This window comes from Pseudomonas sp. S2_A02, assembly GCF_054668495.1.
The window spans coordinates 4,253,455-4,484,140 of the sequence record NZ_CP162776.1 but is presented as its reverse complement, the minus strand read 5'-3'; the positions used below and the strand labels follow the sequence as shown (position 1 = coordinate 4,484,140).

General features: G+C 58.4%; 215 protein-coding genes, 7 tRNA genes, 3 rRNA genes and 2 pseudogenes (2 of these 227 running past the window's edge). 95 read left to right on the top strand and 132 right to left on the bottom strand.

Features of this window, described 5'->3' with window-relative positions; all coding sequences use genetic code 11:
• The 6 genes from rodA to AB4O41_RS20490 form a co-directional block, all read right to left on the bottom strand.
• Positions 1-374, bottom strand: partial view of a rod shape-determining protein RodA gene (gene rodA / locus AB4O41_RS20515; RefSeq protein WP_460148389.1) — the 5' end (the start) only. The gene continues 730 nt to the left of window position 1, outside the view; 374 of the gene's 1,104 nt are visible here — the first part of the coding sequence; its start codon is at positions 372-374; its stop codon lies beyond the left edge, outside the window.
• A 31-nt stretch (positions 375-405) separates the two neighbouring features.
• Positions 406-2,301 (bottom strand): penicillin-binding protein 2, encoded by a 1,896-nt coding sequence (gene mrdA / locus AB4O41_RS20510; RefSeq protein WP_460144438.1) that lies wholly within the window; start codon positions 2,299-2,301, stop codon positions 406-408.
• A 10-nt stretch (positions 2,302-2,311) separates the two neighbouring features.
• Positions 2,312-2,779: a 23S rRNA (pseudouridine(1915)-N(3))-methyltransferase RlmH gene (rlmH, locus tag AB4O41_RS20505; protein WP_460144437.1), complete on the bottom strand. Its 468-nt coding sequence runs from the start codon at positions 2,777-2,779 to the stop codon at positions 2,312-2,314.
• A 9-nt stretch (positions 2,780-2,788) separates the two neighbouring features.
• A complete protein-coding gene (gene rsfS, locus AB4O41_RS20500; RefSeq protein WP_367373085.1) occupies positions 2,789-3,283 on the bottom strand; it encodes a ribosome silencing factor in 495 nt (164 codons plus the stop codon).
• Positions 3,284-3,355: 72 nt separating this feature from the next.
• The gene (gene nadD / locus AB4O41_RS20495) at positions 3,356-4,045 is read right to left on the bottom strand and encodes a nicotinate-nucleotide adenylyltransferase (RefSeq protein WP_460144436.1); all 690 of its coding nucleotides are present in this window, start codon (positions 4,043-4,045) and stop codon (positions 3,356-3,358) included.
• A 1-nt stretch (position 4,046) separates the two neighbouring features.
• The gene (locus tag AB4O41_RS20490; RefSeq protein ID WP_460144435.1) at positions 4,047-5,318 is read right to left on the bottom strand and encodes a glutamate-5-semialdehyde dehydrogenase; all 1,272 of its coding nucleotides are present in this window, start codon (positions 5,316-5,318) and stop codon (positions 4,047-4,049) included.
• Positions 5,319-5,507: 189 nt separating this feature from the next.
• Here AB4O41_RS20490 and AB4O41_RS20485 point away from each other — a divergent pair, with 189 nt between their 5' ends.
• Together AB4O41_RS20485 and AB4O41_RS20480 are read left to right on the top strand one after the other, a co-directional pair.
• Positions 5,508-6,206: a DNA-3-methyladenine glycosylase gene (locus AB4O41_RS20485; protein ID WP_460144434.1), complete on the top strand. Its 699-nt coding sequence runs from the start codon at positions 5,508-5,510 to the stop codon at positions 6,204-6,206.
• 192 nt (positions 6,207-6,398) lie between these two features.
• Positions 6,399-7,715: a bifunctional DedA family/phosphatase PAP2 family protein gene (locus tag AB4O41_RS20480; RefSeq protein ID WP_460144433.1), complete on the top strand. Its 1,317-nt coding sequence runs from the start codon at positions 6,399-6,401 to the stop codon at positions 7,713-7,715.
• A 93-nt stretch (positions 7,716-7,808) separates the two neighbouring features.
• Here the strand turns inward: AB4O41_RS20480 and AB4O41_RS20475 are convergent, their stop codons facing one another.
• From AB4O41_RS20475 to AB4O41_RS20465, 3 genes are read right to left on the bottom strand one after another with little or no spacing between them, the layout of a single operon-like run.
• Positions 7,809-8,399 (bottom strand): LON peptidase substrate-binding domain-containing protein, encoded by a 591-nt coding sequence (locus AB4O41_RS20475; RefSeq protein ID WP_460144432.1) that lies wholly within the window; start codon positions 8,397-8,399, stop codon positions 7,809-7,811.
• Positions 8,400-8,410: 11 nt separating this feature from the next.
• Positions 8,411-9,127, bottom strand: coding sequence for an LrgB family protein (locus tag AB4O41_RS20470; protein WP_460144431.1), 717 nt, complete (start codon positions 9,125-9,127; stop codon positions 8,411-8,413).
• On the bottom strand, positions 9,124-9,486 hold the full coding sequence (locus AB4O41_RS20465) for a CidA/LrgA family protein (RefSeq protein WP_123359084.1): 363 nt from the start codon (positions 9,484-9,486) through the stop codon (positions 9,124-9,126). Before AB4O41_RS20465 ends, AB4O41_RS20470 begins: the two co-directional genes overlap by 4 nt.
• Positions 9,487-9,683: 197 nt before the next feature.
• On the opposite strand from AB4O41_RS20465, the gene AB4O41_RS20460 reads away from it, so the two are divergent.
• The 3 genes from AB4O41_RS20460 (at position 9,684) to AB4O41_RS20450 (ending at position 12,638) form a co-directional block, all read left to right on the top strand.
• On the top strand, positions 9,684-10,139 hold the full coding sequence (locus AB4O41_RS20460; protein WP_052967098.1) for a MaoC family dehydratase: 456 nt from the start codon (positions 9,684-9,686) through the stop codon (positions 10,137-10,139).
• A gap of 114 nt (positions 10,140-10,253) precedes the next feature.
• Positions 10,254-11,969, top strand: a complete 1,716-nt coding sequence (locus AB4O41_RS20455; protein ID WP_460144430.1) for a C13 family peptidase — start codon at positions 10,254-10,256, stop codon at positions 11,967-11,969.
• A gap of 27 nt (positions 11,970-11,996) precedes the next feature.
• Positions 11,997-12,638: an oxidoreductase gene (locus tag AB4O41_RS20450; protein WP_460144429.1), complete on the top strand. Its 642-nt coding sequence runs from the start codon at positions 11,997-11,999 to the stop codon at positions 12,636-12,638.
• Positions 12,639-12,757: 119 nt separating this feature from the next.
• Here AB4O41_RS20450 and AB4O41_RS20445 read toward each other — a convergent pair whose 3' ends face one another.
• The 4 genes from AB4O41_RS20445 to AB4O41_RS20430 all read right to left on the bottom strand — a co-directional run bounded on the left by AB4O41_RS20445 (position 12,758) and on the right by AB4O41_RS20430 (position 17,114).
• A complete protein-coding gene (locus AB4O41_RS20445; RefSeq protein WP_367373094.1) occupies positions 12,758-13,042 on the bottom strand; it encodes a YceK/YidQ family lipoprotein in 285 nt (94 codons plus the stop codon).
• Positions 13,035-13,667 (bottom strand): flavin prenyltransferase UbiX, encoded by a 633-nt coding sequence (gene ubiX / locus AB4O41_RS20440; protein ID WP_030129554.1) that lies wholly within the window; start codon positions 13,665-13,667, stop codon positions 13,035-13,037. Before ubiX ends, AB4O41_RS20445 begins: the two co-directional genes overlap by 8 nt.
• On the bottom strand, positions 13,664-15,013 hold the full coding sequence (gene mpl, locus AB4O41_RS20435) for a UDP-N-acetylmuramate:L-alanyl-gamma-D-glutamyl-meso-diaminopimelate ligase (protein ID WP_460144428.1): 1,350 nt from the start codon (positions 15,011-15,013) through the stop codon (positions 13,664-13,666). Before mpl ends, ubiX begins: the two co-directional genes overlap by 4 nt.
• A 187-nt stretch (positions 15,014-15,200) precedes the next feature.
• A complete protein-coding gene (locus tag AB4O41_RS20430) occupies positions 15,201-17,114 on the bottom strand; it encodes a sigma-54-dependent Fis family transcriptional regulator (protein WP_460144427.1) in 1,914 nt (637 codons plus the stop codon).
• A 469-nt stretch (positions 17,115-17,583) separates the two neighbouring features.
• Here AB4O41_RS20430 and exaC point away from each other — a divergent pair, with 469 nt between their 5' ends.
• From exaC to AB4O41_RS20365, 13 genes are all read left to right on the top strand, one after another.
• The gene (gene exaC, locus AB4O41_RS20425; RefSeq protein ID WP_460144426.1) at positions 17,584-19,104 is read left to right on the top strand and encodes an acetaldehyde dehydrogenase ExaC; all 1,521 of its coding nucleotides are present in this window, start codon (positions 17,584-17,586) and stop codon (positions 19,102-19,104) included.
• Between the two features lie 265 nt (positions 19,105-19,369).
• Positions 19,370-20,740 carry an ethanolamine permease gene (eat, locus tag AB4O41_RS20420; protein WP_123359078.1) on the top strand — a complete coding sequence of 457 codons (1,371 nt, stop codon included), beginning with the start codon at positions 19,370-19,372 and terminating at the stop codon, positions 20,738-20,740.
• 203 nt (positions 20,741-20,943) lie between these two features.
• A complete protein-coding gene (locus tag AB4O41_RS20415; RefSeq protein ID WP_460144425.1) occupies positions 20,944-22,338 on the top strand; it encodes an ethanolamine ammonia-lyase subunit EutB in 1,395 nt (464 codons plus the stop codon).
• Between the two features lie 8 nt (positions 22,339-22,346).
• Positions 22,347-23,171, top strand: a complete 825-nt coding sequence (eutC, locus tag AB4O41_RS20410; protein ID WP_460144424.1) for an ethanolamine ammonia-lyase subunit EutC — start codon at positions 22,347-22,349, stop codon at positions 23,169-23,171.
• A gap of 112 nt (positions 23,172-23,283) precedes the next feature.
• Positions 23,284-23,745, top strand: a complete 462-nt coding sequence (locus AB4O41_RS20405) for a GNAT family N-acetyltransferase (protein WP_460144423.1) — start codon at positions 23,284-23,286, stop codon at positions 23,743-23,745.
• Between the two features lie 366 nt (positions 23,746-24,111).
• On the top strand, positions 24,112-24,768 hold the full coding sequence (locus tag AB4O41_RS20400) for a DedA family protein (protein WP_460144422.1): 657 nt from the start codon (positions 24,112-24,114) through the stop codon (positions 24,766-24,768).
• A 6-nt stretch (positions 24,769-24,774) separates the two neighbouring features.
• A complete protein-coding gene (locus AB4O41_RS20395) occupies positions 24,775-25,587 on the top strand; it encodes a M90 family metallopeptidase (RefSeq protein ID WP_460144421.1) in 813 nt (270 codons plus the stop codon).
• 123 nt (positions 25,588-25,710) lie between these two features.
• On the top strand, positions 25,711-26,238 hold the full coding sequence (ppa, locus tag AB4O41_RS20390) for an inorganic diphosphatase (protein WP_008052339.1): 528 nt from the start codon (positions 25,711-25,713) through the stop codon (positions 26,236-26,238).
• 237 nt (positions 26,239-26,475) lie between these two features.
• Positions 26,476-27,222 carry a S24 family peptidase gene (locus AB4O41_RS20385; protein ID WP_460144420.1) on the top strand — a complete coding sequence of 249 codons (747 nt, stop codon included), beginning with the start codon at positions 26,476-26,478 and terminating at the stop codon, positions 27,220-27,222.
• A 743-nt stretch (positions 27,223-27,965) separates the two neighbouring features.
• Positions 27,966-28,208, top strand: a complete 243-nt coding sequence (locus AB4O41_RS20380; RefSeq protein ID WP_007894317.1) for an exodeoxyribonuclease VII small subunit — start codon at positions 27,966-27,968, stop codon at positions 28,206-28,208.
• Positions 28,205-29,092, top strand: a complete 888-nt coding sequence (gene ispA / locus AB4O41_RS20375; protein WP_460144419.1) for a (2E,6E)-farnesyl diphosphate synthase — start codon at positions 28,205-28,207, stop codon at positions 29,090-29,092. Before AB4O41_RS20380 ends, ispA begins: the two co-directional genes overlap by 4 nt.
• A 91-nt stretch (positions 29,093-29,183) precedes the next feature.
• Entirely contained in the window at positions 29,184-31,082 is a 1,899-nt protein-coding gene (dxs, locus tag AB4O41_RS20370; protein ID WP_460144418.1) for a 1-deoxy-D-xylulose-5-phosphate synthase, read from the top strand.
• A gap of 152 nt (positions 31,083-31,234) precedes the next feature.
• Entirely contained in the window at positions 31,235-33,118 is a 1,884-nt protein-coding gene (locus tag AB4O41_RS20365; protein WP_460144417.1) for a TonB-dependent receptor domain-containing protein, read from the top strand.
• 135 nt (positions 33,119-33,253) lie between these two features.
• Here AB4O41_RS20365 and AB4O41_RS20360 read toward each other — a convergent pair whose 3' ends face one another.
• From AB4O41_RS20360 to nrdR, 12 genes are all read right to left on the bottom strand, one after another.
• Positions 33,254-34,054, bottom strand: coding sequence for a cobalamin-binding protein (locus AB4O41_RS20360; RefSeq protein WP_460144416.1), 801 nt, complete (start codon positions 34,052-34,054; stop codon positions 33,254-33,256).
• Positions 34,054-34,473, bottom strand: coding sequence for an MFS transporter (locus AB4O41_RS20355; protein ID WP_460144415.1), 420 nt, complete (start codon positions 34,471-34,473; stop codon positions 34,054-34,056). The genes AB4O41_RS20360 and AB4O41_RS20355 overlap by 1 nt, the downstream gene beginning before the upstream one ends.
• Positions 34,470-35,087 (bottom strand): GTP cyclohydrolase II, encoded by a 618-nt coding sequence (ribA, locus tag AB4O41_RS20350; protein ID WP_027924335.1) that lies wholly within the window; start codon positions 35,085-35,087, stop codon positions 34,470-34,472. The genes AB4O41_RS20355 and ribA overlap by 4 nt, the downstream gene beginning before the upstream one ends.
• Positions 35,088-35,321: 234 nt before the next feature.
• The gene (locus AB4O41_RS20345; protein WP_460148388.1) at positions 35,322-36,059 is read right to left on the bottom strand and encodes a substrate-binding periplasmic protein; all 738 of its coding nucleotides are present in this window, start codon (positions 36,057-36,059) and stop codon (positions 35,322-35,324) included.
• 23 nt (positions 36,060-36,082) lie between these two features.
• A complete protein-coding gene (locus AB4O41_RS20340) occupies positions 36,083-36,586 on the bottom strand; it encodes a phosphatidylglycerophosphatase A family protein (RefSeq protein WP_030131337.1) in 504 nt (167 codons plus the stop codon).
• The gene (gene thiL, locus AB4O41_RS20335; RefSeq protein ID WP_460144414.1) at positions 36,583-37,548 is read right to left on the bottom strand and encodes a thiamine-phosphate kinase; all 966 of its coding nucleotides are present in this window, start codon (positions 37,546-37,548) and stop codon (positions 36,583-36,585) included. Before thiL ends, AB4O41_RS20340 begins: the two co-directional genes overlap by 4 nt.
• 16 nt (positions 37,549-37,564) lie before the next feature.
• On the bottom strand, positions 37,565-38,065 hold the full coding sequence (gene nusB, locus AB4O41_RS20330) for a transcription antitermination factor NusB (RefSeq protein WP_460144413.1): 501 nt from the start codon (positions 38,063-38,065) through the stop codon (positions 37,565-37,567).
• Positions 38,062-38,538, bottom strand: coding sequence for a 6,7-dimethyl-8-ribityllumazine synthase (ribH, locus tag AB4O41_RS20325; protein ID WP_003228649.1), 477 nt, complete (start codon positions 38,536-38,538; stop codon positions 38,062-38,064). Before ribH ends, nusB begins: the two co-directional genes overlap by 4 nt.
• Positions 38,539-38,629: 91 nt before the next feature.
• On the bottom strand, positions 38,630-39,721 hold the full coding sequence (ribBA, locus tag AB4O41_RS20320) for a bifunctional 3,4-dihydroxy-2-butanone-4-phosphate synthase/GTP cyclohydrolase II (RefSeq protein ID WP_095054587.1): 1,092 nt from the start codon (positions 39,719-39,721) through the stop codon (positions 38,630-38,632).
• A gap of 16 nt (positions 39,722-39,737) precedes the next feature.
• Positions 39,738-40,403, bottom strand: a complete 666-nt coding sequence (locus AB4O41_RS20315) for a riboflavin synthase (protein WP_151214210.1) — start codon at positions 40,401-40,403, stop codon at positions 39,738-39,740.
• Positions 40,404-40,451: 48 nt separating this feature from the next.
• Positions 40,452-41,585 carry a bifunctional diaminohydroxyphosphoribosylaminopyrimidine deaminase/5-amino-6-(5-phosphoribosylamino)uracil reductase RibD gene (gene ribD / locus AB4O41_RS20310; RefSeq protein ID WP_008073943.1) on the bottom strand — a complete coding sequence of 378 codons (1,134 nt, stop codon included), beginning with the start codon at positions 41,583-41,585 and terminating at the stop codon, positions 40,452-40,454.
• A complete protein-coding gene (gene nrdR, locus AB4O41_RS20305) occupies positions 41,582-42,046 on the bottom strand; it encodes a transcriptional regulator NrdR (RefSeq protein ID WP_007906838.1) in 465 nt (154 codons plus the stop codon). Before nrdR ends, ribD begins: the two co-directional genes overlap by 4 nt.
• 117 nt (positions 42,047-42,163) lie before the next feature.
• On the opposite strand from nrdR, the gene AB4O41_RS20300 reads away from it, so the two are divergent.
• The 3 genes from AB4O41_RS20300 to trxA all read left to right on the top strand — a co-directional run bounded on the left by AB4O41_RS20300 (position 42,164) and on the right by trxA (position 44,334).
• Positions 42,164-42,628, top strand: a complete 465-nt coding sequence (locus tag AB4O41_RS20300; protein ID WP_460144412.1) for a YbaY family lipoprotein — start codon at positions 42,164-42,166, stop codon at positions 42,626-42,628.
• Positions 42,625-43,281 carry a class I SAM-dependent methyltransferase gene (locus tag AB4O41_RS20295; RefSeq protein ID WP_460144411.1) on the top strand — a complete coding sequence of 219 codons (657 nt, stop codon included), beginning with the start codon at positions 42,625-42,627 and terminating at the stop codon, positions 43,279-43,281. Before AB4O41_RS20300 ends, AB4O41_RS20295 begins: the two co-directional genes overlap by 4 nt.
• A 180-nt stretch (positions 43,282-43,461) precedes the next feature.
• Complete coding sequence (gene trxA, locus AB4O41_RS20290; protein WP_007906841.1) at positions 43,462-44,334, top strand: thioredoxin; 873 nt, start codon at positions 43,462-43,464, stop codon at positions 44,332-44,334.
• A gap of 119 nt (positions 44,335-44,453) precedes the next feature.
• Here trxA and AB4O41_RS20285 read toward each other — a convergent pair whose 3' ends face one another.
• The gene (locus tag AB4O41_RS20285; protein ID WP_460144410.1) at positions 44,454-44,801 is read right to left on the bottom strand and encodes a hypothetical protein; all 348 of its coding nucleotides are present in this window, start codon (positions 44,799-44,801) and stop codon (positions 44,454-44,456) included.
• 135 nt (positions 44,802-44,936) lie between these two features.
• Here AB4O41_RS20285 and AB4O41_RS20280 point away from each other — a divergent pair, with 135 nt between their 5' ends.
• From AB4O41_RS20280 to AB4O41_RS20260, 5 genes are all read left to right on the top strand, one after another.
• Positions 44,937-45,530: a DUF2796 domain-containing protein gene (locus tag AB4O41_RS20280; RefSeq protein ID WP_460144409.1), complete on the top strand. Its 594-nt coding sequence runs from the start codon at positions 44,937-44,939 to the stop codon at positions 45,528-45,530.
• Positions 45,531-45,665: 135 nt separating this feature from the next.
• Positions 45,666-46,376 (top strand): ABC transporter ATP-binding protein, encoded by a 711-nt coding sequence (locus AB4O41_RS20275; protein WP_460144408.1) that lies wholly within the window; start codon positions 45,666-45,668, stop codon positions 46,374-46,376.
• Between the two features lies 1 nt (position 46,377).
• Positions 46,378-47,643: an ABC transporter permease gene (locus tag AB4O41_RS20270; RefSeq protein WP_460144407.1), complete on the top strand. Its 1,266-nt coding sequence runs from the start codon at positions 46,378-46,380 to the stop codon at positions 47,641-47,643.
• 11 nt (positions 47,644-47,654) lie between these two features.
• Entirely contained in the window at positions 47,655-48,173 is a 519-nt protein-coding gene (locus AB4O41_RS20265) for a DUF3299 domain-containing protein (RefSeq protein ID WP_460148386.1), read from the top strand.
• 233 nt (positions 48,174-48,406) lie between these two features.
• Positions 48,407-49,105: an OmpW/AlkL family protein gene (locus AB4O41_RS20260; protein WP_460144406.1), complete on the top strand. Its 699-nt coding sequence runs from the start codon at positions 48,407-48,409 to the stop codon at positions 49,103-49,105.
• A gap of 177 nt (positions 49,106-49,282) precedes the next feature.
• Here AB4O41_RS20260 and AB4O41_RS20255 read toward each other — a convergent pair whose 3' ends face one another.
• Both AB4O41_RS20255 and AB4O41_RS20250 read right to left on the bottom strand, forming a co-directional pair.
• Positions 49,283-50,212 (bottom strand): NAD-dependent epimerase/dehydratase family protein, encoded by a 930-nt coding sequence (locus AB4O41_RS20255; RefSeq protein WP_460144405.1) that lies wholly within the window; start codon positions 50,210-50,212, stop codon positions 49,283-49,285.
• Entirely contained in the window at positions 50,205-51,089 is an 885-nt protein-coding gene (locus tag AB4O41_RS20250) for a sugar nucleotide-binding protein (protein WP_217858202.1), read from the bottom strand. The genes AB4O41_RS20255 and AB4O41_RS20250 overlap by 8 nt, the downstream gene beginning before the upstream one ends.
• A 300-nt stretch (positions 51,090-51,389) precedes the next feature.
• Between AB4O41_RS20250 and AB4O41_RS20245 the strand changes: the two genes are divergently transcribed.
• From AB4O41_RS20245 to AB4O41_RS20225, 5 genes and pseudogenes are all read left to right on the top strand, one after another.
• Entirely contained in the window at positions 51,390-55,715 is a 4,326-nt protein-coding gene (locus AB4O41_RS20245) for an Lhr family helicase (protein WP_460144404.1), read from the top strand.
• Between the two features lie 309 nt (positions 55,716-56,024).
• Positions 56,025-56,951: a DUF72 domain-containing protein gene (locus AB4O41_RS20240; protein WP_460144403.1), complete on the top strand. Its 927-nt coding sequence runs from the start codon at positions 56,025-56,027 to the stop codon at positions 56,949-56,951.
• Positions 56,948-57,745, top strand: a complete 798-nt coding sequence (locus tag AB4O41_RS20235; protein ID WP_460144402.1) for an endonuclease/exonuclease/phosphatase family protein — start codon at positions 56,948-56,950, stop codon at positions 57,743-57,745. The genes AB4O41_RS20240 and AB4O41_RS20235 overlap by 4 nt, the downstream gene beginning before the upstream one ends.
• Positions 57,742-59,029 (top strand): annotated as a pseudogene (clsB, locus tag AB4O41_RS20230) (cardiolipin synthase ClsB). Before AB4O41_RS20235 ends, clsB begins: the two are co-directional and overlap by 4 nt.
• Positions 59,026-60,012 (top strand): lysylphosphatidylglycerol synthase domain-containing protein, encoded by a 987-nt coding sequence (locus tag AB4O41_RS20225; RefSeq protein WP_460144401.1) that lies wholly within the window; start codon positions 59,026-59,028, stop codon positions 60,010-60,012. The pseudogene clsB and the gene AB4O41_RS20225 overlap by 4 nt, the downstream one beginning before the upstream one ends.
• A 46-nt stretch (positions 60,013-60,058) precedes the next feature.
• Here AB4O41_RS20225 and AB4O41_RS20220 read toward each other — a convergent pair whose 3' ends face one another.
• The 3 genes from AB4O41_RS20220 to AB4O41_RS20210 form a co-directional block, all read right to left on the bottom strand.
• Positions 60,059-60,817: an alpha/beta hydrolase family protein gene (locus AB4O41_RS20220; protein WP_460144400.1), complete on the bottom strand. Its 759-nt coding sequence runs from the start codon at positions 60,815-60,817 to the stop codon at positions 60,059-60,061.
• Complete coding sequence (locus AB4O41_RS20215; RefSeq protein ID WP_460144399.1) at positions 60,807-61,916, bottom strand: DUF3182 family protein; 1,110 nt, start codon at positions 61,914-61,916, stop codon at positions 60,807-60,809. The genes AB4O41_RS20220 and AB4O41_RS20215 overlap by 11 nt, the downstream gene beginning before the upstream one ends.
• A gap of 318 nt (positions 61,917-62,234) precedes the next feature.
• Positions 62,235-63,230, bottom strand: coding sequence for a GlxA family transcriptional regulator (locus tag AB4O41_RS20210; RefSeq protein WP_460144398.1), 996 nt, complete (start codon positions 63,228-63,230; stop codon positions 62,235-62,237).
• A 102-nt stretch (positions 63,231-63,332) separates the two neighbouring features.
• Between AB4O41_RS20210 and AB4O41_RS20205 the strand changes: the two genes are divergently transcribed.
• The 10 genes and pseudogenes from AB4O41_RS20205 (at position 63,333) to AB4O41_RS20160 (ending at position 72,788) form a co-directional block, all read left to right on the top strand.
• Positions 63,333-63,881, top strand: a complete 549-nt coding sequence (locus AB4O41_RS20205) for a cysteine hydrolase family protein (protein ID WP_460144397.1) — start codon at positions 63,333-63,335, stop codon at positions 63,879-63,881.
• Between the two features lie 363 nt (positions 63,882-64,244).
• Entirely contained in the window at positions 64,245-64,826 is a 582-nt protein-coding gene (locus tag AB4O41_RS20200; protein ID WP_030131197.1) for a YjfI family protein, read from the top strand.
• Between the two features lie 24 nt (positions 64,827-64,850).
• Positions 64,851-65,549 carry a PspA/IM30 family protein gene (locus AB4O41_RS20195; RefSeq protein WP_223485559.1) on the top strand — a complete coding sequence of 233 codons (699 nt, stop codon included), beginning with the start codon at positions 64,851-64,853 and terminating at the stop codon, positions 65,547-65,549.
• A 236-nt stretch (positions 65,550-65,785) separates the two neighbouring features.
• Positions 65,786-66,349, top strand: coding sequence for a rhomboid family intramembrane serine protease (locus tag AB4O41_RS20190; protein ID WP_460144396.1), 564 nt, complete (start codon positions 65,786-65,788; stop codon positions 66,347-66,349).
• 71 nt (positions 66,350-66,420) lie between these two features.
• Positions 66,421-67,455 carry an ion channel gene (locus tag AB4O41_RS20185; protein WP_460144395.1) on the top strand — a complete coding sequence of 345 codons (1,035 nt, stop codon included), beginning with the start codon at positions 66,421-66,423 and terminating at the stop codon, positions 67,453-67,455.
• Positions 67,442-68,116, top strand: coding sequence for a DUF2491 family protein (locus tag AB4O41_RS20180; protein WP_460144394.1), 675 nt, complete (start codon positions 67,442-67,444; stop codon positions 68,114-68,116). Before AB4O41_RS20185 ends, AB4O41_RS20180 begins: the two co-directional genes overlap by 14 nt.
• A 14-nt stretch (positions 68,117-68,130) precedes the next feature.
• Positions 68,131-68,559: a DUF350 domain-containing protein gene (locus AB4O41_RS20175; protein ID WP_367373147.1), complete on the top strand. Its 429-nt coding sequence runs from the start codon at positions 68,131-68,133 to the stop codon at positions 68,557-68,559.
• Positions 68,560-68,578: 19 nt separating this feature from the next.
• Positions 68,579-69,306, top strand: a pseudogene (locus AB4O41_RS20170) (DUF1190 domain-containing protein).
• Positions 69,307-69,318: 12 nt separating this feature from the next.
• Entirely contained in the window at positions 69,319-70,476 is a 1,158-nt protein-coding gene (locus tag AB4O41_RS20165; protein ID WP_460144393.1) for a glutathionylspermidine synthase family protein, read from the top strand.
• A gap of 107 nt (positions 70,477-70,583) precedes the next feature.
• Positions 70,584-72,788, top strand: a complete 2,205-nt coding sequence (locus AB4O41_RS20160; protein WP_460144392.1) for an OsmC domain/YcaO domain-containing protein — start codon at positions 70,584-70,586, stop codon at positions 72,786-72,788.
• Positions 72,789-72,860: 72 nt separating this feature from the next.
• On the opposite strand, the gene AB4O41_RS20155 is transcribed toward AB4O41_RS20160, so the two are convergent.
• The gene (locus tag AB4O41_RS20155) at positions 72,861-73,385 is read right to left on the bottom strand and encodes a single-stranded DNA-binding protein (RefSeq protein WP_007896798.1); all 525 of its coding nucleotides are present in this window, start codon (positions 73,383-73,385) and stop codon (positions 72,861-72,863) included.
• A 9-nt stretch (positions 73,386-73,394) separates the two neighbouring features.
• Positions 73,395-74,792 carry an MFS transporter gene (locus tag AB4O41_RS20150; protein WP_460144391.1) on the bottom strand — a complete coding sequence of 466 codons (1,398 nt, stop codon included), beginning with the start codon at positions 74,790-74,792 and terminating at the stop codon, positions 73,395-73,397.
• 191 nt (positions 74,793-74,983) lie between these two features.
• Between AB4O41_RS20150 and uvrA the strand changes: the two genes are divergently transcribed.
• Positions 74,984-77,818, top strand: coding sequence for an excinuclease ABC subunit UvrA (gene uvrA, locus AB4O41_RS20145; RefSeq protein WP_460144390.1), 2,835 nt, complete (start codon positions 74,984-74,986; stop codon positions 77,816-77,818).
• Positions 77,819-77,974: 156 nt separating this feature from the next.
• Here the strand turns inward: uvrA and bfr are convergent, their stop codons facing one another.
• The 56 genes from bfr to tyrS all read right to left on the bottom strand — a co-directional run bounded on the left by bfr (position 77,975) and on the right by tyrS (position 121,760).
• Positions 77,975-78,439: a bacterioferritin gene (bfr, locus tag AB4O41_RS20140; RefSeq protein WP_123359019.1), complete on the bottom strand. Its 465-nt coding sequence runs from the start codon at positions 78,437-78,439 to the stop codon at positions 77,975-77,977.
• A gap of 155 nt (positions 78,440-78,594) precedes the next feature.
• Positions 78,595-80,043, bottom strand: a complete 1,449-nt coding sequence (locus AB4O41_RS20135) for a catalase (protein WP_460144389.1) — start codon at positions 80,041-80,043, stop codon at positions 78,595-78,597.
• 240 nt (positions 80,044-80,283) lie between these two features.
• Positions 80,284-80,670 carry a 50S ribosomal protein L17 gene (rplQ, locus tag AB4O41_RS20130; RefSeq protein ID WP_007896790.1) on the bottom strand — a complete coding sequence of 129 codons (387 nt, stop codon included), beginning with the start codon at positions 80,668-80,670 and terminating at the stop codon, positions 80,284-80,286.
• A 42-nt stretch (positions 80,671-80,712) separates the two neighbouring features.
• On the bottom strand, positions 80,713-81,714 hold the full coding sequence (locus tag AB4O41_RS20125; RefSeq protein WP_003186012.1) for a DNA-directed RNA polymerase subunit alpha: 1,002 nt from the start codon (positions 81,712-81,714) through the stop codon (positions 80,713-80,715).
• Positions 81,715-81,736: 22 nt separating this feature from the next.
• Positions 81,737-82,357 (bottom strand): 30S ribosomal protein S4, encoded by a 621-nt coding sequence (gene rpsD, locus AB4O41_RS20120; protein WP_003176404.1) that lies wholly within the window; start codon positions 82,355-82,357, stop codon positions 81,737-81,739.
• Between the two features lie 18 nt (positions 82,358-82,375).
• A complete protein-coding gene (gene rpsK, locus AB4O41_RS20115) occupies positions 82,376-82,765 on the bottom strand; it encodes a 30S ribosomal protein S11 (RefSeq protein ID WP_002555466.1) in 390 nt (129 codons plus the stop codon).
• 30 nt (positions 82,766-82,795) lie between these two features.
• On the bottom strand, positions 82,796-83,152 hold the full coding sequence (gene rpsM / locus AB4O41_RS20110; protein WP_003186020.1) for a 30S ribosomal protein S13: 357 nt from the start codon (positions 83,150-83,152) through the stop codon (positions 82,796-82,798).
• A 130-nt stretch (positions 83,153-83,282) separates the two neighbouring features.
• Entirely contained in the window at positions 83,283-83,399 is a 117-nt protein-coding gene (gene rpmJ / locus AB4O41_RS20105; protein WP_002555468.1) for a 50S ribosomal protein L36, read from the bottom strand.
• Between the two features lie 27 nt (positions 83,400-83,426).
• Positions 83,427-84,755, bottom strand: a complete 1,329-nt coding sequence (gene secY, locus AB4O41_RS20100) for a preprotein translocase subunit SecY (RefSeq protein ID WP_003228718.1) — start codon at positions 84,753-84,755, stop codon at positions 83,427-83,429.
• Positions 84,756-85,193: a 50S ribosomal protein L15 gene (gene rplO, locus AB4O41_RS20095; protein WP_007896782.1), complete on the bottom strand. Its 438-nt coding sequence runs from the start codon at positions 85,191-85,193 to the stop codon at positions 84,756-84,758. It abuts the gene before it with no gap.
• A 3-nt stretch (positions 85,194-85,196) separates the two neighbouring features.
• Positions 85,197-85,373, bottom strand: coding sequence for a 50S ribosomal protein L30 (gene rpmD / locus AB4O41_RS20090; RefSeq protein WP_003186033.1), 177 nt, complete (start codon positions 85,371-85,373; stop codon positions 85,197-85,199).
• Between the two features lie 2 nt (positions 85,374-85,375).
• Positions 85,376-85,876, bottom strand: coding sequence for a 30S ribosomal protein S5 (gene rpsE / locus AB4O41_RS20085; RefSeq protein WP_003186035.1), 501 nt, complete (start codon positions 85,874-85,876; stop codon positions 85,376-85,378).
• Between the two features lie 3 nt (positions 85,877-85,879).
• Entirely contained in the window at positions 85,880-86,230 is a 351-nt protein-coding gene (rplR, locus tag AB4O41_RS20080; RefSeq protein ID WP_003186037.1) for a 50S ribosomal protein L18, read from the bottom strand.
• A 10-nt stretch (positions 86,231-86,240) separates the two neighbouring features.
• Positions 86,241-86,774, bottom strand: a complete 534-nt coding sequence (gene rplF, locus AB4O41_RS20075; protein WP_007896774.1) for a 50S ribosomal protein L6 — start codon at positions 86,772-86,774, stop codon at positions 86,241-86,243.
• A gap of 12 nt (positions 86,775-86,786) precedes the next feature.
• Positions 86,787-87,179, bottom strand: a complete 393-nt coding sequence (rpsH, locus tag AB4O41_RS20070) for a 30S ribosomal protein S8 (protein WP_003186040.1) — start codon at positions 87,177-87,179, stop codon at positions 86,787-86,789.
• Between the two features lie 209 nt (positions 87,180-87,388).
• Positions 87,389-87,694 carry a 30S ribosomal protein S14 gene (gene rpsN / locus AB4O41_RS20065; protein ID WP_003176414.1) on the bottom strand — a complete coding sequence of 102 codons (306 nt, stop codon included), beginning with the start codon at positions 87,692-87,694 and terminating at the stop codon, positions 87,389-87,391.
• 13 nt (positions 87,695-87,707) lie between these two features.
• The gene (rplE, locus tag AB4O41_RS20060; RefSeq protein WP_003176415.1) at positions 87,708-88,247 is read right to left on the bottom strand and encodes a 50S ribosomal protein L5; all 540 of its coding nucleotides are present in this window, start codon (positions 88,245-88,247) and stop codon (positions 87,708-87,710) included.
• Positions 88,248-88,267: 20 nt separating this feature from the next.
• The gene (gene rplX, locus AB4O41_RS20055; protein WP_003176416.1) at positions 88,268-88,582 is read right to left on the bottom strand and encodes a 50S ribosomal protein L24; all 315 of its coding nucleotides are present in this window, start codon (positions 88,580-88,582) and stop codon (positions 88,268-88,270) included.
• 11 nt (positions 88,583-88,593) lie between these two features.
• Positions 88,594-88,962, bottom strand: coding sequence for a 50S ribosomal protein L14 (gene rplN, locus AB4O41_RS20050; protein ID WP_002555479.1), 369 nt, complete (start codon positions 88,960-88,962; stop codon positions 88,594-88,596).
• 23 nt (positions 88,963-88,985) lie between these two features.
• Positions 88,986-89,252: a 30S ribosomal protein S17 gene (gene rpsQ / locus AB4O41_RS20045; protein WP_003176419.1), complete on the bottom strand. Its 267-nt coding sequence runs from the start codon at positions 89,250-89,252 to the stop codon at positions 88,986-88,988.
• Positions 89,253-89,254: 2 nt separating this feature from the next.
• On the bottom strand, positions 89,255-89,446 hold the full coding sequence (gene rpmC, locus AB4O41_RS20040; RefSeq protein WP_008030901.1) for a 50S ribosomal protein L29: 192 nt from the start codon (positions 89,444-89,446) through the stop codon (positions 89,255-89,257).
• A complete protein-coding gene (rplP, locus tag AB4O41_RS20035) occupies positions 89,446-89,859 on the bottom strand; it encodes a 50S ribosomal protein L16 (RefSeq protein ID WP_007896757.1) in 414 nt (137 codons plus the stop codon). Before rplP ends, rpmC begins: the two co-directional genes overlap by 1 nt.
• A 12-nt stretch (positions 89,860-89,871) precedes the next feature.
• Complete coding sequence (gene rpsC, locus AB4O41_RS20030) at positions 89,872-90,558, bottom strand: 30S ribosomal protein S3 (protein ID WP_003176422.1); 687 nt, start codon at positions 90,556-90,558, stop codon at positions 89,872-89,874.
• Positions 90,559-90,571: 13 nt separating this feature from the next.
• Positions 90,572-90,904: a 50S ribosomal protein L22 gene (gene rplV / locus AB4O41_RS20025; RefSeq protein WP_003103908.1), complete on the bottom strand. Its 333-nt coding sequence runs from the start codon at positions 90,902-90,904 to the stop codon at positions 90,572-90,574.
• Between the two features lie 11 nt (positions 90,905-90,915).
• Positions 90,916-91,191, bottom strand: a complete 276-nt coding sequence (rpsS, locus tag AB4O41_RS20020) for a 30S ribosomal protein S19 (RefSeq protein WP_002555486.1) — start codon at positions 91,189-91,191, stop codon at positions 90,916-90,918.
• Positions 91,192-91,207: 16 nt separating this feature from the next.
• On the bottom strand, positions 91,208-92,032 hold the full coding sequence (gene rplB, locus AB4O41_RS20015; RefSeq protein WP_003176423.1) for a 50S ribosomal protein L2: 825 nt from the start codon (positions 92,030-92,032) through the stop codon (positions 91,208-91,210).
• A 14-nt stretch (positions 92,033-92,046) separates the two neighbouring features.
• Positions 92,047-92,346, bottom strand: coding sequence for a 50S ribosomal protein L23 (gene rplW / locus AB4O41_RS20010; RefSeq protein ID WP_002555488.1), 300 nt, complete (start codon positions 92,344-92,346; stop codon positions 92,047-92,049).
• Positions 92,343-92,945, bottom strand: a complete 603-nt coding sequence (gene rplD, locus AB4O41_RS20005; protein ID WP_007896707.1) for a 50S ribosomal protein L4 — start codon at positions 92,943-92,945, stop codon at positions 92,343-92,345. Before rplD ends, rplW begins: the two co-directional genes overlap by 4 nt.
• Before the next feature lie 12 nt (positions 92,946-92,957).
• Positions 92,958-93,593 carry a 50S ribosomal protein L3 gene (rplC, locus tag AB4O41_RS20000; RefSeq protein WP_003186059.1) on the bottom strand — a complete coding sequence of 212 codons (636 nt, stop codon included), beginning with the start codon at positions 93,591-93,593 and terminating at the stop codon, positions 92,958-92,960.
• A gap of 80 nt (positions 93,594-93,673) precedes the next feature.
• Positions 93,674-93,985, bottom strand: coding sequence for a 30S ribosomal protein S10 (gene rpsJ / locus AB4O41_RS19995; RefSeq protein WP_003186070.1), 312 nt, complete (start codon positions 93,983-93,985; stop codon positions 93,674-93,676).
• Positions 93,986-94,142: 157 nt separating this feature from the next.
• Positions 94,143-95,336, bottom strand: coding sequence for an elongation factor Tu (tuf, locus tag AB4O41_RS19990; RefSeq protein ID WP_007896660.1), 1,194 nt, complete (start codon positions 95,334-95,336; stop codon positions 94,143-94,145).
• Between the two features lie 31 nt (positions 95,337-95,367).
• Complete coding sequence (gene fusA, locus AB4O41_RS19985; RefSeq protein ID WP_038981309.1) at positions 95,368-97,473, bottom strand: elongation factor G; 2,106 nt, start codon at positions 97,471-97,473, stop codon at positions 95,368-95,370.
• 30 nt (positions 97,474-97,503) lie between these two features.
• Complete coding sequence (gene rpsG / locus AB4O41_RS19980; protein ID WP_002555493.1) at positions 97,504-97,974, bottom strand: 30S ribosomal protein S7; 471 nt, start codon at positions 97,972-97,974, stop codon at positions 97,504-97,506.
• 118 nt (positions 97,975-98,092) lie between these two features.
• Positions 98,093-98,464, bottom strand: coding sequence for a 30S ribosomal protein S12 (gene rpsL / locus AB4O41_RS19975; protein ID WP_002555494.1), 372 nt, complete (start codon positions 98,462-98,464; stop codon positions 98,093-98,095).
• Positions 98,465-98,680: 216 nt separating this feature from the next.
• Positions 98,681-102,880 carry a DNA-directed RNA polymerase subunit beta' gene (gene rpoC, locus AB4O41_RS19970; RefSeq protein ID WP_008145492.1) on the bottom strand — a complete coding sequence of 1,400 codons (4,200 nt, stop codon included), beginning with the start codon at positions 102,878-102,880 and terminating at the stop codon, positions 98,681-98,683.
• A 64-nt stretch (positions 102,881-102,944) separates the two neighbouring features.
• Positions 102,945-107,018, bottom strand: a complete 4,074-nt coding sequence (gene rpoB / locus AB4O41_RS19965; RefSeq protein ID WP_237885331.1) for a DNA-directed RNA polymerase subunit beta — start codon at positions 107,016-107,018, stop codon at positions 102,945-102,947.
• Positions 107,019-107,238: 220 nt separating this feature from the next.
• On the bottom strand, positions 107,239-107,604 hold the full coding sequence (gene rplL, locus AB4O41_RS19960) for a 50S ribosomal protein L7/L12 (protein WP_038981298.1): 366 nt from the start codon (positions 107,602-107,604) through the stop codon (positions 107,239-107,241).
• A 74-nt stretch (positions 107,605-107,678) separates the two neighbouring features.
• Positions 107,679-108,179 carry a 50S ribosomal protein L10 gene (rplJ, locus tag AB4O41_RS19955; protein ID WP_038981297.1) on the bottom strand — a complete coding sequence of 167 codons (501 nt, stop codon included), beginning with the start codon at positions 108,177-108,179 and terminating at the stop codon, positions 107,679-107,681.
• A gap of 198 nt (positions 108,180-108,377) precedes the next feature.
• Positions 108,378-109,073, bottom strand: coding sequence for a 50S ribosomal protein L1 (gene rplA / locus AB4O41_RS19950; protein WP_007896626.1), 696 nt, complete (start codon positions 109,071-109,073; stop codon positions 108,378-108,380).
• Complete coding sequence (rplK, locus tag AB4O41_RS19945; RefSeq protein WP_008008888.1) at positions 109,073-109,504, bottom strand: 50S ribosomal protein L11; 432 nt, start codon at positions 109,502-109,504, stop codon at positions 109,073-109,075. Before rplK ends, rplA begins: the two co-directional genes overlap by 1 nt.
• 117 nt (positions 109,505-109,621) lie before the next feature.
• Entirely contained in the window at positions 109,622-110,155 is a 534-nt protein-coding gene (gene nusG, locus AB4O41_RS19940) for a transcription termination/antitermination protein NusG (protein ID WP_007896622.1), read from the bottom strand.
• A gap of 9 nt (positions 110,156-110,164) precedes the next feature.
• Positions 110,165-110,533 carry a preprotein translocase subunit SecE gene (secE, locus tag AB4O41_RS19935; protein ID WP_007896620.1) on the bottom strand — a complete coding sequence of 123 codons (369 nt, stop codon included), beginning with the start codon at positions 110,531-110,533 and terminating at the stop codon, positions 110,165-110,167.
• A 45-nt stretch (positions 110,534-110,578) separates the two neighbouring features.
• Positions 110,579-110,654 (bottom strand) — tRNA-Trp (locus AB4O41_RS19930).
• Between the two features lie 53 nt (positions 110,655-110,707).
• Complete coding sequence (gene tuf / locus AB4O41_RS19925) at positions 110,708-111,901, bottom strand: elongation factor Tu (RefSeq protein WP_007896619.1); 1,194 nt, start codon at positions 111,899-111,901, stop codon at positions 110,708-110,710.
• 84 nt (positions 111,902-111,985) lie between these two features.
• A tRNA-Thr gene (locus tag AB4O41_RS19920) sits at positions 111,986-112,061 on the bottom strand.
• Positions 112,062-112,087: 26 nt separating this feature from the next.
• Positions 112,088-112,161, bottom strand: a tRNA-Gly gene (locus tag AB4O41_RS19915).
• Positions 112,162-112,185: 24 nt separating this feature from the next.
• Positions 112,186-112,270, bottom strand: a tRNA-Tyr gene (locus AB4O41_RS19910).
• Between the two features lie 142 nt (positions 112,271-112,412).
• The gene (locus AB4O41_RS19905) at positions 112,413-112,853 is read right to left on the bottom strand and encodes a hypothetical protein (RefSeq protein ID WP_460144388.1); all 441 of its coding nucleotides are present in this window, start codon (positions 112,851-112,853) and stop codon (positions 112,413-112,415) included.
• A 7-nt stretch (positions 112,854-112,860) separates the two neighbouring features.
• Positions 112,861-113,610, bottom strand: a complete 750-nt coding sequence (locus AB4O41_RS19900; RefSeq protein ID WP_460144387.1) for a pantothenate kinase — start codon at positions 113,608-113,610, stop codon at positions 112,861-112,863.
• Positions 113,600-114,559: a bifunctional biotin--[acetyl-CoA-carboxylase] ligase/biotin operon repressor BirA gene (gene birA, locus AB4O41_RS19895; protein WP_460144386.1), complete on the bottom strand. Its 960-nt coding sequence runs from the start codon at positions 114,557-114,559 to the stop codon at positions 113,600-113,602. Before birA ends, AB4O41_RS19900 begins: the two co-directional genes overlap by 11 nt.
• Positions 114,560-114,695: 136 nt before the next feature.
• Positions 114,696-114,811 (bottom strand): 5S ribosomal RNA (gene rrf / locus AB4O41_RS19890).
• 158 nt (positions 114,812-114,969) lie between these two features.
• Positions 114,970-117,862 (bottom strand): 23S ribosomal RNA (locus tag AB4O41_RS19885).
• Positions 117,863-118,111: 249 nt separating this feature from the next.
• A tRNA-Ala gene (locus AB4O41_RS19880) sits at positions 118,112-118,187 on the bottom strand.
• Positions 118,188-118,217: 30 nt separating this feature from the next.
• Positions 118,218-118,294 (bottom strand) — tRNA-Ile (locus tag AB4O41_RS19875).
• 164 nt (positions 118,295-118,458) lie between these two features.
• A 16S ribosomal RNA gene (locus tag AB4O41_RS19870) occupies positions 118,459-119,997 on the bottom strand.
• Together the 16S, 23S and 5S rRNA genes with 2 tRNA genes alongside form the textbook arrangement of a ribosomal RNA operon.
• A gap of 563 nt (positions 119,998-120,560) precedes the next feature.
• Positions 120,561-121,760, bottom strand: coding sequence for a tyrosine--tRNA ligase (tyrS, locus tag AB4O41_RS19865; protein ID WP_460148384.1), 1,200 nt, complete (start codon positions 121,758-121,760; stop codon positions 120,561-120,563).
• A 210-nt stretch (positions 121,761-121,970) separates the two neighbouring features.
• Here tyrS and AB4O41_RS19860 point away from each other — a divergent pair, with 210 nt between their 5' ends.
• Both AB4O41_RS19860 and AB4O41_RS19855 read left to right on the top strand, forming a co-directional pair.
• A complete protein-coding gene (locus tag AB4O41_RS19860) occupies positions 121,971-123,401 on the top strand; it encodes a peptidoglycan DD-metalloendopeptidase family protein (protein ID WP_460144385.1) in 1,431 nt (476 codons plus the stop codon).
• 3 nt (positions 123,402-123,404) lie between these two features.
• On the top strand, positions 123,405-124,496 hold the full coding sequence (locus tag AB4O41_RS19855; protein ID WP_460144384.1) for an anhydro-N-acetylmuramic acid kinase: 1,092 nt from the start codon (positions 123,405-123,407) through the stop codon (positions 124,494-124,496).
• A 73-nt stretch (positions 124,497-124,569) separates the two neighbouring features.
• On the opposite strand, the gene erpA is transcribed toward AB4O41_RS19855, so the two are convergent.
• A complete protein-coding gene (gene erpA / locus AB4O41_RS19850) occupies positions 124,570-124,920 on the bottom strand; it encodes an iron-sulfur cluster insertion protein ErpA (protein ID WP_007906865.1) in 351 nt (116 codons plus the stop codon).
• Between the two features lie 168 nt (positions 124,921-125,088).
• On the bottom strand, positions 125,089-126,123 hold the full coding sequence (gene argC / locus AB4O41_RS19845; RefSeq protein ID WP_007941665.1) for an N-acetyl-gamma-glutamyl-phosphate reductase: 1,035 nt from the start codon (positions 126,121-126,123) through the stop codon (positions 125,089-125,091).
• A gap of 135 nt (positions 126,124-126,258) precedes the next feature.
• On the opposite strand from argC, the gene hemJ reads away from it, so the two are divergent.
• The 6 genes from hemJ (at position 126,259) to coq7 (ending at position 130,905) form a co-directional block, all read left to right on the top strand.
• Positions 126,259-126,690, top strand: a complete 432-nt coding sequence (gene hemJ / locus AB4O41_RS19840) for a protoporphyrinogen oxidase HemJ (protein WP_460144383.1) — start codon at positions 126,259-126,261, stop codon at positions 126,688-126,690.
• Positions 126,691-126,723: 33 nt separating this feature from the next.
• A complete protein-coding gene (locus AB4O41_RS19835; protein ID WP_460144382.1) occupies positions 126,724-127,692 on the top strand; it encodes an NAD(P)H-dependent flavin oxidoreductase in 969 nt (322 codons plus the stop codon).
• Positions 127,693-127,785: 93 nt separating this feature from the next.
• Entirely contained in the window at positions 127,786-128,763 is a 978-nt protein-coding gene (locus AB4O41_RS19830; protein WP_460148383.1) for a DUF805 domain-containing protein, read from the top strand.
• Between the two features lie 62 nt (positions 128,764-128,825).
• Positions 128,826-129,614, top strand: coding sequence for an SDR family NAD(P)-dependent oxidoreductase (locus tag AB4O41_RS19825; RefSeq protein WP_460144381.1), 789 nt, complete (start codon positions 128,826-128,828; stop codon positions 129,612-129,614).
• Between the two features lie 81 nt (positions 129,615-129,695).
• Positions 129,696-130,034: a histidine triad nucleotide-binding protein gene (locus AB4O41_RS19820; RefSeq protein WP_007906873.1), complete on the top strand. Its 339-nt coding sequence runs from the start codon at positions 129,696-129,698 to the stop codon at positions 130,032-130,034.
• A 223-nt stretch (positions 130,035-130,257) separates the two neighbouring features.
• The gene (coq7, locus tag AB4O41_RS19815; RefSeq protein WP_460144380.1) at positions 130,258-130,905 is read left to right on the top strand and encodes a 2-polyprenyl-3-methyl-6-methoxy-1,4-benzoquinone monooxygenase; all 648 of its coding nucleotides are present in this window, start codon (positions 130,258-130,260) and stop codon (positions 130,903-130,905) included.
• A 137-nt stretch (positions 130,906-131,042) separates the two neighbouring features.
• On the opposite strand, the gene speD is transcribed toward coq7, so the two are convergent.
• A complete protein-coding gene (speD, locus tag AB4O41_RS19810) occupies positions 131,043-131,837 on the bottom strand; it encodes an adenosylmethionine decarboxylase (RefSeq protein ID WP_123355745.1) in 795 nt (264 codons plus the stop codon).
• A 238-nt stretch (positions 131,838-132,075) separates the two neighbouring features.
• Positions 132,076-132,498, bottom strand: coding sequence for an OsmC family protein (locus tag AB4O41_RS19805; RefSeq protein ID WP_007941657.1), 423 nt, complete (start codon positions 132,496-132,498; stop codon positions 132,076-132,078).
• 249 nt (positions 132,499-132,747) lie between these two features.
• Between AB4O41_RS19805 and crp the strand changes: the two genes are divergently transcribed.
• Positions 132,748-133,392, top strand: a complete 645-nt coding sequence (gene crp / locus AB4O41_RS19800) for a cAMP-activated global transcriptional regulator CRP (RefSeq protein ID WP_007941656.1) — start codon at positions 132,748-132,750, stop codon at positions 133,390-133,392.
• A 23-nt stretch (positions 133,393-133,415) separates the two neighbouring features.
• Here the strand turns inward: crp and AB4O41_RS19795 are convergent, their stop codons facing one another.
• The 4 genes from AB4O41_RS19795 to AB4O41_RS19780 form a co-directional block, all read right to left on the bottom strand.
• Positions 133,416-134,117 carry a lipoate--protein ligase family protein gene (locus AB4O41_RS19795; protein WP_460144379.1) on the bottom strand — a complete coding sequence of 234 codons (702 nt, stop codon included), beginning with the start codon at positions 134,115-134,117 and terminating at the stop codon, positions 133,416-133,418.
• 145 nt (positions 134,118-134,262) lie between these two features.
• Positions 134,263-135,099: an indole-3-glycerol phosphate synthase TrpC gene (gene trpC / locus AB4O41_RS19790; RefSeq protein ID WP_460144378.1), complete on the bottom strand. Its 837-nt coding sequence runs from the start codon at positions 135,097-135,099 to the stop codon at positions 134,263-134,265.
• Entirely contained in the window at positions 135,096-136,145 is a 1,050-nt protein-coding gene (gene trpD / locus AB4O41_RS19785; protein WP_007906883.1) for an anthranilate phosphoribosyltransferase, read from the bottom strand. Before trpD ends, trpC begins: the two co-directional genes overlap by 4 nt.
• Positions 136,146-136,154: 9 nt before the next feature.
• Complete coding sequence (locus AB4O41_RS19780; protein WP_460144377.1) at positions 136,155-136,748, bottom strand: aminodeoxychorismate/anthranilate synthase component II; 594 nt, start codon at positions 136,746-136,748, stop codon at positions 136,155-136,157.
• A 409-nt stretch (positions 136,749-137,157) separates the two neighbouring features.
• Here AB4O41_RS19780 and estP point away from each other — a divergent pair, with 409 nt between their 5' ends.
• The gene (estP, locus tag AB4O41_RS19775; RefSeq protein ID WP_460144376.1) at positions 137,158-139,068 is read left to right on the top strand and encodes an esterase EstP; all 1,911 of its coding nucleotides are present in this window, start codon (positions 137,158-137,160) and stop codon (positions 139,066-139,068) included.
• Between the two features lie 169 nt (positions 139,069-139,237).
• Here the strand turns inward: estP and trpE are convergent, their stop codons facing one another.
• From trpE to AB4O41_RS19725, 10 genes are all read right to left on the bottom strand, one after another.
• Positions 139,238-140,719: an anthranilate synthase component I gene (trpE, locus tag AB4O41_RS19770; RefSeq protein ID WP_460144375.1), complete on the bottom strand. Its 1,482-nt coding sequence runs from the start codon at positions 140,717-140,719 to the stop codon at positions 139,238-139,240.
• Positions 140,720-140,789: 70 nt separating this feature from the next.
• A complete protein-coding gene (locus AB4O41_RS19765; RefSeq protein ID WP_123497418.1) occupies positions 140,790-141,608 on the bottom strand; it encodes a phosphoglycolate phosphatase in 819 nt (272 codons plus the stop codon).
• On the bottom strand, positions 141,605-142,279 hold the full coding sequence (gene rpe / locus AB4O41_RS19760) for a ribulose-phosphate 3-epimerase (protein ID WP_007906892.1): 675 nt from the start codon (positions 142,277-142,279) through the stop codon (positions 141,605-141,607). Before rpe ends, AB4O41_RS19765 begins: the two co-directional genes overlap by 4 nt.
• Positions 142,280-142,365: 86 nt before the next feature.
• Positions 142,366-143,514 carry an iron-containing alcohol dehydrogenase gene (locus tag AB4O41_RS19755; RefSeq protein WP_460144374.1) on the bottom strand — a complete coding sequence of 383 codons (1,149 nt, stop codon included), beginning with the start codon at positions 143,512-143,514 and terminating at the stop codon, positions 142,366-142,368.
• Between the two features lie 221 nt (positions 143,515-143,735).
• Entirely contained in the window at positions 143,736-144,560 is an 825-nt protein-coding gene (locus AB4O41_RS19750; protein ID WP_258617533.1) for an ABC transporter permease, read from the bottom strand.
• A gap of 12 nt (positions 144,561-144,572) precedes the next feature.
• Entirely contained in the window at positions 144,573-145,820 is a 1,248-nt protein-coding gene (locus AB4O41_RS19745; protein ID WP_460144373.1) for an ABC transporter permease, read from the bottom strand.
• A 198-nt stretch (positions 145,821-146,018) separates the two neighbouring features.
• The gene (locus AB4O41_RS19740; protein ID WP_460144372.1) at positions 146,019-147,062 is read right to left on the bottom strand and encodes an ABC transporter substrate-binding protein; all 1,044 of its coding nucleotides are present in this window, start codon (positions 147,060-147,062) and stop codon (positions 146,019-146,021) included.
• A gap of 49 nt (positions 147,063-147,111) precedes the next feature.
• On the bottom strand, positions 147,112-148,236 hold the full coding sequence (locus AB4O41_RS19735) for an ABC transporter ATP-binding protein (protein ID WP_460144371.1): 1,125 nt from the start codon (positions 148,234-148,236) through the stop codon (positions 147,112-147,114).
• A gap of 334 nt (positions 148,237-148,570) precedes the next feature.
• Positions 148,571-149,212, bottom strand: a complete 642-nt coding sequence (locus tag AB4O41_RS19730; RefSeq protein ID WP_174160275.1) for a response regulator — start codon at positions 149,210-149,212, stop codon at positions 148,571-148,573.
• 144 nt (positions 149,213-149,356) lie between these two features.
• Positions 149,357-151,753 (bottom strand): PAS domain-containing sensor histidine kinase, encoded by a 2,397-nt coding sequence (locus AB4O41_RS19725; protein ID WP_460144370.1) that lies wholly within the window; start codon positions 151,751-151,753, stop codon positions 149,357-149,359.
• Positions 151,754-151,826: 73 nt separating this feature from the next.
• Between AB4O41_RS19725 and AB4O41_RS19720 the strand changes: the two genes are divergently transcribed.
• Positions 151,827-152,819, top strand: coding sequence for an alpha/beta hydrolase family protein (locus AB4O41_RS19720; protein WP_460144369.1), 993 nt, complete (start codon positions 151,827-151,829; stop codon positions 152,817-152,819).
• Positions 152,820-152,958: 139 nt separating this feature from the next.
• On the opposite strand, the gene AB4O41_RS19715 is transcribed toward AB4O41_RS19720, so the two are convergent.
• From AB4O41_RS19715 to AB4O41_RS19705, 3 genes are read right to left on the bottom strand one after another with little or no spacing between them, the layout of a single operon-like run.
• Complete coding sequence (locus AB4O41_RS19715) at positions 152,959-153,726, bottom strand: TerB family tellurite resistance protein (protein WP_460144368.1); 768 nt, start codon at positions 153,724-153,726, stop codon at positions 152,959-152,961.
• 1 nt (position 153,727) lies between these two features.
• On the bottom strand, positions 153,728-154,399 hold the full coding sequence (murU, locus tag AB4O41_RS19710) for an N-acetylmuramate alpha-1-phosphate uridylyltransferase MurU (protein ID WP_460144367.1): 672 nt from the start codon (positions 154,397-154,399) through the stop codon (positions 153,728-153,730).
• Positions 154,396-155,415, bottom strand: coding sequence for an aminoglycoside phosphotransferase family protein (locus AB4O41_RS19705; protein WP_367373177.1), 1,020 nt, complete (start codon positions 155,413-155,415; stop codon positions 154,396-154,398). The genes murU and AB4O41_RS19705 overlap by 4 nt, the downstream gene beginning before the upstream one ends.
• Before the next feature lie 130 nt (positions 155,416-155,545).
• Between AB4O41_RS19705 and AB4O41_RS19700 the strand changes: the two genes are divergently transcribed.
• The 11 genes from AB4O41_RS19700 (at position 155,546) to AB4O41_RS19650 (ending at position 169,744) form a co-directional block, all read left to right on the top strand.
• Positions 155,546-158,359: an LPS-assembly protein LptD gene (locus AB4O41_RS19700; RefSeq protein ID WP_460144366.1), complete on the top strand. Its 2,814-nt coding sequence runs from the start codon at positions 155,546-155,548 to the stop codon at positions 158,357-158,359.
• Positions 158,340-159,656: a peptidylprolyl isomerase SurA gene (gene surA / locus AB4O41_RS19695; protein WP_460144365.1), complete on the top strand. Its 1,317-nt coding sequence runs from the start codon at positions 158,340-158,342 to the stop codon at positions 159,654-159,656. The genes AB4O41_RS19700 and surA overlap by 20 nt, the downstream gene beginning before the upstream one ends.
• Complete coding sequence (pdxA, locus tag AB4O41_RS19690; RefSeq protein WP_460144364.1) at positions 159,653-160,642, top strand: 4-hydroxythreonine-4-phosphate dehydrogenase PdxA; 990 nt, start codon at positions 159,653-159,655, stop codon at positions 160,640-160,642. Before surA ends, pdxA begins: the two co-directional genes overlap by 4 nt.
• Entirely contained in the window at positions 160,639-161,457 is an 819-nt protein-coding gene (rsmA, locus tag AB4O41_RS19685) for a 16S rRNA (adenine(1518)-N(6)/adenine(1519)-N(6))-dimethyltransferase RsmA (protein WP_460144363.1), read from the top strand. Before pdxA ends, rsmA begins: the two co-directional genes overlap by 4 nt.
• A gap of 115 nt (positions 161,458-161,572) precedes the next feature.
• Complete coding sequence (gene apaG, locus AB4O41_RS19680; protein ID WP_460144362.1) at positions 161,573-161,953, top strand: Co2+/Mg2+ efflux protein ApaG; 381 nt, start codon at positions 161,573-161,575, stop codon at positions 161,951-161,953.
• The gene (locus AB4O41_RS19675) at positions 161,953-162,834 is read left to right on the top strand and encodes a symmetrical bis(5'-nucleosyl)-tetraphosphatase (RefSeq protein WP_460144361.1); all 882 of its coding nucleotides are present in this window, start codon (positions 161,953-161,955) and stop codon (positions 162,832-162,834) included. The genes apaG and AB4O41_RS19675 overlap by 1 nt, the downstream gene beginning before the upstream one ends.
• Positions 162,835-162,867: 33 nt before the next feature.
• Positions 162,868-163,197: a thiosulfate sulfurtransferase GlpE gene (gene glpE / locus AB4O41_RS19670; RefSeq protein WP_030130002.1), complete on the top strand. Its 330-nt coding sequence runs from the start codon at positions 162,868-162,870 to the stop codon at positions 163,195-163,197.
• A gap of 297 nt (positions 163,198-163,494) precedes the next feature.
• Positions 163,495-165,417 carry a PrkA family serine protein kinase gene (locus tag AB4O41_RS19665; RefSeq protein WP_007904259.1) on the top strand — a complete coding sequence of 641 codons (1,923 nt, stop codon included), beginning with the start codon at positions 163,495-163,497 and terminating at the stop codon, positions 165,415-165,417.
• Positions 165,418-165,619: 202 nt separating this feature from the next.
• Positions 165,620-166,891 carry a YeaH/YhbH family protein gene (locus AB4O41_RS19660; protein ID WP_367373183.1) on the top strand — a complete coding sequence of 424 codons (1,272 nt, stop codon included), beginning with the start codon at positions 165,620-165,622 and terminating at the stop codon, positions 166,889-166,891.
• On the top strand, positions 166,888-168,450 hold the full coding sequence (locus tag AB4O41_RS19655) for a SpoVR family protein (protein ID WP_460144360.1): 1,563 nt from the start codon (positions 166,888-166,890) through the stop codon (positions 168,448-168,450). Before AB4O41_RS19660 ends, AB4O41_RS19655 begins: the two co-directional genes overlap by 4 nt.
• Positions 168,451-168,514: 64 nt before the next feature.
• Complete coding sequence (locus AB4O41_RS19650) at positions 168,515-169,744, top strand: multifunctional CCA addition/repair protein (protein ID WP_460144359.1); 1,230 nt, start codon at positions 168,515-168,517, stop codon at positions 169,742-169,744.
• Between the two features lie 81 nt (positions 169,745-169,825).
• On the opposite strand, the gene folK is transcribed toward AB4O41_RS19650, so the two are convergent.
• The gene (folK, locus tag AB4O41_RS19645) at positions 169,826-170,344 is read right to left on the bottom strand and encodes a 2-amino-4-hydroxy-6-hydroxymethyldihydropteridine diphosphokinase (protein ID WP_460144358.1); all 519 of its coding nucleotides are present in this window, start codon (positions 170,342-170,344) and stop codon (positions 169,826-169,828) included.
• Entirely contained in the window at positions 170,335-170,688 is a 354-nt protein-coding gene (gene folB, locus AB4O41_RS19640) for a dihydroneopterin aldolase (protein WP_253552248.1), read from the bottom strand. Before folB ends, folK begins: the two co-directional genes overlap by 10 nt.
• Before the next feature lie 74 nt (positions 170,689-170,762).
• Here folB and plsY point away from each other — a divergent pair, with 74 nt between their 5' ends.
• The gene (plsY, locus tag AB4O41_RS19635; RefSeq protein ID WP_460144357.1) at positions 170,763-171,332 is read left to right on the top strand and encodes a glycerol-3-phosphate 1-O-acyltransferase PlsY; all 570 of its coding nucleotides are present in this window, start codon (positions 170,763-170,765) and stop codon (positions 171,330-171,332) included.
• A 23-nt stretch (positions 171,333-171,355) separates the two neighbouring features.
• Here the strand turns inward: plsY and tsaD are convergent, their stop codons facing one another.
• Positions 171,356-172,381, bottom strand: coding sequence for a tRNA (adenosine(37)-N6)-threonylcarbamoyltransferase complex transferase subunit TsaD (gene tsaD / locus AB4O41_RS19630; RefSeq protein ID WP_460144356.1), 1,026 nt, complete (start codon positions 172,379-172,381; stop codon positions 171,356-171,358).
• Between the two features lie 199 nt (positions 172,382-172,580).
• Here tsaD and rpsU point away from each other — a divergent pair, with 199 nt between their 5' ends.
• The 5 genes from rpsU to AB4O41_RS19605 all read left to right on the top strand — a co-directional run bounded on the left by rpsU (position 172,581) and on the right by AB4O41_RS19605 (position 181,139).
• Positions 172,581-172,796 carry a 30S ribosomal protein S21 gene (gene rpsU, locus AB4O41_RS19625; RefSeq protein WP_002551877.1) on the top strand — a complete coding sequence of 72 codons (216 nt, stop codon included), beginning with the start codon at positions 172,581-172,583 and terminating at the stop codon, positions 172,794-172,796.
• Positions 172,797-173,277: 481 nt separating this feature from the next.
• Positions 173,278-175,263, top strand: coding sequence for a DNA primase (gene dnaG / locus AB4O41_RS19620; protein WP_460144355.1), 1,986 nt, complete (start codon positions 173,278-173,280; stop codon positions 175,261-175,263).
• A gap of 67 nt (positions 175,264-175,330) precedes the next feature.
• Positions 175,331-177,178, top strand: coding sequence for an RNA polymerase sigma factor RpoD (rpoD, locus tag AB4O41_RS19615; RefSeq protein WP_123719577.1), 1,848 nt, complete (start codon positions 175,331-175,333; stop codon positions 177,176-177,178).
• Between the two features lie 122 nt (positions 177,179-177,300).
• Positions 177,301-181,047: a bifunctional diguanylate cyclase/phosphodiesterase gene (locus AB4O41_RS19610; protein ID WP_460144354.1), complete on the top strand. Its 3,747-nt coding sequence runs from the start codon at positions 177,301-177,303 to the stop codon at positions 181,045-181,047.
• A 15-nt stretch (positions 181,048-181,062) separates the two neighbouring features.
• Positions 181,063-181,139 (top strand) — tRNA-Ile (locus AB4O41_RS19605).
• Between the two features lie 61 nt (positions 181,140-181,200).
• Here AB4O41_RS19605 and AB4O41_RS19600 read toward each other — a convergent pair.
• Entirely contained in the window at positions 181,201-181,509 is a 309-nt protein-coding gene (locus tag AB4O41_RS19600; RefSeq protein ID WP_460144353.1) for a hypothetical protein, read from the bottom strand.
• A 334-nt stretch (positions 181,510-181,843) separates the two neighbouring features.
• On the bottom strand, positions 181,844-182,947 hold the full coding sequence (locus AB4O41_RS19595) for a polyamine ABC transporter substrate-binding protein (protein ID WP_460144352.1): 1,104 nt from the start codon (positions 182,945-182,947) through the stop codon (positions 181,844-181,846).
• 139 nt (positions 182,948-183,086) lie between these two features.
• On the opposite strand from AB4O41_RS19595, the gene AB4O41_RS19590 reads away from it, so the two are divergent.
• Positions 183,087-183,878, top strand: coding sequence for a helix-turn-helix domain-containing protein (locus AB4O41_RS19590; protein ID WP_460144351.1), 792 nt, complete (start codon positions 183,087-183,089; stop codon positions 183,876-183,878).
• 19 nt (positions 183,879-183,897) lie between these two features.
• Here the strand turns inward: AB4O41_RS19590 and AB4O41_RS19585 are convergent, their stop codons facing one another.
• A complete protein-coding gene (locus AB4O41_RS19585) occupies positions 183,898-184,545 on the bottom strand; it encodes a peptidase M41 (RefSeq protein WP_460148382.1) in 648 nt (215 codons plus the stop codon).
• Between the two features lie 158 nt (positions 184,546-184,703).
• On the opposite strand from AB4O41_RS19585, the gene AB4O41_RS19580 reads away from it, so the two are divergent.
• The 10 genes from AB4O41_RS19580 (at position 184,704) to AB4O41_RS19535 (ending at position 195,692) form a co-directional block, all read left to right on the top strand.
• Positions 184,704-185,165, top strand: coding sequence for an Lrp/AsnC family transcriptional regulator (locus AB4O41_RS19580; RefSeq protein WP_007980298.1), 462 nt, complete (start codon positions 184,704-184,706; stop codon positions 185,163-185,165).
• 221 nt (positions 185,166-185,386) lie between these two features.
• A complete protein-coding gene (locus AB4O41_RS19575; RefSeq protein WP_460144350.1) occupies positions 185,387-187,084 on the top strand; it encodes a flavin monoamine oxidase family protein in 1,698 nt (565 codons plus the stop codon).
• 12 nt (positions 187,085-187,096) lie between these two features.
• Positions 187,097-187,891 carry a carbon-nitrogen hydrolase family protein gene (locus AB4O41_RS19570; protein ID WP_460144349.1) on the top strand — a complete coding sequence of 265 codons (795 nt, stop codon included), beginning with the start codon at positions 187,097-187,099 and terminating at the stop codon, positions 187,889-187,891.
• A gap of 38 nt (positions 187,892-187,929) precedes the next feature.
• Complete coding sequence (pqqF, locus tag AB4O41_RS19565; RefSeq protein ID WP_460144348.1) at positions 187,930-190,368, top strand: pyrroloquinoline quinone biosynthesis protein PqqF; 2,439 nt, start codon at positions 187,930-187,932, stop codon at positions 190,366-190,368.
• Between the two features lie 156 nt (positions 190,369-190,524).
• Positions 190,525-190,599: a pyrroloquinoline quinone precursor peptide PqqA gene (gene pqqA, locus AB4O41_RS19560; RefSeq protein WP_009045898.1), complete on the top strand. Its 75-nt coding sequence runs from the start codon at positions 190,525-190,527 to the stop codon at positions 190,597-190,599.
• A gap of 84 nt (positions 190,600-190,683) precedes the next feature.
• A complete protein-coding gene (gene pqqB / locus AB4O41_RS19555; protein WP_460144347.1) occupies positions 190,684-191,595 on the top strand; it encodes a pyrroloquinoline quinone biosynthesis protein PqqB in 912 nt (303 codons plus the stop codon).
• A 127-nt stretch (positions 191,596-191,722) separates the two neighbouring features.
• Positions 191,723-192,475 carry a pyrroloquinoline-quinone synthase PqqC gene (gene pqqC, locus AB4O41_RS19550; RefSeq protein WP_460144346.1) on the top strand — a complete coding sequence of 251 codons (753 nt, stop codon included), beginning with the start codon at positions 191,723-191,725 and terminating at the stop codon, positions 192,473-192,475.
• Entirely contained in the window at positions 192,472-192,747 is a 276-nt protein-coding gene (pqqD, locus tag AB4O41_RS19545) for a pyrroloquinoline quinone biosynthesis peptide chaperone PqqD (protein WP_460144345.1), read from the top strand. Before pqqC ends, pqqD begins: the two co-directional genes overlap by 4 nt.
• A gap of 4 nt (positions 192,748-192,751) precedes the next feature.
• The gene (gene pqqE / locus AB4O41_RS19540; RefSeq protein ID WP_460148380.1) at positions 192,752-193,894 is read left to right on the top strand and encodes a pyrroloquinoline quinone biosynthesis protein PqqE; all 1,143 of its coding nucleotides are present in this window, start codon (positions 192,752-192,754) and stop codon (positions 193,892-193,894) included.
• A complete protein-coding gene (locus AB4O41_RS19535; protein ID WP_460144344.1) occupies positions 193,860-195,692 on the top strand; it encodes a S9 family peptidase in 1,833 nt (610 codons plus the stop codon). Before pqqE ends, AB4O41_RS19535 begins: the two co-directional genes overlap by 35 nt.
• Positions 195,693-195,832: 140 nt before the next feature.
• Here AB4O41_RS19535 and AB4O41_RS19530 read toward each other — a convergent pair whose 3' ends face one another.
• Entirely contained in the window at positions 195,833-195,991 is a 159-nt protein-coding gene (locus AB4O41_RS19530) for a YqaE/Pmp3 family membrane protein (protein ID WP_007904205.1), read from the bottom strand.
• A gap of 204 nt (positions 195,992-196,195) precedes the next feature.
• Complete coding sequence (locus tag AB4O41_RS19525; protein WP_460144343.1) at positions 196,196-197,479, bottom strand: aspartate aminotransferase family protein; 1,284 nt, start codon at positions 197,477-197,479, stop codon at positions 196,196-196,198.
• Between the two features lie 169 nt (positions 197,480-197,648).
• On the opposite strand from AB4O41_RS19525, the gene AB4O41_RS19520 reads away from it, so the two are divergent.
• Positions 197,649-198,578, top strand: a complete 930-nt coding sequence (locus AB4O41_RS19520; protein ID WP_460144342.1) for a LysR family transcriptional regulator — start codon at positions 197,649-197,651, stop codon at positions 198,576-198,578.
• A gap of 227 nt (positions 198,579-198,805) precedes the next feature.
• Here AB4O41_RS19520 and AB4O41_RS19515 read toward each other — a convergent pair whose 3' ends face one another.
• The 10 genes from AB4O41_RS19515 to bioB form a co-directional block, all read right to left on the bottom strand.
• Complete coding sequence (locus AB4O41_RS19515; RefSeq protein WP_460144341.1) at positions 198,806-200,584, bottom strand: acyl-CoA dehydrogenase C-terminal domain-containing protein; 1,779 nt, start codon at positions 200,582-200,584, stop codon at positions 198,806-198,808.
• A 268-nt stretch (positions 200,585-200,852) separates the two neighbouring features.
• Positions 200,853-202,649, bottom strand: a complete 1,797-nt coding sequence (locus AB4O41_RS19510; protein WP_460144340.1) for an acyl-CoA dehydrogenase C-terminal domain-containing protein — start codon at positions 202,647-202,649, stop codon at positions 200,853-200,855.
• Between the two features lie 90 nt (positions 202,650-202,739).
• Positions 202,740-204,029 carry a GGDEF domain-containing protein gene (locus tag AB4O41_RS19505; protein WP_460144339.1) on the bottom strand — a complete coding sequence of 430 codons (1,290 nt, stop codon included), beginning with the start codon at positions 204,027-204,029 and terminating at the stop codon, positions 202,740-202,742.
• 227 nt (positions 204,030-204,256) lie between these two features.
• Positions 204,257-206,062: a phenylacyl-CoA dehydrogenase gene (locus tag AB4O41_RS19500; RefSeq protein ID WP_123357597.1), complete on the bottom strand. Its 1,806-nt coding sequence runs from the start codon at positions 206,060-206,062 to the stop codon at positions 204,257-204,259.
• A 277-nt stretch (positions 206,063-206,339) separates the two neighbouring features.
• Entirely contained in the window at positions 206,340-206,636 is a 297-nt protein-coding gene (locus AB4O41_RS19495) for a pyrroloquinoline quinone biosynthesis protein PqqE (RefSeq protein WP_460144338.1), read from the bottom strand.
• 119 nt (positions 206,637-206,755) lie between these two features.
• Positions 206,756-207,436, bottom strand: coding sequence for a dethiobiotin synthase (gene bioD, locus AB4O41_RS19490; protein ID WP_460144337.1), 681 nt, complete (start codon positions 207,434-207,436; stop codon positions 206,756-206,758).
• The gene (gene bioC / locus AB4O41_RS19485) at positions 207,433-208,245 is read right to left on the bottom strand and encodes a malonyl-ACP O-methyltransferase BioC (RefSeq protein ID WP_460144336.1); all 813 of its coding nucleotides are present in this window, start codon (positions 208,243-208,245) and stop codon (positions 207,433-207,435) included. The genes bioD and bioC overlap by 4 nt, the downstream gene beginning before the upstream one ends.
• Positions 208,238-208,969, bottom strand: coding sequence for an alpha/beta fold hydrolase (locus tag AB4O41_RS19480; RefSeq protein WP_460144335.1), 732 nt, complete (start codon positions 208,967-208,969; stop codon positions 208,238-208,240). Before AB4O41_RS19480 ends, bioC begins: the two co-directional genes overlap by 8 nt.
• Positions 208,962-210,140, bottom strand: coding sequence for an 8-amino-7-oxononanoate synthase (bioF, locus tag AB4O41_RS19475; RefSeq protein ID WP_460144334.1), 1,179 nt, complete (start codon positions 210,138-210,140; stop codon positions 208,962-208,964). The genes AB4O41_RS19480 and bioF overlap by 8 nt, the downstream gene beginning before the upstream one ends.
• A gap of 240 nt (positions 210,141-210,380) precedes the next feature.
• Positions 210,381-211,436 (bottom strand): biotin synthase BioB, encoded by a 1,056-nt coding sequence (gene bioB / locus AB4O41_RS19470; RefSeq protein ID WP_030129970.1) that lies wholly within the window; start codon positions 211,434-211,436, stop codon positions 210,381-210,383.
• A gap of 90 nt (positions 211,437-211,526) precedes the next feature.
• Here bioB and AB4O41_RS19465 point away from each other — a divergent pair, with 90 nt between their 5' ends.
• The 5 genes from AB4O41_RS19465 to rarD all read left to right on the top strand — a co-directional run bounded on the left by AB4O41_RS19465 (position 211,527) and on the right by rarD (position 217,330).
• Positions 211,527-212,267 carry a ComF family protein gene (locus tag AB4O41_RS19465; RefSeq protein WP_460144333.1) on the top strand — a complete coding sequence of 247 codons (741 nt, stop codon included), beginning with the start codon at positions 211,527-211,529 and terminating at the stop codon, positions 212,265-212,267.
• Between the two features lie 63 nt (positions 212,268-212,330).
• A complete protein-coding gene (locus AB4O41_RS19460; RefSeq protein ID WP_460144332.1) occupies positions 212,331-213,095 on the top strand; it encodes a TOBE domain-containing protein in 765 nt (254 codons plus the stop codon).
• A gap of 103 nt (positions 213,096-213,198) precedes the next feature.
• Positions 213,199-215,100, top strand: coding sequence for a PhoX family protein (locus AB4O41_RS19455; protein ID WP_460144331.1), 1,902 nt, complete (start codon positions 213,199-213,201; stop codon positions 215,098-215,100).
• A gap of 194 nt (positions 215,101-215,294) precedes the next feature.
• Positions 215,295-216,269 (top strand): serine/threonine protein kinase, encoded by a 975-nt coding sequence (locus tag AB4O41_RS19450; protein WP_123357589.1) that lies wholly within the window; start codon positions 215,295-215,297, stop codon positions 216,267-216,269.
• A gap of 173 nt (positions 216,270-216,442) precedes the next feature.
• Positions 216,443-217,330, top strand: coding sequence for an EamA family transporter RarD (gene rarD, locus AB4O41_RS19445; protein ID WP_460144330.1), 888 nt, complete (start codon positions 216,443-216,445; stop codon positions 217,328-217,330).
• Positions 217,331-217,545: 215 nt separating this feature from the next.
• Here rarD and AB4O41_RS19440 read toward each other — a convergent pair whose 3' ends face one another.
• Both AB4O41_RS19440 and AB4O41_RS19435 read right to left on the bottom strand, forming a co-directional pair.
• Positions 217,546-218,064, bottom strand: a complete 519-nt coding sequence (locus AB4O41_RS19440; RefSeq protein WP_258617666.1) for a glycine cleavage system transcriptional repressor — start codon at positions 218,062-218,064, stop codon at positions 217,546-217,548.
• Between the two features lie 320 nt (positions 218,065-218,384).
• Positions 218,385-218,651 carry a hypothetical protein gene (locus AB4O41_RS19435; protein ID WP_148710183.1) on the bottom strand — a complete coding sequence of 89 codons (267 nt, stop codon included), beginning with the start codon at positions 218,649-218,651 and terminating at the stop codon, positions 218,385-218,387.
• On the opposite strand from AB4O41_RS19435, the gene AB4O41_RS19430 reads away from it, so the two are divergent.
• The gene (locus AB4O41_RS19430) at positions 218,634-220,826 is read left to right on the top strand and encodes a malate synthase G (protein ID WP_460144329.1); all 2,193 of its coding nucleotides are present in this window, start codon (positions 218,634-218,636) and stop codon (positions 220,824-220,826) included. The genes AB4O41_RS19435 and AB4O41_RS19430 overlap by 18 nt on opposite strands.
• A gap of 226 nt (positions 220,827-221,052) precedes the next feature.
• Here AB4O41_RS19430 and AB4O41_RS19425 read toward each other — a convergent pair whose 3' ends face one another.
• A complete protein-coding gene (locus AB4O41_RS19425; protein ID WP_050682163.1) occupies positions 221,053-221,499 on the bottom strand; it encodes a response regulator in 447 nt (148 codons plus the stop codon).
• Positions 221,500-221,761: 262 nt separating this feature from the next.
• On the opposite strand from AB4O41_RS19425, the gene AB4O41_RS19420 reads away from it, so the two are divergent.
• The 7 genes from AB4O41_RS19420 to AB4O41_RS19390 all read left to right on the top strand — a co-directional run bounded on the left by AB4O41_RS19420 (position 221,762) and on the right by AB4O41_RS19390 (position 230,200).
• On the top strand, positions 221,762-223,702 hold the full coding sequence (locus AB4O41_RS19420) for a putative nucleotidyltransferase substrate binding domain-containing protein (protein WP_460144328.1): 1,941 nt from the start codon (positions 221,762-221,764) through the stop codon (positions 223,700-223,702).
• A complete protein-coding gene (locus tag AB4O41_RS19415; protein ID WP_460144327.1) occupies positions 223,699-224,406 on the top strand; it encodes a 3'-5' exonuclease in 708 nt (235 codons plus the stop codon). Before AB4O41_RS19420 ends, AB4O41_RS19415 begins: the two co-directional genes overlap by 4 nt.
• 246 nt (positions 224,407-224,652) lie before the next feature.
• Complete coding sequence (locus AB4O41_RS19410; RefSeq protein ID WP_460144326.1) at positions 224,653-225,171, top strand: RNA polymerase sigma factor; 519 nt, start codon at positions 224,653-224,655, stop codon at positions 225,169-225,171.
• Positions 225,168-226,142 (top strand): FecR domain-containing protein, encoded by a 975-nt coding sequence (locus AB4O41_RS19405; protein ID WP_460144325.1) that lies wholly within the window; start codon positions 225,168-225,170, stop codon positions 226,140-226,142. Before AB4O41_RS19410 ends, AB4O41_RS19405 begins: the two co-directional genes overlap by 4 nt.
• Before the next feature lie 249 nt (positions 226,143-226,391).
• On the top strand, positions 226,392-228,821 hold the full coding sequence (locus AB4O41_RS19400; RefSeq protein WP_460144324.1) for a TonB-dependent siderophore receptor: 2,430 nt from the start codon (positions 226,392-226,394) through the stop codon (positions 228,819-228,821).
• A 72-nt stretch (positions 228,822-228,893) separates the two neighbouring features.
• Positions 228,894-230,024 carry a PepSY-associated TM helix domain-containing protein gene (locus AB4O41_RS19395; RefSeq protein WP_460144323.1) on the top strand — a complete coding sequence of 377 codons (1,131 nt, stop codon included), beginning with the start codon at positions 228,894-228,896 and terminating at the stop codon, positions 230,022-230,024.
• Positions 230,021-230,200 (top strand): hypothetical protein, encoded by a 180-nt coding sequence (locus AB4O41_RS19390; protein WP_460144322.1) that lies wholly within the window; start codon positions 230,021-230,023, stop codon positions 230,198-230,200. The genes AB4O41_RS19395 and AB4O41_RS19390 overlap by 4 nt, the downstream gene beginning before the upstream one ends.
• Before the next feature lie 66 nt (positions 230,201-230,266).
• Here the strand turns inward: AB4O41_RS19390 and AB4O41_RS19385 are convergent, their stop codons facing one another.
• Positions 230,267-230,686, bottom strand: partial view of an IS3 family transposase gene (locus AB4O41_RS19385; RefSeq protein WP_223464022.1) — the 3' portion only. The gene runs 417 nt beyond the window's last position; 420 of the gene's 837 nt are visible here — the last part of the coding sequence; the start codon falls outside the window, past its right edge; the stop codon is at positions 230,267-230,269.

Sequence of the window (230,686 nt, the reverse complement as noted above, 5' to 3'; positions counted from 1 at the left end):
TACCAGGCGATGGTCGCCGGCATCAGGATCTTCATGAATTCCGAGGGTTGGAAGCGAATCACCCCGGGAATGTTGATCCAGCGCGTGGCACCCATGGCGTTGTGGCCCATGACATCCACCACCACCAGCAACAGCACGCCAATCACATAACCGATCGGCACCCAGCGGGCCATGAAGCGCGGCTCGAACTGGGCGATGACGATCATCGATACCAGGCCAATGCCGAAGGAAGTGGCTTGCTTGGCCAATAGATCCCAGCTTTTGCCGCTGGCCGAATACAGCACAAACAGACTGCCGGCAGCCAGGGTCAGCAGCAGGATCAGCAATGGACCGTCAATGTGCAGGCGTTGCAACAGCGTTGCGCGGCGACGCATCACATCCTCGCTGGAGAGCATGCGATCGAAATTATTCTTCACGGGCCGTAGCCTCCGCACTGATAGGGCTGGCGTATTCGGCTTTCAGTCGACCATCCTGATCCAGGAGCCAGGCGTCCATGACTTGACGCACCACCGGCGCGGCTACGCCGGAACCGGACTCGCCGTTCTCGACCATCACCGACACCACGATTTGCGGGTTGTCGGCCGGCGCGAAACCGACGAACAAGGCGTGGTCGCGGTGACGCTCCTGAACCTTGGAACGGTCGTACTTCTCGCCCTGCTTGATGGCGACCACCTGAGCCGTACCACTTTTGCCGGCAATCCGGTATTGAGCGCCGATCGATGCCTTGCGCGCCGTACCGCGGGCGCCATGCATAACCTGTTGCATCCCGTGGTTGACCCGGGTCCAGTCCGACGGGTCACGCAGGACAATGTCCGGCATCGGATTTTCATCCTTCGGCCGCTCGCCTTCGACAGTCTTGGCCAGGTGCGGACGGTTCCAGACACCCTTGTTCGCCACCAGCGCCGTAGCCTGGGCCAGTTGCAGGGGTGTTGATTGCATATAGCCCTGTCCAATCCCCAGAATCAGCGTTTCGCCCGGGAACCAGGCCTGACGACGGGTCGCGCGTTTCCACTCCCGGGTTGGCATCAGCCCCGGCGACTCTTCGAACATATCCAGGGAAACCTTCTGGCCGATGCCGAACTTGCCCAGGTAGCTCGACAGCCGATCGATCCCCAGCTTGTGGGCCAGGTCATAGAAGTAGGTGTCGTTGGACCGCATGATCGCCGTGTCCAGATCAACATAGCCGTCGCCGGTACGGTTCCAGTTGCGGTATTTGTGATCGTAGTTGGGCAGTTGGTAGTAACCAGGGTCGTAGACCCGGGTCGATGCGGTGACCACGCCCGAATCCAGGCCGGCAATCGCCACCGCCGGCTTGATGGTCGAGCCCGGCGGGTACAGACCGCGCAACACGCGGTTGAACAGTGGCCGGTCGATGGAATCGCGCAACTCGGAATAGGCTTTGAAACTGATGCCGGTGACGAACAGGTTCGGGTCGAAACTCGGCTGGCTGACCATCGCCAGCACTTCGCCGGTTTTCGGGTCCAGCGCCACCACCGCGCCACGGCGACCGCCGAGTGCAGCTTCGGCGGCCTCCTGCAATTTGATGTCCAGGCTCAGGACGATGTCCTTGCCGGAAATCGGTTCGGTACGTTTGAGTACCCGCAGCACGCGGCCGCGGGCGTTGGTCTCGACTTCTTCGTAACCGACCTGACCGTGCAATTCGGGCTCGTAGAAGCGCTCGATGCCAGTTTTGCCAATTTGATGGGTGCCGCTGTAACTCACCGGATCGAGCGACTTCAGCTCTTTCTCGTTGATCCGCCCCATGTATCCCACCGAGTGCGCAAAGTGCGCGCCCTGCGGATAGTGACGAACCAGCTGCGCGACCACTTCCACGCCCGGCAGACGAAACTGGTTCACCGCGATGCGGGCGATCTGTTCTTCGGTCAGCTCGAACAGGATTGGCACCGGCTCAAACGGTCGGCGCCCCTGACGCATGCGCTTCTCGAAGATCACCCGATCCTCGGGCGTCAGCTCCAGCACCTCAACGATCACATCGAGCACTTGTTGCCAGTCGCCGGAGCGTTCACGGGTCATGCTCAGGCTGAAGCTGGGCCGATTGTCGGCCACCACCACGCCATTGCGGTCAAAGATCAACCCGCGAGTCGGCGGAATCGGCTGCACATGGACGCGGTTGTTTTCCGACAGGGTCGAGTGGTACTCGTACTGGATCACCTGAAGGAAATACAACCGCGCGATCAGCACGCCAATCAGCGTCACCACCGCAATGGCCCCGAACACGACGCGGCCACGCACCAGACGGGCGTCTTTTTCGTGGTCCTTGATGCGGATCGGCTGGGACATGAGGGCAGAACTACTTGTGGTAAGGGTGGCCGGACAACACTGTCCAGGCACGATACAGCTGTTCGCCGATCAGAATCCGCACCAGTGGGTGCGGCAACGTCAACGGTGATAACGACCAGCGTTGATCCGCCCGGGCACAGACTTCCGGCGCCAGCCCCTCGGGGCCGCCGACCATGAAATTCACCGTGCGCGAGTCCAGCCGCCAGCGATCGAGTTCGACCGCCAGTTGCTCGGTACTCCAGGGCTTGCCGTGGACTTCGAGGGTGACAATGCGCTCATTCGGCCCGACCTTGGCCAGCATGGCTTCGCCTTCCTGACGGATGAAGCGCGCCACGTCGGCGTTCTTGCCGCGGGTGTTGAGCGGAATTTCCACCAGTTCCAGCGCCAGCTCGGACGGAAGACGCTTGGCATATTCCTGCCAGCCTTCTTCCACCCATTTGGGCATGCGTGAACCGACGGCGATCAGTCGCAGTCGCACAGCGGTCCCTTATTGCTGGTCTTTGTTGAGCTTGATGAAATGCTCATGGGTGTTTTCCGGGCTGTGATGCGCGGCGCTGCCGGCACGGCTCTGCTCGGCACCCTGCCACAAACGCTCCAGGTCATAGAACTGGCGAGCGCTGGCAGTCATCATGTGCACGATGACGTCGTCCATGTCCAGCAACACCCAGTCGCTGTCGCCCTTGCCTTCTTCACCCAACGGCTTGACGCCCTGGGCCTTGACCGCCTCGCGGACCTTATCCAGCATCGCGCCGATCTGGCGGTTGGACGTACCGGTAGCGATGATCATGAAGTCAGTGATGCTCTGCTTTTCACGAACGTCGATCACCAGAACATCCTGGGCTTTGACGTCTTCCAGGGCTGCTACGGCAACCTTGACCAGCTCTTCGCCACGCAGCTCCGGCCCGGTTGGCGCCTCTACTGGCAGTGGGGCGCTCTTGAACGTGCCCTTGCGCTTTACTTTGCTTACGTCTTTGTCAGTCATATAAAACTCGTTTAGCTCGTATGTTCGGGCGCTTCGCTACACGCATTCACGTGCCTTGAAGCGCACCCTTTTTCAGTTCGACGCACGGTAAAGCCCGTGCGCATCGATGTAGGCCAGGACCGCGTCGGGCACCAGGAAACGTACCGACTTACCGCTGGCCAGCAGTTGACGGATCTGGGTGGCGGATACCGCGAGCGGCGTCTGCCAGACGAATGCAATCTGTCCGCTCGGCCCTTTGAGGGCCAGCGGGTCGCTCACCGAGCGCGCTGCCAGCAGGTTGCGCAAGGCATCCGGCGGTTCGCTGTCGGCATCCGGGCGTTGCAGCACCAGGATGTGGCAATGCTGGAGCAACTCTTCCCAGCGGTGCCAAGTGGGCAGGCCGCAAAATGCGTCCCAGCCCAAAAGTAGAAAAACCTGGTCTGGGACGGCCAATTCGGCGCGCATCAGTTCCAGGGTGTCGATGGTGTAGGACGGTTTGTCCCGCTGCAACTCACGGGCGTCCACCACCAACGGTGGCACACCGGCCACCGCGCACTTGACCATCGCCAGACGGTCCTTCGCCGACACCTGCGGCGTGCCCCGATGAGGCGGCCTGGCACTGGGTGTCAGACGCAACTCGTCGAGCGCCAGCGATTCGGCGACTTCCAGCGCACCGCGCAAATGGCCGATGTGCACCGGGTCGAAGGTCCCGCCCAGTACGCCAATGCGTCGAGGCTGCGGCGCGCTGGCGGTCACTTGGGCTGACGGGTCGAAGTCGCCCAAGTCAGACCGACTCCTGGCCGCGCAACTGCCCGTCACCGACCACGATGTACTTCTCGCAGGTCAGACCTTCGAGGCCCACCGGACCGCGGGCGTGCAGCTTATCAGTAGAAATGCCAATCTCGGCACCCAATCCGTATTCGAAGCCATCGGCGAAGCACGTCGGGGTGTTGATCATCACCGAAGACGAATCGACTTCAGCCACGAAACGCCGGGTGTCAGCCAGGTTTTCGCTGACGATCGAATCGGTGTGATGGGAGCCGTACTTGTTAATGTGCTCGATGGCCTGATCCAGCCCGTCGACCACGCGGATCGAGAGGATCGGCGCCAGGTATTCGGTGTGCCAGTCCTCGATGGTGGCCGCAACGGCCTCGATGATCGCCCGGGTACGCTCGCAACCACGCAGCTCGACGCCTTTTTCGCGGAACTGGGCAGCCATCGATGGCAGGAACTCCTTGGCGACGGACTGATCGACCAGCAAGGTTTCCATGGCGCCACAGATACCATAACGGTAAGTCTTGGCGTTGAACGCAATGCGCTGGGCCTTCGGCAGATCGGCGTGGGCACTGACGTAGACGTGACAGATGCCGTCCAGGTGCTTGATGACTGGCACGCGGGCATCGCGGCTGACCCGTTCGATCAGGCCTCGGCCACCACGGGGCACGATAACGTCGACGTATTCCGGCATGGTGATCAGCGCGCCAACGGCGGCACGGTCGGTGGTTTCAACCACTTGCACCACGGCGGCAGGCAGACCAGCCTCGGCCAGGCCACGTTGGATGCACGCGGCAATCGCACGGTTGGAATGAATCGCCTCGGAGCCGCCACGCAGGATGGTGGCGTTGCCGGACTTCAGGCACAGGCTGGCGGCATCGATGGTCACATTCGGTCGAGATTCGTAGATGATCCCGATCACGCCCAATGGCACGCGCATCTTGCCGACCTGGATGCCAGAAGGGCGATAACTCATGTCGCGGATCGCACCCACCGGGTCCGGCAGTGCCGCGACCTGGCGTAAACCGACGATCATGCCGTCGATGCGTTCCGGAGTCAGTGCCAGGCGTTCCAGCAGAGCAGGCTCGAGTCCATTGGCGCGGCCGGCAGCCAAATCCAGTTCATTGGCTGCCGTCAGCTCGGCGCGCGCAGCGTCCAGCGCAGTGGCAGCCGCCTGCAAGGCGCGGTTTTTCTGCGCGGTGCTGGCACGGCCGATCACGCGGGAAGCTTCGCGGGCGGCGCGACCCAAACGGGTCATGTAGTCAAGAACGGACTCAGTCATGGTCTGCAATGGTCTTTGCTAAGGTCTTGGTAAAGAGTAAAGCGGCAGATTATAGCTGTCGCGTCCCGGGACTAACAGCGGTGACAGGCGGATGGTCGAAATGGAGCGCAATTTGCCGACGTTCAGCCGTGATTAAGCTGCATATTGTTATCATCACGACTCAATCAGCCCTGATAAACGCTGTTCATCATGACCAACCTGCCTGCTTCTGCATCCACTACGCGCCAGCCCAAGGGGTTGCCGGATGCATTTTTCGACCGCGATGCCCAAACGCTGGCCCGGGATTTACTGGGCAAAATCATCCGTCATCGGGTTGGCGACCTTTGGCTCAGCGCCCGGATCATCGAGACCGAAGCCTATTACTGCGAAGAAAAAGGCAGCCACGCCTCCTTGGGCTACACAGAAAAGCGTAAAGCTTTGTTTCTGGATGGCGGCCACATCTATATGTATTACGCCCGCGGCGGCGATTCCCTGAACTTCAGTGCCCAAGGGCCGGGCAATGCGGTATTGATCAAATCCGCCTATCCATGGGTTGATGAATTGAGCGGGCCGGCAAGCCTGGCGCAAATGCTTTTGAACAATCCCGATGCCCAGGGCCGCCCTCGTCCCTCGCAAAAGCTGTGTGCCGGGCAGACATTGCTCTGCAAGGCGCTGGGTCTGAAGGTGCCGGTCTGGGATGCCAAGCGCTTCGACCATGAAGTGCTGCTGGTGGAAGATGTCGGGCCCGCGCCCGGCCATATCATCCAGACCACACGCCTGGGCATTCCCCACGGGCGCGACGAACACTTGATGTACCGCTTTATTGATGCGGCTTACGCACTTTACTGCACGCGCAACCCGCTGCGCCGAGGGCAAGTCGAAGGTCGAGATTATTTTTTGTTGTCCTGAGACGTGCCCGGGCTACAGGTAAACGAGAATCCCTGTGGGAGCGGGCTTGCCCGCGATAGGGCCCTACCGGTCGACATTAATGCTGACTGTCCCGGCGCCATCGCGGGCAAGCCCGCTCCCACAGGGTTTTATGATGTTGTTGAAATTGTGTTCGCCCACCAAGGGCTAATTGAATCAGATGGAGTTGTTTTTATGGGCCCATGGCTCGATAGCGTGACCGGTTGGTTGACGGTCAATCCACAATGGCTGGCCGCGGCAGTGTTCGTAGTGGCTTGTATGGAATGCCTGGCGATTGTCGGATTGATCGTGCCCGGCACGGTGTTGCTGTTTGCCGTGACGGTGCTGGCCGGCAGTGGCGCGCTGTCATTGGGTGAAACGCTATTGATGGGCTTTCTCGGCGGCGTGCTGGGCGACATCGTTTCGTATTTTTTAGGGCGACATTTCCACCAGAACATCCGGCGCCTGCCGGGGTTGCGCCATCATCCGGAATGGATGGCCGGGGCCGAGGCTTATTTCCAGCGTTATGGCATCGCCAGCCTGTTGGTCGGACGCTTTATCGGCCCGCTGCGGCCAATGTTGCCAATGGTCGCCGGGATGTGCGACATGCCATTCCCGCGCTTCGCCGTCGTCAGCCTGTTGGCTGCCGCAGGCTGGAGCCTCGCCTATCTCCTGCCGGGCTGGGCCACCGGGGCGGCGATCCGCTTGCCATTGCCGGAAGGTTTCTGGCTTGAAGCCGGGATTGTCGCCGGCAGCATTGCGGTGATGGTCGGCCTGAGCGCAAACAGCAGCCTGCGCCGCCATCGCCGGGCGACCATTTGGATCAGCAGCATGAGCCTGTTGATCCTGATCGGCTTGTTCATCGGCTACCCGCACCTGACCGCCGTCGACCAAGGATTGATGACCTTGATACAGGAACACCGCAGCCCGGTGCTCGATGAAGTGGCGGTGGTGTTCACGTTGATTGGCGAATTCCGCAACATGCTTATGCTCAGCGCCCTGCTGACAGTCTTACTGTTGCTGACACGACAATGGCGACACGCGATCTTCGCTGGCGGCACCCTGCTGTTCACCGCGCTGGGCAACACTGCGACCAAACACTTTTTCGCCCGTGTGCGCCCGGAAGTGCTGAGTGATCCACTGACCAGCTACAGCATGCCCAGCGGCCACGCCTCAGGCTCTTTCGCGCTGTTCTTGACACTCGCTGTGCTTGCCGGTCGCGGACAACCACCGCGCATGCGCCTGACCTGGTTATTGGTGGGCTGCTTGCCGGCGCTGACGATTGCCCTGTCACGGGTGTACCTGGGCGCGCACTGGCCCACCGATGTACTGGCCGGCGCAATGCTGGCGGCGTGCGTGTGCGCGGCTAGCCTATGGCTGACTCAACGCCAGACTCCGCTCAACGCCATGCCGCCGAAAATATGGTGGCTGGTGTTGCCATCGTTGGTGGCATTGTTCGGTTTCTTTGCGTTGAGGCACATGCCGCATGCGATGTTGAGATACGCGTACTGAAGTCCGAACGCGGCCCGAGCCTTCGGCAGCGCCTACAGGGTGTACGCCAATTTAATGTAGGAGCTGCCGCAGGCTGCGATCTTCTAGCGGACGTCAGGCAAACAACTCGCCCTGCAACTCATTCAGCAACGCCTGAATCGCATCCAGCCGCTGCTGCGGATCATCAAGTTGCAGCAGGTCTATCTTGTCCACCTCGGCAAACGGCAACAGATACGCCAACTGGTTGGCCAGCGACTGTTGCCCTGTCGCTTCGGTGCCCATGCTCAGCGCTTCGACCATCGGGTGTTCCGCCAAAGCCTTGAGCAGCGCGACCAGATCGGCGTCCTCATCCTGTAGCGGTTGCTCGGGCTCGTCTTCCAGCCACTCGACTTCGGCGACGATCAACTGGTTGCGCTGCACCTCGGTGCGCACAACCTGAAAACGCCGCCCGCCCTTCACCCGAATGCCCAGCAGGCCGTTGTCCTGCTGATGGAAATCGGTGATCAGCGCCTCGCACCCCACCCGTGCGTAACCTTCGGGGGCGATGCCGACTTCTTCACCGTCGAGAATGCACACTACGCCGAAGCCGCCGCCCTGTTTCATGCAGCGACCGATCATGTCCAGGTAGCGCGCCTCGAAGATCTGCAAGTCGAGGATGCAGTCCGGAAACAGCACCGTGTTCAGCGGAAAAAGCGGCAGACTCATAGACATTTCCTTTACACAACCATCGACACTGCCAGCGGCAGGAACACCGCCGTGGCCACACCCATCAGACTCATCGCCAGCGCCGCGAAAGCACCGCATTCTTCACTTTCCTGCATCGCCACCGCAGTGCCGACCGCATGCGCCGTCATGCCCAGCGCCATACCGCGCGCCTCAGGACTGTGGACACCAAGCCTTGTCAAAAGACTCGGCCCGAAGATCGCCCCGATCACCCCGGTAATCAACACGAACACCGCCGCCAGCGCCGCGACGCCACCGATCTGCTCCGCCACCAGCATGGCAATCGGCGAGGTGACCGATTTGGGTGCCATGGTCATCAGGATCATGTGTTCGGCGCCGAACCACCAGCCCAGCAATACGCCCATGCCCGTGGCGACCACGCCTCCTATCACCAGCGTAGTAAATATCGGCCAGAATAACTGCCGGATCCGCCGCAGGTTGAGGTACAGCGGCACCGCCAGCGCAACAGTGGCCGGCCCGAGCAAGATGCTGAGGATCTCGGTGCTCTTGCGATATTCGGTATAGCTCAGGCCGCACCCCACCAGTACACCGATGACCAGCAACATGGAGACCAGCACCGGTTGCAGAAAGATCCAGCGGGTTTTCTCGAAGGCCGCCAGTACCAACTGATACGCACCCAGCGTCACGCCAATGCCGAACAACGGATGATGAATCACCGACGCCCAGGCGCCGTGCCAATCGAGCATCATTGGCCGTCCTCAGGATGGGCATGGTGCTTGACCATGCGCTGCATCAGCACGCCGGCAAAGGCCATGGACAACAGCAACGACAACACCAATGCGCCAGTGATCGCCCAGAAATCCGCGGCAATGTCGGCGGCGTAAACCATCACCCCCACCGCCGGCGGCACCAGCAGCAATGGCAGATAACGCAACAAGCTGCTGGCCGCAAGGCTCAGCGGCTCGCCGACTTGACCGCGGATAATCAGATATCCCAGCAGCAACAACAGGCCCACGATCGGCCCCGGCAGCACCGGCAAAAACAGATGGTTGAGGGCGGTGCCGAGCAATTGAAAAAGCACCAGCCAGGTCAGGCCACGTAACAACATCCATCATCTCCCACGTGCTCTCCCCACAAAGAAGGGGCCCGACATTATAAGCACGCTAACGCTATGAATCGGCATTCGCCAAAAGCATGGTTAGTTGACCGGAACAATTTGTCATGTTGATCTAAAGTGGTTCGCAAGGGAGGTCATCCCACCCGCTCGAAAATCCAATAAAACCGATGAACCCAAGGAGAGTCTCAATGCCCTATGTACCAGTTGCGGAGCTCAAAGATTATGTCGGCAAGGAACTCGGACGTTCCCAGTGGCTCACCATCGATCAGGAACGCATCAACCTGTTCGCCGAAGCCACAGGCGATTATCAGTTCATCCATGTCGACCCGGTCAAAGCTGCGCAAACACCTTTTGGCAGCACCATTGCCCATGGTTTCCTGTCGTTGTCGCTGATCCCCAAACTGATGGAAGACATCCTCATCCTGCCAGAAGGCGCGAAGATGGTGGTCAACTACGGTCTGGATAGCGTGCGTTTCATCCAGCCTGTGAAGGTCAATTCCAGGGTTCGACTCAAGGTCGACATGAACGAGGTCATCGAGAAGAAACCCGGCCAATGGCTACTCAAGGCCACCGCCACGCTTGAAATCGAAGGGTCGGACAAACCGGCGTATATCGCCGAGCCACTGTCCCTCTGCTTCGTGTAAAGCATCCCGGATGCGAAGCAGCTCACGCTGTTTCGCGCCGTCTCTCTGCCGTGTCCCTATAAATGCGACACATAGCTGCGTCATACTCCGTCGCCTAATTGCCCGGATCCCGCTATGCGCCCACTTGCACTCCTTGCCCTGACCCTGTTGCTCACCGCTTGCGGCGACGGCGAATCGCTGTTGCCCCCCGATGCCCGCCTGCCGGACGGCGGACGCTATCGCGGTAGTCTGGTCAATGGTTTGCTGCAAGGTGAAGGCCGTATCGATTACCCGAACGGCAGCTGGTACGCCGGCCAGTTCGACAAAGGCCAATGGCATGGCCAGGGCGAATGGCATGGCAGCAACGGCGAGGTCTATCGCGGGCAATTCCAGCAAGGGCTATTCGACGGCCAAGGCACGCTGACCACCACTGGCAGCAGCTATACCGGTGGTTTCAAGGCGGGTCGACGCGAGGGTGAAGGTACCCTCAAAGAAAATGCCATGACCTACCGCGGCGAATTCAAGGCCGATCAATATTCAGGGCTCGGTCGTCTTGAACTCGAAGACGGCAGCCAGTACCAGGGTCAATTCGCCCACGGCAAACCCAACGGCGAGGGCCAGCGCAGCGATGCCAGTGGCAATCAGTTCACCGGGCATTTCGCTGACGGCCAACTAGAAGGCAACGGCACCTTCAACAGCGCCGATGGCGATATCTATGTCGGCGGTTTCAAGAACAATCAACTGCACGGCAAGGGTCGCTACGAAAACGCCGATGGCGATGTCTGGCTGGGTCAGTTCAAAGAAGGCGTGCTCAGCGGCAAAGGCGAGTTGATCGGCGCCGACGGCAGTCATTATATCGGCCAGTTCAGCGACTGGCGTTTTACCGGCCAGGGCCGTTTGAACCTGGCCGATGGCAGTTTCTATGTCGGCCAGTTCGATGGCGACAATTATCAAGGCCAAGGCACTTTGGTGCTGACCGATGGCACGGTGCAGAGCGGCATCTGGGTCAATAGTCAACGCGTGCGCGACGCCGACGGCAAGCTGCTGCCCGACCCTCTCGAACTCGGCTTGCTGGCTCAGGGTCGCTTACTCGACGATGCACTGGCCAACGTCCCGGCCTCGACCCCGGCGGTCGAACTGTACACCTTGACCTTGGGTGGTGATGGCAAGCAGAGCGTGTTCCTGCGCGAGTCCGACTACGTCGCCAACATGCTCGCCAGCCGGTTCGGCGCCTTTGGCCAGATCCGCCTGGTCAATCATCGCGACCACCTCGGCGACCGGCCGATGGCCACCCGGGAAAACCTGCGCCGCGCCGCCCTGACCCTGGCAGAGCGCAGTGGCCCGGAAGACTTGCTGTTCATTTACCTGACCAGCCATGGTTCGAGCGAACATGAACTGGTGCTCGACCAGCCACGCATGGAATTGGCCGACCTGCCGGCCGACGAACTCGCCGCCGTCCTCGCGCCCCTGAAGAAGCGCGACAAGATCATTGTGATTTCGTCTTGCTATTCCGGCGGTTTCATCCCCGCCCTCAAGGATGAACGCACCCTGATCATGACCGCCTCGCGCGCCGATCGAGTATCCTTCGGGTGTTCGGAGGAAGCCAACTTCACGTATTTCGGCGACGCGCTGTTCGCCCAGGCGTTGAACCAGACCGACGATCTGGAACAAGCCTTCAAACTGGCCAGCGCCACCGTGGCCGAGCGTGAACTGGCCGACAGCTTCGAAGCTTCCGAGCCACAGATCTGGGCGCCGAAAACCGTTCTCAGCCACTGGCAACTGTTGCGCAAACAACAGGCACGAAAGGCACTGCAAAGTGTCTCTATCAGCAAGGATGAAAAGAGCAACTAAGCTGAATAGTATCAAGGGGGAATAATTATGTACTTGACGCCTCAGCATGTATTGCTTGCCGGAGCCACCGGTTTAACCGGTGAACATTTGCTTGACCGTCTACTCAACGAGCCAACGATTACACGCGTATTGGCCCCCTCACGCCGGCCGTTGGCCGAGCATCCACACCTGGAAAACCCGGTCGGCGACCCGGCGGTGTTTTTGCCGCAATTGAACGGTCGCGTCGACATTGCCTACTGCTGCCTGGGCACCACAATCAAGCAGGCCGGCTCCGAGGAAGCGTTTCGCGCGGTGGACCTGGACATGGTCGTGGCTTTCGCCAAACGTGCACGGGAAATGGGCGCACGACACTTGATCGTGGTCAGCGCCTTGGGGGCCGATCGCAGATCCTCGATTTTCTACAACCGGGTCAAAGGCGAGATGGAACACGCATTGCGCGCACAGAATTGGCCGCAGCTGACCATTTGCCGACCTTCGCTGCTGTTGGGCGATCGCGTCGAGCCGCGACTGGCCGAGCGAGTCGCCGGTCCATTATCGAAATTGATTCCGGGCAAATACCACGGCATCGAAGCCTGCCAATTGGCCCGCGCCATGTGGCGCCTGGCACTGGAAGAGCAGGATGGCGTGCGGATTGTCGAGTCGGATGAGTTGCGCAAACTCGGCAAATAATTCCCTACAAAGATCGTTCCCACGCTCCGCGTGGGAATGCCTCAATGGACGCTCTGCGTCCGCTTTGGGACGCAGAGCGTCCCGGGCTGCATTCCCACGCAGAGCGTGGGAACGATCAGTTAGAGACCACCAGTCGCTTGAAAACTTACGCCAATCACCGTCAACAACGACAGCGGCAACAGCAACGTGTCGAGCAACGCACTGGCCGGCAGGTCAATACCCGGATAACTCGGCGCTTCTGCGCCAAATCGATCCATGGCACAGCAACCGCCGTTCATTGCATACAAATCCAGGCGCGTTCCCGAATACACCACCGGCGCTCCAGGCTTGGCGGCATCGAGTGTGCGCGCCGTGGCGCAGCCCGCCAATTGCAATGCCAGCAGAATGATCAGCAGCTTATTCATCGCTGCTCAAATGGTGTTCACCCCAGCGCGGCAACATGTCTTGCGGAATGTTCAGCAGATTGAGAATTCGCGCCACGACGAAGTCGATCAAGTCATCGATGGTCTGCGGCTGGTGATAGAAGCCCGGCGACGCCGGCAGAATGGTCACGCCCATGTTCGACAGCTTGAGCATGTTCTCCAGATGAATGCTCGAATACGGCGCCTCGCGCGGTACCAGAATCAGCTGGCGGCGCTCCTTCAAGGTCACATCGGCGGCCCGTTCGATCAAGTTGTTGCAGGCCCCGGTCGCGATAGCCGACAAGGTCCCGGTGGAACACGGCACCACCACCATCGCCGCTGGCGAGCCAGAGCCCGAAGCCACCGGCGACATCCAGTCTTCCTTGCCATACACCCGAATCTGCCCGGCAGCAGCGCCGGTGTATTCAGTGAGGAAGGCCTGCATCATTTGCGGCTTGGACGGCAGCGAGACATCGGTCTCGGTGGCCATCACCAGTTGCGCGGCCTTGGAAATCAGGAAGTGCACCTCGCGGTCTTCGCGCACCAGGCAGTCAAGCAGGCGCAAGCCGTACTGGGCGCCCGAAGCGCCGGTCATCGCCAGCGTGATGCGTTCCGGGCCGTTGTTCATTGCAGCGCCTCGGCCAGCTTGCCGTGCAGGCCGCCGAAGCCGCCGTTGCTCATGATCACCACGTGAGTGCCGGGCTGAGCCTGACTCTTCACGCGCTCGATGATGCCTTCCAGCGAATCGCTGACGATCGACGGCACGGTGCACAACGCGGCGATGGCGCCCAGATCCCAACCGAGGTTGGCCGGCGAATACCAGATCACCTGATCGGCATCGACCACGCTTTCCGGCAAGCCATCGCGGTGAGCACCGAGCTTCATGGAGTTGGAGCGCGGCTCGATGATCGCGATCAATGGCGCGTCGCCAATGCGTTTGCGCAGACCGTCAAGGGTGGTGGCGATGGCGGTCGGGTGGTGAGCGAAATCGTCGTAAATGGTGATGCCACGGACTTCCGCGACTTTCTCCATCCGGCGCTTCACGCTTTTGAACGCGCTCAGCGCAGCGATGCCCATCGATGGCACTACGCCGACGTGACGCGCAGCGGCCAAGGTGGCCAATGCGTTGGCGACGTTGTGCTGACCGGTCATGTCCCACTCAACCACGCCTTGAACGGCGCCTTCGAACATCACTTCGAATTTCGAGCCGTCTTCACTGAGCAGTTTGACTTGCCACTGACCGCCGGCACCGGTGGTTTGCACCGGAGTCCAGCAGCCCATTTCGATCACGCGCAGCAATGCCGGCTCGGTGGTCGGATGGATCACCAGGCCTTCGCTCGGGATGGTCCGCACCAAGTGGTGAAACTGACGCTCGATGGCCGGCAGATCGGGGAAGATGTCGGCATGATCGAACTCAAGGTTGTTCAGGATCGCCGTGCGCGGGCGGTAGTGAACGAACTTGGAGCGCTTGTCGAAGAACGCACTGTCGTATTCGTCGGCTTCGATCACGAAGAACGGAGTGCCGCCCAGACGCGCTGACACCGAGAAATTCTGTGGCACGCCGCCGATCAGGAAACCCGGGCTCATGCCGGCGTGTTCCAGGACCCAGGCAAGCATGCTGCTGGTGGTGGTTTTGCCGTGAGTGCCGGCAACCGCCAGCACCCAGCGACCTTGCAATACATGATCGGCCAGCCATTGCGGGCCCGAGACGTACGGCAGGCCTTTGTTCAGCACGTATTCAACGGCCGGGTTGCCACGGGACATGGCATTGCCGATCACCACCAGGTCCGGGGCCGGATCGAGCTGCGCCGGGTCGTAACCTTGGGTCAACTCAATGCCCTGGGCTTGCAGCTGAGTGCTCATCGGTGGATAGACGTTGGCATCGGAGCCCGTCACGTGATGGCCCAGCTCTTTGGCCAGAACCGCCATCGAACCCATGAAAGTGCCGCAAATACCAAGAATATGAATGTGCATAGTCGACCTCGTAAAACATGGCCGCAGGTTAGCGTAGGGAGGGGAAAATCGCACTCTTTAGCTGTAACCACGCTCGTTCCCACGCTCTGCGTGGGAATGCAGCAAGGGACGCTCTGCGTCCCAAAAGCGGACGCAGAGCGTCCGGGGAGGCATTCCCACGCAGAGCGTGGGAACGATCAGTCACAACCTAGCGGGCGATACCGTGTTTGCGCAGCTTTCTGTAGAGGGTATTGCGGCTGACGCCCAGCTGTTCTGCCGTGTGCGTCATGTGCCAGCGCTGCTGCTCCAGCACCGTCAGCAACGCCAGCCGCTCGGCATCGTCCAGCGGATACTCGGACGGTTCTTCAACCGCCGACGCCGGTATCGGCCGGGCCTGGCGAATCATTGCCGGCAAATCCTCCAGCCCGATCCGACCACCGTCACACAGCGCCGTCAGGGTTCGCAGCACATTGCGCAACTGCCGCACATTCCCCGGCCAGGCAAAATCCAGCAAAGCCTGCCGCGCCGGCCCGTCGATCAATACCGTCTCTCCGCCCGCCTCTTCGGCCAGCAAAAAGTCGAGCAACTGTGATTTGTCAGCGCGCTCACGCAGCGCCGGCAATGCGACCTCCAACCCGTTGAGCCGGTAATACAAATCCTCGCGAAAGCTGCCGTCCTGCACCCGTTCAAGCAGATTTCGGTGGGTGGCGCTGATGATCCGCACATTGACCGATTCCGGCTCACCGCCAATCGGCACCACCTGACGGTCTTCCAGCACCCTTAATAGACGGGTCTGCATGCTCAGCGGCATGTCACCGATTTCATCGAGGAACAACGTCCCGCCATCGGCCTGCTGCAACTTGCCGCGCATGCCTTCCTTGCGGGCACCGGTGAAGCTGCCGCCGCGATAGCCGAACAGTTCGCTTTCGATCAGGCTTTCGGGAATCGCCGCGCAATTGAGGGCGACGAAAGATTTTGCTGCCCGCTGACTGGCCTGATGCACGGCTTTGGCGAAGGCCTCCTTGCCTGAGCCGGTTTCGCCGTTGATCAGCAATGGCACATCCCGTTCAAACACGCGCAAGGCCTTGCGGAAATCCTCCTGCAGCGCGGCATCGCCCAGGCAAATGCCTGACAAGCGCGGACGCTCGGCAACCATCGGGCTTTGCACCACCGGCACCGGAATACTGCGCGGCTGCCCGCGCAATACGGCAAACAACCGCCGCCCGTCACGGGTGCGCAATGGCCAACTGGCGCTGGCACCAGGGCTCGCGCGGCCGAGCAACTCATCCAGCGAGCAGTCGAAAAACGCCTCCACCGGTTTGCCCAACAGCCCACCACGAATATGCCCGAGCAAATTCAATGCGCTCTGGTTGACCGCACTGATCCGCCCTTCCCCGTCGAACGCCAGCAACCCTTCGCTGAACAGCCCGACAGATTCGGCCTGCAGGTGAAAACGCAGCAACCATTGATTGTCGAAGTAACGCAGGAAATAGCAGCTCTCGATCATCTTCGCCGACAGATTGACCAGGGCCATGGTGTGGAACTGGCTCTGCCGCGAAACCTCATGACGCGCCGAAGACACGTCGAGCACTGCCAGCAGTTCGCCGTGAGGATCAAATACCGGGCTCGCCGAGCAAGTCAGGCCGGTATGACGGCCACGAAAATGTTCGTCTTGATGGATGGTCAGGGACTGACGCTCCACCAGGCAGGTGCCGATGCCATTGGTGCCTTCGCAGGCTTCGCTCCAGTCGGCGCCGAGCCAAAGGCCGGCGCGCTCGAAAATCTTCCGTTCGGCGGGCGCGGTGACGCAGTTGAGGATCACCCCGCGGGCGTCAGTCAGCAGCACCGCGTGGCCGGCACCGGAAAGTTGCTGGTGGAGGCTGGTCATTTCGTTGCCGGCGATCTGCAGCACTTGCTGCAAGCGTTCGCGGCTTTCCAGCACGCGGCCATGCTCCAGCACCGTCGGCGCCATGGTCAGGGCCGGGTCGAGGTGATAGTCCTCAAGACAACGCAGCCAGGAACGGGCAATGGATGGATCGCTGCCGGGACCGTGCAGGTGGGATTTACCCTGGGTCACGGTCAGCACTTGCTGGGCATGGCGACTCAAATGGTTGTCGTGCATTTCTTATTATTCTCCCCGATAGCTGTGCTGCCCCCATTAAGAGGCTGGCACACACCTTGTGGCGAGGGAGCTTTGCTCCCGCTCGAGTGCGAAGCGCTCGCCAAAAATCATGACCGGCAGACATTTTGGGGCTGCTTCGCAGCCCAGCGGGAGCAAGCTCCCTCGCCACACAAGCCCCCTCGCCACAGAGGATTACCTGTGTAGCAATTTGAGGCCCAGCATCCTCCAGCCATCGACGCATTGCAATGCTGGCAAGACCCGCCAGTCACAGCCTGCGCCACAAACGGTACAAAGTGTCACAGGGGCTGTACCGCAAGCGTCACAAACGCTGCCCATCCGTCCGACAAAAAACGCGCAAGGCCTTGATTTACCTGACCTGCAAGGCGCTGGCCCGACCTTTGCTCTACGCTTAATGCAGCGCTTTAGCGCGTCCTCCCTTATAAGCACAAAAGCCAAGGAGAAACCCATCATGCGTTACGCTCACCCCGGTACTGAAGGCGCTATCGTTTCGTTCAAGAGCAAATACGGTAACTACATCGGCGGCGAGTTCGTCGCGCCTGTCAAAGGTCAGTACTTCACCAATACATCGCCGGTCAACGGCCAACCTATTGCCGAATTCCCGCGTTCCACAGCCGAAGACATCGAAAAGGCCCTGGACGCTGCCCATGCCGCCGCCGATGCCTGGGGCGCCACGTCCGCCCAGGCACGCTCGCTGGTGCTGCTGAAAATCGCTGATCGCATCGAACAGAACCTGGAACTGCTGGCAATCACCGAATCCTGGGATAACGGTAAGGCCGTGCGCGAAACCCTCAACGCCGACATCCCGCTGGCCGCCGACCATTTCCGCTACTTCGCCGGTTGCATCCGCGCCCAGGAAGGCAGCGCCGCCGAGATCGACGGCAACACCGTTGCCTATCACATCCATGAACCGCTGGGCGTGGTCGGACAGATCATTCCGTGGAACTTCCCGATTCTGATGGCCGCCTGGAAACTCGCCCCGGCCCTCGCCGCCGGCAACTGCGTGGTCCTTAAACCGGCCGAGCAAACCCCGCTGGGCATCACCGTGCTGATGGAACTGATTGGCGACCTGCTGCCACCCGGCGTACTCAACGTGGTGCAAGGCTTCGGCAAAGAAGCCGGCGAAGCACTGGCCACCAGCAAGCGCATCGCCAAGATCGCTTTCACCGGCTCGACCCCGGTCGGCTCGCACATCATGAAATGCGCCGCCGAAAACATCATTCCGTCCACCGTGGAGCTGGGTGGCAAGTCGCCAAACATCTTCTTCGCCGACATCATGCAAGCCGAACCGACCTTCATCGAAAAAGCCGCCGAAGGCCTGGTGCTGGCATTCTTCAACCAGGGCGAAGTCTGCACCTGTCCGTCCCGCGCATTGGTGCAAGAGTCGATCTACGACGACTTCATGAAAGTCGTGATGAAGAAAGTGCTGTCGATCAAACGTGGCGACCCGCTGGACACCGACACCATGGTCGGCGCCCAGGCGTCCGAGCAGCAATTCGACAAAATCCTTTCGTACCTGGAAATCGCCAAGGGCGAAGGCGCCGAGCTGCTGACCGGCGGCAAGGTGGAAAAACTCGAGGGCAGCCTGGCGACCGGGTATTACATCCAGCCGACCCTGCTCAAGGGCACCAACAAAATGCGCGTGTTCCAGGAAGAAATCTTTGGCCCGGTGGTGAGCATCACCACCTTCAAGGACGAAGCCGAAGCCCTGGCCATCGCCAACGACACCGAGTTCGGCCTGGGTGCCGGTCTCTGGACCCGCGACATCAACCGCGCCTACCGCATGGGCCGCGCCATCAAGGCCGGTCGCGTGTGGACCAACTGCTACCACCTGTACCCGGCGCACGCCGCGTTCGGTGGCTACAAAAAGTCCGGCGTCGGTCGTGAAACCCACAAAATGATGCTCGATCACTACCAGCAGACCAAAAACCTGCTGGTGAGCTACGACATCAATCCGTTGGGCTTCTTCTAAAAACCGGGGGCGATACAGGTGTTTCTGTATCGCCCTTCAAACAGCTATCGCGAGCAGGCTCGCTCCCACATTGGATTTGGGTCAGCCCCCAAAAGTGGATTCGCCACTTAACCCTGTGGGAGCGGGCTTGCTCGCGAAGGCAACCTCAATGACACCCCCATCATCGCCCTGCTGGTCTGGCATGGGCTTTGCGTGCCCGCTCCACACCTAAACGCCATACCCGAAAGTCCAACAGATCAAACAATAAAAAAGACAGAGAGGACTTATGACTTCTACTACACAGCTCAAACCCACACTCGGCACCCTGCATCTATGGGGCATTGCCGTCGGCCTGGTGATTTCCGGCGAGTATTTCGGCTGGAGTTATGGCTGGGGCACCGCAGGGACCCTGGGTTTTCTCGTCACCGCCTTGATGGTGGCGACGATGTACACCTGCTTCATCTTCAGTTTCACCGAATTGACCACCGCTATTCCCCACGCTGGCGGGCCGTTTGCCTACAGCCGTCGGGCCTTCGGTGAAAAAGGCGGACTGATCGCCGGCATTGCCACCCTGATCGAATTCGTCTTTGCGCCACCGGCCATTGCCATGGCCATCGGCGCCTACCTCAACGTGCAATACCCGGAACTGGACCCGAAGATCGCCGCTGTTGGCGCCTATTTCGTGTTCATGGGCTTGAATATCCTCGGCGTGAGCATCGCAGCCACGTTCGAACTGGTGGTCACCGTGCTGGCGGTCGCCGAGTTGCTGGTGTTCATGGGCGTGGTCGCACCGGGCTTCAGCTTCAGCAATTTCGTGCTCAACGGCTGGTCGGGTTCCAACGAATTCACCATGGCCTCGATCCCCGGCATCTTTGCGGCGATACCTTTCGCGATCTGGTTCTTCCTCGCCATTGAAGGTGCAGCCATGGCCGCCGAGGAAGCCAAGGACCCGAAACGCACGATTCCCAAGGCTTATGTCAGTGGCATTCTGACCCTGGTGTTCCTGGCCATCGGCGTCATGGTGATGGCTGGCGGCGTCGGCGACTGGCGCCAGCTGTCGAACATCAACGATCCGCTGCCTCAGGCGATGAAAGCTGTGGTCGGCAATAATTCGACCTGGATGCACATGCTGGTGTGGATTGGCCTGTTTGGCCTGGTGGCAAGTTTCCACGGGATCATTCTTGGCTACTCACGACAGTTCTTCGCCCTGGCTCGCGCCGGTTACCTGCCCAAAGGGCTGGCCAAACTCTCGCGTTTCCAGACACCGCACCGGGCGATTCTGGCGGGCGGCGTGATCGGCATCGCGGCGATCTACAGTGACGGCCTGGTCAACCTGCAGGGCATGACGCTGACGGCTGCGATGATCACCATGTCGGTATTCGGCGCCATCGTGATGTACATCATCAGTATGCTGAGCCTGTTCAAGTTGCGTAAAACCGAGCCGAACCTGGAACGCACCTTCCGCGCCCCGGGTTACCCGATCGTACCGGGGATCGCGCTGTTTCTGGCGGTGGTGTGCCTGGTGGCGATGGCATGGTTCAACACGCTGATCGGCTGTGTGTTCCTCGGGTTCATGGCGGCCGGTTACCTGTATTTCCAACTGACTGCCAAGCAGCGTTCCGACGCGCCGGCGGATGCGATGCTCGAAGGCGTCTGAGTTGCACCGGCGCCGGGCTGATTCCCGGCGCCTGCCATATTGAAGTGCACGCAGTTCCCCATGTGGGAGCGAGCCTGCTCGCGATTGCGGTCTGACATCCAAAACATGTGTTGAATGACACACTGCAATCGCGAGCAGGCTCGCTCCCACAGGGGTTCGGCGGTGCATTTGAGTTATTTATTGAATCAGGAGGACACCGCCCCATGGCCATATTTGCCCATACCGTCGGCGCCCAGACCTACCGCTTCGACAGTCTCAAAGACGTCATGGCCAAAGCCAGCCCGGCGCGCTCCGGGGACTTTCTCGCCGGCGTTGCCGCCCTCAATGATGGCGAGCGAGTGGCTGCGCAGATGGCCCTGGCTGACATCCCGCTGACTCACTTCCTGCAGGAAGTACTGATTCCTTACGAGACCGATGAAGTCACCCGGCTGATCATCGACACTCACGATAAACAGGCTTTTAAAGCGGTCAGCCACCTCACTGTCGGTGGCTTTCGCGATTGGCTGCTCAGCGACGCCGCCGACGAACAGAGCCTGCGCGCGCTCGCTCCGGGCCTGATCCCGGAAATGGCCGCCGCCGTGTCGAAGATCATGCGCGTGCAGGACCTGGTGCTAGTGGCGCAGAAAATCCGCGTGGTCACGAAATTCCGCGGCACTCTGGGCCTGCGCGGCCGACTCTCGACACGCCTGCAACCCAATCACCCCACCGACGAACCGGCCGGCATCGCCGCGAGCATTCTCGACGGTCTGCTGTACGGCAACGGTGATGCAATGATCGGCATCAACCCGGCCACCGACAGCATCGCTTCGATCTGCGCCATGCTGGAAATGCTCGATGCGATCATCCAGCGCTACGAAATTCCTACACAGGCCTGCGTGCTGACCCACGTCACCACCTCCATCGAGGCGGTGAATCGCGGCGTTCCGCTGGACCTGGTGTTCCAGTCGATCGCCGGCACAGAAGCGGCCAACGCCAGTTTCGGTATCAACCTCAACGTCTTGCAGGAAGGCTATGACGCGGGCTTGAGCCTGAATCGCGGCACGTTGGGCCAGAATCTGATGTATTTCGAGACCGGCCAGGGCAGCGCCTTGTCGGCCAACGCCCACCACGGCATCGATCAACAGACCTGCGAAACCCGCGCCTACGCCGTGGCACGCCATTTCAAACCGTTTCTGGTGAACACCGTCGTAGGCTTCATCGGCCCGGAATACCTCTACAACGGCAAACAGATCATCCGCGCCGGTCTCGAAGACCACTTCTGCGGCAAGCTGCTGGGCGTGCCAATGGGTTGCGACATCTGTTACACCAACCATGCCGAAGCCGATCAGGACGACATGGACACCCTGCTGACCCTGCTGGGCGTAGCCGGGATCAACTTCATCATGGGCATTCCCGGCTCTGACGACATCATGCTCAATTATCAGACCACGTCGTTCCACGACGCCCTCTACGCCCGGAAAACCCTGGGCCTGAAACCGGCGCCGGAGTTTGAACAGTGGCTGGCGAACATGGGGATCTTCACTCAGGCAGACGGCAAAATTCACTTCGGCGACAACCTGCCGCCGGCCTTCCGTCAGGCCATGGCGCAACTGGGATGAGTATTGAGATGGATAAACCACCTGTCGATCCGCAAAACCCATTGCTGGAACTGCGGCGCCTGACCCCTGCACGTATTGCCCTAGGTCGTACAGGCACCAGCATGCCGACCAGCGCACAGCTGGATTTTCAGTACGCCCATGCACAGGCCCGGGATGCGGTGCATCTGGCGTTCGATCACATGGGGCTCAGTTCGCAACTGGCCGAGCGTGGACGTGAAAGTTTGTTGCTGCACAGCGCCGCTACCGACCGGAACAGCTATCTTCAGCGCCCCGATTTGGGGCGCAAGTTGAGTGATCAGTCGGCGCAGACCCTACGCGATTACGCACTGAGCCATCCTGGCGGCATGGATCTGGCCATTGTGGTGGCCGATGGCCTCTCGGCATTGGCCGTTCATCGCCACACCTTACCGTTTCTGGCGCGCATGGAAGAACAGACAGCCGCTGAAGGCTGGTCCCTGTCGCCGGTGATTCTGGTGGAACAGGGCCGAGTCGCGGTGGCCGACGAGATCGGCGAACTGCTGGACGCGAAAATGGTGGTCATATTGATCGGCGAACGCCCCGGCTTGAGCTCGCCAGACAGCCTGGGGTTGTATTTCACCTATAATCCCAAAGTCGGACTGACAGATGCCTATCGCAACTGCATCTCGAATGTTCGGCTCGAAGGCTTGAGTTACGGCATGGCGGCACACCGCTTGCTGTATTTGATGCGCGAAGCCTGTCGGCGGCAGTTATCAGGGGTCAGTCTGAAGGACGAAGCCCAGGTTCAGACGCTGGAGTCGGACATTGGTGCAGATATGAAAGGTAATTTCCTACTGAGCCCGTCGGATACCTGAACCGTTTCCGCATTGCGTTTCTATTCAGGTTTCAGGCAGGATCGATGCACGGCCGCCAGGGTTTCCCGTCGCCGTCACCACGTAAGACAGCCACTTGAAGACGAGACCTACCATGCGGATTATTCAAGCGACCCTCGAACACCTCGACCTGCTGACCCCGTTGTTCGTCAAATATCGTGAGTTTTACGGTTCCCTGCCGTATCCGGACTCATCCCGGGCGTTCCTCGAGAAACGCCTGCGACGCAAGGAATCGGTGATCTACCTGGCCCTGGCCGATGACGACAACAACAAACTGATGGGTTTTTGTCAGTTGTACCCGAGCTTTTCGTCTCTTTCGCTTAAACGCGTGTGGATCCTCAACGACATCTACGTCGCCGAAGACGCCCGTCGCCAGTTGGTGGCCGACAACCTGATCCGCACCGCAAAAAAAATGGCCAAGGAAACCAATGCCGTGCGCATGCGCGTTTCCACCAGCAGCGATAACGATGTCGCACAGAAAACCTACGAATCCATCGGGTTCAAGGAAGACACCGAGTTCAAGAACTACGTGCTGCCAATCAGTGAGGAGCTGTAACACAGCTTGAAGCTGCGTGCCCTTGTGGTGAGGGGGCTTGTCGGAACGCCGCATTGCCCCGTTCGGCTGCGCAGCAGTCGCAAATTGCTGAATGCGCGGTATGCCTGAAAAAACGCGCCGTCCGGTTTAGGGGTCGCTTCGCAACCCAACGGGGGCAAGCCCCCTCGCCACAAGGTAATGCGCAAGGCCATATACCTGTGGTCGACCCATCGACATCCCTCGCTACAAACTCGACGCGTTTTTCACTTGTCACCCCGTATAATGCCCACTCTTCCGGCTCGTAAGAAAAATCACACTTAGCTGTAGTCTTACGCGAAGCCATCCGCACAGGCCTGCAGAGTCGGGCCATCACCACAGGTGCTTTCCATGGATTTCAACCCGATCGACCTTATCCTGCATCTCGATGTTTACCTCGACCTGCTGGTGACCAACTACGGGTCATGGATCTACGCCATTCTGTTTCTGGTGATCTTCTGCGAAACCGGTCTGGTGGTGATGCCATTCCTGCCGGGTGATTCCCTGCTGTTCATCGCGGGCGCCGTGGCGGCCGGTGGCGGCATGGACCCGGTGCTGCTGGGCGGCCTGCTGATGCTGGCGGCGATTCTCGGTGACAGCACCAACTACGTGATCGGCCGCACCGTTGGCGAACGGTTGTTTCGCAACCCGAACTCGAAAATTTTTCGCCGCGACTACCTGCAACAAACTCACGAGTTCTACGACAAGCACGGCGGCAAAACCGTGACCCTGGCGCGCTTCATGCCAATCATCCGCACCTTTGCCCCCTTCGTCGCGGGCATTGGCAAAATGCCTTACCCACGATTCTTTGCCTTCAGCGTCCTCGGCACCATCCTCTGGGTAGGTGGCCTGGTGACCCTGGGTTATTTCTTCGGCAACGTACCGTTCATCAAGAAAAACCTGTCGCTGCTGGTAGTGGGCATCATCCTGCTATCGCTGCTGCCGATGATCATCAGCGTGATCCGCAGCCGCCTCGGTCATGCTGCGTCCAAAGCCGAACCCCGCTGACTCACGATGTGGTCCCTTAGCGCCTGGCGACGCCAGCGCACCCTGACCAGGCATCCGATTGCCGACGACATGTGGCAACGGGTGCGTCATTACTTGAGTTTTCTCGATGGCCTCAGCGCAGCCGAAGATCAGTGGCTGCGCGAAGCCTGCGTGCTGTTCCTGCAAGACAAACACCTGACCGCCCTGCCCGGCGTCGAACTTCACCAGGAGCAACGCCTGCTACTCGCCGCCCAAGCCCAATTGCCACTGCTGCATCTGGGCGATCTGAACTGGTATCAGGGCTTTCACGAAATCATCCTTTACCCCGACGATTTCCTCAGCCCCCAGCGCCATCGCGATGCCAGCGGCGTTGAACATGAATGGGACGGCGAACACAGCGGCGAAGCCTGGCAGCAAGGCCCGATCATCCTCGCCTGGCCTGGCGTGATGGCCAGCGGTGGCTGGGAAGGCTACAACCTGGTCATCCACGAACTCGCGCACAAACTCGACATGCTCAACGGCGACGCCAATGGCCTGCCACCGCTGCATGCCGATATGCGCGTCAGCGACTGGGCCAAGGTCATGCAAGAGGCCTATGACGACCTCGATCGGCAACTGGATCGCAACCCTGACGCGCAAACCGCCATCGACCCGTACGCAGCGGAAAACCCCGCCGAGTTCTTCGCGGTCACCAGCGAATACTTCTTCAGCGCCCCGGATTTGCTGCACGAGGCTTATCCACAGGTCTATGAGCAGCTGAAGCTGTTTTATCGGCAAGATCCGCTGGCGAGACTGAAGCAACTTCTGGTCGAGAACCCTGTCTATCAGGCACACGACTAGCGGGCACCTGGGTCTCTACGACCTCTGGCGCATGGCAACGACGGCGGAATATGCCTATAATCGCCGCCACTTTTTGGTCAATCCGGCCAAGTGTTTTTGGCCAACTAACGGGGGCACCGCCCAATGAGCTACAGCAAGATTCCGGCTGGCAAAGACCTGCCGAACGACATCTACGTCGCGATCGAGATCCCGGCCAACCACGCGCCGATCAAATACGAAATCGACAAAGACAGCGACTGCCTGTTCGTTGACCGTTTCATGGCCACCCCGATGTTCTACCCGGCCAACTACGGTTACATCCCGAACACCTTGGCCGACGACGGTGATCCCCTCGACGTGCTGGTCGTGACCCCTTACCCGGTTGCTCCAGGTTCGGTAATCCGCGCGCGTCCAGTCGGCATCCTGAACATGACCGACGACGGCGGCGGCGATGCCAAAGTGATCGCGGTTCCACACGACAAGCTGTCCCAGCTGTACGTCGACGTGAAGGAATACACCGATCTGCCTCCGCTGCTGATTCAGCAGATCGAGCACTTCTTCGCGAACTACAAAGATCTCGAAAAAGGCAAATGGGTGAAGATTGAAGGCTGGGCCGGCGCAGATGCCGCCCGCGACGCGATCACCAAGTCGGTTGCTGCCTATAAAGGCTGAGAAGCCGCTTAGCTTCTAGCTGCGACGTTTGAAGAAAAACCCCGGTTGATCCGGGGTTTTTTGTGGGCGCTCCATTCAGATACTCACCTTTTTAACGGTACGTATAGCGCTTCTTGGCTTTGGTTTTTTCTTGTTTAAATTCCACTAAAAGCGTCTTACATCCAGTCTTAAATTTCCCTCGAAATTTGAACGGATCGTTTATTCAACCCCCCATCCTGCGCCAGTAAACTCGTGTTTATGAAAAAGAACACTAGCGGCCCACGGTTTAAAGCACTCCTCGAAGCAGCGAAAATCACAACCACAGGATTTGCCGCTTTCTTCGACACGGAAGCGCAAAATATCCACAACTGGTACACCCGAGGTGTGCCCGCCTACCGCATGGAAGAGGTCGCCAGACTACTGTCTGTAAACAGCGACTGGCTAAAAACCGGCGAAGGCCCGAAAGAATCCTCACGCCTGCGCGTGCTCGACGAGGCCGGTAACACCTTCGACGCCCAGGCCATCCGCGGCATCTACACGGTGATCGAGGCCATCGACGTCGAGCTGCCCTTCTACAAAGAAACAACCACCGCCCCGGGCTCCAACAAAACTCACGTCGTCAAAGACCCCAGCCAATCCATCCGCCTGCCCCGCAGCCATCTGGACTCCCTGGAAATCAACCACGCCGACGCTATTTTTACTCACATGATCGGCAACAGCATGGCCGAAAAGATTGAAGACGGCTCGACGCTTGCAATCGACCGCGGGCTTACTCAGGTTATTGATGGGGAAATTTATGCGATCGAGCATGACGGGATGCTGCGGATCAAATACCTGCATCGAATGCCGGGGAATGCGCTGCGGTTGCGCAGTTACAACAAAGCCGAGTATCCAGACGAGATCTTCAGTGCCGAGCAGATCGACAAGCAAAACATCAGGGTATTGGGATGGGTATTCTGGTGGTCGACGCTCAACAAACGGCGGCCGTCTGTGCCCTTCCTGTAAGCACGTAACTCTGTGATCCACTGTGGGGAGGGGGCTTGTCGGAACGCCGCATCGCCCCGTTCGACTGCGCAGCAGTCGCAAACCATTTACTGTGGCGGACAGTCCATGGTCACCGGGTTTACGACTGCTTCGCAGCCGAACGCAGCCTTCGGCAGCCGCTACACCTCAGCGCAATCGCTCTACCCGCATACCAAGCTGGGAATTCCTCAAAAAAATCAGTATGCTGCGCCCCACATTTGCGCATCGCCCCTTCTTCAGGCTCAGATCGCACCGATAAGGCAGATGACTTTCTCGCCGAGTCCCACAGCCGGACGCAAGATCCGGGTGTACGTTTTGAAGGCTGGCGCGGTTTACCAAAAATAAACCAAGCCAGTCCCCGAGAAGCCGGCCACAAGCCGGCTTTTTAATGCCTGAAAGATATGCTTTGACCTGCAGCCCACTGCAAATGGGTCGAGTCCAGACCGCGATATTGCGCGATTCAGTCGCACCCGGACGTCGGGGACACCCTGTCGATGGCTGACCGGTGAGCCGAATAGACGTCATATTCGGCTCACTATATGAGCCGAATAGCATTTTTGATCGGTTCATCCCAGAACTATCCCCGCCACTAACACATTAATCATGATAGCCACAGAGCCGCATTGACTCCCAAAAACCATTGGCCGAACCGCCCCGCTCATTTGCCCATAACCCCTATGTCTGCTAGTGTCGCGCCGGTTTAACGTCAACCGGAAATAGCCGCCATGGCCCGCAAAAAAGCTGCACTGGATTTCGAACAATCTCTCGCTGACCTGCAAACGCTGGTGGAGCGTCTGGAGAACGGCGAATTGTCGCTGGAAGACTCGCTGACCGCTTTCGAGCAGGGCATCGGGCTGACCCGTGATTGCCAGGCGGCTCTGGCTCAGGCCGAGCAGAAGGTTCAAGTGCTGCTCGAGCGTGATGGTGAGCTGGCCGAGGAACCCTTCGACGCGGATCAGCCAGAATGATTGCGGCGTATTCGGCGACCAGCCAGGCCCGCGTCAATGCTGCACTGGAAACCCTGTTCAGCCCCCCGAGCTCTGAACTCGCCCGCCTCTACGAAGCCATGCGCTACAGCGTGATGAATGGCGGCAAGCGCGTACGCCCGTTGCTGGCCTACGCCGCGTGTGAGGCGCTGGGCGGCAAGGCTGAGCAAGCCAACGGCGCGGCCTGCGCGGTGGAGCTGATCCACGCCTATTCGTTGGTGCACGACGATTTGCCGGCCATGGACGACGACGATCTGCGTCGAGGCCAGCCGACTACGCATAAAAAATTCGATGAAGCCTGCGCAATCCTCGCTGGTGACGGTTTGCAGAGTCTGGCCTTCAGCGCCCTGCTCGACCCACGCCTGAGCAGTTGCGACGCCGAAACCCGTCTACAGATGGTCAGCGCCCTAGCGTTGGCGGCGGGCCCGGCGGGCATGGTCGGCGGGCAAGCCATCGATCTCGGTTCGGTGGGCCTGAAGCTCGATCAAAAAGCCCTTGAATACATGCACCGGCACAAGACCGGCGCGTTGATCGAGGTCAGCGTCAAGCTCGGTGCCTTGGCCAGCGGTCATGCCGCGAAGGACGAACTGAAGTCCTTGCGGAGTTATGCACAGGCCATTGGCCTGGCATTTCAGGTCCAGGACGACATTCTCGACGTCGAAAGTGACACCGAAACCCTCGGCAAACGCCAGGGCGCCGACATCGCCCGGGACAAGCCGACCTACCCGGCTCTGCTCGGTCTTGACGCGGCCAAGGCCTATGCCCTGGAACTGCGCGACCAGGCCCTGCACGCGCTGCGACCGTTTGACGCGGCGGCCGAGCCGTTGCGCGATCTGGCCCGGTATATCGTCGATCGCCGCAGCTGACGGCGTATCCGCCAAAAAAAACCAACGCGTGGGCAGGGGGCGATGCATCAGGTAAACTGCCGCATCTTTTATACCTATAACGATTCGCCTGATGCCCACGACGTTTCATGAGATTCCCCGCAAGCGCCCGACCACGCCCCTGCTCGACCGTGCCAACACGCCGGACGGCCTGCGCCGGTTAGGCGAAGCCGAGCTGGAAACCCTGGCTGATGAGTTGCGCCTGGAATTGCTCTACACGGTCGGTCAGACCGGTGGGCATTTCGGTGCCGGCCTGGGCGTCATCGAGCTGACCATCGCGTTGCATTACGTCTTCGACACCCCGGATGACCGGCTGGTGTGGGACGTGGGTCATCAGGCCTATCCGCACAAAATCCTCACCGGCCGTCGCGAGCGCATGAGCACCCTGCGCCAGAAGGACGGCATTGCCGCCTTCCCGCGTCGCTCCGAGAGCGAGTACGACACCTTTGGCGTCGGCCACTCCAGCACGTCGATCAGCGCAGCGCTGGGCATGGCGATTGCCGCCCGCCTGCAAAACAGCGATCGCAAGGCGATCGCGGTGATTGGCGACGGCGCACTGACCGCCGGCATGGCCTTCGAGGCGCTGAACCATGCGCCGGAAGTAGACGCCAACATGCTGGTGATCCTCAACGACAACGACATGTCGATCTCGCGCAACGTCGGCGGGCTGTCGAACTATCTGGCGAAAATCCTTTCCAGCCGCACTTACGCGAGCATGCGCGAAGGCAGCAAAAAGGTCCTCTCGCGTCTACCCGGCGCCTGGGAAATCGCCCGTCGCACCGAAGAATACGCCAAAGGCATGCTGGTTCCCGGCACGCTGTTCGAAGAGCTGGGCTGGAACTATATCGGCCCGATCGATGGCCACGACCTGCCGACCCTGATCGCTACCCTGCGCAACATGCGCGATCTGAAAGGCCCGCAATTCCTGCACGTGGTCACCAAGAAAGGCAAAGGCTTCGCTCCGGCGGAAGTCGACCCGATCGGTTACCACGCCATCACCAAACTCGAACCTGTGGATGCTCCGGCCGCCGCGCCGAAGAAAGCCGGGGGGCCGAAGTATTCCGGTGTGTTCGGTGAATGGCTGTGCGACATGGCCGCGGTTGATCCGCGTCTGGTCGGGATTACCCCGGCGATGAAGGAAGGCTCCGACCTGGTGGCCTTCAGCGAGCGCTTCCCGGAGCGTTATTTCGACGTGGCGATTGCCGAGCAACACGCCGTGACCCTCGCGGCTGGCATGGCCTGCGAAGGCGCAAAACCGGTGGTGGCGATCTATTCGACGTTCCTGCAGCGCGCTTACGACCAGCTTGTGCATGATGTGGCGGTGCAAAACCTCGACGTTTTGTTCGCCATCGACCGCGCAGGTCTGGTGGGTGAAGACGGCCCGACGCACGCGGGTAGCTTCGACCTGTCGTTCCTGCGTTGCATCCCCGGCATGCTGGTGATGACCCCGAGCGACGAAAACGAACTGCGTAAGATGCTCAGCACCGGCCACCTGTACAACGGCCCGGCGGCGGTGCGTTATCCGCGCGGCACTGGCCCGAATGCGCCGATCGCTAAAGACCTCGAACCGATTGAAATCGGCAAGGGTGTCGTCCGCCGTCAGGGCAGCAAAGTCGCCCTGCTGGTGTTTGGCGTGCAATTGGCCGAGGCACTGAAAGTCGCCGAGAAGCTGGATGCGACCGTGGTCGACATGCGTTTCGTCAAACCGCTCGACGAAGCACTCGTTCGCGAAATCGCCGGCAGCCACGAGTTATTGGTGACCGTCGAAGAGAACGCAATCATGGGCGGTGCCGGTGGCGCGGTCAGCGAGTTCCTTGCCCGCGAGAACATCCTCAAGTCGGTGCTGCACCTGGGCTTGCCGGACGTTTATGTCGAGCACGCCAAGCCTGCACAGATGCTGGCTGAGTGTGGGCTGGATGAGGCCGGAATCGAAGAAGCGGTGCGTCAGCGCCTGCAACTGCTGAATATCTAATCCTCTGGCTACATGCAAAACCCTGTGGGAGCGGGCTTGCTCGCGAATGCGGTGTATCAGTCGGCATCAATGTTGACTGACACACCGCATTCGCGAGCAAGCCCGCTCCCACATTTGATTTGTGTTCACCCCAAAGTGTCGACGGACTGTTTATGAAACTCTCCCCTTTTGCCCTGATGCTGACCCTCCTGCCGGCCGGCCAACTCTTGGCCGACACCTTCGAACGCGACCAGGCCCTGAAACTGCCGGACGTGCTGATCAGCGCCAACCGTCAGGTCGAAGCGCGCAACGACAGCAGCGCCGCCAACACGGTGTTCACTCGCGACGACATCGACCGTCTGCAACCGAGCAGCGTTACCGACTTGCTGCGCCGCGTACCGGGCGTGCAGGTCGGGCAAACCGGGGGGCGTGGCAGTCTGCCGGGGATCTACATCCGTGGTACCAAGTCGGCGCAAAGCCTGGTGCTGGTCGACGGCCAGCGCATTGGCAACTCGACCTCCGGCGACAGCAACCTGCAACACATCAACATCGAACAGGTCGAGCGTGTGGAAGTACTGCGCGGCTCCCGCTCGGTGATTTACGGCAGCGATGCGATTGGCGGGGTGATCCAGATCTTCACTCGCCGTGGCGACGAACAAGGCCTGCAACCACGCATGCACGTCGGGGTGGGCAGCAACCAGACCTGGGAGCGCAGCCTCGGATTGTCCGGCGGCAACGCGCAGACACGCTTCAATCTCGGTGCCAGCCTTGATGAAACGTCAGGCATCAATCGCACGCACGAGTCTTATCCCAGTGATGGCGATCACGATGAATACCGCAATAAGTCGGTCAGCTTAAGCCTGAGCCACGCGCTCACCGACGACATCGAAATCGGCGCCAATCTGCTGGATAACCAGGGCAAAAGTGCTTTCGACAATCCGTTCGGTCGCTTCGACATGAACACCTTCGAATCGGTCCAGCAGCAGCCCTACAGCGAGTTCTCCGTGAGCAGCGTCAGCAGTTACGCCGACGCGCGGATCAATGACCGGTGGAAAACCCGCATCGAGTTCGGCCACAGCGAAAACCGTGAAAAGACACTCGACAAGCTCAGCGATGAACGCAGCGTGTTCAACACCTATCGCGATTCGGTGAATTGGCAGAACGACCTGACCCTGGATGAGCGCAACAGCCTGATCCTCGGCGGCGACTGGTACGAAGACCGAATCAATAGCAGCACAGCGTTCGACGAAGACAGCCGCTGGAACCGCGCAGCGTTTATCCAGCATCGCTATCAGGCCGACAGTTTCTCTACCGAACTGGGCCTGCGTCGTGACCAGAACCAGCAGTTCGGCAGCCAGAACAGCTGGAGCGGCACGTTCACCCTGCCGCTGAACCTGGACAACGATGTGCTGTTGACCTACAGCGAAGGCTTCCGCGCGCCGACCTTCAACGACCTGTACTACCCGGACTTCAGCAACCCGGACCTGAAACCCGAGACCTCGAAAAGTTATGAGCTGCAGTGGCGCAGTCAGCTGACGCAAAGCAGTCGCCTTGAAGCTTCGCTGTACCGCACAGATCTGGAAGACGCGATTATTTTCGGCAGCAACAACCGCCCGGCGAACGTCGCTTCGGCGCGGATCAACGGTTTTGAAGCGGCTTTGAAACAAGAGCTGTTCGGCTGGCAGAGCAACCTCGGCATAGCAATCATCGACCCACGGGATCGCGACAGCGGCCACACCCTCGCCCGTCGTGCACGGCGGACTTTGAGCCTGGATCTGGATCGGCAGTTCGACCGGTTCGGCCTCGGGGCCAGTTGGCAAGCGGTGAGCAGCAGTTATGACGACGAGAACAACCAGCAGCCGCTGGGCGGATATGCGTTGTTGGGGTTGCGTAGCAGTTGGGCGCTGAATCGCGAGATCAAGCTGGAATTGAAGGTCGATAACTTGCTGGACAAGGGTTACAGCCGGGCGTTGTACAGCCATGACGGCAGTCAGTATGGGTATCGCGAAGAAGGCCGAGCGTGGATGTTCGGGGCGACCTGGACGCCGGAGTTTTGATCTGAGATCAGCGGTGCTCAGGCGGGCCTCTTCGCGGGCAAGCCTCGCTCCTACAGAGCTTGGTGTTGTCGAAAATTTTTTGATCGACTCAAACCCGTAGGAGCGAGGCTTGCCCGCGAAGGCCGCGCCTCGGTCTTAATGGTCTGGCGCGATCAACTGGCACAACTTGGCAGTCGCTTCGATCATCTGCCCACTCGGCCGCTCCAGCCCCTTATCCGTCACCAACAGCAATTGCCCCTGCGCCACCGCCGTTACCTGAGGCCAGGTCTTCCACGCATCGAGCTGCGCCTGATCACTGGCCAGAATCACCTCGGGATTGCGCTGCAATACCGCCTCCACACTGACCTGCGGAGCAGGCTGCGTCAGGTCGGCAAACACATTGCGTGCCCCGCAGACCTCCAGCGCATCGCTGATGATCTGCCCGCCGCCCACGGTGTACAGCGGCCGATCCCAGACTTGATAAAACACCCGTATCGGCTCATCCCTTCGATAACGCTGGCGCAGGGAATCGAGTCGTTGACGCAGATTTTCGGCCAACGAAACGCCACGCTCCGCTCTGCCAAGTTGCGTAGCAATCGCTTCAATCTGGGCGGCAAGTTGTTCGAGGTCGTGAGGTTCGGCGACATAGGTGGGGATGTTCAGCCGTTTGAGCTGTTCACGCTGAGCCGGCCCCACACTGCCCGGCCAGAGCAGCAACAGATCGGGTTTGAGGCTGAGCAGTCGTTCCATGTCCAACTGGCCGTAGCTGCCAACGGAAGGAATGTCTTTGAGTTCAGCGGGACGTTCGCCTGCATCCAGCACACCGACTAGCAGGTCAGCCGAGTTCAGCTCAACGACGATTTCAGAAAGCGACGGCGCCAGACTGACGACCCGCTCGACCGCAGGCGCCGAGCCGCTGACGGCCAGCAGCAACACCGCCAGCCAGATGCTGCGCATCAGCCGAGTTGACGCGGGATACGGTAGAGGTAGAACAGCACCGCGGTCGACAGCGCCAGCAGCACCAGCGGCACAGCTTCAAGCCCGACGAATACCGCCAGCGCACCGATCCAGGCGGGCAGGCCGGCGACCAGAAACGCGGCACGGCGTTTCGCGGCCAAGGCGATCCAGGCGGCGGGTTCTTCAGGGGTATCGAGGGCTTTCTGGGTGGCAATCAGTGCGTGCTTGTAGCCGCCAAAGAACTTCAGGCTGACAAACATCGAGGCCACACCGGCGATGAACAACGGCATGGCCAGCACCGGTAGAATCGCCTCGCTTTTGCCGAATACACCGTTGATCACGAACAGCGGCAGCAAGGCCAGCGCCAGATACTGCCACCAGTTGACGGACAGTCGCCGCCGTACCTGACCGCGAGTCACGCCCGGTCAGCCTCGCCCTGATGCTCGTTGCCCATCATGTGGTCGAGCTTGCTGGCCTTGGTCGCCAGATAGAGTTTGTTGTGCGGGTTGTGCCCGGTGTGCAACGGCACGCGCTCGGCAACCACGATGCCCATGTCGGTCAAGGCTTTGACCTTGCGTGGGTTGTTGGTCATCAGACGCAGGGACTTCACGCCCAGGTGCTCCAGCATCGGCAAGCACATGGCGTAGTCGCGCTGATCGGCGGCGAAGCCCAGACGCTCGTTGGCTTCAACGGTGTCGGCACCGCCATCCTGCAATTCATAGGCGCGGATCTTGTTCAGCAGGCCAATGCCGCGACCTTCCTGACGCAAGTAAAGCAACACGCCACGGCCTTCACGGGCGATCGCCTGCAAGGCTGCCTCGAGTTGCGAACCGCAGTCGCAACGCTGGCTGAACAAGGCATCGCCGGTCAGGCATTCGGAGTGCAACCGGCCGAGTACCGGAGCACCGTCGGCGAACTCACCCAGGCTCAGTACTACGTGCTCGCGCCCGTTCTCTTCATCGAGAAAGCCATGCATGGTGAATTGCGCAAAAGGCGTTGGCAGCTTGGAAGCGGCGACAAAAACGACAGGCACCGGTGTGCTCCTGATCTATAAGTACTGAAGATTCGCAGAGGCGGCATTGTAACAGCACGTTCCTGCAGACGCTTAGGCTGAATTATGGGGCATAACGATCAAAATGTTTGATCAAGAGGCCAAGCCAACGGCCCTGTGGGAGCGGGCTTGCTCGCGAAAGCGGACTCACATTCAACATATGAGTTGTCTGATATACCGCTTTCGCGAGCAAGCCCGCTCCCACATTGACTATGTTCAGTTTGTGCCAAACGGGTACGGCTGCTTCCACTTCGCGAAGATCGGTTTCAGCTGACCGCTTTTTACCAGCAACTCCATTCGCTGGTCGAACAACACCATCAACTTGCGGGCATTCGGCGTGTCGGCAAAGCACAGATAAAGCGGCAAATCCACGATATGCGTGCGGCGAAATTGCGACGGGGTCTTGGTTCGGTTGACGGTGGAGTTAACCTCGTCCAGCGCGTCGATGTAGTAATCGATGCGGTTGTGAATCAGCATCGAAAGAATCCCGGTACGCCGCACGATTTCGTTGTAGCTCTGCACATTGGGTAAATAATCCTGGAATTTGTAGCCGCGCACCCAGGCCAATCGATAGTTGCCCAGGGTTTCCAGAGTCGGCGCCGGATTGCTGGCCAGACCCAGTGCATAAATCGGATCGGTATCGAAATGCCAGCGCGGATAGAGCACATCGCTCACTTCATCCCGATAAGCACCGACACAGGCGTCCACTTCGCCGCGCTGTGCCAGGCCCGTGGCGCGCGTGTAAGGTTCGGTGCGAATATCCAGTTTGACGCCAGCCGGCTCGAACACTTCGCGCAGCACATCCCAACCCAAACCACGACCATCGGCGTTGGTGAAGTCTTCCCAGGCTTCGCTGGCCAGATGAATCACGGACGGCGTCGTCGGTGCATCCCCCGCCTGGGCGAACGAGCAAAATAGCGCGAAAACCATCAGCAGCAACCCGCGTTGCGCCATCCCCGTTTCTCTCACTTGACGCATCAGACGAAAAGCCACACCAGCCCTTGCATCGCCAACCAAGCAAATACGCCCGCCAGCACATCGTCGAGCATGATGCCTACACCGCCGTGCACATGTCGGTCGATCCAGTGAATCGGCCAGGGCTTGAGGATGTCGAAGAAGCGGAACATCAGGAACCCCGCCAACAACCAATACCAACCTTCCGGCACCAGCCACAGGGTGATCCACATCCCGACCATTTCATCCCAGACGATGCCTTCGTGGTCGTGCACGCGCAAATCATCGGCGACCTTGCCGCACAGCCAGAAGCCGAACAGCATGGTGATGCCGAGCATCAGCCAGTAGCCCCAATCGGGCAGCATCTGCCACAACGGAATGAAGGGTAACGCCACTAACGAACCCCAGGTGCCCGGCGCTTTTGGCAGGGTGCCCGAGCCGAAGCCGAACGCCAGGAAATGCCAAGGATTGCGCCAGACCGACGGCGGTACGAACTCCGCCGGGACCTGTTTGGGATGATCTGTCACGGTGTCTCCCGAAAATGTTGATAACCCCGGATTGGCGGGGTGATGTCGTGTCCGTCGGCGTCCAGCAGCATCACGCCCTGCCCCTCTACTACCCGTCCAAGCACATGGATCGGCCAGCCGTCCGCCAGCAACGATGGCAACTCGGCGGGCGGCAAGGTGAAGGCCAGCACGTAATCGTCACCACCGCTCAGGGCGGCTTGCTCAGCGCCAGACTGACCGAGGAAGGCCAGCAGCGCCTTCGATAACGGCAGCTTGTTGCGCTCTACCTGAACCCCGACTTTCGACGCCAAGGCAATGTGCCCGCAGTCGGCGAGCAGGCCGTCGGAGATGTCCAGCGCCGCTGTGGCTCTGCCGCGCAACGCCACGCCCAGACCCAGCTGCGGTTGCGGCGACCAGTAATGGGCACGCAACGGATCAGCGATGGCCGCATCAGCCATTCGCTGGCCCAGCACCAATGGCAACGCACCCGCGCCATTCCCCAGCTCACCGCCCACGCAAAGCAAATCGCCCGGCTGTGCGCCGCTGCGGGTCAACGCCAGACCGGTTGGCACCCGACCGAACACAGTCATGGTCAGGCTCAACGGCCCGCGAGTGGTATCGCCACCCACCAGCGCCACAGCGCAATTTTGCGCCATGAGGTTCAAACCACGGGCGAAGGCTTCCAGCCAATCGGTGGTCACCGTCGGCAAGGTCAAGGCAAGGGTAAAGGCAATGGGAGCGGCGCCCATGGCGGCCAGATCACTGACCGCCACAGCCAGCGAGCGCTGACCGAGCAGAAACGGGTCGCAGGGGTCTGCGAAATGCACACCGGCCACGAGGGTGTCGGTGGAAATCGCCAACTGTTCCCCGGGGGGAACAGCCAGCAAGGCGCAGTCGTCGCCGATCCCGAGGGCAACGCCTTCGCCGCCCTGCGCACAAGGCGCGGCGGCGAAGAAATTGCGGATCAGCTCAAACTCACCCATCGCAAATTCAAGCGGGTTAGCGCTTGAACGCCTTCACTTCAGCTTCACGCAGACGCGGGGCCAGCTTGTCGAGCACGCCGTTGACGAACTTGTGGCCGTCGGTGGAACCGAAGACCTTGGCCAGTTCGATACCTTCGTTGATCACAACGCGGTACGGCACATCAACGCGCTCGAGCAGCTCCCAGGTGGACAGGCGCAAGACCGCCAGTTCAACCGGGTCCAGCTCTTTGATGGTGATGTCCAGGCATGGCGCCAGTGCGGCGTCGATCCGGTCCTTCTGTGCCGGAACCCCATGCAGGATTTCACGGAAGTAGGCGCCGTCGACATCGCTGAAATCGTTATCGACCCGAAACTGCGCTTCGATCTCGTTCAGCGATTGCTTGGCCATGTGCCATTGGTACAGCGCCTGAGTCGCGAGCTGACGGGCTTCGCGACGCTTGACGCTTTTCGATGGCTTACCGGCATCCGCAGGCTTTGGATCGCGCGGGTTGAAACGATCGCTATCGTCGCTAATCACTTGGCCTCCAACTGCGCCAGCAGGCTGACCATTTCCAGAGCGGACAGGGCAGCTTCAGCACCTTTGTTACCGGCCTTGGTGCCGGAACGTTCGATGGCTTGTTCGATGGAATCAACGGTCAGTACGCCGAAAGCGACCGGTACGCCGAACTCCATGGACACCTGGGCCAGGCCCTTGGTGCATTCGCCCGCCACGTATTCGAAGTGCGGAGTACCGCCACGAATGACTGCGCCCAAGGCGATGATTGCCGCGAACTCGCCCTTCTGAGCGACTTTTTGCGCAACCAGCGGGATTTCGAAGGCGCCAGGCGCGCGGATGATGGTGATGTCGCTTTCGCTCACGCCATGGCGAACCAGGGCATCAACTGCACCGCTGACCAGGCTTTCAACGACGAAGCTGTTGAAACGGCCCACTACCAAAGCGTAGCGGCCTTTAGGGGCGATGAAGGTACCTTCGATGGTCTTCAGGGTCATTCGTTAGATCTCTTAAAGAGCCGGGACGCGTTTTCTACGCGCCCCTCAGTGATGTGTTAACCGCGAATACAGGCCCGCAAACTGCCGGTCATTATTCGGAGGGCACGTATTCTACAACTTCCAGATCGAAACCGGATATCGCATTAAATTTCATCGGCGCACTCATCAGGCGCATTTTGCGCACGCCCAGGTCCCGAAGGATCTGCGAGCCGGCACCGACGATGCTGTAAGTGGTCGGTTTTTTCACTGCGCTGTGATCCGCGGTTTCGCGGATATGCGCCAGCAACACGTCGCCATCGAGCGGGTGACCGAGCAACAGCACCACGCCGCTGCCAGCCTCGGCAACCGCAGCCATGGCGGCGCGCAGGCTCCAGCGGCCCGGTTGCTTGACCATCAACAGGTCACGCAGCGGGTCCATGTTGTGCACACGAACCAGCGTCGGCTCTTCGGCGCATACGGTGCCCAGGGTCAGGGCCATGTGCACGTCGCCTTCCACCGAATCACGATAGGTCACCAGGTTGAACTGGCCCAGTTCGCTGTCCAGCGGCTGCTCGGCAATCCGCTGAACGGTACGTTCGTGGATCATCCGGTAATGAATCAGGTCGGCGATGGTGCCGATCTTGATGTTGTGTTCAGCGGCAAACGCTTCGAGCTCGGCGCGACGGGACATGGTGCCGTCGTCGTTCATCACTTCGCAGATCACACCGCTCGGCTCGAAACCGGCCATCCGCGCCAGGTCGCAAGCAGCTTCGGTGTGGCCGGCGCGGGCCAGCGTACCGCCGGCCTGGGCCATCAGCGGGAAGATGTGACCGGGGCTGACAATGTCTTCAGCCTTGGCGTCTTTGGCGGCAGCGGCTTGCACGGTGCGCGCACGGTCGGCCGCGGAGATACCGGTGGTCACGCCTTCGGCGGCTTCGATGGACACAGTGAACTTGGTGCCGAAACCGGAACCGTTGCGTGGCGCCATCAACGGCAGCTTGAGCAGTTCGCAGCGCTCGCGGCTCATCGGCATGCAGATCAGGCCACGGGCGTGCTTGGCCATGAAGTTGATGTGTTCAGGCAGGCAGCACTCGGCGGCCATGATCAGGTCGCCTTCGTTCTCGCGGTCTTCGTCATCCATGAGGATGACCATCTTGCCTTGGCGGATGTCTTCAACCAGTTCTTCGATGCTATTGAGCGCCACAAGGCACCCCCTTGAGTCAGGATTTGAGGTAGCCATTGGCGGCCAGAAAGCTTTCGGTAATGGTGCTGCCGGCAGTCGGCTCGGCGGCCTTGTCGCCCAGCAGCAGGCGCTCCAGGTAACGGGCCAGCAAGTCCACTTCCAGATTCACCCGGCGACCAGGCTGGTACGACGCCATGATGGTTTCGCTCAGGGTGTGCGGAATGATGGTCAGCAAGAACTCGGCGCCATCGACTGCGTTCACGGTCAGGCTGGTGCCGTCGACGGTGATCGAGCCTTTATGGGCGATGTACTTGGCCAGGTCTTTCGGGGCACGGATGCGAAACTCCACGGCGCGGGCATTTTCAGTGCGGGCAACCACTTCACCCACGCCATCAACGTGACCGCTGACCAAGTGTCCGCCGAGGCGGGTGGTCGGAGTCAGGGCTTTTTCCAGGTTGACCGGGCTGCCGCTTTTGAGGTCATTCATGGCGGTGCAGTCGAGGGTTTCGCGACTGACGTCCGCCGCAAAGCCATTGCCCGGCAATTCAACCGCGGTCAGGCACACGCCGTTGACGGCAATGCTGTCGCCCAGCTTTACATCGCTCAGGTCGAGCTTGCCGGTTTCTACGTAAACCCGCACATCTCCGCCTTTTGGGGTCAATGCACGAATACTGCCGATGGATTCGATGATGCCGGTAAACATGGAGTCCTCCTCGAGAACAAAGCCTTCGCTTGTGGCGCAGGCCGGGAATTATACGCTCGCCGATGGCACAGGGATGGCAGTGACTCGCCAGTCATCGCCAACCGCACGAATTTCGGTGATTTTGAGCTCGGGCGCATCTTTCATCTGCGCCAGTGGCCAGTCCAGTAAGGGGCGGGCCGAGGAGCCGAGAAACTTGCCGGCGATGAATATCTGGAATTCGTCCACCAACCCGAGTTGGGCAAACGCGCCAGCCAGTCGCGGGCCGGCCTCGACCAGCACGTCATTGACGCCACGGTTGGCGAGCTCGACCAGTAACTGATGCAGATCGACCTGGCCATCATCGCCCGGCACGATCAGGCATTCCGGGCCGTTGGCGTACTGTTCTTCCACCGCGACACACGTGGCGACCAGTGCCGGACCGGCCTTGAAGAACGGTGCATTCAGCGGCACCCGAAGGCGACCGTCGATCAGCACACGAAGCGGCGGACGGCTCATGGCCAAGGCCGTTTGTTCAGCGTCCAGACCCAATTCGTCGGCACGTACGGTCAAGCGCGCATTGTCCGCCAGTACCGTGTCGGCGCCGGTCAGCACCACGCTGGCCTCGGCGCGCAAACGCTGTACCGCCGAACGCGCCGCCGGACCGGTAATCCACTGGCTCTCGCCGCTTTCCATCGCCGTGCGACCGTCGAGGCTCATGGCCAACTTGACCCGCACGAACGGCAAGCCATGTTCCATGCGTTTGAGGAAGCCTTGATTGAGCTTGCGCGCCTCGCCTTCCAGCACACCGCTTTCAGTGGCGATACCGGCCTGGGCCAGGCGTTGCAGACCGCGACCGGCGACTTCCGGGTTCGGGTCCTGCATCGCCGCAACGACGCGCGCCACACCGGCATTCACCAGCGCATCAGCGCAGGGCGGCGTACGGCCGTGGTGGCTGCAAGGTTCGAGGGTCACGTAAGCCGTGGCGCCCCGCGCCTTGTCGCCAGCGGCGCGCAGGGCGTGAACTTCGGCGTGCGGTTCACCGGTGCGCACATGCCAGCCTTCGCCGACTATCTGCCCGTCACGCACCACCACGCAGCCAACCCGGGGGTTGGGATGCGTCGTGTAATGACCTTTGCGCGCCAGTTCCAGGGCCCGGGCCATGTAATGCGCGTCGAGGATGGCTTGTTCGGGAGGTGTGGTCATTCTTTCACCGGTTCACGGGCGAGGCGATCGATCTCTTCGCGGAACTCGTTGAGGTCCTGGAAGCGGCGGTACACCGAAGCGAAGCGGATATAGGCGACTTCATCAAGCTTCTTCAGCTCGGCCATCACCAGTTCGCCGACCACGAGGGATTTGACCTCGCGTTCGCCGGTGGCGCGCAGCTTGTGTTTGATATGCACCAGCGACGATTCGAGGCGCTCGACACTCACCGGGCGCTTCTCCAGCGCACGCTGCATGCCGGCACGCAGTTTTTCTTCGTCGAACGGCTGGCGACTGCCGTCGGTTTTGATCAGGCGCGGCAACACCAGTTCAGCGGTTTCGAACGTCGTGAAACGTTCGCCGCAGGCCAGGCATTCACGCCGGCGGCGCACCTGTTCGCCCTCGGCGACCAGACGCGAGTCGATGACCTTGGTGTCGTTGGCACCGCAGAAGGGACAGTGCATGGTGGCAGGCAACAAAAAATGGGAGGGCCATGGTAGCGCATCCCCGTGGCAAGACAAGCCATAGGGTTTGCGGTATACAGACTGGCTGTATATGGATTTCGCTTGTTGGAGCCGCCAATGTCTTTACGACCCCTCATTTTGCTCAGTCTTTTCAGCCTGTTGGTGGCCTGTGGCAGCGATGCGCCCAAGCCCCAGCCACCGACGCCCGGCCCTGCACCGCAACAGGCGCAGAAGAAAGCCAAGGCGTCGGCCGAACTCGGCCCGTTGCCGGCTTATCAACGTGAATTGAGCGGCACCCTGCAGGGCGTGCCGGCCGGCGCCGAAGTCGAACTGGCGTTGCTGGTGATCGACGAAAAGGATCGTCCGCAACTATTGCTCGCCAGTTCCAACCTGATCGGCACCAATCAAGTGTTGCCGTTTCGCCTGCGCTTCAATCCCGAGTCCTTTCCGGCCGGTGCCCGCGTCGAGCTTCGTGGCCGCGCCAGCCAGTCCGGGCAGTTGATTCTGCATCTGCCGGCGCAAACCATCACACAGCCAACCACCCAGGCACTGGGTCAGCTGCAATTCGTCAAAGCGCCATGATTGCACCGCTCGACCTGCAACAGGCGTTAGGTGAACTGCTCGGCGATGCACAGCTTGTAGCCTGTGAGTTACCCGGCACCGAGCTGAAACTCTGGCTGATCGACGGCGACAACATGGACCGTGCCTTCAACCCGGAAGAAACCCGGCGGATTCTCCACGAGCCGCCGTACTGGAGTTTCTGCTGGGCCAGTGGGCTGGCCGTGGCTCGCTATCTCGCCGAGCACCGGCAATGGGTCGAAGGTAAACGGGTGCTGGATTTCGGCGCCGGCTCAGGGGTCGCCGGGATTGCGGCGGTGAAAGCCGGGGCACTGGAAGTGGTGGCCTGTGACCTGGACCCGTTGGCGATTGCCGCGTGTCGGGCGAATGCCGAACTCAATGGCGTGCAACTCAGCTACTCGACGGACTTTTTCGCCGAGGCGGATCGGTTTGATCTGATTCTGGTGGCCGATGTGTTGTACGACCGGGCAAATCTGCCTTTGCTCGACGAGTTTCTCAGCCGTGGCCGGGAAGCGTTGGTGGCGGATTCGCGGGTGAGGGATTTTCGCCATCCGTTGTATCGGCGCATTGAAATGCTGGAGGCAATGACCTTGCCGGATCTGGCCGAGCCTGAAGAGTTTCGGTATGTGAGCCTTTACCATGCCACCCGGACATGATCGTTCCCACGCTCCGCGTGGGAATGCCTCCAGTGACGCTCTGCGTTACGCCGTACGAAGGGACGCGGAGCGTCCGGGCTACATTCCCACGCGGAGCATGGGAACGATCAGTGTTACGACTTTCAGCAGCCCCTCGCGAAGCCTTATAGTGACCACATTCACGCTTTTACGAGATCCCCCATGAGTCAGGAAACGCCGTACATTTTCGACGCCACGACTGCCGATTTCGACCAATCGGTGATCGAGAACTCTTTTCACAAACCGGTGCTGGTGGATTTCTGGGCCGAATGGTGTGCGCCGTGCAAGGCCTTGATGCCGATGCTGCAAACCATCGCCGAGAGCTATCAGGGCGAATTGTTGTTGGCCAAGGTCAACTGCGACATCGAGCAGGACATTGTTGCGCGCTTCGGCATTCGCAGCCTGCCGACTGTGGTGCTGTTCAAGGACGGTCAGCCGGTGGACGGTTTTGCCGGTGCACAACCGGAATCGGCTGTGCGCACGATGCTCGAACCTCACGTGCAAATGCCGCCACCCGCTGCGGCCGACCCGTTCGAACAGGCTCAGGCGCTGTTCGATGACGGCCGTTACGCCGACGCCGAAGCCACGCTCAAAGTACTGCTGGCTGAAGACAACACCAACGCCAAGGCGCTGATCCTCTATGCCCGCTGCCTGACTGAGCGCGGCGAGCTGGGTGAAGCGCAAATCGTGCTCGACGCGGTCAAGACCGATGAGCACAAGGCTGCGTTGGCCGGCGCCAAGGCACAGATCCAGTTCCTCGGTCAGGCCAGGGATTTGCCGGATGCGGCAGACCTGAAAGCACGTCTGGCGAAAAATCCGCAGGACGATGAAGCGGTCTATCAGCTGGCGATCCAGCAACTGGCCCGTCAGCAATACGACGCGGCGCTGGATGCCTTGCTGAAGCTGTTCATCCGCAATCGCAGCTACAGCGAAGGCTTGCCGCACAAGACCTTGCTGCAGGTGTTCGAACTGCTGGGCAACGATCACCCGCTGGTGACCACATACCGTCGCAAGTTGTTTGCCGCACTGTATTAAGTGGATCGGGCCATGTGAACCCGATCCCGTAGGAGCTGCCGCAGGCTGCGATCTTTTGATCTTCCGACCATTTCAGCGCCGGAAAAACAAGATCAAAAGATCGCAGCCTTCGGCAGCTCCTACGCTGGCTTGTGCCAGCTGTACAGCGGCGTATCCCCGCCGCTCACCACTTTGACGTTTGCGCAGTGGCGCAAGCGCACCAACAAGCGTTTGCCCGCCGCTGCGCTGCCGGTCAGCCCTTCCAGCTGCTCCAGCAGATCCGGCCCGCTCAATTGCCCGGCCTTGCGCAACAATTCCTGGGCGATCTGCCACAGCGCATCGTCCTGATTCACCGGTTTGGCCGGCGTAGCACTCTCCTCGGGTTTTGCTGCCTGCAACTGCGCACCCAGCTGCGCCCAGTCACCCTCATCCAGTTCCAGGGTCAAATCCACCGGCCAGTCGCCGATGCTTCCGCGTATTCGCAACATAAGTCTGCTCCTGCACATACCTGACTCGCATGCTCCCATGGGTCTTGCGCAACGCCAAGCAGACGGTCAAACTCTCAACACTTTCGTTATAAGATTACATAACAATTGTTTCATTTTACTTTTCGGAGACCCGCCATGCGCCGTCTGCTGCTCGCTTTGCCGTTTGCCTTGTTGCCGCTGGCTGTCGCCCATGCCGCTGTCGAACATGATCACGATCATGATGAGCACGGCAGCCTCGCCGCCCACGAACATGGCGTCGGTCGCCTGAACGCGGCGCTGGACGGCCAGACGCTGGAGCTGGAGCTGGAAAGCCCGGCGATGAACCTGGTGGGTTTCGAACACGCCGCCACCACCGACGCCGACAAGGCCAAAGTCGCCACCGTCCGCGCGCAGCTGGAAAAACCGCTGGTGCTGTTCAACCTGCCGAAAGCCGCCGGTTGCGTGGTCGCGACTCAGGAACTGGAAAGCCCGCTGTTCGGTGACAAGCCGGGTGCCGATGATCATGACGAAGAAGACGCCAAGGACGGTCACGAGCATCATCATGACCACAGCGAGATCCATGCCCATTACCAATTCAGCTGCTCGGCCCCGGGGGCGCTGAAGACCCTGGATCTGGCGAATATCTTCAACACATTCCCGGCCACCCAGAAGATTCAGGTACAACTGATCAGCCCGAGCGGGCAGCAAGGGGTTGAAGTAACAGCCAAGGCTGCCGCCCTGAAATTCTGATCCACCACAAAACCAATGTGGGAGCGGGCTTGCTCGCGAAAGGGCCGTCACATTCAACACACATGTTGACTGTCAGACCGCTTTCGCGAGCAAGCCCGCTCCCACAGGGTTCACCACCAACCTGACCGGTTTCACATGACCCAAGCACTCATCGAACTGTCCGACCTGGGCTTCAGCTGGCCCGGTCATCCGCCGCTGCTGGACATCCCGGCGTTTCGTCTTATGCCAGGTGAAACCCTGTTCCTCAAAGGCCCCAGCGGCAGCGGCAAGACCACCTTGCTCGGCCTGCTCGGTGGCGTGCAAAAGCCCGATCACGGCAGCATCCGCCTGCTCGGCCAGGAGTTGACCGAACTCTCCGCCGGCGCCCGCGATCACTTCCGCGTCGATCACACCGGCTACATCTTCCAGCAGTTCAACTTGCTGCCGTTCCTCTCGGTGCGCGAGAACGTCGAGCTGCCCTGCCACTTCTCCAAGCTGCGTGCCGAACGGGCGATCCAGCGCCACGGCAGTGTCGATCAGGCTGCGGCCACCCTGCTCGCCCACTTGGGCCTCAAGGATGAAAAGATCCTCAGCCGCCGCGCCGATTCGCTGTCCATCGGCCAGCAGCAACGGGTCGCCGCCGCACGTGCGTTGATCGGTCAGCCGGAACTGGTGATCGCCGACGAACCGACCTCGGCGCTGGACTACGACGCCCGCGAGAACTTCATTCGCCTGCTGTTTGCCGAATGCCGTGAAGCCGGGTCGAGCCTGTTGTTTGTCAGCCATGACCAGAGCCTCGCGCCGCTGTTCGATCGCCACCTGTCGCTGGCCGATCTCAATCGCGCCGCCACCCCGTCCGAGGTCTGAGATGTATTTGTTTCGTCTAGCCATGGCCAGTCTGGCTAACCGTCGCTTCACCGCGATCCTCACTGCGTTCGCCATCGCCCTGTCGGTCTGCCTGCTGCTGGCGGTGGAGCGGGTGCGCACCGAAGCCAAAGCCAGTTTCGCCAGCACCATCAGCGGCACCGACCTGATCGTCGGCGCGCGCTCCGGTTCGGTGAACCTGCTGTTGTACTCGGTGTTCCGCATCGGCAACGCCACCAACAACATCCGCTGGGACAGCTTTGAACATTTCGCCAACAACCCGAAAGTGAAGTGGGCGATCCCGATGTCCCTCGGCGATTCCCATCGCGGATATCGGGTGATGGGCACCACCGAGGCGTACTTCGAGCATTATCAGTACGGCCATCAACAGCACCTCAAACTCGCCGATGGCCGCGCCTTCGCCAGCGATCCGTTCGAAGTGGTGCTCGGCGCCGAAGTGGCCGATGCGCTGCATTACAAGCTCGGCGACAAACTGGTGTTGGCCCATGGCGTGGCGGTGATCAGCCTGGTCAAACACGACGACAAACCATTCACCGTGGTCGGCATTCTCAAGCGCACCGGCACCCCGGTGGACCGCACGCTGCACATCAGCCTCGGCGGGATGGAAGCGATCCACATCGACTGGCACAACGGCGTGCCGGCACGCGGTAACGGCCGGATCAGTGCCGAACAGGCGCGCAACATGGACCTGACGCCGCAAGCGATCACTGCGTTCATGCTCGGCCTCAACAACAAGATTTCGACGTTTGCGCTGCAACGAGAGATCAACGAATTCCGTGGCGAACCGATGCTGGCGATCCTGCCGGGTGTGGCATTGCAGGAGCTGTGGAGTTTGATGAGCACGGCGGAAAAAGCCTTGTTCGTCGTCTCGCTGTTCGTGGTGCTGACCGGGTTGATCGGCATGCTCACGGCAATTCTCACCAGCCTCAACGAGCGGCGCCGCGAGATGGCGATTCTGCGCTCGGTCGGCGCTCGGCCGTGGCACATCGCGACCTTGTTGGTGCTGGAAGCATTTGCCCTGGCATTGTCCGGAGTGATTGCCGGTGTGGCGCTGCTGTATGTGGGCATCGCCGTAGCGCAGGGTTACGTGCAGTCGAATTACGGCTTGTACCTGCCGCTGGCCTGGCCGAGCGAATATGAATGGACGCTGCTCGGTGGCATCCTGATCGCCGCGCTGCTGATGGGCAGCGTGCCGGCCTGGCGTGCTTATCGCCAATCCCTGGCCGATGGCCTGTCGATCCGACTATGAGGACATTAATGATGCCCCGCGCTGTGCTTGCGCTATTGATGCTGATTGCCCTTCCGTTGTGGGCGGCCGAGCCGAAGGACCTGACCTGGTCGGAAATGATCCCGCCGGATGCTGCACCGGAAGTGCCGAACATGACGCCGCTGCATGACCTGTCGAAGATGAGCGATGCGTTGTCTGCGGAGTCGGCTCCAGCGGCTAAACAGGACATGCCGAACGCACCGGTGGTGAAGAGCCTCGACGGCAAGAACATTCGTTTACCGGGGTACATCGTGCCACTGGAAGTCAGTGAAGAAGGCCGCACCACGGAGTTTCTGCTGGTGCCGTATTTCGGCGCCTGCATCCATGTACCGCCTCCACCGTCGAACCAGATCGTGCATGTCAAAAGCGAAGTCGGCGTGAAGCTTGATGAGTTGTATCAGCCGTACTGGATCGAAGGTGCGTTGCAGGTCAAGGCGTCCACCAGCGAGTTGGCGGATGCCGGGTATCAGATGGAGGCGGACAAGATTTATGTGTATGAATTATCGGAGTGAATCCGGCAATTCTGTGTCGCTGTCAGGCCGCCAATCGCGAGCAGGCTCGCTCCCACAGGGGATTTGTGTTGATGCACAGATCCAATGTGGGAGCGAGCCTGCTCGCGATGAGGCCATCAAAGGTTCCGCGAAAAATCGGGCCATCACTGTTTCATTGAGCTGAATCAAAAGACCGCATCAGTTGGATCCCTACCATTGGACATCGAACATTTTTAACGTCCTCTGGAGCCCCCATGCACAAGTTCAAGCTCTGCGCTTCGCTGTTCGCCCTCGCGCTCGCCGCCCCGCTCGCCCATGCTCACACCGCCGGTGACATCATCGTTCGGGCCGGTGCGATCACCGTCAACCCGGAAGCCGACAGCTCCAGTGTCAAGGTCGATCAAGGCCCGCTGAAGGGGGCCGATCTGGGTGGCAAGGCCACCATGAGCAGCGACACGCAACTGGGCCTGAACTTCGCTTACATGATCACCAACCATCTGGGGATCGAACTGCTCGCGGCCTCGCCGTTCGAGCATGACGTGAAGCTCAAAGGCACCGCCCTCGGCGCCGCCAACGGCAAACTCGGTACGCTCAAACACCTGCCGCCAACCCTGAGCCTGGTCTACTACCCGCTGGACGCCAAGTCTGCGTTCCAGCCGTACATCGGCGGCGGTATCAACTACACCTGGATCTACGACGAGCACGTCGGCAGCGAAGCCGCCGCCAATGGCTTCAGCAACTTCAAGGCGGATAACACCTGGGGTCTGGCCTGGGAGGTCGGTGCCGACTACATGCTGACCGACAACGTAATGATCAACGCCCAAGTACGTTACATCGACATCGACACCACCGCGACCGTGGAAAACAACGCCGTCGCGCCGGGCACCCGGGCCAGGGTCAATGTTGATGTGGACCCGTTCATCTACATGGTTGGTTTGGGTTACAAGTTCTAAGCAACATTTGATCGGCTTTTGTGGCGAGGGAGCTTGCTCCCGCTGGGCTGCGAAGCAGACCCAATAGTGATGGCGACTGCTGCGTAGTCGAACGGGAGCAAGCTCCCTCGCCACGGGTTTTGCATCAGCTACAAAAAAGGCGCCTTCAAAGGCGCCTTTTTCATGGCTGTGTAAACCTCAGCGTCCCAGCAACCGCGCAAGGCCAACACTCATCGGTGTCTGTTGCGGGTAGGTAAACCGCTCTAGCAAACGTCGGTTGTTCGCGCGTGAATGGCGGATGTCACCGGAACGCGCCGGGCCGTAGCTCACGGGCGGCAGCTTGCCGACCACCGCTTCAAGGGCAGTCAGCATTTGCTTGAGAGTCGTCGCCTGATTCCAGCCGACATTCACCGGGCCAACTTCGACCTGCGGCTTCTCGATGGCTTGCACCAACACGTCCACCAAGTCCTCTACATAGACAAAATCGCGAGTCTGCTCGCCATCGCCGAACACGGTGATCGGCAAGCCTTTCTGCGCGCGCTCGCTGAAAATGCTGATCACCCCGGAATACGGCGAGGACGGATCCTGGCGCGGGCCGAAGATGTTGAAGAAGCGGAAAATCACCGGTTCCAGAGCATGCTGACGGCGATAAAATTCGAAGTAATGCTCGCTCGCCAACTTGTCCGCCGCGTATGGCGTCAACGGTGCCTTGGGCGTGTCTTCGTCGATCGATTCGCCTTCGCCATTGTTGCCATAGACCGCTGCGCTGGATGCAAACAGCACCCGTTTGACGCCAGCCTCGCGCATGGCTTCGCAGACATTCAACGAGCCGATGAAATTGCTCTGGTGAGTCTTCACCGGATCATCCACCGAAGCTTGCACCGAGGCCACCGCGGCCAAGTGCGCCACGGCGCTGCAACCAACCATGGCCTGCGCCACCAGTGCGGCATCGGCGACGTCGCCCACGATCAGTTCGACGAGAGGATTGTCCAGCGGCAGGTTACTGCGTTTGCCGGTAGAGAGGTCATCGAGAATGCGCACCGAATGCCCTTTGGCAAGCAAGGCGTCGGTCAGGTGCGAACCGATGAAACCGGCGCCGCCGGTGATTAAAACAGGGCCGTTAGCCATGGCGATAAAACCTATCCAGTAAGCCCGGGAGTGCCGCGCGCCAGGCGCGAGGCTTGATCCCGAAAGTGTGCAGAATTTTCTTGCAGGCCAGCACCGCGTGTTGCGGCTCTTCGGCGGCGTCGGGCCGCGCGGCGTGAGCCTGGGCGGTCGGCGCTTCGATGGCCAGCGGGTGTAAGGCGCGTGCTTCGGTAAGAATCGCCTGCCCCAGTGCCAACGGCGTGGTCGCCTCATGCCCGGCGTAGTGGTAAGTGCCCCACAGTGGCGCAGAGCAATCGAGTTGCTTGAGCACCGAAATAATCACCCGGGCGGCATCGTCCACTGGCGTCGGATTACCGCGACGATCATCAGCCATCAGCAGTTCTTCAGCTTTCTCGGCCCGGCTCAGGAATCGCCCGAGTGTGCCGTCGGGGCTGTCATCGAGCAGCCAGCCGAAACGCAGCAGTACGTGCTGTGGACAAGTGGCGCGCACGCTTTGCTCGATTCGCCACAAGGCCTGGCCACGCAAGCCCAGCGGCACCGGTTCGTCTTTTTCGCTATAGGCGGTCGCCCGGGAGCCATCGAACACGCGATAACTCGACGGTTGCAGCAGCACAATGTTGTGATGCTGGCACAGCTCGGCCAGCCGTTCGACGGCTCGCTCCTGCCCGGCCAGACGCTGTTCGCTGACGGTCTCCGCCTGGAACCAGTCGAAGTAGTAGGCGAGATTGATCAACGCATCCGGACGGGTATCGTCGAGCAGTTGCGTCAGGCTCGCGGCGTCCCAGCCGTCTTGCGGTGGGCGGGGGGCGAGGAAACCGATGTCTTCCTCTGCACCGAGGCGAATCAGCGCCTGCCCAAGGGCATTTCCGCCGCCCAGTAACATAAGGCGCATTCGCATAGAGTCAGCAGGCCCAGTCTGATTGGAACGATGGCTTTATCGACAACGCCCGCAGGCGATGTCCTCAATAATTGCCGGAATCGTTGCATTTTGCGGGTTTAGTGCGCAACCGTCATCCGTAAAGTGTAGATACCTGAGATCTGTGCCGCCTGTGACGGCCTCTTCGCGGGCAAGCCTCGCTCCTACGGGATCGACATTGCTCTTGTAGGAGCGAGGCTTGCCCGCGAAGAGGCCATAAGGATCGACACAGATCCTGAGCGGTACTTGCATCTTCACCCCCTCACCCGCATAAATGACTCCATGAATCTGCCCATCCCCACGGACGCTGCTCTGGCAGGCTTTCACCCCGCCGTCAGCGCCTGGTTCAGCAACACCTTCCCGGCGGCCACCGCCGCCCAGGCCCGGGCGTGGCCGTTGATCCGCCAGCGTCGTTCGACCCTGATCGCCGCGCCCACCGGCTCCGGCAAAACCCTTACCGCGTTTCTGGCCGTGCTCGACGATCTGGTCCATCGTGGCCTGGAGAGCCCGGATGGATTGCCGGACGAAACCCTGGTGGTCTACGTTTCGCCGCTCAAGGCGCTGTCCAACGACATCCAGATCAACCTGCAAAACCCGCTGGCCGGCATCACCGAGCAGTTACGGGTGATGGGCCTGCCTGACGTGCCGATCAGCACCGCCGTGCGCACTGGCGATACGCCGCAAAAAGAGCGTTCGGCCATGCGCAAAACCGCGCCGCACATTCTGGTGACCACCCCGGAATCCCTTTACGTGCTGCTCGGCTCCGACTCCGGCCGGCAAATGCTCGGCACCACGCAAACGGTGATCGTCGACGAAATCCACGCCATTGCCGCCAGCAAACGCGGTAGCCACCTGGCCCTGAGCCTGGAGCGTTTGCAGGCGCTTTGCGCGCAACCGCTGGTGCGTATCGGCCTGTCCGCCACGCAAAAACCCATCGAAGCGGTCTCGCGCTTTTTGGTCGGCCGTGATCGCGACTGCGACATCATCGACATTGGCCACGCCCGCCCACGGGATCTCGATATAGAGGTGCCGCCCGTGCCGTTGTCGGCGGTAATGGCCAACGACGTCTGGGAACTGGTCTATGACCGACTCGCCGCCCTCGCCCGTGAACACCGGACCACGCTGATTTTCGTCAACACCCGGCGTCTGGCCGAACGCCTGAGTCGACACTTGAGCGAACGCCTCGGCAAAGACGCAGTGGCGGCCCACCATGGCAGCCTGGCCAAGGAATTTCGCCTGGACGCCGAGCAACGGCTCAAGCGCGGCGAGCTACAAGTGCTGATCGCCACTGCTTCGCTGGAATTGGGGATCGACATCGGCGACGTCGACCTGGTGTGCCAGATCGCTTCGCCACGCTCGATTGCCGGGTTTGTGCAACGGGTCGGCCGCTCCGGGCACCAAGTCGGCGGCACGCCCAAGGGCCGGTTATTCGCCACCACCCGCGACGACCTGATCGAATGCGCCGCCCTGCTCGATTGCGTCCGACGTGGCGAACTCGACACATTGCTGATCCCCGAAGCGCCGCTGGACGTGCTGGCCCAGCAGATCATCGCCGAGGTCAGCTGCCAGGAATGGCAGGAACAGGCGCTGCTGGACATGCTGCGCAACGCCTCGCCTTACGCCACGCTCGACGAAAAGCACTATCAGGCACTGCTGCAAATGCTCGCCGAAGGCTACAACGGGCGCTTGGGTATTCGCAGCGCTTACCTGCACCGGGACGCCGTAAGCCGCACCCTGCGCGGCCGTCGAGGCGCCAAGCTGACGGCCGTGACCAGCGGCGGGACGATTCCCGACAACGCCGACTACAGCGTTTTGCTGGAGCCTCAAGGGCTGAACATCGGCAGCGTCAACGAAGACTTCGCGGTGGAAAGCATCGCCGGGGATATCTTTCAGCTAGGCAATACGTCGTATCGAATTCTGCGGGTTGAAACCGGCAAAGTCCGGGTCGAAGACGCTCAGGGTCAGCCACCGACCATTCCGTTCTGGCTCGGTGAAGCACCGGGGCGCAGTGATGAACTGTCGTTCGCCGTGGCCCGCCTGCAAGCGCAACTCGATGAACGCCTCGGGGCCACACCCGATAACCTGCAGCCAGCCGTCGACTGGCTGACTGACACCCTCGGTTTGAATCTCGCCAGTGCCGAGCAATTGGTGGATTACCTGGCCCGAGCGCGTCAGACCCTCGGCGCCTTGCCATCGCAAGACACGCTGCTGATGGAGCGGTTTTTCGACGAGTCCGGCGGTACGCAGCTGATCATCCACTCGCCATTCGGCAGCCGCATCAACCGCGCCTGGGGCCTGGCCCTGCGCAAGCGGTTCTGCCGCACCTTCAACTTCGAATTGCAGGCCGCCGCCAGCGAGGACGCCATCGTACTATCGCTGTCCACCGGCCACAGCTTCGAGCTGGAGGCCGTCTGGCGTTATCTGCACAGCAACAGTGCCGAACATACCTTGATTCAAGCGGTACTCGAGGCACCGCTGTTCGGCGTGCGTTGGCGCTGGAACGCAGGGGTCGCTTTAGCGCTGCCGCGCTACAGCGGCGGCCGCAAAGTACCGCCGCAGATTCAGCGGATGAAAAGCGAAGACCTGATCGCCAGTGTGTTTCCCGATCAGCTCGCCTGCGTGGAAAACCTCGCCGGCGAGCGTGAGATTCCCGATCATCCGCTGGTGGAACAAACCCTCGACGATTGCCTGCACGAAGCCATGGACAGCAACGGCTGGCTGGCATTGTTGCGGCGCATGGAACAGGGCGACATCCGCCTGATCAGCCGTGATCTGCCAGCGCCTTCGCCACTGGCGGCGGAGATTCTCAGCGCCCGCCCCTACACCTTTCTCGACGATGCGCCGCTGGAAGAGCGCCGCACTCAGGCAGTGCTCAGCCGCCGCTGGAGTGATCCGCAGTCCACCGATGATCTCGGTGCGCTGGATGCCGAGGCGATTACTGCGGTGCGTGATGAAGCCTGGCCAACGCCCACCGGCATTGATGAAATGCATGAAGCGCTGATGAGCCTGGCGTGCATCGCCGATAACGAGGCTCAGGCCAACCCGAATTGGCTCGATTGGCTGAATGCGCTGGCCGACAATGGCCGCGCCAGCCGTTTGCAGATCAACGCCAAGCAATCGCTGTGGTTGGCACTCGAACGACTGACCTGCCTGCGGGCAATTTATCCACAGGCCACATTGGTTCCACCGTTGGAGGCATTGCCCGGTTTCGATGAAACCTGGGAGCCAGACGAAGCGGTGCTGGAAGTGATCCGCGCGCGGCTCAGCGCGTTTGGTCCGTTGCCGCTGAAAGCGATTGCCGAACCGCTTGGATTACCGGCGATTCAAGTCACTCAAGCCTTGGCGCAACTGGAGCGCGAAGGCTATGTACTGCGCGGGCAATTCACCCCAGGCGCCCCTGAAGAAGAATGGTGTGAACGACATCTGCTGGCGCGGATTCATCGCTACACAGTCAAACGGCTGCGACGGGAAATCGAGCCGGTGGCGTTGCAGGATTTCATGCGTTTTCTGTTCGACTGGCAGCATCTTTCCGCCGCCAGACAAGGTCAGGGCCGCGCGGTGTTGCCGGCGATCATCAGCCAATTCGAAGGCTACCCCGCCGCCGCTTCGGCGTGGGACAGCGACATTCTGCCGGCGCGGCTCAAAGACTATTCGGCGAACTGGCTGGATGAGTTGTGCCGCAGCGGCAAACTGGTGTGGACCCGCCTGACCGCGCGCAACAAGAGCGCCAGCACTGCATTGCGCAGCACGCCGATTCTATTGCTGCCGCGTAGTCAGGTCGGATTGTGGAGCGGCTTGACCGAGCAGACGCCAGTCAGCGAACTGTCGCCCAAAACACAAAAGGTCCATGAAGCGCTCAGTCAGCACGGCGCACTGTTTTTCGACGAGCTGATTCACGAAGCCCATCTGCTGCGCTCGGAACTGGAAATCGCCTTGCAAGAACTGGTCGGTGCCGGACTGGTAAACGCCGACAGCTTCGCCGGCCTGCGGGCGCTGATTACCCCGGCCAGCAAACGCCAGAATCGTAGCAGCCGACGTGGGCGCGGAGCGTTTTCCGGCGGCATGGACGATGCCGGACGCTGGGCCTTGCTGCGCCGCGGTGCTGCCGCGCCGGTTATGGATAAGCAACGTCCCGCGCCTACGCCCAGCGAAACCCTGGAACACATCGCCATGACCTTGCTGCGCCGTTACGGGGTGGTGTTCTGGCGCTTGCTGGAACGTGAGGCGGACTGGTTGCCGAGTTGGCGAGAACTGCTGCGCACGTTCCATCGGCTCGAGGCCCGGGGCGAGATTCGTGGCGGGCGGTTTGTCAGTGGTCTGGCGGGGGAGCAATTTGCGCTCCCTGAGGCGATTCCATTGTTGCGGGAGGTCAGGCGGCGACCGCACGACGGGGGTCTGATCGCGGTGTGCGGAGTGGATCCGTTGAACCTTGCCGGCACCCTGTTGCCGGGCGCGAAAGTGCCGGCGCTGACGAGCAATCGACTGGTGTATCGCGACGGCATACCGGCCGCCGCCGAGATCGCCGGCAAGCAGCAGTTCTGGCTGGAGCTGGATCAGCAGGCCAGTGCCGAGGTGCGCACTAAGCTGACCCGCCACAATTTCCTGTAGGAGCGAGCGGTGCGGCGATCCGACTTGCCCGCGAAGGGAGCGCCGCGATGCATCAGCAGGACCGCGTCATCGTTCTTCGCGGGCAAGCCTCGCTCCTACAGGGTTTGTGTCGCTACTAAGCATGTGGGAGATCCGGCAGCAAAACCTGCTGTGGATAAGTCTGCGCGAAAATGCACCATCAATTGTTTTCCACAAGCTTTTCAAATGCTGATTGGATTTACCGTCCGTAGCCCCGTCGAAACTTTCTCGCACGCCCGGCAGTCATCAAAAGACAGAGGCTGTCCGAGGGCTACATTGACGGGAGGCGACATGGCGGCGATTCATATCGGTATTTCAGGCTGGCGCTACACGCCTTGGCGGGGGGAGTTCTACCCCAAGGGGCTAACCCAGAAGCGCGAATTGCAATTCGCTTCACGGGCAGTGAACAGCATCGAAATCAATGGATCGTTTTACGCCCTGCAACGGCCCGAGCGTTATGCCCAGTGGTACGACGAAACCCCGGCGGGCTTCGTGTTCAGCGTCAAGGCGCCGCGTTTTATCACCCACATCAAACGCCTGCGGGACATTCATAAGCCGCTGGCGAATTTCTTCGCTTCCGGGGTGCTGGAACTCAAGGAAAAACTCGGCCCGATCCTCTGGCAGTTTCCACCCAACTTCAAATTCGACCCGCCATTGTTCGAAAGCTTTCTCGAACAATTACCCCACGACACGGAACAGGCCGCAGCCCTCGCCCGCCAACATGAGCCGCGCCTGAATGGTCACGCCAGCATGAAGGCCTACGGCAAAAAGCCGCTGCGCCATGCCGTGGAAATTCGCCACGAAAGTTTTGTCGATCCCGCCTTCGTCCGTCTGCTTAAACGCTACAACACCGCGCTGGTCATTGCCGACACCGCCGGGAAATGGCCGTACCGCGAAGACCTCACCAGTGATTTCGTCTATCTGCGCCTGCACGGTGCCGAAGAGCTCTACGCCAGCGGTTACACCCCACAAGCGCTGAAACGCTGGGGCGACCGGATTGAGGCCTGGTATCAAGGGCAGCAACCGGCAGATCCGCAATTGATCGCGCCTCGGCAAAAACCCAAGACACGCAGATTCCGTGAGGTGTTCTGCTATTTCGATAACGACATAAAAGTCCGTGCACCCTTCGATGCGCGCCGCCTGCTTGAGCGTTTGCATCTCGACAAAGACCTCGCCACCGCACCCGGTGAACCGGTTGCCGAAGGAGTGCTGCCATGAGCATTCCCGAACCGGTCGGCACAACGGATGAACAGCAACCCATCATCAGCACCGTGAGTCGTTTTACCGTGCTGACGGTCAACACCCACAAGGGTTTCACCGCGCTCAACCGACGCTTCATCCTGCCCGAGTTGCGCGAAGCGGTACGCAGTGTGTCCGCCGACGTGGTGTTTTTGCAGGAGGTCCATGGCACCCACGAACATCATCCACAGCGCTACCTCAATTGGCCGGCAATGCCTCAGTACGAATTCCTTGCCGATACCCTGTGGCCGCAATTTGCCTATGGGCGCAACGCGGTCTACCCGGCGGGCGATCACGGCAATGCGCTGTTGTCGAAATTCCAGATTATTCGTCACGACAACCTCGACGTTTCCATCCACGGGCATGAGAACCGTGGAATCCTGCATTGCGTGCTACGGATGCCCGGCGATGGCCGCGAAGTGCATGCCATTTGCGTCCATCTGGGGCTTCGCGAAAGTCACCGCAAGGCACAACTCAAGCTGCTGAGCCAACGTATGGAAGAGTTGCCGGAGGATGCCCCGGTGGTGGTCGCCGGCGACTTCAACGACTGGCGCCTGCGCGCCGATGCGCTGCTCAAGCCCTGCGGTTTGCGCGAGGTATTCGCTGAGTTGCATGGCAAACCAGCGCGCAGTTTCCCGGCGCGTTTGCCGGCGTTGCGCCTGGACCGCATCTACGTGCGCAACCTCAAGGCCAGCCATCCGCAAGTACTGGCGGCACGCCCCTGGTCACACCTTTCCGACCATGCACCGCTATCGGTGGAGATCGAGCTATGACCGGCCCACTGATGGAAAAAACCAGGGTCGAACACGTCTCCGCGCCTCCGCCGGTGCGCAAGCCCGCAGTGGTTGACGTCGAGTATGGTTGGCACGGTAACAATCGCGTCGAACTGCTGGAGAACGGCGAGGAATACTTTCCACGAGTGTTTGAAGCGCTGCGCCAGGCCCAGAGTGAAATCCTGCTGGAGACCTTCATTGTCTTCGAAGACAAGGTCGGCAATGAGCTGCAAAAAATCCTGATTGAAGCGGCTCAACGCGGCGTGCGCATCACCGTCAGCCTCGACGGTTTTGGCTGTGGCGAACTGAGCACGGAGTACCTCGCGGCGCTGAGCAATGCAGGTGTGCGCCTGCAAATATTCGACCCCTCCCCACGGTATCTAGGCATCCGCACCAACTGGTTCCGTCGCTTGCACCGCAAGATTGTGGTGGTCGACGGCACGATTGCGTTCCTCGGCGGAATCAACTTTTCCGCCGACCATTTGGCCGACTTCGGCCCCGAGGCCAAACAGGATTATTCGGTTGAAGTGCAAGGCCCGGCAGTGGCTGATATTCATCATTTTGCCTTGCTGCAAAGTGGTCGCCCGGCCCGGGCCAAGTACTGGTGGCAGCGTCGCAGACAGAGGCGTGCGGAACTGGCGGTCAGCGATCATGATGGTCAGGTACGGCTGGTGTATCGCGACAATGGCGAACATCAGGGCGATATCGAAGAGGTGTACTTGCGGGTACTGCGCGGTGCCCGGCATCGCGTTGTAATCGCCAACGCCTACTTCTTTCCTGGCTATCGGCTGCTGCGGGAGATCCGCAATGCAGCGCGCCGAGGGGGTCGACGTGCGCCTGATTCTTCAGGGGCAACCGGATCTGCGGGTGGCCAGGCTCGCCGCGCGCATGACCTACGACTATCTGCTGCGGGCCGGGGTAGCGATTTACGAATATTGCGACCGTCCCCTGCATGGCAAAGTCGCCCTGGTCGACGAGGACTGGAGCACCGTCGGCTCAAGCAACCTCGACCCGCTGAGCCTGTCCCTGAACCTGGAAGCCAACGTGTTGATCCGCGATCGAGCCTTCAACCGTGACCTGTTCGAGCGTCTCGACGAACTGAGCAGCAACCACTGCAAGGTCATGTCGGCGGACAAGGCACCTCGTGGACGGATCTGGGACATGACCATCGGTTTTCTGGTGTTTCACTTCCTGCGGCATTTCCCGGCATGGGCCGGTTGGTTGCCGGCGCACAAACCGCGCTTGAAACCCTTCATTCATCCGGCCAGGAGCGATAAGGCATGAGCCATTCCGATGCACGGCCTGCCCCTCGCTCCGACACGCCGCGAAAATCCCATTGGCACCGCTGGAAAAAGCCGCTGACGATGCTGTTTTTTTTGGCGTTGATCGTTTTGTTCACGATGCTCGCCGAACGCATCGAATGGGGCGAAGTGTTCGATACCCTGGCCGATTTCAAGGTGCGCACACTGATCATCGCGTCCGGGGTGACGCTGATAAGTTTTCTGGTCTATGCCTGTTTCGACCTGATCGGCCGCACCTACATCCGGCAGAACCTGACCTGGCGGCAGATCCTCCCGGTGGGCATTATCAGCTACGCCTTCAACCTCAACCTGAGCGCCTGGGTCGGCGGCATCGCCATGCGTTATCGGCTGTATTCACGGCTCGGTGTGAGCAAAAGCAACATCGCGAAAATCCTCGGGCTGAGCCTGGCGACTAACTGGTTCGGTTACATGGTGATTGCCGGCACAGTGTTCACCAGCGGACTGGTGAGAATGCCGCCAGGCTGGAAGCTGAGCAGCGGTGCCCTGCAAGGCGTGGGCGCGTTGTTGCTGCTGTTGAGCGCGGGATATCTGGCGGCCTGCCGATTTTCCAGGCGACGGGAGTGGTCGATTCGCGGCGTGGAAATCAACCTGCCGTCGCTGCACATGGCGGTCCTGCAACTGGCCCTCGGCGCGCTGAACTGGTCGCTGATGGCGGCAGTGATTTTCACTCTGCTGCCAAGCAAGCTGGACTATCCGCTGGTGCTTGGCGTGTTGCTGATCAGCGCCATTGCCGGGGTCATCACCCACATTCCGGCCGGGCTCGGTGTGCTGGAGGCGGTGTTCGTGGCATTGCTGCAACATGAGGTCTCGCGGGGAAGCCTGGTGGCGGGGTTGCTCGCTTATCGGGCGATCTATTTCCTCCTGCCATTGTTGATAACGGTGGTGATGTACCTGGTGGTGGAAGCCAAGGCCAAGTCGTTGCGGATTTCGAAAAAGCCTTCTTGAGCAATGTGGTGAGGCGGCTGCCGCTATCGCAAGAACACCGCAAATCTCAACTCGACTGAATGATGCTCAACCGCTCGCCCACCACCATTTCCGTGATCCAGCCCACCAGGATTGAGGTGTACGCCTGTTGCGAGACAGGCTCGCTCAAGGCGTGATCGGCACCATCGATAATCCGGTGAGTCAGCGAGTGGGTCTGCTGACACGCCGCGCGGTAACTCATGATGGTCGCGTGGGGCACATAGGCGTCTGTCTCGGACTCCACCAGCAACACATCCCCGGTAAATTGCGAACAGGCATGCAGCGCACGATTACTGTCGGCGTGGACCCGCGTGCTGCGATAATCGCGCAAATCGAGCTTGTCCAACTCACGCTTGGGCGTGTGCCAGAAGTCGTCGCGATACAACGCCGGCACCCGCAGTGCCAGCCAGCGCACCGGGCGCAAGGAGGTCAGGATCGCCGCCAGATAACCGCCATAACTGGTACCCACCACAGCGACCGCAGAGGTATCGAGCGCCGGGTGCGCGAGCAAGCGGTCGTAGGCCGCCAGCAGGTCACGCAGGTTGTCTTCGCGGGTTACCCGGGACAACGGAATACCGGTCCCGCCGGTATGCCCGCGCAAGTCGAATGTCAGGCACACGCAACCCAACCCGGCGATGCCTTTGGCGCGCTCCAGGTCGCGCTCCTGACTGCCGCCCCAGCCGTGGACGAAAAGCACGCCCGGGACTTTCGATTTGGGGCTGAGGAAGGTTCCGCTCATCTGTTCATCGTCGATGTCGATCGCAATGGTTTCGCTTCTAGCCGTCATAGGATTTGACCGTTACGTACTTGAGAAGAAAGTCACTGTGTTCTGCTGGCCCGCGGTAGACCTCAATGGCGTTGGCCGGCAGCGGTTGATCGGTATAGGTTTCGACCGACGACACGCGAATCGCGCGCAAGCCGGGGTTGTCGACGAAGCTCTGCAGCGCGGCGACTTCAGCACTGCTGGCACCGCCCAGGCGCCAGGATTGTTCGAGCACGCCGCTGCGTTGTTTGCCATCGCAATCCAGCCCTTGGGCGATGTCGTAGTTGCGCCGCGAGGCGTAGAAACCGGGGTAGGCTTCATCAGCCGCGCTGTCGAATACCTGCGCCTGCTGGATCGCCAGCCGCGTGTCGTCCGGTAGTTCCAGCGCCAGCAGGTCCTCGTAATAACCCTGCACCACCAATAGGTTAGACCCTCCATAAACCTGATCGCCCTGACCGTCTTCGGTCAAGTATTGATCACCGCAATAACTCAGCACCTTGTCGCCGATAAAACTCTGACCGACGCTATGGGTGACCACCTCGGTCAAGTCTTGTTCCAGCACCACGCCTTCGGTGAAGAGTGTTTTGGCATCGGGGCGAGCGAGGATGGCGTCGAACTGGTCGAGGCTTTTGATCACTTCCTGACCGCGTCCGGCGCAGGCATGGATAGGTTTCATGCGGATCGGCCCACTGTAGAGCAGATGCTCCGCCGCCGGGCGAGCATCGTCCAGGGAGAACACGCTGAGGCCATCGAGCACAACGCTACGCACCCGTTCGGAAAACAACGGCGACCAGCCTTCGGGCGCGAACGCATAGCGATTCAACAGCCCATGGCTGATGGCTTTGGTGCAAATGAAATCGTGGTCAACGTAACCGCCCCACAAATCCTCCGGCCCTTTGACGCCCAACCGCCGGGCGACAGCAACGCCCACCAGTGTCTGGGTCGGCAACAGATAAACATCACGGCCGCTGTGCAGTTCCAAGTCATAACTGCCGCCGTACTCGAGCCCGACGACCTGCGCCAGCCAACGGGCCAGCGCGCGATTGGTTTCGACTTCGTGCAGCGAGGCGTCGGGGCGCACCGAATGGGCGAGCACCAGTTTCTTGCGGTTTGTTGGGGTCATGCGTTCCCCTTCAATCTGCGCTTGATAAATGTAGCTGAAGGAGGTGCAGAGATCAGGCCAATGGCGGCTGGAGTGAAACGAGTTTCAAATCAGTCGGTTGCGAAATACGCGATAGCACAAGGCCTGTTTTATTCTGCACGACACCTTTCAATACTCCCGGCATTTTGCACGACTCAAAGCCTGGCAAAGATTTAATGTGGGAGCGGGCTTGCTCGCGAAAGCGGTGGGTCAGTTAGCATTAATGTCGACTGATAGGACGCTTTCGCGAGCAAGCCCGCTCCCACATGGTTTGATCTGGTGTGATCTGGCGTGATCTGGCTACCGAGACACAGCTGTGTTTGGCGTTACCCCAAAACGCCCCCGGTAATCACTCGGCGCCAGCCCGGTAATCTTCTTGAACGTTGCCCGAAACGCACTCGGGTCCTGGTAACCCACGGTCCAGGCAATGTGATCAATGGTGCCGTTGGTGAACTCGAGCATTTCCCGGGCTTTGCCGACCCGCAGGTGCTGGCAGTACTCGGTGGGTTTCAACCCGGTTGCCGCACGAAAACGACGCAGGAAGGTGCGCTCTTCCAGCCCCGCCCGCTCGGCCATTGCCGTCAACGAGACATCGGTCGCGCCGGTGCTTTGCAGCCAATGCTGGACCTTGAGAATCGACGCATCGCCATGATTGAGAATCGGTGAAAAATTACTGCCGCACTCGCTCGCGCTGTCGCTGTGTTCCACCACCAGAAACCGCGCCGTGCCGGTGGCGATGCTCGGCCCGAGCAAGCGGTTCACCAACCGCAATCCCAGCTCTGACCAGGCCATCAAACCGGCGGTGGTGATCAGGTCACCATCGTCGACAATCGGCGTGTCGGCCTTGAGCTTGATCGCCGGGTAACGCTCGGCGAAAGCCTTGGCTGAAGTCCAGTGGGTGGTGGCGCTACGGCCGTCGAGCAGGCCGCTTTCGGCCAACAGAATAGAACCCACGCAGACTCCGCCGAGGGTCGCACCGTTGGCATGTTGCTGACGAAGCCAGCGAATCAGCCCTTGGGGCGCCTGCCGCTCGGAAAAACCTCCGATCGAGGGCGGGATCAACACGGCGACCAACGCGCCGGCCGGGCCTGGATGAGTGTCATAGACCCGCTTGGGCACTTGATCGCCCTCGACCTGCCAGTGACTGACCCGCAGCAATGGCAACTGCGCCGCCTGATGCTCGGCGGCGATCCGGTTGGCCACGCCGAACAGGTCCGTCAGCCCATGCACCGCCGCCATCTGCGCACCGGGATAGATCAGCACTCCCAGTTCGGCGACTGCCCTTTCTACACCCATTGTCAGTTTTCCCCCCTTCTATTGTCGGTGCGGCCAATCCTCGAACGAACGGCCAGCACCAATACTTGATTCCACACCAACACACACTTCGAGGAAACAGTCATGGCCAAGCAAGCACTCATCGTAGTCGATATCCAAAACGACTACTTCCCCCAGGGCAAGTGGCCGCTGGTGGGTGCCGATGCCGCAGCTGACAACGCGGTACGGTTGATTCAGGCGTTTCGCGAGGCCGGTGATTCTGTGGTGCACATCCGCCACGAGTTCACCTCCGATGCCGCACCGTTCTTCACGCCAGGCTCCGACGGCGCGAAGCTGCACCCCAAAGTTCTCAACCGCGCCGACGAACCGGTGGTGCTTAAACACTTCGTCAACTCGTTCCGCGAGACCGAACTGCAAGCCATTCTCGACCAGCAAGGCATTGAGCAACTGGTGATCGTCGGGAGCATGAGCCATATGTGCATCGACGGCATCACCCGCGCTGCCGCCGACCTGGGCTACACCGTCACGGTGATTCACGATGCCTGCGCCACCCGTGACCTGGAATTCAACGGCGTCACCGTCCCGGCCGCCCACGTTCATGCCGCCTTCATGTCGGCCTTGGGTTTTGCCTATGCAAGCGTGGTGTCCACTGACGACTTTCTGGCTGGTTAGTTGAGGAACCTGTGGGAGCGGGCTTGCCCGCGATGAGGCCATCACATCCGACATCTTTGTTGACTGTTACATCGCTATCGCGGGCAAGCCCGCTCCCACAGGATTGCGCTTAACTGACTGGGATTGAGTGATAGACCTTCTTTTGTCATACACCTGTGCAACAGTCGAAAAAATCTCACGCGTGAGCTATTGAGGTCCGCAAAAATTGCCTGTAGTGTTTCTCACGCGTGAGATTTTCATAACGGGGTCAGCATCATGAAAAGCAGCTCTCCATCAGATCCGCCTAGCGGATCTGTTACCGATCCAGCGAGCCAAAAGGGAGAGCGCTCGAAACCGTCCGCGAAAAAACCATCCAGCTTCTACATGAAGCAGATGCGCGCGGGCCTGGGTGCCGCCGGGTATGTGAAACACGAGACTTGGGTGCTTCCCGAAAACCGAAGCCTGCTCAAGCAGATGGAGAAACAGCTACGCCAACCGATTCTGGCTGGCTCATTCATGTCGGAGAATTACATGAGCGCAGGTAATAACTGGAACATCGATCGCCTCTACAGCGCCCTTCAGGCCCTCGACGAAGTGGTTTCGAACGACATCACCCTCTCCCTCGTTCAAGGCTCCGAGTCCAGCATCAAGCTGGAAATGAACGATTTCGGTGGCTTGCCGATTTACATCGCCGTGGTTGGCGATCAGGTCATCGTCGATACCGTTCTGGTCGATGTCGAGTCCATCAACGACGTGCCGGCATTCAATGATGCCGTGCTGCGCAGCCGGGAAATGTTCCCGCTGTCCTCGATCGGTATCGAGTCCATGCCCAATGGGCAGGTCGTTTACAACATGTTCGGCGCTCTGAGCTCCGACTCCAGCCTGACCAACGTCGTGACCGAGGTCAAAACCCTCGTCGACAACGTCCAGCGCGCCAGCGAAGCCTTTGAACGTTTCTTCATCTAATTTTTCGGGAACAGGAAATATCCAATGACTCAGTCCATCTGGAGCAAATTGTTCACCGCGTTGCGTGGCGGTGCCAACGAAGTCGGCGAATCGATCGTCGACCAGCAGGCCCTGCGCATCCTCGACCAGGAAATTCGTGATGCTGACAGCGCGCTGGCCAACGCCAAGCGTGAGCTGGTCACCATCATGGCCAAGCACAAACTGTCGGCTGATCGCGTCAGCGAGTACAACGCCAAGATCAAGGATCTGGAATCCAAGGCCCTGGCCGCGATCCAGGCCAACCGGGAAGATCTGGCACTGGAAGTGGCCGAAGCCATTTCGACCCTGACCAATGAACTGGATGTCGAGCAAAAGCAGGCCACCGAATTCGGCGGTTACGCGGACAACATGCGCAAAGACATCACCAAGGCTGAAAGCCGCATCAAAAGCCTGCGCCAGCAAGTGGACATGGCCAAGGCGCGTGAAAGCGTACAGAAAGCCCAGGTCAGTGCTTCGATCGCCAGTGGCGGCGCCAACGGCAAGCTGGAAACCGCCGTCGGTACGCTGAACCGCCTGCAAGCCAAGCAGCAGCAACGCGCCGCTGAACTGAACGCCCAGGACGAACTGGCCGATGCGTCGACCGGCACCGACCTGGAGCGCAAGCTGCGCGAAGCCGGCATCACGCCGAACGAAGGCAGCGCCAATGCGATTCTGGAACGCCTGAAGAAAAAATCGGCTGAGTAACCCGGTTAGGGCATTCATTGCCTTGATGTCAGTCAGGCAAGCGCACTGAACCTGTGGCGAGGGAGCTTGCTCCCGCTGGACTGCGCAGCAGTCCCCTTCTTTTGCAATATAGGGGGGCCGCTTCGCGACCCAACGGGAGCAAGCTCCCTCGCCACAATGTTACTCAGCGCTCGTTCTATCTCTTAACTGACAGGCATTAATTCAATGTCCTTCTTTTTGCCGAGTCGAGGTCACGGATGGATGCCCTGAAGGGTTTCAAGACAATCGCAGGCGTGGCCCTCTTCATGGTCGCGCTGCAACTGCTCAATGTGGCGACCGGCTACAGCCTTGTTGCCTTCGGCCTGGTGCCGAGAACATTGCACGGACTGGTCGGCATCATCACCTCGCCTTTCTTGCACGGGTCCTTTGCGCACCTGAGCACCAACCTGATTGCCTTTTTGATTCTCGGTACCCTGGTCATCGTCGAAGGGCTCAACCGGTTCATCGCTGTCAGCGCCATCATTATTCTGCTGGGCGGCTCGCTGGTCTGGCTGTTCGGTTTTGCAGGCGTACACATCGGCGCCAGTGGATGGGTATTCGGGCTGTGGGCGTACCTCCTGTCGCGCGCCTGGTTCCAGAGGAGCTGGAGCAACCTGATAACGGCCAGTGTCGTGGTCCTGCTCTATGGCGGCCTGATTTTTGGTTTCTTTCCTCGCCAGGGCATGTCTTTCGAAGGGCACATCTTTGGTGCGATCGCCGGATTTATTGCAGCCAAGGTACTGTTATCTACGCTGCGCAGCAGGTTTAATGCCGCCCGGTAACCGCATTTGAGCACTCAGACGCCAGAGCGATTACGTCGCCAGGAATGAGCCCCCATGGAGTCAGGGATGTAATGTCGATTTTCCTTTTATTGCGCACGTACGCCTCGTCCTTCTTCCATCGGTTCGGCTGGGCAGGCTTGGCCATTGCGCTGGGCATACACTTGAGCACGGCCTATATCGGCCTGGTGCTTCTGGGCGAACAACACCTCACCGCCCCCGCCACGTTTACCTACTTCTATCTCACCACCACGCTCACCGTCGGCTATGGCGATCTCGCGCCACAGACATCGGCGGGACGAATTTTCGTGGCTACCTGGGTCATGCTCGGGGGCATTGCGCTGCTGACGGCAGCCATCGGCAAAACCACCAGCAGCGTCATCGATGTATGGAGAAAAGGCATGAAGGGCAAAGGCGATTTCACCGGCAAGGTCGGCCACACTGTTCTCATCGGCTGGGAAGGCGCGTCCAGCGAGCGGGTCATTGAATTATTGCTGCAGGACGAAACCTCCAATGACAACCTGATCGTCATTTGCGATTGCGACCTCGAAGAAAATCCCATGCCGGGTAAAGCGGACTTTATCAAAGGCGAAAGCCTGTCCTCTGCCGCGCTTTTGCTGCGGGCCGGCGTTCCCGGTGCCGAACGCGTCCTGGTGCGAACACATTCAGACGACCTGACCCTGGCCACCGTGCTGGCGGTCAATCAACTGAGCCCTGTCGGGCATGTGGTCGCCCACTTCAATGAAAGTGAAATCGCCGCCCTTGCCAGCGCCTACGCACCCAGCCTGGAATGCACCTCAAGCATGGCCATCGAGATGTTGGTGCGCGCCTCTCAGGATCCGGGCTCCTCAGTGGTCATCAATGAATTGCTGTGCGTGGGTCAAGGCGCCACCCAATACCTGATGAGACTGCCCGAGACCTTTGAAGCAACGTTCGGCGATCTGTACGCACAGATGAAAGAGCGCCACAACGCTACCCTGATCGGCTACCGCGCCAAAGGCGCCCGACAGCCTTGGATCAACCCGCCCGGCGCCACTCGCGTTGAGGGCGGCGAACTCTTCTACATCGCCTCCACTCGCCTCAAGGAAATCACCAATGGGATGGTTTAAACAGTTGATGGGGCTTGAGGCCCCGAAAGCGAATACAGAATCGAAATGGACAGCCAACGAAACCCTGCCCGCCATCGGTCCGCTGGGCCTGGCATTGGGCAAAGAGGTGATGTTCGACACCACCCTGAAATTGTTGCTCGACGGCAACACCACCGTGGTCATCCCTGGCTCCCAACAGATCTGGAGCGCTGGCACTGTTGATCTCGGGCAGTCGAACTGGCTGTCACGCTACTACATGAACGATGAAGACTACTGGCTGCAAGTGCATACCACCGGCGATATCGCCGGACAGGTCGAATCGGTGATCCTGTTCAATTACCTCAGTTACGTCACCATCAACAGTGAATCTGAGCTGCGTCGGCTGGCCGGTCCTCAAAGCCTGATCGGCCTGCCGACCTACACCCACAACGGTGTCGAATACACCCGCGAATGGGGCACCGAGAGCGGCCAGACAGAACTGGTGACACTGAGCGAACACCTGAAAAACCCGGATGAGTCCTACCGCATCGAGCATCGTTCGATGCTGTACGCCCGCGAAACCGGCCTGACCGATCGCCGGGAATTCCTGCTGTTTTCCGTCGAAGAAGACGCCGAAGGCACCATCAGCTTGAGCACTTCGTTGGGCATTTCGCTGTACACCACCGACCTGAACACTTTTTAAAAAGGAAGAAGTCCATGCTTGAAGCGCTCTCCATCTCCCTGAATAAAGCCGCCGTGCTCGGGTTTGTTTCGTACATCCTCGGCGCCGCCGTGCTGTTCGCGCTGTTCCAGTTCATCTACACCCGAATCACCCCGCACAGAGAGTTCGAACTGATCCGTTCGGGCAACGTTTCGGCCGCGATCGCGCTGAGTGGCGCCATCATCGGTTTCGCCATTCCGGCCAGCAATGTGATTGCCTACTCGATCAGCATTCTGGATTTTGTCGTCTGGGCAGTGATCGCCGCTTTCGTACAACTGCTGGCGTTCCTGGTGACCAGCCTGGTGCTCAAAGGCGCCTCTGAACGCATTAAAAAGGGCGAGATCGCTGCGGGTATCTATGTCGCGGCAGTGGCCATCAGCGTCGGCATGTTGAACGCCGCGTGCATGACCCCTTCCCAGAACTGATTGCGCCACGGAGATCCCGATGAAACGAAGCAAGTACGTTCAGCTCTCCCTGGCCGCGTCGGTCGCCATGGCGATCTCAGGCTGCGGGCCAACGGAAAAACCTACGAGATACACAAAAAATACAACTTCCAGTCCGTTCAGCAGTGCGCGGATGAAAAGCTCCCGGTCGATATCTGTTCTGACGCCTACATGAAGGCCATGGCCGAGCATCGCCGCATTGCGCCGGTGTACGACAGCCAGGCTGATTGTGACGCCGACTTTGTTGCCGACTGGTGCCAGCAGGACTCCGCTGGCAAGTTCATCCCCAAACTCGGCGGTTTCGAACTGAACGCCGATGGCGAGGTGACACAAGCCGAAGTGGACGCGGCCAAGGCCAAACTGCCCGCGTCGGAAGCGAGCGCCGCAGGGTCGGGCTTCTCTGGCAGCAGCCTGCTGACCGGCCTGCTGATCGGCAATATGCTCAGTAACAACCGCAACAGTTACTACTCCGAACCGGTCTACCGCTATCGCGATGATCGCGGCAGCTACTCGTCCTCGACACTCAGCCAGCGGGTCTCGTCAGGTTCGACCTTCAACAGGTCCAATCAGGCGCGCTACGGCAGTAGCGGCAGTTACACCGACACCATCACCCGCAGCAAGGCGGCGTCTGTTGCCTCGGCCACCTCTCGCGGCGGCTTCGGCAGCCAGGCCAGTGCACGCAGTGGTTGGGGTGGATCAAGCAAGAGCTTTGGCGGTTCGAGCAGCTAAGGAAACAGGGCCATGAAGAAAATCCTCTGCGCAGAGCGTCATGATTGGAAACAGACCGCCGAAAGTCTTGGCTTTCTGTTTCATACCATCGACGACGAACCCTATTGGGATGAGAGCGCGTATTACCAGTTCACGCTCAAACAGATCGAGAACGATCTCGAAGACCCGACCACCGAGATTCATGAGATGTGCATGGACCTGGTGGCCCGCGTGGTTCAGAGCGAGGAGTTGCTGGAGCGTCTGAGCATTCCTGCGCCCTTCTTCGACATGGTTCGCACTTCATGGCTCGAAGGCCACCCGCACCTGTATGGGCGCATGGATTTCTCCTACAACGGCACCGGGCCGGCCAAGTTGCTGGAACTCAACTACGACACGCCGACCAGCCTGTATGAAGCCGCGGCGTTTCAGTGGGGCTGGCTGGAGCAATGCATCGAACGCGGCTTGCTACCCGGGCACGTCGATCAGTTCAACAGTATCGACACCAAGCTGCATCAAGCCTTTGCCCAGCTGCAGCTCAAACAGCCCTTCTATTTCGCCTCGATGAAAGACTCGGTCGAAGACAAAGGCACCACTGACTATCTGCGCCTGATCGCGGAAAAGGTCGGTATCGAATCGCGACACATCGATATCGAGGACATCGGCCTCACCAACGAAGGACGTTTCGTCGATTTAGAAGATCGCTGGATTCCTCACCTGTTCAAGCTGCATGCCTGGGAATTTATCTTCCATGAGCCCTTCGGTGCAGCGATTGCTCAGAGCGACACACAGTTTTTCGAGCCGGCCTGGAAATCGATCATTTCCAACAAGGGCATCCTGCCGCTGCTGTGGGAGTTCAACAAAGGTCACCCGAACCTGCTCGCGGCGCACCTGGATGTCGACCCAAGCAAAGCAGTGCCCAAAGGCTGGGTCCGCAAACCGTTCTTCTCCCGGGAAGGCGCCAACATCGAGCTGCAAACCGCTGACGGTCTGATCGTGAAAGAGGACGGCCCCTACACCGACGCGCCGTTTATCCTTCAGGAGTTCGCCCCGCTGCCGAAGTTTGGCGACAGCTTTACGCTGGTTGGCTCTTGGGTGATCGGCGATCAGGCTGCCGGTATTGGCGTGCGAGAAGACAACAGTTTGATCACTAAGGATTCGAGCCGTTTCTTGCCGCATCTGATACTCGACTGACCCATCCATCGCCGGTGTGGACATAAGTACGATGCCCGCAAGACTTACGGCTGAAATACCGGATAATGGCGGCCAAATCGTCTAGCCCGTTATTCTGGTAATCCCCCATGGAAATCAAGGTCAACTTTCTCGATAACCTTCGACTTGAAGCCAAGTTCGATGACTTCACGGTGGTGGCCGACCAACCTATCCGCTATAAGGGAGATGGCTCGGCACCTGGTCCATTCGACTATTTCCTGGCTTCATCGGCGTTGTGTGCGGCTTATTTCGTGAAGTTGTACTGCGACACTCGCAGTATTCCCACGGATAACATCCGCCTGTCGCAGAACAACATTGTTGATCCGGAAAACCGCTACAACCAGATTTTCAAGATCCAGGTCGAGTTGCCGGCGGACATCTCCGACAAGGACCGCCAAGGCATCCTGCGTTCCATCGACCGTTGCACCGTGAAAAAAGTGGTGCAAGCCGGGCCTGAGTTTGTGATCGAAGAGGTGGATAACCTCGACGCCGATGCCCAGGCGTTGCTGATGCCTGCGTCTAATTCAGAGGCGCATACCTATATCGCGGGCAAGGATCTGCCGCTGGAGCAAACCATCGCCAACATGTCGGCCATTCTGGCGGACCTGGGCATGAAGATTGAAATCGCTTCGTGGCGCAATATCGTGCCCAATGTGTGGTCGCTGCATATCCGCGACGCGCACTCGCCGATGTGCTTTACCAACGGCAAGGGCGCGACCAAAGAAGGCGCGTTGGCGTCGGCGCTGGGCGAGTTTATCGAGCGACTCAACTGCAACTTCTTCTACAACGACCAGTTCTGGGGCGAAGACATCGCCAACGCAGCGTTTGTACACTACCCGGACGAACGCTGGTTCAAGCCTGGCCGCAAGGATGAGCTGCCAACTGAAATTCTCGACGAATACTGCCTGAAGATTTACAACCGTGACGGCGAGCTGCGCGGCTCCCATCTGATCGATACCAACTCGGGCAATGAAGAGCGCGGCATCTGCTCGCTGCCGTACGTGCGCCAGTCGGACGGCGAGGTGGTGTATTTCCCGTCCAACCTGATTGAAAACCTGTTCCTGAGCAACGGCATGAGTGCCGGTAACACGCTGGCCGAAGCCCAGGTGCAGTGCCTGTCGGAGATCTTCGAGCGCGCGGTAAAACGCGAAATCATCGAAGGTGAATTTGCATTGCCGGATGTGCCGGCCGATGTGCTGGCGAAGTACCCCGGGATACTGGCCGGGATTCAGGCGCTGGAAGCGCAAGGGTTCCCCGTGTTGGTGAAGGATGCGTCCCTGGGTGGTGAATTCCCGGTGATGTGCGTCACGTTGATGAACCCGCGTACCGGCGGCGTGTTCGCCTCGTTCGGCGCGCATCCGAGCCTGGAAGTGGCGCTGGAACGCAGCCTGACCGAATTACTGCAGGGCCGCAGCTTCGAAGGCCTCAACGACTTGCCCCAGCCGACTTTTGAAGGTCACGCAGTAACCGAGCCGAATAACTTCGTCGAGCACTTCATCGACTCCAGCGGCGTGGTGTCGTGGCGCTTCTTCAGTGCCAAGTCGGATTACGAATTCGTGGAGTGGGACTTCTCTGGCCAGGGTGAAAACTCGAATGCCGAGGAAGCCGCGACCTTGTTCGGCATTCTTGAAGGCATGGGCAAGGAAATGTACATGGCGGTCTACGAGCATATCGGCGCGAAGGCGTGCCGCATCCTGGTGCCGAACTATTCGGAAATCTATCCCGTGGACGATCTGATCTGGGATAACACCAACAAAGCGCTGTTTTTCCGCGCCGACATCCTGAACCTGCATCGCCTGGACGAAGACGAACTGCAAGCGCTGGTTGAGCGCCTGGTGGAAAGTGAGCTGGACGACTACACCGACATCACCTCCTTGATCGGCATCGAATTTGACGACAATACGGCTTGGGGTCAGCTGACGATCCTGGAGTTGAAGCTGCTGATTTATCTCGCCTTGCAACAGTTTGAAGAGGCGAAAGAGGCGGTAGAAATGTTCCTGCAGTACAACGACAACACGGTTGAGCGTGGCTTGTTCTACCAGGCCGTCAATGTGGTGCTGGAGATGAAGCTGGACGAGGACCTGGAACTGGAAGACTACGAGGCCAATTTCCGCCGGATGTTTGGCAACGAGCGGATGGATGCAGCGATCGGATCGGTGGACAGCAGCGTGCGTTTCCATGGATTGACGCCGACCAGCATGAAACTGGAGGGGCTCGACAGGCACCTGCGGTTGATCGAAAGCTACAAGAAACTGCACTCGGCACGGGCCAATGTGGCCACTTTATTCAGTTAACAGCGCCCACAAAAAAGCGAAGCCAGATCACTGGCTTCGCTTTTTTTTATTACTTACTGGATAGCAGCTTTTTTAGAACGGGATATCGTCATCAAAGCTGTCGAAATCCGGAGCCGGCTGAGGAGCGGCCTGCTGCTGTGGCGCCGGGCGCGACTGTTGCGGTGCCGACTGCTGCGGACGCGGAGCCTGTTGGCGTGGGGCCGGGGCGGACTGCTGGTAGTTGTTACCCCCGCCTTGTTGGTCGCCCTGTTGTGGACGGCCGCCCAGCAGTTGCATGGTGCCTTGCATGTCGACCACGATTTCAGTGGTGTAACGCTTGATACCGTCTTTTTCCCACTCGCGGGTCTGCAGCTTGCCTTCGATGTACACCTGCGAACCTTTGCGCAGGTATTCGCCGGCAATTTCGGCCACCTTGCCGAACATCGACACACGGTGCCATTCGGTCTTCTCGACCTTCTGACCGGTTTGCTTGTCGGTCCACTGTTCGCTGGTCGCCAGACTCAGGTTGGTCACGGCGTTACCGTTAGGCAAGTAGCGAACTTCGGGATCCTGGCCGCAAGTGCCGACCAATATGACTTTGTTAACCCCACGGGCCATAACGTTCTCCTAGGCTACGCACGCTGCCCCGGCCGGGTTGTTCACCAAGCGCTCAAGGGTGGTGCGATCCAATAGTTCTGTGTCCAATTTGATGTAAATCGCCGCTTCATCTTCGACGATCACTGCATCTGTTACCCCTACGACGGCCTTCAGGCGCTCGACCAGACCCGCTTCGCGGATCGCCTCGGGCGACAACGGCAAGCGCAGGCTCGTGACGTAAGGTGGTTCGCGCATGGTAACAGCAAAGGCCAGCCAGAGGGCAGCCAGGCCGGCGCATCCGAGGAATACAACCGACAAACCGCCGTGCTGGAACATCCAGCCGCCGAGGATCCCGCCCAGCGCCGAACCGAGGAACTGGCTGGTGGAATAAACCCCCATTGCCGTGCCTTTGCCGCCTGCTGGTGAAACCTTGCTGATCAGCGATGGCAAGGAGGCTTCCAGCAGATTGAACGCGGTGAAGAACACCACCGTACCAATCACCAGAGCCCGCAAGCTATCGCCGAACTGCCAGAAGAATAGCTCAGTGAGCATCAGCGTCACGACGGCACCGAGCAAAACTCGTTTCATTTTGCGTCGCTTCTCGCCGTAGATAATGAACGGGATCATGGCGAAGAAGGAGATCAGCAGCGCGGTCAGGTACACCCACCAGTGCTGTTCCTTGGGCAGCCCAGCCTTTTCGACCAAGGCCAGGGGTAATGCAACGAAGCTCGACATCAACATCGCGTGCAACACAAAAATGCCCAGGTCCAGACGCAGCAAGTCCGGATGTTTGAGTGTCGGTATCAGCGCCTGACGCGCGACGCCAGACTCGCGGTGCTGCAACGGCCCGGTTGCGCGCGGCACCATGAACATCACGATGACGATACCGAACAGCGCCATCCCGCCGGTGGCAAAGAACAACCCGGACAGGCCAAAGACACGGGTCAGCAATGGTCCTACAACCATGGCGACAGCGAACGACAGACCAATCGTCATGCCGATCATGGCCATGGCTTTGGTCCGATGCTGTTCCCGAGTCAGGTCTGACAGCAACGCCATGACCGCCGCGGAAATCGCCCCGGCGCCTTGCAGGATGCGTCCGGCGATGACGCCCCAGATCGAATCGGCATTGGCCGCCAGCACACTCCCCAAGGCGAAGATGATCAGCCCCAGGTAAATCACCGGACGTCGACCGATGCGGTCGGAAATGAAGCCAAAAGGAATCTGAAAGATCGCCTGGGTCAGGCCGTAAGCGCCAATCGCCAACCCGATGAGGGCCGGGGTCGCTCCTGCCAGGTCCATCCCATAGGTCGCCAGAACCGGCAACACCATGAACATGCCAAGCATACGGAAGGCGAACACCAGGGCCAGACCGCTTGCTGCGCGGGTCTCACTGCCACTCATGCGTTCGCTGTGGGGATCGTGCATGGAAAAACCTCATGTGAACCGGCGGCGATTCTACCAGTCCCATCGATTGACGGGGTATATCGCGACGCTATGACGCGCACAGATGACGCAGTCTTCATCTAAGGCTGCGCACCCCGCATTTGATAGTGTGCATCCATCCAGTATTTGGCCGTATACTCCTACGTTTTCGACGCCCGCCGAGCGAGGCCACTTTGGACAAGATCCTGATTCGTGGGGCCCGAACCCACAACCTGAAGAACATCGACCTGACCCTGCCACGGGACAAACTGATCGTTATCACCGGCCTGTCCGGATCCGGCAAGTCGTCCCTGGCCTTCGACACGCTGTACGCCGAGGGCCAGCGCCGCTATGTCGAATCGCTGTCAGCCTACGCCCGGCAGTTCCTGTCGATGATGGAAAAACCTGACGTCGACACCATTGAAGGTCTGTCGCCAGCGATCTCCATCGAACAGAAGTCGACCTCGCACAACCCGCGCTCGACGGTCGGCACCATCACCGAAATCTACGATTACCTGCGCCTGCTCTACGCTCGCGTTGGTATTCCTCGCTGCCCGGACCACGACATTCCGCTGGAAGCCCAGACCGTCAGCCAGATGGTCGACCTGGTGCTGGCACAACCGGAGGGCAGCAAATTAATGCTGCTGGCCCCGGTGATCCGCGAGCGCAAAGGCGAGCACCTCTCGGTCTTCGAAGAACTGCGCGCTCAGGGTTTTGTGCGGGCCCGGGTCAACGGCCGGCTCTGCGAGCTGGACGAGTTGCCGAAGCTGGATAAACAGAAGAAGCACTCGATCGATGTCGTGGTCGACCGCTTCAAGGTCCGCGCCGATCTTCAACAGCGTTTGGCTGAGTCGTTCGAGACTGCGTTGAAACTGGCGGACGGCATTGCACTGGTCGCACCGATGGACGACGAGCCCGGCGAAGAAATCATCTTCTCCGCGCGCTTTGCCTGCCCGATCTGCGGCCACGCCATCAGCGAGCTGGAACCCAAGCTGTTCTCCTTCAACAACCCGGCCGGTGCTTGCCCGACCTGCGATGGCTTGGGTGTTAAGCAATTTTTTGACATCAAGCGATTGGTCAATGGCGAGCTGACGCTGGCCGAAGGCGCGATTCGCGGCTGGGACCGGCGTAACGTCTATTACTTCCAGATGCTCGGGTCACTGGCCTCGCACTACAAGTTCAGCCTTGAAGTGCCGTTTAACGACCTGCCGGCCGATCAGCAGAAGTTCATCCTGCATGGCAGTGGCTCGCAGAACGTCGACTTCAAATACCTGAATGACCGTGGCGACATCGTTAAACGTTCGCACCCGTTCGAAGGCATCGTGCCGAACCTGGAACGCCGTTACCGCGAAACCGAATCGGCTTCGGTCCGTGAAGAACTGGCCAAGTTCCTCAGCACCCAACCCTGCCCGGATTGCCGCGGCACCCGTCTGCGTCGCGAGGCGCGGCACGTTTGGGTTGGCGAGAAGACCTTGCCAGCGGTAACCAATCTGCCAATCGGCGACGCCTGTGAGTATTTCGGCGTGCTGAAACTGACCGGCCGCCGTGGCGAGATCGCCGACAAGATTCTCAAGGAAATCCGCGAGCGCCTGCAGTTCCTGGTCAACGTTGGCCTGGACTATCTGTCACTGGATCGCAGTGCCGACACGCTGTCCGGCGGCGAAGCCCAGCGGATTCGCCTGGCCAGTCAGATTGGCGCCGGCCTGGTGGGGGTTCTGTACATTCTCGATGAGCCCTCGATCGGTCTGCACCAGCGCGACAACGACCGCTTGCTGGGCACCCTCAAGCACCTGCGCGACATCGGCAATACGGTGATCGTGGTCGAGCACGACGAAGACGCGATTCGTCTGGCCGATTATGTGGTGGATATCGGCCCGGGCGCAGGTGTGCACGGTGGGCATATCGTCGCCGAAGGTACGCCGGCCGAGGTTATGGCTCACCCTGATTCGCTGACGGGCAAGTACTTGTCGGGCCGGGTAAAGATCGCAGTTCCAGCCAAACGCACGCCGCGTAACAAGAAGTTGTCGTTGGCCCTCAAAGGCGCTCGCGGCAACAATTTGCGCAACGTTGACCTGGAGATTCCGATCGGTCTGCTGACCTGCGTGACCGGTGTGTCCGGCTCCGGCAAATCAACGCTGATCAACAACACACTGTTTCCTTTGAGCGCTACCGCACTCAATGGGGCAACGACCCTGGAAGCGGCTGCTCACGACAGCATTAAAGGCCTGGAACATCTGGACAAGGTTGTGGACATCGACCAGAGTCCGATCGGTCGTACGCCTCGCTCCAACCCGGCGACCTATACCGGGCTGTTCACGCCGATTCGCGAGTTGTTCGCCGGTGTGCCGGAATCCCGCTCCCGCGGTTACGGGCCGGGGCGTTTCTCCTTCAACGTGAAGGGCGGACGCTGCGAAGCCTGTCAGGGCGATGGCCTGATCAAGGTGGAAATGCACTTCCTGCCGGACATCTATGTCCCGTGCGACGTCTGCAAGAGCAAGCGCTACAACCGCGAGACGCTGGAGATCAAGTACAAGGGCAAGAGCATCCACGAAACCCTCGAGATGACCATCGAGGAAGCCCGGGTATTCTTCGACGCCGTTCCAGCCTTGGCGCGCAAGCTTCAAACATTGATGGACGTCGGCCTTTCGTACATCAAGCTGGGGCAATCGGCGACGACGCTGTCGGGCGGCGAAGCCCAGCGGGTGAAACTGTCCCGCGAACTGTCCAAGCGCGATACCGGCAAGACGCTGTACATCCTCGATGAGCCGACCACCGGCCTGCACTTTGCGGATATCCAGCAACTGCTCGACGTGTTGCATCGTCTGCGCGACCACGGCAATACCGTGGTGGTGATCGAGCACAATCTGGACGTGATCAAGACAGCGGACTGGTTGGTGGACCTGGGGCCGGAAGGTGGGTCCAAAGGCGGACAGATCATTGCCGTCGGTACACCGGAGGAAGTGTCCGAGATGAAGCAGTCTCACACTGGCTTCTATCTCAAACCGCTGCTGGCTCGCGACAGAGCCTGAATCAAACCCACGAAAAAGCCCCTGTCACTTCACCAGTGACAGGGGCTTTTTTGTGCGTTTCTGTAGGAGCGAGGCTTGCCCGCGAAGGCCTCACCTCGGTCTGGCTGATGCACCGCGGCGATCCCTTCGCGGGCAAGCCTCGCTCCTACAACAGCATCAGAACTGCGATTGCAGATAGTTTTCCAGACCAATCAGCTTGATCAGACCCAGCTGCTTCTCGAGCCAGTAGGTGTGATCTTCTTCGGTATCGGCCAGCTGAATGCGCAGGATCTCGCGGCTGACGTAATCCTTGTGCAGCTCGCAAAGTTCGATGCCTTTGCACAGAGCCGCGCGAACTTTGTATTCCAGACGCAGGTCAGCAGCGAGCATGTCAGGCACAGTGGTGCCGACATCCAGGTCGTCCGGACGCATACGCGGGGTGCCTTCGAGCATGAGGATCCGACGCATCAGGGCGTCAGCGTGTTGCGCCTCTTCTTCCATCTCGTGATTGATACGTTCGTAGAGCTCGGTAAAACCCCAGTCCTCGTACATCCGCGAATGGATGAAATATTGATCACGGGCTGCCAGTTCGCCTGTCAGCAACGTGTTGAGGTAATCGATTACGTCTGGGTGACCTTGCATCGCCCTACATCTCCCTGCTTGAAAGTCTGCAGTTTGAACCAACCTGACCGGAAGGTCACTCGCCCGACGCAACAAAAGTAAAGATATTCTGAGAAAAGCGGTTTAAATAACGCAAAAACCGCCCAAATGAGGGCGGTTCTGCTTATCGTTTAGACTTAGTTAAGCTGTACGTTGAGTGCCTTTGCGATTGCTTCTCCGTACGCCGGGTCGGCTTTGAAGAAATGCTGCAATTGGCGATCAACCACATCGCTGGAAACTCCTGCCATTGCGCCGGCAATGTTGTTGATCAGCAGGTTTTTCTGTTCGTCACTCATCAAGCGAAACAGCGCGCCGGCATGGCTGTAGTAGTCAGTATCTTCGCGATGATCATAACGATCAGCCGCGCCGCTCAAGGCCAAAGCAGGTTCCGCGTAGCGCGGTGCCTGTTTCGGTGATTCTACGTAGCTGTTCGGCTCGTAGTTCGGTGCTGCGCCACCATTGGCGCCAAATGCCATGGAGCCGTCGCGCTGATAGCTGTTGACCGGGCTGCGAGGCGCATTCACCGGCAGTTGCTGGTGATTAGTCCCCACACGGTAGCGGTGAGCGTCAGCATAAGCGAACACGCGACCTTGCAGCATGCGGTCAGGCGACAGACCGACACCTGGAACCATGTTGCTCGGACCGAACGCCGCCTGCTCGACTTCAGCGAAGTAGTTCAGCGGATTACGGTTGAGCTCCAGTTCACCCACCTCGATCAATGGGAACTCTTTCTGCGACCAGGTTTTGGTCACGTCAAACGGGTTCTCGTAATGAGCCTCGGCTTGGGCCTCGGTCATGATCTGGATATTGACACTCCATTTCGGGAAATCACCGCGTTCAATGGCGCCGAACAGGTCACGTTGTGCGTAATCCGGGTCGGTACCTGCAAGACGCGCCGCTTCTGCCGGAGCGAGATTCTTGATCCCTTGCCTGGTTTTGTAGTGCCACTTCACCCAGTGACGCTCGCCATTGGCGTTAATCAGACTGTAGGTGTGGCTGCCGAAGCCGTGCATGTGGCGATAACCGTCAGGGATGCCGCGATCCGAGAACAGAATGGTGACCTGGTGCAATGCCTCAGGCGAGTGCGACCAGAAATCCCACATCATCTGCGCACTTTTCAGGTTGCTCTGCGGCAGGCGTTTCTGGGTATGAATAAAGTCAGGGAATTTCAGCGGATCACGGATGAAAAACACCGGCGTGTTGTTACCGACGATGTCCCAGTTGCCTTCTTCGGTGTAGAACTTCAGGGCAAAACCGCGTGGATCACGCTCGGTGTCGGCCGAACCGCGTTCGCCGCCCACAGTGGAGAATCGCAAGAATGTCGGGGTTTGTTTGCCGACGGACTCAAACAGCTTGGCACTGGTGTACTGAGTGATATCGCGAGTCACGGTGAACGTACCGTAGGCACCCGAACCTTTGGCGTGTACACGACGCTCAGGGATGTTTTCACGGTTGAAATGAGCAAGCTTCTCGATCAGGTGGAAATCATCGAGCAGCAAAGGGCCACGAGGGCCGGCGGAGCGAGAATTCTGGTTGTCGGCGACAGGAGCGCCACTGGCGGTCGTAAGCGTTTTGTTCTGGCTCATGCGATCTCATCCTTTGTCAGTCTTGATACGTGCCGGCTAATCGGCGTGGGAGGGAGTATTGACCATCAATCATGACACCTACAAATTCATTAATTTGCAGACATCAATAGAAAAATACTACCAACAATCCCCCTCATATACTGAAGGCATGAACCGCAAGGAAGCTTGTACAAACAGTGCATTTCTTACACGCACAAAAAACCGGGCACTAGGCCCGGTTCTTTGTTTCAGACTGACGTCTTACTCAGCGGATACAGCTTCACCGCCGACAGGACGATCAACCAACTCGACGTACGCCATAGGCGCGTTGTCGCCAGTGCGGAAGCCGCACTTGAGGATGCGCAGGTAGCCACCCTCACGGGTAGCGTAACGCTTGCCCAGGTCGTTGAAGAGCTTACCAACGATAGCTTTCGAACGAGTACGGTCGAAAGCCAGACGGCGGTTAGCCAGGCTGTCTGTCTTGGCCAAAGTGATCAGCGGCTCAGCAACGCGGCGCAGTTCTTTGGCTTTTGGCAGTGTAGTTTTGATCAGCTCGTGCTCGAACAGCGACACCGCCATGTTTTGAAACATGGCCTTGCGGTGCGAGCTGGTGCGGCTCAGGTGACGACCACTTTTACGATGACGCATGGTTCATTCCTTACCAAACACAACGTTCGGTGATTACGACGATCAGGCAGTCGCCTTGTCGTCCTTCTTAAGACTTGCAGGCGGCCAGTTGTCGAGGCGCATGCCGAGGGACAGACCGCGGGAGGCCAGAACGTCCTTGATTTCAGTCAAGGATTTCTTGCCAAGGTTCGGAGTCTTCAACAGCTCTACTTCGGTACGCTGAATCAGGTCACCGATGTAGTAGATGTTTTCCGCCTTAAGGCAGTTAGCCGAACGTACAGTCAGTTCCAGATCGTCAACCGGGCGAAGCAGGATCGGATCGATCTCGTCTTCCTGCTCAACAACCACTGGCTCACTGTCACCTTTGAGGTCGACGAACGCAGCCAACTGCTGTTGCAGAATGGTTGCAGCACGGCGGATAGCCTCTTCAGGATCCAGGGTACCGTTGGTTTCCAGATCAATAACCAGCTTGTCCAGGTTAGTACGCTGTTCGACACGGGCGTTTTCCACCACGTATGCGATACGGCGAACCGGGCTGAACGAAGAGTCAAGCTGCAAGCGACCGATGCTGCGGCTTTCGTCTTCATCGCTCTGACGCGAGTCTGCCGGTTCATAACCACGACCACGAGCTACGGTGAGCTTCATGTTCAGGGCGCCGTTAGACGCCAGGTTAGCGATTACGTGATCGGGATTAACGATCTCGACATCATGATCCAGCTGAATATCGGCAGCGGTAACCACCCCCGAACCCTTCTTCGACAAGGTCAGCGTAACTTCGTCACGACCGTGCAGCTTGATAGCCAGACCTTTAAGGTTCAACAGGATTTCAATTACGTCTTCCTGTACGCCTTCGATGGCGCTGTACTCATGGAGTACACCGTCAATCTCGGCCTCGACTACTGCACAGCCGGGCATTGAGGACAACAGGATGCGGCGCAGCGCGTTGCCCAGGGTGTGGCCGAAACCACGCTCGAGAGGCTCGAGAGTGATCTTGGCGCGGGTTGGACTGACAACCTGCACATCAATATGGCGGGGTGTCAGGAACTCATTTACCGAAATCTGCATGGATGCACCTATTTTCTAGCCCTTACTTGGAGTAGAGCTCGACAATCAGGCTTTCGTTGATGTCGGCGGACAGATCACTGCGAGCTGGAACGTTCTTGAAAACGCCCGACTTCTTCTCAGTGTCTACTTCTACCCATTCTACGCGGCCACGTTGGGCACACAGATCGAGAGCTTGGACAATGCGAAGTTGGTTCTTTGCTTTCTCGCGAACTGCGACCACGTCACCAGCACGAACCTGGTAAGACGGAACGTTTACGGTCTGACCGTTAACGCTGATCGACTTGTGCGATACCAGCTGACGGGATTCGGCACGAGTAGAGCCAAAACCCATACGGTATACAACGTTGTCCAGACGGCATTCGAGCAGCTGCAACAGGTTTTCGCCAGTTGCGCCTTTCTTGCCAGCAGCTTCTTTGTAGTAGCCGCTGAATTGACGCTCGAGAACGCCGTAGATACGACGGACCTTCTGCTTTTCACGCAGTTGGGTGCCGTAATCGGACTGGCGACCGCGGCGTTGGCCGTGGATACCAGGTGCTGCTTCGATGTTGCACTTCGATTCGATCGCGCGCACGCCGCTCTTCAGAAAGAGATCGGTGCCTTCGCGACGAGCGAGTTTGCATTTTGGACCAATGTAACGAGCCATTCTTTACAATCTCCTGGATTACACGCGGCGCTTCTTCGGCGGACGGCACCCGTTGTGCGGGATTGGCGTCACGTCGGTGATGCTGGCGATCTTGTAGCCACAGCCGTTCAAAGCGCGGACTGCAGATTCACGACCTGGGCCTGGACCTTTGACGTTAACGTCGAGGTTTTTCAGGCCGTATTCCAGCGCAGCTTGACCAGCACGTTCAGCAGCTACTTGAGCAGCAAACGGGGTGGACTTGCGGGAACCGCGGAAACCCGAACCACCGGAGGTAGCCCAGGAAAGAGCGTTGCCTTGACGGTCGGTGATGGTCACGATTGTGTTGTTAAAAGATGCATGGATGTGGGCGATGCCATCAACCACTGTCTTTTTAACTTTTTTACGAGGACGAGCAGCAGGTTTAGCCATGATTAATTTCCTGTCGATTCGCTGGGGCGATTACTTGCGGATCGGCTTACGCGGACCTTTACGGGTACGCGCGTTAGTCTTGGTACGCTGACCGCGCACTGGAAGACCACGACGATGACGCAGACCGCGATAGCAACCGAGGTCCATCAAACGCTTGATTTTCATGTTGATTTCGCGACGCAGGTCACCTTCAGTGGTGAACTTCGCCACTTCGCCACGCAGCTGTTCAATCTGCTCGTCGCTCAGATCTTTGATCTTTGCGGCTGGGTTTACCCCAGTCACTGCACAAATCTTCTGTGCAGTAGTGCGACCAACACCATAGATGTAGGTCAGCGAGATAACAGTATGCTTGTTATCTGGAATGTTAACGCCTGCAATACGGGCCATTCAGTGGGACTCCAATTGACAGCTACCTACGCCCCGGAAGCCAAGAAATAGGGCGCGAGATAATATCGCTGTAATAACAAATAATCAACCCGGCAGCGCACTAGCTGCCGGGCTTGAAGCACAATCACACTCAGCCTTGGCGCTGTTTGTGACGCGGTTCCGCGCTGCAAATTACTCGAACAACACCTTCGCGGCGAATAATCTTGCAGTTACGGCACAGCTTTTTCACCGATGCACGAACTTTCATCACCAACTCCTCGAACCTTATGGGTACTCAGCGCAACATGCCGCTGCCGTAACCCTTCAGGTTGGCTTTCTTCATCAGGGATTCGTACTGGTGCGAAACGAGGTGCGATTGTACTTGAGACATGAAGTCCATCACAACCACGACCACGATCAGCAACGAGGTCCCGCCAAGGTAGAACGGTACGTTTGCTGCAACCACCAGGAACTGGGGCAACAGGCAGACGGCCGTCATGTAAAGAGCACCGAACATGGTCAAGCGAGTCAGAACGCCATCAATGTAGCGCGCAGACTGCTCACCTGGACGGATGCCCGGAATAAAGGCACCGGACTTCTTCAGGTTTTCCGCTACGTCTTTCGGATTGAACATCAACGCCGTATAGAAGAAGCAGAAGAAAATAATCCCTGCACTAAACAGCAGAATATTCAACGGCTGACCAGGAGCGATCGACTGCGAGATGTCCTGCAACCAGCCCATACCTTCAGACTGACCGAACCAGGCACCCAACGAAGCCGGGAACAGCAAAATGCTGCTCGCGAAAATAGCCGGAATAACACCGGCCATGTTCACCTTCAGCGGCAAGTGGCTGGTCTGCGCAGCGAAGACCTTACGGCCCTGCTGACGCTTGGCGTAGTGAACAGCAATACGCCGCTGACCACGCTCAATGAACACCACGAAACCGATAATCGCTACTGCCAGCAAACCGATGGCAACCAGGGCGAAGATGTTGATATCACCCTGACGCGCAGACTCGAAAGACTGCCCGATCGCTCTCGGAAGACCGGCGACGATACCCGAAAAAATCAACATCGAGATACCGTTGCCAACACCACGCTCAGTAATCTGCTCACCCAGCCACATCATGAACATCGCACCAGCCACAAAAGTGGATACCGCGACGAAATGGAAGCCAAAGTCACCAGTGAACGCAACGCCCTGCCCCGCCAGACCAATGGACATGCCAATAGCCTGAACGAGAGCGAGGACGACAGTGCCGTAGCGGGTGTACTGGCTGATCTTGCGACGGCCAGCTTCACCTTCCTTCTTCAACTGCTCCAGCTGCGGACTGACGGCGGTCATCAGTTGCATGATGATCGATGCCGAAATGTACGGCATGATCCCCAACGCAAAGATGCTCATCCGTTCCAGCGCGCCGCCGGAAAACATGTTGAACAAGCTAAGAATGGTCCCCTCATTCTGTCGAAACAGGTCCGCGAGTCGGTCCGGGTTGATACCTGGAACCGGGATGTGTGCGCCTATTCGGTAGACGATAATCGCCAAGAATAGAAAACGCAGACGAGCCCAGAGTTCAGACATACCGCCTTTGCCGAGCGCAGAGAGAGCACCTTGCTTAGCCATTTATTCCTCGAACTTGCCGCCAGCTGCTTCGATAGCCGCACGCGCACCTTTGGTGGCGCCGATTCCCTTTCCGATGGTAACAGCGCGAGTAACTTCGCCGGACAGCATGATTTTCACACGCTGTACGTTGACGTTGATCACGTTGGCATCTTTCAGGGACTGCACGGTGACGATGTCGCCTTCCACTTTAGCCAGCTCGGACAAACGCACTTCTGCGCGATCCATGGCTTTCAGGGAAACGAAACCGAACTTCGGCAGGCGACGATGCAGCGGCTGTTGACCGCCTTCAAAGCCTGGAGCAATGGTGCCACCGGAGCGGGAGGACTGACCTTTGTGGCCACGGCCACCGGTCTTACCCAAACCACTACCGATACCACGGCCCGGACGATGCTTTTCGCGACGGGAACCCGGCGCTGGACTCAGATCATTGAGTTTCATCGATTAACCCTCGACACGCAGCATGTAGTAAGCCTTGTTGATCATCCCGCGATTCTCGGGAGTATCAAGTACTTCTACAGTGTGACCGATGCGACGCAGACCCAGACCCTTAACACACAGTTTGTGGTTAGGGATGCGGCCGGTCATGCTTTTGATCAGCGTAACTTTGACGGTAGCCATGATCAGAAGATCTCCTTGACGCTTTTGCCACGCTTGGCGGCAATGGATTCAGGAGACTGCATAGCCTTCAAACCTTTGAAAGTGGCGTGAACCACGTTTACCGGGTTAGTCGAGCCGTAGCACTTGGCCAGAACGTTCTGAACGCCAGCAACTTCGAGGACAGCACGCATAGCGCCGCCAGCGATGATACCGGTACCTTCAGAAGCAGGCTGCATGTACACCTTCGAAGCGCCATGGGCGGACTTCATTGCGTACTGCAGAGTGGTGCCGTTCAGATCAACTTGGATCATGTTGCGGCGAGCAGCTTCCATTGCCTTCTGGATCGCAGCAGGCACTTCACGCGACTTGCCACGGCCGAAGCCAACACGCCCTTTACCATCACCAACCACGGTCAACGCGGTGAAAGTGAAGATACGGCCGCCTTTAACGGTTTTGGCTACGCGGTTAACTTGAACCAGCTTCTCGATGTAGCCTTCGTCGCGCTTTTGGTCGTTATTTGACATAACTTAGAACTCCAGCCCAGCTTCACGAGCAGCATCAGCCAGCGCCTTGACGCGGCCGTGGTACTTGAAGCCAGAGCGGTCGAAAGCCACCTGCGAGACGCCAGCGGCTTTAGCACGCGTAGCGACCAGCTGGCCAACCTTAGTGGCCGCGTCGATGTTGCCAGTGGCGCCATCACGCAGTTCTTTATCCAAAGTCGAGGCACTTGCCAGGACTTTGTTGCCGTCGGCCGAAATGACCTGGGCGTAGATGTGCTGCGACGAGCGGAACACGCAGAGACGCACGACTTCGAGTTCGTGCATTTTCAGGCGTGCTTTGCGAGCGCGACGCAGTCGAGTAACTTTTTTGTCGGTCATTTGCTATGCCCTACTTCTTCTTGGCTTCTTTACGACGGACGACTTCGTCCGCGTAGCGCACACCTTTGCCTTTGTACGGCTCTGGTGGACGGAAGTCGCGGATCTCGGCGGCCACTTGACCTACCAGCTGCTTATCGATACCCCGAATCAGGATGTCGGTTTGGCTAGGAGTCTCAGCGGTGATGCCTTCCGGCAGTTCATAATCCACTGGGTGCGAGAAGCCAAGAGCCAGGTTCAGCACTGTGCCTTTTGCTTGCGCTTTGTAACCAACACCGACCAGCTGGAGCTTGCGCTCGAAGCCTTGGCTTACGCCTTGGACCATGTTGTTTACCAACGCACGAGTGGTACCAGCCATTGCGCGAGTTTGTTGATCGCCATTGCGAGCAGCGAAACGCAGCTCACCAGCCTCTTCAACGATCTCAACGGACGAATGGATGTTCAGTTCGAGAGTGCCCTTGGCACCCTTCACCGAAAGCTGTTGGCCTGCGAATTTGACTTCGACACCGGCTGGCAGCTTAACGGGGTTCTTAGCGACGCGTGACATGCTTATCCCCCCTTAGAACACAGTGCAAAGAACTTCGCCGCCGACACCGGCAGCGCGCGCAGCACGATCCGTCATCACACCTTTGTTGGTGGAGACGATAGACACACCGAGACCGCCACGAACTTTTGGCAGATCATCGACGGACTTGTACTGACGCAGGCCTGGACGGCTAACGCGCTTCACTTCTTCGATGACCGGACGGCCTTCGAAGTACTTCAGCTCGATGGACAGCAGTGGTTTGATTTCGCTGCTGATCTGATAACCCGCAATGTAACCTTCGTCCTTCAGGACTTTGGCAACAGCTACCTTCAAAGTAGAAGATGGCATGCTTACGACGGACTTTTCAGCCATCTGGGCATTACGGATTCGAGTTAGCATGTCCGCTAACGGGTCCTGCATACTCATGGGCTAGACGCTCCTAATACAAAAAAATTAGCCTTGCGGCTACTACGTGTCGCCGAGCTCATCCATGCGAAAAAAGCACGGGCTCAGGCGAGCCGGGTATTCTAGACACACCCCACAAATGAATCAAGCCCCAAAAGGGGCTTGATTCAAGTTCAAGGTCACCGATGGTCAGGATCTTGCGATCCCGAACACCGAGACTTTGATAGTGCTTACCAGCTGGCTTTAACCAGACCAGGTACGTCACCACGCATAGCAGCTTCACGCAGCTTGTTACGGCCAAGGCCGAACTTGCGGTAAACGCCGTGTGGACGACCGGTCAGGCGGCAGCGGTTACGCATGCGCGAAGCGCTTGCGTCACGTGGCTGCTTCTGCAGAGCTACTGTAGCTTCCCAACGTGCTTCTGGACTTGCGTTCAGATCAACGATGATAGCTTTCAGTGCTGCACGCTTTTTGGCGTACTTGGCAACCGTGAGCTGACGTTTCAGCTCGCGGTTTTTCATGCTCATCTTGGCCATTTTCCTACTCCAATCAGTTGCGGAACGGGAATTTGAAAGCACGCAACAGGGCGCGACCTTCATCATCGTTCTTGGCAGTGGTGGTCAGGGTAATGTCCAGACCGCGGAGAGCATCGATCTTGTCGTAGTCGATTTCCGGGAAGATGATCTGCTCTTTAACGCCCATGCTGTAGTTACCACGACCATCGAAGGACTTGGCATTCAGGCCGCGGAAGTCGCGAACCCGAGGCAGGGAGATCGACAGCAGACGATCCAGGAACTCGTACATACGCTCACGGCGCAGGGTCACTTTGACGCCGATCGGCCAACCTTCACGGACTTTAAAGCCAGCGATGGATTTCCGAGCGTAGGTCACAACGACTTTCTGGCCGGTGATCTTTTCCAGGTCGGCAACAGCGTGCTCGATGACTTTTTTGTCACCGACCGCTTCGCCCAGACCCATGTTCAGGGTGATTTTTGTAACGCGTGGAACTTCCATCACGTTCGAAAGCTTAAGTTCTTCCTTAAGCTTCGGTGCGATTTCCTTCCAGTAAATCTCTTTTAGTCGTGCCATGGTCTTCTACCTAGCAGTGTTCAAGCATCAACCGCTTTTTGGGTCGACTTGAAGACACGAATTTTCTTGCCGTCTTCTACTTTGAAACCAACGCGGTCAGCCTTGTTGGTTTCGCCGTTGAAAATGGCGACGTTAGAAGCGTCCAGTGGAGCTTCTTTTTCGACGATACCGCCTTGTACGCCCGACATCGGGTTAGGCTTGGTATGACGCTTAACCAGGTTCAGACCACCAATAACCAGACGGTTATTAGCGAGAACCTTAAGCACCTTACCGCGCTTACCTTTGTCTTTGCCGGCGATCACGATGATCTCGTCGTCACGACGAATCTTTTGCATGTCGGATCTCCTTACAGCACTTCTGGGGCGAGCGAGACGATCTTCATGAACTTCTCAGTACGAAGTTCACGGGTCACTGGCCCAAAGATACGGGTGCCGATCGGCTCTTGCTTGTTGTTCAGAAGAACAGCAGCGTTGCCATCAAAGCGGATAATGGAGCCATCAGCACGACGTACGCCGTGACGAGTGCGGACTACAACAGCAGTCATCACTTGGCCTTTTTTCACTTTACCGCGAGGAATTGCTTCCTTCACGGTAACTTTGATGATGTCACCGATACCAGCGTAACGACGATGGGAGCCACCCAGCACCTTGATGCACATAACGCGGCGTGCGCCGCTGTTATCGGCCACATCGAGCATGGATTGAGTCTGAATCATATAATTTCTCCGACCCCTAGTCCTTAGACTTCCACAGCGCGTTCGAGAACATCAACCAGCGCCCAAGACTTGGTCTTGGCCAAAGGACGAGTTTCACGAATAGTGACTTTGTCGCCGATGTGGCACTGATTGGTTTCGTCGTGCGCGTGCAGCTTAGTCGAACGCTTAACGTATTTACCGTAGATCGGGTGCTTTACGCGACGCTCGATCAGAACGGTGATGGTCTTGTCCATTTTGTCGCTGACAACACGGCCAGTCAGCGTACGGACGGTTTTTTCGGCTTCAGCCATGATTACTTACCTGCCTGCTGTTTGAGCACAGTCTTCACGCGAGCGATGTCACGCTTAACTTGCCGGAGCAGGTGAGACTGCCCCAACTGGCCAGTTGCTTTCTGCATACGCAGATTGAACTGGTCGCGCAGCAGGCCGAGCAGTTGCTCGTTAAGCTGCGGCGCGTCTTTTTCACGAAGTTCGTTCGCTTTCATCACATCACCGTCCGTTTAACAAAGGCGGTGGCGAGCGGCAGCTTTGCAGCAGCCAGGGCAAAAGCCTCACGCGCCAGCTCTTCAGAAACACCCTCGATTTCATACAGGACTTTGCCTGGCTGAATCTGGGCAACCCAGTACTCCACACTACCCTTACCTTTACCCATCCGAACTTCGAGTGGCTTTTTGGAAATAGGCTTGTCCGGGAATACACGGATCCAGATCTTGCCGCCACGTTTAACGTGACGGGTCAGAGCACGACGCGCTGACTCGATCTGACGAGCGGTGAGACGACCACGAGCTACAGACTTCAGCGCGAACTCGCCGAAGCTGACTTTGCTACCGCGCTGAGCCAGACCACGGTTGTGGCCTGTCATCTGCTTGCGGAACTTCGTACGCTTTGGTTGCAACATTTGGCGTACCCCTTACTTAGCAGCTTTTTTACGAGGCGCTGGTGCTTGTGGTTTCAGTTCTTCTTGGCGACCACCAATTACTTCGCCTTTGAAGATCCAAACCTTTACACCGATCACACCGTAAGTGGTGTGAGCTTCGTAGTTGGCATAGTCGATGTCGGCACGCAGGGTGTGCAGTGGCACACGACCTTCGCGATACCATTCAGTACGTGCGATTTCAGCACCGCCGAGACGACCGCTCACTTGGATTTTGATGCCTTTGGCACCAATGCGCATGGCGTTCTGAACAGCGCGCTTCATAGCGCGACGGAACATTACGCGACGCTCCAGCTGCTGAGCTACGCTCTGCGCAACCAGCATACCGTCGAGCTCCGGCTTACGGATCTCTTCGATATTGATGTGCACAGGCACACCCATTTGCTTGGTCAGGTCCTGACGCAGTTTCTCAACATCTTCACCTTTCTTCCCGATAACGATACCTGGACGAGCGGTGTGGATGGTGATACGTGCAGTCTGAGCCGGACGATGGATATCGATACGGCTTACGGACGCGCTTTTTAGTTTGTCTTGGAGATACTCACGCACCTTCAGATCAGCGAACAAATAGTCCGCATAAGTCCGACCGTCTGCGTACCAGACGGAGGTGTGCTCCTTGACGATTCCCAGGCGAATGCCAATGGGATGTACTTTCTGACCCATCTCTTCGACTCCGTTACTTGTCAGCAACCTTGACAGTGATATGGCAAGACCGCTTGACGATGCGATCAGCACGGCCTTTGGCACGTGGCATGATGCGCTTCAGCGAACGCCCTTCGTTGACGAAAACGGTGCTGACTTTAAGGTCATCAACGTCTGCGCCTTCGTTATGCTCGGCGTTGGCTACGGCCGACTCCAGCACTTTCTTCATGATCTCGGCGGCTTTCTTACTGCTGAAAGCCAACAAGTTGAGCGCTTCGCCCACCTTCTTCCCGCGGATCTGGTCGGCGACCAAGCGGGCTTTCTGGGCGGAGATTCGAGCGCCCGACAACTTAGCGGCTACTTCCATTTCCTAACCCCTTAACGCTTGGCTTTCTTGTCTGCCACGTGCCCACGATAAGTGCGGGTACCGGCGAACTCGCCCAGTTTGTGGCCGACCATGTCTTCGTTAACGAGAACTGGGACGTGTTGACGACCGTTGTGTACTGCGATGGTCAAACCGACCATTTGTGGCAGGATCATCGAACGACGCGACCAGGTTTTCACCGGTTTGCGATCATTCTTTTCCGCCGCCACTTCGATCTTCTTCAGTAGGTGAAGATCGATAAAAGGACCTTTTTTCAGAGAACGTGGCACTGTCGTATCCCTCTATTTACTTGCGACGACGGACGATCATTTTGTCGGTACGCTTATTACCACGAGTCTTCGCGCCCTTAGTCGGGAAGCCCCATGGCGATACCGGATGACGACCACCAGAGGTACGACCTTCACCACCACCATGTGGGTGGTCAACCGGGTTCATGGCAACACCACGAACGGTTGGGCGAACGCCACGCCAGCGTTTGGCACCAGCTTTACCCAGCGAACGCAGGCTGTGCTCGGAGTTCGAGACTTCACCCAAGGTCGCGCGGCATTCAGCCAGCACTTTACGCATCTCACCAGAACGCAGACGCAGGGTCACGTAGACACCTTCACGAGCGATCAGCTGAGCCGAAGCACCAGCGGAACGAGCGATTTGCGCGCCTTTACCTGGCTTCAATTCGATGCCGTGTACGGTGCTACCAACTGGAATGTTACGCAGTTGCAGAGCGTTGCCCGGCTTGATCGGCGCCAAAGCACCTGCGATCAGCTGGTCACCAGCACTCACGCCTTTAGGGGCGATGATGTAGCGACGCTCGCCATCTGCGTACAGCAGCAGAGCGATGTGAGCAGTACGGTTTGGATCGTATTCAATACGCTCGACAGTGGCAGAGATGCCATCTTTGTCGTTGCGACGGAAATCGACCAGACGATAATGCTGCTTATGGCCACCACCGATGTGACGAGTGGTAATACGACCATTGTTGTTACGACCACCAGTCTTCGATTTTTTCTCGAGCAGCGGTGCGTGAGGAGCGCCTTTATGCAGCTCCTGGTTGACCACCTTGACCACAAAACGGCGGCCAGGGGAAGTCGGTTTGCATTTAACGATTGCCATGATGCACCCCTTCCTTACTCAGCACTGCTGCTGAAATCGAGATCTTGGCCTGGCTGAAGGGAGATAACTGCCTTCTTCCAGTCATTACGCTTGCCCAGACCGCGAGCAGTGCGCTTGCTCTTACCCAGAACATTCAGGGTAGTAACACGCTCTACTTTCACGCTGAACAGGCTTTCGACGGCCTTCTTGATTTCCAGCTTGGTTGCGTCAGTTGCAACCTTGAAAACGAACTGGCCTTTCTTGTCAGCCAGAACCGTAGCCTTCTCGGAAACGTGCGGGCCAAGCAGAACTTTAAATACGCGTTCCTGGTTCATCCCAGCAGCTCCTCGAATTTCTTCACGGCCGACACGGTGATCAACACCTTGTCGTATGCGATCAGACTAACTGGATCGGAACCTTGCACGTCACGTACATCAACGTGTGGCAGGTTACGAGCAGCCAGGTACAGGTTCTGATCAACCACTTCAGACACGATCAAGACGTCAGTCAGGCCCATGCCGGTCAGTTTGTTCAGCAGATCTTTGGTCTTCGGTGCATCAACAGCGAAGTCCTGAACCACAACCAGACGATCAGTACGCACCAGCTCAGCAAGGATGGAACGCATTGCTGCGCGATACATCTTCTTGTTCAGCTTCTGGGTGTGATCCTGAGGACGAGCTGCGAAAGTGGTACCGCCGCCACGCCAGATTGGGCTACGGATAGTACCGGCACGAGCACGGCCAGTACCTTTCTGACGCCATGGGCGCTTACCGCCACCACGAACGTCGGAACGGGTCTTTTGCTGCTTGCTACCTTGACGGCCGCCGGCCATGTAGGCCACGACTGCTTGGTGAACCAGCGTCTCGTTGAATTCGCCGCCAAATGTCAGTTCGGAAACTTCGATCGCTTGAGCGTCATTTACATTTAATTGCATGTCAGCTTCCCCTTAACCGCGAGCCTTGGCTGCTGGACGTACAACCAAGTTGCCGCCAGTAGCGCCAGGAACAGCACCCTTGACCAACAACAGATTGCGTTCAGCGTCCACGCGCACTACTTCGAGGGACTGCACGGTCACGCGCTCAGCGCCCATATGACCGGACATTTTTTTGCCCTTGAATACACGACCAGGAGTCTGGCACTGGCCGATAGAGCCTGGAACGCGGTGGGACACGGAGTTACCGTGGGTATTATCTTGCCCGCGGAAGTTCCAACGCTTGATCGTACCCTGGAAGCCTTTACCTTTGGACTGACCGGTTACATCAACCAGTTGACCAGCAGCGAAGATTTCAGCGTTGATCAGATCGCCGGCCTGGTACTCGCCTTCTTCAAGACGGAATTCCATTACGGTACGACCAGCGGCAACGTTCGCTTTAGCGAAGTGGCCAGCCTGAGCAGCTGTAACACGCGAAGCACGACGCTCGCCTACAGTGACTTGCACTGCACGATAGCCATCGGTCTCTTCAGTTTTGAACTGGGTGACGCGATTCGGCTCGATCTCAATGACCGTGACCGGAATGGAGACACCTTCTTCGGTGAAAATACGGGTCATACCGCATTTACGACCGACTACACCAATAGTCATGTTGTAAACCTCATGAGTGTACGGGGCTTTCACCCGCTATGGCCGCCCATTTCAGAGCGTTACACGACTAAGACCGAGTCTTAGCCGAGGCTGATCTGCACTTCCACACCGGCCGCAAGATCAAGCTTCATAAGTGCATCAACGGTTTTATCCGTTGGCTGGACGATGTCCAGAACGCGCTTATGAGTACGGATCTCGTACTGGTCACGCGCGTCTTTGTTGACGTGCGGGGAGACCAGAACGGTGAACCGCTCTTTACGGGTAGGCAGTGGAATTGGACCACGCACTTGAGCACCAGTACGTTTCGCGGTTTCCACGATTTCCTGGGTGGATTGGTCGATCAGGCGATGGTCAAAAGCCTTCAACCTGATACGGATTTGCTGATTTTGCATTGGATTTCAGACTCCGGCTGCTATTCCCACCGAGCGCAATACGCCCGTTAAAAGGAGGCGCAATTCTATAGACGCCCCATATAGGTGTCAACCCAATAAAAAAGCCCCCGCTAAGCGGAGGCCTTTTCAACTCATCGAAGCCAACTCAAAAAAGAGCTTACTCGATGATTTTGGCTACGACGCCAGCGCCGACGGTACGACCGCCTTCACGGATAGCGAAACGCAGACCGTCTTCCATTGCAATGGTCTTGATCAGGGTGACAACCATTTTGATGTTGTCGCCTGGCATTACCATTTCAACGCCTTCCGGCAGTTCGCAGTTACCAGTCACGTCAGTAGTACGGAAGTAGAACTGTGGACGGTAGCCTTTGAAGAACGGAGTGTGACGACCGCCTTCTTCTTTGCTCAGAACGTAGACTTCAGCTTCGAACTTGGTGTGCGGCTTAACCGAACCCGGCTTAACCAGAACCTGGCCACGCTCAACGTCGTCACGCTTGGTACCACGCAGCAGAACGCCGCAGTTCTCGCCAGCACGACCTTCGTCGAGCAGCTTACGGAACATTTCAACACCGGTGCAGGTGGTGACGGTAGTGTCACGCAGACCAACGATTTCCAGTGGATCCTGAACCTTGACAATACCGCGCTCGATACGGCCAGTTACAACAGTACCGCGACCGGAGATCGAGAATACGTCTTCGATTGGCATCAGGAACGGCTTGTCGATAACACGGACTGGATCTGGGATGTAGCTGTCCAGAGTCTCAACCAGTTTACGAACGGCAGTGGTGCCCATTTCGTTGTCGTCTTGGCCGTTCAGAGCCATCAGAGCCGAACCGATGATGATCGGAGTGTCGTCACCTGGGAAGTCGTAAGTGCTCAGCAGATCGCGCACTTCCATCTCAACCAGTTCCAGCAGCTCAGCGTCGTCAACCATGTCAGCCTTGTTCAGGAAGACAACGATGTACGGAACGCCAACCTGACGGGACAGCAGGATGTGCTCACGGGTTTGTGGCATCGGACCATCAGCGGCCGAGCAAACCAGGATAGCGCCGTCCATCTGAGCAGCACCGGTGATCATGTTCTTCACATAGTCAGCGTGACCTGGGCAGTCAACGTGAGCGTAGTGACGGATCAGCGAGTTGTATTCAACGTGCGCGGTGTTGATGGTGATACCACGAGCCTTTTCTTCCGGAGCGCTGTCGATTTTGTCGAAAGCAACAACGGCCGAACCGAAAACTTCGGAGCAGACGCGAGTCAGAGCAGCGGTCAGCGTGGTTTTACCGTGGTCGACGTGACCGATGGTGCCAACGTTGACGTGCGGGAGGGTACGGTCAAATTTTTCTTTAGCCACGACAATTAACTCCTAGCCTAAAGGGGCTGAATCAGCCTTGTTTTTTGGTAACGGTTTCGACGATGTGCGACGGAGCCGTATTGTATTTTTTGAATTCCATAGAGTAGCTTGCGCGACCTTGGGACATGGAACGGACGTCGGTTGCGTAACCGAACATCTCACCCAGCGGAACCTCGGCGCGAATCACTTTGCCGGAGACCGTGTCTTCCATACCCAGGATCATGCCGCGACGACGGTTAAGGTCGCCCATCACGTCACCCATATAGTCTTCAGGCGTAACAACCTCTACCGCCATGATCGGCTCAAGCAACTCACCACCGCCCTTCTGGGCCAGTTGCTTGGTAGCCATGGAAGCAGCCACCTTAAACGCCATCTCGTTGGAGTCGACGTCGTGGTAGGAACCATCGAACACGGTAGCCTTCAGGCCGATCAGCGGATAGCCGGCAACAACGCCGTTCTTCATCTGCTCTTCGATACCCTTCTGGATAGCCGGGATGTATTCCTTAGGAACCACACCACCTACCACTTCGTTCACGAATTGCAGACCTTCCTGACCTTCGTCAGCAGGAGCAAAACGAATCCAGCAATGACCGAACTGGCCACGACCGCCGGATTGACGAACGAACTTACCTTCGATTTCACAGTTCTTCGTGATGCGCTCACGATAGGAAACCTGAGGCTTGCCGATGTTGGCTTCGACGTTGAACTCACGGCGCATCCGGTCAACCAGGATGTCCAGGTGCAACTCGCCCATGCCGGAGATGATCGTTTGACCAGTCTCTTCATCAGTCTTGACGCGGAAAGACGGATCTTCCTGAGCAAGCTTGCCCAGAGCGATACCCATTTTTTCCTGGTCGTCCTTGGTCTTAGGCTCTACGGCAACCGAAATAACCGGCTCCGGGAAGTCCATGCGAACCAGGATAATTGGCTTGTCAGCGTTGCACAAAGTTTCACCAGTGGTGACGTCCTTCATGCCGATCAAGGCCGCGATGTCACCAGCGCGTACTTCCTTGATTTCTTCACGGGCGTTTGCGTGCATTTGCACCATACGACCCACGCGCTCTTTCTTGCCTTTAACCGAGTTGATCACGCCGTCGCCGGAGGCCAACACGCCCGAGTAAACTCGAACGAAGGTCAAGGTACCCACGAATGGGTCGGTAGCAATTTTGAACGCCAGAGCCGAGAACGGCTCGCTGTCGTCTGCGTGACGCTCCATTTCCTTGGTCTCGTCATCCGGGTCAGTACCCTTGATGGCAGGAATGTCGGTAGGAGCCGGCAGGTAGTCGATCACGGCGTCGAGAACCAGGGGAACACCCTTGTTCTTGAAGGAAGAACCGCAAACAGCCAGAACGATCTCACCAGCGATAGTACGCTGACGCAGAGCGGCCTTGATTTCCGCGTTGGTGAGCTCTTCACCTTCGAGGTACTTGTTCATCAGCTCTTCGCTGGCTTCGGCCGCAGCCTCAACCATGTTGCCGCGCCACTCGTCAGCCAGTTCCTGCAGCTCAGCAGGGATAGGCTTGCGAACTGGAACCATGCCTTTGTCAGAGTCATTCCAGTAAACAGCTTCCATGGCCATCAGATCGATCTGACCCTGGAAGTTGTCTTCGGAACCGATGGCCAACTGGATTGGCACCGGAGTGTGACCCAAACGCTGCTTGATCTGACCGATCACGCGCAGGAAGTTGGCACCAGCACGGTCCATCTTGTTTACGTAAACAAGACGTGGAACGCCGTACTTGTTGGCTTGACGCCATACGGTTTCCGACTGAGGCTCAACACCCGAGGTGCCGCAGAACACAACGACCGCACCATCGAGAACACGCAGGGAACGCTCAACTTCAATAGTGAAGTCAACGTGGCCCGGGGTGTCAATGACGTTGAAACGGTATTGGTCCTTGTGCTGCTTCTCGGAACCCTGCCAGAAGGCGGTAATGGCAGCAGAAGTAATGGTAATACCACGCTCCTGCTCCTGAACCATCCAGTCTGTGGTCGCGGCGCCGTCATGCACCTCGCCCATCTTGTGACTTTTGCCAGTGTAAAAAAGGACGCGCTCGGTGGTGGTGGTTTTACCAGCATCCACGTGAGCAACGATACCAATGTTACGGTAGCGGTTAATCGGTGTAGTACGAGCCATAAAGCCCTCGCAAAATTAGTGACGCTAAAATTAGAAGCGGTAGTGCGAGAAAGCCTTGTTGGCTTCAGCCATACGGTGCACGTCTTCACGCTTCTTAACTGCAGCACCTTTGCCTTCGGCAGCGTCCAACAGTTCGCCAGCCAAACGCAGAGCCATAGACTTCTCGCCGCGCTTACGGGCGAAGTCTACCAACCAGCGCATTGCCAGAGCGTTACGACGGGACGGACGAACTTCGACCGGAACCTGGTAAGTAGCACCGCCTACACGGCGCGACTTCACTTCGACCAGCGGAGCGATGGCGTCGAGAGCTTTCTCGAAGATTTCCAGGGGATCGCTGTTCTTGCGTTCTTTAACCTTTTCCAGCGCGCCATAAACGATACGCTCGGCAACGGCTTTCTTGCCGCTTTCCATTACGTGGTTCATGAACTTGGCCAGGATCTGGCTGCCGTATTTTGGATCGTCAAGCACTTCGCGCTTGGCTGCTACGCGTCTTCTTGGCATGGATAAGCCCTCAAACGGTCTTCAGGTTCGCTCGGAATCGGTGCCCTTTCGGGACGCCTCCGACCTTACTCTTATCGACTCAGAAAAATAGAAAATCAGTTTTTACAAAAAGCCACTACTACTTAGGCTTCTTGGTACCGTACTTCGAACGACCCTGGTTACGACCTTTAACGCCGGAAGTATCCAAAGAACCGCGTACGGTGTGGTAACGAACACCTGGCAAGTCTTTTACACGACCGCCGCGGATCAGTACCACGCTGTGCTCTTGCAGGTTGTGGCCTTCACCGCCGATGTACGAGGAAACCTCGAAACCGTTGGTCAGACGCACACGGCATACTTTACGCAGTGCCGAGTTAGGTTTTTTCGGCGTGGTGGTATACACACGGGTGCATACGCCACGACGTTGCGGGCAGTTCTGCAGCGCAGGCACGTCGGATTTCTCGACGATACGCTTACGCGGCTGACGTACCAGCTGGTTGATAGTTGCCATCTACTAGCTCCACTGTTGTCTTGCGACGCTATTGTCTTGCAAGAAAAGCAAAATGGCAGGAACGAATTCCCGCCAAATTTAGGGGTACAAGAGTCTAAAGAGGATCTTGCCCCCAGTCAAGGCAAGGCCCCGACCTCCCCGCTCATCCAACCTCGACAAATTGTCTCGATTCGATGAACGGAACGGCCAGGGCCTTACGCTCATTTATCGCAGAACTCAGTTACCGCTCGAGTTCAGCGCTTCGGTCAGTGCCGCTTCCACTTCACTGGCGCTTACGCGCAACGGTTTGTCAGCATCACGGCGGCGCTTGCGCTCGCTGTGATAAGCCAGACCGGTACCGGCCGGGATCAGACGACCCACGACCACGTTTTCTTTCAGGCCGCGCAGGTAATCGCGCTTGCCGGTTACCGCCGCTTCGGTCAGTACACGGGTGGTTTCCTGGAAGGAAGCCGCCGAGATGAACGATTCGGTGGACAACGACGCCTTGGTGATACCCAGCAGTACGCGGGTGAACTTGGAAACGAATTTCTCGTCGCCAGCCAGACGCTCGTTCTCTACCAGAACGTGAGTCAACTCCATCTGGTCGCCCTTGATGAAAGTCGAGTCGCCGGATTCAGCGATTTCAACTTTACGCAGCATCTGACGCAGGATGGTCTCGATGTGCTTATCGTTGATCTTCACGCCTTGCAGACGGTAAACGTCCTGGATCTCGTTCACGATGTACTTGGCCAGCGCACTCACACCCAGCAGACGCAGGATGTCGTGTGGATCGCTCGGGCCGTCGGAGATAACTTCGCCGCGGTTTACCTGTTCGCCTTCGAAGACGTTCAGGTGACGCCACTTCGGAATCAGCTCTTCGTACGGATCGGTGCCGTCGTTCGGAGTGATGACCAGACGGCGCTTGCCTTTGGTCTCTTTACCGAACGCGATGGTGCCGCTGACTTCAGCCAGGATCGAGGCTTCTTTCGGACGACGCGCTTCGAACAAGTCGGCAACACGTGGCAGACCACCGGTGATGTCACGGGTCTTCGAAGTCTCTTGCGGGATACGAGCGATAACATCACCGATCGCAATCTTCGCACCATCCGCTACACCAACCAGGGCGTTAGCAGGCAGGAAGTACTGAGCAATTACATCAGTACCCGGCAGCAAGAGATCCTTGCCGTTGTCATCAACCATCTTCACAGCAGGACGGATATCTTTACCGGCAGCTGGACGGTCTTTGGCGTCGAGTACTTCAATGTTGGTCATACCGGTCAATTCGTCAGTCTGACGCTTGATCGTGATGCCTTCTTCCATGCCCACGTAGGTCACGGTACCTTTCATTTCGGTAACGATTGGGTGAGTGTGCGGATCCCACTTGGCCACGATTGCGCCAGCGTCGACCTTGTCACCTTCTTTAACCGAAATCACAGCACCGTACGGCAGCTTGTAACGCTCGCGCTCACGACCGAAGTCATCAGCGATTGCCAGCTCACCGGAACGGGACACAGCAACCAGGCAACCATCCACTCGCTCAACGTGCTTCAGGTTGTGCAGACGGACGGTACCGCCATTCTTCACCTGAACGCTGTCGGCTGCGGAGGTCCGGCTTGCCGCACCACCGATGTGGAACGTACGCATGGTCAGCTGGGTACCCGGCTCACCGATGGACTGGGCAGCGATAACGCCGACCGCTTCACCGATGTTCACCTGGTGACCACGCGCCAAGTCACGGCCGTAGCACTTGGCGCAAATGCCATAGCGGGTTTCGCAGCTGATCGGCGAACGCACGATCACTTCGTCGATGCTGTTCAGCTCGATGAACTCGACCCACTTCTCGTCTACCAGGGTGCCAGCAGGAACGATGATTTCCTCGGTACCTGGCTTGAACACATCACGGGCAATGACACGACCCAATACGCGCTCACCCAGCGGCTCAACAACGTCACCGCCTTCAATGTGCGGAGTCATTACCAGGCCATGCTCGGTGCCGCAATCGATCTCGGTCACTACCAGATCCTGCGCCACGTCTACCAGACGACGAGTCAGGTAACCGGAGTTCGCAGTTTTCAACGCGGTATCCGCCAAACCTTTACGAGCACCGTGAGTGGAGATGAAGTACTGAAGTACGCTCAAACCTTCACGGAAGTTCGCAGTAATCGGCGTTTCGATGATGGAACCGTCCGGCTTGGCCATCAGGCCACGCATACCGGCGAGCTGACGGATCTGCGCAGCAGAACCCCGTGCACCCGAGTCGGCCATCATGTACATCGAGTTGAAAGACTCTTGGTCGACTTCGACGCCATGACGGTCGATGACTTTCTCTTTCGAGAGGTTGGCCATCATCGCCTTGGAAACTTCGTCGTTCGCCTTGGACCAAAGGTCGATCACTTTGTTGTACTTCTCGCCCTGGGTTACCAGGCCGGAGGCGTACTGACTTTCGATCTCTTTCACTTCATCAGTAGCAGCATTGATGATGCGGGCTTTTTCATCCGGGATAACGAAGTCGTTAACACCGATGGAAACGCCGGAGATGGTCGAATAAGCAAAACCGGTGTACATCAACTGGTCAGCGAAGATCACGGTCTCTTTCAAACCAACCACGCGGTAGCACTGGTTGATCAGTTTGGAGATCGCCTTTTTCTTCATCGGCTGGTTGACGACGTCGTACGACAGGCCAGGCGGAACAACCTGGAACAACAGCGCACGGCCGACAGTGGTGTCGACAATACGGGTGTTCTTGACGCTGCCACCATCACGATCGTTGACGGTTTCGTTGATCCGCACTTTGACCTTGGCGTGCAGTGCGGCTTCGCCGGCACGGAACACACGGTCAACTTCTTGCAGATCCGCGAACACACGACCTTCGCCCTTGGCGTTGATCGCTTCACGAGTCATGTAGTACAGACCCAATACAACGTCCTGCGACGGAACGATGATTGGCTCACCGTTGGCTGGCGACAGAATGTTGTTGGTCGACATCATCAACGCACGCGCTTCCAACTGGGCTTCCAGTGTCAGCGGTACGTGCACGGCCATTTGGTCGCCGTCGAAGTCGGCGTTGTACGCAGCACAGACCAGAGGGTGCAGCTGGATAGCCTTACCTTCGATCAGTACCGGTTCAAACGCCTGGATACCCAGACGGTGAAGGGTCGGTGCACGGTTGAGGAGAACCGGGTGTTCGCGAATCACTTCAGCGAGAACGTCCCAAACCTCTGGCAGCTCGCGCTCGACCATCTTCTTGGCAGCTTTGATGGTGGTAGCGAGACCACGCATTTCCAGCTTGCCGAAAATGAACGGCTTGAACAGCTCGAGAGCCATTTTCTTCGGCAGACCGCACTGGTGCAGACGCAGGGTCGGACCTACGGTAATTACCGAACGACCGGAGTAGTCAACACGCTTACCGAGCAAGTTCTGACGGAAACGACCTTGTTTACCCTTGATCATGTCAGCCAGGGATTTCAGAGGACGCTTGTTGGAACCGGTGATAGCGCGGCCACGACGACCGTTATCGAGCAGTGCGTCGACAGCTTCCTGCAACATACGCTTTTCGTTGCGCACGATGATGTCCGGAGCGGACAGATCAAGCAGGCGCTTCAAGCGGTTGTTACGGTTGATCACTCGACGATACAGATCGTTGAGGTCGGAAGTCGCGAAGCGACCGCCATCCAGCGGGACCAGTGGACGCAGATCTGGCGGCAGAACCGGCAGAACGGTCAGCACCATCCATTCTGGAAGGTTGCCGGAACCCTGGAAGGCTTCCATCAACTTCAGACGCTTGGACAGCTTCTTGATCTTGGTTTCGGAGTTGGTTTGCGGAATTTCTTCACGCAGGCGGCCAATCTCGTGTTCCAGGTCGATAGCGTGCAGCAGTTCACGGACAGCCTCGGCACCCATGCGGGCATCGAAATCGTCGCCGAACTCTTCCAGCGCTTCGAAGTACTGCTCGTCGTTGAGCAGCTGACCTTTTTCAAGGGTGGTCATGCCTGGATCGATAACGACATAGCTCTCGAAGTAGAGAACGCGTTCGATATCACGCAGGGTCATGTCCATCAGCAAGCCGATACGCGACGGCAGCGATTTCAGGAACCAGATGTGGGCAACCGGCGAGGCCAGTTCGATGTGCGCCATGCGCTCACGACGAACTTTTGCCAGCGCGACTTCAACGCCGCACTTCTCGCAGATCACACCACGGTGCTTCAAGCGCTTGTACTTACCGCACAGGCACTCGTAATCCTTTACCGGGCCAAAGATCTTGGCGCAGAACAGGCCGTCACGCTCAGGTTTGAACGTACGGTAGTTGATGGTTTCCGGCTTTTTAACTTCACCGAACGACCACGAACGGATCATCTCAGGCGATGCCAATCCAATACGGATGGCGTCGAACTCTTCGACTTGACCCTGGTTTTTCAGCAAATTCAGTAGGTCTTTCAAGGCCTTTCCTCCTGGCGGAGCAGAGAGCGGGCAATCCTGCCCCGCTCTCGATTCGCGTCACGTGTTATTCGGTTTCCAGATCGATATCGATGCCGAGGGAACGAATTTCTTTGATCAACACGTTGAAGGACTCGGGCATGCCCGGCTCCATACGGTGATCGCCGTCCACGATGTTTTTGTACATCTTGGTCCGACCGTTCACATCGTCCGACTTCACTGTGAGCATTTCTTGCAGAGTGTAAGCAGCACCGTATGCTTCCAGTGCCCAGACCTCCATCTCCCCGAAACGCTGACCACCGAACTGTGCCTTACCACCCAGCGGCTGCTGGGTAACCAGGCTGTACGAACCGGTAGAACGAGCGTGCATCTTGTCGTCTACCAAGTGGTTCAGCTTCAGCATGTACATGTAGCCAACAGTAACCGGGCGCTCGAACTTGTTGCCGGTACGGCCGTCGGTCAGCTGCATCTGGCCGCTTTCTGGCAGGTCTGCCAGTTTCAGCATGGCCTTGATTTCGCTTTCCTTGGCGCCGTCGAACACTGGAGTGGCCATTGGTACGCCGCCACGCAGGTTCTTCGCCAGATCCAGGATTTCCTGGTCGGAGAAGCTATCCAGATCTTCGTTACGACCGCCGATCTGGTTGTAGATCTCGTCCAGGAAGGTGCGAAGTTCAGCAACTTTACGCTGCTCTTCGACCATCCGGTTGATCTTCTCGCCCAGACCTTTGGCCGCGAGGCCCAGGTGGGTTTCAAGGATCTGACCAACGTTCATACGCGAAGGTACGCCCAACGGGTTGAGGACGACGTCGACCGGGGTGCCATTGGCATCGTGCGGCATGTCTTCAACCGGCATGATCACGGAGACCACACCTTTGTTACCGTGACGACCGGCCATCTTGTCGCCCGGCTGGATGCGACGACGGATTGCCAGGTAAACCTTGACGATTTTCAGCACGCCTGGAGCCAGGTCATCGCCCTGCTGCAGTTTGCGCTTCTTGTCTTCGAACTTGTCGTCCAGCAGACGGCGGCGATCAACGATGTAGGCCTGAGCCTTCTCGAGCTGCTCGTTCAGAGCATCTTCAGCCATGCGCAGTTTGAACCACTGACCATGCTCAAGACCGTCGAGAATTTCGTCGGTGATGTCCTGACCTTTCTTCAGACCGGCGCCGCCTTCGGCTTTGTGGCCGACCAGAGCGGAACGCAGACGTTCGAAAGTGGCGCCTTCAACGATACGGAACTCTTCGTTCAGATCCTTGCGGATCTCGTCGAGTTGAGTCTTCTCGATCGACAGTGCACGAGCATCACGCTCAACGCCGTCGCGAGTGAAGACCTGTACGTCGATGACAGTACCCTTGGTGCCGGTAGGCACACGCAGGGAGGTGTCTTTAACGTCGCTGGCTTTTTCACCGAAGATCGCACGCAACAGCTTCTCTTCTGGAGTCAGTTGAGTCTCGCCTTTCGGAGTGACCTTACCGACCAGAATGTCGCCTGCGCCAACTTCAGCACCTACGTAAACGATACCGGCTTCGTCCAGCTTGTTCAGTGCAGCTTCACCCACGTTCGGGATGTCTGCAGTGATTTCCTCTGGCCCAAGCTTGGTGTCACGTGCCACACAGGTCAGTTCCTGAATGTGGATCGTGGTGAAACGGTCTTCCTGAACAACACGCTCGGACAGGCAGATGGAGTCTTCGAAGTTGAAGCCGTTCCATGCCATGAACGCGATGCGCATGTTCTGACCCAGAGCCAGTTCACCCATGTCGGTGGACGGGCCGTCGGCCATGATGTCGCTGCGCTGAACCCGATCACCCTTGCTCACCAGCGGACGCTGGTTGATGCAGGTGTTCTGGTTGGAGCGGGTGTACTTGGTCAGGTTGTAGATGTCGACACCAGCTTCACCGGTTTCAACTTCATCATCAGCAACACGAACCACAATACGGCTGGCGTCGACGGAGTCGATCACGCCGCCACGACGAGCCACGACGCAAACGCCGGAGTCACGGGCTACGTTACGCTCCATGCCGGTACCGACCAGCGGCTTGTCAGCGCGCAGGGTTGGTACAGCTTGACGCTGCATGTTCGAACCCATCAACGCACGGTTGGCGTCGTCGTGCTCGAGGAACGGGATCAGCGACGCTGCAACCGAAACTACCTGCTTCGGCGATACGTCCATCAAGGTGACGTCTTCCGGCGCCTTGACGGTGAACTCGTTCAAGTGACGAACAGCTACCAGTTCGTCGATCAGGACTTTCTTGTCGTTCATCGTGGCCGAAGCCTGAGCGATCACGTGATCAGCTTCTTCGATGGCGGACAGGAATACGATCTCGTCGGTGACCAGAGCGTCTTTCACCACACGGTACGGGCTTTCGAGGAAGCCGTACTGGTTGGTGCGCGCATAGGCGGCCAGGGAGTTGATCAGACCGATGTTCGGACCTTCCGGCGTTTCAATCGGGCATACACGACCGTAGTGAGTCGGGTGTACGTCACGCACTTCAAAGCCAGCACGCTCACGAGTCAAACCGCCAGGGCCGAGTGCAGAGACACGACGCTTGTGGGTGATCTCGGACAGCGGGTTGTTCTGGTCCATGAACTGGGAAAGCTGGCTGGAACCGAAGAACTCTTTCACCGCCGCAGCCACTGGCTTGGCGTTGATCAGGTCTTGCGGCATCAAGCCTTCGCTTTCAGCCATCGACAGACGCTCTTTGACCGCACGCTCAACACGTACCAGGCCAACGCGGAACTGGTTCTCAGCCATTTCGCCTACACAGCGAACACGACGGTTACCCAGGTGGTCGATGTCATCGACGATGCCTTTACCGTTACGGATGTCGACCAGAGTCTTCAGTACCGCGACGATGTCTTCTTTGCACAACACGCCCGAACCTTCGATCTCGGTACGACCGATACGACGGTTGAACTTCATCCGGCCGACCGCAGACAGGTCATAGCGCTCAGGGCTGAAGAACAGGTTGTTGAACAGAGTCTCGGCAGCGTCTTTGGTTGGCGGCTCGCCAGGACGCATCATGCGATAGATCTCGACCAGCGCTTCCAATTGGTTGCTGGTGGAGTCGATCTTCAGAGTGTCGGAGACGAACGGACCGCAGTCGATATCGTTGGTGTACAGCGTTTCGATGCGAACAACCTGGGCCTTGGCAATTTTTGCCAGGATCTCGGTGTTCAGCTCGGTGTTGCACTCTGCCAGGATTTCGCCGGTTGCCGGATGCACGATGGCCTTGGCGGTAGTGCGACCCAGGACGTAGTCCAGAGGCACTTCCAGGGTCTTGAGACCGGCTTTTTCGATCTGGTTGATGTGGCGCGCAGTAATACGGCGACCAGCCTCAACGATGACCTTGCCCTTCTCGTCCTGAATATCCAGAACAGCAATTTCACCACGCAGACGCGAAGCAATCAGTTCCAGACTGAGGGTTTCGCCGCTCAGATGGAAAACGTTGGTGGTGTAGAACGCGTCGAGCACTTCTTCAGTGGTATAGCCCAGCGCGCGCAGCAGTACCGATGCAGGCAGCTTGCGACGACGGTCGATACGCACGAACACGCAGTCTTTCGGGTCGAACTCGAAGTCCAGCCACGAACCGCGGTAAGGAATGATGCGCGCGGAGTACAGCAGTTTGCCGGAGCTGTGCGTCTTGCCACGGTCGTGGTCGAAGAACACGCCCGGGGAACGGTGCAGCTGGGAAACGATTACACGCTCGGTACCGTTGATTACGAAGGTACCGTTTTCAGTCATCAGGGGGATTTCACCCATGTAGACTTCTTGCTCTTTGATGTCCTTGATCGCTTTGTTCGACGATTCTTTGTCGAAAATGATCAGGCGCACTTTTACCCGCAAAGGTACGGCGTAAGTTACACCGCGCAATACGCATTCTTTGACATCAAATGCCGGTTCGCCCAGGCGATAACCGACGTACTCCAGCGCAGCATTGCCGGAGTAGCTGATGATCGGGAAAACGGATTTGAAGGCCGCATGCAGGCCCACGTCGCGGAACTGATCTTTAGTCGCTCCCGCCTGCAAGAATTCACGATACGAATCCAGCTGGATTGCCAGGAGATACGGCACATCCATGACGTCCGGCAACTTGCTAAAGTCCTTGCGGATACGTTTTTTCTCAGTATATGAGTAAGCCATCAGCGTTCCCCAGCTTGGTCACCTGCTTGTTTGGCCCCTCCCGACGGGAGCAGCCAGAAAATCGTGCAAACCCCATGGTTTGCGCCACCGCATCGGGTGGTTACAGCTCGTTACCAGCACCGACCCAGTCGGCTGCCAATAACGGAAAAAGGCCGGTGGCAAGAGCCACCAGCCATCAGCCTTTCGCTTAACGCTCGGGCTGGAGGTGCAAAGTCGATGCTTACTTCAGCTCGACTTTAGCGCCTGCTTCTTCCAGAGTGGCTTTTGCTTTGTCAGCTGCGTCTTTCGAAACAGCTTCCAGAACGATGCCAGGAGCGCCGTCAACTACAGCCTTGGCTTCTTTCAGGCCCAGACCGGTCAGTTCACGTACTGCCTTGATCACGTTAACTTTCTTCTCGCCAGCTTCGGTCAGCATGACGTTGAATTCAGTTTGTTCTTCAACAACGGCGGCAGCAGCAGCTGGACCAGCCGATGCAGCAGCAGCGGTAACACCGAAGGTTTCTTCCATCGATTTGATCAGCTCAACGATTTCCACTACGGATTTCTGGCCGATTGCTTCGATGATTTGTTCGTTAGTCAGAGACATGACTCAATTCCTGAATTGGGGGACGGCCTACGCGACCATCGAAATAAACAAAAAACGCGAGAAGTTGACGAGCCTTAGGCTGCAGCAGCTTCTTTCTGGTCGCGAATTGCCGCCAGAGTACGAGCCAATTTGCTGGTAGCGCCTTGAATCACGCTCATCAGCTGGGAAATTGCTTCGTCACGGGTCGGCAGAGTTGCCAGTACGTCGATCTGATTAGCTGCGAGGAACTTGCCCTCGAACGCAGCTGCCTTGATCTCGAACTTGTCCTGACCCTTGGCAAACTCTTTGAAAATACGGGCAGCAGCGCCCGGATGTTCGTTCGAGAATGCAATCAGGGTCGGGCCGGTGAACACGTCATTGAGAACACTGTATTCAGTGTCAGCAACAGCGCGCTTGAGCAGGGTGTTACGTACAACACGTACGTAAACGCCAGCTTCACGAGCCTCTTTACGGAGTCCGGTCATTGCGCCTACTGTTACGCCACGGGCATCAACCACGACAGCGGACAGAGCGACTTTGGCAGCCTCGTTGACTTCAGCGACGATGGCCTTCTTGTCTTCGAGTTTAATTGCCACGGGTTTAACTCCTGCTTGTTACCGTTTCATCCAACCGAAGCCGGATGTCGTTTTGGTGTCTGATTCGGTAAGGAACCGGGAGCACCATCTGCGTAGGCTTGTGGTTTAAGACTTGCGCCGCCTACGGTCTTGGATAGCCCCCGCCAGGCAGGGACCCCAATCTTTCAATTGGCGCAATCGCTTGCGCCAACCTGTGTCTTACGCGTCGAGCGAGCCTTGGTCGATGACCAGGCCTGGACCCATGGTGGTGCTCAGGGTAACGCGCTTGACGTAAATACCTTTCGAGGAAGCTGGCTTGATACGCTTCAGATCAGCGATCAGGGCTTCAACGTTTTCCTTCAGCTTGACGGCATCGAAGCCGACTTTGCCAACGGAGGTGTGGATGATGCCGTTTTTGTCGGTGCGATAACGAACCTGACCAGCCTTGGCGTTTTTAACCGCGGTAGCTACGTCTGGAGTTACAGTGCCGACTTTAGGGTTAGGCATCAGGCCGCGCGGGCCCAGGATCTGACCCAACTGACCAACAACGCGCATGGCATCCGGGGATGCGATAACTACGTCATAGTTCAGGTCGCCGCCTTTCATTTCGGCAGCCAGGTCGTCCATACCTACACGGTCAGCGCCGGCAGCCAAAGCGGCCTCGGCAGCTGGACCCTGGGTGAACACAGCAACACGAACAGTCTTGCCTGTGCCGTGTGGCAGCACAGTAGCGCTACGAACGACCTGGTCGGATTTACGCGGGTCAACACCCAGGTTCACAGCAACGTCGAACGACTCGCTGAACTTGACAGTCGACAGCTCAGCCAGAAGAGCAGCAGCGTCTACAAAGTTGTAGGACTTGCCTGCTTCGATTTTGCCGGCGATAGCCTTTTGACGCTTGGTCAACTTAGCCATTACACACCCTCCACGTTAAGGCCCATGCTACGAGCAGAACCGGCGATAGTACGCACGGCTGCTTCCATATCAGCTGCAGTCAGATCCGCGTTTTTGGTTTTCGCGATTTCTTCCAGCTGAGCACGGGTCACGGTGCCAACCTTAACGGTGTTCGGACGAGCGGAACCGCTAGTCAGACCAGCAGCCTTCTTCAGCAGAACCGAAGCAGGTGTGGATTTGGTTTCGAAAGTGAAGCTACGGTCGCTGTAGACAGTGATGATCACTGGAGTCGGCAGACCTGGCTCAATACCCTGAGTACGGGCGTTGAAAGCCTTGCAGAATTCCATGATGTTCACGCCGTGCTGACCCAGAGCAGGACCAACAGGTGGGCTTGGGTTAGCCTGAGCGGCCTTCACTTGCAGCTTGATGTAAGCGGTAATCTTCTTGGCCATGAGGCACTCCAATTACGGGTTCGAACGCCTCGAAAGGCTCCCCGGTTACTTGCGCGTTTATCCCAGTGACGACAAAACCCCACAGCCTGGGGCTGCGGGGTTGGGATGCTTGCTCAGCTAGACCTTTTCGACCTGGCTGAACTCTAGCTCTACCGGAGTAGAGCGACCGAAAATGAGCACTGCCACCTGGATCCGGCTCTTCTCGTAGTTAACTTCTTCAACCGTGCCGGTAAAATCGGCAAACGGCCCATCATTGACACGTACCGACTCGCCTGGCTCGAACAACGTCTTCGGCTTCGGCTTGTCGCTACCATCAGCAACGCGACGCAGAATCGCTTCTGCCTCTTTATCAGTGATCGGCGCAGGCTTATCAGCAGTACCGCCGATGAAACCCATCACCCGAGGAGTATCCTTGACCAAGTGCCAAGTACCCTCGTTCATATCCATCTGAACCAGCACATAACCTGGGAAGAACTTGCGCTCGCTTTTGCGTTTCTGGCCATTACGCATTTCAACCACTTCTTCAGTGGGAACCAGAATTTCGCCAAAGCCATCTTCCATGCCAGCCAGCTTTACGCGCTCTACCAACGAGCGCATGACATGCTTCTCGTAACCGGAGTAAGCATGCACAACGTACCAACGCTTAGCCACGGGACACCCTTAGCCGACAATCAAGGAAACAAGCCAGCCGAGCAGGGAATCAAGCCCCCACAACAGCAACGCCATAACCAGAACAACAGCCACAACAATCAGCGTGGTCTGCGTGGTTTCTTGGCGAGTTGGCCATACGACTTTACGAATCTCGGTGCGAGCTTCCTTAACCAGTACAAAGAAAGACTTGCCCTTGACTGTCTGCAGGCCTACAAAGGCAGCTACAGCAGCAATAACAAGCAAAGCGAGTACGCGGTACAGGATCGGCGAAGCAGAGTAATACTGATTGCCAACAACGCCAACAACCACCAAAGCGACTACTACTAGCCACTTGAGCAGATCGAAGCGAGAGCCTTGAGCTTCAGCTTTAGGAGTCATCTATGAAGATCCTGTGAAAAGAAAGCCAGACACACCAAGTGAATCTGGCAGGTCAGGAGGGAATCGAACCCCCAACCTACGGTTTTGGAGACCGTCGCTCTGCCAATTGAGCTACTGACCTAAAACAAAATCAGGCCGACCATTATGCCGGCCTGAAAAAGACATTACAACAACTTACTCGATGACTTTTGCTACGACACCAGCGCCGACGGTACGACCGCCCTCACGGATAGCGAAACGCAGACCATCTTCCATCGCAATGGTTTTGATCAGGGTAACGGTCATTTGAACGTTATCACCCGGCATCACCATTTCAACACCTTCTGGCAGTTCGCAATTACCAGTCACGTCAGTTGTACGGAAGTAGAACTGTGGACGGTAACCCTTGAAGAATGGCGTATGACGACCACCCTCCTCCTTGCTCAGAACGTAAACCTCAGCAGTAAACTTGGTATGCGGCTTGACAGTGCCGGGCTTGACCAGAACCTGACCACGCTCAACATCATCACGCTTGGTACCACGCAGCAGAACGCCGCAGTTCTCACCCGCACGACCTTCGTCGAGCAGCTTGCGGAACATTTCAACACCAGTGCAAGTAGTTTTGACAGTGTCACGAAGACCAACAATCTCTACTTCTTCCTGAATGCGGACAATGCCACGCTCAACACGACCAGTCACAACAGTACCGCGACCGGAGATCGAGAACACATCCTCGATCGGCATCAGGAACGGCTTATCAATAGCACGCTCAGGCTGCGGAATATAGCTATCCAGAGTCTCGACCAACTTCTTGACAGCGGTAGTACCCATCTCGTTGTCGTCTTGACCATTCAGCGCCATCAGCGCCGAACCAATGATGATCGGCGTGTCATCACCTGGGAAATCGTAAGTGCTCAGCAGATCACGCACTTCCATCTCAACCAGCTCCAGCAGCTCAGCGTCGTCAACCATGTCAGCCTTGTTCAGGAAGACAACGATGTACGGAACACCAACCTGACGGGACAACAGGATATGCTCACGGGTTTGCGGCATCGGACCATCAGCGGCCGAGCAAACCAGAATCGCACCATCCATCTGCGCAGCACCGGTAATCATGTTTTTTACGTAGTCGGCGTGACCTGGACAGTCAACGTGTGCGTAGTGACGCACAGCCGAATCGTACTCAACGTGAGCAGTGTTAATGGTGATACCACGAGCTTTTTCTTCTGGGGCGCTATCGATCTTGTCGAAGTCAACCTTTGCCGAACCGAACACTTCGGAGCAGACGCGGGTCAAAGCAGCGGTCAGCGTCGTCTTGCCATGGTCTACGTGACCAATGGTTCCAACGTTGACGTGCGGCTTGTTACGCTCGAACTTTTCCTTAGCCATCGAAATCACCCCTAGCAGAAGAATTAAGCAAGTACTATCAGCCATTAAAACAAAGGCAGATATTTTCATATCTGCCTTGTTATATGGAGCTCTTGAGCGGATTTGAACCGCTGACCTCACCCTTACCAAGGGTGTGCTCTACCAACTGAGCTACAAGAGCGTAACACTTTGCAGGACCTGCAAACTTGGAGCGGGTAGCGGGAATCGAACCCGCATCATCAGCTTGGAAGGCTGAGGTTCTACCACTAAACTATACCCGCGGAGCTTGCAGCTCTCGCTAAAAATGGTGGAGGGGGAAGGATTCGAACCTTCGAAGTCGTAGACGTCAGATTTACAGTCTGATCCCTTTGGCCGCTCGGGAACCCCTCCTAAGCGAGCCGGCATTCTATATCATGCCAGCCTTCTGTCAAGCATTTTCTCATTAAAAACCTGAGGTTAGCTGCGTTGACCTCGATTCACACTGCTGACCGTTAAAGGTCTTCACTGCGAAGCGGGCGCCATTCTATGCAAACTATTCGACGGGTGCAACCCCCTCGCACGGCATTATTTTATGTTTTAACTCATTGAATTCTTTAGAAAGGCTTTGCAACTGCGAGTCACCCAGCAAACGCCGGCTTTCCGGGGCTATGCGCACCCAGTAACCAGCATATTCGGGGAGATCCTTCGGCAAGGATTGAAACTTGATATCCATGTCACTCAATCGACGCTCGATTACCTGAGCGACTTCCTGTCGAGCAGAACCACCCAGATAGAGACAACTGCTATCCGCCTGAGTAGGTTTTCCTTTGTCTCGAGCGGTATCAGTTGCCTCGCTCAACAAACGAATATCCTGCTGCGAGCCGCGATACAGACTCAAAGGGGTTACATCTTTCGCGCGAAGCGGAGCCTCCTGTTGGTGCCAGACGTAATAGAACACATTGAGAACAAGCAACAACAGGAACAACCAACGCATAAAAACCTCAGGACAAGGGACACGCCATCGCCAAACCCACAAATACCAGGTCTGGAACCACCCTGGCCTCGGGCACAATCTCGGAGACAAGATCAGCATCTCCTCCAGTCAGGAAGACTACGAAATCTTCTCCCCAATAGCTGCGCGCCAACTCTAGCTGAGCCAGGACAAACCCTCTCAACATTAGCAAACAACCTCGCTCGACCGCCTCGACGGTTGTGCGCCCAGGAACAAGACTCTCCAAAGCGCGCTCGGCAGCAAGATCTCCATAGCGAATTCTACGGGTATGGGTACGCAGCTGGTTGCGCATCAAAGGCATCCCCGGACAGATAAATCCTCCGAGATGCTCACCATCTCCTGCAACAAAGTCAGCCGTAACAGCCGTACCAAAGTCGAGCACCAGACAAGCACCCGAAGCCAGATGAAATCCTCCGAGCATTGCAAGCCAGCGATCAAGCCCTAGCCGCTCGAACTCCTCATAGCCATTTCGAACCCCGGACATCTCCCGAGCCGGTGCCGCGCACACTACGGAAACGCCGAAAGCCTCGGTCAACAGAGAAATCAGCGCACTGGTTTCTTCGGCGGTTCTGACACTGACTAAACGACAATGCATGAGAGCGAGCCCCTTGAGCCCTCTCAAGCTCTCCAGCAATGCGAGATCCGAATCAACGACCCCCTCGCCAATCACCCGCCGGATATCCTCGCCGAGCACACGCCACTTGATGAAGCTGTTTCCACAATCGAGCTCAAGAATCATCACGCAACCTCAGACTGAGCTCGCCACCACTAAAGACCTTCTCCACACCATTCACCTTCAAGCGCAAGGCACCCTGGCCATCAATACCCAGCACCTCACCATCTATCTGACTAACACCGGCAATCAACGATACCGCCCGCCCCTGCCATAGATGATTTTGCTCCCACTCCGCCTGTATCGCCGGAAATCCGCCGGCCTGGTGGCGATTTAAATAGGCCTGGAGCATCAACCCTAACTCCGCAACCAGATGATTGCGATCAACAGCCTTACCCGACTCGAGGCGCATGGACGTCCATAGCTGATCAACCTCATCGGTCATCTGCATGTTCACATTTATTCCGACGCCGATCACCACGTGGCACACATCAGCGGGATCCCCCACTAATTCGAGCAGTATTCCCGCAATCTTTTGCTGCCCCACCAGAACATCATTCGGCCACTTCAACCCCACACCTGAAATACCAAGCCCTCGCAAGGCTTGCATTACGGCAAGCCCGACCACAAGACTCAAGCCTTCCAGCTGCCGCATCCCACCATCAATGCGCAGTACCAGACTGTAATAGATGTTTTCCGCGAACGGACTCACCCATTTGCGTCCACGCCGCCCACGACCAGCCGTCTGCCGCTCAGCGAGCACCAGAAACGGCGCAGGCTGGCCACGCTCGATAGCACGCAAGGCTTCAGCGTTGGTAGAGTCAATTGAATCGAAGACTAGAATGGGCCACTCGCAAGAAAGCGCCCGCGCGCTTATTTCCGCAGGATCAAGCAGTGTCAACGGCGCAGCCAGTTGATAGCCGCGACCGCGCACTTTATGAATGGATAAACCGAGCTCAGCTTCCAAGTGCTGAAGCTGCTTCCATACAGCGCTACGACTGACGCCCAAGGCAGCACCCAGGGCTTGGCCCGAATGGAATCGACCATCCTTAAGAAGCTTTAACAACGTCAGCATGCAAGTCTCGCCTCACAATGAGGCCCGCATGATAGCCATGCCCCGGGCTGTTGCATAGAAACCCTACAAGCGAGATTTTCCTGCGGACAAAACAAAACCCCTACCTGCATACGCAGATAGGGGTTTCGGAATTTAATCTTGACGATGACCTACTCTCACATGGGGAAACCCCACACTACCATCGGCGATGCATCGTTTCACTGCTGAGTTCGGGATGGGATCAGGTGGTTCCAATGCTCTATGGTCGTCAAGAAATTCGGGTACTGAGTCGTGACCAGGTGGCCTCGCTTCAGCAAATTGGGTATGTGACAGCTTGGTGTTTTGTGAGCATTTTCGAACTTTCGGTTCATTTCGTCTTCACACACCGCAATCTGATGCTCTTTCGAGTAGTCAAATTGCTTGGGTGTTATATGGTCAAGCCTCACGGGCAATTAGTATTGGTTAGCTCAACGCCTCACAGCGCTTACACACCCAACCTATCAACGTCGTAGTCTTCGACGGCCCTTCAGGGGACTCAAGGTCCCAGTGAGATCTCATCTTGAGGCTAGTTTCCCGCTTAGATGCTTTCAGCGGTTATCTATTCCGAACATAGCTACCCGGCAATGCCACTGGCGTGACAACCGGAACACCAGAGGTTCGTCCACTCCGGTCCTCTCGTACTAGGAGCAGCCCCTCTCAAATCTCAAACGTCCACGGCAGATAGGGACCGAACTGTCTCACGACGTTCTAAACCCAGCTCGCGTACCACTTTAAATGGCGAACAGCCATACCCTTGGGACCGGCTTCAGCCCCAGGATGTGATGAGCCGACATCGAGGTGCCAAACACCGCCGTCGATATGAACTCTTGGGCGGTATCAGCCTGTTATCCCCGGAGTACCTTTTATCCGTTGAGCGATGGCCCTTCCATACAGAACCACCGGATCACTAAGACCTACTTTCGTACCTGCTCGACGTGTCTGTCTCGCAGTCAAGCGCGCTTTTGCCTTTATACTCTACGACCGATTTCCGACCGGTCTGAGCGCACCTTCGTACTCCTCCGTTACTCTTTAGGAGGAGACCGCCCCAGTCAAACTACCCACCATACACTGTCCTCGATCCGGATAACGGACCTGAGTTAGAACCTCAAAGTTGCCAGGGTGGTATTTCAAGGTTGGCTCCACGCGAACTGGCGTCCACGCTTCAAAGCCTCCCACCTATCCTACACAAGCAAATTCAAAGTCCAGTGCAAAGCTATAGTAAAGGTTCACGGGGTCTTTCCGTCTAGCCGCGGATACACTGCATCTTCACAGCGATTTCAATTTCACTGAGTCTCGGGTGGAGACAGCGCCGCCATCGTTACGCCATTCGTGCAGGTCGGAACTTACCCGACAAGGAATTTCGCTACCTTAGGACCGTTATAGTTACGGCCGCCGTTTACCGGGGCTTCGATCAAGAGCTTCGCGTTAGCTAACCCCATCAATTAACCTTCCGGCACCGGGCAGGCGTCACACCCTATACGTCCACTTTCGTGTTTGCAGAGTGCTGTGTTTTTAATAAACAGTCGCAGCGGCCTGGTATCTTCGACCGGCGTGGGCTTACGCAGTAAATGCTTCACCCTCACCGGCGCACCTTCTCCCGAAGTTACGGTGCCATTTTGCCTAGTTCCTTCACCCGAGTTCTCTCAAGCGCCTTGGTATTCTCTACCCAACCACCTGTGTCGGTTTGGGGTACGGTTCCTGGTTACCTGAAGCTTAGAAGCTTTTCTTGGAAGCATGGCATCAACCACTTCGTGTACTAAAAGTACACTCGTCATCAGCTCTCGGCCTTAGAATCCCGGATTTACCTAAGATTCCAGCCTACCACCTTAAACTTGGACAACCAACGCCAAGCTGGCCTAGCCTTCTCCGTCCCTCCATCGCAATAACCAGAAGTACAGGAATATTAACCTGTTTTCCATCGACTACGCTTTTCAGCCTCGCCTTAGGGACCGACTAACCCTGCGTCGATTAACGTTGCGCAGGAAACCTTGGTCTTTCGGCGTGGGTGTTTTTCACACCCATTGTCGTTACTCATGTCAGCATTCGCACTTCTGATACCTCCAGCAAGCTTCTCAACTCACCTTCACAGGCTTACAGAACGCTCCTCTACCGCATCACCTAAGTGATACCCGTAGCTTCGGTGTATGGTTTGAGCCCCGTTACATCTTCCGCGCAGGCCGACTCGACTAGTGAGCTATTACGCTTTCTTTAAAGGGTGGCTGCTTCTAAGCCAACCTCCTAGCTGTCTAAGCCTTCCCACATCGTTTCCCACTTAACCATAACTTTGGGACCTTAGCTGACGGTCTGGGTTGTTTCCCTTTTCACGACGGACGTTAGCACCCGCCGTGTGTCTCCCATGCTCGGCACTTGTAGGTATTCGGAGTTTGCATCGGTTTGGTAAGTCGGGATGACCCCCTAGCCGAAACAGTGCTCTACCCCCTACAGTGATACATGAGGCGCTACCTAAATAGCTTTCGAGGAGAACCAGCTATCTCCGAGCTTGATTAGCCTTTCACTCCGATCCACAGGTCATCCGCTAACTTTTCAACGGTAGTCGGTTCGGTCCTCCAGTTAGTGTTACCCAACCTTCAACCTGCCCATGGATAGATCGCCCGGTTTCGGGTCTATTCCCAGCGACTAGACGCCCTATTAAGACTCGCTTTCGCTACGCCTCCCCTATTCGGTTAAGCTCGCCACTGAAAATAAGTCGCTGACCCATTATACAAAAGGTACGCAGTCACCCAACAAAGTGGGCTCCCACTGCTTGTACGCATACGGTTTCAGGATCTATTTCACTCCCCTCTCCGGGGTTCTTTTCGCCTTTCCCTCACGGTACTAGTTCACTATCGGTCAGTCAGTAGTATTTAGCCTTGGAGGATGGTCCCCCCCATATTCAGACAAAGTTTCTCGTGCTCCGTCCTACTCGATTTCATGACTAAGAGATTTTCGCGTACAGGGCTATCACCCACTATGGCCGCACTTTCCAGAGCGTTCCGCTAATCTCAAAGCCACTTAAGGGCTAGTCCCCGTTCGCTCGCCACTACTAAGGGAATCTCGGTTGATTTCTTTTCCTCAGGGTACTTAGATGTTTCAGTTCCCCTGGTTCGCTTCTTAAGCCTATGTATTCAGCTTAAGATACCTAACTTATGTTAGGTGGGTTCCCCCATTCAGACATCTCCGGATCAAAGTCTGTTTGCCGACTCCCCGAAGCTTTTCGCAGGCTACCACGTCTTTCATCGCCTCTGACTGCCAAGGCATCCACCGTATGCGCTTCTTCACTTGACCATATAACCCCAAGCAATCTGGTTATACTGTGAAGACGACATTCGCCGAAAATTCGATTCTTGCTCATAAAGAGCAACTCACAAATTTTACCTTAGCCTGATCCGTTACCAGTGAAAGTAACGTTCAGTCTATCTTTCTATCACATACCCAAATTTTTAAAGAACGATCTAATCAAAGACTAGAAATCAACATTCATCACCGGCTCGGTGGAATGCTCATTTCTAAGCTTTCAACAAACAGAAGCAGTAGTGGTGGAGCCAAACGGGATCGAACCGTTGACCTCCTGCGTGCAAGGCAGGCGCTCTCCCAGCTGAGCTATGGCCCCGTATTTCTACAGGCGTTTCCCACACAAAATTGGTGGGTCTGGGCAGATTCGAACTGCCGACCTCACCCTTATCAGGGGTGCGCTCTAACCAACTGAGCTACAGACCCAATTTCGAGCTACTAAGGCCGACCTCACCCTGCTCTTAACCACGAAGCATGGGGTGCGCTCTAACCAACTCAGCTACAACCTGACACAGGCTGCTTCTTTATCGTCTTCTTCAATGAATCAAGCAATTCGTGTGGGAACTTATGGAGCAGCTGATGTCGTCGATTAAGGAGGTGATCCAGCCGCAGGTTCCCCTACGGCTACCTTGTTACGACTTCACCCCAGTCATGAATCACACCGTGGTAACCGTCCTCCCGAAGGTTAGACTAGCTACTTCTGGTGCAACCCACTCCCATGGTGTGACGGGCGGTGTGTACAAGGCCCGGGAACGTATTCACCGCGACATTCTGATTCGCGATTACTAGCGATTCCGACTTCACGCAGTCGAGTTGCAGACTGCGATCCGGACTACGATCGGTTTTCTGGGATTAGCTCCACCTCGCGGCTTGGCAACCCTCTGTACCGACCATTGTAGCACGTGTGTAGCCCAGGCCGTAAGGGCCATGATGACTTGACGTCATCCCCACCTTCCTCCGGTTTGTCACCGGCAGTCTCCTTAGAGTGCCCACCATTACGTGCTGGTAACTAAGGACAAGGGTTGCGCTCGTTACGGGACTTAACCCAACATCTCACGACACGAGCTGACGACAGCCATGCAGCACCTGTCTCAATGTTCCCGAAGGCACCAATCCATCTCTGGAAAGTTCATTGGATGTCAAGGCCTGGTAAGGTTCTTCGCGTTGCTTCGAATTAAACCACATGCTCCACCGCTTGTGCGGGCCCCCGTCAATTCATTTGAGTTTTAACCTTGCGGCCGTACTCCCCAGGCGGTCAACTTAATGCGTTAGCTGCGCCACTAAGAGCTCAAGGCTCCCAACGGCTAGTTGACATCGTTTACGGCGTGGACTACCAGGGTATCTAATCCTGTTTGCTCCCCACGCTTTCGCACCTCAGTGTCAGTATCAGTCCAGGTGGTCGCCTTCGCCACTGGTGTTCCTTCCTATATCTACGCATTTCACCGCTACACAGGAAATTCCACCACCCTCTACCATACTCTAGCTCGTCAGTTTTGAATGCAGTTCCCAGGTTGAGCCCGGGGATTTCACATCCAACTTAACGAACCACCTACGCGCGCTTTACGCCCAGTAATTCCGATTAACGCTTGCACCCTCTGTATTACCGCGGCTGCTGGCACAGAGTTAGCCGGTGCTTATTCTGTCGGTAACGTCAAAACAATTACGTATTAGGTAACTGCCCTTCCTCCCAACTTAAAGTGCTTTACAATCCGAAGACCTTCTTCACACACGCGGCATGGCTGGATCAGGCTTTCGCCCATTGTCCAATATTCCCCACTGCTGCCTCCCGTAGGAGTCTGGACCGTGTCTCAGTTCCAGTGTGACTGATCATCCTCTCAGACCAGTTACGGATCGTCGCCTTGGTGAGCCATTACCTCACCAACTAGCTAATCCGACCTAGGCTCATCTGATAGCGCAAGGCCCGAAGGTCCCCTGCTTTCTCCCGTAGGACGTATGCGGTATTAGCGTCCGTTTCCGAGCGTTATCCCCCACTACCAGGCAGATTCCTAGGCATTACTCACCCGTCCGCCGCTCGCCACCAGGTACAAGTACCCGTGCTGCCGCTCGACTTGCATGTGTTAGGCCTGCCGCCAGCGTTCAATCTGAGCCATGATCAAACTCTTCAGTTCAAACATCTTTGGGTTTTTAAGAAACCCTAAACTTGGCTCAGCAATCGTTGGTTACATCTTTGATTTCTCGCGGAGTAACTTGTGATGCTGATAATCTTGTTGACTATCAGTCTGACTCCACAAGCACCCACACGAATTGCTTGATTCAGTTGTTAAAGAGCGGTTGGTTAAGATCTTTCGTCTCAACCGAGGCGCGCATTCTACAGCAGCCTCTGTTACTGTCAAGCGGTTATTTTCAGAAGTTTTCAAAGTTTCGCTTGGAAATCCTTAACAACTTCAACCACTTGCGCTTCCGATCTCTCGTTAGCGGGAGGCGAATTCTACAGCGTTAATCGCTGCTGTCAACACCTCTTTTTCTCCGCTTTCGACCGAGAAGGTCGAACCGTCAATAAGGCGAAAACACACGGCCTTACCAACTCCTTCTGGCTTCGATGAACTGAAGCGTAACCGCTGTCGAAAACTGCATAACTCTTTGTTTACCAAGGAGTTTTCCGTTTCGACTGCGCCGGAAGTGGGGCGAATTATAGACTTCCAGAATCTGCCGTCAACCCCTGATTTCAGCTTTATTCGGATTTGAGCGTAATACGCGCAAATGCCTTCTTCCCCGCCTGGCAAACATGGGTCGCGCCCAGTACGTATATAAAGGTGCGATCGACAACCTCACCATCTATACGCACACCACCAGAACCGAGAAGGTCGCGCGCCACAGCCGAGTTCTTCACCAGACCCGCTTTATTAAGGACCGCAGCAATTGGCATATCCTCGGCAGCGGTCAACTCGATCACTGGCAAATCATCCGGCAGCTCACCGTCCTTCATACGATTGCCCGCCGCACGGTGAGCATTGGCCGCAGCCTCTTCACCATGGAAGCGCGCAACGATCTCTTCGGCCAGCTTGATCTTGATGTCACGCGGATTCGCGCCTGCCTCGACGTCAGCCCGGAAAGCATTGATCTCTTCCATGGAGCGGAAACTGAGCAATTCGAAGTAACGCCACATCAGCACATCCGGAATAGAGACCAGCTTGCCATACATGACACCTGGCGCTTCCTGGATACCGACGTAGTTGCCCAGCGACTTGGACATCTTTTTCACGCCATCCAGACCTTCGAGCAACGGCATGGTCAGAATGCATTGAGCCTCCTGACCATAACCACGCTGCAGCTCGCGCCCCATCAGCAGGTTGAACTTCTGATCGGTACCACCCAGCTCGACATCCGCGCGCAACGCGACCGAGTCATAACCCTGAACCAGCGGATAGAGGAACTCGTGAATGGCGATGGGCTGATTTGTCGTGTAGCGCTTGTCGAAATCGTCGCGCTCGAGCATGCGAGCCACGGTGTATTGCGAAGTCAGGCGAATGAAGTCGGCCGGCCCCATCTGATCCATCCAGGTGGAGTTGAACGCCACCTCAGTCTTGGCCGGATCAAGAATCTTGAAGACCTGAGTCTTGTAGGTCTCGGCATTCTCGAGAACCTGCTCACGAGTGAGAGGAGGACGTGTCGCGCTCTTGCCGCTTGGATCACCGATCATCCCGGTGAAGTCACCTATAAGGAAGATCACCTGGTGACCCAGTTCCTGGAACTGGCGCAGCTTATTAATAAGCACAGTGTGACCCAGGTGCAAATCCGGCGCGGTCGGATCGAAGCCTGCCTTAATACGCAGCGGCTGGCCACGCTTGAGTTTCTCGATCAGCTCGGACTCGACCAACAGTTCTTCTGCACCACGTTTGATCAGCGCTAGCTGCTCTTCAACCGACTTCATAACAGACCCGCAAGGCTCAGATTCAAAGGGGAACAACCATACAAGATCGCGCACCAAATACAAGTTTTGCCCGGCGCACGGACGCCAATCCACGGACAGAGCGTTCGCAGACTTGCTTCAGAGATGATTTGGTTATATTTTATACAGTTATTTCGTCTTCATCATGTCATTCATCTTTTCCAATTCATCTTTTCAAAGTCAAAATTACCTATGACCACAGAACCGTCTAAAGCGCCACCGCTTTACCCGAAGACCCACCTGCTCGCAGCAAGTGGGATCGCCGCCCTTCTCAGCCTGGCGCTTCTGGTATTCCCTTCCAGTGATGTTGAAGCCAAAAAGACGACCCTGAGTCTTGAACTGGAAAGCCCTGCTGAACAACTGACACAAGATCAAGACGCTGCCGACGCCATTCAAGCCACAAATGAACCGGCGGCCTCCCCCTTCGCGCAGATCGAAAACAGCGCCGAGGACATTCAGGAAACTGCCCAGGCCGCCTCCGCCCCTGCTCCCGCGCCAGTCGTCGAAGAGAAGAAAGCGCCAGGCCATAAGGAAGTGATTGTTAGCAAAGGCGACACTCTCTCGACTTTGTTCGAGAAAGTCGGCCTTCCGGCCACTTCGGTGCATGAAGTACTGGCCAGCGACAAGCAGGCCAAGCAGTTCAGCCAACTCAAACACGGCCAGAAGCTTGAGTTCGAACTGGGCCCGGATGGCCAGCTGACCAATTTGCACAGCAAAGTCAGCGACATGGAAAGCATCAGCCTGACCAAGAACGACAAGGGTTATACGTTCAACCGCATTACTGCCAAGCCCACTGTTCGCTCCGCCTACGTTCATGGCGTGATCAACAGCTCGCTGTCGCAATCTGCCGCCCGAGCCGGTTTGTCCCATAGCCTGACCATGGATATGGCCAGCGTGTTTGGCTATGACGTCGACTTTGCCCAGGATATTCGCCAGGGTGACGAGTTCGATGTGATCTATGAACAGAAGGTCGTCAACGGCAAAGCGGTCGGCAATGGCCCGATCCTCTCCGCACGCTTCACCAACCGCGGCAAGACTTACACCGCGGTGCGCTACACCAACAAACAAGGCAACAGCAGCTACTACACAGCTGACGGCAACAGCATGCGCAAGGCGTTTATCCGTACTCCGGTAGACTTCGCCCGCATCAGCTCGAAATTCTCCATGGGCCGCAAGCACCCGATCCTGAACAAGATCCGCGCCCACAAGGGTGTCGATTACGCAGCACCGCGTGGCACACCAATCAAGGCTGCCGGCGACGGCCAAGTATTGTTGGCCGGTCGCCGCGGCGGTTATGGCAACACCGTGATCATCCAGCACGGCAGCACCTACCGCACGCTGTACGGCCACATGCAGGGCTTCGCCAAAGGCATCAAGACCGGCGGCAGCGTCAAGCAAGGTCAGGTGATCGGCTACATCGGCACCACCGGTCTCTCCACCGGTCCGCACTTGCACTACGAGTTCCAGGTCAATGGTGTGCACGTCGATCCACTGGGGCAGAAAGTAGCGATGGCCGATCCGATCTCCAAAGCTGAACGCTCGCGCTTCCTCGCGCAAAGCCAACCGCTGATGGCGCGCATGGATCAAGAGAAAACCACCCAGCTGGCTTCGAGTAAACGCTAAGCCATGGTGCTCTATATAGGTGTTATGTCCGGGACCAGCCTTGATGGCCTGGACATTGCGTTGATCGAGCAAGCCCCGGCAATCAAGCTGATCGCCACCCATTACATCCCTATGCCTGATTCCCTGCGCGCCGAGCTGCTTGGCTTGTGCGCCAGCGGCCCGGACGAGATTGCCCGCTCCGCCATTGCCCAGCAGAACTGGGTGAAACTGGCCGCACAGGGCATTCATACCCTCCTTGACCAACAAAATCTGAAACCCGCCGACATTCGCGCGATTGGCAGCCACGGCCAGACCATTCGCCACGAGCCGGCGCGCGGGTTCACGGTGCAAATCGGCAACCCGGCCTTGCTCACCGAGCTGACCGGCATCACCGTGGTCAGCGATTTTCGCAGCCGCGATGTAGCCGCAGGCGGACAAGGCGCGCCACTGGTTCCAGCCTTTCACGAAGCCCTGTTTGAAGAACGGCGCGGTAACCGCGCGGTATTGAACGTCGGCGGATTCAGCAACCTCAGCCTGATCGAACCCGGTAAGCCTGTTGCAGGATTTGACTGCGGCCCAGGGAATGTCCTGCTGGATGCGTGGATTCATCAGCAACGTGGTGACAACTTTGATCGTGACGGCCATTGGGCTGCCAGCGGCAAGGTTGAACCGGTGCTGTTGAACGAGCTGCTCAGTGATCCATTCTTTGTGACTCAGGGCCCGAAGAGCACCGGCCGCGAAGTGTTCAATCTGCCATGGCTGATGCAGCATCTGTCGCAGCTACCAACCTTCGCAGCCGAAGACGTACAGGCCACACTGCTTGAGCTGACTGCGCAGACCATTGTCGAGTCATTGCAAAGCGCCCAATCGGATACTGAGGAGCTGCTGGTCTGTGGTGGCGGCGCGCACAACGCCACGCTGATGAAGCGCCTGGCCAGTCTATTGCCGAATGCGAAAGTCAGCAGCACCGCTGTGTATGGTGTAGACCCGGACTGGGTCGAAGCCATGGCCTTCGCCTGGCTGGCCCATTGCTGCCTGGAAGGTATCGCGGCCAACCGCCCGAGTGTCACCGGTGCCCGCGGCCTGCGCATTCTCGGCGCCATTTATCCCGCCTGAACCTGAACCCCAGACAGCAAAACGCCGCGGAGTCCTGAGACCCTGCGGCGCCCGGTAATGCGGTGAGGTGCGATCAGATCGAGAACGAAGAGCCGCAGCCACACGTGGTGGTAGCGTTCGGGTTCTTGATCACGAAACGCGAACCTTCCAGACCTTCCTGGTAATCCACTTCGGCACCTGCCAGGTACTGGAAGCTCATTGGATCGACCACCAGGCTGACGCCTTCGCGCTCGACGATGGTGTCGTCATCGGCCACTTCTTCATCGAAGGTGAAGCCGTACTGAAACCCTGAACAACCGCCGCCCGTAACGAATACGCGCAGCTTCAAGCGATCATTCCCCTCTTCATCGACCAGGCTCTTCACCTTGTGCGCGGCACCGTGGGTGAATTGCAAAGCCGTGGGGGTGAAGGATTCGACGCTCATGCTGACTATCTCCCGGCGTTACGCCGCCATAATGCGTGATGACGCGCATTATCCGCTTCTCCCAGAAAATCGGTCAACTATTGTTACGGTATATCAATCAACCCAATTGTCAGACCACAATGCAAAAAGGCCCGTTCGACGGGCCTTTTTGCTGATCGGGATAAAGCCTTACGGCAGCATGCCCGCATGGGACAGACCCAGACGCTCATCCAGACCGAACAGGATATTCAGGTTCTGCACCGCCTGACCCGACGCGCCTTTGACCAGATTGTCGATCACCGACAATACCACCACCAGATCACCATCCTGCGGACGATGCACGGCAATACGGCAAACGTTGGCGCCGCGCACGCTACGGGTTTCCGGATGGCTGCCGGCAGGCATTACATCGACGAACGGTTCGTTGGCATAGCGCTTTTCGAACAACGCTTGCAGATCCACCGAGCGATCCACGACAGTCGCATAGAGTGTCGAGTGAATGCCGCGAATCATTGGCGTCAGGTGCGGAACGAAGGTCAGCCCCACGTCCTTGCCCGCTGCACGACGCAGACCCTGGCGGATTTCCGGCAAATGACGGTGCCCTTTGACGGCGTAAGCCTTCATGCTTTCCGACGTCTCGGAGTACAGCGAACCTACAGAAGCGCCACGACCAGCACCGCTGACGCCGGACTTGCAGTCTGCAATCAAGCGAGTGGTATCTGCCAGACCGGCTTCAAGCAATGGCAGGAAACCCAGTTGCGTGGCAGTCGGGTAGCAACCCGGCACAGCAATCAGGCGCGCTTGCTTGATTTGCTCGCGATTGACTTCCGGTAAGCCGTAAACCGCCTCCTCCAGCAGTTCTGGCGCGCCGTGCGGCTGACCGTACCATTTGGCCCACTCATCGGCGTCTTGCAGACGGAAGTCTGCCGACAGGTCGATGACCTTGGTCCCGGCCGCCAGCAACTCTCCCGCCAGAGCATGGGCAACACCGTGCGGCGTGGCGAAGAACACCACGTCGCAGGCCCCGAGGGTCTTGATGTCCGGAACGCTGAACGCCAGACCGTCGTAATGGCCTCGCAGGTTCGGGTACATATCGGCCACGGCCAGGCCGGCCTCGGATCGGGAAGTGATCACCACCACTTCAGCTTGCGGATGCTGCGCCAACAGACGCAGCAGTTCGACACCGGTGTAACCCGTGCCGCCGACGATACCGACCTTGACCATAAACCTGCCCTCAACGAACCCACTGGAAAGCCGTCGATAATAGGGGCCGCGCGGCCCTGCGACAACCGTCAAGGTGACGTGTGGCGGCTCAAGCCTCTACTATTCGGGCTACCGTGAACTTGGGAACACCTAAAAATGCTTTATCTGTGGCTCAAAGCGCTTCATATCGTCAGCATGGTCTGCTGGTTTGCCGGCCTGTTTTACCTGCCGCGCCTGTTCGTCTATCACGCCCAAAGCGAAGACACCGTCAGCAAGGAACGCTTCAGTATCATGGAGCGCAAACTGTACCGGGGCATCATGGCCCCGGCGATGATCGCCACTCTGGTGTTCGGTATCTGGCTGATCAGTCTCAACCCAAGCGCCTACTTCACCCAAGGTGCATGGATGCATGCCAAATTGACCCTTGTGGTAATCCTGATCGGTTACCACCACATGTGTGGTGCTCAGGTAAAACGTTTTGCCCGTGGCGAAAACACCCGCAGCCATGTCTTTTATCGCTGGTTCAATGAAGTGCCGGTTCTGATATTGCTGGCTATCGTAATTCTGGTCGTCGTTCGGCCGTTTTAATCCGACAAGCATAATTCACCCGGGGTACTTCCAATGTCGTTGCCCGCTTTGCTCGAACAACGTTTGCGCTTGCCCGTGGTGGCGGCGCCGATGTTCCTGATTTCCAACCCTGAGCTGGTGCTCGCTTGCTGCCGTAATGGCGTGGTTGGCAGTTTCCCCGCGCTGAACCAGCGTGAGAGCAGCGGTTTCAAGGCCTGGCTGGAAGAGATCGAAGCAGGACTGGCGACACTGGAAAATCCCGCGCCTTACGCGGTGAATCTGATCGTCCACAACAGCAACCCGCGATTGCAGGCGGACCTGGCGATCTGCATCGAGCACAAAGTACCGATCGTGATCACCAGCCTCGGCGCCGTGAAGGAACTGGTCGATGCCGTGCACAGCTATGGCGGCCTGGTGTTTCACGACGTGACGACGCGTCGCCACGCAGAAAAAGCCGCCGAGGCCGGCGTGGACGGTTTGATCGCCGTGGCTGCGGGAGCCGGTGGTCACGCCGGGACCTGGAGCCCGTTTTCGCTGATCGCCGAGATTCGCCAATTTTTCGACAAGACCCTGCTGCTGGCCGGCTGCCTGAACCATGGCCATGAAATTCTTGCCGCGCAATTGCTCGGCGCGGATCTGGCCTACTTCGGTACGCGATTTATCGGTACCACGGAAAGTCATGCACCTGACGCGTATAAGGAGATGCTCCTGACTTCCAGAGCCGCAGATATCATCCATACTCCAGCGGTGTCGGGCGTACCGGCAAGCTTCATGCGTCGGAGCCTGGAGGCCGCCGGTTTCGACATGGCAGCCCTGCAAGACAAGGGAGAGGTGAACTTCGGCTCCAAGCTCAAGCCGTTGAGCGATGAAGCTAAAGCCTGGAAAACCGTGTGGTCCGCAGGTCAGGGCGTCGGAGAAATCGAGGACCTGCCAAGTGTCGATCAACTGGTCGCACGTCTCGACGCCGAATATCGCAAGGCGCTGGAACTGGCGGCGGCGTTGCCCAAGCGCTGGCCGCGCTGACAGAAAAACTTGGCCAGCCAAATCCGGCTGGCCCTACACTCCATACTTGCAGCACCGCCTACTACAAACTCTCGCGACAAGGATGCCTCGGCCATGAGCGAAAACCGTTTCAAGATCGTCTTCGATGGCGCTCTGCAGCCAGGTGTTGACGCCACCACCGCGAAGCTCAATCTTGCCGAGCTGTTCAAAAGCGATGTCGCAGCCATCGAACGCCTGTTCAGTGGCCGCAAGGTTGCGCTCAAACGCGACCTGTCACACGCCGACGCGCAGACTTACCTTCAGGCGCTGACGAGAACCGGCATCGATGCCCGAATCGAAACAGAACCCTCGATCGAGCTGAACCTGTCCGACGTTCACGAACACGCCCCTGACAACAGCCAACCTGTCACGGCAGATCCCGATTCTCCCTATGCACCGCCCCGAGCCTCTGTCGGCGAAGCATTGCCGGAGTTTTCTGCACTCAAGGCATTCAGCTTCGTTGGCCGCATCGGTCGCTTGCGCTTTCTGGCCTGGACGATGGCGCTTACGTTGGTGACGCTTGGCGTTGGCTCCGTGTTCGCTATTTTCGGCTTTGCGCTCATCAGCACGGATTCCACTGCTGGCTTGATTCTCGCCGCTCTGCTGGCCTTTATCCTGGTCGTGGTACTCGCATTCATCAGCATCCAATTCAGCGTGCAGCGCCTGCATGATATCGGCTGGTCCGGCTGGCTCTGGCTGCTGAACCTTGTGCCGGTCGTGGGCAGCATTTTTCCGTTCGTGATAATGATCGTACCGGGCAACAACACTGCCAACCGGTATGGCGCACCACCGCCGCCCAACAGCAACGCGGTCAGGGTGCTGGCTTCGCTATGGCTGGTATTTATCGCAATCATGTTCGTCGGCGGGCTGACTGGAGGCCTCACCGCGATCCAGGATGAGTACGAAAGCGCAACCGAAAGCACCTATCAAAGCAGCTCGGTGATCACCGACGAAGTTGAAGTCGAGCCGGCCGAAGAGGCCGAACAAGCGCCAAATTCATCCGATGATGCAGCCGAAGCTGCCGAGCCCACTGTAGACTCTGCGAAAGAATGAACAGCGCTACCCGCCCGTGACACCTGCGTCGCCGGCGCGGAGCCGTTGCGATGGAGAACTGCATGACCCGTTACGCTCTGATCACTGGCGCTTCCAGCGGCATCGGCCTGGCGATGGCCGAAGCGCTGGCCCGGCGCGGTCGCAGCCTGATTCTGGTGGCCCGACAGCGTGATCAGCTGGAAAGCATTGCGATTGAACTGACTCAACGTTTTGGCGTGGAAGTGTTGTTTCGTGCCTGTGACCTGGGCGAGCCGCTGAGGCTGTCCGGATTTCTGCTGGAGCTTGAGGAAGGTGATCGACAAATCGATTTGTTGGTCAACTGTGCCGGCATCGGTACCTGCGGTCCATTCCTGGCTCAGGACTGGATGACCGAGCAGGACTTGATCGAAGTGAACATCCTGGCCCTCACGCGCTTGTGTCATGCCATCGGCAACAGCATGGCCTTGCAGGGCGGCGGACAAATTCTGAACGTCGCCTCGGTCGCAGCGTTTCATCCCGGTCCATGGATGAGCACTTATTTCGCCAGCAAGGCTTACGTACTGCACTTTTCCGAAGGCTTGCGCGTCGAACTGAAGAAATGTGCGGTCAAGGTGTCGGTACTCTGCCCCGGCCCGACCCGCACGGCGTTCTTTCGTAACGCGCAACTGGACACCGACAAACTGGACGAGAGCAAAAGGCTGATGAGCCCCGAGGAAGTCGCGCTTTATACCGTGCGCGCCCTGGAGCGAAATAGCGCCATTATTGTCCCCGGTCGCCTGAATCGCTGGTTCGCATTCCTGCCGCGGCTCGGCTCCCGCTGGCTGACCCGGACAATCGCGGGCATGGTCAACAAAGCCTATTGCCCGCGCTGATCAATCCTCAAGGCAAAAGACTGGGCTCTGACATAACCCATGGTTACACTCAGGCCAGCCCAAACAACGGAGAAAACAGCTGTGGATACTCTGTTCACCAAGATCATCAACCGGGAAATCCCGGCGAAGATCATTTATGAGGACGACCAGGTACTGGCCTTCCACGACATCGCGCCACAGGCCCCCGTGCATTTCCTGGTAGTCCCGAAGAAGCCGGTGCGCACCCTTAATGACCTCACCGAGGACGACAAGGCTTTGGCCGGGCATATTCTGTTCACGGCCCAGCGTCTGGCTCTGGAATTGGGCTGTGAAGAAGGTTTCCGGGTGGTCATGAACTGCAATGAGTTGGGCGGGCAGACCGTCTATCACATTCATATGCACGTGCTGGGTCAACGCCAGATGCACTGGCCGCCGGGCTGATTGCAAGCAGTAGGTTTATGTGGCGAGGGAGCTTGCTCCCGCTGGGTTGCGAAGCAGCCCCGAATCCACGCATCGAGTTTTTCCAGACAGAACCGATGGGTTGAATTTACGACCGCTTCGCGGCCGAGCGGGAGCAAGCTCCCTCGCCACAGATGACCCAGCGCAAACCCTCCCGCGGCCGATTGGGTTAAACTGGCCGCCGAGATTCTTTCCGGAGGTCAGCATGACTACCCAACGTCACTACTCGCCGATTGACCGTCTTCTGCTGCAAGCCGATGCCGCGATGCGTACTTTGCTGCCCTTCAGTGGTCAGCCCTACCGTCCGTCGCCTGCCATCGTGCAGCCAGATGCGCAAATGAGCGATGAGGACACCCGGCACGTCGCCGGTTTAATGCGCATCAACCATACCGGCGAAGTCTGCGCCCAGGCGCTGTATCAAGGTCAGGCCCTGACCGCCAAGCTGCCGAAAGTGCGCGCCGCCATGGAGAACGCCGCCGAAGAAGAAATCGACCACCTGGTCTGGTGCGAACAACGCATTCATCAGTTGGGTAGCCATACCAGCATCCTCAATCCGCTGTTCTACGGCATGTCGTTCGGGATTGGCGCGGTCGCCGGGTTGATCAGCGACAAAGTCAGCTTGGGTTTCGTTGCTGCCACCGAGCATCAGGTCTGCAAACACCTGAACGAACACCTTGAACAACTGCCCCCCGAGGACGAGAAATCCAGGGCAATCCTGGAGCAAATGCGCATTGATGAAGAACACCACGCCGAAAGCGCGCTGGATGCGGGCGGGTTTCGTTTTCCGGCACCGGTGAAGTTCGGGATGAGTTTGTTGGCCAAGGTGATGACGAAGAGTACTTATCGGATCTGAGGGTTGTGTTGTTTGACAGGGCCTCTTCGCGGGCAAGTCGGGTCGCCGCACCGCTCGCTCCTACAAGGGTTCTGTACTCCAACAAATAAAAAAGGCGACTACCGCAAGGTAGTCGCCTTTTTTGTGTCCGAAAAATCTTAGCTCGGCATGTTGCGCGCGTAGAAGATTTCGAGCATTTCGTGTTTCACACGCTCAGTCACCTGGGCACGTTGCTCAGAGGACAGGTTGCTGGTGGCGTCGCCGAAGAGGTAGTTATCCAGTTCGAAGTTCTTCAACAGCATTTTGGTGTGGAACAGGTTTTCCTGGTACACGTTCACGTCGGTCATCTGGTACGCGTCGCGGGTGTCGTCGGAGAGGTAGTTCTGGATCGAGTTGATCTCGTGGTCGATGAAGTGCTTCTTGCCTTCAACGTCACGGGTGAAGCCGCGCACGCGGTAATCCACAGTCACGATGTCCGAATCGAACTGGTGAATCAGGAAATTAAGCGCTTTGAGCGGTGAAATGACGCCACAGGTCGACACGTCGATATCCACACGGAACGTCGCGATACCGTCCACCGGATGGATTTCCGGATAGGTGTGCACCGTGATATGGCTCTTGTCGAGGTGGGCCAGGATGATTTCGGGCAATGGGCCCGGAGACTCTTCGATCTGACTGTCGGTCGGGGTCACCGGCTCTTCAGAGATCAGAATCGTGACGCTGGCACCTTGGGGTTCATAGTCCTGACTGGCGATGTTCAGGATGTTGGCACCAATGATATCGACAACTTCTGTGAGGATCTGCGTCAGGCGTTTGGCGTTGTACTCTTTATTGATGTACTCGACGTAAGCCTGTTGGTCTTGCGGGGTTTCCGCGTAGCAGATGTCATAGATGTTGAAGCTCAAGGTCTTTGTCAGGTTATTGAACCCGTGGAGCTTGAGTTTGCTTTTCACCGTTAAAAACTCTCTATGTATTGCGGGCTGGCCGCGTGATCAAGCATGCCCGTCAGATGCGAACGACGCACCTGCGTAGGACGGTTAACACCTCTTCGCGATGGCGATTTTGGTTGTCTGTTCAGGCAAGCGACCTGTCGGCTGACCGATCACTGCCCTGAAAAAAGTGGCGCATTATGCAGACGTCAGCTATGGATCGCCAGAGTCTGCACTGCTTTTATGATAGTTGAATGTCGATTCAACCGAGTTCGATGATTTCGTAGTCGTGGGTAATCGCCACGCCGGCCGCGCCGAGCATGATCGAGGCCGAGCAATACTTCTCGGCCGACAGCTCGATGGCGCGCTTGACCTGAGCTTCTTTCAGCCCGCGGCCCTTGACCACGAAATGCATATGGATCTTGGTGAAAACTTTCGGATCTTCGGTCGCACGCTCGGCTTCAAGGAAGGCTTCGCAGCTTTCCACGGCCTGACGGGACTTCTTGAGGATGCTGACCACATCGAAATTGCTGCAACCGCCAACCCCCAGCAGGAGCATTTCCATTGGCCGGACACCCAGGTTACGACCGCCGGCATCGGGCGGTCCGTCCATGACCACGACATGACCGCTGCCAGATTCACCGAGGAACATGGCTTCGCCAGCCCATTGGATGCGTGCCTTCATCGCCAAGACTCCACTGTATAAAAAGGGTCGCCAGCTTAGCACAGGGCCCTTGATTGGTAGCGCTTCGCCTTCCTAGGACATAACCATCTGCGTCGTAGGCAAATTCTCAAATCTTGAAGGAATGCGTCTGTTAAGCTGGCGCCAACTCAGTGGCGCATGGCCAGCTTTTCAGCGCACAAAAAAGGATTGCAGGCTTCGCCAGCTCCTACAAAAAACAAACACACCGTGCAGTCTTTTCGGGATACAACCATGGTTGCTATTACCCCCACACCCAAAATCAAAAACCTCGACAAACTGTTGATGCACTGCCAGCGCCGTCGCTATGCCGCCAAGAGCAACATCATTTGTGCAGGTGACCGCTCGGACACACTGTTTTTCATCATCAAAGGCTCGGTAACCATTCTGATTGAGGATGACGACGGCCGTGAAATGATCATTGCCTACCTCAATTCCGGCGACTTTTTCGGCGAGCTGGGTCTGTTTGAGCAGGCCGGCCTGGAACAGGAGCGCAGCGCCTGGGTACGTGCCAAGGTCGAATGCGAAGTCGCGGAAATCAGCTACGCGAAATTCCGCGAGCTGTCCCAACAAGATCCAGACATTCTTTACGTGCTCAGCGGACAAATCGCACAGCGCCTGCGCAATACCACACGCAAGGTCGGCGACCTGGCGTTCTTCGACGTGACCGGTCGCGTTGCGCGCTGCCTGCTGGAGCTGTGTAAGCAACCAGACGCCATGACCCACCCGGACGGCATGCAGATCAAGGTGACCCGTCAGGAAATCGGCCGGATTGTCGGTTGCTCCCGTGAGATGGTCGGCCGCGTGCTCAAGGATCTGGAAGAGCGCAACCTGGTCGACGTCAAAGGCAAGACCATGGTGGTCTTCGGTACGCGCTAAGCTCGAAAATTCAAGCTCCTGATTTAAGTCCCAAGCATTTCTGCCAGCAACTGTCGGTATAGCGCATCCAGCCGTTCCAGCACATCAGGAGCGGCAAACTTTTCATGCAGGGCGATGTGGCTTTCAGCGCGAACCCGCTGTTCCAGGCCACAGGCTTCATTGAAGCGATTGACCGCCGCGACCATCGACTCTCGCTCGTCATCGATCAACATCGCCCCGTGCACCAGCCCGACCGGACGCTGCCCACCTTTACTCTGGCGCCAACGCTGAGCGGTGCCGACCATCTTGCGACCATCAAGGTTGACGTTGAAACGGCCGTCGCAGAACGCGCCCTCGATTTCGCCCAACGACGAAGTGCCGCCCAACTCATCCAGTAACTGACAGATCGGATCGCACAGACGCCGGTAGCCGGTTTCGATGCGGTTCAGATCGCCTTCGCTGCGCGGCGGGGCATAGACCAGTGCGATGTTGATCGTCGAGGCCGATTGCGGCACTGGCTCACCGCCGGTTTCACGCAGTAGTACCGGCCAGCCGGCGGCAGCGGAGACTTCGCACGCGGCCTCGAACTGTGGCAGGCGATTCAAGCGACGGGGCATGACCAATGCGCGGTCAGTGGGTTGCCAGAACAGCAGACCGAACTCCGATTCACCGGTGCACACATGGGCCAACAGATCCTGTTCGGCGAGCAGGCCGGCTTCGATGGTCAGAGGGGTTGGTGAGGTCATAAGGTATTCCGTTGGGCATGAAGTCTGTGGCGCTACTTATGCCGCCATCGCGAGCAGGCTCGCTCCCACATTGGATCTCTGATGTTAGTAGATCTCTTGTGGGAGCGAGCCTGCTCGCGATGGGGTCGACTCGGTCTGCGTGTAATCAGTCGAGCGTAGAACCGCTCACTGGAATGCCACGCTCGGGAAAGAACAAGCGCTGCAATTCGGTACCCGGGCTTTCGGCGCGCATGAACGCTTCGCCGACCAGGAACGCATACACATCGCTGATTTCCATCAGCTCGACATCAGCCCGATTGAGAATGCCACTTTCAGTAATCACCAGACGATCACGCGGAATGCGCGGCAACAGGTCGAGGGTGGTTTCCAGATTGACGTCGAAGGTGTGCAAGTTGCGGTTGTTCACGCCCACCAGCGGTGTGTCGAGGGTTTTCAAGGCCCGTTCCAGCTCGTCGCCATCGTGGACTTCCACCAGCACATCAAGACCGACGTTTTTGGCCACGGCCGCCAGCTCGGCCATCTTCACGTCGTCCAATGCGGAGACAATCAACAGCACGCAGTCAGCGCCCAGTGCACGGGCTTCGATGATCTGGTACGGATCGATCATGAAATCCTTGCGGATCACCGGCAGCTTGCACGCAGCCCGGGCCTGTTGCAGATACGCATCGCAACCCTGGAAGTAATCGATGTCGGTGAGCACCGACAGGCAAGTTGCCCCGCCCTTTTCGTAACTTCTGGCAATGTCCGCAGGCACGAAGTTCTCGCGAATCACGCCTTTGCTTGGCGAAGCCTTCTTGATTTCAGCAATGACCGCCGGCTGCTTCGTCTTGGCCTGATCGATCAATGCCTTGGCAAAACCACGGGGTGCATCGGCCGCCTTGGCCAGATTTTCCAGCTCCGCGAGACTCACACGAGCGCTACGCTCGGCGACTTCCTGAACTTTGCGGGCCAGAATATTTTCCAGAACCGTCGGTACACTCATCCCTCATTCTCCACTTTGAATACCGCGGTAAATGCACCCAATTCCTCAAGTTTTTCCCGAGCGAGGCCTGTGTGCAGCGCATCGTGCGCCAGGGCAACGCCTTCTTTCAAACTGCTGGCATGGTCGGCGGCGTACAGCGCGGCACCGGCATTAAGCACGATCATCTCGGCGGCTTTCTGACCGTTCTCGGTCTTGCGCTTGCCCAAGGCATCGCGAATCAGCTCAAGGGAGGCCGCCGGGCTTTCCACCGCCAGACCGTGCAGGCTCTGGCTCTTCATTCCCAAGTCTTCGGGCTCGACCCAATACTCGGTGATCTGGTCATTCTTCAATTCCGCCACAAAGGTCGGTGCCGCCAGACTGAACTCGTCCAGGCCATCCTTCGAGTGCACCACCAGCACGTGTTTACTGCCCAGACGTTGCAAAACTTCGGCCAATGGCCGGCACAACGCCTGACTGAACACACCCACCACCTGATGTTTCACACCGGCCGGATTCGTAAGCGGGCCGAGCATGTTGAACAGCGTGCGCAGGCCCAACTCGCGGCGTGGGCCGGCGGCGTGCTTCATGGCGCTATGGTGAGTCTGGGCAAACATGAAACCGATGCCGACGTTGTCGATGCAGCGCGCCACCTGGACCGGCGTCAGGTTCAGGTAGATACCGGCCGCTTCCAGCAAATCGGCGCTGCCGCTTTTGCCCGACACCGCTCGGTTACCATGCTTGGCCACGGTGCAACCGGCCGCGGCGACGACAAACGATGACGCGGTGGAGACGTTGAAAATGTTCGCACCGTCGCCGCCGGTGCCGACCACATCGACCACGCCGTCGAGGGTATTGAGTTCAACCTTGTCCGCCAACTCGCGCATCGCCGTCACGGCGCCGACAATCTCGTCGATGCTTTCGCTCTTCATGCGCATGGCCATCATGAACGCGCCGATCTGCGCATCCGTGCATTGCCCGGTCATGATTTCTCGCATGACATCGCGCATCTCATCGGTACTGAGGTCGAGGTGGCCGACAATACGGCTCAGGGCTGTCTTGATATCCATGGAAAGTCCTTAGCGCGTGCCGCCGGTTTGTTTAAGGAAGTTGGCGAACAATTCGTGACCCTGTTCGGTGAGGATAGACTCAGGGTGGAACTGCACACCTTCGATGTTCAGCGTCTTGTGGCGCAGGCCCATGATCTCGTCGACCGAGCCGTCTTCGAGCTGGGTCCAGGCGGTCAGTTCCAGGCAGTCGGGCAGAGTTTCGCGCTTGACGATCAGCGAGTGGTAGCGGGTAACCGTCAGCGGATGATTCAGACCTTCGAAGACGCCCTTGTCCTCGTGGAATACCGGGCTAGTCTTACCGTGCATGACTTGACGGGCCCGGACCACATCGCCACCAAAGGCCTGGCCGATGGACTGGTGACCCAGGCAAACGCCGAGAATCGGCAACTTGCCGGCGAAGTGCTTGATTGCCTCAATGGAAATACCGGCTTCGGTCGGGGTGCATGGACCCGGGGACACGACAATGCGCTCAGGTTTGAGGGCTTCGATTTCGGCAATGGTGAGTTCATCGTTGCGCACGACTTTGACCTCGGAGCCTAGCTCGCCGAGGTACTGCACAACGTTGTAAGTAAAAGAGTCGTAGTTATCGATCATCAGCAACATGGCGTTAAGAACCTCTTGAATTCACTGACTTTTAATACGGCCTTCGAATGATTTACCCGCAGTGCGCTGCGCTTTGTCAGGTGCTGGAGTTGCGCCAGCAAAGCGGCATTTCATACAGGTAAAGAAGGCAAAGCGGTACAGGTCCGGCCAGGCCGGCAGAAAAGATTCAGGCGCGCCAACGCCAACGGGCGTGTGCCTTGATGACTTGATCCAGGAGTTTGCTGACGATCAACACGGGGAAGGTCTCATTCATACGTCTCGGCACAGTAACTTAGCTGGGCAGAGCGTGCAATATGGCCGGGGCGACAGCTTGCGAAACAAACGAAGGGTTCACGACAGATGGCAAAAGGCCGAAAGTTTTTGGTACTGTCGTTTCGTTTACTACAACAATAAATAAACGGACTTGCTCATGATCAAACAGACGTTGTTTGTACCGCTCGCCGGATGCCTGCTCGCTGCTGCCTGTGCCCAGGCGATCGCCGCGCCCAATCCTTATTCGAATTTCGTCGTCTTCGGCGACAGCCTCAGCGATGCCGGGACCTTCACCGATACCGGCGGGCCTGCCGGGGCGACCCAACGTTTCACCAATCGCACCGGCCCGGTCTACCTGGACGGCAGCGGTGAAGTGCGCTCGCTCAATGCCACGCAAATTCTCGGCGGGAGACTGGGGTTCTCACCGGACCAGACGGCGTCTTCTTCCTCGGCGGTACGCGCCAACGAAGGCTTGCCCGATGGCAACAACTGGGCGGTTGGCGGTTATCGCACCGACCAGATTCTCGACTCGATCACCAGCACCTCCGCCACCGGCGAACGTACCCGCGCAGGCTATCTGCCGTCGAACAACTTCCGCGCCGACCCGAACGCACTGTATTACCTCTCGGGCGGTGGTAACGACTTCCTTCAAGGTCGCGTGACCAGCCTGCCCCAGGCCAGCGCCGCCGCCGATCGCCTGGCCAGCAGCGTGCAAACCCTGCAACAGGCCGGTGCCCGCTACATCATGGTCTGGTTGCTGCCGGACATCGGCTTTACCCCGGCTTTCAACGGCACGTCTCTGCAAGCGTTCACGTCCCAGCTCAGCAACCAGTTCAACAGCGAACTGGTGAGCCAGCTGCAAAGCGTTAATGCCAACGTCATTCCGCTGAACATTCCGGTGCTGCTCAAAGAAACGTTCGCCAACCCGGCGCAATTCGGTCTGGCCACCGACCAGAACCTGAGCGCCACCTGCTTCAGCGGCAACAGTTGCACCGAGAACACCCGCTACGGGATCAACAGTGCCACCCCGGACCCGACCAAACTGATCTACAACGACTCGGTGCACCCGACCGAAGCCGGGCAACGCCTGATTGCCGATTACGCCTACTCGCTGCTGGCCGCGCCATGGGAAGCGACCCTCCTGCCGGAAATGGCTCAGGGCACCCTGCGTGCGCATCAGGATGAATTGCGCAACCAGTGGCTGGCCGATTGGGAAAACTGGCAAGGCGTGGGTCAATGGCGAGCGATTGTCGCCGGCGGCGGCCAGCATCAGGATTTCGACAGTCAGCGCAGCGGCGCCAGTGCTGACGGTAATGGCTACAACCTGAACGTCGGTGGCAGCTACCGGCTGAATGAAGCGTGGCGTGTTGGCCTGGCGGCTGGCTTCTACAATCAGAAACTCGAAGCCGGTGATAACGATTCGGACTACAAGCTCAACACGTACATGGGTACGGCTTTCGCCCAGTACCAGCAGAACCGCTGGTGGGGTGACGCGGCACTGACGGCCGGGCATCTGGACTACGACAGCCTCAAACGCAAATTCCAACTGGGGGTCAACGAGCGAGGGGAGAAAGGCGATACCGACGGTTATTTACTGGCCTTCAGCGGCCGGCTGGGTTACGACATCGCACCAGAAGCAACCAGCCCTTGGCACCTGTCGCCGTTCGTCAGCGCTGATTTCGCCAAGGTTGAAGTCGACGGGTACTCGGAAAATGGCGCTGACTCCACCGCGCTGACCTTCGATGACCAGTCGCGCATCTCTCGGCGCCTGGGTCTCGGGATTCAGGGCAAGTACCAGATCACCCCGCAGACCCAGGTGTTTGGCGAACTGGCTCACGAACGTGAGTACAACGACGACACCCAGGACGTGACCATGAACCTCAACAGTCTGCCAAACAACCAATACACCCTGGCCGGCTACACTCCGCAGACCAACCTGAACCGTTTGAACCTGGGCGTGAGTCACAACCTCACCAAGGACCTGGCGTTGCGCGCCAGCTACGATATCCGCAAGGATGATGACTTTACCCAGCAGGGTATTAACGTTGGGGTAGCGTTGGACTTCTAAATCCCGGGCAATAAAAAACGCGGCGCCCTCACAGGTGCCGCGTTTTTTATGGTGGTGAGATTCATGTGGGAGCGAGCCTGCTCGCGATAGCGACGGGTCAGGCAACATCAATGTCGGCTGTGCTGGCCCCATCGCGAGCAGGCTCGCTCCCACAGGTTTTGCTTATAACTTAACTTTCTGGCGTCTGCTCGGCCAGGGCCACGGCGCGGAACATGGCGCGGCGCTTATTCAGGGTTTCTTCCCATTCCAGTGCCGGCACCGAGTCGGCGACGATGCCGCCACCCGCCTGCACATGCAGTTCGCCGTTCTTGATCACTGCGGTGCGGATCGCGATCGCTGTGTCCATGTTGCCGTTCCAGGCGAAGTAACCGACCGCGCCACCGTAGACGCCACGCTTGACCGGTTCCAGTTCGTCGATGATTTCCATCGCGCGAATCTTCGGCGCGCCCGACAAGGTGCCCGCCGGCAGAATCGCCCGCAGTGCGTCCATCGCTGTCAGCCCGGCCTTCAATTGACCGGTAACGTTGGACACGATGTGCATCACGTTTGAATAACGCTCGATGACCATCTTCTCGGTGAGTTTCACCGAACCGATTTCCGAAACGCGACCGGTGTCGTTGCGGCCCAGATCGATCAGCATCAAATGCTCGGCGATCTCCTTGTCGTCCGACAGCAGGTCTTTCTCCAGCGCCAGATCAGCCTCTTCATTGGCGCCCCGTGGACGGGTGCCGGCAATCGGGCGCACGGTGATGAGGTTGTCTTCGACCCGCACTAGCACTTCCGGCGAACTGCCAACGACGTGGAAGTCGCCGAAGTTGAAGAAGTACATGTAAGGCGTCGGATTGAAGCAACGCAGCGCCCGATACAGGTCGATAGGCGCAGCCTTGAAGTCGATCGACATGCGCTGGGACGGCACGACCTGCATGCAGTCACCGGCCAGGATGTATTCCTTGATGGTGTCGACGGCTTTTTCGTAATCGTCCTGGGTGAAGCTCGAACGGAACACCGGATCAGCCGATTGCTGCTTGCTGAAATCCAGGCCACGGCGCGGAGTGATTGGCTGACGGAGTTGTTCCAGCAGCGCTTGCAGACGCGCCTGACCTTGCTCGAAGGCGTCTTCCTGCGCCGGATCAGCCAGGACAATCGCGTGCATTTTGCCGGCAAGGTTGTCGAACACCACCACCGCGTCGGAGACCATCAGCAGAATGTCCGGCACGCCCAGTGGATCCGGGTTCGGGCATTTGCCCAGACGCTTCTCCACATAACGTACGCAGTCATAACCGAAGTAACCCACCAGACCGCCATTGAAGCGCGGCAGACCGGCGATGGTCGGCACGTTGTAGCGCGCCTTGAAGGCTTCGACGAAGGCTAGCGGATCTTCAACGTCGTGGCTTTCGATCTCGACGCCGTCGTGGGTCACGCTGACGTGGTGATCATGAACCCGCAGCACGGTGCGGCACGGCAGGCCGATGATCGAATAACGGCCCCATTTCTCGCCGCCCTGCACCGACTCCAGCAGGTAGGAGTTGGGCTCATCGGCCAGCTTCAGGTAGATCGACAGCGGCGTGTCGAAGTCGGCCAGGGTTTCGCAGGCAAGCGGGATGCGGTTGTAGCCGGCAGCGGCCAAACGCAGGAATTCTTCGCGGATCATGAGGTGCCTCGTGGCTTGAGGGTCTAACGGTCAGGTGTGCAAACGCGCCGGTACGCCGGCCAGGAACAAGTCAGGCGCGCCAACGCCAACGGGCCAGGGCCTTGATGACTTTCATCCAGAGTTTGCGAGTGACCACCACGATGGCGTTTCCAGGAGGGGATTGAACAGCGTCGGGCAACGTTATCTCAGCGGCCGGATCCAGGCAACCGGGAATTAGTTTGCGCAGATCATCGATCACCAGTGCCGGCGATTCTTCGGCAATCGGCCGACCGTGGTTATAGCCATAACTGAGGGCCACGCATTTGACCCCCGCCGCTTTCGCCGCCAGCACATCGCTGCGTGAGTCGCCGACGAACAATGATTGCGACGCCGGAATGTTGGCCATTTTCATCACGAAAAACAGCGCGGCCGGGTCAGGTTTTTTGTTCGGCAGGGTGTCGCCACCGATGATCCATTTGAAGTAACGGCCGATCTTCATCTGATCCAGCAGCGGCGCGACGAAGCGTTCCGGTTTGTTGGTGATCAGCGCCATTTCGACGCCTTGTTTGTTCAGCCACTTGAGGGTGTCACGCACGCCGGGGTAAACCACCGTCAGCTCGTGACCGTCCTCATAAAAGCCGTTGAACAATTCCAGGGCATGCTCGGCCTCGACCTCATCGACACCCTCAGCGTCGATGTGGTTGGCCAAGGCCCGGCGCACCAGCATGTGCACGCCGTTGCCAACCCACTCCCGCACCGGTTCGATACCGGCAGGTTGACGCCCGAGTTTGAGCAGCATGTTATCCACAGCCGCCGCGAGGTCGGGGACCGAATCGACCAGGGTGCCATCCAGATCGAACATCACCAGCCGCGGCAGACGCCCGGGGAACAGCTGCTCAAAACCACTCATGGGCGAGCCAGCGCCAGTTCGGAGCGCATTTTTTCAATCACTTCCTGATAGTTCGGCGCATTGAAAATCGCCGAACCAGCGACGAAGGTGTCGGCGCCTGCGGCGGCGATTTCGCGAATATTGTTCACATTCACGCCGCCGTCGATCTCCAGGCGAATGTCACGCCCGGAGGCATCGATCAGCGCCCGCGCTTCACGCAGCTTGTCGAGGGTACCGGGAATAAACTTCTGCCCGCCAAAGCCTGGGTTGACGCTCATCAGCAGGATCATGTCGACCTTGTCCATCACGTACTTGAGCACGTCCAGCGGGGTTGCCGGGTTGAATACCAGGCCCGCCTTGCAGCCGCCTTCGCGGATCAATTGCAGGGAACGGTCGACGTGCTGCGTGGCTTCCGGGTGGAAAGTAATGTAGGTCGCACCGGCTTCGATGAAGTCACCGACGATGCGGTCCACCGGGCTGACCATCAGGTGCGCGTCGATCGGCGCGGTTACGCCGTACTTGCGCAGCGCGGCGCAGACCATCGGGCCGATGGTCAGGTTTGGCACGTAGTGGTTGTCCATGACATCGAAGTGCACGAAGTCGGCGCCGGCGGCCAGGACGTTGTCCACTTCCTCGCCCAGGCGGGCGAAGTCGGCGGAGAGAATCGACGGAGCAATGACGAAGGGCTGCATGACGCACCTTTTTTGAGCAGAATCACGATGGCGCGCATTGTATACCTCATGCTTTGACGCGCGCACCGTGCTGCGATGATTGGGTACTAATAGGCCGCTCGGTAGATCTTCTCGATATCGATGGCGCTCAGCTTGCGCGGATTGTTGCGCATCAGGCGCTCGATGCCGGCGGCTTCCACGGCCATGGCCGGGATCGCGTCCTCGGGCACCCCGAAACTGCGTAGACCCAGCGGGATCTCCACCGCGGCGCACAGCTCGGTCATCGCCTCCACGGCTTTGTCCGCCGCTTCATTGGCGCTCAGATGAGCGGTCTTCACCCCCATGGCCTCGGCAATATCCTGCATGCGCTCCACACAAGCCATCTTGTTCCAGGTCATGACATACGGCAGCAGCAAAGCATTACTGACGCCATGGGCAATGTTGAAACGCCCACCCAGCGGATACGCCAACGCATGCACCGCGCCGACCCCGGCATTGCCGAACGCCATGCCGGCCATCAGGCTGGCGGTGGCCATGTCTTCGCGGGCTTGCAGATGGGCTGGATTGGCGTAGGCCTTGGGCAGTGCCTTGGTAATCAGTTTGATCGCGCCAATGGCCAAGGCATCGGTGATTGGCGAGGCATTGAGCGACAGGTAGGACTCGATGGCGTGCACCAGCGCATCGACGCCACTGGCAGCGGTGACACTGCGCGGGCAGGTCAGGGTCATTTGCGGGCTGATAAGTGCCACGTCCGGCAACAGGTAATCGCTGACAATGCCCTTCTTCAGCTGCGCGACTTTGTCGGAGAGGATGGCCACGTTGGTCACTTCCGAACCGGTGCCGGCAGTGGTCGGGATGGCAATCAGCGGCGGGCCTTTGCGCGGTACCTGATCGACGCCAAACAAATCCTCCAGGGCGCCGTGGTAACCGGCATAGGCTGCAACACTCTTGGCGATGTCGATAGCACTGCCGCCACCGAGGCCGATCAGCCCGTCATGCCCGCCTTCACGGTAAACCCGCATGCAATCTTCGACGATGGCGATTTCCGGGTCCGGCAACACCCGATCGAAAATCTCGTAACTGCGCTCGCCGAGCTGCGCCAGCGCCAGCTCTACCGTGCCGGACTTGACCAGTGCGGCGTCGGTGACGATCAGCGGGTTGTCGATATCCAGACGCGTCAATTCGGCCGCGAGTTGCTCGATGGCACCTGCGCCGGTGATCAGTTTGTGAGCGATTTTGAAAGAGGAAAGACTCATGTGCGCAGCCTCTTATAGATAGGGGAGCTGGGCACAATAGTAGCTGGGGATTGGGGTTTGTCTGCTATTCAGATTGTGAATCACCGCAGATTCCGAAATTACTCTAAATCCCTGTGGGAGCGGGCTTGCTCGCGAATGCGGAGTGTCAGTCGATGTGTATGTCGAATGTTCCGCCGCCTTCGCGAGCAAGCCCGCTCCCACATTTTGAGCTGGGTGTAATTTCAGACCTGTGCGGTACGCAGTTTTTCGCTGCGCCCGCGCAGCCATTCCAGCGTCAGCAACAGGATCACCGAGAACGCGATCAACAGCGTCGCGGCAGCGGCGATTGTCGGGCTGAGGTTTTCGCGGATGCCGCTGAACATCTGCCGAGGCAAGGTCGCTTGTTCCGGACCGGCAAGGAACAGCGTCACCACCACTTCATCGAACGAGGTGGCGAAGGCAAATAGCGCACCGGAAATCACGCCCGGAGCAATCAAAGGCAATGTCACCCGACGAAACGCGGTCAGCGGCGAAGCCCCCAGGCTTGCAGCGGCCCGCACCAGGTTCTGGTTGAACCCTTGCAAGGTCGCCGACACCGTGATGATCACGAACGGCACGCCCAGCACGGCGTGCACAACGATCAGTGAGAGATAGCTGTTGCCGAACCCCAATGGGGCAAAGGTCAGGTAACTGGCTACACCAATGATCACCACGGGCACCACCATCGGCGAAATCACCAGCGCCATCACCAGCGGTTTGCCCGGAAAGTCGCCCCGGGTCAGGCCGATCGCCGCCAGCGTGCCGAAGATCATCGCCAGTACCGTCGCTGCCGGGGCCACGATCATGCTGTTCTTCAACGAACGCATCCATTCGGCCGAAGCAAAGAAGTCCTGGTACCAGTGCAGTGAGAAACCTTGTAGCGGATAAACCAGAAAACTCCCCGAATTGAATGACAGCGGAATGATCACCAGCACCGGCAAGATCAGGAACAGCAGAATCAAGCCGCAGAGAATCCGCAAGCTGTAGAACCACACCCGTTCGATGGGCGACATATAAGGACTCAGCATTTCATTCTCCCCTTAGCTCAGGCGCAGGCGACTGGCGCCCACCAGCCAGCTGTAAATCAGATAAAGCACCACAGTCGCCAGCAGCAACAGCCCACCGAGTGCGGTCGCCATGCCCCAGTTGATGCTGGTGTTGGTGTAGAAGGCGACGAAATAACTGACCATCTGATCATTCGGGCTACCCAGCAACGCCGGGGTGATGTAGTAGCCGATGGCGAGGATGAACACCAACAGGCAACCGGCGCCGACACCGGCATAGGTCTGCGGGAAGTACACCCGCCAGAAACTGGCGAACGGGTGGCAGCCGAGGGAAATCGCTGCGCGCATGTAAGTCGGCGAGATGCCTTTCATCACGCTGTAGATCGGCAGAATCATGAACGGCAGCAGGATGTGCACCATGGAGATGTAGACCCCGGTGCGGTTGAACACCAGCTCCAGCGGCTTATCGATGACGCCCATGGCCATCAGACCGCTGTTGATGAGGCCGCCCGACTGCAGCAACACGATCCACGCCGCGACCCGCACCAGAATCGAGGTCCAGAACGGCAACAGCACCAGAATCATCAACAGGTTGCTTTGTCGCGATGGCAGGTTCGCCAGCAGGTAAGCCAACGGGTAGGCCAACACCAGGCAGATCACGGTGATGATCAAGCCCATCCAGAAGGTCCGGGCGAAGATGTCGAGGTAGATCGCCTGATCCGGGGTGGCCGGAGCGATTTCGCCGAGGTCGTCAATGCGGTGATCGACGGCGGCCAGCAGGTAATAAGGCGTCACGCCACTGGTGTTGCGGCGCACGACCTGCCAATAGGCCGGATCGCCCCAGCGCTCGTCGAGGCCTTCCAGCGCTTCTTTATAAGAGGCCGGTTCGGTGGCGAACGGCAAGGCGCGTGCGGTTTTGGTCAGCAGGCTGCGGTAGCCGGCCAACTCCATGTTCAAGCGCTTGGACAAGTCGCCCAAGGTCTGATTCTTGCGGGCTTCGGCGAGGTCTTCGCTGGCGGCCTTGTACACAGGCTCCGCCGGCAGGCCTCGGCCGTCCCAACTGGCGATGGCCGCCACGGTGCGCGGCATGACGCCGACCACTTCCGGGTTACCAACGCTTTTGTAGAGCAGCGCCACGATTGGCACCAGGAACACCAGCAACAGAAACAGCACCAACGGCGCGATCAAGGCTTGTGCTTTCCAGCGGTTGATCCGCTCGGCGTGCTTGAGCCGCTGCTTCAAGGTGGGGTCAGTGCCCGCGTTCACGGGAACGGCGATAGCCATGGCGTACTCCGGAAATCTTTGGTCATTGCAAAGGTGGCAAACGCCGCCTCGAACTTTTGGTGCTGATCGTTCCCATGCTCTGCGTGGGAACGCATCCAGTGACGCTCTGCGTCACAGGGACGCGGAGCGTCCCGGGCGGCATTCCCACGCAGAGCGTGGGAACGATCATCCGGTGAACCATCGTCCCGTGTGGCGTGGTTATTTTGCAGCCCAGGAATTGAAGCGCTGCTCCAGTTGCTCGCCGTTGTCAGCCCAGAAGCTGACGTCGATCTGCACCTGGTTGGCGATGTTTTCCGGGGTGGTCGGCATGTCCTTCAGAACATCCTTGGACAGCAATGGAACGGCTTGGGTGTTGGCCGGGCCGTAGGCAATGTTTTCCGAGTAGATCTTCTGCTGCTGCGGAGCCACCGAGAACGCGATGAATTTTTTCGCAGCTTCAGCACGGGTCTTATCCAGGCCTTTTGGAATCGCCCACGCGTCGAAGTCGTAGATACCGCCGCTCCACACCACTTTCAGGTTGCTTTCTTTCTGTACCGCCGCGATCCGGCCGTTGTAGGCCGAGCTCATGACCACGTCACCGGAGGCGAGGTATTGCGGCGGTTGTGCGCCGGCTTCCCACCACTGAATGCTTGGCTTGAGTTCATCGAGTTTCTTGAACGCGCGGTCCTGACCGTCCTTGCCGGCAAGCACTTTGTAGACGTCTTTCGGCGCAACGCCATCGGCCATCAAGGCGAATTCCAGGGTGTACTTGGCGCCTTTACGCAGGCCGCGTTTGCCCGGGAATTTCTTGGTGTCCCAGAAATCAACCCAACTGGTCGGAGCGGTTTTCAGCTTGTCGGCGTTGTAGGCCAACACGGTCGACCACACGAAGAAGCCCACGCCGCACGGCTGGATAGCGCCTTTGACGTAGTCTTCGGTCTTGCCGAACAGCGCGGGGTCGAGTTGCTCGAACATATCTTCGTCGCAACCGCGGGACAGTTCTGGCGATTCAACTTCCACCAGATCCCAGGACACGCTCTTGGTGTCGACCATGGCTTTGACCTTGGCCATCTCGCCGTTGTATTCGCCAGCAACGATCTTGCCATTGCCCGCCGCTTCCCACGGTGCGTAAAAGGCCTTGGCCTGCGCCGCCTTGTTCGCCCCGCCAAAGGACACCACGGTCAGGTCCGGGCCCGCTGCCATCGCGTGCGCCGCACCGATCATGCCTACGACCAGGGCGGTGAATTTCAGGGATCTCAACATTTATTGTTCTCTCCACGTGCAGGGTTGGTGTTGGTGAAGCAGGGGGCGATCAATGCGCCTCTAGAAGTGGGTCGAGCGCGCGAACGTGTTCGACCTCCCAGCCAAGCGGTACCACATCGCCGACAGCGAGCGCGGGATCGAGCTCGGCAATCGGTTGTTTCACGAAGAAGTCGGTCTTGCCGCAGACTTCCAGGCGCACCCGGACGTGGTCGCCCAGATAGATGAATTCCGCCACCCTTCCTGAGAAGCGGTTGACGCAGGACTCACTCGAACCATTGAGGCTTACGCGTTCCGGGCGAATCGACAGCGTGACGGGCTCGCCGGTCTTGCCGACATTGACCGCCAGGGCTTCAACCTTTTCACCGCGACCGAGCTCAACCACGCAGCGGTCACCGGTATGGCTATGCAAGCGGCCATTGAGGCGGTTGTTCTCGCCGATGAAGTTGGCGACGAAGGTATTTTTCGGCTCTTCGTAGAGTGTGCGCGGTGGCGCGATCTGCTGGATTTCGCCCTGGTGAAACACGGCAACGCGGTCGGACATGGTCAGGGCTTCGCCCTGGTCGTGGGTCACGTAGACCACGGTCACACCAAGGCGCTGGTGCAGGTGTTTGATTTCCATCTGCATGTGTTCGCGCAGTTGTTTGTCCAGCGCGCCGAGGGGTTCATCCATCAGCACCAGTTGTGGTTCGAACACCAACGCACGGGCCAAGGCCACACGCTGTTGCTGGCCGCCGGACAGTTGCGCCGGATAACGCTGGGCGAAGGTGTCGAGCTGAACCATGCTCAAAACACGTTTGACCCGGTCACTGACATCGCTCTTGTTCAAACCGCGCACGGTCAGCGGAAACGCAAGGTTCTCGGCGACCGTCATGTGCGGGAACAACGCATAGTTCTGGAACACCATGCCGATGTCACGTTTATGCGGCGGCACGTTGTTGATGGAACGCCCGGCCAGTTGAATCTCCCCGGCGGTCGGCGTTTCGAAACCGGCGAGCATCATCAGACTGGTGGTCTTGCCGGAACCGGACGGCCCGAGCAAGGTGAGGAATTCGCCTTTGCGAATCTCCAGGTTGAGGTCTTTGACGATCAGGTTCTCGCCGTCGTAGCTCTTTTGCACTCCACGAAAGCTGACCAGAATATCGCTGGCCCCTGCGCTTGAATCAACCTGGCTCATACCCACACCTTTGTTATTGATGACTGCTGTGGACTAAGCCTAGTGGACGCTGGGAGCGGCGCAAATCGGGGCGCAGGAGAGAATCGCCTCAGCCGGATGGAAGATTGGGGGTAGGGATTGCCCTACAAGGATGGCGGGGATGGATATGTCGATTCGGGATCGCGACAGGCGGTAAGCTGCAAGCCGCAAGAACCGGCAAAAGCAGCGTTGGAGGCATGTCGCAAATGGACATGCCACAACAATCTCGTAGGAGCGAGGCTTGCCCGCGAAGGCGTCCTCACTGACGCTAAAAGCTTCGCGGGCAAGCCTCGCTCCTACAGGGGACCGCGAAGATTTAGAGGAGTTTGTGTTCCATGGCGTACTTCACCAGTTCGGCCAGGGAAGTGATATTGAGTTTCTGCATCAGCCGCGCCTTGTGGGTGCTGATGGTTTTGCTGCTCAGGGCCAGTTGCTGGGCGATGTCGTTGACGTTGGCGCCTTGGGCCAGGCGTTCGAATACCGAGAACTCACGCTCCGACAGCAACGAGTGTAACGGCCGCGAATCCGTCAGGCCGACTTCGAAGACCATACGGTCAGCCAGGTCCGGGTCGATGTATCGCCCGCCCGCCGCAACTTTGCGGATTGCCGTCAGCAGCAATGCCGGATCGCTGTCCTTGGTTGCATAGCCTGCGGCGCCAACCTTCAACGCCCGAGCGGCCATTTGCGCTTCATCGTGCATCGACAACACCAGGATCGCCGGCGGATTGTTCAAGGCGCGAATCCGCGGAATCGCTTCAAGGCCGTTGACCCCGGGCATGGAGATATCCAGCAACACCACTTCGCAGGGAACATGGCGCAAGGTCTCGAGTAACTGCTCGCCATTGCTCGCCTCCCCTACCACCAGCAAGTCCTTGGCCAGGCCGATCAATTGCTTGATGCCTTCGCGAACGATGGTGTGGTCTTCGGCTACCAGTACACGGATCACGTTCTTCTCCATTCTTCTTATGTCAGAGCCAAGATCATTCGCGAGCAGGCTCGCTCCCACATTGGATTTCGGTGTGTCAAAGATCTGTGTAATTACCCCAATCCCTGTGGGAGCGAGCCTGCTCGCGAAGACGTCAGCACAGACACTACAAATTCTTCAGGCTTCATCCAGCGGCACCCGCACACTCAAGGTCGTGCCCTCCCCCGGCTCACTCTCAAGCGACAACTGCCCGCCCATGATCAACACCCGCTCACGCATGCCAACCACACCAAAGGATGTCGGCCTGCCAGTGCCGGCGACAAATCCTACGCCATCATCGCTGACGGTCAGACAAAGTTCATCGCCCTCAAGGATCAGTGTCAGTTCAACAGTATGCGCCTGGGCATGGCGCATGACATTGGTCAGCGCTTCCTGAAGGATCCGGAACAGCCCGATGGCCTTGGCATCGCTGAGCACCGGCAGGTTATCCGGCACCTGCACCAGGCACGGGATCTGCGTGCGCGCCTCGAACCGTCGCGCCTGCCACTCGATGGCCGAGGCGATCCCAGCATCGAGAATCGGTGGCCGTAGCGCCGTGGCCACATCACGCACCAGTTGAAACAGCTGAGCGATCAATCGCTTCATGCTGTTCAAGCGTTCATGCAGACCCGGGTCGAGTTGGGCGTAGGCCAGTTCGCACATGGACGTTTCCAGCTTCAATACGGTCAACATCTGACCCAACTCGTCGTGAACTTCCCGGGCGATGCGGGCCTTTTCCTCTTCCCGCACGCTCTCCAGGTGGGCGGACAACTCACGCAATTGCTCGCGAGAGCTGGCCAGTTCCAGTTCGATGCGCTTGCTCTCGGTGATGTCCCAGACGATCCCGTCCCAGACATAGGCGCCGTCTTCGAGGCGGCGAGTGATGGCCTTGATCTCGGCCCAGCGCTGTTCGCCCTGACGGGTCAGAATCCGTCCCTGCCACGACCAGTCGCTGTCGGTATCCAGCGCATGGTCCTGAGTCTGGTGGTAACTGGCCTTGTCATCCGGATGCACCAGACTGCGCAGGCCTTTGTCCCGATGGGCCAGAGTGGCCGGTGAGTACCCCACCAGGCTCTCGCTGCCTTCACTGATGTAGGCAAAGTCGATCTGACCGGTCACCGGCGCGCGCTCCAGACGAAAGACCAGGCCGGGGACGTTGGCGGCGATCCCTTGCAGCCGCGCTTCGCTTTCCTGCAATGCGGCCAGGGCGCGACGACGTTCGGTGACATCATTGAGGTAAACCACCAGGTATTCGCCATCGCGAAAACGCAAGAAGCTCAACGAAACATCCGCCGGCAAAATACTGCCATCCGCTCGCACGCAATTGGTTTCGAAACTTTGCGGCCCTTCGTCACTGGCCCGAGCGCGTTTCCACAGGTTCAGCCAACGGTCCATGTGCAAACCGGGCTCGAAGTCGATCAAGGGCCGATCAATGATCCCGCCCGACGGGTAGCCGAGCATGGTTTCGGCCGCTCGGTTGGCGTAGCGCACATGGCTGTCCCAGTTGACCCAAAGGATGCCGACGGTGCTTTGATCGATGGAAAACTGCGTGAGGCGCAAAGCCTCTTCACTGGCCTCGCGCAGGGCAATGTCTTCGCGCGCCGCCAGCAATCGTTGCTCCAGACTGTGTTGTTGGCGACGCTGCCAAAACACAATGGCCATACTGCTCAGGAGCAACACCACCAAGAGCAGGCTGAGGTTCTGCCAAAAACCCGGCGACTCGGACAGCCGCGGATACTTGGGTTGCAGCCATTGATTGTGCAGTTGTTCGAGGTCCTTGGCCGGAATCGCCCGTAGCGCGCTTTCGACGATGCCGGCCAACTCCGGCCAGTCCCGGCGCGTGGCCACTCGCAGCAGTTGCGGGAAACCGATATCGCCCACCACAACCAGCCCGGAGAACTCGGGCTCGGCAGACAGACGCCCGAACTGCGCTTCATCGACTACGGCGTAACCGGCCTGCTGACTCAACAACAGTTGCAGCGCCTGGCGTTCCAGAGGCACGCCTTGCAGGTTCAGATGGGGATAATTGCTGCGCAGATAATCGGCGGTGACGCTAGGCATGCGTACGGCGACGCGGGTCTGGCTGTCGAGCTTTTCCAGCTCTACCGCACCGGTGCTCTTCTGGTCGCTGACCACCAGTTGCGGCACCCGCATGTAAGGGTCGGAAAATTGCCAGAACCGCAAACCCGCAGGAGTTTGCGTCAGCCCCGGTGCTATATCGATGTCGCCTTCACGAGCGGCGGCTTCCAGTTGCGCAAGATCAGGATAATTGCGCCAGCTCAGTTCGATCTTGAGCGCCTTGGCCAGCCACTTCATCAGCTCGACGTTAACCCCGGACAGGCGCTGCAAGCGGCGATCGTATTGAGCATAGGGCGTTTGCAACACCACTCCGACCCGCAACTCGCCATGCTGCACCAGCCATTGCTGTTGCGCCGGCGACAGGTGCACGACGCGCGCCGGTGGCGCGGGCGCCGCCCAGCCCATCAAGGGAAACCATAAACAGCCGATAACCCACAGGCAGCGAAAATGCATCATCAAAGTCTCACACACTGACAAATACTGACCAACCCATTAGGCTGCCGGAATAACTTCTGGCCTGGAATATCCGATGCCCCCTGTCTACCGCCTGGCACTGCCAGCATTGTGCCTGTCGCTGATCCTGCCTTGCGCGTTTTCCGTAGAGGCGGCCGATCCGGCACCTGCCGCTGCGGAAAAACCCGCCGAAGAAAAACCGGTCGAACGTCAGCCGTTGCTTGAGCGTAGTCAGGAAGAAGCGACCGCACTTGAGCGAAAAATCCCTGCGCAGGAACAGCAACAATTGCAAACCGGTACCGACAGTTTTCTCGCCTTGTGGAAACCGGCCAATACCGCCGAACCCAAAGGCGCGGTGATTATCATCCCGGGCGCCGGCGAAACCGTTGACTGGCCGCAAGCAATCAGCCCATTGCGCCACAAATTGCCGGACGCCAAGTGGAGCAGCCTGAGTATCACCTTGCCGGACCTGCAAAGCGAAGCCATTGCGCCACGTATCGTCGAAGTGGCGCCAGCGCCCAAAACACCTGATGCCGGCAGCAAAGACTCCACGACTGCGGCGCCCATCGAACAGGCGGCCGGCGGCGAAGCGGATGTGGCCGACAAGGCCATCGTCGAAACCACCGAAGAACAGGCCAAAGCCGACGCCGAGCGAATCTTCGCCCGCATCGATGCAGCCATCGCCTACGCCGAACAGCAAAGCGCTCGCAGTATCGTCGTGTTGGGCCATGGCACCGGCGCTTACTGGGCCGCGCGTTATCTGAGCGAGAAGCAGCCATCGCAAGTCGAGAAGTTGGTGATGGTCGCCGCCCAGACGCCCGTTACGGCGAAGCCCGAGCTGGCTGAGCTCACACCCACCTTGAAGCTGCCTACCGCAGATATCTTCTATATGGATAAACCGGTGGATCGTAACGCGGCGCTGGAACGTTTACAGGCCAGCAAGCGCTTGAAGACTTCGGGGTTCAGCCAGGTATCGCTCAAGGCGTTGCCGGGGAATGCCAAGGCCGAGCAGGAGCAATTGGTCCGTCGTGTGCGGGGGTGGTTGAATCCTCAACCTGCGGCGGACTGATAGACCGAGTCGCCCTCATCGCGGGCAAGCCTCGCTCCCACAGGATTTGAGTCGTACGCAATTTTTGCTATCGACACTAAACCTGTGGGAGCGGGCTTGCCCGCGATGGCGGCATCACTAGCGACACAAACCTTACTTGCTAACGAAAATCCCGCCGTTCACGAATCAAGGTATAGGCAGTATGCAATTCACGAGTCTTGTCCGTAGCCTCGCGAACCTGCAACGCCGTCGCACCGCTACCAGCAATCTTATCGGGGTGATGACGACTGAGCAGGCGTCGATAGGCGCGCTTGATTTGCGCCGGCTCGCTGGTCGCCGACACGCCCAATAGCCGCAAGGCGTCTTGATAAGTCACCGCGCTGCTGACCGATGGGCGTTTCTGCGGCTCATAATCAGTCGCCAAGGCCTGCACCTGTTGCCGCGTCCACCCCAACCATTTGCCCCACTGGGCAATCAGCTCGCGCTCACGGCTACCGGCGCGGCCATCGGCCCAGACCATCCGCCAACAGGCGCGCAACACACCTTCCGCCGCATAGGGTTGAGTACTCAGGCGTCGCAGATAACCGCGCAACCGGTCATGTCCCGACTTACCGCGATTGAACGCCGCAATCGCTCGACGTTGCGCCGATTCGGTCATCTCCAGCGAGCGCATTTCCTGCCGCGCCTGCTGGATGTGGCCATCCACTACCCGCCCATCGCTCTTGGCCAACCGGCCCAGCAACACGAACAGCAGTTCATCGTTGCGCAGCACCGAGCGACCACCAAATTTTTCCCATAAATGCGCCCAGCTCTGCAGGTGCAAGCGCCGGTCCAGCGCCTGTCCCAACAAAGCGCCGAGCATGGCCCCCGGAATGCTGGCTATGGCAAAGCCCGCTCCGGCTCCAATCAGAGTCCCTGGCCACAACATGTCAGCGTCTCGCTTCTATCAGAGTTTCTGCTTCAGCCAGACGCTCATGAGTGCCGACATCCACCCAATGTCCATTCAGGCGTTCGCCGGTCACTTGCCCGTCAGCCATGGCTTTGCGCAGCAGCGGCGCAAGTTTGAAGGCACCGGCCGAGCAACCGTCAAACAGCTGCGGGTGCAGTACGGCGATGCCGCTGTAGGTCAGGGTCGATGTATCCGGCCGACCGTCCTGCACAAGGCCATCGACCAAAGTGAAATCTCCACTCGGGTGATGCGCCGGGTTGTCCGCCAATACCAGATGAGCGAGCCCGGCGATGGGCTGATGCAACACGCTGAAGTCGTAGTCGGTCCAGATATCACCATTGACCACCACAAAGGCCTCGTCACCCAACAACGGCAACGCACGGAAAATACCGCCACCGGTTTCCAGCGGCTCACCTTCCGCCGAGTACTGAATGCTCACGCCATACCGCGAGCCATCGCCCAGGTAATCCTCGATCTGCTGACCGAGCCAGGCATGGTTGATCACGATCTCGGTAAACCCTGCTGCCGCCAACGCCCCCAAGTGATATTCGATCAGGGGCACTCCACCGGCACGAACCAGCGGTTTTGGCGTGGTCAACGTCAGCGGGCGCATGCGCTCGCCTTTGCCCGCGGCCAGAATCATTGCCTTCATGCCGTCGCTCCAGCACGCAGACTGGCCAGCAACTCACCCAGCTCCGCCAGTTCAGGGCGACGGGCGATGACCGCGTCTATATAAGCAAAGAAGCGCGGCACATCGCCGAGGTAGCGCGGCTTGCCGTCGCGATGGCAGATACGGGCGAAAATGCCGATGACTTTCAGGTGCCGTTGCACGCCCATCAGGTCGCTGGCGCGCAGGAAGTCTTCAAAGTCTGGCTGAACCGGGATATCGAGCGCGCCGGCTTGCTGCCAGTAATCTTCCAGCCAGCCACGCACGCGCTCTTCAGGCCAGCTGAGGAAGGCGTCCTTGAACAGGCAAGTCACGTCATAGGTCACGGGGCCATAAACCGCGTCCTGAAAATCCAGCACGCCGGGGTTCGGCTCGCTGAGCATCAGGTTGCGCGGCATGTAATCGCGATGCACCAGGACTTTGGGTTGAGCCAGGGCGCTGTCGATCAGCAGGTCGCTGACCTGTTGCCAGAGCGTTTGCTGCGCCGAATCAAACTCGATGCCCAGTTCGCGCTTCACGTACCACTCGGGGAACAATTCCAGTTCACGACGCAGCAGTGCCACGTCATAACTTGGCAGCGGCGCCACCATCGGCAACTGTTGGAAAGCCAGCAGTGCTTGCAGGGCATCCTTGAACAAATCGTCAGCGTTTTCGCTGTCGATCACGTCCAGGTAAGTCTTGTTGCCCAGGTCATTGAGCAAAAGAAAACCACGCTCAAGGTCTTCGGCATAAATTTTCGGCACGTTTATTCCGGATTTCGCCAGCAGAAAAGCGATATCCACGAACGGTTTGCAGTTTTCCTGGGGCGGCGGCGCATCCATCACGACGAAACTTCTGCCTGCGCCTTCCCAGCGGAAATAGCGCCGAAAACTCGCGTCGCTACTGGCCGCAGTCAACGTGGCCGGGGGCACGGAGCCCCAACCTTGTTCTGCAAAGAGGATAGCCAACTGTTCATCGAGCCAAACTTTCAGGTGTTGCAAGCGTACATCTTGGTCAGGCATTGCAAGGGTCTCCGACGGCGCTAGCCGTCAAGCGGGTCATGCTTTATTATCCAGCATCTTTTTCAGACCATCGAGAGGCGTGCGGCCCACACCGCGGGCAGATGGCACGCAGGAAGCCCGGACTAATAAGATGGCATTGAAATCCCCCGCGTTTCGTAAAAAATTTCCGTTGTTGGTCACCGGCAGTCTGCTGGCCCTGCAACCACTCGCCACTTCGTTCGTGGTCGCCGCGGAACAGTATGACTGCTCAGTCTCTGCTTCGGGTGCCTGGGACTGTGCGCCAAAAGCGCCGGCCGCTGCATTGCCGCCACGCCCCGTCCATGACGGCAGCGCAGTTTCCGCCACTGGCGAAGCCCCGGCAGACACCGGCTCCAGCGCAGACACCGGCGCCAAACCTGTGCTGGTTACCGAGTCCAAGGGCCGCGGCCTGAAGTCGCGTAGTGAAGACTACAGCCACCTCGACTGGGTTCCGCGCGAGAAGCTCACTGCAGCGCAATTGGCCGAAACCGGTCCTTACTGCTCTGGTTCCTATATCGAACCGATTCGTCCTGGCATGAATGACAAGACGAATAAAAGTGACGCTCCGACCTTTCTCGGTGCAAAAGCCTCTCGCTATAAGCAGGATGAACAGGTCGCTACCCTGGCCGGTGACGTGGTCATGCGTCAGGGCAGCATGCAGGTCGAAGCCGACGAAGCGAACCTCTACCAGGCCGAGAGCCGTGGCGAACTGAGCGGCAACGTCCGTGTTCGCGACAACGGCGCACTGATCGTGGGCGACCACGCCGACGTGCAGCTCGACACGGGTGAAGCCAAGGTCGACAACGCCGAATACGTGATGCACAAATCCCGTATCCGCGGTAACGCGCTATACGCCAAACGTGCCGAGAACGCGATCATCCGACTCAAGGATGGTACGTACACCACGTGCGAACCGAACAGCAACGCCTGGCAGCTCAAGGGCAATAACATCACCTTGAACCCGGCGACCGGTTTCGGTACTGCGACCAACGTGACGCTGCGGGTCAAGGACATCCCGGTTCTGTACACGCCATACATCTATTTCCCGATCGACGACCGTCGCCAATCCGGCTTCCTGCCGCCAACCATTGGCACCGGCAGCGATACCGGCTTCCTGCTGGTCACCCCGTATTACTTCAACCTGGCACCGAACTACGATGCCACGTTGTACCCGCGCTACATGAGCAAGCACGGGCTGTTGATGGAAGGCGAGTTCCGCTACCTGACCAAATCCAGCGAAGGTCAGTTCGGCGCCGCGTACCTCAACGACGAAGACACCGATCGCAGTGGTCAGACCGATTACCAAAAAAATCGTTACATGTACAACTGGCAGCACAAGGGTGGTCTCGACTCGCGCGTCTTCACGCAGGTCGACTACACCAAGATCAGCGATCCGTATTACTTCCAGGATCTGCAGACTGATCAGATTGGTGTGAAAAGTGCCGATTTCGTGAACCAGCAGGGTTCTGTCACCTATCGTGGTGACAGCTATACCGCTCGTTTGAATGCCCAGGCTTATCAGCTGGCGACCGTTTCGAACATTACGCCTTACGATCGTTTGCCGCAGATCACCTTCAATGGACAGCTGCCTTATCACCCGGAAGGGCTGAACTTCGATTACGAGACAGAGGTCGTGCGGTTTGATCGTGATTTGAAGAACGGCGACTTCGTGAACGAAGACGGCACCGTCGAGTCGCGTCTTGATAACAACGTTCAAGGCTTGGCACGTGCCAACGGCGACCGCTTGAATCTCAAGCCGGGTGTCAGTTTGCCGTTGAACTGGACCTATGGTTTCCTGAAGCCATCGCTCAAGTATCAGTACACCCAATACCAGCTGGATCTGGACGGTACCGGCAAAAGCCAAATCGCGGCCCAGGATCAAGCCGCAGCTGCAGCCGGGACTGAAAACCTCAATGGTCATTTCGGCAGCAATCAGAACCGTGGCGTACCGATCGCGAGCATCGACAGCGGCCTGTATTTCGATCGCAACACCCAATGGTTCGGCAAGAATTATCGCCAGACCCTCGAACCGCGCCTGTTCTACCTTTATGTACCTGAGGAAGACCAGAAGGATATTCCGGTTTTCGACACCAGCGAATACACCTTCAACTACGCCTCGCTGTTCCGCGACAACCGCTTCTCCGGCTCCGACCGTGTCGGTGACGAGAACAAGCTGTCGCTGGGCATCACCAACCGCTGGATCGAAGACAACGGCTTCGAGCGTCAACGCATCAGCGTCGGCCAGGCCTTGTATTTCAAGGACCGCGAAGTCCAGTTGCCAGGTATTGATGCGAAAACCCGCGCCGATGCTCAAGCCAACGTCTCGCCATATGCACTGGAATACGAATACCGCTGGAACCGCGACTGGCGCACCACGGCCGACTACAACTGGGACCCGGACAGCCGCAGCCCTCGCTCGGGCAGCGCGATGTTCCACTACCAGCCTGAAGACAACCCGAACAAGGTTATCAACGCCGGTTATCGCTATCGCAATGACCAGGTCCGTTATGACCAGAACACAGGTAAATGGGCGGTGGGCGGCGGTGACTATGGCACCCCTGGCCAACCTGGCTACGTGAAGGACTACTACAAGATCAAGCAGCACGACTTCTCGGTGATCTGGCCGATCGTGCCGCAGTGGAACGCCATCAGCCGCTGGCAGTATGACTACAACCGCAACCGTACTCTGGAAGCCTTCGGTGGTTTCGAATACGACAACTGCTGCTGGAAATTGCGCCTGATCAACCGTTACTGGGTCAGCTATGACGAGTTCAGTCAGAACGCCCCGGAAAACGAAAAAGGCGACCACGGCGTCTTCCTCCAAATTGTTCTGAAGGGACTCGGCGGCCTCACCGGCGCCAAGGTAGAGAGCTTCCTCGACAAAGGCATCCAAGGTTATCGTGAACGTGAAGACCAAGCTTTCTGATTGTCTGCGCCCGCTGATGCTGGGCGCGTTGTTCCTGGGTACCGCGGCCAACGCCGCGGTACAGTCCATCGATAAAGTGGTGGCCATCGTCGACAACGACGTGGTCATGCAGAGCCAACTGGACCAACGTGTTCACGAAGTTCAGCAAACCATCGCCAAACGCGGCGCTGCCGTACCGCCTGCCGGCGTACTGGATCAGCAGGTGCTCGAGCGTCTGATCGTCGAAAACCTGCAACTGCAGATCGGCGAGCGTTCCGGCATCCGCATTACCGATGAAGAACTGAACCAGGCAGTCGGCACCATTGCCCAGCGCAACAACATGTCGATTGAACAATTTCGCTCCGCTTTGGCTCGCGACGGCCTGTCTTATGACGACGCTCGTGACCAGATCCGCCGCGAAATGATCATCAGCCGTGTGCGTCAGCGCCGTGTCGCTGAACGCATTCAGGTGTCCGAGCAGGAAGTGAAGAACTTCCTCGCGTCCGACCTGGGCAAAATGCAGCTGTCCGAAGAATTTCGTCTGGCCAACATCCTGATTCCCACGCCGGAAAGCGCCAACTCCGACGCGATTCAGAATGCCGCCAAACAAGCCGATGCGGTTTACCAGCAACTCAAGCAAGGCGCTGACTTCGGTCAGTTGGCAATTGCCAAATCCGCCAGCGAAACCGCGCTGGAAGGCGGCGACATGGGCTGGCGTAAAGCCGCTCAACTGCCACCTCCGTTCGATCGCATGCTCAGCACTATGACGGTTGGCGACATTACCCAGCCAATGCGCACGCCGGGCGGCTTCATCATCCTGAAGATTCTCGACAAGCGTGGCGGCGAAGCCCAGGTGCGTGACGAAGTGCATGTGCGTCACATCCTGGTCAAACCAAGCCCGATCCGCGACGAAGAAAAAACCAAAGCCCTGGCTCAATCGCTCTACTCCCGTATCGAAGCGGGCGAAGACTTTGGCGAGCTGGCGAAAAGCTTCTCGGAAGATCCGGGTTCCGCCCTCAACGGTGGCGACCTGAACTGGATCGACCCGAACGCGCTGGTTCCTGAATTCCGCGAAGTGATGGCCAAGACCCCACAAGGTCAGCTGTCCAAGCCGTTCCAGACCCAATATGGCTGGCACGTTCTGGAAGTCCTTGGCCGCCGCGCCACTGACAGCACTACCCAGGCCCGTGAACAGCAAGCGATGACCGTACTGCGTAACCGCAAATACGACGAAGAGCTGCAAACCTGGCTGCGTCAGATCCGTGACGAAGCGTATGTAGAAATCAAGCTCCCTGGTGCAGACCAGGCAACGCAGTGAAACCCAAGCGTTTCGCGTTGACCCCCGGCGAACCGGCCGGCATAGGTCCTGACCTGTGCCTGCTGCTCGCCTCGCAAGCCCAGCCACACCCTCTGATTGCCATTACCAGCCGCGACCTGCTCATCGAGCGGGCTGCGCAGCTGGGCGTGGTTGTCGATCTGCTGCCGGTAACGCCGGACAGCTGGCCGGATGCTCCCGCACCTGCCAACAGCCTGTATGTGTGGGATACGCCGCTCAACGCCAAGGTCACCGCCGGGCAACTGGACAAGGCCAATGCCGCTTTTGTCCTGGAAACCCTGACGCGTGCTGGCCAAGGCTGCCTGGACGGGCATTTCGCCGGCATGATCACCGCCCCTGTGCACAAGGGCGTAATCAACGAATCCGGAATCGCCTTTTCCGGGCACACGGAGTTTCTTGCTGACCTGACTCATACCGCGCAAGTGGTGATGATGCTCGCCACTCGCGGCTTGCGCGTGGCGCTGGTCACCACTCACCTGCCCCTTCGCGAGATTGCCGATGCAATCACACCGGAGCGGCTGGAGCGGGTCACACGGATTCTGCACGCCGACCTGCAAGAAAAATTCGGCATCGCCCAGCCACGCATCCTGGTTTGCGGGCTTAACCCGCACGCCGGTGAAGGCGGTCATCTGGGCCATGAAGAAATCGACATCATCGAACCCACATTAGAGCGCCTGCGCGGCGAGGGCATGGACCTTCGCGGTCCCCTGCCCGCCGACACTCTGTTTACCCCAAAATATCTGGAGCACTGCGACGCGGTGCTGGCGATGTACCATGACCAGGGCCTGCCCGTGCTGAAATACAAAGGCTTCGGCGCGGCAGTCAACGTGACCCTCGGCTTGCCGATCATCCGCACATCGGTCGACCACGGCACCGCCCTGGATCTGGCCGGTAGCGGCAAAATCGATACCGGCAGCCTGCAAGTCGCCCTGGAAACCGCCTACCAGATGGCCGAGACCCGTTTATGACCGAGCATTACCAACACCGGGCGCGCAAGCGCTTCGGCCAGAACTTCCTGCACGATGCCGGCGTTATCGACCGCATCCTGCGCTCCATCCACGCCAAACCCGAAGACCGTCTGCTGGAAATCGGCCCGGGCCAGGGTGCATTGACCGAAGGCCTACTCAACAGCGGCGCCCAACTGGACGTAGTAGAGCTGGACAAGGACCTGATCCCGATCCTCAACCAGCAGTTCGCCAGCAAGAGCAATTTCCACCTGCATCAGGGCGACGCGCTGAAGTTCGACTTCAACAGCCTGAACGCAGCACCGGGCAGCCTTCGGGTAGTCGGCAACCTGCCGTACAACATCTCTACGCCGCTGATTTTTCATCTGCTGCACAACTCCCACCTGATACGCGACATGCACTTCATGCTGCAAAAGGAAGTGGTCGAGCGTCTGGCGGCGGGGCCTGGTGGCGGTGACTGGGGTCGCCTCTCGATCATGGTTCAGTACCATTGCCGGGTCGAGCATCTGTTCAACGTCGGCCCGGGCGCATTCAATCCGCCGCCGAAAGTCGATTCGGCTATCGTGCGCCTGGTGCCTCACGCGGTACTCCCGCATCCAGCCAAAGATCACAAACTGCTGGAGCGCGTCGTGCGCGAAGCCTTCAACCAGCGCCGCAAAACATTGCGCAACACTCTCAAACTGCTGCTGAGCAACGCCGAAATCGAAGCCGCCGGCGTCGATGGCAGCCTGCGCCCCGAACAGCTCGATCTGGCTGCCTTCGTGCGCCTGGCCGACAAGCTCAGCGAACAAGTCCTACAAAAGCCTGTTACCGACTGACAGGCGATGAGCGCTATCGGGTAGGACGCCACTCTGGTCTACTACCCGATACTTGGCCTAGACTGAGTTCAATCAGCTACGCCCCGCGTCCCGCTTCGTTTCTAAGGCCTTTTGCATGTCCGATCCTCGTTATCAGGTCGACGTCAGCGTCGTCACCCGCTATCTGGCAGAACAATCGCAACCCGAACACAACCGTTTTGCCTTCGCCTACACCATCACCGTGCAGAACAATGGCCTTGTACCCGCCAAACTGCTTTCACGGCACTGGGTGATCACCGATGGCGACGGACATGTCGAGGAGGTTCGCGGTGCAGGCGTCGTCGGCCAGCAGCCGTTGATCGACGTCGGCAAGAGCCACACTTACAGCAGCGGCACTGTCATGACGTCCAAGGTCGGTACGATGCAGGGCACGTATGAAATGGTCGCCGAGGACGGCAAACACTTCGATGCCATCATCGCACCGTTCCGTCTGGCGGTACCCGGAGCCTTGCACTGATGGCGACGTATGCCGTCGGCGATTTGCAAGGTTGCCTTGAGCCGCTGCAATGCCTGCTCAAGCAAGTCGCTTTCGACCCTGCGCGGGACCGTCTGTGGCTGGTGGGTGATCTCATCAACCGTGGCCCACAGTCGCTGGAAACCTTGCGCTTCCTCTATAGCATCCGCGAATCGCTGGTGTGCGTACTCGGCAATCATGACCTGCACTTGCTGGCCGTCGGGCAAAACATCGAACGCCTGAAGAAAGCCGACACCCTGCGCGAGATCCTTGAAGCACCCGATAGCGCGGAGCTACTGGAGTGGGTCCGACAGCAAAAGCTCATGCATTACGACGAACAGCGCGATATCGCTCTGGTTCATGCCGGCATCCCGCCTCAATGGTCGCTACGCAAAGCCTTGAAGTGCGCCGCCGAAGTCGAAGAAGCCCTGCGCGATGACAACCGCTTCGCGCCTTACCTCGACGGTATGTACGGCAACGAGCCAGTGAAATGGGATAACGACCTCAAGGGCGCGCCGCGCTTGCGAGTCATCACCAACTATTTCACCCGGATGCGTTTCTGCACCAGCGACGGCAAGCTCGATCTCAAGGGCAAGGAAGGCATCGACACCGCACCGCCGGGTTATGCGCCGTGGTTCACCCACAAGGAGCGCAAGACCAAAGACCTGAAGATCATCTTCGGTCACTGGGCAGCGCTCGAAGGCCAGTGCAACGAGCCGGGTCTGTTTGCGCTCGACACCGGTTGCGTCTGGGGTGGCGCCATGACCCTGATGAACGTCGACACCGGCGAGCGCTTGCAATGTAAATGCGACGCCCATGGCCACACCCGGCCGGCTGTCGCCGCCTCTATTCCCGAACAAACGTCAGCCAGCGCCCCGCGCTAGACTGCGCTTTCAGCCGAGCCACAGGAGCCCGCCATGAGCGAATTCAAACGTATCCCCCCAGAACAGGCCCAGGCCCTGCGCGAACAAGGCGCGGTGGTGGTCGATGTCCGCGACCCTGCAACTTTCGCCGCGCTGCACATTGCCGGTTCGAAGCACCTGGACAACCATTCTCTGCATGCTTTCATTCAGGGCGCTGACCTGGACGCGCCGACGGTGGTGGTCTGCTATCACGGCAACTCCAGCCAGGGCGCGGCTGCTTATCTGATCAGTCAAGGCTTCTCGGACGTCTACAGCATGGACGGCGGTTTTGAGCTGTGGCGTACGACCTATCCTTCGGAAACGGCGCAAGGCACTTCCGAATAATTTTTTTCAAGGCGTGCAAGCCCCGGCCCCCGTGGGTTCGGGCACTGGCAGACGAACGGTCTGCCACAACTAATTACTTATTGCGCCTTTACCTTCAAGATTCCGAACTATCCTTAAGCGCAGGCCATCCAAAACAGGGGAGAGCCGGTACACCGGCGCGCGGGTCATCGGGAGTAGCTTTCGGGGTTGATACCCTGAAGGTGTTCTGGGGGGTAAACAGCAACTGCATATTCAGTTGCTTGCCAGCATCGACTGACTGATCCGGCGTCGGCTCCACGTATCGAGCGAGGTGACGTCATGAGTATCTTTAGCCACTTCCAACAACGCTTCGAGTCCACGCGCCAGGAAGAACTCTCGCTGCAGGAGTACCTGGAGCTGTGCAAAAAGGACCGCAGCGCCTACGTTTCCGCAGCTGAGCGTCTTTTGCTGGCCATCGGTGAACCGGAGCTGCTCGACACCTCGACCAACTCGAGGCTGTCGCGAATCTTTTCCAACAAGGTGATCCGCCGCTATCCGGCCTTTGAAGACTTCCACGGGATGGAAGAATGCATTGACCAGATCGTGTCGTATTTCCGCCATGCAGCCCAGGGTCTGGAAGAAAAGAAACAGATCCTCTACCTGCTCGGCCCGGTCGGCGGCGGTAAATCGTCCCTGGCCGAAAAGCTCAAACAACTGATCGAGAAAGTGCCCTTCTACGCAATCAAGGGCTCGCCGGTTTTCGAGTCGCCTCTGGGTCTGTTCAACGCCACTGAAGATGGCGCGATCCTTGAGGAAGACTTCGGCATTCCCCGGCGCTATCTCAATACCATCATGTCGCCATGGGCCACCAAGCGCCTGGCCGAATTCGGCGGCGATATCAGCCAGTTCCGCGTGGTGAAACTCTATCCGTCGATCCTCAACCAGATTGCGGTCGCGAAAACCGAGCCGGGAGATGAAAACAACCAGGACATCTCGGCACTGGTGGGCAAGGTCGATATCCGCAAACTGGAAGAGTTCCCGCAGAACGACGCCGATGCCTACAGCTACTCGGGAGCCCTGTGCCGGGCCAACCAGGGCCTGATGGAGTTCGTCGAAATGTTCAAGGCACCGATCAAGGTGCTGCACCCATTGCTGACGGCCACCCAGGAAGGCAACTACAACAGTACCGAAGGCTTGGGCGCGATTCCGTTTACCGGGATCCTGCTGGCCCACTCCAACGAATCGGAATGGCACACCTTCCGTAACAACAAGAACAACGAAGCCTTCATCGACCGGATCTATATCGTCAAAGTGCCGTACTGCCTGCGCGTCAGCGACGAGGTGAAGATCTACGACAAACTCCTCTTCAACAGCTCGCTGGCCAAGGCCCATTGCGCGCCCGATACCCTGAAAATGCTCGCTCAGTTCACCGTACTCTCGCGCCTCAAGGAGCCGGAAAACTCCAATATCTACTCCAAAATGCGCGTGTACGACGGTGAAAACCTCAAGGACACCGATCCGAAGGCCAAATCGATCCAGGAATACCGCGACGCAGCGGGTGTTGATGAAGGCATGAACGGTCTGTCGACCCGCTTCGCCTTCAAGATCCTGTCGAAGGTCTTCAACTTCGATCCGCACGAAATCGCCGCCAACCCGGTGCATCTGCTCTACGTGCTGGAACAACAGATCGAACAGGAACAGTTCCAGGCGGAGACCCGCGAACGCTATCTGCGCTTCCTGAAAGAGTACCTGGCGCCGCGTTATATCGAATTCATCGGCAAGGAGATCCAGACTGCCTACCTCGAGTCTTATAGCGAGTACGGTCAGAACATCTTCGATCGCTACGTGCTGTACGCCGACTTCTGGATTCAGGATCAGGAATATCGCGATCCGGAAACCGGCGAAATCCTCAACCGCGTAGCCCTGAACGAGGAACTGGAGAAAATCGAAAAACCGGCCGGCATCAGCAATCCGAAGGATTTCCGCAACGAAATCGTCAACTTCGTATTGCGCGCCCGAGCCAACAACAACGGCAAGAACCCAACCTGGCTCAGCTACGAAAAACTGCGGGTGGTCATCGAGAAGAAAATGTTCTCCAACACCGAGGACTTGCTGCCGGTCATCAGCTTCAACGCCAAGGCCAGCAAAGAAGACCAGCAGAAGCACAACGACTTTGTCACACGGATGGTCGAGCGGGGCTACACCGACAAACAGGTACGACTGCTGTCCGAGTGGTACTTGCGGGTCAGAAAATCACAGTAACCCGCTGCCGGTCAGACCGGTTGTCGTTAGCCCGAGGCCTGTTTACGCTTTTTCTGTTACACAGGCCTCTGGAGGTGTCCGAAATGCGGTAGCGAGGTTCAGGCAGCATCAAAGCGCTTGGGGGGAGCGTGTACACCCTCCGGCACTGGCCTTATGCTGCGTTAACGCTCGCCCATTTCAGGACAGCTTCTAAGGAGCAGTCATGAGCTATGTGATCGACCGACGTCTCAATGGCAAGAACAAGAGCACGGTAAACCGCCAGCGGTTTCTGCGGCGCTACCGTGATCACATCAAAAAGGCTGTCGAAGAGGCGGTCAGCCGGCGCTCCATTACCGATATGGAACACGGCGAGCAGATCAGCATTCCCGGCCGCGACATCGACGAGCCGGTGCTTCACCACGGTCGTGGCGGCAAGCAAACCATCGTGCACCCCGGCAACAAGGAATTCACCAGCGGCGAGCACATTGCCCGTCCGCCTGGAGGTGGAGGCGGCAGAGGCCCCGGCAAGGCCGGTAACACGGGTGAAGGGATGGACGAATTCGTCTTCCAGATTACCCAGGAGGAATTCCTCGAGTTCATGTTCGAGGACCTGGAGCTGCCAAATCTGGTCAAACGCCACCTGACCGGCACCGACACGTTCAAAACTGTACGCGCAGGCATCAGCAACGAGGGCAACCCGTCACGGATCAACATCATCCGCACGCTGCGTTCGGCTCATGCCCGGCGCATTGCCTTGTCCGGCAGCAGCCGGGCGAAATTGCGCGAAGCAAAAGAGGAACTGCTGCGACTTAAACGCGAGGAACCGGATAACTTCGGCGATATCCAGGACCTCGAAGCAGAGATCGAGAAACTCAGCGCGCGCATTCACCGAGTGCCCTTTCTCGACACCTTCGACCTCAAGTACAACCTGCTGATCAAGCAGCCGAACCCCAGCTCCAAAGCAGTGATGTTTTGCCTGATGGACGTGTCCGGCTCCATGACCCAGGCGACCAAGGACATCGCCAAACGCTTCTTCATCCTGCTGTACCTGTTCCTCAAGCGGAACTACGACAAAATCGACGTCGTATTCATCCGCCACCACACCAGTGCCCGCGAAGTGGATGAGGAGGAGTTTTTCTACTCCCGGGAAACCGGCGGCACCATCGTCTCCAGCGCCCTGAAACTGATGCAGGAGATCATGGCCGAGCGTTATCCGAGCAATGAATGGAACATCTATGCTGCCCAGGCATCCGACGGCGACAACTGGAACGACGATTCGCCGATCTGCCGCGACATCCTGATCAACCAGATCATGCCGTTCGTGCAGTACTACACTTATGTTGAGATTACCCCGCGCGAACATCAGGCCTTGTGGTTCGAGTACGAACGCATTGCCGAAGCCTTCTCTGACACTTTTGCCCAGCAGCAACTGGTCTCGGCCGGGGATATCTATCCGGTCTTCCGTGAACTCTTCCAGCGCAGGTTAGTGACATGACCGCCAAAGAGCAGAAGCGCCAACCCATTTCCACCGGCTCCGAATGGACATTCGAGCTGATCCAGGCCTACGACCGCGAAATCAGTCGTCTCGCGGCCCGCTACGCGCTGGATACGTACCCCAACCAGATCGAAGTGATCACCGCCGAACAGATGATGGACGCCTACGCCTCTGTCGGCATGCCGTTGGGTTATCACCACTGGTCCTATGGCAAACACTTCCTCAGCACCGAAAAATCCTACAGCCGCGGCCAGATGGGCCTGGCCTACGAGATTGTGATCAACTCGGACCCTTGCATCGCCTATCTGATGGAAGAAAACACCATCTGCATGCAGGCTCTGGTAGTGGCTCACGCCTGCTATGGCCATAACAGTTTCTTCAAAGGCAACTACCTGTTCCGCACCTGGACCGACGCCAGCTCGATCATCGATTACCTGGTGTTCGCCAAGCAGTACATCATGCAGTGCGAAGAACGCCACGGAATCGACGCGGTGGAGGACTTGCTCGATTCCTGCCATGCGCTGATGAATTACGGAGTCGATCGTTACAAACGCCCTTATCCGATTTCCGCCGAAGAAGAACGCCGTCGGCAGAAGGATCGGGAAGAGCATCTGCAGAAGCAGATCAACGATTTGTGGAGGACCATTCCAAAAGGCGCGGACAAATACAGCGACAAGGACAACGCACGCTTCCCCGTCGAACCTCAGGAAAACATCCTGTACTTCATCGAAAAGCACGCTCCGCTGCTGGAGCCTTGGCAGCGCGAAATCGTGCGGATTGTGCGCAAGATCGCCCAGTATTTTTATCCACAACGCCAGACACAGGTGATGAACGAAGGCTGGGCCACGTTCTGGCACTACACCTTGATGAACGACTTGTATGACGAAGGCCTCGTCACCGATGGCTTCATGATGGAGTTCCTGACTTCCCATACCAGCGTGGTCTTTCAACCCGGCTTCGACAGCCCTTACTACAGCGGCATCAACCCCTACACCCTGGGTTTTGCCATGTATCGCGATATCCGCCGGATATGCGAACACCCCACCGAAGAGGACTATCGCTGGTTTCCGGAAATCGCCGGTACCGACTGGCTGTCCAGCATCAAATTCGCCATGAGCAGCTTCAAGGATGAGAGTTTCATCCTGCAGTACCTGTCACCCAAGGTGATCCGCGACCTCAAGCTTTTCAGCATCCTCGATGACGATCAGAAGGACGATCTGCTGGTTCCGGCGATACACGACGAAGACGGCTATCGAACCATTCGTGAAACCCTGGCGGCGCAATACAACCTGGGCAATCGCGAACCCAACATACAGATCTACAGCATTGACCGGCGTGGCGACCGCTCCCTGACCTTGCGTCACCAGCAACACGACCGCAAACCGCTGGGCGATTCCACTGACGAAGTACTCAAGCACCTGCACCGCCTCTGGGGCTTCGACATTCACCTGGAAACCCTGCAAGGGGATCAGGTGATGAAAACCCACCATGTTCCGCCTAGAAGCGAGCACGGCGAGGGGGATTACGGCCGACTGGACCTGGCAGTCATTCATCTTTGATCCGGTTTTCTGCCTCCGGAAGTTCGACGCAAAGGTTATTCTGTCGGGCTAACGGAGGTTTTTTATGCAGATTTATAAAGTCGGCGGTGCGGTACGCGATCGCCTGCTCGGCCAGCCTGTCACCGATATCGACTGGGTCGTTGTAGGCGCAACCACCGAAGAAATGCTCGCCAAGGGCTTTCGTCCGGTGGGCGCGGACTTCCCGGTGTTTCTTCACCCCAAAAGCGGTGAGGAGTACGCCCTCGCCCGCACCGAACGCAAGAACGGGCGCGGCTACGGCGGCTTCATCTTTCACGCCAGCCCCGACGTCACACTCGAAGAAGATCTGATTCGTCGCGACCTGACGATCAACGCCATGGCCGAAGACGACCAGCAGAACCTGACCGACCCCTACCATGGCCAGCGGGATCTAGAGGCGCGCCTGCTTCGTCACGTTTCCCCCGCGTTCGCCGAAGATCCTCTCCGTGTTCTGCGCGTTGCCCGCTTCGCCGCCCGTTACGCAGAACTGGGTTTCACCGTCGCCCCCGAGACATTGGAGCTGATGCGTCAGCTCAGCGAATCAGGTGAATTGGAGGCATTGACTCCCGAACGCAACTGGAAAGAAATCGCCCGCGCGCTGATGGAAGACCAACCCCAGGTATTCATCGAGGTGTTGCGCGAGTGCGGCGCTCTCAAAGTACTGATGCCGGAAGTCGACGCGCTGTTCGGTGTACCGCAACCCGAAGCCCATCACCCGGAAATCGACACGGGCGTGCATACCTTGAGCGTGCTGGAGCAAGCGGCGCTGCACAAACAACCGCTGACCGTACGCTGGGCCTGCTTGCTGCATGACCTGGGCAAAGGCTTGACGCCCGAGGAAGAATGGCCCCGCCACATCGCCCACGAGCACAAAGGCCTGAAGCTGATCAAAGCGGTCAACGAGCGCTTCAAGGCACCGAAGGACTGTCAGGAATTGGCGCTGCTGGTGGGCAAGTATCACACCCATGGCCATCGCGCTCTGGAGCTGAAGCCGTCGACCTTGCTGGAGTTGCTGCAGAGTTTCGACGTCTATCGTCGACCTCAGCGCTTTGAGGAGTTTATCGCTGCGTGCGAGATGGACGCCCGTGGACGCAAGGGGCTGGAGCAGCGTAGTTATCCACAGGCGGATTATTTACGTGGCGCTGCAACGGCGGCGCGAAGTGTTGCCGTTCAGCCGTTGTTGGAGAAGGGATTCAAGGGACCGGAACTGGGCGAGGCGATCAAGGGCGAGCGGCTCAAGGCGTTGAAGGTTTACAAAGCGGCAGCGCCTGCTTGAAAAGCATCGCGGGCAAGCCCGCTCCCACAGGGTTAGCCTAAACCTGTGGGAGCGGGCTTGCCCGCGATGGCGTCATCCGCCTCACAACAAATTCAAAGGGGTCAGCTGCTTGCCGCGCCACTCAAAAGCCACCGGCGCCAGCACCTGATCGATCTGCGCCTCATCCCACAAAGCCGAAAAGCTTTTGCCTACGCCCGGATGCACACGATCCGGTGCAATCAGCGACAACGGCCACAGCACGAAGGCATTTTTCAGAATCTCTGCCCGCGGCAAGATCAAACCATCGAAGTTGCCCACCAGATCGCCGAACAGCAGCACGTCAATATCCAGCGGCAAGCCCTTGCGGTCCGGCGCGTAACGGCCGTTATCCGCCTCGATGAACTTCAACCGTCGATCCAGCTCCATCAGCGGCAGGTCGGTGAAGGCCGAGACCACAAAGTTGAAAAAAGGCCCGCTCTTGATCCCCACCGGCTGGCTTTCGAATACCGCCGAGCAGCGCATATCCACCAGGAAACCCGCCAAGGCGTCCAGGCCAGCCTGCAAATGGGATTCGCGCTCGATATTGCTACCGAGCCCAAGGTACACCTGAGTCAGCGACATCCGCGCTCGATCTCCACGCCCACACCCGTGGCCGCCGGGACGGCACCTGGCTTGGTCAGCTTGAGGTGCATCCAGGTGATCTTGAATTCGCTCATCAGCACTTCCGCCAAACGCTCGGCAAAGGTCTCGACCAGCTGAAACTGTGCCTGCTCGGCGAACGCCTGAATGCGTGACGAAACGCTCGCGTAGTCGAGCGCCAGGGTCAGGTCATCACCGGCGGCGGCCGGACGATTGTCCCAGGCGAAGCTCAGATCAAGTCGAAGACACTGTCGGATGCCTCGTTCCCAGTCGTAGGCACCAATCACGGTGTCGACTTCCAGGCCCTCGATAAACACTCTGTCCAAGCACTTCTCTCCACTGCACGACAAGGGCGCAATGCGCCGTTAGAATCAGGGCGTCCTCGCCCGGAATAGTTAGCATGTTTTGGTTACTGGCGATCCTCGCCTACCTGCTTGGCTCTCTGTCCTTTGCCATTTTGCTCAGCCGCCTGACCGGTAACCCCGATCCGCGAATGAGTGGCTCGGGCAATGCCGGAGCCACCAACATGTTGCGTCTGGCCGGCAAGAAACTCGCCATCCTGACCTTGCTCGGCGACGTGAACAAAGGCCTGCTGCCCGTATTGATCGCGGGTGCGATAGGCCTTTCACTGCAAGAACAGGCCTGGATCGGCGTCTGTGCCGTTATCGGTCACCTGTTTCCGCTGTACTTCCGCTTTCGCGGTGGCAAGGGCGTCGCCACCGCAGCTGGCATGCTGCTGGGGCTTTACCCGCCTGCCGCGCTGCTGGCGGTCTGCGCCTGGCTGCTGACGTTCTACCTGACCCGCACCAGCTCACTCGCCGCCCTCATTGCCACGCCATTGACCCTGCCGCTGCTTGCCTGGCAAGAACCGGCGGCACTGCTACCCATGAGCGCGCTCACGGGCCTTATCGTCTGGCGTCATCGCGGCAATCTACGCGACCTGTTTGCCGGGCGCGAACGGCATTTTTAAATACCGCACGTGAACACCGCTCATCACAGCGCCGACAGTTGCTCCATTGGCCAGCGCGCCTGCACGCTGATCGCCAGGCTTTCATGCTGGCCGGCCTGCAAGCGCTGGCAGCCGGCAAACGCAATCATCGCGCCATTATCGGTGCAGAACTCCGGACGCGCATAAAACACATCGCCCTTCAAGTCGCCGAGCATTTTCTCCAGTGAAACCCGTAGCGCTTTGTTGGCGCTGACGCCTCCTGCGATCACCAGACGCTTGAGACCCGCCTGTTTCAGGGCACGCTTGCACTTGATGGTCAAAGTCTCCACCACGGCCTGCTGGAACGCCAGCGAGATGTCGCAACGGGCTTGCTCGCTGTCGTCCCCGGCGCTGACGCTCTGCTGCCAGGTGTTCAGCGCAAAGGTTTTCAGGCCGCTGAAGCTGAAAGCCAAGCCCGGACGATCACACATCGGACGCGGAAAAGTGAAACGTCCTGCAACGCCCTGCTCCGCCAGACGAGCAATCTCCGGGCCGCCCGGATAATTCAGGCCCATCATCTTCGCGGTTTTATCGAACGCTTCGCCGGCAGCATCGTCGAGGGTCTCGCCCAAGAGCGTGTATTGGCCAATCCCGTCGACCTGAACCAGCTGCGTATGACCACCCGACACCAACAAAGCGACGAACGGGAACTCCGGAGGTTGCGACTCCAGCATCGGCGCCAACAAGTGACCTTCCATGTGGTGCACGCCCAAGGCCGGAATACCCCAGGCAAAGGCCAGCGCCTGGGCGCACGAAGCCCCCACCAGCAAGGCTCCGACCAGGCCAGGACCCGCGGTATAAGCGATGGCGTCGATCTCGGTCGGAACACAGTCGGCCTCGGCCAGGACCTGACGAATCAAGGGCAGCATGCGTTTGACGTGATCACGCGACGCCAGCTCCGGCACCACGCCGCCATAGGCACGATGCAGATCGATCTGACTGAACAGCGCGTCGGCCAACAACCCGCGTTCACTGTCGTAAAGTGCGACACCGGTTTCGTCGCAAGAGGTTTCTAATCCCAGTACTAGCATGGGTTTGCGCCTTGTAGAGGCTGAATTCGAAGGCGCGCATAATAGTCGTCGCGTGATGCCCCGACCAGCGGTTTTCGATCAGAGGCTTTGCATTCCGAGCGATGAGGGGTTAACATCCGCAACCCTTAAAAACCGACGTCTTCAAGTGCTCTTTTGCCGCGAGGATGTTGACCCCGGTAATGAATGAAGGTAGCTCTGGATGCCAGCCGTCAAAGTAAAAGAGAACGAACCCTTCGACGTAGCTCTGCGTCGTTTCAAGCGCTCCTGCGAAAAAGCCGGTGTACTGGCTGAAGTTCGTAGCCGCGAATTTTACGAGAAGCCAACTTCTGAGCGTAAGCGTAAAGCAGCAGCCGCTGTTAAGCGTCACGCCAAGAAAGTTCAGCGCGAACAGCGCCGCGCCGTTCGTCTGTACTAATACACAGACGATCGTAGCAAGCTTCTGCCAAGCCCGGCCCTCAGCCGGGCTAATGGCATTTGCGGAAAACGCTTGATGCTTCACCGTCAAAGTCGCAGACGCGACCGAGACAAATCTGCTTCACAGCGTCAGACCTGGCTCTTTTGCCAGCGGTGCACGTCTTTTCTGACGAGCCTTCCAAGGCTACTGACGAGCACACCCACTGATTCCTCTCACGACGATCAGCCCAAGGCACCTTCTTGCGTGCCCGCTTATGAGCTATCCGAGGCCAATGACCGGCCGTCGCCGGATTCAGCGAAACACTTTCAAATAGTCGATTACTGATTGGTACTAACGTCAGTGGATTTTCGGCAGATACACTTCCCGACAGCGATACGCAGACGACACCGGTCGAGCCGCACACCCTGCGCGCCTCAAACAACGACCCGCGTTCGGCCGCCCTTCGTTTTGGGTCCATTTCAGCGCAGATGACGAGAACGCCATGGCCGGGCTAATTCCCCAGAGCTTCATTGACGACCTTCTGAACCGCACCGACATCGTCGACGTGGTCAGCTCGCGCCTGCAAATGAAAAAAGCCGGCAAGAACTACACTGCCTGCTGCCCGTTTCACAAAGAGAAAACCCCCTCCTTCAGCGTCAGCCCCGACAAACAGTTCTATTACTGCTTCGGCTGTGGCGCTGGCGGTAATGCCCTCGGCTTCATGATGGACCATGACAACCTGGATTTCGTCCAGGCTGTCGAAGAACTGGCCAAAGCCGCCGGCATGGAAATTCCCCGCGAAGAAAGTGGCCGACCGCACAAACCGCGGCAACCCACTGATTCGCCGCTGTATCCGCTGCTCACCGCCGCCGCCGATTTTTATCGTCAAGCCCTGAAAAGCCATCCGTTGCGCAAAGCCGCCGTGGATTACTTGAAGGGTCGCGGACTAACGGGAGAAATCGCCCGGGACTTCGGGCTCGGTTTTGCCCCGCCCGGCTGGGACAATCTGTTCAAGCACTTGAGCAGCGATACCCTGCAGCAAAAGGCCATGATCGATGCCGGCCTGCTGATCGAGAACGCCGAAACCGGCAAGCGCTATGACCGCTTCCGCGATCGCGTGATGTTCCCGATCCGCGACAGTCGCGGGCGCATCATCGCCTTCGGTGGCCGGGTATTGGGCGACGACAAGCCGAAATACCTGAACTCACCGGAAACCCCGGTTTTCCATAAAGGCCAGGAACTCTACGGCCTTTATGAAGCACGCAAGAACAACCGCAACCTCGACGAAATCATCGTCGTCGAAGGCTATATGGACGTCATCGCCCTCGCCCAGCAAGGTCTGCGCAATGCCGTCGCAACCCTGGGTACCGCCACTAGCGAAGAGCACTTGAAGCGGCTGTTTCGCGTCGTGCCCAACGTGCTGTTCTGCTTCGATGGTGACCAGGCGGGCCGAAATGCCGCCTGGCGAGCATTGGAAGCGACCCTGCCATGTTTGCAGGACGGACGTCGGGCGCGCTTTCTGTTCCTGCCCGAGGGTGAGGACCCGGATACTCTGGTCCGCTCCGAGGGCACTGACGCGTTCCGCGCGCGGATCAATCAGCATGCCCAGCCATTGGCCGATTACTTTTTTCAACAGTTGACCGAGGAGTCGGATCCGCGCTCCCTCGAAGGCAAGGCCCACATGGCCACCCTCGCCGCGCCGCTGATCGACAAAGTCCCGGGCGCCAACCTGCGCATCTTGATGCGCCAGCGCCTGAGCGAAATTACCGGGCTAAGTGGTGAAGCCGTGAGCCAACTCGTGCAAAGCACGCCTCACCCTCAGGAAGCGCCACCCGCTTACGATCCGGGCATCGATTACGACGCTATGCCGGATTACAGCGACTACCATCAGCCGCAGGCACAAGAGATGTACGCGCCGCAGCAGGAATGGACGCCGAAAAAGCCTGGCGCAGGCGGCAAGAAATGGGACAAGAAGCCGTGGGACAAGAACGGCAAACGTGGCGGCGATCGCGATCAACCGCGCGCACCGCGCACGCCGATTGCCGTAGAAGCGCCCACGCTGATCGCACTGCGCACCCTCATTCATCATCCAGATCTGGCTGGCCGGGTAGAAACCGCCAACCATTTTGCCAATGAGAGCAATACCTACGCACAACTGCTCGTGGCCCTGATCGAGGCGGTGCAAAAAAATCCTAAGCTAAACTCAATTCAGCTAATGGCGCGCTGGCACGGGACCGAACAGGGACGATTGCTCAAGGCATTGGCAGAAAAGGAATGGCTGATTGACGGCGACAACCTTGAACAACAGTTTTTAGACACCATTACTAGGCTATCAGCAGCTCAACACACGGATAGCCTGGAAGCACTTATCAGAAAAGCAAGGCAGCCAGGACTGACCGCGGAGGAAGCAAATCAGATCGCAAATCAGATGCGCGACCTATTAAAACGCAATATGGCTGTATCAACCCCGACCTCAACTGGCGCGTGAGGTCATAGCTCAGGTATAATCCTCGGCTTGTTTTTTGCCCGCCAAGACCTTCAGTGGATAGGGTGTTATGTCCGGAAAAGCGCAACAGCAGTCTCGTATCAAAGAGTTGATCACACTTGGTCGTGAGCAGGGCTACCTGACTTACGCGGAGGTCAACGACCACCTGCCGGAGGATATTTCAGATCCGGAACAGGTGGAAGACATCATCCGCATGATTAATGACATGGGGATCAACGTATTCGAGGTTGCGCCAGATAAGGATTCCCTTATGCTGGCCGACGCCGATACCGACGAAGCCGCGGCCGAAGAGGCAGCAGCAGCGTTGGCAGCGGTCGAGACCGACATTGGTCGCACCACCGACCCAGTGCGCATGTACATGCGTGAAATGGGTACGGTAGAGCTCCTCACACGTGAAGGCGAAATCGAAATCGCCAAACGTATTGAAGAGGGCATCCGCGAAGTGATGGGCGCAATCGCGCACTTCCCTGGCACGGTTGACCATATTCTCTCCGAGTACACTCGCGTCACCACCGAAGGTGGCCGCCTGTCCGACGTCCTGAGCGGTTATATCGACCCGGACGACGGCATTGCGCCGCCTGCAGCCGAAGTGCCGCCGCCTGTCGACCCGAAAGCCGTGAAAGCGGATGACGACACCGACGACGATGACGCCGAAGCGACTGATGACGAAGAAGAAGCCGAAAGCGGTCCGGATCCGGTCATCGCCGCACAGCGCTTTGGCGCTGTCGCCGATCAGATGGAAATCACCCGCAAGGCCCTGAAAAAGCACGGTCGTGGCAACAAGCTGGCAATCGCCGAGCTGATCGCCCTGGCTGAGCTGTTCATGCCGATCAAACTGGTGCCGAAGCAATTCGAAGGCCTGGTCGAGCGTGTTCGCAGTGCCCTGGATCGTCTGCGTCAGCAAGAGCGCGCGATCATGCAACTGTGCGTTCGTGATGCCCGTATGCCGCGTGCCGACTTCCTGCGCCAGTTCCCGGGCAACGAAGTCGACGAAAGCTGGACCGATGCACTGGCCAAAGGCAAAAGCAAATACGCTGAAGCCATTGGTCGCCTGCAACCGGACATCATTCGTTGCCAGCAGAAGCTGACCGCGCTGGAAACCGAAACCGGTTTGACGATCGCCGAGATCAAGGACATCAACCGTCGCATGTCGATCGGTGAGGCCAAGGCCCGCCGCGCGAAGAAAGAGATGGTCGAAGCGAACTTGCGTCTGGTGATCTCCATCGCCAAGAAGTACACCAACCGTGGTTTGCAGTTCCTCGATCTGATCCAGGAAGGCAACATCGGTCTGATGAAAGCGGTAGACAAGTTCGAATACCGCCGCGGCTACAAATTCTCGACTTATGCCACCTGGTGGATCCGTCAGGCGATCACTCGCTCGATCGCCGACCAGGCCCGCACCATCCGTATCCCGGTGCACATGATCGAGACGATCAACAAGCTCAACCGTATTTCCCGGCAGATGCTGCAGGAAATGGGTCGCGAACCGACCCCGGAAGAGCTGGGCGAACGCATGGAAATGCCTGAGGACAAGATCCGCAAGGTATTGAAGATCGCTAAAGAGCCGATCTCCATGGAAACCCCGATCGGTGATGACGAAGATTCTCATCTGGGTGACTTCATCGAAGACTCGACCATGCAGTCGCCAATCGATGTCGCCACTGTTGAGAGCCTTAAAGAAGCGACTCGCGAAGTCCTGTCCGGCCTCACTGCCCGTGAAGCCAAGGTTCTACGCATGCGCTTCGGTATCGACATGAATACCGACCACACCCTCGAAGAGGTTGGTAAGCAGTTCGACGTGACCCGTGAACGGATTCGTCAGATCGAAGCCAAGGCGCTGCGTAAGCTGCGCCACCCGACGAGAAGCGAACATTTGCGCTCCTTCCTCGACGAGTGATCACAGAACCCCCGGCCCAGGCCGGGGGTTTTGCTTTATACAGATTAAATGCCCCGTACATCCCCCCCGCCGCATAGCCCGTCTACACTCGAAACATTCCCCCAAGCCGTAACGAGACCGTTATGCCCAGATGGCCGACCGTGCTTTTTTTGCTGTCGCTGATGACCTGGACCGCAACGGCTGGCGCGTTGACTCTTACCGACGAAGAACGTAGCTGGCTGACGGCTCACCCGGAATTGCGCCTGGGCGTGGACGCGTCTTGGCCTCCGTTTGAGTTTCGCGATGAGCATGGCCGTTATCAAGGCTTGGCAGCAGACTACATCAACGTCATCCGTCAGCGGCTGGCCATCAAACTCACGCCCATCGAGCCGGTCAGCTGGACCGAAGTCTTGCAGCAGGCCAAACAAGGCAAGCTAGACATCTTGCCGGGCATCATGTCGACTCCCGAGCGCCAGACGTATCTGTCGTTCACCCGCCCCTATCTCGACTTTCCGATAGTTATTCTGGCTCACGTCGGAGGCCCCCAACCGCGCAAACTCGAAGACCTGTACGGGCTGAAGATCGCCGTGGTGGAAAACTATGCCCCCCACGAACTGTTGCGTAGTCACCATCCCGACTTGAATCTGGTGGCGATGCCCAACGTCAGCTCGGCGCTGCAGGCGCTCGCCACCGACGCCGTGGACGCCGTAGTGGGCGATCTTGCCTCCAGTGTCTGGAGCCTGCGCCAGCTCAAGCTCGACGGGCTCTACGTCAGCGGTGAAACACCCTATCGCTACCAATTGGCGATGGCCGTTCCCCCGAACAACAAGCTGCTGGTCAGCATTCTGGACAAAGTCCTGGCAGACATGACCCCGAGTGAAATCAGTGCCATCCAGGAACACTGGGTCGGTAACGTCCTGGACCATCGAACCTTCTGGCTCGACGTGCTGAGTTACGGCCTGCCAGGACTATTGTTTCTGATGATTGTGCTGGCAGTGGTTATCCGGATCAATCGCCGTCTCAGCTCTGAAATTGCCCGTCGGGTCGCTCTGGAACAGGAGCTGCGCAGCAGCGAATACCATTACCGCGGGCTGGTGGAGAGCCTTTCAGCCATTGCTTGGGAAGCACGGATCAGCGACTACACCTACAGTTACGTGTCACCTCATGCCCAGGATCTCCTTGGCTATCCCCTGCCCCATTGGTTGATTCCGGGCTTCTGGCGCAACATCATTCACCCCGCGGATCTGACCCGCGCCCAGACCTTCTGCGACCGTGAAGTGGCGGCCGGGCGCGATCACAGCGTCGATTACCGGGTCATCACCGCTGACGGCCGCTGCCTGTGGGTCCGCGACATCGTCAGCCTGATCGAGCACGCCCATGAACCGGTACTGCGCGGGCTGATGATCGACATCAGCGAAGCCAAGCGCACTGAAGAGGCGCTGCGTCTGTCGGAGCAGAAATTCGCTTCGGTATTCCAGCAATGCCCGGATATTCTGGTGATCGCGCGGCTTTCCGACGGTTGTTTGCTGGAGGTCAACGAAGCGTTCGAAGAACAGATCGGCCTCAAGGCCGAAGACGTCATAGGCCAGACCGCCACCGACCTGAACATCTGGGGCGTACCCGGCGTGGGGCCGGGTTTATTGCAACGGTTGCAGGCCGGCAGCATCCGCAACCTGGAGATGCCCTTTCGCCGCAGCAATGGCCAGGTGTTTACCGGCCTGATTTCTGCCGAGCCTTTCGATCTCGATACGACTCCGGCCCTGGTGGTCGTCGTGCGGGACATCAGTCAACTCAAGGAAACCCAACAACAGCTGCAAACCTCCGAGGAGAAATTCGCCAAGGCCTTTCACGCTTCCCCCGACGGCTTGCTCCTGTCCCGGCAGAGCGACGGCTTACTGTTGGAAGTCAACGAAGGCTTCAGCCGTATTACCGGCTTCAACAGCGCAATGTCCGTGGATCGCTCGGCCCTGGACCTGGGGATCTGGGTCAATCTCAACGAGCGCAAACAGATGCTCGAGCTGTTGCATCGGGATGGTTTCGTCCGCGACTTCAGTTGCCACATTCGCCGCAAAGACGGGCAGATCCGGCTCTGTGAGGTTTCAAGCCGGCCGTTGCCCATTGGCGATGAAGATTGCATGCTGACCATTGCCCGGGACATTACCGAGCGACATCTGATGCAGGAGAAACTGCAACAGGCCGCCACGGTGTTCGAGAGCACTGCCGAGGGCGTATTGATCACCGACACTCAACAGCACATCAGCGCGGTCAATCGCGCGTTCACCGAAATTACCGGCTACAGCGAGAGCGAAGCGCTGGGCCACACCCCTCGCCTGCTCGCCTCGGGCCTGCATGACAGCGCATTTTATGCGGCGATGTGGCATCAATTGACCGCCGACGGTCATTGGCAAGGCGAGATTTCCAACCGGCGCAAGAATGGCGAGCTCTACCCGAGCTGGCTGACCATCAGTGCGGTGCGCAACCGAGACAAACTCATCACCCACTTTGTTGCGGTGTTCGCAGACATTTCCAGCCTCAAACACGCGCAAGCCAAACTCGACTACCAGGCGCATCACGACCCGTTGACGGGCCTGCCAAACCGCACGCTGTTCGAGAGTCGGCTGTTGACGGCACTGAACAGCCAGCAGGAAAACGGTGGCCAAGGCGCGGTGCTGTTCCTCGACCTGGACCGCTTCAAACACATCAACGATAGCCTCGGCCACCCCGTTGGCGACCTGCTGCTCAAAGGCATTGCCGTGCGCCTCAAGGAGCAGCTGCGCGATATCGATACCGTGGCGCGGCTGGGTGGCGACGAATTCATCATCCTGCTCCCTGGCCTGCAACAGTCCAGCGATGCCGACAACATTGCCACCAAGCTGCTCAATTGCTTCTCCGCCCCTTTCCAGGCCGGCGAGCACGAGTTTTTCATCAGCGCCAGCATCGGCACCAGCCTGTATCCCAAGGACGGCTGCGACGTCGCCACGCTGGTCAAGAACGCCGATGCCGCGATGTATCGCTCCAAGGCCAAGGGCCGTAACCGGGTTGAAAGCTACACTCGCGACCTCACCGCCCAAGCCAGCGAGCGCGTGGCGCTAGAACATGAACTGCGGCGTGCCATCGAGCGCAATGAGCTGTTTTTGTACTACCAGCCCAAAATCAGTCTGAACGATCATCAAGTAGTGGGCGCCGAAGCGCTGATTCGCTGGCATCACCCCACCTTCGGCGATGTGCCTCCCGAGCACTTCATTCCCCTGGCCGAAGAAAACGGCATGATCCTGCAAATCGGCGACTGGGTACTTGAGACCGCCTGCCGACAGATGTACGAGTGGAATCAGGTCTATGAATGCCTGGGCCCACTCTCGGTCAATCTGGCCGGTGCACAACTGCGCCAGCCGAATCTGCTCGGCCGGATCGAACAATTGCTTAAAGACAACCACCTCAACCCCGGCTTCCTGCAACTGGAAATCACTGAAAACTTCATCATGAGCCAGGCCGAAGAGGCGCTGGCGGTGCTGCATCAACTCAAACGCCTGGGCGTGCAATTGGCAATCGACGATTTCGGCACTGGCTATTCGTCCCTGAGCTACCTCAAACGCCTGCCACTGGACATTCTCAAGATCGACCAATCCTTCGTCCGCGGCCTGCCAGACGACCCACATGACGCGGCGATTGTTCGCGCAATCATCGCCCTGGGCCGCAGCATGCAATTCACCGTCATCGCCGAGGGCGTCGAAACCCAGGCGCAGCAGCAATTCCTGGCTGCGGAGGGCTGTGAACAGATCCAGGGTTACATCGTCAGCCTGCCCTTACCAGCGGACGAATTCGCCGCGACGTTTCTTCGTACAGCCATATTGGATTTTTCGGATAGCACAGCCGAGAAACCATCGCTATAATCCGCGACCTACTGAGGGCCTATAGCTCAGTTGGTTAGAGCAGGGGACTCATAATCCCTTGGTCGTAGGTTCGAGTCCTACTGGGCCCACCATACTCAAAGCCGCGCACTGCGCGGCTTTTGTGTTTTTTGGTCGGCCACCGCTGGTACAGTCCTATGGACACCGTCGCGATCCAGGACTGGTAACTCCTTCGCCGTAAAGGCTTGCGTGATGCGCCTTAACTCGATTGGTGAACTCCCTTTCAGCCGGTGCAAGTTCGGGGAACTCAACCTGCAGTGCCTTGTTACCCCTGGCGATGTGTTCCATCACCGCCATGGCGATGTTTTCACGCACCATCCCGACTGAGACGTAATACATGGCCCAGGCTTGTTCGGGCGTGCAGTGGCCGATCTGCTCCTCAATCTCCTTGTAGGCTTTGTATTCGTCCGACTCCAAGTAGCATTGGCAATCACCTTGGCACATGATTTTTCTCCTTCCCTAGAATCTTTGTGACAACCCCTAAGTAAGTCGGCTGATAAGGGCTGTCCCTGCTCCCTACGTGATTACCAGTGCTCCAAATAAACGCGGGCTATTGCAGGAAACGCACCAATTTCGCATATACAGAACCTTCCCATCAGGCGCCTTTCAGGAGTCCCGAACCGTTAGGCGCAGAGGGTATTGGTTGGCTTGAAAGAGTCCGCTTTATCCGTATCCGAGCCCTGAAGGTCGAATTGATATAGTTTCAGCTTTAATTCTCTGCAATACCCCCCTCACATAAAGATCCTCATAGAACAACAAAAACGATAACCCAGTCAGATCACGTACCACTCTTCACTTTGGTCCAAACCCGAGTGCGGATTCGCTCCAACTTCAATGGCAGAGGCTCAAGTGGAACAAGTGTAGCAACGGTCTTTTTATCTGGATAAATCCAAGTATTGTCGCGCAGCTTCTGCTCAACAAACTCTGTGGCATCTTTATTAGCATTAGGATATAACGTGTGATTTGAGCTCTTGGCAATAATTTCTGGTCGCAACATATAATTAATAAATGCCATGCCTTCCTTTGGGTGGGGAGCATCTTTTAATAGAACCAGGTTTTCTGACCAAACCAACGCGCCCTCGCGAGGAAGGCTGTATGCAATCTTGCGTCCAGTATTAGCCTTCTCGTTGATGGCCTGCGCAGCAAGGGCACCATTGGCCCAACCTACAACTGCACAAATATTGCCATCAGCCAAGTCAGAGTCGATTCTGGATGAGTCGAAATAGAGGACGTAGGGACGGATTTTTAACAACAGGGCTTGAGCTTTCTGGTAATCATCCGGATTCCTACTGTTGCTAGGGAGCCCAAGGTAATGCAAAGCAATTGAAATGATCTCACTTGGAGAGTCGAGCATTGCCACACCGCACGACTTGAGTTTGCTGATGTTTTCTTCTTTGAAGATCAAGTCCCAGCTATTCACCGGAGCATTATCACCTAATGCCGCTTTGACTTTATCAACGTCATAGCCAATGCCGGTGGTGCCCCATAAATAGGGAACAGCGTAGCGATTACCAGGGTCATTGACCGCAACCTGGGACAAGATATCAGGATCGATGTGTGACAAATTACTCAGTTGATTACGATCCAACGGCTGAAGTACTCCCGCCTGGATCAGGCTTGGCAACACGTTGGAGGTAGCCACCACCACGTCGTACCCCGTGCGCCCAGCCATCACTTTACTCTGCATGATTTCGGCACTGTCGAACGCATCCATATGGATGCTGGTGCCAGTTTCCTGCTCAAACTCCTTTGGGGTCTCCGGTGCGATAAACCCGAACCAGTTATACAGATACACCCCAGGCTCTACAGCCCCCACTGATGTGCTGATCCCTGCACAGAGAAGCGAGGCTGCAAAAATGGTTCGCAAAGGTGATTTGCTCATACAACTATCCTTGTCAAGACGACATGCCCTCATGGCCATCGTGAATCCTGATCGTGAATATACCCGGCATTGACGAATAGTAAATACCTACGAATACTTACCTGCGACCTACGAATCCCTAACCCAAAAGGGGTAGAAAATGCCACTCGACCTTCATAGCCTGGCTTGGCACCGATCGATTGGAAAGCTGATCATGCAGTTGAACCGTCCAGAATTCTGGAGCTCACTTATTCGCACGTTAAATGAATATGTGCAGATCGATAACTGGGTCGTATTAATATTTAGCAATCAACAAGTACAAGTTGTTAGTCTCCCTGAAATAGCAGATACAGAAGAGGTAGATGCATTTATTCATCGCTACGTGAAGGGTCTTTATATGCTGGATCCATTTTATATAGCTAATCGAGAAAACCCGCAGAGCGGTTTCTTTCACATGCTGGATATTGCACCGGAGCACTTCCTTGAGACTGAGTACTATCACCAATATTTCGCACAGTATATTTCTGTAGATGAAGCGCAGTACAATGTCCAGCTTGACTCCGACAGAACGCTGTGCATTTCCTTTGGTAGTAACGCCCGCTTCAACCAAGAGCAAATAACAATACTTGATATTATCAAACCATGGGTGACTGCATTAATGCATCAACGCATGTGTTTTGAGATTGACGTAGAAAAAAATCCCCCTGAACCAACTCCATGGCCAGAAACGATTCTCCAGCTTGGCACACAAATAACGACACGCGAAAAGGACGTCCTCAAATTATTACTTAGCGGCTTCTCTAACAAAGAGATAGCAGGAAAACTTTCCCTGTCGACAGAAACAATAAAAGTTCACCGCCGAAATATTTACGCCAAATTAAACATCAAATCACAACCCGAATTGTTTGCTCGTTTTTTTATGCCAAAACAGGATATCTATCCTGCAAATTGAAGTCAGCGCCTGGCACTTTTCAGGCCCAAACACTCAGCGATGGAATGGCCTGCACAGGCCGCAACTGTTCAAGCATTTCCCCCGTCAACACGACCTCATAGGTACCCGCCGGCCTCCCCCATTGCTCCACAATGACCATGCCGTCTACCAGCGCCGCGCCCAAGCCCGTAATCGTATCGGCCAATGCCTCTACGATTTTTTGGGTCCGCTGCCACACACGATCAGTAATCTCTTTAAGCTCGGCAGTTATGCGCTCGGACGACGCTGGATCCGTATCGGGGTAGGAGATATTTCGCAGCAAGTGCCGCAACTCCCTTACTTTTGCATAATCCTGTTCCGCCCCAAGCTCTCCATTCAGGATGGCTGTCGCTTTCGTTTTATCGACGAGTTTCCTGGCCGAATGCTTTGCAGGTAAGGTCTGACTCATAGCGCCAGCAAAGAGGACGATAAGCCGACCTTCCAAGTGTTCCTTCATTTCCTCTATAGAGGAGATTGATCGCGTCAAGATAATGGAAGCTCCGGCCTGATGCCTCAAGTCCATGGTGACTTTCAGGGTCACATCACCCGTTTCAAAGCCCAAGGCTCGGGCAATCACGTAGTGCCCCATTTCGTGATTCGCAATCTGCAATGCATGTTCCCGTATAGCGGGAGGCATCTTCTTCATCATTTCCATCCCGTCACAGTCCTTAGTAGCGCATTCGACTACGAGTTACGACACCTGTCCATGCTATCGAGCCCAACCTGAATCAGACAACGGTTACGAGCACCGCGCAGGATGTGCCTGTAACATGCCTGCCCATTGATCTGTGCCGCTGGAGACGACCTTTGCCTGACACCCGCCCGCCCGTTCTTGACGAAATCGACCGCCAATTGATCGCAGCCTTGCAGATCAATGCCCGCGAAAGCGTGGCCATGCTCGCCCGGCAACTGGGCATCGCCCGCACCACGGTGACGTCGCGTCTGGCGCGGCTGGAAAAGGCCAAAGTGATCACCGGTTACGGTGTGCGTCTGGGGCAGCGCGTGGTGGATGGCGGATTGCAGGCGTATGTCGGGATTACGGTGCAACCACGGTCCGGCAAGGAAGTGCTGCGGCGTCTCAGCGCCATGGCGCAGGTTCAGCAGTTGTGCGCAGTGAGTGGTGAATTTGATTATGTGGCGTGGTTGCGCACCGATTCGCCGGAACAGCTGGATCAGTTGCTGGATCAGATTGGCAGTGTGGACGGCGTGGAGAAGACGACGACTTCGATCATCTTGAGCAGCAAGATTGATCGGGGGCAGCCGGTTTGAGTTTCAACCAAAAACTCTTCGTCGTCTGATCGGGCCTCATTGCGAGCAGGCTCGCTCCCACATTGAACAGTGTGTAGCAATACATCGTCATATTGATCAGACTATTAACAACATGACGACACATTGCGTCTTATTAACGTGTTCTACGCTCTCTAGAATGGCTGCCATCTTTCCCTATACTCAGACGCGCACTCTGCGTCAGGTCGCCAGCAAGGTCAGCCATGAACAAGAACAATCGCCATCCTGCAGACGGTAAAAAACCAGTCACCGTTTTCGGCCCGGACTTTCCTTTCGCCTTCGACGACTGGATCGAGCACCCGGCCGGGCTGGGCAGTATTCCGGCGCACAATCACGGCGCCGAAGTGGCGATTGTCGGGGCTGGTATTGCAGGCTTGGTGGCCGCCTACGAATTGATGAAGCTGGGCCTCAAACCCGTCGTCTATGAAGCCTCGAAGATGGGTGGCCGTCTGCGCTCCCAGGCCTTCAACGGCGCTGAAGGCATCATCGCCGAACTCGGCGGTATGCGTTTTCCGGTGTCGTCGACCGCGTTTTATCACTACGTCGACAAGCTCGGCCTGCAGACCAAACCCTTCCCGAACCCGCTGACGCCTGCGTCGGGCAGCACAGTAATCGATCTGGAAGGCAAAACTCATTACGCACAGAAACTGGCGGATCTTCCTGCACTGTTCCAGGAAGTCGCTGACGCCTGGGCCGATGCTCTGGAAGCCGGCTCGCAGTTCTCCGATATCCAGCAAGCGATCCGTGACCGCGACGTGCCGCGCCTCAAGGAACTGTGGAACACCTTGGTGCCGCTGTGGGACGACCGCACGTTCTATGATTTCGTCGCCACCTCCGAAGCCTTCGCCAAGCTCTCGTTCCATCACCGCGAAGTGTTCGGCCAAGTCGGTTTCGGTACTGGCGGCTGGGACTCGGACTTCCCCAACTCGATGCTGGAAATCTTCCGTGTGGTGATGACCAACTGCGACGATCACCAGCACTTGGTAGTCGGCGGCGTGGAACAAGTGCCGCTGGGTATCTGGCGCCATGTGCCGGAGCGTTGCGTGCATTGGCCTGAAGGCACCAGTCTCAGTTCGCTGCACAGCGGCGCGCCGCGCTCCGGCGTGAAAAAAATTGCTCATGCACCGAACGGGCGTTTTACCGTTACCGACAACTACGGCGACACCCGCGAGTACGCAGCGGTGCTGACCACCTGCCAGAGCTGGCTGCTGACCACCCAGATCGAATGTGACGAAAGCCTGTTCTCGCAAAAGATGTGGATGGCCCTGGACCGCACCCGCTACATGCAATCGTCGAAGACGTTCGTGATGGTCGATCGCCCATTCTGGAAGGACAAGGACCCGGAAACCGGTCGCGACTTGATGAGCATGACCCTCACCGATCGCCTGACCCGCGGCACGTACTTGTTTGAAAACGGCAAGTTCGACAACGGCGACGACAAACCAGGGGTGATTTGCCTGTCGTACTCGTGGATGAGCGATGCGCTGAAAATGCTTCCGCACCCGGTGGAAAAACGCGTCAAGCTGGCCTTGGACGCGTTGAAGAAGATTTACCCGAAAGTCGACATCGCCGCGCGGATCATCGGCGATCCGATCACCGTGTCGTGGGAAGCCGACCCGCATTTCCTCGGGGCCTTCAAAGGCGCCCTGCCCGGCCACTACCGCTACAACCAGCGCATGTACGCGCACTTCATGCAGGACGACATGCCGGCCGAGCAGCGCGGGATTTTCATCGCCGGCGATGACGTTTCGTGGACGCCGGCCTGGGTCGAAGGCGCGGTGCAGACGTCGCTCAACGCAGTGTGGGGGATCATGAAACACTTCGGCGGTGAAACTCACGCCGAAAACCCGGGTCCAGGAGATGTGTTCAACGAGATCGGTCCGATCGCCCTGCCCGAGTAAGAGGAATCCGAAATGCGCGTAGCCCTTTACCAATGCCCACCGCTGCCCCTGGACGTCGCAGGTAATCTGCAACGCCTGCATCAACTGGCGCTAGAGGCCAAGGGCGCGGACCTGCTGGTGCTGCCGGAGATGTTCCTGACCGGCTACAACATCGGCATCGATGCAGTCAGCGTACTGGCGGAGGTGCACAACGGTGAATCGGCGCAGCAAATCGCGCGCATTGCCAAAGCGACGGGGATCGCCATTTTATATGGCTACCCGGAGCGCACCGAAGACGGGCAGATCTACAACGCCGTGCAGTTGATCGACGCCAATGGCGAGCGGTTGTGCAACTACCGCAAGACTCACTTGTTCGGCGACCTCGATCACTCGATGTTCAGCCCCGGGCCGGATGAGTTTCCGCTGGTTGAACTCAACGGCTGGAAACTTGGCTTTTTGATCTGCTACGACCTGGAGTTCCCGGAAAACGCCCGGCGTCTGGCACTGGCCGGCGCCGAGCTGATTCTGGTGCCGACGGCGAACATGATTCCCTACGATTTCATCGCCGACGTCACCGTCCGCGCACGGGCCTTCGAAAACCAGTGTTATGTGGCTTACGCCAACTATTGCGGACACGAAGGCGAGATCCAGTATTGCGGCCAGAGCAGCATCGCCGCGCCGGATGGCAGCCGCATCGCTCAGGCCGGACTTGATGAAGCGCTGATTGTCGGTGAACTGGATCGTCAGCTGATGATCGATTCCCGCGCCGCCAATCGCTACTTCCTCGACCGCCGTCCCGAGCTATACGGCGAGCTGAACAAGCCCTAATCCGCTAGCATTAGCGCTTCTCTGTTCTGGAAGTGCTCATGCCTGCGCTGAATCACCCTCGCCTCCACACTGAAACCCTCGCCAACGGCCTGCGGGTGACGCTGCGTCACGCTCCCGATTTGAAGCGCTGCGCCGCCGCGTTGCGGGTCGCTGCCGGCAGTCACGACGTGCCACTGGCCTGGCCGGGGCTGGCGCACTTTCTTGAGCATCTGCTGTTCCTGGGTACAGAGCGCTTTCCCGCAGAGCAAGGGCTGATGGCCTACGTACACGGTCATGGCGGGCAGGTGAATGCGCGAACCAGCGAACGTACGACGGACTTCTTTTTCGAGCTGCCGCCTCAGGCGTTTAGGGATGGGCTGGAGCGTCTGTCAGACATGCTCGCTCATCCGCGTATGAACCCGGACGATCAGCGGCGGGAACGAGAAGTGCTGCACGCCGAATTTGTCGCCTGGTCGCGGGATGCGACGGCCCAACAGCAGTTTGCATTATTTGATGGGCTCTCGGCGGCTCACCCTTTGCGGGCATTTCATGCTGGAAACCGCTACAGCCTACCGGTGCCGCAACCCGAATTTCAGCAAGCGTTGAAGGACTTCTATCAGCGGTTTTATCAGACCGGGCAGATGACGCTGAGCCTGGCCGGGCCACAGAGTCTCGATGAACTGAAGGGGATGGCACAAGCGTTTTCCGCTGCCATTACTGCCGGCGAGAAAGCCCCTCAGGAAAAACCCACCTTGTTGATGGATTCTTCGGACAATAGTTATCAACAGGCCGGAGAACGTGGGCTGGATCTGCTGTTCGCCTTCGAAGCGCTGCCCGACTCATCGCCCGAAGCGCTGGCGCTCCTGTGCCACTGGCTGAACGCCGAAAAACCCGGCGGCCTGTTGGCGCAGCTGCGAGAGCAAGGGTTAGCGCACAACCTGAAAGCCGCGCCGCTCTATCACTACGCCGGCCAAGCCTTGCTGCACATCGAATTCACACAGCTCGCCCACGCCACGCAACCGGACAACGTGATCCGCGAACGGCTCCTGGATTGGCTGGGCTTTTTTGCCTCTCATCAGGATTGGGTCGAGTTGCGCGAAGAATATGCAGCTCTGCTGCAGCGCCAACAGCAAGTCAGCAGCGCCTTGCAACTGGCCCGACGAGACAGCGAACAGCTTGAAGCCGGGCTATCCGAACAGGGCGTTGTCGCCCTCAAGGCAATCCTCGATCAAATCGGCGCTGTGGATAACTTCACCGGCCAGTGGCAACTGCCGACCCCCAACCCGTTTTTGCGCGCCGAGACTCCAGCCTCGAATGCCGGACTGATTCGCGGCCAGACCAGCGCTCATCGCGGCCTGCGGACTTTTGCCCAGGATCGCTCACGCAGTCGCCGCGAACGATCGCCGATACAGTTCAGTCAGGCATTGCCGGATAACACGGATGAAGGTGCGGTTTATCTGCGCTGGCGCCTGGAGTTCGCGCCTCACAGTCGCCTTCAGTCGAATCTGGAAAACAACCTGCGGATGCTGCGCGAAGACGCGCGTCAGGCCGGTGTCGACTTTTCCTTCAGCGTTTCGGGCAATGAATGGCTGCTGAAGATGACGGGCCTGCAGGAACCGATGCCGACAGTCCTAGAACATGCGCTGAAAGAACTGACAAAACCTGATGCCGATTTCTCACAGGAAGAGCCGGCGGCCGTTGCATTGATGCCGATTCGACAATTGCTCAAGGCGCTGCCCGATCTATGCCTTGAGCACACCGTAGTCTCGAATGACCTACAGCAACTTTGGTCGAGCGCCCGCTGGGATGGCCTGGGGACAGGCCTGTCTGCCCAGACTCAAGCGGCGATGGGGCTTGCCTTGAGTCGTATTCCCGGCACTGCGGACAGTCAACTGACGCCGCCTCCGTCGATTCGCTCGCAGCGTCTCTGGGGTACCGTCGCCACCGAATCCAGCGAACATGCGCTGTTGCTCTTTTGTCCGACAGCAACCCATGACATCGCCGATGAGGCCGCCTGGCGTTTGCTCGCACACGTATGCCAGACGCCGTTCTACCAGCGCCTGCGGGTGGAGCTGCAGCTCGGTTACGCCGTATTCAGCGGACTACGCCAGTTAAACGGTCAGACCGGGCTGCTGTTTGGCGTGCAATCGCCGAGCGTCGCGCCTCTGGATTTGCTGGAGCACATCGAACAGTTCCTCAGCGAATTGGAAGGGATGATCGAAAGCATCAATGACACGACCTTCATCGCTCAGCGCCAAGCCCTGGCCGATCAATTCGACGATACCGCCCTGCCCAACGCCCAAGCCGCCGAACTGCTCTGGCAAGGCAAGCTGGCCGGCCACTCGTCGGATTACCTGAAACGTCTGCCCCAGGCAATTCTGATGACCGACCGTGTAGCCTTGCTGGCGGCGGCACAACGATTGAATCGGGCCAATGGTGGATGGCGCTGTCTGGCCAACGGACCGTGCCCGACTACTCTTTGGCAAGTGGCAAAATGATCATTACCGGTGCTGCAATTAGCTTTCTCAAAGATTCGTGGCCAATCGCTGTGTAATTTTGAGTAACATAGCCACCTAACTATCTGAACATCTCCGGCTGGAGGTGGACTATATGTATAGGTCTCAACTGTCCCATCCACCTGAAGGAGCGCTTCTATGTCCTGGTCCAAACCTGCTTACACCGACCTGCGTATCGGCTTCGAAGTCACCATGTACTTCGCAAGCCGCTAAGCTCTGCCGTCTGGTAGAGAATGCAGTGCTACGCCTCGGCTCGCCGGGGCGTTTTTATTTTCAGCTTTCAATGATGGAGCGGCCATGTTTGTCCAGATTCTAGGTTCCGCCGCCGGCGGCGGTTTCCCCCAGTGGAACTGCAACTGCGTGAACTGCGCAGGTTTTCGCGACGGCAGCCTGCGGGCCGAGGCGCGTACCCAGTCGTCCATCGCGATTTCCGATGACGGCGTGAACTGGGTGCTGTGCAATGCTTCGCCGGACATCCGCGCCCAGCTCCAGAGCTTCGCTCCAATGCAGCCAGGTCGCGCGCTGCGTGACACCGGCATCAGTGCAATCATCCTGATGGACAGCCAGATCGATCACACCACTGGTCTGCTCAGTCTGCGCGAAGGTTGCCCGCACCAAGTGTGGTGCACCGACATGGTCCACGAAGATTTGAGCACAGGTTTTCCGCTGTTCACCATGCTGACTCACTGGAACGGCGGGTTGAACTGGAACCGTATCGAACTCGATCAGAGCTTCACCGTCCCGGCCTGCCCGAACCTGCGCTTCACCCCGCTGCCCCTGCGTAGCGCCGCACCACCGTACTCGCCGCATCGCTTCGACCCGCACCCGGGCGACAACATCGGCCTGATCGTCGAAGACCTGGGCACCGGCGGCAAACTGTTCTATGCACCGGGCCTGGGCAAGGTCGACGCAGCGCTGATGAAGATCATGGCCAGCAGCGATTGCCTGTTGGTGGATGGCACGATGTGGGACGACGACGAAATGCAGCGTCGTGGCGTCGGCACGCGTACCGGCCGGGAAATGGGCCACCTGGCGCAGAACGGTTCCGGCGGCATGCTCGAAGTGCTGGAACAACTGCCCAAACAGCGCAAAGTACTTATCCACATCAACAACACCAACCCGATTCTCGATGAAGATTCGCCGGAGCGTGCGGAGCTGGTTCGGCGCGAGGTTGAAGTGGCGTATGACGGCATGAGTATTGTGCTGTAGCGGATGACCCCATCGCGGGCAAGCCACGCTCCCACAATGATCGCGTGTTCCTGTGGGAGCGTGGCTTGCCCGCGATGACGCCAGATTAGACGCCGCAAATCCAACGGTTATTCCCCGGAGAACCGCAATGACTGACACCGCAATGTCCCCCGCCGAATTCGAAGCGGCCCTGCGCGCCAAGGGCGCCTACTACCATATCTATCACCCGTATCACGTGGCGATGTATGAAGGCCGGGCGACGCGCGAGCAGATCCAGGGCTGGGTCGCCAACCGTTTCTATTATCAGGTGAACATCCCGCTCAAGGACGCCGCTATCCTGGCCAACTGCCCGGACCGCGAGATTCGTCGCGAGTGGATTCAGCGCCTGCTGGACCATGATGGCGCCCCCGGCGAAGAGGGCGGCATCGAAGCCTGGCTACGTCTTGGCCAAGCGGTCGGCCTCGACCCGGATCAACTGCGCTCTCAGGAATTGGTGCTGCCCGGCGTGCGTTTCGCCGTGGATGCCTACGTCAACTTCGCCCGCCGGGCCCGTTGGCAAGAAGCCGCCAGCAGTTCGCTGACCGAGCTGTTCGCGCCGCAGATCCACCAATCGCGCCTCGACAGCTGGCCGCAGCATTACCCGTGGATCGACCCGACCGGTTACGAATATTTCCGCACTCGCCTGGGTCAGGCGCGTCGGGATGTAGAACATGGTCTGGCGATCACTTTGCAGCACTACACTACGCGGGAAGGCCAGGAGCGCATGCTGGAAATTCTCCAGTTCAAACTGGACATTCTTTGGAGCATGCTCGATGCCATGAGCATGGCCTACGAACTGAACCGCCCGCCCTACCACAGCGTGACCGAACAGCGGGTCTGGCATAAAGGAATTATCGTATGAGTTTCGATCGCAGCAAAACCCCGACATGGCGCACCGGCTATCGCTTCCAGTACGAACCGGCGCAAAAAGGCCATGTGCTGCTCTACCCGGAAGGCATGATCAAACTCAACGACAGCGCTGCGCTGATTGGCGGTTTGATTGATGGTCAGCGGGATGTCGCGGCGATCATCGCCGAATTAAACACGCAGTTCCCCGACGTGCCCGAGCTCGGTGAAGACATCGAGCAATTCATGGAGGTCGCCCGTGCTCAGCACTGGATCGAACTTGCCTGATTCCGTGTCAGACACGTTACCGCCCAAGCCTGAAATCGGCCTGCCACTGTGGTTGCTGGCCGAGCTGACCTATCGCTGTCCGCTGCAATGCCCGTACTGCTCCAATCCGCTGGATTTCGCCGAGCAGGGCAAAGAATTGACCACTGAACAGTGGATCAAAGTATTCCGCGAAGCCCGGGAGATGGGCGCGGCGCAGCTGGGTTTTTCCGGCGGTGAGCCGCTGGTGCGCCAGGACCTCGCCGAGCTGATCGCTGAGGCGCGCAAGCTGGGTTTTTATACCAACCTGATCACCTCCGGCATCGGCCTCACCGAGCAGAAAATCAGCGACTTCAAGAAGGCCGGCCTGGACCACATCCAGATCAGTTTCCAGGCCAGCGACGAGCAAGTGAATAACCTGCTGGCCGGCTCAAAAAAGGCCTTCGCGCAAAAGCTCGAAATGGCTCGCGCGGTAAAGGCTCACGGCTACCCGATGGTGTTGAACTTCGTCACCCATCGGCACAACATCGACAAGATCGACCGGATCATCGAGCTGTGCATTGCCCTTGAAGCGGACTTCGTCGAACTTGCGACGTGCCAGTTCTACGGCTGGGCCCAGCTCAATCGGGTTGGCCTTTTGCCGACCAAAGAACAGTTGGTTCGCGCCGAACGCATCACCAACGAATACCGCGCAAAACTTGCAACCGAAGGGCATCCGTGCAAGCTGATTTTCGTTACGCCGGACTATTACGAAGAACGCCCGAAAGCCTGTATGAATGGCTGGGGCAGCATTTTTCTGACCGTCACGCCGGACGGAACTGCCCTGCCTTGTCATGGTGCCCGACAGATGCCCGTGCAGTTTCCCAACGTGCGCGATCACAGCATGCAACACATCTGGTACGACTCGTTCGGTTTCAACCGCTTTCGCGGCTACGACTGGATGCCCGAGCCGTGCCGTTCCTGCGATGAGAAAGAAAAGGACTTCGGCGGCTGCCGCTGTCAGGCGTTCATGCTCACGGGTAACGCGAGCAACGCCGACCCGGTGTGCAGCAAGTCGGAACATCACGGCGTGATTCTCAAGGCCCGCGAAGAAGCCGAACACGCGACCCAGACCATCGAACAACTGGCCTTCCGCAATGAACGAAACTCACGCCTCATCGCCAAAAGCTGAACCCTTAAGCGCCGCCAAGGCTGTCGCGGCCGGCATCGACTTCACCGAGTTGCAAATCGGCAAGCATGGCCTGTTCTGGAACGAATACCGCCCCGAGGACGCCGCCTGCCGGATCTGGCAGTGGCGCGACGGCCAGGCTCATTGCCTGACGCCGCCCACCTTCAGTGTGCGCAGCCGGGTGTACGAATATGGCGGCGGTGCATTTTGTCTGACCGATGACGGGCTTGTTTTCGTCAACGAGACCGATCAGCAGCTGTATCGGCAATCGCTGACCGGTGAGGCGCCAGAGGTGCTGACTTCAAGTGAATGCCGCTACGGCGATTTGCACTTCGCCAATGGGCAAGTGCTGGCGGTAGAAGAGAACCGCGATCGACATCGCCTGGTGGCTATCGATCTGGCTGACGGCCAACGTCATCTGCTGGCCGAAGGCGCCGACTTCTACGCGGCACCGACCGTGAGCCCTGACGGTCAGCGTCTGGCCTGGATCGAATGGAACCGTCCGGATCAGCCCTGGACCGCCACTCGCCTGATGGTTGCCGAGCGCCAGAGCGATCACAGCTTTGCGCAACCGCGGTGTGTGGCCGGTGACGGTGCTCAGGAGTCACTGCAACAACCACGATTCGATGACAGCGGCCGTCTGTTTTGTCTGACAGATCGCGGCGGTTTCTGGCAGCCGTGGATGGAATCGGGCAACGGTCTGAGCCCACTCCCAAGCGCTGCCGCCGACCATGGACCGGCGCCTTGGCAACTGGGTGGTTGCACCTGGTTGCCATTGGGCGAAGACAGTTATCTGGCGAGTTGGACCGAGGGCGGTTTTGGTCGACTGGGGCTTTGCCATGGCGATGGCTCCTGTGACGATTTCACGGGCGACTACAGCCGCTTCCGCCATCTCGCACAGGATGAACAGTTCATCTACTGCATCGCCGCTTCACCGGTCAGTTCGTCGGCAATCATTGCCATCGACCGTGAAACACGCCAGGTCAACGTTCTGGCCGGCGGTATCGCACCGCTGCCCGCCGAACAGATCAGCCGCCCGCAAACCCTGCGCTATCCGAGCGGTTCAGGCGAGGCCCACGGTTTCTTCTACCCGGCGATGACCGGCGACACGAAAGCGCCGTTGGTGGTGTTCATTCACGGCGGCCCGACTTCGGCCTGCTACCCGATGTTCGACCCGCGGATCCAGTATTGGGCACAACGCGGCTTCGCCGTGGCCGATCTTAATTACCGAGGCAGCAGCGGCTATGGCCGCGCTTATCGCCAGGCGCTGCATTTAAGCTGGGGCAATGTGGATGTGGAAGATGCCTGTGGGGTGGTGGCCTACCTCGCCGATCGGGGGCTGATCGACGGCAACAAGTCGTTTATCCGTGGAGGCAGCGCCGGTGGCTACACCACGTTGTGCGCACTGGCCTTTCACAATGTCTTTCGTGCAGGCGCCAGCCTGTATGGCGTCAGCGATCCCGTTGCGCTAAGCCGCGCTACGCACAAGTTCGAAGGTGATTATCTGGATTGGTTGATCGGCGACCCGGTGCAGGACGCTGAACGCTACGCCGCACGCACGCCATTGCTGCACGCGAACAACATCAGCGTTCCGGTGATTTTCTTTCAGGGTGAACTGGACGCCGTGGTAGTGCCGCAACAGACTCGCGACATGGTCACTGCGCTACAGGACAACGGGATTCTGGTCGAAGCGCATTACTACGCCGACGAGCGCCATGGCTTTCGCAAGGCCGGCAATCAGGCCCATGCGCTGGAACAGGAGTGGTTGTTTTATCAACGGGTGATGGAGTTGGCGGACTGAAGTCTGCGTTCGGCACAAAAATGTAGCGCCCCATTCGCGAGCAGGCTCGCTCCCACATTTGACCGAGTTGCCTCAGAGGAACGCGATTGAATGTGGGAGCGAGCCTGCTCGCGATGGCGATCTATCAAACGCAGCGAATGTCAGCGCTTGGCGATGATGTACACCGCATGCACGATCCCCGGAATGTAACCGCACAACGTCAGCAGAATATTCAGCCAGAATGCCCCAGCGAAACCGACTTGCAGAAACACACCCAGTGGCGGCAACAGAATGGCGATGATGATTCGAATAAAGTCCATGGGGCAGCTCCTGATTGAAGTAGGCTCTTGTGAACCCTACAGCTAGTCGACCTGCGGCGTTCTTCAGGGTTCATTTGTGGACTCTGATCACAGCCCCTCCAAATACCGATGAAGACAAAAAAACGCCCCACGCCAAAAGAATCAGGCGTGGGGCGATGCGTTATACCGCGAGACGGTTCTGGAATTCGTGTAGGACGGGTCTGATCAGACCGCAATCCCTTTGCGGCACTGCAGTTGCGCGGTGCGTACGCGGGAGAAGGCGCGGGCCAGGCGCAGGAGCATTTCGTCGACATTGGCCTTGCTGACGGTGAGAGCCGGGGTAAAGCGCAGGCAATCGGGTTGCGGGGCGTTGAGCAGCAATCCTTCGTACAACGCAGCTTTGACTACGGCCTTGGCTGAATCGTCGGACAGATCAAGCCCCCACAGCAGTCCTTGCCCGCGCAATTCACCGTGACCATAGCGATGAGCCAGACGACTCAACCCTTCACGCAGATGCCGACCCATTTCCCGCACATGATCGAGATGGCCCTTGTCCTGCACGTTGTCGAGGACGACAAGACCGGCCGCACTCATCAGTGCATTGCCATGATGCGTGCCGGTCAGTTCGCCGACTTCGTAACAACAGGCCTTGCCTCGCGCCAGCAATGCCGCCAATGGCACGCCACCGCCAAGCCCTTTGCCGAGCACGACGATATCTGCCCGCACGCCGTAGGACTGTTCGGCGAGCAAGGTGCCGCAGCGACCGATGCCGGTTTGCACTTCGTCGAGTATCAGCAAGATGCCAAGCTCACGACACAGGCGCTCGACACCTTTGAGGTAGTGCTCGGTGGCGGGAATCACTCCGGCCTCGCTCTGGATCGGCTCGAGCATGATTGCGACAGTCTGGGCGTCTACGGCCGCATGCAGTGCTGGCAGGTCATTGAACGGGACATGACTGAAACCCGGTAACTGTGGCTCGAATCGGTTGATCAGATTCGAACTGTCCGACGCTGAAATCGTCCCGAGACTACGGCCATGACAACCTTTACTGGCAACGATGATCCGCGAAGCGCCGCCACGATGTCTCTGGCCCCATTTGCGCGCCAACTTGATCGCCGCTTCACAGGCTTCGCTGCCACTGTTGAGCAGGTACGCCTGGTCACTGCCGGTGCTGGTACAGAGCCGTTCGGTGAGGTTGAGCATGCCACGGTTATGCAAACTGAAACCTGGGTTGATCAGCGACTGAGCCTGTTCCGAAATCGCTTTGACCAGTACTGAAGGGCTATGCCCGAGGCTATTGGCGCCGCCACCCTGTGAGAAATCCAGATAAGCGCGGTCATCGCTGTCCCACAGCCACGAACCTTGGCCCCGCACGAAAATCTGTTTCGGCCGTTCTACACTGGGCATCAGGCACTCGCTGGATAAGTTGTCGCTTCTGGACGGCTGGGAGGTATCCATCGCCAGGTCATCAAGGCTTGGTGGTTTGCGTCGCAGGTTGAACAGATTCATTGGATAAAACCTCGTTTGAGGTTTTCTGCCTTGCCTATGTAAACACCATCGCCGTAAACGGTATTCATCGTGCGCTCTGGCCCTGTAAGCCTTGTGAATGCGGTTAGACTAGGCTTAGGCAAGGCACTGAGCCATTTCGATTTCCCAGCATTTTCGATAAGTATTACTTATGGATTTCAAGCAACTGCGTTATTTCGTCGCGGTCTATGAAGAAGGCCACGTCGGTCGGGCCGCCGAGCGACTTTCAATCTCCCAGCCAGCATTGTCCCAGCAGATTCGCCAACTCGAAAAAAACCTCGATGTGAGCCTGTTCGAACGCAGCAGTAAACGCCTGTTGCCCACCCTGGCGGCCCACACGTTGTACAACCATGCCCTGCCCTTGCTCGACGGCCTGCAACGCGCACGCGAAGCCTTGGGCAATTTCAAGGGGAAGGCGCTGCGAACCTTGGCCATCGGCGTGTTGCAGACCGTCCACTCCAGCCTCGTGCCGCAAATGCTCGAACGCGTGCGTAAGGCGCAGCCACATTTAGTGGTGCAGATCTATGAACTGACTGGCCTGGAAATCGAGCGGCGGTTACTCAACGGTTCGCTGGACATCGGCATCAGTTACCTGCCGCCCCGTCAGCCGGGTTTGCACGGCGTGCAGTTGTACGAAGATGAACTGACTCTTGTCATCCCGGCGGATCACCCGTTGCGGGAATTCAAGAAAGTCTCCATGAGCCAGGCCGCCGAGTTGCCGATGTTGCTACTGGGTGAGGAGTTCCAGGTGCGGCAGATCTGGCAGGCACAACTGGCCAATCTTGGACGTCGCCCGCAGGTGCAGGCTGAGCTGAACAACATGGCGGGGATTCTCGACAGCCTGCCGCACACGCGATTGGCGACGGTTCTGCCTGGGCGCTCGCAAAAGCCCCATGGCGATCAGGCTTTGCTGTGGAAGCCACTGAGCGAGCCGCGGGTGCCGCTGAAAGTCGGATTGGTGTGTCGGGATGTGCAGCGGCAACAGGCTTCGCTGATGTTGTTGCGGACATTGCTGGAAGAAGTGATGAATGTGCCAGATGACCACTTGAATGGCCCGGTGACACTGGAGGGGTTGAGCTGAGTACTTTTTTCCAGACAAAAGAAAACCCCGCCGAAGCGGGGCTTTGCAGACTGTTTCCCTGACATCCATTTCACTCCGCCATCCTGGCAGAATCCTACGTGTCCGTGTTGTTGCTTTGCGCTTCCTGCGCGACGTCCATGTGAAGTAGATTAGCTCTGGATCCAATCTTCGCCTATGGGAAAACAGCAGCACGTTATGTAAGAGAATGCTTACATAACGTTAAAGGGTCAGAATTGTCCTGCGTCCAGCAGGAACAGCGATTCGCTACCGGCCTTTACCGACGCGCTCAACGAGTGAATACGCGGCAGCAGACGTGCGAAATAGAACCGCGCCGTACCGAGTTTGCTCGCGTAGAAATCGTCCTGTGCTTCTTTACCGAAGGCTGCCTTGGCCATCAGTGCCCACATGTAGGCGTAGGCCATGTAACCGAATGCTTGCAGATACTCGACCGACGCCGCGCCGATCTCGTTCGGGTTGTTTTTCGCCCGGTCCAGCAACCACGCAGTCAATTCGTCTAGGGTACCCACCGCATCACTCAGCGGCTGGGTGAACTCCGCCAGGTCAGCATCGGCTGTCCCGATGAAATGACGAATCTCGTCAGCGAACAGATTGTAGAACGCCCCGCCGCTACCAACGATCTTGCGCCCTACAAGGTCCAGCGCCTGAATACCGTTGGTGCCTTCGTAGATCTGAGTAATCCGTACATCACGAACCAGTTGCTCCTGGCCCCACTCACGAATGTAACCGTGACCGCCAAAAACCTGCTGGCCGTGAACCGTGGTTTCCAGACCCAGATCGGTCAGGAAGGCCTTGGCCACCGGCGTCAGCAGTGCAACCAGATCTTCTGCGCGCTTGCGGGTGGTGGCGTCTTCGCTGAATTTGGCGGTGTCCAGCTGCATCGCCACGTAAGTGGAGAAGGCACGGCCGCCTTCGTTCGAGGCTTTCATGGTCAGCAGCATGCGACGCACGTCCGGGTGGACGATGATCGGGTCAGCCACCTTGTCCTTGTTCTGCGCGCCGGTCGGCGAGCGGCTTTGCAGACGGCCGCGAGCGTATTCGATAGCGTTCTGGTAGGAGCGCTCGCCAGTGGCCAAGCCCTGGATGCCGACGCCCAGACGCTCGTAGTTCATCATGGTGAACATCGCCGCCAGGCCTTTGTTCGGCTCGCCGACCAGGTAACCCACGGCTTCGTCGAAGTTCATCACGCAGGTCGCGGATGCCTGGATGCCCATCTTGTGTTCGATCGAACCACAATTTGCCGGGTTGCGCGCGCCCAGGCTGCCATCGGCATTCACCATGAACTTCGGCACAAGGAACAGCGAAATACCTTTCGGCCCCGCTGGCGCGTCGGGCAGTTTGGCCAATACCAGGTGGATGATGTTCTCGGTCAGGTCGTGTTCACCGCCGGTGATGAAGATTTTGGTGCCGCTGACTTTGTAGGAACCATCGGCCTGAGGCTCGGCCTTGGTGCGGATAATTCCCAGGTCAGTACCGGCGTGCGGCTCGGTCAGGCACATGGAGCCGGCCCAGACACCGGCGTACATGTTTGGCAGGTACGCCGCTTTCAGCTCTTCGCTGGCGTGGGCGTTGATCGACAGGCAAGCGCCGGCGGTCAGCATCGGGTACAGACCGAACGACAGGCTCGCGGAGTTGACCATTTCTTCGACCTGCGCCGAAACCGCCTTGGGCATGCCCATGCCGCCGTAGGTCGGATCACCACCGACACCCACCCAACCGCCTTCAGCGTAAGTCTGATAAGCCTGTGGGAAACCGGCCGGGGTGGTGACGGCACCGTCGGCCCAGTGGCAACCTTCTTCGTCAGCTGCACGGCTCAGCGGAGCGATGCTTTTGCTGGTGACCTTGCCGGCTTCTTCGAGAATGGCTTCAACCGTTTCCGCATCGACGGTCTCGGCCAGCGCAGGCAGTTCGGCCCAGAGTTTGGCGACCTCGAAAACTTCATTGAGGACGAAGCGCATATCGCGCAGGGGCGCTTTGTAGTCAGCCATGGCAAACCTCGCAAGATCTAAACAGGTGGTTCGTAGAATAGTGATTTCGTTGTGTCCGAGTGTACCTCAACAACTTTTACGACACATAGGGTCAGGCTATGACTGTTTTGTTATTTTTAGTCACCGAGAATCAAGCGGATGTCTTAGGTCCGCCAAAACGCATTCGCGGGCAAGCCTCGCTCCTACAGGTTGTGTCGTACGCATTTCACGTGAACGACATAGAACCGTAGGAGCAAGGCTTGCCCGCGAAGCTTTTCAAGCCTAACCGTCAGAGCGCAAACAACTCCGCCGGCAGCTTCATCAGACAATCACTGCCCGCCTCGATGGCCGCTCGATGTGCGGCGGTGCGTGGCAGCAAACGCTTGAAATAAAACTCGTTGGTCGCCAGTTTGCCCCGGCAGTAATCGGCATCGCCGCCACCCGCCTCCAACTGCGCCTGAGCCACCAACGCCATGCGTAGCCACAGGTAGCCGAGGATGATGTAGCCGCTGTACATCAGGTAATCCACCGAGGCGGCGCCGACTTCATCCGGATTTTTCATCGCTGCCATGCCGACCCTGGTGGTCAACTCGCCCCACTGCTGATTCAGACCATTGAGCTGCGCCACATAGCTGCCGAGTTGCGGATGTTCAGCGTTTGCCGCACAGAACGTGTGGACGATTTTGGTGAAACCGCGCAGCAGTTTTCCCTGACTGCCAAGGACTTTACGCCCAAGTAAGTCGAGCGCCTGAATGCCGTTGGTGCCTTCGTAGATCGGCGCGATCCGGCAGTCGCGAACCAACTGCTCCATGCCCCACTCACGAATAAAACCGTGACCGCCAAACACCTGCATGCCGAGGTTAGTTACCTCCAGGCCGGTGTCGGTCATAAAGGCTTTGCAGATCGGGGTCAGGAATGCCAATAGGTCGTCGGCATCCTGGCGCGCCGTTTCATCCAGACTCAGATGCGCAACGTCCAGCAACTGCGCGGTGAAATAGGTCAACGCCCGGTTGCCTTCGTTGAAGGCCTTCATGGTCAGCAACATCCTGCGCACATCGGGATGAACGATGATCGGGTCAGCGACTTTTTCCGGTGCTTTCGGGCCGGTCAGCGAACGCATTTGCAGGCGGTCGTTGGCGTATTTGATCGCGCCCTGGAAGCTCGCCTCACCCAGACACAGACCTTGCATACCGGTACCGAGCCGCGCGTGGTTCATCATGGTGAACATGCAGTTCAGGCCCTTGTTCGGCTCACCGATCAAGAAGCCCTTGGCGTCGTCAAAATTCAGCACACAGGTGGCCGAGGCCTTGATGCCCATTTTGTGTTCGATCGAACCGCAGGAAACGCCATTGCGCTCGCCCGCCTCGCCCTCTGCATTGGGTAGGAATTTGGGAACGATAAACAGCGAAATACCTTTGGTACCGGCAGGAGCGTCCGGCAGTTTGGCCAGCACCAGGTGAATGATGTTGTCACTCATGTCGTGCTCGCCGGCAGAGATGAAAATCTTGCTGCCGGAAATTGCATAACTGCCATCGGCCTGAGGCACGGCACGAGTCTTGATGATGCCCAGATCAGTGCCGCAATGGGCTTCGGTCAGGCACATGGTGCCGGTCCATTGGCCGGCAGTGAGCTTGCTCAAGTAGGTTTGTTTCTGCTCTTCGGTGCCATGGGCGTGGATCGCTGACATCGCACCGTGAGTCAGGCCGGGGTACATGCCCCAAGAGGTGTTGCTGGAGCCGACCATTTCACTGATGACCAAACCCAAAGAACTTGGCAAGCCTTGGCCGCCGTAAACCGGATCTGCCGCCAGACCATGCCAGCCGCCTTCAACATATTGCGCGAAAGCCTGTTTGAAACCTGTAGGCGTTGTGACCACGCCGTTGTCGAAATGGCAGCCTTCTTCGTCGCCGGTGCGGCTCAGCGGTGCGAGAACGTTCTCACAGAATTTCGCGCCTTCTTCGAGGATCGCATTGATCATGTCCGGGCTGGCATCGGTGGCGCCTAGCGCGGCGTAGTTGCGGTGAAAATCGAAGACGTGGTCGATCAGAAAGCGCATATCGCGCAGGGGAGCTTTGTACTCGGGCATGGTCATTTCTCCGGCAGCAGATTGCTCAAACCTACTGCCGCGCACCACGCCTCACAATCACAGTCCAGACGCTGAATGCGCCGTCATCACTCAACCCGCAGCGGCGTCCATGCGCACCGCCCCACGGCGGTTCTGACCGAAAGCCATCACACAGTTCCGCCCCGCGCCTTTGGCGCTGTAAAGCGCCTGGTCAGCGGATTTGAGCACTTCTTCCGGCGTGCGCTGTTCCAACCGCTCGGCGACACCGATGCTGACCGTGACGGATACACTCGAGGCGCCTGAACCCCCGCGACGCTGGCGTCCCTGCTGGTCATCCTGGGGACGGTTGTCCTGATTGCGCAGCTGGATGTTGTAGGTGGCGATGGATTCGCGAATGACTTCCAGGTGCGGCATGCACTCTTCGAGGGTTTTGCCTGCGAATACCAAAGCAAATTCTTCACCGCCGTAGCGATAGGCCCTACCGCCCCCGCTGATTTTCGACAACTTGCTGGCGACCAATCGCAGCACTTGGTCGCCGACATCGTGGCCGTGGGTGTCGTTGAATTTCTTGAAGTGATCGACGTCGCCCATGGCCAGCACATAATTGCGCCCCAGCCGTTGCATGCGTTCGTTCAGGGCACGACGGCCCGGCAAACCAGTGAGCTCATCGCGGAACGCCATCTGATAGGCCTCATGGGCAACCGCGGCGGCAATCATCAACATCACCTGGCTGCACATGATGTTCAGGGTGAATGGCAGGATGAAGGTTTTCGGCAACATCCAGAACAATCCCAACAGCCCCACCCATTGCGCAGCATGCAAGGGTCTTGGGTTGCGCCAGTATTGCCAGGCCAGTAACAGGAATGAGGCAATGAATACCGGGTAGGACAACTGAATCAAGCTCATCCAGGCGCCATGCAAAGCAGGCCAGCGGATCTCCGAAAGCCATATCAGCAGCGCCTGTGGGTAACTTTGTTCCAGCCCCAGCGCCACGCTGCCGAACGCCAACAATACGGCGAAGCGCGCCACCATGTCCTGGAACAGGTGAGTACGCTCCTGCCAGGCGGCGAACAAGCCAAAGAGCAACGGCAGCAACAGACAGCACAGATGGAAAACCACGGCGGCGTCTTCACGGACTTTACCGTTGTCGCGGTAGTAGTCGGTCTGGGTGTCGAGCAGGAAGTAGGCGATGTACACCGTGACCATCAGAAACAGTTCACGCTGACGTCGGTAAACCGCGCAATACGCTCCGCCGAGTAACAGCACCAGAGTAGGCAGAACGTTGAACAGCGAAGTGAAGAAGACGTTGAGATCCTTGACGTAGGCAGCCGCAAGCCCCGCGAGCAGCAACAGCAGCGATGGCAAAAAATGACTGAAACGTACAGCGGAAAAACGCGGCAAGGGTAAAGCTCCGACCCGGCAAACAAAGATGGCATTGTGCCTGCATTTAGAACAGCTAAGCACGTGCAATGTGACATGTGTCACATCGCCATCCTCTTTAACGGCAGCAATGGTGTTCTTCTTAGCGTTTTAGTCAGGAATATTTACAGGCTCAGCCCGTTTGCGTCAGGCACAAAAAAGCCGCTGCTCCCGAGGAAGCAGCGGCTTTATGAAGGACTGCGTAGGGCTTAGTAACCCAGTGCGAAGTCTTCTTCTTTCATGTCCATCAGATTGTTGGCGCCCGACAGCATGGTTACAACATGAGTGCGGGTACGCGGCAGGATGCGCTGGAAGTAGAAGCGCGCAGTCTGCAGCTTGGCGGTGTAGAACGCCTCTTCAGTGGTACCAGCCGCCAGTTTCTCGGCAGCCAGACGCGCCATGTCAGCCCAGAAGTAGGCCAGGCAGGCGTAACCGGAGTACATCAGGTAGTCCACCGACGCGGCGCCGACTTCTTCGCGATCTTTCATGGCAGCCATACCGACCTTCATGGTCAGCTCGCCCCACTCTTTGTTCAGCGCAGCCAATGGCTCGACAAACTCTTTGACCGCGGCATTGCCTTCGTTGGTCTGGCAGAACTTGTGGACGATCTTGGTGAAGCCTTTGAGCGCTTCGCCTTGAGTCATCAGCACTTTACGGCCCAGCAGGTCGAGTGCCTGGATACCTGTGGTGCCTTCGTACAGCATCGAAATGCGGCTGTCGCGAACGTTCTGCTCCATGCCCCACTCGGCGATGAAGCCGTGACCGCCGTAGATTTGTACGCCGTGGTTAGCGGATTCGAAACCGACTTCAGTCATGAAGGCTTTAGCGATCGGCGTCATGAAGGCCAGCAGTGCGTCGGCTTTCTTCTTCTCTTCTTCATCGACGCCGTACTTGACGATGTCGACTTGCTTGGCGGTGAAGTAAACCATCGCACGGTTGCCTTCGGCGAAAGCCTTCATGGTCAACAGCATGCGACGTACATCAGGGTGAACGATGATCGGGTCAGCGGCTTTGTCCGGCGCTTTCGGGCCAGTCAGGGAGCGCATTTGCAGGCGATCGCGAGCGTATTTCAGGCCGCCCTGGAAGCCGATCTCGGCGTGTGCCAAGCCTTGCAGCGCAGTCCCCAGACGTGCGGTGTTCATAAAGGTGAACATGCAGTTCAGGCCTTTGTTCGCCGGGCCGATCAGGTAACCGGTGGCCGCGTCGAAGTTCATCACGCAGGTGGCGTTGCCGTGGATGCCCATCTTGTGTTCCAGCGAACCGCAGGTCACAGCGTTACGTGCGCCGATCGAGCCGTCTGCGTTTGGCAGGAATTTCGGAACGATGAACAGCGAAATGCCTTTGGTGCCGGCCGGTGCATCCGGCAGACGTGCCAGAACGATGTGGACGATGTTGTCGGCCATGTCGTGTTCGCCGGCCGAGATGAAGATCTTGGTGCCGGAAACTTTGTAGGAACCGTCGGCCTGAGGCTCGGCCTTGGTGCGCAGCATGCCCAGGTCGGTGCCGCAGTGCGGTTCGGTCAGGCACATGGTGCCGGTCCATTCGCCGGAAACCAGTTTGGTCAGGTAAGCCTCTTGTTGCTCAGGCGTACCGTGTTCGGAAATGGTGTTCATTGCGCCATGGGACAGGCCTGGGTACATGCCCCACGACCAGTTGGCTTCGCCAACCATTTCGCTGACTGCCAGACCCAGAGACTCTGGCAGGCCTTGGCCGCCGTGCTCTACGTCGTGAGCCAGGCTTGGCCAGCCGCCTTCAACGAATTGCTTGTAGGCTTCTTTGAAACCGGTCGGGGTTTTAACGCCGGACTCGCTCCAGGTGCAGCCTTCGGTATCACCCACGCGGTTCAGCGGAGCCAGCACCTGCTCACAAAACTTGGCGCCTTCTTCGAGAATGGCGTCAACCATGTCTGGAGTTGCGTCTGCACAAGCCGGAAGGCTCTGATAGTGCGCTTCGTAGCCGAGCAGTTCGTCACGAACGAAGCGAATATCACGCAAGGGGGCCTTGTAGTCAGGCATAGCGATAAACCTCTGCTGATGTAACCGGGAATGAACGACCGCGTTGATTTGTTGTGACGGTCAAACAGTTGTTTGAAACATACGTTTACGCCCAATTCTTGTCAAGCGCCGATCTTTTGCCGTTCGTCATCGCACCATGAAAACCTCGGCCACGCAGTTGCGCAACGCCGTTGACTGAGCAACACGCCATGTAGGAGAGATTAGTTGAGGGAGAAGGACTTACGCAGAAAAACGCCGCGCACAGGCGCGGCGTTGGAGTAGCGGATTCAGCGAGAGATCAGGCGTAGGTATCGATCAGCGTACCGAGCATTTCATCGGATGCCTTGGCGACTTTGACGCCCAGCTCCACCTGGAACTTGCCCTGAGCCATCTCGACCATGTTGCTGGTCAGATCCGATTGCTGGCTGCGGTCTACCGAACGCAGACGATCAACCTGAACCTCGGAGGATTGACTGGTGACCGAACGCTCGATGGTGTTGTTGGCGATCTGCCCCGAAGCCTGATCGACACGGTTCTGCCCTGTCTGAATAGTGCTCAGACCGGCATAAAAAGCGGTGTTTCCTGAGATTTCCATGGGAGAACTCGTCCGACAAAGGATCAACAGCAGCCATTGAACCAGACACGCCGACAAAAGGCCCGACAAAAACACTAATGGCACAGTGCCTTGCCATAGGTAAAACCCCAAGCCAACAATCAGTCCAGCAGATCCAGCTGCAGATGTTCGGCCACCGCTTCGGCCGTTACCGACTTGAGTTTCGGCACCCGTCCCAGGCACGGCGCGGGAATGCGCTCGGCCAGCGTCGCGAGGTTCTCTTCCAGGCGCGAGGTCTTCGGATCGATGATGTTGGCCACCCACCCCGCCAACTGCAAACCATCCCGTGCGATCGCCTCGGCTGTCAGCAGTGCATGATTGATGCAACCCAGCCGCACGCCGACCACCAGGATTACCGGCAGACCCAGCGCCATGGCCAGGTCCGACAGATTGTCCTGGTCCGCCAACGGCACTCGCCAGCCGCCAGCGCCTTCGATCAAGGTGAAGTCCGCCTGCATATCGAGAATCTGTCGCATCGGTGTCAACAGGGATTGCACGGTCAACGCCACGCCAGCTTCCCGTGCCGCCAGATGCGGTGCAATCGCCGGTTCGAACGCGACCGGATTGACCTGATCGTAGGTCAACGGTATCGAGCACTCGGCAAACAGTGCCAGCGCATCGGCGTTGCGCAAACCCTTGGGCGTCAGGTCGCAACCCGAGGCCACCGGTTTGCCCGCTGCCGTGCTCAAGCCCGCCAACCGCGCGGCATGCAGCAAACCTGCGGCGACGGTGGTCTTGCCGACATCGGTGTCAGTACCGGTGATGAAATAGGCTGCGCTCATAAGGGTTTCTCCAACACGGCGTAAACCACTTGATAAGTCGCCGGCAGTCCCTGTGCCTGACGATACTGCTCGTAAGCCTCGATCAGGCCGAGAATCCGCGCCCTGCCGGTCAAACCGCCCGGCCGACCGGGGTTCAGATTGTGCGCCCCAAGAGCCTTGAGCTCATGGGTCAGGCTGCGGACATCGGGGTAATGCAACACATGCGGTTGCGTTTCGAGGCTGACGACCTTCAAGCCGCTGCCCGCGCAAAGCTGTTGGTAAACACCGAACTCGCGGAAGCGGTTGACGTGCACCATGCCATCCACCTGACGCCAGCTGTCGCGCAATTCGTACAGAGTGCCTACACACAGACTAGCAAACGCGAAAATTCCGCCCGGTTTCAGTACCCGATACGCTTCATTGAGCACCGAGGAGAAATCCGCGCACCATTGCACCGCCAGGCTGGAGAAGACCAGATCGCAGGTTGAGTCCTGCAACGGTAAGCGCTCGGCATCGCCCGCGATGAAATGGGCCGCGCCGCCCAAGGGGCGGGCGTGATTGAGCATGCCTTCTGCAATGTCTAACGCCACGCCAGCGCTCGCAGGAAACCTCTGCGCCAAGGCTCGGCTGAAATACCCGGTGCCGCAGCCCATATCCAGCCAACGAGCAGGAACAAAATCTTCCGGCAACCGACGCAACAACTCGCCGCCCACGTCGCGCTGCAATTCGGCCACGCTGTCGTAGCTCGCCGCCGCACGGGAAAAGGATGCCGCCACCTGGCGTTTGTCGGGCAATCCGCCGGGCAGGTTGGGAAGGGATAAATCAGTCATCACCGAACTCATGCAAAAAGGCCTGAATCGCCCCCGCCACACCGTGGGGGTCCTCCAGAAGAAACGCGTGGCTGGCCTGTTCAATCAGGCCGATTTCGACATCCGGTAGCAACGTCAGCAAGTCTTGCGCCGCTTCGGCCGGGACCAGCCCGTCGAGGCCGCCAAACAAGTGCAGTTGCGGGCCGCGAAACGCTTGCAAGGCTTGCCGGGTATCCAATTGTGCGAGCAACTCCAGGCCGCTCATCAGCACCGGCGAAGACGTATGCGGTGCGCCAGCGAGCAACAGTCGCGACATTCCGCGCGGGTCTTCGGCACCTTGGGTGCACAACAGCGAAAAGCGTTTCAACGTCATGCGCGAGTCAGCCTTGCAGCCGGCCAGAAACGCATCGAAGGTTTCGCCGGGCATCGCGCTCGGCCACTGCTCATGGGCGACAAAAGAAGGGTTACTCGCCAGCGTCACCAAGCCACAGCAGCGGTCACCGCGTCGCGCCGCCAACTCGGACGCCAGCATGCCACCCAATGACCAGCCACCGAGCCAGGCATCCTGTGGCAACGTCGAGTCCAACTCATCGAGCCATTCTTCAAGGTCGCTCGATTCCAGTTCCGGCAACGGCTCGATCTCGACGCGCAGGTGCTCATCCAAACCCTGCAAGGCAGCTGCCAAGGGTTCCAGCGGCGAAATCCCGAGACCCCAACCCGGCAGCAGAATCAGACGATCACGCATGGCTTGGCTCCGGTCCCAGTTGTTGAAAACAATCGGCCAGTCCATTTAACAATAGCTGTACCTGTGCCTCGCTGTGAGCGGCGGTCAGGGTTACGCGCAAACGTGCGCTGCCCGCGGGCACAGTCGGTGGACGAATCGCAGTCACCATCAGCCCGCGTTCGCGCAGCATCTGCGACAGTCGAACTGCGCGTCCGGCGTCGCCGATCATGATCGGCTGGATCGGCGTGAAGCTGTCCATCAACTCCAGGCCAATCTGTTCGGCGCCTTGGCGGAACTGCCGAATCAGCGTCTGCAGATGGTCGCGTCGCCAGTGTTCGCTGCGCAACAGCTCCAGGCTTTTCAGCGTCGCGCAGGCCAGCGCTGGCGGTTGGCTGGTGGTGTAGATGTAAGGGCGAGCGAACTGGATCAGGCTTTCGATCAACTCTTCACTACCAGCCACAAAAGCACCGGCCGTACCGAAAGCCTTGCCGAGGGTGCCGACCAACACCGGCACGTCTTCCTGACTCAGACCGAAATGCTCGACGATCCCGCCGCCATTGGCACCCAGCGGACCAAAACCGTGAGCATCATCGACCATCAGCCAGGCGCCTTTGGCCTTGGCTTCGCGCGCCAGCGCCGGCAGATCGGCGATGTCACCGTCCATGCTGAACACGCCATCGGTAACCACCAGCGCATTGCCGGTGGCCTTCTCAAGGCGCTTGGCCAGACTGGCCGCGTCGTTATGCAGATAGCGATTGAAACGCGCACCGGACAACAGCCCCGCATCCAGCAACGACGCATGATTGAGACGGTCTTCCAGCACCGTATCGCCCTGCCCGACCAGTGCGGTGACTGCGCCGAGGTTGGCCATGTAACCGGTGGTGAACAGCAACGCTCGCGGGCGGCCGGTGAACTCGGCGAGGGCTTCTTCCAGTGCGTGATGCGGGCCGCTGTGGCCGATCACCAGATGCGAAGCGCCACCGCCCACGCCCCAACGCGATGCGCCGGCGCGCCAGGCTTCGATCACTTGCGGATGATTGGCCAGGCCCAGGTAATCGTTGTTACAGAACGCCAGCAACGGCTGACCATCGACCACCACTTCCGGGCCTTGCGGGCTTTCGAGCAATGGGCGCTGGCGATAAAGGTTTTCGGCACGACGGGCAGCAAGGCGTGCGCTGAGATCGAAAGACATGCAGGCCTCGAAGGTCATTTCACAATCTGATGCAGGAACAATGGGCTTGGCTGGAAACCGAGTCACGGCCATCGCGGGCAAGCCACGCTCCCACAGGGTTCTACGCAGTTCCTTGTGGGAGCGAGCCTGCTCGCGATGAGGCCATGACATCCAATATCCATGTTGAATATCTAATGGCTATCGCGAGCAGGCTCGCTCCCACAGGGGTTTTGCATTCCTTCTGAGGAATCGGTGGAGGCTTCAGACAGCTGCGTTATAGAACTGCTCGCTGCTCTTCTGCTCCACCAGTGCCTGTTCGATGGCGGCCTGATGCACTTCGTCGGCGTGCTCTTCGCGCGCTTCCGGCAGGATGCCCAGACGCGAGAACAGTTGCATGTCCTTGTCCGCCTGCGGGTTGGCGGTGGTCAGCAGTTTTTCGCCGTAGAAAATCGAGTTGGCGCCAGCAAAGAACGCCAGAGCCTGCATCTGTTCGTTCATCGCTTCACGGCCAGCGGACAGGCGCACGTGGGATTTCGGCATCAGGATGCGAGCGACAGCGAGCATGCGGATGAAGTCGAACGGGTCAACGTCGTCGGCATTTTCCAGCGGCGTACCGGCAACTTTCACCAGCATGTTGATCGGCACCGATTCCGGATGCTCGGGCAGGTTGGCCAACTGGATCAACAGGTTGGCGCGGTCGTCGAGGGACTCACCCATGCCGAGAATGCCGCCGGAGCAGATCTTCATCCCCGAATCACGCACGTAGGCCAGCGTTTGCAGGCGTTCGCTGTACGTACGGGTGGTGATGATGCTGCCGTAGAACTCAGGCGAAGTGTCGAGGTTGTGGTTGTAGTAGTCGAGACCGGCCTTGGCCAGTGCTTCGGTCTGATCCTGATCCAGGCGACCGAGGGTCATGCAGGTTTCCAGACCCAACGCTTTCACGCCTTCGACCATCTTCAGCACGTAAGGCATGTCTTTGGCCGACGGGTGTTTCCACGCCGCGCCCATGCAGAAACGGGTCGAACCGATGGCCTTGGCACGAGCGGCCTCTTCGAGGACCTTCTGCACTTCCATCAGTTTTTCTTTTTCCAGGCCAGTGTTGTAGTGGCCGGACTGCGGACAATATTTGCAATCTTCAGGGCACGCACCGGTCTTGATCGACAGCAGCGTCGACACCTGAACGCGGTTGGCGTCGAAATGCGCGCGGTGCACCGTCTGCGCCTGGAACAGCAGGTCGTTGAATGGCTGAACGAAGAGTGCTTTGACTTCGGCCAAAGACCAATCATGACGCAGGGTTGCAGTGGTGCTGGCGCTCATGGGCGTTTCCTTGTTTATGCTTGGCAAGCGGCTGGGGAATGGAATACCCACAGACGCGACACGGATGTTCGGCATATTTAAGGAAGAGTGATGCGCTGTCAACCACGTTACGTAGGACCGGTTTACATCTGGTTAAACAATAACCAACACTGCTTACTTTGCAACGAAGCGGCCGAGGATATCAGGCCAATCTGTATGGCCTGCGAAACTGACCTGCCTTGGCTTGGCGATCACTGCCAAACATGCGCCCTGCCCTTACCGGCGGCGGGCCTGACGTGTGGCCAATGTTTAAAACTACCGCCGGCCTTCGAACGAGTCGCCGCGCCCTGGACTTACAGCTTTCCTGTCGACAGTTTGATCACGCGCTTTAAGCACAGCGCGAAATGGCCATTTGGCCGCCTGCTCGCCGAACTTCTCGCTCAATTCCTGCAACATCGTTTCGATGAGGATCTGGGCCGGCCCGATGCGCTGATACCGGTACCTCTTGCCACCAAACGTCTGCGCCAGCGAGGTTTCAACCAGGCGGCGATGCTCGCCCGCTGGCTCAGCGCCAGCCTCGACATTCCTTGTGATGAAACGCTGTTGCTGAGAATCCAGGACACAAGCGCGCAACAAGAGCTGAATGCCGACGAACGTAAAAAGAACCTGCGCCACGCCTTTGCCCTCGCGCCCGTGGCTTCGATCAAGGGCCGCCACCTCGCATTGGTCGACGACGTGCTAACTACCGGCGCCACCGCCCAGGCCTTGGCTCGCTTGTTGATGGATGCGGGGGCCGCGCGAGTCGATGTCTACTGCCTGGCCCGTACACCCAAACCTGGCGATGAGGGCTGACTTGACTCCCGCACCTCAAGCCGCCAACGTCCTATCCATCGTCACAGCCCAAAGCGTCTCGCCATGTCCTTGCCTACGTTGTTGTCCCAACACATTGTCCGTCGCCCGCAGCGCATCGCGCTGCTGCAACACATCGCCGAACAAGGCTCAATCACCCGCGCCGCGAAAAGCGCGGGCCTGAGTTACAAAGCGGCGTGGGATGCCATCGACGAGCTGAACAACCTCGCGCAGAAACCGCTGGTAGAGCGCAGTGTCGGCGGCAAGGGCGGCGGTGGCGCCAAACTGTCCAGCGAAGGCGAACGCGTGTTGCGTCTGTATCAAAAGCTGCAAGCCTTGCAGGCCCAGGTACTGGAAGCTGCTGAAGAGGCCAGTGACCTGGACCTGCTCGGGCGACTGATGCTCAGAACCAGCGCACGCAACCAACTACACGGCAAGGTCGTGGCGATCGATACACAAGGGCGCAACGACCGGATCCGTCTTGAACTGGCCGAAGGCTTGCGTATCGATGCGCAGATCACCCACGACAGCACTCTGCGTCTGGAACTGCAAACCGGCACCGAAGTGGTGGCACTGATCAAGGCTGGCTGGCTGGAACTGCTGGGCATCGATCAAGCCGCGACGCCCGGCAACAATTGTCTGAAGGGCATGATCGAAGAAATCCTCGACGCCGATGACGGCCCCAGCGAAGTGCGCATCGGCCTGCCTAATGGCCAGACACTTTGCGCCCTGGCCGAGCCTCTGCACTTGAAAACCCTCGAGCTTGCCGCTGGCAAACCGGTGCTGGTGCAATTCGCACCGTCCAACATTCTGCTGGGTACACCGCTTTAGCCCAAGTGCATCGCAACCTCTGTAGGAGTGTGTTGTGGTGACTGCAACAAAACCTTCATCGATCACCATTAAGGTGACTGCAAAAACCCGCAGGGAGCCTGATGTGAGCTTATTAGAAGACAACCAACCCACCGACCTCGAAAAGATGGTTGGCCTCAGCCGTCGAGGCTTCATCAGCGCTGGTGCCCTCTGCGGTGCAGCGATGTTTCTCGGTGGCAACCTGCTGAGTCGCAGCGTGCTGGCCGCCAGCGTCAGCGCGGGCTCCAGCAAACTGTTGGGTTTCGATAGCATCGCCGCCGCCACGACCGACGCCATTACCCTGCCGCCTGGCTACAAGTCCTCGGTATTGATCAGCTGGGGGCAGCCATTGCAAAAAAATGGCCCGGCGTTCGACCCGAGCGGTAACGGCACCGCCGAGCATCAGGAAGTCCAGTTCGGCGACAACAACGACGGCATGAGCCTGTTCGAATTTCCCGGCGACAAAGACCGGGCGCTGATGGCGATCAACAACGAATACACCAACTACCGCTACCTCTACCCCCACGGCGGCACGCCGCAATCGGCAGAAGATGTGCGCAAGGCCCTGGCCTGTGAAGGCGTGTCGGTGATCGAAGTGCAGCGCAAGAATGGCCAATGGCAATTCGTCCAGGGCTCGCGCTACAACCGGCGCATTCACGGTAACGCGCCGATCAGCCTGAGCGGTCCGGCGGCCGGTCACGAGCTGATGAAAACCAGCGCTGACAAACACGGCAAAAATGTCCTCGGCACCTTCCAGAATTGCGCCAATGGCAAGACGCCGTGGGGCACTTACCTGACCTGCGAAGAGAACTTCACCGATTGCTTCGGCAGCAGCAATGCCGAGCAGAAGTTCGATGCCGCGCAGAAACGCTACGGCGCGGTGGCGGCCAGTAAAGATATCAACTGGCATCAACACGATCCGCGCTTCGACCTGGCGAAAAACCCCAACGAACTCAATCGTCATGGCTGGGTAGTGGAAATCGACCCGTTCGATCCGCAGTCGACGCCGGTCAAACGCACCGCGCTGGGCCGCTTCAAACATGAAAACGCCGCCCTGGCCGAAACCAACGACGGTCGCGCCGTGGTGTACATGGGCGACGACGAACGTGGCGAGTTCATCTATAAGTTCGTCAGCCGCGACAAGATCAACCACAAAAACCCCAAAGCCAACCGCGACTTGCTGGATCACGGCACCTTATACGTGGCGCGTTTCGACGCGGGCGACGGCAACGCCGATCACCCGAAAGGCCAAGGCCAGTGGATCGAACTGACCCACGGCAAGAACGGCATCGATGCCAGCAACGGTTTTGCCGATCAGGCCGAAGTGCTGATTCATGCACGCCTCGCAGCCAGCGTTGTGAGCGCGACGCGCATGGACCGTCCGGAATGGATCGTCGTCAGCCCCAAGGATGGCCAGGTTTATTGCACCCTGACCAACAACGCCAAACGCGGCGAAGAAGGCCAACCGGTGGGTGGGCCTAACCCGCGCGAAAAGAACGTCTACGGGCAGATTCTGCGCTGGCGCACCGACCGCGACGATCACGGCTCGAAAAGCTTTGCCTGGGATCTGTTTGTGGTTGCCGGCAACCCGGGCGTCCACGCCGGTACGCCGAAGGGCGGTTCGTCGAACATTACCCCGCAGAACATGTTCAACAGTCCGGATGGCTTGGGCTTCGACAAGGACGGGCGCCTGTGGATTCTCACGGATGGCGATTCGAGCAACGCCGGTGACTTCGCGGGCATGGGCAATAACCAGATGCTCTGTGCCGACCCCATGACGGGCGAGATCCGCCGCTTCATGGTCGGCCCGGTGGGCTGTGAGGTGACGGGGATCAGCTTCTCGCCGGATCAGAAAACCTTGTTTGTCGGGATTCAGCATCCGGGGGAAAACGGTGGGTCGACGTTCCCTGAGCACCTGCCCAACGGCAAGCCGCGGTCTTCGGTAATGACGATTTCCCGTGAGGATGGCGGGATCGTCGGCGCCTGATAAACGCCCCCCTCATGATCGTTCCCACGCTCTGCGTGGGAATGCAGCCCGGGACGCTCTGCGTCCCAAAATCGGACGCGGAGCGTCCGGTGAGGCATTCCCACGCAGAGCATGGGAACGATCCCCCTAAAGAAGCCCCGTCTGCGCTACCATGTTTGGCCCGACGCGGCAGCCTGCTGCGCGCAGGAGTCAGCATGGCCCACCCGTTTGCAACGCTCACCCCAGACCTCGTGCTCGATGCCGTCGAAAGCATCGGCTTTCTCAGCGACGCACGCATTCTGGCGCTCAACAGCTACGAGAACCGCGTCTATCAGGTCGGCATCGAAGACTCCGAGCCGCTGATCGCCAAGTTCTACCGTCCGCAACGCTGGACCAACGAAGCGATTCTCGAAGAACACCAATTCACCTTCGAACTCGCCGAGTGCGACGTACCGGTGGTCGCGCCGATGATCCACAACGGTGCCAGCCTGCACGAACACAACGGTTTCCGTTTCACCCTGTTTCCCCGTCGTGGCGGCCGCGCACCGGAGCCGGGCAATCTCGATCAGCTGTATCGCCTGGGGCAACTGCTGGGTCGCCTGCATGCGGTCGGTGCTACAAAACCGTTCGAACACCGTGAAGCGCTGGGGGTAAAGAACTTTGGTCAGGACTCGCTGACGACCCTGCTCGAAGGCAATTTCGTACCCAAAAGTTTGCTGCCGGCCTACGAGTCCGTTGCCCGCGATTTGCTCAAGCGTGTCGAAGAGGTCTACAAGGCCACGCCGCACCAGAACATCCGCATGCACGGCGATTGCCACCCCGGCAACATGATGTGCCGCGATGAGATGTTCCACATCGTCGACCTCGACGACTGCCGCATGGGCCCGGCCGTGCAGGATATCTGGATGATGTTGGCGGGTGATCGTCAGGAATGTCTGGGGCAGTTGTCGGAATTGATGGACGGCTACAACGAATTCCACGACTTCGACCCGCGAGAACTGGCGCTGATCGAGCCGCTGCGCGCCTTGCGCCTGATGCATTACAGCGCCTGGCTCGCCCGTCGCTGGGACGACCCGGCCTTCCCTCGCAGCTTTCCGTGGTTCGGCACCGAGCGCTATTGGGGCGATCAAGTACTGGCGCTGCGTGAGCAACTCGCCGCACTCAACGAAGAGCCACTAAAACTCTTCTAATCACCACCGAACCTGTAGGAGCGAGGCTTGCCCGCGAAGAACGATGACGCGGTTTGTCTGACGGACCGCGTCATCGTTCTTCGCGGGCAAGCCTCGCTCCTACAAGGACCCAGCACATTGAGATAAATCTCCTTACAATCCCCTTTTTGTTAGCTGCCTAAGCAAGGATTCTCATGCAAGCCGCCAACCCGCGTCGCGGGTACATCCTGGGCCTGAGTGCCTACATCATCTGGGGTCTGTTCCCGCTCTACTTCAAAGCCATCGCCAACGTACCCGCCGTGGAGATCATCATCCACCGAGTGCTGTGGTCCGCGCTGTTCGGCGCTTTGCTGCTGCTCGTCTGGAAGCATCCCGGCTGGTGGCGTGAGCTGCGGGAGAATCCGCGGCGGCTGGCAATCCTGGCCCTGAGCGGCACGTTGATCGCCGCCAACTGGCTGACCTACGTCTGGTCGGTGAACAACGGACGCATGCTTGAAGCCAGCCTCGGTTACTACATCAACCCGCTGGTAAACGTGCTGTTGGGAATGCTGATCCTCGGCGAACGGCTGCGGCGCATGCAATGGTTGGCGGTTGGCCTGGCGGCGGTCGGTGTTGCGCAGCAAGTGTGGCAAGTCGGCAGTCTGCCATGGGTGTCGCTGGTGCTTGCATTGACCTTCGGCTTCTACGGACTGATCCGCAAGCAGGCACCGGTCAAGGCGCTGCCGGGGCTGGTGGTGGAAACCTGGATGCTGGTGCCGATTGCTGTCGCCTGGTTGCTGTTCAATCCGACGGCGAGCAGCGCGCAAGCCGAATTCTGGACCACCTCTGAAGCCTGGTGGCTGGTGGCTGCAGGTCCGGTGACGCTGGTGCCGCTGGTATGTTTCAACGCCGCCGCACGGCACTTGCCCTACACCACCCTCGGTTTTCTCCAGTACCTGGCGCCGACGCTGGTGTTGTTGCAAGCCGTTCTGTTGTTTGGCGAGCACTTGTCGTCCAGTACGCTGGTGGCGTTCATCTTTATCTGGGCCGGTCTGGCGGTTTACAGCGTCGACGCGTGGATAAGCCTGCGTCGCCGCCGCTGATCAGAAAACGCACAAACCTCTACAGGCCACGTATCACGTGGCCTGCATCCATCCTTCCCAAGGTTATCCACAGTGTGATCCCCGGCGTTTGTGCGCAACTCACTGAAACTGCTGGTTTTTTGATCAGTTCCTGAAGAGCACCGGCCGACGTGGCCTGGCGAGGTGTCTCTACAGGTTATCCACAGGCAGGTGCACGTATAACTTGGATAACCTTTTCAAGGTTCGCTGCGCAGCACCAGTTCGACCATCAGATCGTCCGCCAGGGTTTCCAGGCGCGATTGCAGCACCTCCAGCGACAAGGTTAGTGGCACCGCAAGAATCGCCTCGGCATGGAACAGCGGCTCGCTGCTCATCGGCGCCGGTCGAACGTCGGTCACCAGCTGCTCCAGGTTCACGCCTTGCTCACTCAGCAGGCGCGTAATGTCTCGCACAATTCCCGGACGATCATTGCCCACCAGCTCCATGGCAATCGGCTTCCAGGTGCAGGACTGTTCGATGCCACTTTCGGCGATCAGCACGCGAATACCCTGGGTCGACAATCCCTGTAGGGCGTCTACCAATTCGTCGTAGGCCTCGGCCGGCACACCCACCCGAAGAATCCCCGCGAACTGTCCGGCCATGCGCGACATGCGGCTCTCCAGCCAGTTACCGCCGTGCTCGGCAATGCATTGAGCAATGCGCTCGACCTGCCCGGGCTTGTCTGGAGCAATTACAGTGAGTACGAGATGGTCCATGGCGCAGCCCTCTGGTCATGACTTTTGTTATAGAAAAACAAGTATAGGCAAGGGTTGATCTTGCGCTGAATCGGCTGGCGTCCTCGCGGGCAAGCCTCGCTCCTACAAGGTCGGCGTGTACCTCATTGGCATGAACGACGCCGACCTGTAGGAGCGAGGCTTGCCCGCGAATGCACCACCAACAATCCTGCCAAACCATAAATCGTGTACAAGTTTTTATATTTAACTGGAACAATCCAATAGTTTTTTGAGAACATCCCGTGCCCCGACGTGACTGCAATGCGTCATGGGGTCGCAGAACGACGTAATTAGTCTAATTTTCACAACCGCAATTCATCATGTAGTATGCCGCAGCGCGCACTACATAACGCTGGATCGATGTCTGCCGCAGGTGCCGCCGCAACCCCTGAAAGCCCTGTCAGCAAGGCCGCAAAGCCGTTGATCGGATCGAACCCAGCCGCCAGCAATGGCATGTACTGGTAGATGGGTTTGTGGTTTAAATGGCCAGAGGCTTCATTGTTAAATTGAAGAGCTGAAAAGCGAAATAGCTGAGCAGAGTGAGGCAAGCAATGACTGAACACGTTCAAGTCGGTGGCCTGCAGGTCGCCAAAGTCCTGTTCGACTTCGTGAACAACGAAGCCATTCCCGGTACCGGCCTCACCGCCGACACGTTCTGGGCCGGTGCCGACAAGGTCATCCATGACCTGGCGCCGAAGAACAAAGCCCTACTCGCCAAACGCGATGATTTCCAGGCACGTATCGATGCCTGGCACCAGGCTCGTGCAGGTGTTGCGCACGATGCGGTGGCCTACAAAGCCTTCCTGCAAGACATCGGTTATCTGCTGCCAGAAGCGGCTGATTTCCAGGCAACGACACAAAACGTCGATGACGAAATCGCCCGTATGGCCGGCCCACAGTTGGTGGTACCGGTGATGAATGCGCGCTTCGCGCTCAACGCCTCGAATGCCCGCTGGGGTTCGCTGTATGACGCGCTCTACGGCACCGACGCCATCAGCGAAGCGGACGGCGCGGAAAAAGGCAAAGGCTACAACAAGGTTCGCGGCGACAAGGTCATCGCCTTCGCCCGTGCCTTCCTCGACGAAGCCGCGCCACTGGCTGCTGGCTCCCACGTTGACTCCACCGGCTACAAGATCATTGACGGCAAACTGGTGGTCGCCCTCAAAGGCGGCAGCAACTCGGTTTTGAAGAGCTCTGGCCTGCGCGACGATGCCCAACTGATCGGTTTCCACGGTGATGCTGCTGCACCGACCGCGATCCTGCTGAAAAACAACGGCCTGCACTTCGAAATCCAGATCGACTCCAGCACCCCGGTCGGCCAGACCGATGCGGCCGGCGTCAAAGACATCCTGATGGAAGCCGCGCTGACCACCATCATGGACTGCGAAGACTCGGTCGCCGCGGTCGATGCCGATGACAAAGTGGTGATCTACCGCAACTGGCTCGGCCTGATGAAGGGCGATCTGTCGGAAGAAGTCGCCAAGGGCGGTCAGACCTTTACCCGCACCATGAACGCCGATCGCACCTATACCGCCCTCGATGGCAGCGAACTGAGCCTGCACGGTCGCTCGCTGTTGTTCGTGCGCAACGTTGGTCATCTGATGACCATCGACGCGATCCTCGATAAAGACGGCAACGAGGTACCGGAAGGTATTCTCGACGGCCTGGTGACTTGCCTCGCTGCGATTCACAGCCTCAACGGCAACAGTTCGCGCAAGAACAGCCGCACCGGCTCGGTCTATATCGTGAAGCCAAAGATGCACGGCCCGGAAGAAGCTGCGTTCACCAACGAGCTGTTCGGTCGCATCGAAGACGTCCTCGACTTGCCGCGCAACACCCTCAAGGTCGGGATCATGGACGAGGAGCGCCGTACCACGGTCAACCTCAAGGCCTGCATCAAGGCTGCCTCCGAGCGCGTGGTGTTCATCAACACTGGCTTCCTCGACCGCACGGGCGATGAAATCCATACCTCCATGGAAGCCGGCCCGATGGTGCGCAAGGCCGACATGAAGGCTGAGAAGTGGATCAGCGCCTACGAGAACTGGAACGTCGACATCGGCCTGAGCACCGGCCTGCAAGGTCGCGCCCAGATCGGTAAAGGCATGTGGGCCATGCCGGACCTGATGGCAGCGATGCTCGAACAGAAAATCGCTCACCCGATGGCCGGAGCCAACACCGCTTGGGTTCCATCGCCGACTGCTGCCGCGCTGCACGCGTTGCACTATCACAAGGTCAATGTGTTCACCCGTCAGGCCGAACTGGCCAAACGCGCTCGCGCTTCGGTGGACGACATCCTGACCATCCCGTTGGCCGTCAATCCAGACTGGACCACGGAGCAGATCAAGAACGAACTGGACAACAACGCCCAGGGCATTCTCGGTTACGTGGTGCGCTGGATCGACCAGGGTGTGGGTTGCTCGAAAGTGCCGGACATCAATGACGTCGGCCTGATGGAAGACCGTGCGACGCTGCGTATTTCCAGCCAGCACATCGCCAACTGGCTGCGCCACGGCATCGTCACTGAAGATCAGGTGATGGAAAGCCTCAAGCGCATGGCGCCGGTGGTTGACCGTCAGAACGCCAGCGATCCGCTGTACAGCCCGCTGGCACCGAATTTCGACAGCAACATCGCCTTCCAGGCGGCGGTCGAACTGGTGGTCGAAGGCACCAAACAGCCGAACGGCTACACCGAGCCGGTTCTGCACCGTCGTCGTCGCGAGTTCAAGGCTGCCAATGGCCTTTGAGTAAACGCTGACGCCGGACATGAAAAAGCCCTGATCGAAAGATCGGGGCTTTTTTATGCCGCAGTCCCCTGTGGCGAGGGAGCTTGCTCCCGCTCGACTGCGCAGCAGTCGTAAATCCTGTGTATGCGGTGTATCAGTACATTGGGATCGCTGGTTTTGGGGCTGCTTCGCAACCCAGCGGGAGCAAGCTCCCTCGCCACAAAAAGCTGCAGCCCGGAGATCCGCGCTACACATCCATCCCCAGCTCATGCTTGACCAATTCGAGCAGTTTGCCGCTATCGATGGGTTTAAGCAGAAAGTCCACTACGTGCAGGTGCATCGCTTCGATCGCATCTTTCACGTCAGCGTCGCCGGAGACGATGATGATCGGCAACGCCGCACGCGCCGACTCCCGCACCTGACGGATCAGTTCCAGACCATCGACGTGCCCCATCCGCAGATCGGTAATCACCAACCCAATCGATGACTTCGTCTCCAGCAATTTGAGCGCTGCTTCACCACTGGCTGCCGTCATGCAGTGAATGCCGTCCAGTCCCAGAATTTCCGACAGCAATTCCCTGGAGTCCTTATCGTCATCGACGATCAGCACCCGCTGCGGCGGCAAGTCTGGTTCCAACATGACGGCACTGAGCGCTTCGCGCTCGGCATCACTCAAAATATCGTGGTCGGACATGGCTTTCTCAACGTTTTCGATTCAATCCCTGACACAGTGGTCAGACATCGCTCAGCAGACTTCAATGTGCACTTCGTCGGAAACATTTCCAATAGACAATGTAGGAGGTTTTTCCCACAGTTGTGTCAGACATTTCCCATATTACGGTCGCTGCATTGCCTACCTAGACTTACGTCCAATGGGCACCCTGCCCGCAGGGGCCGACCATGCCTGGAACGATCTGACACAACGATCCGACACAACAACGAAAAAGACTGCGGTAATGGTTATGAGTAAAGCGGACGCCTTCACCCAGGCAGGGAAAACCGCGGTGTTGCAGAACATCCAGGGCACTTTGCAATTCCTCCAGCGCTTCCCGCCGTTCAATCAGATGGAAAACGCCCACTTGGCCTATCTGGTCGAGCAATGTCAGCTGCGTTTTTATGGCCCCGGCGAAAGCATCATCAAACCTGCCGATGGCCCGGTTGAGCATTTCTACATCGTCAAACAGGGCCGGGTCGTGGGCGAACGTCCGCACACGGCCAAGGGCGGGACCGAAACCACCTTCGAAATCACCACCGGCGAGTGTTTCCCCCTCGCCGCGCTACTGGGGGAACGGGCGACTCGTACCGAACATCTGGCGGCCGAAGATACCTTTTGCCTACAGCTGAATAAGCTGGCGTTCATCAAACTGTTCGCACTTTCCAGCCCTTTTCGCGATTTTGCCCTACGCGGCGTCAGCAGTTTGCTGGATCAGGTCAACCAGCAAGTCCAGCAAAAAGCCGTGGAAACCCTCGGCACCCAGTACTCGCTCAATACCCGGCTGGGCGAACTGGCCATGCGTCACCCGGTGACTTGCAGCCCGACCACGCCTCTGCGTGAAGCCGTAACGCTGATGCACAATCAGCAAGTCGGCAGCATCGTGGTGGTCGATGAGCAAAAGGCACCGCTGGGCATTTTCACCCTGCGCGACTTGCGGCATGTGGTGGCCAACGGCACCAGCGATTTCAATGAAGCCATTGAAGGGCACATGACCCGGGCGCCGTTTTACCTGACGCCGGACCACAGCGCCTTCGACGCCGCGATTGCCATGACCGAGCGGCATATCGCCCACGTCTGTCTGGTCAAGGATCAGCGTCTGTGTGGCGTGGTCTCGGAACGCGACCTGTTTTCCCTGCAAAGGGTCGATCTGGTGCATCTGGCGCGGACCATTCGCAGCGCCCACAAGCTGGAAAACCTGGTGGCTATGCGCGGCGAAATCGGCCAATTGGTGGAGCGGATGCTGGCCCACGGTGCGTCCTCGACCCAGATCACACATATCATCACCCTGCTCAACGACCACACCGTGTGCCGGGTGATCGAACTGGTGCTCGCCGAGAAAGGTGACCCTGGCGTGCCGTTCAGTTGGCTTTGTTTCGGCAGCGAAGGCCGCCGCGAGCAGACGCTGCACACCGATCAGGACAACGGCATTCTGTTCGAAGCCCGCGACGCGGCCCACGCCGCCGAGATTCGCGGCAAGTTGCTGCCCATCGCCCAACAGATCAATCAGAACCTGGCGCTGTGCGGCTTCACCCTGTGCAAGGGCAACATCATGGCCGGTAATCCCGAGCTGTGTTTATCCCGGGCCGAATGGGCGCGACGCTTTGCGGCGTTTATCCGCGAGGCGACACCGGAAAACCTGCTGGGGTCGAGCATCTATTTCGACCTGCGTGTGGTCTGGGGCGACGAGCGAGGCTGCGAGCAGCTGCGCCAAGGCATTCTCGATCAGGTCGGCGACAACCGTTTGTTCCAGCGGATGATGGCCGAAAATGCCCTGCGTAACCGTCCGCCCGTGGGCCGTTTCCGCGAATTCGTGCTGGCTCGCAAGAATGGCGAGAAAGCCACACTCGACCTGAAACTCCAGGGCTTGACCCCTTTCGTCGATGGCGCTCGAGTGCTGGCCCTGGCCCACGGCATCGACACCAACAATACCCTGGAGCGCTTTCGTCAATTGGTGGACAAAGAGGTCATCGAACGGCTCGACGGCGCGGCGTACGAAGAGGCGTATCACTTCATTCAGCAAACCCGCATGCAGCAACATCAGCTACAGACCCGGGAGAACTTGCCCTACTCCAACCGCGTCGATCCTGACAGCCTCAATCATCTGGACCGACGCATCCTGCGTGAATCCCTGCGCCAGGCCCAACGCCTGCAAAGCAGCCTGACCCTGCGGTATCAGTTATGAGCCTGTTTTCATGGCTGCGGCCGGTCAGCCCCATTTTGCCCGGTGAACTGCAACAACGTCTGGAACGCTTGCCTGCCGTGGCCGAGCTGGGTGATTGCAGCCTGCGCGAGCAACGCTGGGTGGTACTCGACCTGGAAACCACCGGGCTGAACCTGAACAAAGATCGGCTGCTGTCCATTGGCGCGGTGGTGATCGAGGACGGGGCGATCGATTTTAGTCAGCAATTCGAGCGCACGCTGCAATGCACCGAACTCAAACTTGGCCCCAGCGTGTTGATTCACGGTCTTGGTCCGAGCGCCATTGCCGCCGGTAGCGACCCCGCGCAGGCCTTGCTCGATTTCATGGAGTTCGTCGGCGACAGTCCGGTGTTGGCGTTTCATGCGCCGTTCGACCAGCACATGCTGGGGCGCGCGCTGAAAGAACATCTGGGCTACAAGTTGCAGCATCCGTTTCTGGATGTGGCAGACATCGCGCCGCTGCTGTGCCCGCAGGCACACTTTCGCGAGGCCGGGCTGGACGAGTGGATTGACTGGTTCAAGCTGGAGGTCTTCGAGCGGCATAACGCCAGTGCCGATGCGTTGGCGACGGCGGAGCTGGTGCTGATTCTGTTCAGCCGGGCGCGGCAGCAGCAGATTCATAGCCCGTTGAATTTGCAGCAGCGGCTGAGTCAGTGGAAGCGGCGGCGCCAAGCACCTTCGTTCTAGATCTTCGGTGACTGTTCGGGCCCCATCGCGGGCAAGCCACGCTCCCTCAGGTTTTCGTCGTCCGCCCATTTCGCAAACGACACAGAACCTGTGGGAGCGTGGCTTGCCCGCGATGAACGATAACTCGGTCTGACTGAATATCCCCCGCAAAAACCACCCGACCAGCGCCAATTGCTTACCTCCCCCGCCTCTGCCACAATCGCGAACAATTCTCGTTACTTAACACTTCTCATTCGGTGATGTTGCGTGTCGTCAGTCCAAAGCCCTCACAGTGAGCTCGTTGGTGCGTTGTATCGCGACCATCGCGGTTGGCTATTGGCCTGGCTGCGGCGCAACGTGGCTTGCCCGCAACGGGCCGAAGACCTGAGCCAGGACACCTTCGTGCGCTTGCTGGGGCGTGATGAATTCAAGGAGCCTCGCGAACCCCGAGCGTTTCTGGTGGCGATCGCCAAAGGCCTGTTGTTCGACTATTTCCGCCGCGCCGCGCTGGAACAGGCCTACCTCACCGAGTTGATGCTGATCCCCGAAAGCGAACAACCGTCGGTGGAAGAACAGCAACTGATCCTCGAAGACCTCAAAGCCATCGACCGCCTGCTGGGCAAGCTCTCAAGCAAGGCCCGAGCGGCGTTTCTCTATAACCGTCTCGATGGCCTCGGCCACGCCGAAATCGCTCAGCGTCTGGGCGTGTCGGTGCCGCGAGTTCGTCAGTACCTCGCCCAAGGCATTCGCCAGTGCTACATCGCGTTGTATGGTGAGCCGGTATGAGCCCGGTCAGCTCCAAACCCGTGTCGGCGCAGGTGCTGGATGCTGCGATTGCCTGGCAACTGTCACTGGATTCCGGCAACGCGGTCGAGCGCGAAGCGTTCGCCAAATGGCACGCCGCACACGAAGAACACGCTCGGGCCTGGCGTCAGTTGGGCATGCTCGACCAGCGTTTCAGCGTCGCCAATGGCCCGGCCCGCACAGCCTTGCTGCAATCGCGTGAAAGCATCCGGCGCCGGGTGCGCAAGCTCGGCAGCAGCCTGGCCAGCATCGTCGCGGTGATCGGCCTGGCGCTGTTCGCCGGTGATCGTTATCTGCCCATCGACTATTGGCTGGCCGACCAGCGCACCGCTACCGGCGAGCAGCGCACCCTGCGCCTGACCGACGGCACGCTGATCAACCTCAACACCCACAGCGCAGTGGATGTGCGCTTCGATGAGAAGCAGCGACTGATCGTCCTTCAGGAAGGGGAAATCCTCGTCGAAACCGGCCATGGCGATGCCCGGCCGTTTATTGTCGAGACCCGCGAAGGCAGCATGCGCGCACTGGGGACACGGTTCCTGGTCAAGCGTGAAGACCAAGGCACGCGGCTGAGCGTATTGAAATCAGCGGTCGCCGCCCATCCCGAATCGAGCCCCGAGGAACAGATCCTGCGTGAAGGCCAGCAGGTGCTGATGCGCAGCAATGGCTTGGGCCCGATCATCACCCTCAACCTCGGCGCCGATGCCTGGACCCGCGGCATGCTGGTGGTGGACAACGCGCGGCTGGAAGATCTGGTCCAGGAGCTCGGCCGCTATCGTCGCGGACATCTTGGCGTCACGCCGGAAGTGGCCGACCTGCGCATCACCGGCAGCTTCCCCTTGAACGATACCGACAAGGCGCTGAGTGCGCTTTTGCCGACCCTGCCGGTGCAGATTGAACAGCACACGCCATGGTGGGTAACGGTCGTGGCGAAGTCTGAGGCCAAGCCCTAAAAGACGCTGAGCCTGATCCGCCGCCTTCGCGGCGGTGCGGCGATCCGACAAGCCAGCTCCCACAGGTTTTGTGTCGTTCACAGAGTTCCCGCTCGACACAAAACCTGTGGGAGCGTGGCTTGCCCGCGAAGAGGCCAGCAGCCACACCGCAAATAACGAATCAAAATTATTTTCATCTCGCCCTATCACTTTTGAATTCTCGTCCGGCACCTAGGCAATTGAGAAATATTTCCATTCAGGAGCCGCTGTATGTCCCGTTCGCTAGACACCGTGTTGCGCCCCCGTTTGCTGGCGGTCGCCATTGCCCTTTGCGCCCCTTTGGCCAGCGGTCCACTGATTGCCGCCGAACAGGCGTCCAGCGTCCGCGCCTACAACCTGCCGGCTGCGCCATTGGCCAGTACCCTGAACCAGATCGCCAGCCAGGCCGGTTTGGCACTGTCGTTGAATCCGTCGCTGGCAGCGGGCAAGACCTCGGCTCCGGTGAAGGGCCAGTTCGACGCCACTGGCGCTCTGCGGGAAGCCTTGCGCGGCACCGGTCTACAACTGGAACAGAGCAGCGCCGAAACCTACAGCCTGGTGGCTGTGCCCGAAGGTGTGATGGCGTTGCCGGAAACCGCCGTCATTGGCCTGGAAAATGCGGAAACTGCCTGGAGCCCGGTCGAAGGTTACGTTGCCACGCGCACCGCCGCAGGCACCAAGACCGACACCGCGCTGGTCGAAGCGCCGCGTTCGATTTCCGTCGCCACCCGCCAGCAAATGGAAGATCGCGGTGTGCAAAACCTCGATGAAGCCGTGCGCTACATGCCCGGCATCGTCGCCAGCAGCTACGGCAGCGACACCCGCGCCGACTGGTTGCGCGTGCGCGGTTTCGAACCGACGCAATTCCTTGATGGCCTGCCACTGCCAAAAGGCGTGTACGCCAACCCGAAACAGGAAACCTGGAACCTTGATCGCCTGGCCCTCCTGCGCGGCCCGGCCTCATCGGTTTACGGCCAGACCCCACCAGGCGGCTTGCTGGACATGGTCAGCCGTCGTCCCAGCGCCGAATCGAGCAATGAAATCCAGCTGCAATACGGCAGCGACAACCATCGTCAAATCAGCTTCGCCAGCACCGGCAAGATCGATGACGAAGGCCGGTTTATCTATGGACTGAGCGGTGTATTGCGCGACAGCGGCACGCAGATCGACCACGTCGACAACAAGCGCTACAACATCGCGCCGAGCCTGACCTGGAACATCGACGAAGACACCAAATTCACCCTGCTGACGCAATTCACTCGCGACGATACCGGCATCACCAGCCAGTTCCTGCCGGTGCAAGGCACGAAGATCCATTCGCCGCTCGGCGATATCTCCCATCACAAAAACCTCGGTGACCCAGACTGGGAATTCTACGACCGCACCTACTACGCGCTGGGCTACGCCTTTGAACATCGCTTGAACGATGTCTGGCAGTTCAAGCAGAACCTGCGGTACACCAAATCGGACCTGTCCTTCCAGACTCTTACCCCCGGCGCCTACCCGTACACCCAGGTCGATGCCGAGGGCAACGTTGGCCGCTCGAGCACCAGTGTCGACGAGGACATCAGCCAGTTCGCCGTGGACAACAACTTCCAGGGCGACTTCGCGACCGGCGACATCCGTCACACCCTGTTGATCGGCCTCGATCACCAGCGCACCAATACCAACTACACCTCGATCTTCGGTGACGGTCTGACCACTAACGTCAACAACCCGATCTATGGCCAGCCAATCGTTCGCCCGTCACGCTCGACGGCGTTCTATGACTATGACCAGAAAACCTACCAGACCGGCTTGTACGTCCAGGACCAAATGGCCCTCGACCAATGGCGTCTGACCCTCGGTGGTCGTGAGGACTGGATCCACACAGGCACCAAATTCTTCAACAAGGGTGATGCCACCAACACCGAACGGGACAAGAAATTCAGCGGCAACGCAGCGATCAGCTATGTGTTCGACTCGGGCTTCGTGCCCTACCTGTCCTACGCCGAGTCGTTCCAGCCGACCAGCAAAGCCACGGCATCGCCGACCGAGTCGTTCAAGCCGACTGAAGGCAAGCAGTGGGAACTGGGCATCAAGTATCAACCGCCGGGCAGCAACACCCTGCTGACGGCTGCGGTCTATGACCTGACCCAGAAAAACGTCTCCGTCACTACGACCAACTCGGACAACGTCTCGATTACCAGCCAGACCGGCGAAGTGAAGGTCAAAGGCCTGGAGCTGGAAGCCGTTTCCGACGTCACCGACAACCTGAAAGTCATCGCCGCCTACACCCTGGCCAAGTCCGAAGTGCAAAAGGGTGACTTCAAGGGCAATCGCCTGCAATTGATGCCTAACCAGCAAGCGTCGCTGTGGGCCGATTACACTTGGCACAACGGTGTGCTGGATGGTTTCGGCATCGGTGCCGGCGCACGCTACACCGGCAATACTTATGGCGACCAGGGCAACACTTGGCTGGGCAAGGCTGATGCCTACACGGTGTTCGACGCGGCGGTCCATTACGACTTGGGCCGTCTGGATAACAGTCTGAAAGGTGCATCACTGGCACTGAATGCCACCAACCTGTTCGACAAGGACTACATATCCACTTGCGACGGCTTTTACTGCTACTACGGCGACCAACGCAGCGTCGTCGCCAGCGCTACGTACAAGTGGTAATCGCCTGAACTGACACGCGCCACGACCAGGCCGTCCTTCGAGGACGGCTTTGGTCTTTCTGAAGGCCATGAAATGAAAAGCAAAACCATCCGCCGCTGGTCCTCTATTCACACCTGGACCAGCCTGATCTGCACGGCATTCCTGCTGATGCTGGCGCTGACCGGCCTGCCGTTGATCTTCCATCACGAGATCGACCATCTGCTGGGCGATGCCGCCGAGTTGAAATCGATGCCGGCCGATACCCCGCAGCTGAATTTGCAGCAGTTGGTGCAGGCGGCTGAGAAGCACCGTCCCGGCGAGGTCATGCAATATTTCGGCTACGACGAAGAAGACCCTAACGGCGTGATCGCCATCATGGCGCCCACCGCCGGCACCGAGCCGAACTCGTCCCACACCTTCATGCTCGACGCTCGCACCGGCGAAGCATTGGAAATGCCATCGGCCAACGGCGGGCTGATGATGGTCATGCTGCGTCTGCACGTGGACATGTTCGCCGGCCTGCCGGGCAAGTTGCTGCTGGCGTTCATGGGGATTTTGTTTGTGCTGGCGATTGTTTCCGGAACGGTGCTGTACCTGCCGTTCATGCGGCGTTTGAAGTTCGCCACCGTGCGCCACGACAAATCTACCCGCCTGCGCTGGCTCGACCTGCATAACTTGATCGGCGTGGTGACCCTGACTTGGGTGCTAGTGGTCGGTGTGACCGGCGTGATCAGCGCGTGCGCCGACTTGTTGATCGCCGCGTGGCGCAACGACAGCCTGAGCGCGATGATTGCGCCTTATCGCGAAGCGCCGCCGCTGACTCAATTGGCGCCTGCGACCCGTCTGCTCGACATCGCCAAAGACGTCGCGCCGGGCATGCAGCCCGATTTCATCGCCTTCCCCGGTACGCGGTTTTCCAGCGAACACCATTACGCCGTGTTCATGAAAGGCAGCACCCACCTGACCTCGCACCTGCTGACCCCAGTGTTGATTGACGCCAGCACCCTGCAAGTCACGGCCGTGGCCGAACGGCCGTGGTACATGGACGCCATGGGCATGTCTCAGCCGTTGCACTTCGGTGATTACGGCGGCATGCCGATGAAGATCCTTTGGGCGACCCTCGATGTGTTGACCATCATCGTGCTCGGCAGCGGGGTTTATTTGTGGGTGGTGCGGCGCAAGGTCGCGAAACCTGTGCTCGAAAACGCGGAGTGCCCGACATGAGGCCGAGACAGTCGAGTTTCTGGAAGGTCTTCGCCACACCAACCGTCATCGCCCTGCTCAGCGCCGCGGGTCTGTTTGCCGCGTTGCTGGGCGATGGTGTGTGGGATGCATTGAGTTGGCTCGGGCTGGGCATCCCCGCCGTCCTCGCCTTGCGCGGGCTATTGCAACGCGATTGAACAGCACAAAACCCTGTGGGAGCGGGCTTGAACTGGTCAACTAATTTTGGACACCAGTTACGGTTTTCATGCCGCCAGTTTCTCCATAGCTACCGGTGAACGATAGCCGTTGTAGCTATGGAGCCTGACGTTGTTGTAACGCATCACGTAGCGTTGCACGTCTATTCGGGCTTCGTGCTCAGAGTTGTAGCCATCTTCTGGCACCCACTCTGATTTAAGGCTCCCAAAGAAACGCTCCATCGGGGCGTTGTCCCAGCACTCACCTTTACGACTCATGCTTTGCAAAAGTCCATGCTTGCGCATCTCATTTCTGAATTTATGGCTGGTGTATTGGCAGCCTTGATCAGAATGAAACAGCACCTCTTTTGGCCGGCCTCGGAGCTCGACCGCCATGCGCAACGCTTCGCAGGTTAGCGTGGCATCGGAAATCATCGAAAACGACCAGCCCACAATCCGGCGAGCGAACAGATCCAGAACCGCCGCAAA

Coding starts and splice junctions, on each gene's coding strand:
- mrdA (WP_460144438.1), bottom strand. CDS start 2,301: ATGTCCCAGCCGATCCGCATCAAGGACCACGAAAAAGACGCCCGTCTG.
- rsfS (WP_367373085.1), bottom strand. CDS start 3,283: ATGACTGACAAAGACGTAAGCAAAGTAAAGCGCAAGGGCACGTTCAAG.
- AB4O41_RS20490 (WP_460144435.1), bottom strand. CDS start 5,318: ATGACTGAGTCCGTTCTTGACTACATGACCCGTTTGGGTCGCGCCGCC.
- AB4O41_RS20485 (WP_460144434.1), top strand. CDS start 5,508: ATGACCAACCTGCCTGCTTCTGCATCCACTACGCGCCAGCCCAAGGGG.
- AB4O41_RS20480 (WP_460144433.1), top strand. CDS start 6,399: ATGGGCCCATGGCTCGATAGCGTGACCGGTTGGTTGACGGTCAATCCA.
- AB4O41_RS20475 (WP_460144432.1), bottom strand. CDS start 8,399: ATGAGTCTGCCGCTTTTTCCGCTGAACACGGTGCTGTTTCCGGACTGC.
- AB4O41_RS20470 (WP_460144431.1), bottom strand. CDS start 9,127: ATGATGCTCGATTGGCACGGCGCCTGGGCGTCGGTGATTCATCATCCG.
- AB4O41_RS20465 (WP_123359084.1), bottom strand. CDS start 9,486: ATGTTGTTACGTGGCCTGACCTGGCTGGTGCTTTTTCAATTGCTCGGC.
- AB4O41_RS20460 (WP_052967098.1), top strand. CDS start 9,684: ATGCCCTATGTACCAGTTGCGGAGCTCAAAGATTATGTCGGCAAGGAA.
- AB4O41_RS20455 (WP_460144430.1), top strand. CDS start 10,254: ATGCGCCCACTTGCACTCCTTGCCCTGACCCTGTTGCTCACCGCTTGC.
- AB4O41_RS20450 (WP_460144429.1), top strand. CDS start 11,997: ATGTACTTGACGCCTCAGCATGTATTGCTTGCCGGAGCCACCGGTTTA.
- AB4O41_RS20445 (WP_367373094.1), bottom strand. CDS start 13,042: ATGAATAAGCTGCTGATCATTCTGCTGGCATTGCAATTGGCGGGCTGC.
- ubiX (WP_030129554.1), bottom strand. CDS start 13,667: ATGAACAACGGCCCGGAACGCATCACGCTGGCGATGACCGGCGCTTCG.
- mpl (WP_460144428.1), bottom strand. CDS start 15,013: ATGCACATTCATATTCTTGGTATTTGCGGCACTTTCATGGGTTCGATG.
- AB4O41_RS20430 (WP_460144427.1), bottom strand. CDS start 17,114: ATGCACGACAACCATTTGAGTCGCCATGCCCAGCAAGTGCTGACCGTG.
- exaC (WP_460144426.1), top strand. CDS start 17,584: ATGCGTTACGCTCACCCCGGTACTGAAGGCGCTATCGTTTCGTTCAAG.
- eat (WP_123359078.1), top strand. CDS start 19,370: ATGACTTCTACTACACAGCTCAAACCCACACTCGGCACCCTGCATCTA.
- AB4O41_RS20415 (WP_460144425.1), top strand. CDS start 20,944: ATGGCCATATTTGCCCATACCGTCGGCGCCCAGACCTACCGCTTCGAC.
- eutC (WP_460144424.1), top strand. CDS start 22,347: ATGGATAAACCACCTGTCGATCCGCAAAACCCATTGCTGGAACTGCGG.
- AB4O41_RS20405 (WP_460144423.1), top strand. CDS start 23,284: ATGCGGATTATTCAAGCGACCCTCGAACACCTCGACCTGCTGACCCCG.
- AB4O41_RS20400 (WP_460144422.1), top strand. CDS start 24,112: ATGGATTTCAACCCGATCGACCTTATCCTGCATCTCGATGTTTACCTC.
- AB4O41_RS20395 (WP_460144421.1), top strand. CDS start 24,775: ATGTGGTCCCTTAGCGCCTGGCGACGCCAGCGCACCCTGACCAGGCAT.
- ppa (WP_008052339.1), top strand. CDS start 25,711: ATGAGCTACAGCAAGATTCCGGCTGGCAAAGACCTGCCGAACGACATC.
- AB4O41_RS20385 (WP_460144420.1), top strand. CDS start 26,476: ATGAAAAAGAACACTAGCGGCCCACGGTTTAAAGCACTCCTCGAAGCA.
- AB4O41_RS20380 (WP_007894317.1), top strand. CDS start 27,966: ATGGCCCGCAAAAAAGCTGCACTGGATTTCGAACAATCTCTCGCTGAC.
- ispA (WP_460144419.1), top strand. CDS start 28,205: ATGATTGCGGCGTATTCGGCGACCAGCCAGGCCCGCGTCAATGCTGCA.
- dxs (WP_460144418.1), top strand. CDS start 29,184: ATGCCCACGACGTTTCATGAGATTCCCCGCAAGCGCCCGACCACGCCC.
- AB4O41_RS20365 (WP_460144417.1), top strand. CDS start 31,235: ATGAAACTCTCCCCTTTTGCCCTGATGCTGACCCTCCTGCCGGCCGGC.
- AB4O41_RS20360 (WP_460144416.1), bottom strand. CDS start 34,054: ATGCGCAGCATCTGGCTGGCGGTGTTGCTGCTGGCCGTCAGCGGCTCG.
- AB4O41_RS20345 (WP_460148388.1), bottom strand. CDS start 36,059: ATGGCGCAACGCGGGTTGCTGCTGATGGTTTTCGCGCTATTTTGCTCG.
- thiL (WP_460144414.1), bottom strand. CDS start 37,548: ATGGGTGAGTTTGAGCTGATCCGCAATTTCTTCGCCGCCGCGCCTTGT.
- ribH (WP_003228649.1), bottom strand. CDS start 38,538: ATGACCCTGAAGACCATCGAAGGTACCTTCATCGCCCCTAAAGGCCGC.
- AB4O41_RS20315 (WP_151214210.1), bottom strand. CDS start 40,403: ATGTTTACCGGCATCATCGAATCCATCGGCAGTATTCGTGCATTGACC.
- ribD (WP_008073943.1), bottom strand. CDS start 41,585: ATGACCACACCTCCCGAACAAGCCATCCTCGACGCGCATTACATGGCC.
- nrdR (WP_007906838.1), bottom strand. CDS start 42,046: ATGCACTGTCCCTTCTGCGGTGCCAACGACACCAAGGTCATCGACTCG.
- AB4O41_RS20300 (WP_460144412.1), top strand. CDS start 42,164: ATGTCTTTACGACCCCTCATTTTGCTCAGTCTTTTCAGCCTGTTGGTG.
- AB4O41_RS20295 (WP_460144411.1), top strand. CDS start 42,625: ATGATTGCACCGCTCGACCTGCAACAGGCGTTAGGTGAACTGCTCGGC.
- trxA (WP_007906841.1), top strand. CDS start 43,462: ATGAGTCAGGAAACGCCGTACATTTTCGACGCCACGACTGCCGATTTC.
- AB4O41_RS20285 (WP_460144410.1), bottom strand. CDS start 44,801: ATGTTGCGAATACGCGGAAGCATCGGCGACTGGCCGGTGGATTTGACC.
- AB4O41_RS20280 (WP_460144409.1), top strand. CDS start 44,937: ATGCGCCGTCTGCTGCTCGCTTTGCCGTTTGCCTTGTTGCCGCTGGCT.
- AB4O41_RS20275 (WP_460144408.1), top strand. CDS start 45,666: ATGACCCAAGCACTCATCGAACTGTCCGACCTGGGCTTCAGCTGGCCC.
- AB4O41_RS20270 (WP_460144407.1), top strand. CDS start 46,378: ATGTATTTGTTTCGTCTAGCCATGGCCAGTCTGGCTAACCGTCGCTTC.
- AB4O41_RS20265 (WP_460148386.1), top strand. CDS start 47,655: ATGCCCCGCGCTGTGCTTGCGCTATTGATGCTGATTGCCCTTCCGTTG.
- AB4O41_RS20260 (WP_460144406.1), top strand. CDS start 48,407: ATGCACAAGTTCAAGCTCTGCGCTTCGCTGTTCGCCCTCGCGCTCGCC.
- AB4O41_RS20255 (WP_460144405.1), bottom strand. CDS start 50,212: ATGGCTAACGGCCCTGTTTTAATCACCGGCGGCGCCGGTTTCATCGGT.
- AB4O41_RS20250 (WP_217858202.1), bottom strand. CDS start 51,089: ATGCGAATGCGCCTTATGTTACTGGGCGGCGGAAATGCCCTTGGGCAG.
- AB4O41_RS20245 (WP_460144404.1), top strand. CDS start 51,390: ATGAATCTGCCCATCCCCACGGACGCTGCTCTGGCAGGCTTTCACCCC.
- AB4O41_RS20240 (WP_460144403.1), top strand. CDS start 56,025: ATGGCGGCGATTCATATCGGTATTTCAGGCTGGCGCTACACGCCTTGG.
- AB4O41_RS20235 (WP_460144402.1), top strand. CDS start 56,948: ATGAGCATTCCCGAACCGGTCGGCACAACGGATGAACAGCAACCCATC.
- AB4O41_RS20225 (WP_460144401.1), top strand. CDS start 59,026: ATGAGCCATTCCGATGCACGGCCTGCCCCTCGCTCCGACACGCCGCGA.
- AB4O41_RS20220 (WP_460144400.1), bottom strand. CDS start 60,817: ATGACGGCTAGAAGCGAAACCATTGCGATCGACATCGACGATGAACAG.
- AB4O41_RS20215 (WP_460144399.1), bottom strand. CDS start 61,916: ATGACCCCAACAAACCGCAAGAAACTGGTGCTCGCCCATTCGGTGCGC.
- AB4O41_RS20210 (WP_460144398.1), bottom strand. CDS start 63,230: ATGGGTGTAGAAAGGGCAGTCGCCGAACTGGGAGTGCTGATCTATCCC.
- AB4O41_RS20205 (WP_460144397.1), top strand. CDS start 63,333: ATGGCCAAGCAAGCACTCATCGTAGTCGATATCCAAAACGACTACTTC.
- AB4O41_RS20200 (WP_030131197.1), top strand. CDS start 64,245: ATGAAGCAGATGCGCGCGGGCCTGGGTGCCGCCGGGTATGTGAAACAC.
- AB4O41_RS20195 (WP_223485559.1), top strand. CDS start 64,851: ATGACTCAGTCCATCTGGAGCAAATTGTTCACCGCGTTGCGTGGCGGT.
- AB4O41_RS20190 (WP_460144396.1), top strand. CDS start 65,786: ATGGATGCCCTGAAGGGTTTCAAGACAATCGCAGGCGTGGCCCTCTTC.
- AB4O41_RS20185 (WP_460144395.1), top strand. CDS start 66,421: ATGTCGATTTTCCTTTTATTGCGCACGTACGCCTCGTCCTTCTTCCAT.
- AB4O41_RS20180 (WP_460144394.1), top strand. CDS start 67,442: ATGGGATGGTTTAAACAGTTGATGGGGCTTGAGGCCCCGAAAGCGAAT.
- AB4O41_RS20175 (WP_367373147.1), top strand. CDS start 68,131: ATGCTTGAAGCGCTCTCCATCTCCCTGAATAAAGCCGCCGTGCTCGGG.
- AB4O41_RS20165 (WP_460144393.1), top strand. CDS start 69,319: ATGAAGAAAATCCTCTGCGCAGAGCGTCATGATTGGAAACAGACCGCC.
- AB4O41_RS20160 (WP_460144392.1), top strand. CDS start 70,584: ATGGAAATCAAGGTCAACTTTCTCGATAACCTTCGACTTGAAGCCAAG.
- AB4O41_RS20155 (WP_007896798.1), bottom strand. CDS start 73,385: ATGGCCCGTGGGGTTAACAAAGTCATATTGGTCGGCACTTGCGGCCAG.
- AB4O41_RS20150 (WP_460144391.1), bottom strand. CDS start 74,792: ATGCACGATCCCCACAGCGAACGCATGAGTGGCAGTGAGACCCGCGCA.
- bfr (WP_123359019.1), bottom strand. CDS start 78,439: ATGCAAGGTCACCCAGACGTAATCGATTACCTCAACACGTTGCTGACA.
- AB4O41_RS20135 (WP_460144389.1), bottom strand. CDS start 80,043: ATGAGCCAGAACAAAACGCTTACGACCGCCAGTGGCGCTCCTGTCGCC.
- rplQ (WP_007896790.1), bottom strand. CDS start 80,670: ATGCGTCATCGTAAAAGTGGTCGTCACCTGAGCCGCACCAGCTCGCAC.
- AB4O41_RS20125 (WP_003186012.1), bottom strand. CDS start 81,714: ATGCAGATTTCGGTAAATGAGTTCCTGACACCCCGCCATATTGATGTG.
- rpsD (WP_003176404.1), bottom strand. CDS start 82,357: ATGGCTCGTTACATTGGTCCAAAATGCAAACTCGCTCGTCGCGAAGGC.
- rpsK (WP_002555466.1), bottom strand. CDS start 82,765: ATGGCTAAACCTGCTGCTCGTCCTCGTAAAAAAGTTAAAAAGACAGTG.
- rpsM (WP_003186020.1), bottom strand. CDS start 83,152: ATGGCCCGTATTGCAGGCGTTAACATTCCAGATAACAAGCATACTGTT.
- rpmJ (WP_002555468.1), bottom strand. CDS start 83,399: ATGAAAGTTCGTGCATCGGTGAAAAAGCTGTGCCGTAACTGCAAGATT.
- secY (WP_003228718.1), bottom strand. CDS start 84,755: ATGGCTAAGCAAGGTGCTCTCTCTGCGCTCGGCAAAGGCGGTATGTCT.
- rplO (WP_007896782.1), bottom strand. CDS start 85,193: ATGAAACTCAATGATCTGAGTCCAGCGCCGGGTTCCCGTCGCGAAAAG.
- rpmD (WP_003186033.1), bottom strand. CDS start 85,373: ATGGCTACCGTCAAAGTTACGCTGATCAAAAGCATGACCGGCCGCATC.
- rpsE (WP_003186035.1), bottom strand. CDS start 85,876: ATGTCAAATAACGACCAAAAGCGCGACGAAGGCTACATCGAGAAGCTG.
- rplR (WP_003186037.1), bottom strand. CDS start 86,230: ATGACCGACAAAAAAGTTACTCGACTGCGTCGCGCTCGCAAAGCACGC.
- rplF (WP_007896774.1), bottom strand. CDS start 86,774: ATGTCACGCGTCGCTAAGAACCCCGTTAAGCTGCCAGCCGGTGTCGAA.
- rpsH (WP_003186040.1), bottom strand. CDS start 87,179: ATGAGTATGCAGGACCCGTTAGCGGACATGCTAACTCGAATCCGTAAT.
- rpsN (WP_003176414.1), bottom strand. CDS start 87,694: ATGGCCAAGATGAGCATGAAAAACCGCGAGCTGAAACGTCAGCTCACG.
- rplE (WP_003176415.1), bottom strand. CDS start 88,247: ATGGCACGACTAAAAGAGATTTACTGGAAGGAAATCGCACCGAAGCTT.
- rplX (WP_003176416.1), bottom strand. CDS start 88,582: ATGCAAAAGATTCGTCGTGACGACGAGATCATCGTGATCGCCGGCAAA.
- rplN (WP_002555479.1), bottom strand. CDS start 88,962: ATGATTCAGACTCAATCCATGCTCGATGTGGCCGATAACAGCGGCGCA.
- rpsQ (WP_003176419.1), bottom strand. CDS start 89,252: ATGGCTGAAGCCGAAAAAACCGTCCGTACGCTGACTGGCCGTGTTGTC.
- rpmC (WP_008030901.1), bottom strand. CDS start 89,446: ATGAAAGCGAACGAACTTCGTGAAAAAGACGCGCCGCAGCTTAACGAG.
- rplP (WP_007896757.1), bottom strand. CDS start 89,859: ATGTTGCAACCAAAGCGTACGAAGTTCCGCAAGCAGATGACAGGCCAC.
- rpsC (WP_003176422.1), bottom strand. CDS start 90,558: ATGGGTCAGAAAGTACATCCCATTGGCATTCGCCTGGGAATCGTCAAG.
- rplV (WP_003103908.1), bottom strand. CDS start 90,904: ATGGAAGTAGCCGCTAAGTTGTCGGGCGCTCGAATCTCCGCCCAGAAA.
- rplB (WP_003176423.1), bottom strand. CDS start 92,032: ATGGCAATCGTTAAATGCAAACCGACTTCCCCTGGCCGCCGTTTTGTG.
- rplW (WP_002555488.1), bottom strand. CDS start 92,346: ATGAACCAGGAACGCGTATTTAAAGTTCTGCTTGGCCCGCACGTTTCC.
- rplD (WP_007896707.1), bottom strand. CDS start 92,945: ATGCAATTAAATGTAAATGACGCTCAAGCGATCGAAGTTTCCGAACTG.
- rplC (WP_003186059.1), bottom strand. CDS start 93,593: ATGACTATTGGTGTAGTCGGTCGTAAATGCGGTATGACCCGTATTTTC.
- rpsJ (WP_003186070.1), bottom strand. CDS start 93,985: ATGCAAAATCAGCAAATCCGTATCAGGTTGAAGGCTTTTGACCATCGC.
- fusA (WP_038981309.1), bottom strand. CDS start 97,473: ATGGCTCGTACTACACCGATTAACCGCTACCGTAACATTGGTATCGTT.
- rpsG (WP_002555493.1), bottom strand. CDS start 97,974: ATGCCAAGAAGACGCGTAGCAGCCAAGCGCGAAGTGCTTGACGATCCA.
- rpsL (WP_002555494.1), bottom strand. CDS start 98,464: ATGGCAACTATCAACCAGCTGGTACGTCAGCCGCGTAAGCGTATCGTC.
- rpoB (WP_237885331.1), bottom strand. CDS start 107,018: ATGGCTTACTCATATACTGAGAAAAAACGTATCCGCAAGGACTTTAGC.
- rplL (WP_038981298.1), bottom strand. CDS start 107,604: ATGTCTCTGACTAACGAACAAATCATCGAAGCAATCGGCCAGAAATCC.
- rplA (WP_007896626.1), bottom strand. CDS start 109,073: ATGGCTAAGTTGACCAAGCGTCAAAAGGCTATCGCCGGCAAAATCGAA.
- rplK (WP_008008888.1), bottom strand. CDS start 109,504: ATGGCCAAGAAGATTACCGCTTACATCAAGCTGCAAGTGAAGGCCGCT.
- secE (WP_007896620.1), bottom strand. CDS start 110,533: ATGACTCCTAAAGCTGAAGCTCAAGGCTCTCGCTTCGATCTGCTCAAG.
- tuf (WP_007896619.1), bottom strand. CDS start 111,901: ATGGCTAAGGAAAAGTTCGAGCGTAACAAGCCGCACGTCAACGTTGGA.
- AB4O41_RS19905 (WP_460144388.1), bottom strand. CDS start 112,853: ATGCGTTGGTTGTTCCTGTTGTTGCTTGTTCTCAATGTGTTCTATTAC.
- AB4O41_RS19900 (WP_460144387.1), bottom strand. CDS start 113,610: ATGATTCTTGAGCTCGATTGTGGAAACAGCTTCATCAAGTGGCGTGTG.
- birA (WP_460144386.1), bottom strand. CDS start 114,559: ATGCTGACGTTGTTAAAGCTTCTTAAGGATGGTCGATTCCATTCGGGC.
- tyrS (WP_460148384.1), bottom strand. CDS start 121,760: ATGAAGTCGGTTGAAGAGCAGCTAGCGCTGATCAAACGTGGTGCAGAA.
- AB4O41_RS19860 (WP_460144385.1), top strand. CDS start 121,971: ATGACCACAGAACCGTCTAAAGCGCCACCGCTTTACCCGAAGACCCAC.
- AB4O41_RS19855 (WP_460144384.1), top strand. CDS start 123,405: ATGGTGCTCTATATAGGTGTTATGTCCGGGACCAGCCTTGATGGCCTG.
- erpA (WP_007906865.1), bottom strand. CDS start 124,920: ATGAGCGTCGAATCCTTCACCCCCACGGCTTTGCAATTCACCCACGGT.
- argC (WP_007941665.1), bottom strand. CDS start 126,123: ATGGTCAAGGTCGGTATCGTCGGCGGCACGGGTTACACCGGTGTCGAA.
- hemJ (WP_460144383.1), top strand. CDS start 126,259: ATGCTTTATCTGTGGCTCAAAGCGCTTCATATCGTCAGCATGGTCTGC.
- AB4O41_RS19835 (WP_460144382.1), top strand. CDS start 126,724: ATGTCGTTGCCCGCTTTGCTCGAACAACGTTTGCGCTTGCCCGTGGTG.
- AB4O41_RS19830 (WP_460148383.1), top strand. CDS start 127,786: ATGAGCGAAAACCGTTTCAAGATCGTCTTCGATGGCGCTCTGCAGCCA.
- AB4O41_RS19825 (WP_460144381.1), top strand. CDS start 128,826: ATGACCCGTTACGCTCTGATCACTGGCGCTTCCAGCGGCATCGGCCTG.
- coq7 (WP_460144380.1), top strand. CDS start 130,258: ATGACTACCCAACGTCACTACTCGCCGATTGACCGTCTTCTGCTGCAA.
- AB4O41_RS19805 (WP_007941657.1), bottom strand. CDS start 132,498: ATGAAGGCACGCATCCAATGGGCTGGCGAAGCCATGTTCCTCGGTGAA.
- crp (WP_007941656.1), top strand. CDS start 132,748: ATGGTTGCTATTACCCCCACACCCAAAATCAAAAACCTCGACAAACTG.
- AB4O41_RS19795 (WP_460144379.1), bottom strand. CDS start 134,117: ATGACCTCACCAACCCCTCTGACCATCGAAGCCGGCCTGCTCGCCGAA.
- trpC (WP_460144378.1), bottom strand. CDS start 135,099: ATGAGTGTACCGACGGTTCTGGAAAATATTCTGGCCCGCAAAGTTCAG.
- trpD (WP_007906883.1), bottom strand. CDS start 136,145: ATGGATATCAAGACAGCCCTGAGCCGTATTGTCGGCCACCTCGACCTC.
- AB4O41_RS19780 (WP_460144377.1), bottom strand. CDS start 136,748: ATGTTGCTGATGATCGATAACTACGACTCTTTTACTTACAACGTTGTG.
- estP (WP_460144376.1), top strand. CDS start 137,158: ATGATCAAACAGACGTTGTTTGTACCGCTCGCCGGATGCCTGCTCGCT.
- trpE (WP_460144375.1), bottom strand. CDS start 140,719: ATGATCCGCGAAGAATTCCTGCGTTTGGCCGCTGCCGGCTACAACCGC.
- AB4O41_RS19765 (WP_123497418.1), bottom strand. CDS start 141,608: ATGAGTGGTTTTGAGCAGCTGTTCCCCGGGCGTCTGCCGCGGCTGGTG.
- rpe (WP_007906892.1), bottom strand. CDS start 142,279: ATGCAGCCCTTCGTCATTGCTCCGTCGATTCTCTCCGCCGACTTCGCC.
- AB4O41_RS19755 (WP_460144374.1), bottom strand. CDS start 143,514: ATGAGTCTTTCCTCTTTCAAAATCGCTCACAAACTGATCACCGGCGCA.
- AB4O41_RS19750 (WP_258617533.1), bottom strand. CDS start 144,560: ATGCTGAGTCCTTATATGTCGCCCATCGAACGGGTGTGGTTCTACAGC.
- AB4O41_RS19745 (WP_460144373.1), bottom strand. CDS start 145,820: ATGGCTATCGCCGTTCCCGTGAACGCGGGCACTGACCCCACCTTGAAG.
- AB4O41_RS19740 (WP_460144372.1), bottom strand. CDS start 147,062: ATGTTGAGATCCCTGAAATTCACCGCCCTGGTCGTAGGCATGATCGGT.
- AB4O41_RS19735 (WP_460144371.1), bottom strand. CDS start 148,236: ATGAGCCAGGTTGATTCAAGCGCAGGGGCCAGCGATATTCTGGTCAGC.
- AB4O41_RS19730 (WP_174160275.1), bottom strand. CDS start 149,212: ATGGAGAAGAACGTGATCCGTGTACTGGTAGCCGAAGACCACACCATC.
- AB4O41_RS19725 (WP_460144370.1), bottom strand. CDS start 151,753: ATGATGCATTTTCGCTGCCTGTGGGTTATCGGCTGTTTATGGTTTCCC.
- AB4O41_RS19720 (WP_460144369.1), top strand. CDS start 151,827: ATGCCCCCTGTCTACCGCCTGGCACTGCCAGCATTGTGCCTGTCGCTG.
- AB4O41_RS19715 (WP_460144368.1), bottom strand. CDS start 153,726: ATGTTGTGGCCAGGGACTCTGATTGGAGCCGGAGCGGGCTTTGCCATA.
- murU (WP_460144367.1), bottom strand. CDS start 154,399: ATGAAGGCAATGATTCTGGCCGCGGGCAAAGGCGAGCGCATGCGCCCG.
- AB4O41_RS19705 (WP_367373177.1), bottom strand. CDS start 155,415: ATGCCTGACCAAGATGTACGCTTGCAACACCTGAAAGTTTGGCTCGAT.
- AB4O41_RS19700 (WP_460144366.1), top strand. CDS start 155,546: ATGGCATTGAAATCCCCCGCGTTTCGTAAAAAATTTCCGTTGTTGGTC.
- rsmA (WP_460144363.1), top strand. CDS start 160,639: ATGACCGAGCATTACCAACACCGGGCGCGCAAGCGCTTCGGCCAGAAC.
- apaG (WP_460144362.1), top strand. CDS start 161,573: ATGTCCGATCCTCGTTATCAGGTCGACGTCAGCGTCGTCACCCGCTAT.
- AB4O41_RS19675 (WP_460144361.1), top strand. CDS start 161,953: ATGGCGACGTATGCCGTCGGCGATTTGCAAGGTTGCCTTGAGCCGCTG.
- glpE (WP_030130002.1), top strand. CDS start 162,868: ATGAGCGAATTCAAACGTATCCCCCCAGAACAGGCCCAGGCCCTGCGC.
- AB4O41_RS19665 (WP_007904259.1), top strand. CDS start 163,495: ATGAGTATCTTTAGCCACTTCCAACAACGCTTCGAGTCCACGCGCCAG.
- AB4O41_RS19660 (WP_367373183.1), top strand. CDS start 165,620: ATGAGCTATGTGATCGACCGACGTCTCAATGGCAAGAACAAGAGCACG.
- AB4O41_RS19655 (WP_460144360.1), top strand. CDS start 166,888: ATGACCGCCAAAGAGCAGAAGCGCCAACCCATTTCCACCGGCTCCGAA.
- AB4O41_RS19650 (WP_460144359.1), top strand. CDS start 168,515: ATGCAGATTTATAAAGTCGGCGGTGCGGTACGCGATCGCCTGCTCGGC.
- folK (WP_460144358.1), bottom strand. CDS start 170,344: ATGTCGCTGACTCAGGTGTACCTTGGGCTCGGTAGCAATATCGAGCGC.
- plsY (WP_460144357.1), top strand. CDS start 170,763: ATGTTTTGGTTACTGGCGATCCTCGCCTACCTGCTTGGCTCTCTGTCC.
- tsaD (WP_460144356.1), bottom strand. CDS start 172,381: ATGCTAGTACTGGGATTAGAAACCTCTTGCGACGAAACCGGTGTCGCA.
- rpsU (WP_002551877.1), top strand. CDS start 172,581: ATGCCAGCCGTCAAAGTAAAAGAGAACGAACCCTTCGACGTAGCTCTG.
- dnaG (WP_460144355.1), top strand. CDS start 173,278: ATGGCCGGGCTAATTCCCCAGAGCTTCATTGACGACCTTCTGAACCGC.
- rpoD (WP_123719577.1), top strand. CDS start 175,331: ATGTCCGGAAAAGCGCAACAGCAGTCTCGTATCAAAGAGTTGATCACA.
- AB4O41_RS19610 (WP_460144354.1), top strand. CDS start 177,301: ATGCCCAGATGGCCGACCGTGCTTTTTTTGCTGTCGCTGATGACCTGG.
- AB4O41_RS19600 (WP_460144353.1), bottom strand. CDS start 181,509: ATGTGCCAAGGTGATTGCCAATGCTACTTGGAGTCGGACGAATACAAA.
- AB4O41_RS19595 (WP_460144352.1), bottom strand. CDS start 182,947: ATGAGCAAATCACCTTTGCGAACCATTTTTGCAGCCTCGCTTCTCTGT.
- AB4O41_RS19590 (WP_460144351.1), top strand. CDS start 183,087: ATGCCACTCGACCTTCATAGCCTGGCTTGGCACCGATCGATTGGAAAG.
- AB4O41_RS19585 (WP_460148382.1), bottom strand. CDS start 184,545: ATGATGAAGAAGATGCCTCCCGCTATACGGGAACATGCATTGCAGATT.
- AB4O41_RS19575 (WP_460144350.1), top strand. CDS start 185,387: ATGAACAAGAACAATCGCCATCCTGCAGACGGTAAAAAACCAGTCACC.
- AB4O41_RS19570 (WP_460144349.1), top strand. CDS start 187,097: ATGCGCGTAGCCCTTTACCAATGCCCACCGCTGCCCCTGGACGTCGCA.
- pqqF (WP_460144348.1), top strand. CDS start 187,930: ATGCCTGCGCTGAATCACCCTCGCCTCCACACTGAAACCCTCGCCAAC.
- pqqB (WP_460144347.1), top strand. CDS start 190,684: ATGTTTGTCCAGATTCTAGGTTCCGCCGCCGGCGGCGGTTTCCCCCAG.
- pqqC (WP_460144346.1), top strand. CDS start 191,723: ATGACTGACACCGCAATGTCCCCCGCCGAATTCGAAGCGGCCCTGCGC.
- pqqD (WP_460144345.1), top strand. CDS start 192,472: ATGAGTTTCGATCGCAGCAAAACCCCGACATGGCGCACCGGCTATCGC.
- AB4O41_RS19535 (WP_460144344.1), top strand. CDS start 193,860: ATGAACGAAACTCACGCCTCATCGCCAAAAGCTGAACCCTTAAGCGCC.
- AB4O41_RS19530 (WP_007904205.1), bottom strand. CDS start 195,991: ATGGACTTTATTCGAATCATCATCGCCATTCTGTTGCCGCCACTGGGT.
- AB4O41_RS19525 (WP_460144343.1), bottom strand. CDS start 197,479: ATGAATCTGTTCAACCTGCGACGCAAACCACCAAGCCTTGATGACCTG.
- AB4O41_RS19520 (WP_460144342.1), top strand. CDS start 197,649: ATGGATTTCAAGCAACTGCGTTATTTCGTCGCGGTCTATGAAGAAGGC.
- AB4O41_RS19515 (WP_460144341.1), bottom strand. CDS start 200,584: ATGGCTGACTACAAAGCGCCCCTGCGCGATATGCGCTTCGTCCTCAAT.
- AB4O41_RS19510 (WP_460144340.1), bottom strand. CDS start 202,649: ATGCCCGAGTACAAAGCTCCCCTGCGCGATATGCGCTTTCTGATCGAC.
- AB4O41_RS19500 (WP_123357597.1), bottom strand. CDS start 206,062: ATGCCTGACTACAAGGCCCCCTTGCGTGATATTCGCTTCGTTCGTGAC.
- AB4O41_RS19495 (WP_460144338.1), bottom strand. CDS start 206,636: ATGGAAATCTCAGGAAACACCGCTTTTTATGCCGGTCTGAGCACTATT.
- bioD (WP_460144337.1), bottom strand. CDS start 207,436: ATGAGCGCAGCCTATTTCATCACCGGTACTGACACCGATGTCGGCAAG.
- bioC (WP_460144336.1), bottom strand. CDS start 208,245: ATGACTGATTTATCCCTTCCCAACCTGCCCGGCGGATTGCCCGACAAA.
- AB4O41_RS19480 (WP_460144335.1), bottom strand. CDS start 208,969: ATGCGTGATCGTCTGATTCTGCTGCCGGGTTGGGGTCTCGGGATTTCG.
- bioF (WP_460144334.1), bottom strand. CDS start 210,140: ATGTCTTTCGATCTCAGCGCACGCCTTGCTGCCCGTCGTGCCGAAAAC.
- bioB (WP_030129970.1), bottom strand. CDS start 211,436: ATGAGCGCCAGCACCACTGCAACCCTGCGTCATGATTGGTCTTTGGCC.
- AB4O41_RS19465 (WP_460144333.1), top strand. CDS start 211,527: ATGCGCTGTCAACCACGTTACGTAGGACCGGTTTACATCTGGTTAAAC.
- AB4O41_RS19460 (WP_460144332.1), top strand. CDS start 212,331: ATGTCCTTGCCTACGTTGTTGTCCCAACACATTGTCCGTCGCCCGCAG.
- AB4O41_RS19450 (WP_123357589.1), top strand. CDS start 215,295: ATGGCCCACCCGTTTGCAACGCTCACCCCAGACCTCGTGCTCGATGCC.
- rarD (WP_460144330.1), top strand. CDS start 216,443: ATGCAAGCCGCCAACCCGCGTCGCGGGTACATCCTGGGCCTGAGTGCC.
- AB4O41_RS19440 (WP_258617666.1), bottom strand. CDS start 218,064: ATGGACCATCTCGTACTCACTGTAATTGCTCCAGACAAGCCCGGGCAG.
- AB4O41_RS19430 (WP_460144329.1), top strand. CDS start 218,634: ATGACTGAACACGTTCAAGTCGGTGGCCTGCAGGTCGCCAAAGTCCTG.
- AB4O41_RS19425 (WP_050682163.1), bottom strand. CDS start 221,499: ATGTCCGACCACGATATTTTGAGTGATGCCGAGCGCGAAGCGCTCAGT.
- AB4O41_RS19420 (WP_460144328.1), top strand. CDS start 221,762: ATGGTTATGAGTAAAGCGGACGCCTTCACCCAGGCAGGGAAAACCGCG.
- AB4O41_RS19415 (WP_460144327.1), top strand. CDS start 223,699: ATGAGCCTGTTTTCATGGCTGCGGCCGGTCAGCCCCATTTTGCCCGGT.
- AB4O41_RS19405 (WP_460144325.1), top strand. CDS start 225,168: ATGAGCCCGGTCAGCTCCAAACCCGTGTCGGCGCAGGTGCTGGATGCT.
- AB4O41_RS19400 (WP_460144324.1), top strand. CDS start 226,392: ATGTCCCGTTCGCTAGACACCGTGTTGCGCCCCCGTTTGCTGGCGGTC.
- AB4O41_RS19395 (WP_460144323.1), top strand. CDS start 228,894: ATGAAAAGCAAAACCATCCGCCGCTGGTCCTCTATTCACACCTGGACC.
- AB4O41_RS19390 (WP_460144322.1), top strand. CDS start 230,021: ATGAGGCCGAGACAGTCGAGTTTCTGGAAGGTCTTCGCCACACCAACC.